Genomic DNA, 230,161 nt, shown 5'->3' with positions numbered 1-230,161 from the left:
CATGTTATCGCTCCTTAAGCCACTTCTTGATGATGGCTTTGGTAAAACAGATCGCTCCGTGCTGGTGTGGATGCCGCTGGTGGTGATCGGGCTAATGATTTTACGTGGTATCACCAGCTATGTCTCCAGCTACTGTATCTCCTGGGTATCAGGAAAGGTGGTAATGACTATGCGTCGCCGCCTGTTTGGTCACATGATGGGAATGCCAGTTTCATTCTTTGACAAACAGTCAACGGGTACGCTGTTGTCACGTATCACCTACGATTCCGAACAGGTTGCTTCTTCTTCTTCCGGCGCACTGATTACTGTTGTGCGTGAAGGTGCGTCGATCATCGGCCTGTTCATCATGATGTTCTATTACAGTTGGCAACTGTCGATCATTTTGATTGTGCTGGCACCGATTGTTTCGATTGCGATTCGCGTTGTATCGAAGCGTTTTCGCAACATCAGTAAAAACATGCAGAACACCATGGGGCAGGTGACCACCAGCGCCGAACAAATGCTGAAGGGCCACAAAGAAGTATTGATTTTCGGTGGTCAGGAAGTGGAAACGAAACGCTTCGATAAAGTCAGTAACCGAATGCGTCTTCAGGGGATGAAAATGGTTTCAGCCTCTTCCATCTCTGATCCGATCATTCAGCTGATCGCCTCTTTGGCGCTGGCGTTTGTTCTGTATGCGGCGAGCTTCCCAAGTGTCATGGATAGCCTGACTGCCGGTACGATTACCGTTGTTTTCTCTTCAATGATTGCACTGATGCGTCCACTGAAATCGCTGACCAACGTTAACGCCCAGTTCCAGCGCGGTATGGCGGCTTGTCAGACGCTGTTTACCATTCTGGACAGTGAGCAGGAGAAAGACGAAGGTAAGCGCGTGCTCGAGCGTGCGACTGGCGACGTGGAATTCCGCAACGTCACCTTTACTTATCCGGGACGTGACGTACCCGCATTGCGTAACATCAACCTGAAAATTCCGGCAGGGAAGACGGTTGCTCTGGTTGGACGCTCTGGTTCAGGTAAATCAACCATCGCCAGCCTGATCACGCGTTTTTACGATATTGATGAAGGCGAAATCCTGATGGATGGTCACGATCTGCGCGAGTATACCCTGGCGTCGTTACGTAACCAGGTTGCTCTGGTGTCGCAGAATGTCCATCTGTTTAACGATACGGTTGCTAACAACATTGCTTACGCACGGACTGAACAGTACAGCCGTGAGCAAATTGAAGAAGCGGCGCGTATGGCCTACGCCATGGACTTCATCAATAAGATGGATAACGGTCTCGATACAGTGATTGGTGAAAACGGCGTGCTGCTCTCTGGCGGTCAGCGTCAGCGTATTGCTATCGCTCGAGCCTTGTTGCGTGATAGCCCGATTCTGATTCTGGACGAAGCTACCTCGGCGTTGGATACCGAATCCGAACGTGCGATTCAGGCGGCACTGGATGAGTTGCAGAAAAACCGTACCTCCCTGGTGATTGCCCACCGCTTGTCTACCATTGAAAAGGCAGACGAAATCGTGGTCGTCGAGGATGGTGTCATTGTGGAACGCGGTACGCATAACGATTTGCTTGAGCACCGTGGCGTTTACGCGCAACTTCACAAAATGCAGTTTGGCCAATGATCGAAAAAATCTGGTCTGGTGAATCCCCTTTGTGGCGGCTATTGCTGCCACTCTCCTGGTTGTATGGCCTGGTGAGTGGCGCGATCCGTCTTTGCTATAAACTAAAACTGAAGCGCGCCTGGCGTGCCCCCGTACCGGTTGTCGTGGTTGGTAATCTCACCGCAGGCGGCAACGGAAAAACCCCGGTCGTTGTCTGGCTGGTGGAACAGTTGCAACAGCGCGGTATTCGCGTGGGGGTCGTATCGCGGGGATATGGTGGTAAGGCTGAATCTTATCCGCTGTTATTGTCGGCAGATACCACCACAGCACAGGCGGGTGATGAACCTGTGTTGATTTATCAACGCACTGATGCGCCTGTTGCGGTTTCTCCCGTGCGTTCTGATGCGATAAAAGCCATTCTGGCGCAACACTCTGATGTGCAGATCATCGTAACCGACGACGGTTTACAGCATTACCGTCTGGCGCGTGATGTGGAAATTGTCGTTATTGATGGTGTGCGTCGCTTTGGCAATGGCTGGTGGTTGCCGGCGGGGCCAATGCGTGAGCGAGCGGGGCGCTTAAAGTCGGTTGATGCGGTAATCGTCAACGGTGGTGTCCCCCGCAGCGGTGAAATCCCCATGCATCTGCTGCCGGGTCAGGCGGTGAATTTACGTACCGGTACGCGTTGTGACGTTGCTCAGCTTGAACATGTGGTGGCGATGGCAGGGATTGGTCATCCGCCGCGCTTTTTTGCCACGCTGAAGATGTGTGGCGTACAACCGGAAAAATGTGTACCGCTGGCCGATCATCAGTCTTTGAATCATGCGGATGTCAGCGCGTTGGTAAGCGACGGGCAAACGCTGGTAATGACTGAAAAAGATGCGGTGAAATGCCGGGCCTTTGCAGATGAAAATTGGTGGTATTTGCCTGTTGACGCACAGCTTTCAGGTGATGAACCAGCGAAACTGCTTGCGCAACTAACCTCGCTGGCTTCTGGCAACTAGTTACGCCGCGGCAGCGTTCGATTGATGGAGTCATGAATGTCGCTGCCGCACCTCTCCCTTGCTGATGCGCGTAATCTTCACCTTGCCGCGCAAGGCCTGTTAAACAAACCCCGCCGTCGAGCATCGTTGGAGGATATTCCGGCAACGATCTCCCGCATGTCCTTGCTGCAAATCGATACCATCAATATTGTTGCCCGTAGCCCATATCTGGTGCTTTTCAGTCGTCTGGGAAATTATCCTGCCCAGTGGCTGGATGAGTCTCTGGCGCGTGGCGAATTAATGGAATACTGGGCGCATGAAGCCTGTTTTATGCCACGTAGCGATTTTCGTCTTATTCGCCACCGCATGCTGGCACCTGAAAAAATGGGCTGGAAATATAAAGACGCCTGGATGCAGGAACATGAGGCGGAAATTGCACATTTAATTCAGCATATTCATGATAAGGGGCCGGTACGTTCAGCCGATTTCGAGCATTCTCGTAAAGGTGCAAGCGGCTGGTGGGAATGGAAGCCGCATAAACGGCATCTGGAAGGTTTATTTACAGCCGGGAAAGTGATGGTGATTGAACGGCGCAACTTCCAGCGCGTTTATGATTTAACCCACCGTGTCATGCCTGACTGGGATGATGAGCGCGATCTCGTTTCGCAAACAGAAGCAGAAATCATCATGCTGGATAACAGTGCGCGTAGCCTGGGCATATTCCGCGAACAGTGGCTGGCAGATTACTATCGGCTGAAACGTCCGGCACTGGCGGCTTGGCGCGAAGCGAGGGCTGAACAGCAGCAAATCATTGCTGTGCATGTTGAAAAATTGGGCAATCTTTGGCTGCATGCTGATTTGCTGCCGCTACTCGAGCGTGCGCTCGCCGGAAAGCTCACTGCAACGCACAGCGCGGTACTTTCGCCTTTTGATCCTGTTGTCTGGGATCGCAAACGCGCAGAGCAGCTTTTTGATTTTAGCTACCGGCTGGAGTGCTATACCCCAGCGCCGAAACGCCAGTATGGCTATTTTGTTCTGCCGTTATTACATCGTGGGCAATTAGTTGGGCGAATGGATGCCAAAATGCATCGCCAGACAGGCATCCTTGAAGTTATCTCTCTGTGGTTACAGGAAGGCATTAAACCAACGACAACGTTGCAAAAAGGGTTACGTCAGGCGATTACTGATTTCGCTAACTGGCAGCAGGCAACGCGGGTGACATTAGGACGCTGCCCGCAAGGCCTCTTTACTGATTGCCGCACCGGCTGGGAAATAGACCCCGTCGCATAAATGATTATGATAAGATTTATGCATTCATAACCCGATCCATCTGGAGGAACTATGGATCATCGTCTGCTTGAAATCATTGCCTGCCCGGTTTGCAACGGAAAACTTTGGTATAACCAGGAAAAACAAGAACTTATTTGCAAACTGGACAACCTGGCTTTCCCGCTGCGCGATGGCATTCCAGTGTTGCTGGAAACGGAAGCCCGCGTGCTGACTGCTGATGAGAGTAAATCATGAGTTTTGTGGTCATTATTCCCGCGCGCTACGCGTCCACGCGTCTGCCCGGTAAACCATTGGTTGATATTAACGGCAAACCCATGATTGTTCATGTTCTTGAACGCGCGCGCGAATCAGGTGCCGAGCGCATCATCGTGGCAACCGATCATGAGGATGTTGCCCGCGCTGTTGAAGCCGCTGGCGGTGAAGTATGTATGACGCGCGCCGATCATCAGTCAGGAACAGAACGTCTGGCGGAAGTTGTCGAAAAATGCGCATTCAGCGACGACACGGTGATCGTTAATGTGCAGGGGGATGAACCGATGATCCCTGCGACAATCATTCGTCAGGTTGCTGATAATCTCGCCCAGCGTCAGGTGGGTATGGCGACTCTGGCGGTGCCAATCCACAATGCGGAGGAAGCGTTTAACCCGAATGCGGTGAAAGTGGTCCTCGACGCTGAAGGGTATGCACTGTACTTCTCTCGCGCCACCATTCCTTGGGATCGTGATCGTTTTGCAAAAGGCCTTGAAACCGTTGGCGATAACTTCCTGCGTCATCTTGGTATTTATGGCTACCGTGCAGGCTTTATCCGTCGTTACGTCAACTGGCAGCCAAGTCCGTTAGAACACATCGAAATGTTAGAGCAGCTTCGTGTTCTGTGGTACGGCGAAAAAATCCATGTTGCTGTCGCCCAGGAAGTTCCTGGCACAGGTGTGGATACCCCTGAAGATCTCGAGCGCGTTCGCGCTGAAATGCGCTAATTTCACTTCACGACACTCCAGCCAATTTTGGGAGGAGTGTCGTACCGTTACGATTTTCCTCAATTTTTCTTTTCAACAATTGATCTCATTCAGGTGACATCTTTTATATTGGCGCTCATTATGAAAGCAGTAGCTTTTATGAGGGTAATCTGAATGGAACAGCTGCGTGCCGAATTAAGCCATTTACTGGGCGAAAAACTCAGTCGTATTGAGTGCGTCAATGAAAAAGCGGATACGGCGTTGTGGGCTTTGTATGACAGCCAGGGAAACCCAATGCCGTTAATGGCAAGAAGCTTTAGTACGCCCGGAAAAGCCCGACAACTGGCATGGAAAACCACCATGCTGGCAAGAAGTGGGACTGTCCGTATGCCGACTATTTATGGTGTGATGACGCATGAAGAACACCCCGGCCCCGATGTCCTGCTACTGGAGCGGATGCGTGGTGTTTCGGTGGAGGCACCAGCCCGAACACCAGAACGCTGGGAACAGCTCAAAGACCAAATCGTTGAAGCCTTACTGGCCTGGCACCGTCAGGACAGTCGCGGTTGCGTCGGCGCGGTCGACAATACTCAGGAAAATTTCTGGCCCTCATGGTACCGGCAACATGTTGAAGTGCTATGGACCACGCTCAATCAGTTCAATAACACCGGTCTGACGATGCAGGATAAGCGGATCCTGTTTCGCACTCGCGAATGTCTCCCGGCATTATTTGAAGGCTTTAACGACAATTGTGTACTGATTCACGGTAACTTCTGTTTACGCAGCATGCTGAAAGATTCGCGCAGCGATCAGTTACTGGCGATGGTCGGACCGGGACTAATGCTTTGGGCACCGCGAGAATACGAACTGTTCCGACTAATGGATAATTCTCTGGCGGAAGATTTGCTCTGGAGTTATCTGCAACGCGCGCCAGTGGCGGAGTCGTTCATCTGGCGGCGTTGGTTGTATGTGTTATGGGATGAAGTTGCGCAACTGGTCAACACCGGACGATTTAGTCGGCGTAACTTCGATCTGGCATCAAAATCACTCTTGCCGTGGCTCGCCTGACGAACCTTTCAGCCATTGCCAGATCCGGCCAAGCGTTTCATAGCCAACGCGGTCGCTATGCATCAACCAAACCGGAGAAGGGATTGCCCGTTCCCACGGATTAAGCGGCGAGTCGATGGCCAACTGATTCGCCGGGGCTGGTAGCGGATTTAACCCTTCCTGCTGAAAAAAGATCATCGCCCGCGGCAGATGTGATGCGGAGGTCACCAGCAGGAAAGGTGCGTCACCAATCGCCTGTTTCACTGCTGCAGCTTCTTCTTCGGTATCTTTTGGCAAATCCAGGGTGATAATTTGCTCGCGCGGTACGCCCAGCGATTGCGCAACTCTGGCACCTACTTCCGCTGTACTCACCGTATTGGTTTTTGCTACGCCTCCCGTGAAGATCAGTTTTGATCCCGGATTTTCGCGCCATAAGCGAATACCTTCATTCAGGCGTGGCAGACTGTTATTGATTAAATTCGAACTCGGTGCCCACTGTGGGTTCCAGGTATAACCGCCTCCGAGCACCACGATATAGTCCACTTTTTGCGAATTATTCCATGTCGGATAGGTGCTTTCGATGGGACGCAGCAGGCGGTCGGCTACCGGTTGCAAACTCAATAACAAGAGCGCCAGCCACCCAATGCTAATAAAAATCTTCCCGGTTTTTTGAAAACGGCTAAACCACAGCAGCGCCAGGCCAGCGCCAATAATCAACAACATCAGCGGAAGTGGCAGCAACATATTGCCAATCACTTTTTTCAGTGTAAAAAGCATCCTTTCTGGTTCCTTTTTTAACCATATAGCAAGGGATCGCCAGCGATATTACACCAGACGGGTTCATTCTCGCCGTGGCTGTGACAAAATAGCGTCTTTATCAGAAAACGTCTTAGCCAACCGGTGGAGAAAGCAATGCAGGATCGCAATTTTGATGATATTGCGGAAAAGTTTTCCCGTAACATTTACGGCACCACCAAAGGGCAGCTTCGACAGGCTATTCTGTGGCAGGATCTCGATCGCGTGCTGGCGGAAATGGGCCCGCAAAAACTGCGTGTGCTGGATGCTGGCGGTGGAGAAGGGCAGACCGCAATCAAAATGGCTGAGCGCGGGCATCAGGTCATTTTATGCGATCTTTCTGCGCAGATGATCGACCGCGCAAAACAGGCGGCAGAAGCAAAAGGTGTGAGCGACAACATGCAATTTATACATTGCGCCGCTCAGGATGTTGCTTCGCATTTGGAAACGCCCGTTGATCTGATATTGTTCCATGCGGTGCTCGAGTGGGTGGCCGATCCCCGCAGCGTATTACAGACCCTGTGGTCAGTGTTGCGTCCAGGCGGTGTGTTGTCGTTAATGTTCTACAATGCGCACGGCTTGCTGATGCATAACATGGTCGCCGGGAATTTTGATTACGTGCAGGCGGGAATGCCGAAAAAGAAAAAACGGACGCTTTCGCCAGATTATCCACGCGACCCGGCGCAGGTTTATCTGTGGCTGGAAGAAGCTGGTTGGCAAATTATGGGTAAGACAGGCGTTCGTGTGTTTCATGATTATCTGCGCGAGAAGCACCAGCAGCGCGACTGCTATGAAGCATTACTTGAATTAGAAACGCGTTATTGCCGTCAGGAACCGTATATTACCCTGGGGCGTTATATTCATGTCACCGCGCGCAAACCGCAGAGCAAGGATAAAGTATGAGTGAATTTTCCCAGACAGTCCCCGAACTGGTTGCCTGGGCCAGAAAAAATGACTTCTCCATCTCGCTGCCGGTAGACCGACTCTCTTTTCTGCTGGCGGTTGCCACGCTGAACGGCGAGCGTCTGGATGGTGAGATGAGTGAAGGCGAGCTGGTGGATGCATTCCGCCATGTGAGTGATGCGTTTGAGCAAACCAGCGAAACCATCGGCGTGCGCGCCAACAACGCGATCAACGACATGGTGCGTCAACGTCTGCTGAACCGCTTTACCAGCGAGCAGGCGGAAGGGAACGCAATTTACCGTCTGACGCCGCTCGGCATCGGCATTACTGACTACTACATCCGTCAGCGCGAGTTTTCTACGCTGCGCCTTTCTATGCAGTTGTCGATTGTGGCGGGTGAGCTCAAACGCGCGGCAGATGCCGCCGAAGAGGGCGGTGATGAATTTCACTGGCACCGTAATGTTTATGCGCCACTGAAATATTCGGTAGCAGAAATTTTCGACAGTATCGACCTGACGCAACGTCTGATGGACGAACAGCAGCAGCAGGTGAAGGACGATATCGCCCAGTTGCTGAACAAAGACTGGCGGGCGGCGATCTCCAGCTGTGAATTGTTGCTTTCGGAAACTTCCGGAACGCTGCGTGAATTGCAGGATACGCTGGAAGCGGCAGGCGACAAATTGCAGGCTAATCTGTTGCGCATTCAGGATGCGACGATGACCCATGACGATCTGCATTTTGTCGATCGTCTGGTGTTCGATCTGCAGAGCAAACTTGACCGTATTATCAGCTGGGGCCAGCAATCCATCGACTTGTGGATTGGCTACGACCGCCACGTACACAAATTTATTCGTACTGCGATCGATATGGATAAAAACCGCGTCTTTGCTCAGCGGTTACGTCAGTCGGTACAAACCTATTTTGATGAGCCGTGGGCGCTAACTTATGCCAATGCCGATCGTCTGCTGGATATGCGTGACGAAGAGATGGTACTGCGCGATGAAGAAGTGACTGGGGAACTTCCTGAGGATCTGGAGTACGAAGAGTTTAACGAGATCCGCGAACAGCTGGCGGCGATCATCGAAGAACAACTTGCCGTGTACAAAACCAGACAAGTGCCGCTGGATCTTGGTCTGGTGGTACGCGAATATCTGTCACAGTATCCGCGTGCACGTCACTTTGACGTTGCGCGCATTGTTATTGATCAGGCGGTACGTCTTGGCGTAGCGCAAGCAGATTTCACCGGACTGCCAGCGAAATGGCAGCCGATTAATGATTACGGAGCCAAGGTACAGGCGCATGTCATCGACAAATATTGAACAAGTGATGCCGGTTAAGCTGGCGCAGGCGCTGGCGAATCCGTTATTTCCGGCGCTGGATAGCGCCTTACGTTCAGGCCGCCATATTGGCCTCGACGAACTGGATAATCATGCATTCCTGATGGATTTTCAGGAATATCTGGAAGAGTTTTACGCGCGTTATAACGTTGAGCTTATTCGCGCACCGGAGGGGTTCTTCTATTTACGCCCACGTTCCACCACTCTGATCCCTCGTTCCGTTTTGTCGGAACTGGATATGATGGTCGGGAAAATCCTCTGTTATCTTTATCTCAGCCCGGAGCGGCTGGCGAATGAGGGGATTTTCACCCAGCAGGAACTGTACGATGAACTGCTCACCCTGGCCGATGAAGCGAAACTGCTGAAACTGGTGAACAACCGTTCAACCGGTTCAGACGTTGACCGGCAGAAGTTGCAGGAGAAAGTACGTTCTTCGCTCAACCGTCTGCGTCGTTTGGGTATGGTGTGGTTTATGGGCCACGACAGCAGCAAGTTCCGCATTACCGAATCGGTGTTCCGCTTCGGAGCCGATGTGCGTGCTGGCGACGATCCCCGTGAAGCACAGCGTCGCCTGATTCGTGATGGTGAAGCAATGCCGATTGAAAATCATCTGCAACTCAACGATGAAACCGAAGAGAGTCAGCCAGATAGCGGAGAGGAAGAATAATGATTGAACGCGGTAAATTTCGCTCACTGACGCTGATTAACTGGAACGGCTTTTTTGCCCGAACTTTTGACCTTGACGAGCTGGTCACGACGCTTTCTGGCGGTAACGGGGCGGGTAAATCCACCACCATGGCGGCGTTCGTTACGGCGCTTATCCCCGACCTGACCCTGCTGCATTTCCGTAACACTACGGAAGCCGGGGCCACCAGCGGTTCGCGCGATAAAGGTCTGCACGGTAAGCTGAAAGCGGGTGTCTGTTATTCGATGCTCGACACCATTAACTCGCGCCACCAGCGCGTGGTGGTCGGTGTGCGTCTGCAACAGGTTGCCGGACGCGATCGTAAAGTGGATATCAAACCATTTGCCATTCAGGGACTGCCGATGTCGGTGCAGCCGACACAGCTGGTGACCGAAACCCTGAGCGAACGTCAGGCGCGCGTGCTGCCGCTTAACGAGCTGAAAGACAAGCTCGAGGCGATGGAAGGCGTGCAGTTTAAACAGTTCAACTCCATTACCGATTACCACTCGCTGATGTTCGATCTGGGCATCATCGCGCGTCGTCTGCGCTCAGCGTCTGACCGTAGTAAATTCTATCGTCTGATCGAAGCTTCGCTGTACGGCGGGATCTCCAGCGCCATTACGCGCTCTCTGCGCGACTACCTGTTGCCGGAAAACAGCGGCGTGCGGAAAGCGTTCCAGGACATGGAAGCGGCGCTGCGCGAAAACCGCATGACGCTGGAAGCGATTCGTGTCACCCAGTCGGACCGCGACCTGTTTAAGCATCTGATTAGCGAAGCCACCAACTACGTGGCGGCGGACTACATGCGTCACGCCAACGAGCGCCGTGTCCATCTCGACAAAGCCCTGGAGTTTCGTCGCGAGCTACACACTTCGCGTCAGCAACTGGCGGCTGAGCAGTACAAACACGTCGATATGGCGCGTGAGCTGGCAGAGCACAACGGTGCCGAAGGCGATCTGGAAGCAGATTATCAGGCGGCCAGCGATCACCTGAACCTGGTGCAAACCGCACTGCGTCAGCAGGAGAAGATCGAACGTTACGAAGCGGATCTCGATGAGCTGCAGATCCGTCTGGAAGAGCAAAACGAAGTGGTGGCAGAAGCCATCGAACGCCAGGAAGAGAATGAGGCTCGTGCGGAAGCTGCCGAACTGGAAGTGGACGAGCTGAAAAGCCAGCTTGCTGACTACCAGCAGGCGCTGGACGTCCAGCAAACGCGCGCGATCCAGTATAACCAAGCGATTGCTGCGCTTAATCGTGCCAAAGAACTGTGCCATCTGCCGGACTTAACCGCCGACAGCGCCGCCGAATGGCTGGAAACCTTCCAGGCGAAAGAGCTGGAAGCGACTGAAAAAATGCTCTCTCTTGAGCAGAAAATGAGCATGGCGCAAACCGCGCACAGCCAGTTTGAGCAGGCTTATCAGCTGGTGGTGGCAATCAACGGCCCGCTGGCGCGTAACGAGGCGTGGGATGTCGCTCGCGAACTGCTGCGCGAAGGGGTCGATCAGCGTCACCTGGCAGAGCAGGTTCAGCCGTTGCGGATGCGCTTAAGCGAACTGGAACAGCGTCTGCGTGAGCAGCAAGAAGCTGAGCGTCTGCTGGCAGATTTCTGCAAACGTCAGGGCAAGAATTTTGATATTGATGAACTGGAAGCTCTGCATCAGGAGCTGGAAGCACGCATTGCCTCTCTTTCCGATAGCGTCTCTAACGCCCGAGAAGTGCGGATGGCACTGCGCCAGGAGCAGGAACAGCTGCAGTCTCGCATTCAGAGTTTGATGCAGCGTGCGCCGGTTTGGCTGGCTGCGCAAAACAGTCTCAACCAGTTGAGCGAACAGTGCGGCGAAGAGTTCTCCTCCAGCCAGGATGTCACCGAATATCTGCAACAGTTGCTGGAGCGTGAGCGCGAAGCCATTGTTGAACGCGATGAAGTAGGCGCGCGCAAAAACGCCGTCGATGAAGAGATCGAACGTTTAAGCCAGCCAGGTGGTTCTGAAGACCAGCGTTTGAATGCGCTGGCGGAGCGTTTTGGCGGCGTGCTGCTGTCAGAAATTTATGACGACGTTAGCCTGGAAGATGCGCCGTACTTCTCAGCGCTGTATGGCCCGTCACGCCACGCCATCGTGGTGCCAGATCTGTCACAGGTAACCGAACACCTGGAAGGCTTGACCGATTGCCCGGAAGATCTCTATCTGATCGAAGGGGATCCGCAGTCATTCGATGATAGCGTGTTCAGCGTTGATGAGCTGGAAAAAGCGGTGGTGGTGAAAATCGCCGATCGTCAGTGGCGTTATTCACGTTTCCCGGAAGTGCCGCTGTTTGGTCGTGCTGCGCGTGAAAGCCGTATTGAAAGCCTCCATGCCGAGCGTGAAGTGCTTTCCGAACGCTTCGCCACGCTCTCCTTTGATGTACAGAAAACCCAGCGTCTGCATCAGGCGTTCAGCCGCTTTATCGGCAGCCACCTGGCGGTGGCGTTTGAGTCTGATCCGGAAGCCGAAATCCGTCAACTGAACAGCCGTCGCGTCGAACTGGAGCGGGCGTTGAGTAATCATGAAAATGATAACCAGCAGCAGCGTATTCAGTTTGAGCAGGCGAAAGAGGGTGTTACGGCGCTGAACCGCATTCTGCCGCGTCTCAACTTGTTGGCTGATGACAGCCTGGCGGATCGCGTCGATGAAATCCGCGAACGTCTGGATGAAGCCCAGGAAGCCGCGCGTTTTGTTCAGCAGTTCGGTAATCAACTGGCGAAACTGGAACCGATCGTTTCGGTATTGCAGAGTGACCCGGAACAGTTCGAACAATTAAAAGAAGATTACGCGTACTCTCAGCAGATGCAGCGCGATGCCCGTCAGCAGGCGTTTGCCCTGACGGAAGTGGTGCAGCGTCGTGCGCACTTTAGCTACTCTGACTCGGCAGAAATGCTTAGCGGTAACAGCGATCTCAACGAAAAACTGCGTGAACGTCTGGAACAGGCGGAAGCGGAGCGTACCCGCGCGCGTGAAGCGTTGCGCGGACACGCAGCGCAGTTGAGTCAGTACAACCAGGTGCTGGCTTCGCTGAAAAGTTCTTACGACACCAAAAAAGAGCTACTCAACGATCTGCAACGTGAATTGCAGGATATCGGCGTGCGTGCTGATAGCGGGGCAGAAGAGCGGGCGCGTATTCGCCGTGACGAGTTGCACGCGCAACTGAGCAATAACCGTTCACGCCGCAATCAACTGGAAAAAGCGCTTACCTTCTGCGAAGCAGAGATGGACAACCTGACCCGCAAACTGCGCAAGCTGGAGCGGGATTACTTTGAGATGCGCGAGCAGGTAGTGACCGCGAAAGCGGGCTGGTGTGCAGTCATGCGCATGGTGAAAGATAACGGCGTTGAGCGCCGCTTACACCGTCGTGAGCTGGCTTATCTCTCCGCTGATGATTTGCGTTCCATGTCGGATAAGGCGTTAGGTGCGCTGCGTCTGGCGGTGGCGGATAACGAACATCTGCGCGACGTGCTGCGTATGTCGGAAGATCCAAAACGTCCGGAACGTAAAATTCAGTTCTTCGTGGCGGTTTATCAGCATCTGCGTGAACGTATTCGTCAGGATATTATTCGTACCGATGATCCGGTGGAAGCTATCGAACAGATGGAGATCGAACTTAGCCGTCTGACCGAAGAGTTAACCTCCCGCGAACAGAAACTGGCGATCAGTTCCCGCAGCGTGGCGAACATTATTCGCAAAACCATTCAGCGCGAGCAGAACCGTATCCGTATGCTCAACCAGGGCTTGCAGAGCGTATCGTTTGGCCAGGTGAACAGCGTGCGTCTCAACGTGAACGTGCGTGAAACGCACGCCATGCTGCTGGATGTGCTCTCTGAACAGCATGAGCAACATCAGGATCTGTTTAACAGCAACCGTCTGACCTTCTCAGAAGCGCTGGCGAAACTGTATCAGCGTCTTAATCCGCAGATTGATATGGGGCAACGCACGCCGCAGACCATTGGCGAAGAACTGCTGGATTACCGCAACTATCTGGAAATGGAAGTTGAGGTTAACCGTGGTTCTGATGGCTGGCTGCGCGCAGAATCTGGCGCTCTGTCGACCGGTGAGGCGATTGGTACCGGTATGTCGATTCTGGTGATGGTGGTACAAAGCTGGGAAGATGAATCTCGCCGCCTGCGCGGTAAAGATATCTCTCCTTGCCGCCTGCTGTTCCTCGATGAAGCAGCGCGACTGGATGCTCGTTCTATCGCCACGCTGTTTGAATTGTGTGAACGTTTGCAAATGCAGCTCATCATCGCAGCGCCGGAAAATATCAGTCCGGAAAAAGGCACCACCTATAAACTGGTGCGTAAAGTCTTCCAGAATACCGAACACGTTCACGTCGTCGGCCTGCGAGGATTTGCGCCGCAACTCCCTGAAACGCTTCCAGGAAGTGACGAAGCGCCTTCCCAGGCGAGTTAAAATGAAGGCGGCAGCAATGCCGCCTTTCCTTTTTCCGAAAACTCCGTTTCTGCACTAAAAAAGTGGCACATTACGGCGCGCTTTTCTTTAAACTTCTTTACATTAGGTTATGTAAAAACGTATCGGCGTTTATATACTGAAGATAAGCCTGATGAGTAACAGGCTTGCTCGTCATACTTTCGTGAGTATTGGCGTTGTACAGGCAAGTCGTAAAATAACAGCCTGGCTATTCAGAGTATGATAAAAACAGGGGGCAAGGGATGTTGCTTAATATGATGTGTGGTCGTCGGCTGTCGGCAATCAGTTTGTGCCTGGCCGTAACATTCGCTCCACTGTTCAATGCGCAGGCCGATGAGCCTGAAGTAATCCCTGGCGACAGCCCGGTGGCTGTCAGCGAACAGGGCGAGGCACTGCCGCAGGCGCAGGCCACGGCAATAATGGCGGGGATCCAGCCATTGCCTGAAGGTGCGGCAGAAAAAGCCCGCACGCAAATCGAATCTCAATTACCTGCAGGCTATAAGCCGGTTTATCTTAACCAGCTTCAACTGTTGTATGCCGCACGCGATATGCAACCCATGTGGGAAAACCGTGATGCTGTTAAAGCCTTCCAGCAACAGCTGGCAGAAGTGGCGATTGCCGGTTTCCAGCCGCAGTTTAATAAATGGGTAGAGTTACTGACCGATCCTGGTGTTAACGGGATGGCACGCGACGTGGTGCTCTCTGATGCGATGATGGGCTATCTCCATTTCATTGCAAATATTCCGGTCAAAGGCACTCGCTGGCTATATAGCAGTAAACCTTATGCGCTTTCAACGCCGCCGCTTTCGGTGATTAACCAATGGCAGCTGGCGCTGGATAAAGGTCAATTGCCGACGTTTGTTGCAGGTCTGGCACCGCAGCATCCGCAATATGCAGCGATGCATGAATCGTTACTGGCCTTACTCAGTGACACCAAACCGTGGCCCCAACTGACCGGCAAAGCAACGTTGCGCCCAGGGCAGTGGAGTAACGACGTACCGGCGTTGCGCGAAATATTGCAACGCACAGGCATGTTGGACGGGGGGCCGAAAATTACGCTACCTGGCGATGACACGCCAACTGACACGGTAGTCAGCCCATCCGCTGTTACTGTTGAAACAGCAGAAACTAAGCCGATGGACAAGCAAACGACGTCTCGTAGTAAACCTGCGCCTGCCGTTCGTGCCGCCTACGATAATGAACTGGTGGAAGCCGTTAAACGTTTTCAGGCATGGCAAGGATTGGGGGCAGATGGTGCTATTGGCCCGGCAACGCGTGACTGGTTAAACGTAACGCCCGCCCAGCGTGCTGGCGTGTTGGCACTCAACATCCAGCGATTGCGCTTGCTGCCAACAGAGCTTTCTACCGGGATCATGGTTAACATTCCAGCCTATTCGCTGGTCTACTATCAGAACGGCAATCAGGTGCTGGATTCGCGAGTCATTGTCGGTCGCCCCGATCGCAAAACGCCGATGATGAGCAGTGCACTTAACAACGTAGTGGTAAACCCGCCGTGGAACGTACCACCAACTCTGGCACGCAAAGATATTCTGCCGAAAGTGCGCAACGATCCGGGATATCTCGAAAGCCATGGCTATACGGTGATGCGCGGCTGGAACAGCAGAGAAGCGATTGACCCATGGCAGGTTGACTGGTCTACAATCACGGCCTCGAATTTACCGTTTCGCTTCCAGCAGGCTCCAGGCCCACGGAACTCGCTGGGGCGCTATAAATTCAATATGCCGAGTTCAGAGGCCATTTATTTGCATGACACGCCGAACCACAATCTGTTCAAGCGTGATACACGCGCATTGAGCTCAGGCTGTGTACGAGTGAATAAAGCTTCCGATCTGGCGAATATGCTGTTGCAGGATGCAGGATGGAATGACAAACGTATTTCTGATGCGCTGAAGCAGGGCGATACGCGTTACGTCAATATTCGGCAGTCGATTCCGGTGAATCTCTACTACCTGACGGCCTTTGTTGGTGCAGATGGTCGTACCCAGTATCGTACAGATATTTACAATTATGATCTGCCTGCGCGATCCAGCTCGCAAATCGTATCGAAAGCGGAACAATTAATCAGGTAAATGAAGTAGTTCGGGGAAATCAGTTGTCGTAATAATTAGCATGATCGGGGGCGATTCTCTGCAGCCCCCGTCACTGCTGGGGTTGAGTCATCTTGACGTCAGCTTTACTGACGGTTAAGGTGCCTCTTGTGCGCCAGAAGTGCATATAAACGATAACATTGACCTGTAGACTTGATTATCATGGACAAATTCGACGCTAATCGCCGCAAACTGCTGGCGCTTGGTGGCGTTGCACTCGGTGCCGCCATCCTGCCGACCCCGGCGTTTGCAACACTCTCTACCCCACGCCCGCGCATTTTGACACTCAATAATCTTCATACCGGAGAGTCAATCAAAGCGGAGTTTTTCGATGGCAGAGGCTATATTCAGGAAGAATTGGCAAAACTTAACCATTTTTTCCGCGATTACCGCGCGAACAAAATAAAGTCCATCGACCCAGGATTGTTCGATCAGTTGTATCGCCTGCAAGGGTTATTAGGTACCCGCAAACCGGTGCAACTCATTTCCGGTTATCGTTCCATTGATACCAACAATGAACTACGCGCCCGCAGCCGTGGAGTAGCGAAGAAAAGCTATCACACGAAAGGGCAGGCGATGGATTTCCATATTGAAGGTATCGCGTTAAGCAATATTCGCAAAGCCGCGTTATCTATGCGCGCAGGTGGTGTAGGATATTACCCACGTAGTAACTTTGTGCATATTGATACCGGGCCAGCACGGCACTGGTAGTAATCGCTTAACGAAACAGGGGCAGTATGAACTATCGTATTATTCCGGTCACCGCATTCTCCCAGAACTGTTCATTGATCTGGTGTGAACAAACCCGACTGGCCGCACTGGTCGATCCTGGCGGCGATGCGGAAAAAATCAAACAGGAAGTTGATGCCAGCGGCCTGACACTGATGCAGATCCTGCTGACTCATGGTCATCTGGACCACGTTGGCGCAGCGGCGGAACTGGCGCAACATTACGGCGTGCCGGTTTTTGGCCCGGAAAAAGAAGATGAGTTCTGGCTGCAAGGCTTGCCTGCGCAAAGTCGTATGTTTGGTCTGGAAGAGTGCCAGCCGCTGACGCCAGATCGTTGGCTGAACGAAGGCGATACCATCAGCATAGGGAATGTGACTTTACAGGTGTTACATTGCCCTGGGCATACGCCGGGTCATGTCGTGTTTTTTGATGAGCGGGCAAGGCTGCTGATTTCTGGCGACGTTATTTTCAAAGGCGGAGTAGGGCGCAGTGACTTTCCGCGTGGCGATCATAATCAACTGATTTCTTCAATCAAAGATAAATTGCTGCCCCTGGGGGATGACGTGACATTTATTCCGGGTCACGGACCATTATCAACTCTTGGTTACGAACGCCTGCATAATCCCTTCCTGCAAGACGAAATGCCCGTCTGGTAAAGACGTATAAAAAAGCCCGCTTTCACAGCGGGCTTCGTTTAACTAGCCTTTACAGCACGGCCACAATCGCTTCGCACAGCGGAGCCATGTTATCTGGCGTCATCCCGGCCACGTTCACACGACCAGAAGCCACTGCATACACGCCAAACTCTTCACGCAGACGCAGTACCTGTTCTTTCGTCAGGCCACTGAAGGAGAACATACCGTTCTGTTTGATGATAAAGCTGAAGTCGCGGTTTGCCCCTTTTTCCTGCAGCGTATTGACGAACAACTGACGCATACGCTGAATACGCTGGCGCATATCAGTCAGCTCTTGTTCCCAAATCGCACGTAACGCATCGTTGCTCAGGATGGTGGCAACAACAGAAGCGCCGTGTGCTGGTGGGTTAGAGTAGTTAGCGCGAATCGCCGCTTTCATTTGGCTGAATGCGCGATCAACGGTCTCACTGTCAGCAGCAACCAGAGTACAAGCGCCAACACGCTCGTTGTACAGGCCAAAGTTTTTAGAGTAGGAACTGGCAACAATCAGCTCTTTATGCATAGCAGCGAAAGCGCGCAGTCCTTCAGCATCTTCTTCCAGACCACGGGCAAAACCCTGGTAAGCGAAGTCAAACAGCGGTAACCAGCCTTTCTCAACGGAAAGTTGTGCCAGTGTCTGCCATTGTTCCAGCGTAGGGTCGATACCGGTTGGGTTATGGCAGCAGCCATGGAACAGCACTACGTCGCCAGCCTGAGCTTCGTTCAGGCTGTTAATCAGTGCATCGAAGTCAAGGGTGTGATTTTCCGCATCATAATAAGCGTATTCACGAACTTCCAGACCTGCAGAGTTAAAGACGCTCTTATGGTTCGGCCAGCTTGGGTTGCTCACCCACACACGCTTAACGCTGGTATTTTTTGCCAGGAAATCGGCAGCCACGCGTAGTGCGCCAGTGCCACCCGGAGTCTGTGCCGTGCGAGCACGTTTGTCATTGATCAGGGCGCTACCTTTACCAAACAGCAGTTCCTGAGTGCAGCGACCAAATTCAGGGATGCCGTCAATGCCGAGGTAATTTTTGGTGGTTTCATTTTCGAGCAAATACTGTTCAGCCTTTTTCACGCTGGTCAGTACCGGGGTTTTGCCCGTCTCATCTTTATAGACACCAATCCCGAGGTTAATTTTGCCGGGACGTTCATCGGCACGAAACAGATCGGCCAGGCCCAGAATCGGGTCGGCAGGAGCGGCGGTAATGTTCTCAAACATGACGAGGTTCCATTATGGTTACAGAAGGGAAGTCCGCTATCAGGGTAACGGGAGATTTACAAAATTCCAACTATTACTGATGAAAACGCAGGCTGTTTTTGCAAGACGTGAGATTGCTCTGGAAGGCATAAAAAAAACAGGACCAACGTCCTGTTTTTTCGGCATTTAACAAAGAGGTGTGCTATTAGAACTGGTAAACGATACCCACAGCAACGGTGTCGTCTGAACCTACGCCCAGTTTGTTGTCAGAATCGATCTGGTTGATGATGTAGTCAACATAGGTGGACATGTTTTTGTTGAAGTAGTAGGTTGCGCCCACTTCAAAGTAGTTCACCAGATCAACATCACCGATACCTTCTACGTCTTTCGCTTTAGATTTGGTGTAAGCGATGGACGGACGCAGACCGAAATCGAACTGGTATTGCGCAACTAACAGAACGTCTTGCGTTTTGTTGGCGAAGCCGCCTTCAATTGGCGTAGCGTTACGGGTTTCACCGTAGTTCGCTGCCAGGTAGATGTTGTTCGCGTCATACTTCAGACCAGTTGCCCACTGTTCAGCTTTTTTACCCTGACCGCGGAATTCGGCTTCCTGGGCGTCGGTACGGTCTGCTGCACCGTAAGCACCTACGATACCAAAGCCTTCGAATTCGTAGCTGATAGAGCCACCGACGCCGTCGCCGTTGGAACGCTCAGGAATACCAGCACGTTCGTTTTTGCCCAGGTACTGAACGGCAAAGTTCAGGCCGTCAACCAGACCGAAGAAGTTGGAGTTACGATAGGTAGCAACGCCGCCTACACGACCAACGAAGAAGTCATCGCTGTATGCCGTGTCACCGCCAAACTCAGGCAGCATATCGGTGTAACCCAGTGCGTCGTAAACCACACCGTAGTTACGACCGTAGTCGATAGAACCCGCATCAGCGAATTTCAGACCTGCGAATGCCAGACGAGTTTTGTTACCTTTCTGGGCATCAGCGCCTTCAGAGTTGTTACCCTGGAAGTTATATTCCCACTGACCGTAGCCGGTCAGATCGGAATTGATTTGTGTTTCCCCTTTAAAACCAAGACGGGCATAAGTTTTGTCGCCGTTTCCGCCGTAACTGTTTACACCATTGTCTTTAGAAAAATAATGCAGACCGACAGCTTTACCGTACAGATCTACTTTGTTGCCATCTTTGTTATAGATTTCTGCAGCGTTTGCAGTACCTGCTACTAACAGAGCAGGGACGATCACTGCCAGAATATTGCGCTTCATCATTATTTATTACCCTCATGGTTTTTTTATGACACCTGCCACTGCCGTCAATAAGTTCTGTCAATAAAAATTTACGGAACTATTGATGAGAGTTTGGTGTCTTTATGTGTCTGCAGGCATCTTTCCATTCAAACTAACGTTTCGCTACCGTGAAAGTGCTACAAAGATAAAGATTTGGTTTCAAAAAGAAAAAATATGTAACCAAAAGTAAAATTTAAGGAACTTTGTGAACACCGTCATATTTCCATAGAAGCGTGATGATATTTACAGCAATTTTTATCTATTTATATGATTTCCTTATATTTAAATTAACTAAAAGGAAATTTTGTTTCTGATGGAAACTTTATCGACCTGGCACTAAATCCTCGTTCAGACATCCAGAACGCCAAAAAATAGTATGAAAATTGTGCTATCAGCTAAGAAAAAACTAATCCGCAATAAGAATGCGGATTATTTTTTGTGCGCAAATGTTGCAGTGTAATATTTCGTAACAGGATGATCGTTATGGCGGGGTTGCAAATAGATTGCTTGACTTAACAAACAGATAACTTGACAGAAAGGATAAAAAAAGAGCCAGCGGGCACTGGCTCTTGAAGACGCTAAATTAGAAGCTGGCGTTACGCGGAGTACGTGGGAACGGAATCACATCACGCACGTTTTGCACACCAGTTACGTAAGCAATCAGGCGTTCAAAACCAAGACCGAAACCTGAATGCGGAACAGTACCGTAGCGACGCAGATCGCGATACCACCAGTAATCTTCTTTATTCAGGCCCATTTCCAGCATACGCTCGTCCAGCACGTCCAGACGTTCTTCACGCTGGGAGCCACCAATGATCTCACCGATGCCCGGAGCCAGAACGTCCATAGCCGCAACGGTTTTACCGTCTTCGTTAAGGCGCATATAGAACGCTTTAATATCTTTCGGATAGTTTTTAACCACTACCGGTGCTTTAAAGTGTTCTTCCGCCAGATAACGCTCATGCTCAGAAGAGAGATCAACGCCCCAGTAAACCGGGTTTTCAAACTTCCTGCCGCAGTTTTCGAGAATGGTCACTGCGTCGGTGTAATCCACCTGCGCAAAATCGGCTTCAATGAAGCGTTCCAGACGTGAAACGGCATCTTTATCTACGCGTTCAGCGAAGAATTTCATGTCGTCAGCGCGTTCTTCGAGAACCGCTTTGAAGACATATTTCAGCATGGCTTCAGCCAGACCCGCGATATCGTTCAGGTTAGCAAACGCCACTTCCGGCTCCAGCATCCAGAATTCCGCCAGGTGACGGCTGGTGTTGGAGTTTTCAGCACGGAAAGTCGGGCCGAAGGTATAAATTTTGGATAATGCGCAAGCGTAGGTTTCGCCGTTCAACTGGCCAGATACGGTCAGGAAAGACTCTTTACCAAAGAAGTCTTTGTCGAAATCCACTTTGCCCTGATCGTTACGCGGCAGGTTTTCCAGATCCAGCGTAGAAACGCGGAACATTTCGCCAGCCCCTTCGGTATCAGACGCAGTAATCAGTGGCGTTGAAACCCAGAAGAATCCCTGCTCGTTAAAGAAGCGATGCAGCGCCTGCGCCAGCGTATGGCGAACGCGCGCGACGGCACCAATCAGGTTTGTGCGCGGACGCAGGTGAGCGACTTCACGCAGATACTCAATGCTGTGGCGTTTTGCCGCCATCGGGTAAGTGTCTGGATCTTCAACCCAACCAGCAACTTCAACCTTGCTGGCCTGAATTTCAAATTGTTGCCCCTGGCCCGGCGACGCCACGACTTTACCCGTCACAATGACCGAGCAGCCGGTGGTCAGACGCAGGACGTCTTCATTGTAATTGGGCAGAGAATTATTGATGACAGCCTGTACAGGATCAAAGCAGGAACCGTCATAAACGGCGAGGAAGGAGATGCCAGCTTTTGAATCTCGGCGGGTACGTACCCATCCGCGCACGGTGACTTCGCTGTCAACGGCTACGCGGCCCTGGAGTACGTCGGCTACAGGCACAACGCTCATAATATTCTCTCTGTTAATAGTCGGAAAAAATAAACACTTGTCCACCCGTAAATGGGGGGATACCTATGTTACCTGGCATCTGCAATCAGACAAGCAGAATTCGCAAATGCAGCGAAAGATTTCGGAATTAAAGGTAAAAAAAGGGAGCCGATTAGCTCCCTGATGATATTAACTGGCTTTTTTAATATGCGGAAGGTCGAATGCTTTGCGCAGTGCCCGAACAAACGCTTTATCGTGGCAGATAGTTTTGCCAGGGCTGTCAGAAAGTTTCGCCACCGGTTTACCGTTACACTCAACCAACTTAATGACAATATTCAGGGGTTTTACCTGGGGGATATCGCAGGTCAGGCGAGTCCCAATACCAAAACTTAATTGCACGCGGGAAGAGAAATGGCGGTATAGCTCAACCGCTTTGCGTAAATCCAGATTGTCAGAGAAAACCAGCGTTTTACTCTGTGGATCAATTCCCAGCTTCTCATAATGTGCAATGGCTTTTTCACCCCATTCAACCGGGTCGCCAGAGTCATGACGCAGGCCCTGATAGCGACTGGCGAACTCGACACCGAAATCACGCAGGAAAGCATCCATAGTGATGCAGTCGGTTAATGCAATGCCAAGTTGGTCGGGATATTCTTCCAGCCAGGCAGCAAGTGCAGCTCGCTGGCTGTTGGCTAGATCCGGGCTGATTTGCTGATGCGCCTGGAACCATTCGTGTGCCTGTGTTCCCATCGGCGTGAGTGAAAGCCGGCGCGCCAGATCATAGTTGCTGGTGCCCACGAACCAGGATTCCTGTTGCAGACGCTTAACGATGGTTTCTTGTACTTCGCGAGAAAAACGGCGGCGGGTGCCAAAATCCATCAGATGGAAGCGCGACATATCAAGACCGGCGGTTAATGCCGAGAAGTCGACTAATTTGCTTTCCAGCGTGTCGAGGGCTTGCGCAACGTCGGTCTGCGGTGAGCGATAGCGATGTACCATTTCACTGATAACCGCCAGCAAAGGAACTTCCCAGAGGATGACTTCACGCCACGGGCCGCTTAAACGAATATCCAGCTTGCCATTATCGTTGGATACGGTGACTTGTTCCGGGTTAAAGCGGAACTCGCGTAACCAGTTAAGATAGTCGGCCTGAAAGAAAGGCAGGGCAGAGAGCCACTGATATTCATCATCCTGCAGGCGCAGGTGCTGCATCGCCTGAACCTGTTCACGAATAGCATCGGCATAAATACCCAGCAGATCGTCACCTCGGCAACGAAACTCCGCCGCGACATGCACATCGTAATAGTGATGAAACACGGCTTGCTGCATATGCAACTTATAAGCATCTGTATCCAGCAACGAGTGCAGAACAGGAGAAGCGAATTGTGTCATAGGTGCGCAGTAGCGTCCTCGTACAGGAGCGTTTAGTACAATAAACATCTTCAGGAACTGCTGGAGTATACCTTGTTTCGCAATTTATTGAACCCCGATCACACCATATGCCACCTTTCTGGTCGATGGCATTACGCGGTGTATGTTATAAAAATGTAGCAATAAAGGCGTTTGTACCTGAAAAGATGAAGATTCTGCATAGCGCGATTTACGCAACAGGAATAGACTGAACACCAGACTCTATAAAAGATGCTAAAGGTTATTTATGACTCAACAGCCACAAGCCAAATACCGTCACGATTATCGTGCGCCGGATTACCAGATTACTGATATTGACTTGACCTTTGACCTGGACGCGCAAAAGACGGTCGTTACCGCGGTCAGCCAGGCTGTCCGTCATGGTGCATCAGATGCTCCGCTTCGTCTTGATGGCGAAGATCTTAAACTGGTTTCTGTTCATATTAATGATGAGCCGTGGACCGCCTGGAAAGAAGAAGAGGGCGCACTGGTCATCAGTAATTTGCCGGAGCGTTTTACGCTTAAGATCGTTAATGAAATTAGCCCGGCGACGAATACCGCGCTGGAAGGGCTTTATCAGTCAGGCGATGCGCTTTGCACCCAGTGTGAAGCCGAAGGTTTCCGCCATATTACGTATTATCTCGACCGCCCGGACGTGCTGGCGCGTTTTACCACCAAAATTATTGCCGATAAAACCCAATATCCCTTCCTGCTTTCCAACGGTAACCGCGTTGCGCAAGGCGAACTGGAAAACGGACGTCACTGGGTACAGTGGCAGGACCCGTTCCCTAAACCGTGCTACCTGTTTGCGCTGGTGGCAGGCGACTTCGACGTGCTGCGCGACACCTTCACCACGCGTTCTGGTCGCGAAGTTGCGCTGGAGCTGTACGTCGATCGCGGCAACCTTGATCGTGCGCCGTGGGCGATGACCTCCCTGAAAAACTCCATGAAATGGGATGAAGAGCGCTTCGGCCTGGAGTATGACCTCGACATCTATATGATCGTCGCGGTGGATTTCTTCAATATGGGCGCAATGGAGAATAAGGGGCTGAATATCTTTAACTCCAAATATGTGCTGGCCCGCACCGATACCGCCACCGACAAAGATTACCTCGATATTGAACGCGTTATCGGCCATGAATATTTCCATAACTGGACCGGTAACCGAGTGACCTGCCGCGACTGGTTCCAGCTCAGCCTGAAAGAAGGTTTAACCGTCTTCCGCGATCAGGAGTTCAGCTCTGACCTTGGTTCTCGCGCGGTAAACCGTATCAACAACGTGCGCACCATGCGCGGATTGCAGTTTGCGGAAGACGCCAGCCCGATGGCGCACCCGATCCGCCCGGATATGGTCATTGAGATGAACAACTTCTACACCCTGACCGTTTACGAGAAGGGCGCGGAAGTGATTCGCATGATCCACACCCTGCTGGGCGAAGAAAACTTCCAGAAAGGGATGCAGCTCTATTTCGAGCGCCATGATGGCAGCGCGGCAACCTGCGACGACTTTGTTCAGGCGATGGAAGATGCGTCGAATGTCGATCTCTCTCATTTCCGCCGTTGGTACAGCCAGTCCGGTACGCCGGTTGTGACCGTCAAAGACGACTATAATCCGGAAACCGAGCAGTACACCCTGACCATCAGCCAGCGCACGCCAGCTACGCCGGATCAGGCAGAAAAACAACCGCTGCATATTCCGTTTGCAATCGAATTGTATGATAACGAAGGCAAAGTGATCCCGTTGCAGAAAGGCGGTCATCCGGTGAATTCCGTGCTAAACGTCACTCAGGCGGAACAGACCTTTGTCTTTGATAATGTCTACTTCCAGCCGGTGCCTGCGCTGCTGTGCGAATTCTCTGCGCCAGTGAAACTGGAATATAAGTGGAGCGATCAGCAACTGACCTTCCTGATGCGTCATGCGCGTAATGATTTCTCCCGTTGGGATGCGGCGCAAAGCCTGCTGGCAACCTACATCAAGCTAAACGTCGCCCGTCATCAGCAAGGGCAGCCGCTGTCTCTGCCGGTGCATGTGGCTGACGCTTTCCGCGCGGTGTTGCTCGATGAGAAGATTGATCCGGCGCTGGCGGCAGAAATCCTGACGCTGCCTTCTGTCAATGAAATGGCTGAACTGTTCGATATCATCGACCCGATTGCTATTGCCGAAGTACGCGAAGCACTCACTCGTACTCTGGCGACTGAACTGGCGGATGAGCTGCTGGCTATTTACAACGCGAATTACCAGAGCGAGTACCGTGTTGAGCATGAAGATATTGCAAAACGCACTCTGCGTAATGCCTGTCTGCGCTTCCTTGCTTTTGGTGAAACGCATCTGGCTGACGTGCTGGTGAGCAAGCAGTTCCACGAAGCGAACAATATGACCGATGCGCTGGCGGCGCTTTCTGCGGCGGTTGCCGCACAACTGCCATGCCGTGATGCGCTGATGCAGGAATACGACGATAAGTGGTATCTGGACGGTCTGGTGATGGATAAATGGTTTATCCTGCAAGCCACCAGCCCGGCGGCGAATGTGCTGGAGACGGTGCGCGGTCTGTTGCAGCATCGCTCATTTACCATGAGCAACCCGAACCGCATTCGTTCGTTGATTGGCGCGTTTGCGGGCAGCAACCCGGCAGCGTTCCATGCCGAAGATGGCAGCGGTTATCAGTTCCTTGTGGAAATGCTTACCGACCTCAACAGCCGTAACCCGCAGGTGGCATCGCGCCTGATTGAGCCGCTGATTCGCCTGAAACGTTACGATGCCAAACGTCAGGAGAAAATGCGCGCGGCGCTGGAGCAGTTGAAAGGGCTGGAAAATCTCTCTGGCGATCTGTACGAGAAGATCACCAAAGCACTGGCTTAATAAATAACCGAATGGCGGCAATAGCGCCGCCATTTGGAGAATTTACCCCTGTTTTCTCAGGCGAGTTTCAGATTCACCACGCTTCATCACCCGCTGCAATACTTCCGCTTCCAGCTCTGCTAATCGTACCGACCCTAACCGACGCGGACGGGGGATATCCACTGTTAAATCCAGACCAATTTTTCCCTCTTCAATTAACAACACCCGGTCAGCCATTGCTACCGCTTCGCTCACATCATGCGTCACCAGCAAAACGGTAAAACCGTGCTTCTGCCAAAGCGACACAATCAAATCCTGCATCTCGAGTCGCGTTAAAGCGTCCAGCGCACCGAGTGGTTCATCAAGTAACAATAAACCCGGTCGATGAATCAGCGCCCTTGCCAGCGCCACACGTTGTTTCTGCCCGCCAGAAAGTGCGGCAGGCCATTCCCCCGCGCGATTCTCCAGTCCTACCGCAGCCAGAGCCTGACGCGCCGCATCGCGCCACTGGCCTTTAAGGCCTAACCCAACGTTATCAATCACCGATTTCCACGGCAGCAGACGCGCGTCCTGAAACATCATTCGCGTATCATCCTGAATCTCAGCCAGCGGTGTGGTGCCCGCTAACACATCGCCAGCGGTTGGCGTTTCCAGACCTGCCAGCAGGCGCAGCAGGGTACTTTTGCCACCACCGCTGCGGCCCACCACCGCCACAAACTGACCAGCCGGAATATGTAAATCCAGTTGGTTCAGGACGATATTTTCCGCGTAATGTTTGCTTACTGCATTGAGCAACAATGGTGTGCCCTGGTTCAGACGAGCAGTATTCATACCGTGGCCTCCTTCAAATGATAAGCCGGGTTCCAGCGCAACCAGAGACGCTCTAACAGCTGCGCGCTGACGTCAGCCAGTTTGCCGAGCAGGGCGTAAAGAATAATGGCGACAACCACCACGTCCGTTTGCAAAAACTCCCGCGCATTCATCGCCAGATAACCAATGCCGGAATTGGCAGAAATAGTTTCGGCAACGATCAGCGTCAGCCACATCAGGCCCAAAGCAAAACGCACACCGACCATAATTGAGGGCAGGGCACCAGGCAGGATCACATGGATAAACAGCGGTATGCCGGATAATCCATAGCTACGTGCCATCTCCACCAGCCCACGGTCGATATTACGGATGCCATGCCAGGTGTTGATATAAATGGGGAATAGCGTACCGAGCGCCACCAGAAAGATTTTTGCGGATTCATCAATGCCAAACCACAAAATCACCAGCGGGATCAGCGCCAGATGCGGCACGTTGCGCAACATCTGAATGGAGGTATCCAGCAGCCGTTCTCCCCAGTGCGACAGCCCGCTAATCAGTCCCAGAATCAAGCCCAGCGATCCGCCAATTGAAAAGCCAATCAACGCCCGCCTGGAGCTGATCGCCAGATGCTGCCACAATTCGCCGCTGGCAGAGAGCGTCCAGAACGCCATCACCACTCCTTCCGGCGAGGGCAAAATACGCGTCGATAGCCAGCCAACCGAGGAGGCCAGTTGCCACACCGCCACGATGCCCACCGGTAAAAACCAGGGGGCAACGCGCAATAACCACTTCTTCACTGGCGTTGCCATCATCGTGTTCCTTAGCTTTGCGCGACGTTACGGGGGATAAAATCATTCGCCACCGCTTCGCCTTGCGGATTCAGCGGTTGTGGCTGGGGAATTTCCGGGATGGCGACATCCAGATGTGGGAACAGTAACTCGCCGACCCGATACGCTTCTTCCAGATGCGGGTAGCCCGAAAGCACAAAACTGTCGATGCCAAGTGCAGCGTATTCGTTGATTCGCGCGGCGACCGTAGGACCATCGCCCACCAGCGCCGTCCCGGCACCGCCGCGCACTAAGCCAACACCCGCCCATAAATTGGGGCTAATCTCCAGATTGTCGCGCTTGCCGTTATGTAGCGCCGCCATTCGCTGTTGTCCTACGGAATCCGTTCGGGCGAATGCGGCCTGTGCTTTGGCGATAGTTTCATCATCAAGATGCGAGATTAACCGCTCGGCGGCCTGCCACGCTTCGCCGTTGGTTTCACGAACAATCACATGCAGACGAATACCGAAACGAATTTTGCGTCCATGCGCGGCAGCTTTCGCCCGCACTTGTTCGATTTTCTCTTTTACCAGTTCCGGTGGTTCGCCCCAGGTGAGGTAGAGATCAACTTGTTCTGCCGCCAGCTCCTGGGCGACATCTGACGATCCGCCAAAGTAAAGCGGAGGATACGGCTGTTGAATCGGCGGGAAGAGCAGTTTGGCTCCGCGTACATGAATATGTTTGCCGTTGAAATCCACTGTCTCGCCAAGCAACAACCGCCGCCAGACTTGGGTAAATTCTGCCGAGGCTTCGTAACGCTCGCTATGATCAAGGAACACGCCGTCGCCTGCCAGTTCTTGGGGATCGCTGCCTGTGACCAGGTTAAACAACGCACGTCCGTTAGAGAGACGGTCAAGCGTGGCGGCCTGGCGGGCGGCAACGGTAGGCGATGTCACACTGGGGCGCAGGGCGACAAGAAACTTCAGCCGTTGTGTCACCGGGATCATCGACGCCGCCACCAGCCACGCATCTTCACACGATCGCCCCGTCGGGATCAGCACACCGGTATAGCCCAGACGATCCGCCGCTTGCGCAATTTGTTGCAGATAACCGTGATCAACCGGACGTGAACCTTCTTCCGTTCCCAGATAATGCCCGTCACCGTGGGTCGGTAAAAACCAGAACATATTCAGACTCATAATTGTTTTCCTTCCAGTTGAGTGGGTTGCCAGATGCGCTGGCGAATATCGACTTTTTTCGGCACCAGACGGTTTTCATAAAACAGATCTGCCGTTTGCTGCTGTAAGGCGGCAACTTCAGCGCTCAACGGTTTGATGGTGGTGGGAGGACGATGATCCAGATACGAGGCAATAACCGGTGCCGGTAAGCCCATCGTTTTTGCCAGTAAAGCGATGCTTTGTTCGCGCTGGCTGCGGGTTAACGCATCGGCCTCACTAAAGGTTGCCAGTACGCCCTGAATAAAAGCGCCGTTTTTTTCTGCATACGGACGGGCTGCCAGATAAAACGATCCGGTTTGATTGAGATCGGTGCCGTCTTTCAACACCCGCACGCCGCCCTGTAATAATGCAGCGGAGTAGTAGGGATCCCAGATAGCCCAGGCGTCAACGTTACCTTGCTGGAACGCGGCGCGGGCATCGGCAGGCGTCAGGTAAGTGGGCTGGATATCCGTGAATTTAAGCCCGGCCTGGCGTAGTGCGCGTAGTAAAAGATTGTGCGAGCTGGAACCTTTCTGAAAGGCAACTTTATGACCTTTAAGATCGGCTACGGTTTTGATTGGGCTGTTATCTGCCACCAGAATCACTTCGGCTTTGGGCTTCGGCGGCTCGACGCCCACGTACACCAAATCAGCCCCGGCAGCCTGGGCAAAGATTGGCGGAATATCCCCGGTACTGCCGAGATCAATACTGCCAACGTTTAACGCCTCCAGCATCTGTGGGCCAGCCGGGAACTCCACCCAGGAGATTTTTGTTTGCGGATAGCGTTTTTCCAGTAATTGGTGGCTTTTTGCCAGCACCATACCAATACTGCCTTTCTGATAGCCAATTCGTAACGCCTCTGGCGAAGACTCCGCGGCAACAGCAAGTGTAGAGACGCTAAGTAAACCCGCCAGCACCAGTTTAATGAGCTTACGCATGGGCATTACCTCGCAGAGACAGTAGGTCAGGAACCTGAACATCGCGGCGGTGCAACGCCTGACAGAAAGTTTCTAGCGCGGTATCAAGACGGGTTTGCAGATTTGGCGTGAATAGCGGCTTGTGCTGGTAATCAATCACCTGCGAGTCATCGGCAAACACGCCGTGCAGGATCTCCTGGGCTTTCAACGCACTTAAAACTGGATTTAGGGCATAATCGACCGCCAGTAGATGAGCCACGGTGCCGCCCGTCGCCAGCGGCAACACGACTTTGCCTTGCAGCGCGCGTTCTGGCAGCAGGTCGAGGAGCGTTTTCAGTGCACCGGAATAGGCTGCTTTATACACAGGCGTGGCGACAATCAGCCCATCAGCCTGTTGCAGCTGTTCGGTGAAGGTCTTGAGTGCCGGACTATCGAAACGGGCATAAAGCAGATCTTCCGGGGCGAAGTTTTGCAGATTCCAGTGATAAATCTCTACATCCAGGCCATTTAGTTTTTCCCGCGCATATTCCAGCAAGGAGCTGGAGCGAGAAGGAAAGCGAGGACTTCCTGCCAGGGTGATGACACGCATACTCTCTCCTTATAACCAATTGTTCTTGTTTTGTTAACATTGATAACAATTCGGTCAGTCTGTCGGAGAGACAAGAGAATGCCAAATATAAATTTTGTGTATCTTTTTCTGAAAATGAACTAAGGATTGAGGGATATATATCACGTGTATTTATTTATTGGATATTCAATAGATGTTGAATCAATGAATTACTCGTTCAGGTAATAAAGAAAGATTCATGGAATCTATAAATAAAAGATTTGTCACGTATTGAGTAAACACTACTGGTTTAAATGGCGGTCATTTGTTGTTATTATTAAGTCCAATGTCATTTGCAGGCATTATCATATTTACGAAAAAATCAGGATGATAACGATGAAAAAAAATGTATTGGCGGCGTTTATAACTGTGATATGTACAACTTCAAGTGTTATGGCGGCTGATGATAATGCCATCACGGATGGCTCGGTTACGTTTAATGGTAAAGTCATTGCTCCTGCCTGTACGCTGGTTGCTGCGACGAAAGATTCCGTGGTGACTTTACCAGATGTTAGTGCAACGAAGTTGCAAAGTAATGGTCAGGTTTCTGGGGTGCAAACTGATGTGCCAATTGCATTAGAAGATTGTGATATTACCGTAACAAAAAATGCAACGTTCACTTTTAATGGCACAGCGGATACTACGCAGATTACAGCGTTTGCTAACCAGGCCTCATCTGAGGCTGCTACAAACGTGGCCCTGCAAATGTATATGAATGATGGTACAACGGTCATTACGCCAGACACAGAAACCGGGAATATTTTGTTGCAGAGTGGAAATCAAACGCTAACTTTTAAAGTAGATTATATCGCTACGGGTAAAGCGACGTCAGGTAATGTCAATGCGGTAACAAATTTCCATATTAATTATTATTAATATCAGCCATTAATTTTTAATTAATTAATACCCTTCCAGTGTCCTGGAGGGGATATTCATTTTTTTAAGAGTGACTATTTATGAAAACTTGCATAACAAAGGGAATTGTGACCGTAAGTTTAACGGCAATATTACTCAGCTGTTCGTTCACATGGGCGGCAGGTAAAGGTGGGGTCGGACTTGCAGCAACACGTCTTGTTTATTCGGAAGGTGAAGAGCAAATTTCACTGGGTGTACGTAACACCAGTCCGGATGTTCCTTATCTGATTCAGTCATGGGTGATGACACCAGATAATAAAAAGTCAGCGGACTTTATTATTACACCACCGCTATTTGTGCTGAATCCGGCAAACGAGAACCTGCTACGCATTATGTACATTGGCGCGCCGTTGGCGAAAGACAGAGAAACTCTTTTCTTCACCAGCGTACGGGCAGTCCCTTCAACAACGAAGCGGGAAGAAGGCAATACCCTGAAGATTGCCACACAAAGCGTCATCAAACTTTTCTGGCGACCAAAAGGTTTAGCGTATCCCTTAGCCGAGGCTCCGGCGAAACTACGTTGCACTTCGTCAGCTGACATGGTTACGGTCAGTAACCCAACACCTTATTTCATTACCCTGACAGACCTGAAAATAGGTGGAAAAGTAGTTAAAAATCAAATGATTTCCCCCTTTGATAAATACCAATTCTCTCTGCCAATGGGTGCCAAAAACAGCAGCGTAACGTACCGAACTATCAATGACTACGGGGCGGAAACGCCGCAACTCAACTGTAAATCGTAATTCGTCTTCATTTAAGAGAGCGAGATGTATAGAACTCAACGACAACACAGCCTGTTAAGCTCTGGTGGAGTGCCATCGTTTATTGGTGGGCTGGTGGTGTTTGTGTCGGCAGCGTTCAATGCACAAGCTGAAACCTGGTTCGATCCAGCCTTTTTCAAAGATGATCCCTCAATGGTGGCTGATTTGTCTCGTTTCGAAAAAGGGCAAAAAATAACGCCAGGGGTTTATCGAGTCGATATTGTTCTGAATCAGACAATTGTAGATACGCGCAACGTCAATTTTGTTGAGATAACGCCAGAGAAGGGGATTGCCGCCTGTTTGACGACTGAAAGCCTGGATGCAATGGGCGTGAATACTGATGCGTTTCCGGCTTTTAAACAACTGGATAAACAAGCGTGTGCGCCATTGGCGGAAATTATTCCGGATGCCAGCGTAACTTTTAATGTGAATAAACTCCGTCTGGAAATTTCAGTACCGCAAATCGCCATCAAAAGTAACGCTCGTGGTTATGTCCCCCCTGAACGTTGGGATGAAGGGATCAACGCGCTATTACTGGGATATTCATTTAGCGGGGCTAACAGTATTCATAGCAGCGCAGGTAGTGATTCTGGCGACAGCTATTTTCTGAATTTAAACAGTGGCGTTAATTTAGGCCCATGGAGATTGCGCAACAATTCAACATGGAGTCGCAGTAGTGGCCAAACCGCAGAATGGAAGAATCTCAGCAGCTATTTGCAGCGGGCGGTGATTCCATTAAAAGGCGAACTGACCGTCGGTGATGATTATACGGCAGGCGATTTTTTTGATAGCGTCAGCTTTCGTGGCGTGCAGCTGGCGTCAGATGACAACATGCTGCCAGACAGCTTGAAAGGGTTTGCGCCAGTGGTGCGTGGTATCGCCAAAAGCAATGCACAGGTAACGATTAAGCAAAATGGTTACACCATCTATCAAACTTATGTTTCGCCTGGCGCTTTTGAGATTAGTGATCTCTACTCTACGTCGTCGAGTGGTGATTTGTTGGTTGAAATCAAAGAAGCTGACGGTAGTGTCAATAGTTACAGTGTGCCCTTTTCCAGCGTGCCATTACTCCAGCGTCAGGGACGCATCAAATATGCGGTGACGCTGGCGAAATACAGAACCAATAGTAATGACCAGCAAGAAAGTAAATTTGCTCAGGCCACGCTGCAATGGGGGGGGCCGTGGGGAACGACCTGGTATGGCGGAGGGCAATATGCTGAATATTACCGTGCCGCTATGTTTGGTCTGGGTTTTAACCTCGGCGATTTCGGAGCAATTTCGTTCGACGCGACCCAGGCTAAAAGTACGCTGGCAGACCAAAGTGAACATAAAGGGCAGTCATATCGTTTTCTGTATGCCAAAACGCTCAACCAATTGGGCACCAACTTTCAATTGATGGGCTACCGCTATTCGACGTCGGGTTTCTACACCCTTTCCGACACTATGTATAAACACATGGATGGCTACGAATTTAATGACGGTGATGATGAAGATACGCCAATGTGGTCGCGTTATTACAATTTGTTTTACACCAAACGTGGCAAACTGCAGGTCAACATCTCCCAGCAATTAGGCGAGTACGGTTCGTTTTATTTAAGCGGTAGCCAGCAAACTTACTGGCATACCGATCAACAGGATCGGCTATTACAGTTTGGCTATAACACGCAAATTAAAGATCTCTCGCTGGGGGTTTCCTGGAACTACAGTAAGTCCCGTGGTCAACCTGACGCTGACCAGGTGTTTGCACTTAATTTTTCCCTGCCGCTCAATCTGTTGCTCCCCAAAAGTAATGATAGCTATACCAGGAAAAAAAATTACGCCTGGATGACCTCTAATACCAGTATCGATAACGAAGGGCACACTACACAAAACCTGGGTTTAACGGAGACACTACTCGATGACGGTAATCTGAGCTACAGCGTGCAACAGGGATATAACAGCGAGGGGAAAACGGCTAATGGTAGCACCAGCATGGACTACAAAGGGGCGTTTGCAGATGCTCGAGTGGGCTACAACTACAGCGATAACGGCAGTCAACAACAACTGAACTACGCTCTTTCAGGCAGTTTAGTTGCCCATTCGCAGGGTATTACGTTGGGTCAATCATTGGGTGAAACTAATGTCCTGATTGCCGCGCCAGGCGCCGAAAATACTCGTGTGGCGAACAGCACCGGGCTGAAAACTGACTGGCGTGGATATACCGTTGTGCCTTATGCCACTTCTTATCGGGAAAATCGAATTGCACTTGATGCGGCGTCGTTAAAACGTAACGTGGATCTTGAAAATGCCGTAGTAAACGTGGTTCCCACCAAAGGGGCATTGGTTCTGGCGGAGTTCAATGCCCATGCGGGGGCCAGGGTATTAATGAAAACATCAAAGCAGGGTATGCCGCTGAGATTTGGTGCAATGGCAACACTGGATGGCGCACAAACAATTAGCGGTATCATTGATGATGATGGTTCGCTCTATATGTCTGGTTTGCCGGCGAAGGGAACGATAACTGTACGCTGGGGCGACGCTCCCGATCAAATTTGTCATATCAGTTACGAGCTTACCGAACAACAAATTAACGCTGCGATTACGCGGATGGATTCAGTATGCGAATAATTTCAGGGGATAGTAGTGTGTTAAGACTCCGGCTTCTTTTGACTGCTGTTTTAATGCTGTGGGGATTTCATGCCGCCGCTTATACCGGGCAGTGTCATGCCACTCAGGGGAATCCGTATATTGGCGTCAATTTTGGCGTTAAAACCCTGGAGGAGGAAGAGAATACGGCTGGAAAAGTCAAAGATGAATTTTATCAGTGGAGTGAATCGAATGATTATTATGTTTCCTGCGATTGCGATAAAGACAATGTCAGAAGTGGTCTATGGGCATTCGCTGCGGATTCTCCGTTAGTTTATTTGGGCGACAACTGGTACAAAATTAACGATTATCTTGCCGCAAAGGTGCTATTAGGAGTGAAAGGTAACACACCTTCGGCCGTACCTTTTGAAAATCTCGGTACAGGAAGTGATACCCGATGGCATATTTGCGATCCCGGTGGTCAACGTTTGGGCGGCAAGGGGGCAAGCGGCAATAGCGGAAGTTTTTCACTGAAAATATTGCAGCCGTTTGTCGGTTCGGTCGTCATTCCTCCTATGGCGCTGGCGCGACTATATGAGTGTTACAACATACCCGCAAGTGATTCCTGCACGACTACAGGTACACCGGTTTTAGTGTATTACCTGTCAGGAACTATCAATTCCCTGGGCTCATGTTCTGTCAATTCTGGAGAGACAATAGAGGTTGATTTGGGGGATGTATTTGCTGCCAATTTCCGTGTTGTAGGGCATAAACCGCTTGGATCCAGAACGGCTGAACTCTCAATTCCAGTCAGGTGTAATACCGGAAATGCAGAGCTGGTTAATGTTAATTTGAGTCTGACGGCAACCAGTGATCCCGATTATCCTCAGGCAATCAAGACATCACGACCAGGTGTCGGTGTTGTGGTCACCGACAGCCAAAACAACATTATTTCGCCTGCCGGTGGCACACTGCCGCTATCCATCCCTGACGACGCGGACAGCTTCGCTCGAATGAATGTTTATCCGGTCAGCACGACAGGTGTACCACCGGAAACCGGGAACTTTGAAGCCACAGCAACGGTGAGAATAAACTTTGACTGATATGTGAACGTATGAAAAAGAACACAATATTTCAAGTCGTTATCTTATCATTCACTTTGCTTTATATGCATGTCGGGATAGCTGGACCTGAACAAGTCAGTATGCATATTTATGGTAATGTGGTCGATCAGGGCTGTGATGTTGCCACCAAAAGTGCATTACAAAATATTCATATTGGTGATTTTAATATCAGTGATTTTCAGACCGCGAATACCGTAAGCACTGCTGCTGATTTGAATATCGATATCACCGGTTGTGCCGCTGGTATTACTGGCGCGGACGTCCTTTTTAGCGGCGAGGCTGACACCCTTGTGCCGACACTGCTCAAATTAACTGACACAGGCGGAAGCGGTGGTATGGCAACGGGGATTGCTGTGCAAATTCTTGATGCGCAAAGTCAGCAAGAAATCCCGCTCAATCAGGTCCTACCTCTTACGCCCTTAAAAGCCGGGGATAACACACTCAAATATCAACTTCGTTATAAGTCCACAAAGGCGGGAGCAACGGGCGGTAATGCGACGGCGGTTCTCTATTTTGATCTGGTTTACCAGTGAAGGAGTGATGTTGAAACAGATAATCTGGATTCTGTTCTTACTGGGATTAACGGGGGGCTGTGAGCTATTTGCCCATGATGGCACGGTCAACATTAGCGGATCGTTTCGCCGTAATACATGCGTGCTGGCACAGGATAGCAAGCAAATCAATGTGCAGTTAGGCGACGTCTCGCTGACACGTTTTTCTCATGGGAATTATGGCCCGGAGAAATCGTTCATCATTAATTTGCAGGATTGTGGAACAGATGTCAGCACGGTTGACGTCACCTTTTCAGGAACCCCCGACGGAGTGCAGAGCGAAATGCTGTCCATTGAAAGTGGTACGGATGCAGCCAGCGGGCTGGCAATTGCGATTCTGGATGATGCGAAAATATTGATTCCGCTTAACCAGGCGAGTAAAGACTACAGCCTACATAGCGGTAAGGTGCCATTAACTTTTTACGCGCAATTGCGACCTGTCAATAGCGATGTGCAGTCGGGTAAAGTGAATGCCAGCGCGACATTTGTACTTCATTATGACTAATACGTGGAACAGATTGGCGCTCTTGATTTTCGCCGTTTTATCGCTGCTGGTGGCGAGTGAATTGCAGGCAGGAGTGGTGGTCGGCGGAACGCGATTTATCTTTCCGGCAGACAGAGATTCGATATCTATTTCACTGACTAATACCAGTCAGGAATCCTGGCTTATTAACAGTAAAATCAATCGCCCAACGCGTTGGGCTGGGGGTGAAGCGTCGACAGTACCAGCACCATTACTGCCCGCTCCGCCACTTATTCTCCTGAAGCCCGGTACTACAGGCACATTGCGCTTGCTGAGAACGGAAAGCGACATCTTGCCCGTGGATCGCGAAACGCTATTTGAGTTAAGCATTGCCAGCGTGCCATCCGGCAAAGTTGAAAATCAGAGCGTAAAAGTGGCGATGCGCTCGGTATTTAAACTGTTCTGGCGACCCGAAGGTTTGCCGGGCGACCCGCTGGAAGCTTATCAACAATTACGCTGGACACGGAATTCGCAGGGTGTACAACTCACTAACCCAACGCCTTACTACATTAACCTGATTCAAGTGAGCGTAAATGGTAAAGCGTTAAGTAATGCGGGAGTTGTGCCACCTAAAAGCCAGCGTCAGACAAGCTGGTGTCAGGCTATAACACCGTGTCATGTCTCCTGGCGGACGATAAATGATTACGGCGGGTTGAGTGCAAAGAAGGAGCAAAATCTGCCCTGAAACAGGCTCGGAAAACGTTTGCGCTTTTTTTGCCACAGGTCAATTCCCTTTTGGTCCGAACTCGCACATAATACGCCCCCGGTTTGCACACCGGGAATCCAGGAGAGTTCATGTACTACCCCTTCGTTCGTAAAGCCCTTTTCCAGCTCGATCCAGAGCGCGCTCATGAGTTTACTTTTCAGCAATTACGCCGTATTACCGGAACGCCGTTTGAAGCACTGGTGCGGCAGAAAGTGCCTGCGAAACCTGTTAACTGCATGGGCCTGACGTTTAAAAATCCGCTTGGTCTGGCAGCCGGTCTTGATAAAGACGGGGAGTGCATTGACGCGTTAGGCGCGATGGGTTTTGGATCGATCGAGATCGGTACCGTCACGCCACGTCCACAGCCAGGTAATGACAAGCCGCGTCTCTTTCGTCTGGTAGATGCCGAAGGTTTGATCAACCGTATGGGCTTTAATAATCTTGGCGTTGATAACCTCGTAGAGAACGTAAAAAAAGCCCATTATGATGGCGTCCTGGGTATTAACATCGGCAAAAATAAAGATACGCCGGTGGAGCAGGGTAAAGATGACTATCTGATTTGTATGGAAAAAATCTATGCTTATGCGGGATATATCGCCATCAATATTTCATCGCCGAATACCCCAGGACTACGCACACTGCAATATGGCGAAGCGCTGGATGATCTCTTAACCGCGATTAAAAATAAGCAAAATGATTTGCAAGCGATGCACCATAAATATGTGCCGATCGCAGTGAAGATCGCGCCGGATCTTTCTGAAGAAGAATTGATCCAGGTTGCCGATAGTTTAGTTCGCCATAATATTGATGGCGTTATTGCAACCAATACCACGCTCGATCGTTCTCTGGTTCAGGGAATGAAAAATTGTGATCAAACCGGTGGCTTAAGTGGTCGTCCGCTTCAGTTAAAAAGCACAGAAATTATTCGCCGCTTGTCACAGGAATTAAACGGTCGCTTACCGATCATCGGTGTTGGCGGCATTGACTCGGTTATCGCTGCGCGTGAAAAGATTGCTGCGGGGGCCTCACTGGTGCAAATTTATTCTGGTTTTATTTTTAAAGGTCCGCCGCTGATTAAAGAAATCGTTACCCATATCTAATTATTTCTTCGAATTCCTCTTTATAAGATAATCAGGGCTTTATTTTAAGCCCTGGTTGTTTTATATTCATCACTGTTGCTTATTTAGACATTTTGTACTTTTATTGTTGAGGTTATTAAGCGAAGCGACAATGGATTGTGTTGCTGCGGTTTTATAGGGTAGGGGAGAGGCAAATGCGAATTAAACCAGACGATAACTGGCGTTGGTATTACGATGAAGAGCACGATCGAATGATGCTCGATTTAGCCAATGGTATGCTATTTCGCTCACGTTTTGCGCGCAAAATGTTGACTCCAGATGCCTTTTCTCCCGCAGGCTTTTGCGTTGACGACGCCGCGCTCTATTTCTCATTTGAAGAAAAATGCCGCGATTTTAATTTATCTAAAGAACAAAAAGCCGAACTGGTGCTTAATGCGCTGGTAGCAATTCGTTATCTCAAACCGCAAATGCCGAAAAGCTGGCATTTTGTTTCCCATGGTGAAATGTGGGTGCCCATGCCGGGCGATGCGGCCTGCGTTTGGTTGAGCGACACTCACGAGCAAGTCAATTTGCTGGTCGTTGAATCTGGCGAAAATGCCGCACTATGCCTGCTGGCACAACCCTGCGTTGTTATTGCGGGTCGCGCGATGCAGCTGGGCGACGCCATCAAAATCATGAACGACAGGCTGAAACCGCAGGTTAATGTTGACAGCTTCAGCCTCGAACAGGCAGTTTAACGCGTCAGCTTAAGTGCAGTCTTCGGTACACAACTACAGCAAAGAATAGTGCCATCATCACCCATTGCTGATTTTTTCAGCGGCGTGACTTCGCCTTCTAAAAGCTGAACACGGCAACTTCCACAAATGCCCGCGCGGCAAGAATAAGGGATACGAATTCCCTGATTTTCTAATTGCTCCAGCAGCACCTGTTGGTTATTTCCACGAAATGCCTGTCCCTGCCAGTCAATATCTACGTTTGCGTCCGGTTGTTGCGTGATGTTGGCAGTATCATCAGCGGCACCTGCGCCGTAAATTTTAGCTGGAGCCGTTGCCAGAATTTCCACCTCATCGCCAACGCGAATCACGCCGCTATTACGGGCAATTAAATTCTGACCAAAATCGACATCGCCGTTATCCTGGGCAGTACGGAAAGATTGCAGCGTTTTTAATGGTTCGCCTGCCGGATGTTTTTGCCCTTTTTCTGGGCTGACGGTGGTGAAAATACAGCGGCTACAAGGCTTAACCACATCAAACACGACATCACCAATGCGAATCACTTTCCAGCTATCTTCTTCCCAGGCCGATGCACCGGAAACCACCAGATTGGGGCGGAATTGCTCCATTTTTACACTGGCCGGACAACGTTGTTGGAGATCACGTAACGAGGCCTCGTTAGCAAGAAGGTAAGGATAACCATCAGCAAATGACAGGGGTACAGTGTTGTGGCGTTTCACGCGCCGGGTCATTTGTGGCCCCACCCAGCGTAATTGCACTTCGCGGGAGAAAAATCCACTTAGCCATTTGTTGATCGCGTCTGGCGCAATTCGCGCGGTAAAATGTGTGCCCCAAACTTCGGTTGGTGCGTCTTGTGTGGCGAAATCAGCAAAACGAACATATGCACTACTGCCATCTGGTGCGGTGAGATGCAAGCCATCATGCACGGGTGAAGGAGTAAACCGTACCATTAGCGGAAACTGGCGAGCGGTAATAAACGTACCGTCAGGTTCCGTGATCATAAAGATGCGATCGAAGGCCAGACCACTGACATTTGCCAGAGCATGTGTAAGACCAATGCCGCGCATCGATTTAACAGGATGAATAAAAAGCCGGGTTAATGTCGCCACGGTGCGGTCCTCAAATGAAAATAAGCCCTCAACTTTATGACATGACGCGCTTATTAGCTATAATGCGCAACAATTTTCTTAGAGTAAAAGTGACGATATGAATTCTCTGTTTGCCAGTACGGCCCGTGGGCTGGAAGAGCTGTTAAAAACTGAACTGGAAAACCTGGGGGCCGTTGAATGCCAGGTGGTTCAGGGTGGGGTCCATTTCAAGGGCGACACACGGCTTGTTTACCAGAGCCTGATGTGGAGCCGCCTGGCCTCGCGTATTATGTTGCCGCTGGGCGAGTGTAAGGTTTACAGCGATTTAGACCTCTATCTCGGTGTTCAGGCGATCAACTGGACAGAGATGTTTAATCCTGGCGCGACCTTCGCTGTCCACTTCAGTGGTTTGAATGACACCATACGCAACAGTCAGTACGGTGCGATGAAAGTGAAAGACGCGATCGTCGATGCTTTCACGCGGAAAAATCTGCCGCGTCCAAATGTTGATCGCGATGCGCCGGATATCCGCGTTAACGTCTGGCTGCATAAAGAAACTGCCAGTATCGCCCTTGATCTCAGTGGTGATGGTTTACATCTGCGTGGCTATCGCGATCGTGCTGGTATTGCGCCGATCAAAGAAACCCTGGCAGCCGCGATTGTTATGCGATCCGGCTGGCAGCCAGGAACACCGCTGCTCGATCCGATGTGTGGTTCCGGTACGTTGCTGATTGAAGCGGCGATGCTGGCGACCGATCGCGCACCAGGCTTGCACCGTGGACGTTGGGGCTTTAGCGGCTGGGCACAGCATGATGAAGCCATCTGGCAGGAAGTGAAAGCAGAAGCGCAAACTCGCGCCCGTAAAGGCCTGGCGGAGTACAGCTCCCATTTCTACGGTTCGGACAGCGACGCACGGGTGATTCAACGTGCGCGCACTAACGCCCGTCTTGCGGGGATTGGTGAACTGATCACCTTTGAGGTGAAAGATGTCGCGCAACTGGCCAATCCGCTGCCGAAAGGGCCGTACGGTACAGTGTTGAGCAACCCGCCATACGGTGAACGTCTGGACAGCGAACCGGCGCTGATTGCGCTGCATAGTCTGCTGGGCCGAATCATGAAAAACCAGTTCGGTGGCTGGAATCTCTCTTTGTTTAGTGCCTCGCCGGATCTGCTCAGCTGCCTGCAGCTGCGTGCAGACAAACAGTACAAGGCGAAAAACGGCCCGCTGGACTGCGTACAGAAAAACTACCATGTTGCCGAAAGCACACCAGACAGCAAACCGGCGATGGCAGCGGAGGACTACGCCAACCGTCTGCGTAAGAACCTCAAAAAATTCGAGAAGTGGGCTCGTCAGGAAGGAATTGAATGTTACCGCCTGTATGACGCCGATCTGCCGGAATATAACGTTGCCGTTGACCGTTATGCCGACTGGGTGGTGGTGCAGGAGTATGCGCCGCCAAAAACTATTGATGCGCACAAAGCGCGTCAGCGTCTGTTCGATATTATCGCTGCAACCATTTCGGTACTGGGGATTGCGCCAAACAAACTGGTACTGAAAACCCGTGAACGCCAGAAGGGCAAAAATCAGTACCAGAAACTGGGCGAGAAGGGCGAGTTTCTCGAAGTCACCGAATATAACGCTCACTTGTGGGTGAACCTGACGGATTACCTCGATACCGGTCTGTTCCTCGATCACCGTATCGCCCGTCGTATGCTCGGTCAGATGAGCAAAGGCAAAGATTTCCTCAACCTGTTCTCTTATACCGGCAGCGCCACCGTGCACGCGGGATTAGGCGGTGCACGCAGCACCACCACCGTGGATATGTCGCGTACTTATCTGGAGTGGGCAGAACGCAACCTGCGTCTGAATGGCCTAACCGGGCGTGCGCATCGCCTGATTCAGGCCGATTGCCTGGCGTGGCTGCGCGAGGCAAATGAACAGTTCGATCTGATCTTTATCGATCCGCCAACCTTCTCTAACTCAAAACGAATGGAAGATGCGTTTGATGTTCAGCGCGATCATCTGGCGCTGATGAAAGATTTGAAACGTCTGCTGCGTGCAGGTGGGACGATCATGTTCTCGAACAACAAACGCGGCTTCCGTATGGATCTCGACGGCCTGGCGAAACTGGGACTGAAAGCACAAGAAATTACGCAAAAAACGCTCTCCCAGGATTTCGCCCGTAACCGCCAGATTCACAACTGCTGGCTGATTACCGCAGCCTGAAAGGAATAGTAATGTCATTAATCAGTATGCATGGCGCATGGCTGTCGTTCAGCGACGCGCCGCTTCTCGATAACGCAGAACTGCATATCGAAGATAACGAACGTGTTTGTCTGGTAGGTCGTAACGGCGCAGGCAAATCGACGTTAATGAAGATCCTCAACCGTGAACAGGGGCTGGATGACGGTCGCATTATTTACGAGCAAGATTTGATTGTAGCTCGTCTGCAACAGGATCCGCCGCGTAACGTTGAGGGTAGCGTTTATGATTTCGTTGCCGAAGGCATTGAAGAACAAGCGGAATACCTGAAACGCTATCACGATATTTCGCGCCTGGTGATGAACGACCCGAGCGAGAAAAATCTCAACGAACTGGCGAAGGTTCAGGAACAGCTGGATCACCACAACCTGTGGCAGCTGGAAAACCGCATCAACGAAGTGCTGGCGCAGCTGGGATTAGATCCTAATGTTGCGCTGTCGTCGCTTTCCGGCGGCTGGTTGCGTAAAGCGGCATTAGGACGCGCGCTGGTGAGTAATCCGCGCGTATTGCTGCTCGACGAACCGACTAACCACCTGGATATCGAAACCATCGACTGGCTGGAAGGGTTTCTCAAAACCTTCAATGGGACAATTATTTTCATTTCCCACGACCGTTCGTTTATCCGCAATATGGCGACGCGCATTGTTGATCTCGATCGCGGCAAGCTAGTGACCTATCCAGGGAATTACGACCAGTATCTGCTTGAAAAGGAAGAAGCCCTGCGTGTGGAAGAACTACAAAATGCCGAGTTCGATCGCAAACTGGCGCAGGAAGAGGTGTGGATCCGCCAGGGGATCAAAGCGCGCCGTACCCGTAATGAAGGCCGCGTACGCGCCCTGAAAGCAATGCGCCGTGAACGTAGCCAGCGCCGTGAGGTCATGGGGACGGCAAAGATGCAGGTGGAAGAAGCCAGCCGCTCCGGAAAGATCGTTTTCGAAATGGAAGACGTTTGCTACCAGGTTGACGGTAAGCAACTGGTGAAAGATTTTTCTGCCCAGGTTCTACGTGGCGACAAAATTGCCCTGATTGGCCCGAATGGGTGCGGCAAAACCACGCTGCTGAAACTGATGCTCGGTCAGCTTCAGGCGGACAGCGGGCGTATTCACGTTGGCACCAAACTGGAAGTGGCTTATTTCGATCAGCACCGTGCGGAACTGGATCCCGATAAAACGGTGATGGATAACCTTGCCGAAGGTAAGCAAGAGGTGATGGTTAACGGCAAGCCACGCCACGTATTGGGCTATTTGCAGGACTTCCTGTTCCATCCGAAACGGGCGATGACGCCGGTACGTGCGCTTTCTGGCGGTGAGCGGAACCGCTTGCTGCTGGCGCGTTTGTTCCTCAAACCAAGCAACTTATTGATTCTTGACGAACCGACCAACGATCTTGATGTCGAAACGCTGGAACTGCTGGAAGAACTGATCGACAGCTACCAGGGCACGGTATTGCTGGTAAGCCACGATCGTCAGTTTGTCGATAACACCGTTACAGAATGCTGGATCTTCGAAGGCGGCGGTAAAATTGGTCGTTATGTCGGCGGTTATCATGATGCCCGTGGTCAGCAAGAGCAGTATGTGGCGCTCAAACAGCCTGCGGTGAAAAAAACCGAAGAAGCCGCCGCGGCAAAAGCAGAAACTGTAAAACGCAGCAGTAGCAAACTAAGCTATAAATTGCAGCGCGAACTGGAGCAGCTACCGCAATTGCTTGAAGATCTGGAGGCGAAGCTGGAAGCCCTACAGACGCAGGTGGCGGATGCTTCCTTCTTCAGTCAGCCGCATGAGCAGACACAAAAAGTGCTCGCTGATATGGCTGCTGCAGAGCAGGAGCTGGAGCAAGCCTTTGAACGCTGGGAGTATCTTGAAGCGTTAAAAAATGGTGGCTGATCGCAAAATAGTCGATTTAAACAGAGACAGCTGACAACGGTAAAATTGCCTGATGCACTGGGTTTATCAGGCATGAAAACCAACACTTTGTTAGTCATCTGTAAAATAGCGCATCATTAAGGAGTACCAATGTGCGAACATCATCATGCCGCGAAGCACATCCTGTGCTCGCAGTGTGACATGCTGGTGGCGTTACCGCGCCTTGAGCATGGTCAGAAAGCGGCATGTCCCCGGTGTGGCACAACGTTAACCGTGGCGTGGGATGCCCCTCGGCAGCGTCCCACCGCCTATGCGTTGGCTGCACTGTTCATGCTGTTGCTGTCCAACTTGTTTCCTTTTGTGAATATGAACGTTGCGGGAGTCACCAGTGAAATTACATTACTGGAAATTCCCGGCGTGCTTTTTTCTGAGGACTACGCCAGCCTCGGCACCTTTTTCCTGTTGTTTGTGCAACTGGTTCCCGCGTTTTGTCTGATAACCATTCTGTTACTGGTGAATCGCGCGGAATTACCGGTCCGTTTAAAAGAGCAACTGGCACGGGTGCTTTTTCAACTCAAAACCTGGGGAATGGCGGAGATTTTCCTCGCGGGAGTGCTGGTCAGTTTCGTTAAACTGATGGCCTACGGCAGCATTGGTGTCGGCAGTAGCTTTCTCCCCTGGTGTTTATTTTGTGTCCTGCAACTGCGCGCCTTTCAGTGCGTTGATCGTCGCTGGTTATGGGACGACATCGCCCCGATGCCAGAACTGCGCCAGCCGCTAAAACCTGGCGTCACGGGGATACGTCAGGGGCTGCGTTCTTGCTCCTGTTGTACGGCAATCCTTCCTGCTGATGAACCCGTATGCCCGCGCTGTGGTACTAAAGGGTACGTTCGGCGTAGAAACAGCCTGCAATGGACACTCGCGCTGCTTGTAACGTCCATCATGCTGTACCTTCCGGCTAATATTTTGCCCATCATGGTGACGGATTTATTAGGCTCGAAGATGCCATCGACGATTCTCGCTGGGGTCATCCTGTTATGGAGCGAAGGATCTTATCCCGTCGCTGCGGTTATCTTTCTGGCCAGTATTATGGTGCCAACGTTAAAGATGATCGCCATAGCGTGGTTGTGTTGGGATGCCAAAGGGCATGGCAAGCGCGACAGTGAAAGAATGCATTTGATTTATGAAGTTGTTGAGTTTGTAGGCCGCTGGTCGATGATTGACGTTTTCGTTATCGCGGTGCTCTCGGCGCTGGTGCGTATGGGAGGTTTAATGAGTATTTATCCGGCAATGGGTGCATTAATGTTTGCTTTAGTCGTCATAATGACAATGTTTTCTGCTATGACGTTTGACCCGCGTTTGTCGTGGGATCGTCAACCTGAATCAGAGCATGAGGAGTCCTGACAGTATGGAATCTAATAATGGGGAAGCCAAAATCCAGAAAGTGAAGAACTGGTCTCCCGTGTGGATATTTCCTATCGTCACGGCGCTCATTGGGGCCTGGGTTCTTTTTTATCATTACAGCCATCAGGGGCCGGAAGTGACTCTGATCACCGCGAATGCGGAAGGAATAGAAGGTGGTAAAACCACCATTAAAAGCCGTAGCGTTGACGTCGGCGTGGTTGAAAGCGCCACACTGGCTGATGATTTGACGCACGTTGAAATCAAAGCGCGGCTGAATTCCGGTATGGAAAAATTGCTGCATAAAGATACCGTCTTTTGGGTGGTGAAACCGCAGATTGGTCGAGAAGGGATTAGCGGCCTGGGAACGCTGCTGTCTGGGGTTTATATCGAACTGCAGCCAGGCGCAAAAGGCAGCAAAATGGATAAATACGATTTGCTGGACTCGCCACCGTTGGCCCCGCCTGATGCGAAAGGTATCCGTGTGATTCTCGATAGCAAAAAAGCCGGGCAGCTCTCGCCAGGAGATCCCGTGCTGTTCCGTGGCTATCGGGTAGGTTCGGTTGAAACCAGCACCTTCGATACGCAAAAACGCAATATCAGCTATCAACTGTTCATCAATGCACCTTATGACCGACTGGTGACCAGCAATGTTCGCTTCTGGAAAGATAGTGGCATTGCGGTTGATTTGACGTCAGCGGGAATGCGTGTGGAGATGGGCTCATTGACAACGCTGCTTAGTGGCGGTGTCAGCTTTGATGTGCCGGAAGGTCTGGATTTAGGGCAGCCAGTGGCACCGAAAACAGCTTTCGTTTTGTATGATGATCAGAAGAGCATTCAGGATTCGTTGTACACCGATCACATTGATTATCTGATGTTCTTTAAAGATTCGGTACGCGGTCTGCAACCGGGAGCTCCGGTAGAATTCCGGGGTATTCGCCTGGGTACCGTAAGCAAAGTGCCATTCTTTGCGCCGAATATGCGTCAGACATTTAACGATGATTACCGTATTCCGGTACTGATTCGTATCGAGCCAGAGCGGCTGAAAATGCAGCTTGGAGAAAATGCGGATGTTGTTGAGCACCTTGGCGAATTGTTGAAACGTGGTTTACGCGGATCGCTGAAAACCGGAAACCTGGTCACTGGCGCACTGTATGTTGATCTCGATTTCTATCCAAATACGCCTGCAATAACCGGTATTCGTGAATTTAATGGTTATCAGATTATCCCGACCGTTAGCGGCGGTCTGGCGCAAATCCAGCAACGACTGATGGAAGCGTTGGATAAGATCAACAAACTGCCATTGAATCCGATGATTGAACAGGCAACCAGTACGCTTTCTGAAAGTCAGCGCACAATGAAAAACCTGCAAACGACGCTGGATAGCATGAACAAGATCCTCGCCAGCCAGTCGATGCAGCAGTTACCGACGGATATGCAGTCAACGTTGCGTGAATTGAATCGCAGTATGCAGGGCTTCCAGCCTGGCTCCGCAGCCTACAACAAGATGGTGGCGGATATGCAGCGACTTGATCAGGTGTTGCGAGAACTGCAACCGGTGCTGAAAACGCTCAACGAGAAGAGTAACGCGCTGGTATTTGAAGCGAAGGACAAAAAAGATCCAGAGCCGAAGAGGGCGAAACAATGAAAAAGTGGCTAGTGACGATTGCAGCACTGTGGCTGGCCGGATGCAGCTCCGGCGAAATTAATAAAAACTATTACCAGTTACCTGTGGTGCAGAGCGGTACACAAAGTACCGCCAGCCAGGGTAATCGCCTGTTATGGGTAGAGCAGGTCACTGTTCCTGACTATCTGGCGGGAAATGGTGTGGTTTATCAAACCAGTGATGTGAAGTATGTGATTGCCAACAACAACTTGTGGGCCAGTCCATTGGATCAACAGTTGCGCAACACCCTGGTTGCCAACCTGAGCACGCAACTGCCCGGCTGGGTGGTTGCCTCCCAGCCTCTGGGAAGCGCCCAGGACACGCTCAATGTTACCGTAACGGAGTTTAACGGTCGCTATGATGGCAAGGTCATTGTCAGTGGTGAATGGCTGTTGAACCACCAGGGACAACTGATCAAACGTCCGTTCCGTCTGGAAGGGGTGCAAACTCAGGATGGTTACGATGAGATGGTTAAAGTACTGGCCAGTGTCTGGAGTCAGGAAGCCGCTTCTATTGCGCAAGAGATAAAGCGTCTACCTTAATTATAAAGATTTGTAAATATAACCGCCTCCGGTATGTTGCCTGAGGCGGTTTTTTTGTCTCTAACGTGCGGAAAAAGTTGTTCCTCTTCACATTTTTTGTACAACTGACATGCCCGTGTAGCTCACAAATATGACAGTGGCGTGAATTTTGCGCATTGACGGCAGTTATGATTCGCGGTATTGCTTAACTGTGATTGCACATTTAGTAATCACTGTTTTCTTTTCCACCAGAAACCAGTATGAGGGAAACGAGGCATGAAGAGACAAAAACGAGATCGCCTGGAACGGGCACATCAACGTGGTTATCAGGCCGGCATAGCCGGACGCTCAAAAGAAATGTGTCCCTATCAGACGCTGAATCAAAGGTCACAATGGCTGGGAGGCTGGCGAGAAGCCATGGCGGACAGGGTAGTAATGGCCTGATTCTGTCTCTTTAAAAAGAAACCTCCGCATTGCGGAGGTTTCGCCTTTTTATACTCTGTCTGATTATTATCAGAAGGCAGACGTATCCTGGAACAGACCGACTTTCAGGTCGCTGGCGGTATAGATCAGACGACCATCAACCAGCACTTCGCCATCTGCCAGACCCATAATCAGACGACGATTAACAATGCGTTTAAAGTGAATACGGTAGGTCACTTTTTTCGCTGTCGGCAGTACCTGACCAGTGAATTTCACTTCGCCAACGCCCAGCGCGCGGCCTTTACCTTCGCCGCCCAGCCAGCCGAGGTAGAACCCTACCAGCTGCCACATTGCGTCCAGGCCCAGGCATCCCGGCATAACCGGATCGCCGATAAAGTGGCATCCGAAGAACCACAGATCCGGATTGATATCCAGCTCTGCTTCAACATACCCTTTGTCGAAGTTACCACCCGTTTCGGTCATTTTGACCACACGGTCCATCATCAGCATGTTCGGTGCTGGCAATTGCGGGCCTTTAGCGCCAAACAGTTCACCGCGACCAGAGGCAAGAAGGTCTTCTTTTGTATAGGATTCGCGTTTATCTACCATGTTCTCTGTAAGCCTTATTTTATTGAAGCACGCAGGATAGCTAACACGTGTACGCTGAACAAGTCCGATCAGTTCGGAATAAACCAGTTCAGCCAACGTAATGGCCATGGAAAACGGTGACGTCCTTCCTGTTGCGATGCTTGTGCGATACGTTCCTGGATGGTTTGCATCAGCGTCGTTTGGCCTTCGCCATCCCACACCAGATTTAATAATAACGGCAGTGCGTCAGTCACATCGTCTACTGCCCAGATGGTGAATTTGCCTTCTTCTACCGCTTTCACCAGTTCACTGTGAAGACTTAAATGGCGAACGTTAGCAGTGGGGATAATGACACCTTGTTTCCCCGTTAACTCACGTTGCTGGCAAATAGCAAAGAAGCCTTCGATTTTCTCATTTAAACCACCGACTGGCTGGGCGCGACCGAACTGATCGACTGAACCTGTGATAGCGATACTCTGATTCACCGGCACATCGGCGAGGGCGCTGATCAGGGCGCAGAGTTCAGCCATCGAGGCACTATCGCCATCCACTTCACTGTATGACTGCTCAAATGTCAGCGATGCTGAGAAGGGGATCTGTTGCTCAAGCTGTAGTTCCGACATCAGGAACGCTTGCATGATCATCATCCCTTTCGCATGGATATTGCCGCCAAGCTCCGCTTTGCGTTCGATGTCGGTGAATTCACCATCGCCAATATGCACAACGCAGCTAATGCGAGAAGGTTCGCCAAAAGCGCGTGGATGACCCGGAAATTCAATGACCGAAAGGGCGTTAATTTGCCCGATGCGTTCGCCTTCGGTTTCAATCAGGATTTGCTCCTGAAGAATCTCATCCTGCATGCGTTCAGCGAGGAAACCTTCGCGCCATTCACGCTGCTGTAGCATTAAGTTTAGCTGCTCGCCGGAGAAGGTGTCGCCATCACACAGGGAGGCGACCTCTTTACACTGGCGGAGGATCCACTGCGGGCTAAGCGGAAGTGTTTCTTGTTCACCGGTGTAGCGGGCTGCTTCGCGGATAAGTACCGGCCAGGCATCCGCTCCCGGTGCAGGTAAGTGATTATGTCTTGCGGTCAATGTTACCCAGCGACACCACTGGCTTACTGACTCCGCATCGACAATCTGCAGAGTATCTTCAAATTCGCTATAAATAGCCTGCTCTGAAAGCTCTGGTTCCATCTCCTGGAAATCAGCCAATGATTCGCGTTCGCCTACCAGAATGACTTTCAGCTTCAATGGCATCGAAGGCACAGAGACGGGGAGAGGGCGCGACTCATCAAACGCAACCCAGTCAAAACGCTCGCGGTTAACGATATTTTTCAGCCGCATCCACAGCAGAGGTTGCGCCAGCAGTGTACGCAAAGAGATGATGAGAATACCGCCATTTGCCTGATGCACCAGACCAGGCTGCAGGGTAATGTCGCCATTAAACTGGCGCAGGCAGCCAAAGAGTTGTTCCGCTTCTACCCAGTCGGCAGCGACAACTTGCGTTAAAGTCGCAAAATTATCATCTGCACTCACTGCGTTACGTAAACGGATGGTGTGCCCGGAAACCTCATAGTGACCGCCCACCAGTTGGCCTGCATCGCTTTGTAGCGCACGCGCGGCATCGGCAATAAGATTCAGATACTCAGACTCTTCCGGGGCCTTCGCCAGCATAAAAGAGGAGGATGCTCGCGTATGCAGCAACTGCTCCAGCGCAAATTGCAGTCGCGGTTGAGTATCACTGAATAAAGGATCGTTTTCGTCAATCAAATGTGGCTGAGCAAATATTTCCTGATAGCTATCGGTATCAGGAACCAGGTCACGCCATGCAAGTTTCGTAATGGTCAAAGTTGATGTTTTTTAGTCTGTTGTCAAAGCCGCGATTATACCGTAACCGGCACTGCAGCACACGTAGAAAGCACCGACAATACTCCTGGCATGGGCGTTAAAGCTCACAGGATGGAGATTCTTTTCTTCACTGGCCTAAAAAGCTGATATTCTGTAAAGAGTTACACGGTAACATTGAGATCGCTATGAAATATCAACAACTTGAAAATCTTGAAAGCGGTTGGAAATGGAAGTATCTGGTGAAGAAGCATCGCGAAGGGGAGTTAATCACCCGTTACATAGAAGCCAGTGCCGCCCAGGAAGCCGTCGATGTGTTGCTCTCGCTGGAAAATGAACCCGTGCTGGTAAATGGCTGGATTGACAAGCATATGAATCCGGAACTGGTCAATCGCATGAAGCAAACCATTCGGGCCAGACGGAAGCGCCATTTTAATGCGGAACACCAGCATACGCGCAAAAAATCGATCGATCTGGAATTTATTGTCTGGCAACGTCTGGCTGGTCTTGCGCAGCGTCGTGGTAAAACGCTTTCTGAAACGATTGTTCAGCTGATTGAAGATGCGGAAAACAAAGAGAAATACGCGAATAAAATGTCTTCTTTGAAGCAGGATCTGCAGGCATTGCTGGGTAAGGAATAACTGACGAAAGTCAGTTCAATTTACGCAAGGCGAAAAAAAAAACCCCGCAGCTGCGGGGTTTTTTACCAGACGAGAACTTAAGCCTGCGGCTGAGTTACAACGTCTTTGATACCTTTAACTTCGATCTCTACGCGACGATCCGGAGCCAGGCAGTCGATCAGTGCAGCACGCTGTTTCACGTTGTCACAGGTGTTGCCAGTAACCGGGTTGGATTCGCCCATACCACGTGCGGAGATTTTGTCTGCCGGGATACCTTTAGAGATCAGGTAATCAACAACGGACTGAGCACGACGCTCGGACAGAGCCTGGTTGTAAGCGTCAGAACCGATGCGGTCGGTGTAACCCAGAACAACTACGGAACCGTCTTTCGGATCCAGGTTGCTCAGCTGGCTGTACAGCTGATCCAGAGCAGCCTGACCTTCCGGTTTCAGGGTTGCTTTGTTGAAGGTGAACAGAACGTCAGACTTCAGAGTGAAGTGCTTGGTCTGTACTTCCGGTGCCGGAGCTGGAGCCGGAGCAACTACTGGAGCTGCTTCGCCCTGACCGAAACGGTAGGAAACACCCAGGCTCAGCATGCCGTTGTCCGGACGAGTACCGATGGTGTGTGCGTCACCGATGTTGTTGGTCCACTGGTATTCCAGACGGGTAGCGATTTCAGGAGTGATCGCGTACTCAACACCGCCAGCGAAAACCGGAGAAACGCCGGTGTCGTGGTCTTTAAAAGATGCGCCACCAGGTACGTTAGCCTTGGTGTCTGCACGCCATACCATACCACCCAGACGAGTGTAGATGTCCAGATCGTCAGTGATTGGGTAACCCAGTTTAGCGGTCAGCTGAACGCCCTGAGCTTTGTATGCGCCGTTGATGTTGTCGCCTTTGTACGGCATACGACCTAACCAGTCGTAACCCATTTCAAAGCCAACATACGGGTTAACCTGGTAACCACCAAAAGCACCTGCACCCAGTTGGTTTTCGTGGGTCGGACCATTGTTAGGAATAAAACCAGTGTCATGGTACTGGGACCAGCCCAGTTTAGCACCAGTGTACCAGGTGTTATCTTTCGGAGCGGCCTGCGCTACGGTAGCGAAACCAGCCAGTGCCACTGCAATCGCGATAGCTGTCTTTTTCATTTTTTGCGCCTCGTTATCATCCAAAATACGCCATGAATATCTCCAACGAGATAACACGGTTAAATCCTTCACCGGGGGATCTGCTCAATATTAACTCTACCGATATCTTCGGCTTATGCCGAGCACCCCTGGCGATGTAAAGTCTACAACGTAGTTGAAAACTTACAAGTGTGAACTCCGTCAGGCATATGAAAAAAAAGTCTTGTATAAGGTACGTTTAATCTTTTTTGTCAGCGACAATTTACAGAAGAAAATCGCGGAAACCGCTTCAGACAAGCCTCCGCAAGGAAAATTAGTCACGACTGAAAGCATTGGCTGGGCGACAAAAAAAGTTCCAGGATTAATCCTAAATTTACTTAATGATACAAATTAGAGTGAATTTTTAGCCCGGAAAGTTGTCTCGTTGCGTGAGAGGATGCGCTTACCGGACGCATAATAAACCCCATAGCGTTACCTTCATTTGCCGCATCAACAAGTTCAGCATGCTCTTCTTCAGTCAAATCATCTGCCAACCAACCGATCACCACGCTGTAATTGCCCGTGCGTAAAGCGCGAACCATTGACTCCACGGTGTGGCAAGGGGAGAGCTGGCTAATCTGCATTACTTTCGTTAAGGGTAGCCCAGATGCCTGAACCCATTCGCGACTCAGTTTTTGTTGCGGTGTTAACCAGAGTTGCCAGCGCGATTGCTGACCGAGTTGCTGTAACAATGGCAACAGTAGAAGTTGCGTCATCATGGGCTGATCTTCGCGATAGACAACTTCACTGATAAGCCCGGCTGTAGTGTTTTCCGTAGAGACACGCGCAATTTTACTTGCTGCGGATGAGAACGACGAAGCACGATGTGCATAGCCTGAAGTGTACATAATCAATCCAGCCCTGTGGGTTACTGTATGAATATACAGTACATCCGGTGACGACAAAGATCAACCCTATTTTCGGAAAGAGCCTCGCAAATTTTGTCGTTGGTGGCGGGAAAACATAAATTAATCTTGCCCCTTAAGAATAAGTTGCCTATTTTCGTAGTTAACGGATCCGTTAATGTGAATCATTCTTTTATGTTATGATTTTAAAAGGAATTTTATGAAAAGCCTCTCCTATAAGCGGATCTATAAATCACAAGAATACCTGGCAACGTTGGGCACAATTGAATACCGATCATTGTTTGGCAGTTACAGCCTGACCATTGACGACACGGTGTTTGCGATGGTTTCTGATGGTGAGTTGTATCTTCGGGCTTGTGAGCAAAGTGCACAGTACTGTGTAAAACATCCGCCTGTCTGGCTGACATATAAAAAGTGTGGCCGATCCGTTACCCTCAACTACTATCGGGTTGATGAAAGTCTATGGCGAAATCAACTGAAGCTGGTGCGTCTGTCGAAATATTCTCTCGATGCAGCGCTGAAAGAGAAAAGCACGCGCAATACCCGGGAAAGACTGAAAGATTTGCCCAATATGTCTTTTCATCTGGAAGCGATTCTCGGGGAGGTGGGGATTAAGGATGTACGGGCGTTACGTATACTAGGGGCAAAAATGTGTTGGTTGCGACTGCGGCAGCAAAACAGTCTGGTGACAGAAAAGATTCTGTTTATGCTTGAAGGGGCCATTATCGGCATTCATGAAGCTGCGCTCCCGGTGGCACGCCGCCAGGAGCTTGCAGAATGGGCTGACTCTCTTACGCCGAAACAGGAGTTTCCTGCGGAACTTGAGTAATCTTGCGTTGCAGACGACCAATCTCTGGCAGTAATGCAATCAATAACCCAACTTGTTGTACGACCAGAGGTTCTTTGCTGTCTGCCCGTGGTTCAAGTTGCTGCATCCGCTGTTTCAGGCCAGCTAATGCCTGATTGACGCGTTCTTCATCAGCAGGTTGATGATGTAACGCGTCATCAACATAGCAAACTGCGTCATCAAGAAACGCCAGAATTTCTGGATTAGTTAACTGCTCCCGGTGAGCACCGAGGGCTGAGATATAGCTGGTAAACGTATGGTTAAGGCACAGCAACCGAAACGCGGCCTCACGAATTTGCGGGGTAACGTTCGGCTCGCTGGACATATTTGATACCACCGACGCCAGTTCAGCATCACGGTTGTGTGCATCGCGGCGGGCAATACGATACGCCAGACGGTTATCACGCCCCTGATGGTATTGCTCCAGTATGGCATCGAGATAGCGACAGTTGGCCTCGGTGGCACGTTCGAGCATGCGCGGCAGATTGCGAAACTTCCAGTCAGGCCAGATGTAGCTCACCGCCGCCCACGCAATGGCACAACCAATCAGCGTATCGATTACGCGAGGTAACGCCACTTCAAAACCTTCACCCAGCAAGTTAAAACAAAGTAGCACCAAAAGTGTGATGAACATCGTTGCATGGGCGTATTGCACGTTACGGAAGGCAAAAAAGAGCACGCCGGTAATAACCAGTAGCACCAGTTGCCCTTCCAGTGACGGTACAAACCACAGCACAGGAATGCCAATGGCGATACCGACCAGCGTCCCAATAATCCTTAACTTCAGGCGGTGGCGAGTGGCGTTATAGTTTGGCTGGCAGACAAACAAACTTGTCAGCAAGATCCAATACCCGTGATGCATTCCGGTTATCTGAATGATGGCGTAGCCGAAGCACAACACCAGCGACATTCTTACCGCATGACGGAAGAGGGCGGATTCCGGCGTGAAGTGACGGCTAAGACGCAGCCAGATATCACTCAATCCGTGCGGGCTGTCATCAGCGAGCTCATTTTCGTCATTATTATGGGGCAGTGCCTGGGCCTGTTCTGATTCAATTGTTGCCAGTTGGGCATCAATGGCGCGTAAATTGTTCAGCAAAAATCCCAGTGTTTTGAGTAAATCGGCAGGCGCGCCGTTATCGCGCATCCGCTCCAGCGCAGCATCAATATGCGTAAAAGCGCGCTCAAAATGCGGATCATGTTGATAAGGCTGACGCAGCAAAATACAGCGTGACAGTTGCTGGCACGCCTGGCCCTGCATCGACATCAGTCGCTGAAAACGGAACAGCACGTCGCTGTGGCGAAAATGTTCACGCAATGTTTGATATTGAATATGAGAAGAGCTGGCACGCTCGTGAATATCCTGCGCGACAAAGTAATAATGCAGTGTGCGACGCGTTCCCCGTTGACCACGATCGCCACGTAAGCGGGTCAGCAGCGAGAGTTTCGTCTGATTCAATGTCGCCATCAGTTGACCGTTGGCGAGAGCCAAATCGTACAGCGGTGCCTGGCTTTCATCTTCAATATCAGGATCAAACATGCGCGACTTGAGCTCAAGATAACGCGCCAGTTGTTCATAGCAACGCGCCAGGTTGTCCTGCAGCGGGCGGACCGGGAACAGTAGATGACCAATAAGTGTCAGGACGTTGTACCAGACGGCACCGGCCAGCAGATACATCGGCTGCTGATACCAGTGCTCATACAGTGACGTCCCCAACATAGTGTAAATGGCGATCAGTAACGCACCGAAGGCAATTGTTGCATAGCGTTGACCCAGACCGCCGAGCAAAATGAAGCCGCTGGTTGAGAGCGTTAAGCCAATCGCAAATAGCCAGGGCCAGGGAAACAGCAGTTCTACTGAGGCCGAGGCGATAAAAAAGCAGAACAGCGTAATGATGAGGTTACGCAAACGTCCCGCCAGTCGGTCATCGAGATCGGTCAGCGCCGCTGCCACCATCCCCAGCGTCAGCGGAATCGTCAGTTTTACATCACCCAGCCACCACGGAAACGCTGTGGTTCCACAAAGCGCAATAAAAATACGCGCGTAATACAGCCAGGCGCTGTTCCAGGTATAGCGTTTGAGCAAAGGACTTAGCATAAAGGCCATATTAGTGGATTATTCAAAACGACGACGTGCATTGGCTTCACGCGCAGCTTGCGCTGTTTCTACCGATACCACGCGACGACCGACCGGCCATAGTGCAATAGCGGCAATTTTAAAGTTCGCAATGCCGACAGGAATGCCAATGATGGAAATACATTGTGCGATGCCCGTTGCAATGTGCATCAGGCATAACCACCAGCCAAAGAAAATCAGCCAGAAAATATTCAATACCGTACCGCCAGTATTCAGCAGCACATTTTTGCCAGCCGGGTTCAGTTCATCGACATGAATAGCTTCATTGCCATAAGGCACCAGAGACAGTTTAGTGATCTCCCAGCAGGATCGTGTCAGCGGTAAGGTAAAAATCAGCACAATACTGACCAGAGTCGCCAACAGCCAGCCCAGAGTGGTGGCAAATCCGCCAAGCACAAAGTTCAGAATGTTCAAAACGGTACGCATAAAACCTCGCTTTACTGTGGTTTTCAGTAATGGGCGGCAATTGTAACGTTTTTTTGGGCTGGAGCACGTTTTCTCTGACGGTTACACTGATAAGAAATCATTTCGTGTGGATCTACAGAGTCATGGAACTGAAAGCGACAACGCTTGGAAAACGTCTGGCACAGCACCCTTACGATCGGGCGGTGATCCTCAATGCCGGGATTAAAGTCTCCGGCGATCGCCACGAATACCTTATTCCTTTCAATCAATTACTGGCGATTCACTGTAAGCGCGGTCTGGTATGGGGCGAGCTGGAATTTGTACTGCCGGGCGAAAAAGTGGTGCGTCTGCACGGTACCGAATGGGGCGAGACGCAGCGTTTTTACCATCATCTTGATGCTCACTGGCGGCGGTGGAGTGGCGAGATGAGCGAAATTGCATCTGGTGTTTTACGCCAGCAACTGGATTTAATTGCCACGCGCACCGGAGAAAATAAATGGCTGACGCGTGAGCAAACCTCTGGCGTGCAGCAACAAATCCGCCAGGCTTTGTCGGCGTTGCCGTTGCCGGTTAACCGACTGGAAGAATTCGATAACTGCCGTGAGACGTGGCGTAAATGTCAGGCCTGGTTGAAAGACATTGAAGGCGCTCGGTTGCAGCATAATCAGGCGTATACCGAAGCCATGCTTACCGAGTATGCGGATTTTTTCCGCCAGGTCGAGTCTTCACCGCTGAATCCGGCGCAGGCCCGGGCAGTCGTTAATGGCGAGCATTCTTTGTTAGTGCTGGCTGGTGCAGGAAGCGGAAAAACGTCGGTGCTGGTGGCCCGTGCAGGCTGGTTACTGGCGCGTGGTGAAGCGTTCCCTGAGCAAATTTTATTGCTGGCGTTTGGTCGCAAAGCCGCTGAAGAGATGGACGAGCGTATTCGCGAACGGCTACATACCGAAGACATTACCGCACGCACGTTTCATGCGCTGGCGCTGCATATTATTCAGCAGGGCAGCAAAAAAGTTCCGATAGTCAGCAAACTGGAAAATGATACCGCTGCCCGTCATGAACTTTTTATTGCTGAGTGGCGCAAGCAATGCAGCGAAAAGAAAGCGCAGGCGAAGGGCTGGCGGCAATGGCTGACGGAAGAAATGCAGTGGTCAGTGCCAGAAGGTAATTTCTGGGATGATGAAAAATTACAGCGTCGTCTTGCCTCTCGCCTCGATCGCTGGGTAAGTCTGATGCGGATGCACGGTGGTGCACAGGCAGAAATGATTGCCAGTGCACCCGAAGAGATTCGCGATCTGTTCAGTAAACGTATCAAGTTGATGGCCCCGTTATTAAAAGCCTGGAAAGGTGCGCTGAAGGCAGAAAACGCTGTCGATTTTTCGGGCCTTATTCACCAGGCGATTGTGATTCTGGAGAAAGGTCGCTTTATCAGCCCGTGGAAGCATATTCTGGTTGATGAATTTCAGGATATCTCGCCGCAGCGCGCAGCGTTGTTAGCGGCATTACGCAAGCAAAACAGTCAGACGACGTTGTTCGCCGTTGGTGATGACTGGCAGGCGATTTATCGCTTCAGCGGTGCGCAAATGTCGCTCACCACCGCTTTCCATGAAAACTTTGGTGAAGGTGATCGCTGCGATTTGGACACGACTTACCGTTTTAACAGTCGTATCGGTGAGGTGGCAAACCGGTTTATTCAGCAGAACCCAGGCCAGCTGAAAAAGCCGCTAAACAGCTTAACCAATGGAGACAAAAAAGCCGTCACGTTATTGGATGAGAGCCATCTTGACGCTTTGCTGGATAAGCTCTCTGGTTATGCCAAACCGGAAGAGCGCATTCTGATCCTGGCGCGTTACCATCACATGAGGCCTGCCAGCCTGGAAAAAGCGGCAACACGCTGGCCGAAGTTGCAAATCGACTTTATGACCATTCATGCCAGCAAAGGGCAACAGGCGGATTACGTCATCATCGTTGGCTTGCAGGAGGGGAGTGATGGTTTTCCGGCTGCGGCGCGGGAGTCGATTATGGAAGAGGCGCTACTGCCACCGGTTGAGGATTTCCCGGACGCTGAAGAACGGCGGTTAATGTACGTGGCGCTGACCCGGGCACGCCATCGGGTATGGGCACTGTTTAACAAAGAGAATCCCTCTCCATTTGTCGAAATACTGAAAAATCTGGATGTGCCGGTGGCGAGAAAACCGTAAGAAACAGGTGGCGTTTGCCACCTGTGCAATATTACTTCAGACGGTCCGCGAGATAACGCTGATAATCGGGGATCAGAATATCGACCGCGTCGTTGAAATGCGGCGACTGGATAATGAAGTCTGCTGTTGCCACGTTGGTGGCGACCGGAATGTTCCATACCGTCGCCAGACGCAGCAAGGCTTTCACGTCAGGGTCGTGCGGCACGGCGTTTAGTGGGTCCCAGAAGAAAATCAATACATCAATTTTCCCTTCTGAGATCAATGCGCCAACCTGCTGGTCACCCCCCATTGGGCCACTCAACATCGCGTTGACGTTCATGCCGGTTGCACGGGAAATCAAGTTACCAGTAGTGCCTGTTGCATACAGTACGTGTTGCTCCAGTAACGGTTGATGCCGTTCCACCCAGCTCATCAGCATTTGTTTGCAGTGATCGTGTGCCACCAGCGCAATATGTTTCCGCGCAGGTAAAGTGCGTGTCGTCAGTTCCATAATGTACATCCGTAGTTAACTTTCCTACAGATTACTGTAAGCACTTATCGCTGCAAGAGAAAGACCGAAAAAGCCTGCGCACAGGCACAAAAATCTCAGGAAGATGGTTGTTTTTCCGCCCATTGCAGAAAAGTATTTCGCGTTTGTGGGTCAGCCAGTTTAAACCAATACTTCAGCCGTTGTTCTGTGAGCACCTGAGACTGCGGTGGAATAGCATCCAGCTCGGAAACACCCGAAAGCAGCGTACTGTCATCTGCCATCATCGTGGCAAATTGCGGTAGTGAAGCGCGTTTCGCGGATTTGTTATAGCGTTCAACCTCGACCTCATAATCAATCGTTTTTGCCGTTGAGGTAATGGCGAGAATATCCAGCTTTACCGGAATCGGCGTCGCATCGCCATCCAACAATTCAAGGCGCGGCGCGGCATCAAAATGGTTAGCTTCCCGCTCATTCTCCAGACGAGGCAGGCGAAAATTGACCTGGTTGATGAGCTGGGTATTAAAACTGACCACCAGCGGTGGGGAGATATACAGCCGTTCTTCACTATTGGAAAGATGAATCGTCTTCTCAACGCGAAACACTAACTGATGCGGTCCGTTATCCAGTTCAATGCTGTCCGCACCGCGCAGCAGAGAGCTGGAAACCTTTTTACCGTCGAGTACCAGAAGATCGACATCGGTTGAAAGCCGCAACGTGGTGGCAAAAACGGATACCGGCAAACATAATGCAATCAAGGTGGTCACGATGCCGGTTTTCATAGGTAGCTCCTGTCAAAAGACCGCCCGAATAATAATGTGTCAAAATTTTTCTTTAATCATACTTACTAACATATAGACATATTTCCCGCTTTTGCTCTCATTCATTCGTATTAGCTGCATGGTTGACATGTCGGCTTTGTCGTACACTTTGTTAAACAGTCTGGAGGAAATAATGAAAGAAACCGATATTGCAGGCATTTTAACGTCCACTCACACCATTGCGCTGGTGGGGGCAAGCGACAAACCCGATCGTCCCAGTTATCGCGTGATGAAATATCTACTCGACCAGGGGTATCACGTCATTCCTGTTTCGCCAAAAGTTGCCGGCAAAACACTGCTGGGCCAGCAGGGGTATGGCACGCTGGCAGACGTTCCGGAAAAAGTCGATATGGTCGATGTTTTCCGGAATTCAGAAGCAGCATGGGGCGTAGCGCAGGAAGCGATCGCCATCGGCGCGAAAACCCTCTGGATGCAACTGGGGGTGATTAATGAGCAAGCGGCAGTACTGGCTCGGGATGCCGGATTAAATGTAGTGATGGATCGCTGCCCGGCTATTGAGATCCCTCGCCTGGGCCTGGCCAAATAAAAAATCCCCGGAAGGCAAAAACCTTCCGGGGATTTGTTCAGGGATTAGTTACGCAGACGCGGGGCCTGGAGTTGTTTGCGGATGGTCTGCGCCAGCTCATCCATGGATGGCTGTTCAGGATGTTCATCCTGCAATTCGCTACTTAGCTGGGCTTCAGCCAGGTAGGTATGAACCGGTAGGCCGTTATCGTCCTCCATCACCACGTGATACCACGGAGCGGCGCGAAGCTCGTCATTCACCGCCAGCTCATCAGGCGACGGTTCAGAGAGCGAATAAACCGGGTCGATATCCACGACCACTCCGAGATAACCTAACAGGGAATGGCGGACCTGCTGGCCGATACCGAATTTGCTGGCAATCATAGTCACCTCCCGGGAAATCTTTACCTTTGATATAAGGGTAAAATTCCACATTTCAAGTTACATGACGCGACAGGCAAACCCTTTCAGATATAGCCCTTCCGGGTAGGTAGCGATCACCGGATGATCGGCTGCCTGACGGAACTGCTCTATAAATTGTACATCACGACCGGCATCAATTGCGGCATCTGCGATGATTTTCTGAAATAAATCGCTGGTCATCAGGCCAGAACAGGAGAAAGTCAGGAGAACTCCGCCTTCATTCAGCAACTGAATCGCCAGCATGTTGATGTCTTTATAGCCACGACACGCGCCCATCAACTGGCTTTTATTCTCAACAAACTTCGGCGGGTCCATCACGATAACGTCAAATTTTTCACCGCGATCGCGATAGGTACGCAGCAATTTAAAGACATCATCACGGACAAACTCAGCCTTGCTCAGATCCAGTTTGTTCAGCTCAACGTTCTGCCGTGCAATATCCAGGGCTTCCTGGGAGGTATCAACGCTGACAACCTGGCTGCAACCGCCCATCAGTGCCGATACGGCGAAACCACCGGTATAGGAGAAACAGTTCAGTACGCGTTTATTTTCAACGTAGCGGCGGGTAGCCAGGCGGCTATCACGCTGATCCAGGTAGTAGCCCGTTTTGTGTCCGTGCTGTATGTCCACCAGCAGCTTCATGCCGTGTTCTTCAATCGGCAGCAGGGCAGGCGGCAACTCGCCGGTGACGGGGCCCTGGGTCAGCTCCATCCCTTCTTTTTTACGTACCGCGACGTCGCTGCGATCGTAAATCGCACATTCCGGGTACAGCGTTTGCAGGGCACTAATTAATGCCGCGCGCTGATATTCTGCCCCAGCACTCAGCAGTTGCAGCACCAGAAAATTACCGAAACGATCGATAGTAATACCCGGCAGGCCATCAGATTCTCCGGCGATTAAACGATAGCTGTTGAGGCCATCTTTTTGCGCCAGCCAGTCACGCCATTTTTGTGCTTGTTGTAAACGTCGGGTAAAAAAAGCAATGTCGATAGATTCATTCGGGTCAAACGTCCAGACGCGCGCCCGGATTTGCGAAGCTGGCGAATAAGCGCCGCGTGCTAACCATTTTCCCTGATGATCAACAATATCGATGGTTTCACCGAGGCTGGCTTTACCTTCCATGCGGGCAACGGCCCCGGAAAAGATCCACGGATGGCGACGAAGTAATGATTTTTCGCGCCCTTTGGCTAACACTAAACGTACACTCATAATTTACTTTTCTGTCGATGCAAAGAAATGGGCGTCATTGTCCGGAGTTTTCCATGGATTTGCAACGCGTCCATTAAGGATAAGGAGAGCAGCAATGTCGAAAGTCTGCATAATTGCCTGGGTTTACGGGCGAGTTCAGGGCGTAGGATTCCGCTACACCACGCAGTACGAAGCGAAAAAACTGGGACTAACCGGGTACGCCAAAAATCTTGACGATGGCAGCGTGGAAGTGGTTGCCTGCGGTGAAGAAGGGCAGGTGGAAAAATTAATGCAGTGGTTAAAAAGTGGCGGCCCGCGTTCAGCGCGTGTGGAACGGGTGCTTAGCGAGCCGCATCATCCCTCCGGGGAGTTAACGGATTTTCGTATCCGTTAAATGCATTTTACCGGTTTAGGCAGGCCAGCAATTTTGGTGGCTTGCTTTGCCGGACCTTTCGGGAACAGTCGGTACAGATAGCGGCTATTGCCTTTCTCTTCGCCAAATTTATTCGCCATCGCTTTTACCAGCATACGAATCGCCGGAGAAGTATTGAATTCCAGATAGAAATCACGCACAAAACGCACCACTTCCCAGTGTTCTGGCGACAGCGCAATCCCTTCGTTCTCTGCAATCACCACCGCCAGTGGCTCACTCCACTGGCTGCTTTCTTTGAGATAGCCTTCGGTATCCGTTTCTATCTCTTTACCTTCGAAGATCAGCATAATTCTTTACTACCTTAATCAGACTGGCGGCAGTGTAACAAAAAACAAAGCCCCGCATAAAGCGAGGCTATGAAAGTGTTAGCGGGTGAGATTAATCGCGGCTGGCGAAGCCCAGAATGCTCAGCAGGCTGACGAAGATGTTGTACAGCGAAACATACAGGCTAACCGTGGCACGAATATAGTTCGTTTCACCGCCATGAATGATGTTGCTGGTTTCAAACAAAATAGCGCCAGAGGAGATCAGAATGAAGACCGCGCTGATCGCCAGATGCAGAGCAGGCAGTTGCAGGAAGATATTAGCAACCATACCAATCAGCACCACCACAATACCCGCCATCAGCATACCGCCAAGGAACGACATATCTTTGCGGGTGGTCAGCACATACGCAGAGCAGCAGAAGAACACTAACGCCGTTCCGCCCAGTGCCATAGCGATTACGTCACCCATTCCGGCAGACAGGTAGGTGTTCAGAATTGGTCCGAGGATATATCCCAGAAAACCGGTAAAGGCGAATGCGGAGATAATCCCGGTCGGCTTATTCGCCGTTTTATAGGTCAGGAACATCAAACCATACATACCCACCAGCGTCAGAATCAGACCCGGAGATGGCAGCATCAGCACCGTACTGGCAGTTGCGGTAATCGCCGAAAAGGCCAGCGTCAGGCTCAGCAGAAAATAGGTATTACGCAGCACCTTATGGGTGCTAAGCAGTGATGTACGGTCATGTGAAGAACTAACAATACGATCCATTGAGTCACTCTCTATGACAGATGTAATTAATTAAGCAGCATAATGATAATGCGTAAGGGCACCCAGAAGTTTTACCCATCTTTACGCATTTGATCTGGAACAGGTTTAACAGCGGATTATCAGGTCATTAAGCAAATATAACGCCCTGAGAATTTCGACAGGCAAAAGAAAAAGGGGTTAGCATTTAGCTAACCCCTTATCTTATTTGGCGGAAGCGCAGAGATTCGAACTCTGGAACCCTTTCGGGTCGCCGGTTTTCAAGACCGGTGCCTTCAACCGCTCGGCCACACTTCCGGAATGACGCGCACTATAAACATCCCGATGCGGCGTGTAAACCCCTAATTTGTTTGTTTGCCTGAAAAACAGCCAAAAGTGCATTGATAGCGTGAAATAACAGCAGATTGATCATTTCATCACCATGAATTCCTTCTCTTTTACTCGTTTGGCAACCGGCTAAACATCCCCACTGCCCGGCAAAAAGAAAAATAGGTCCATTTTTATCGCTAAAAGATAAATCCACACAGTTTGTATTGTTTCGTGCAAAAGTTTCACTACGCTTTATTAACAATACTTTCTGGCGACGTGCGCCAGTGCAGAAGGATGAGCTTTCGTTTTCAGCATCTCACGTGAAGCGATGGTTTGCCTTGCTACAGGGACGTCGCTTGCCGACCATAAGCGCCCGGTGTCCTGCCGGTGTCGCAAGGAGAAGAGACGTGCGATATGAATAACGAGGAAACATTTTACCAGGCCATGCGGCGTCAGGGCGTTACCCGGCGCAGCTTTCTCAAATATTGCAGTCTGGCTGCCACGTCGCTGGGATTAGGCGCGGGAATGGCACCAAAGATTGCCTGGGCGCTGGAGAACAAACCGCGCATTCCGGTGGTATGGATCCACGGTCTGGAATGCACCTGCTGTACCGAATCTTTTATCCGCTCCGCTCACCCGCTGGCAAAGGACGTCATCCTTTCCCTGATTTCCCTCGATTACGACGATACTTTGATGGCTGCCGCCGGAACCCAGGCGGAAGAAGTCTTTGAAGACATCATCACGCAATACAATGGCAAATATATCCTCGCAGTAGAAGGTAATCCGCCGCTGGGCGAGCAGGGGATGTTCTGTATCAGCAGCGGACGACCGTTTATTGAGAAACTCAAACGTGCCGCTGCCGGAGCCAGTGCGATTATCGCCTGGGGAACCTGCGCGTCCTGGGGCTGCGTGCAGGCCGCGCGACCCAATCCGACGCAGGCAACGCCTATCGACAAAGTCATCACCGACAAACCTATTATCAAAGTACCTGGCTGCCCGCCGATCCCGGATGTGATGAGCGCCATCATTACTTACATGGTGACCTTTGATCGCTTGCCAGATGTCGACAGAATGGGCCGTCCGTTGATGTTCTATGGTCAGCGAATCCACGATAAATGCTATCGCCGCGCCCACTTCGACGCCGGAGAGTTCGTCCAGAGTTGGGACGATGACGCTGCCCGCAAAGGTTACTGCCTGTACAAAATGGGCTGCAAAGGGCCTACCACCTATAACGCCTGTTCCTCCACACGCTGGAATGATGGCGTTTCTTTCCCAATCCAGTCTGGTCACGGCTGCCTGGGCTGTGCGGAAAATGGTTTCTGGGATCGCGGTTCGTTCTACAGCCGCGTGGTCGATATTCCGCAAATGGGTACTCATTCCACCGCCGATACCGTCGGCTTAACCGCGCTTGGCGTGGTGGCAGCGGCTGTTGGTGTGCACGCAGTCGCCAGCGCCGTTGACCAGCGCAGACGTCATAACCAGCAACCTACAGAAACCGAACATCAGCCAGGCAATGAGGATAAACAGGCATGAGCACTCAGTACGAAACTCAGGGATACACCATCAATAATGCCGGACGCCGCCTGGTGGTCGACCCGATTACGCGCATTGAAGGCCACATGCGCTGCGAAGTGAATATTAACGATCAGAATGTGATCACCAATGCCGTCTCCTGCGGCACCATGTTTCGCGGGCTGGAGATCATCCTGCAAGGGCGTGACCCGCGCGATGCGTGGGCGTTCGTTGAACGTATCTGCGGCGTCTGTACTGGCGTACACGCCCTGGCTTCGGTTTACGCCATCGAAGATGCCATCGGTATTAAAGTGCCGGACAACGCCAATATCATCCGCAACATTATGCTGGCAACGCTCTGGTGCCACGATCATCTGGTGCACTTCTATCAGCTTGCCGGGATGGATTGGATCGATGTGTTAGATGCGCTGAAAGCCGACCCGCGGAAAACCTCCGAACTGGCGCAAAGCCTCTCCTCATGGCCGAAATCATCCCCTGGCTATTTCTTCGACGTACAAAACCGCCTGAAGAAATTCGTTGAAGGCGGGCAGTTGGGGATCTTCCGCAATGGCTACTGGGGGCACCCGCAGTACAAACTGCCGCCAGAAGCCAACCTGATGGGCTTTGCCCACTATCTCGAAGCTCTCGATTTCCAGCGTGAAATTGTCAAAATCCACGCGGTCTTTGGCGGTAAAAACCCACATCCAAACTGGATTGTCGGCGGGATGCCTTGTGCCATTAACATTGACGAAAGCGGCGCGGTCGGGGCGGTCAATATGGAACGCCTGAACCTGGTGCAGTCAATCATTACCCGTACGGCGGATTTCATTAACAACGTGATGATCCCCGACGCCTTAGCCATCGGTCAGTTCAACAAGCCGTGGAGCGAAATCGGCACTGGCCTTTCGGATAAATGCGTTCTCAGTTACGGCGCGTTCCCGGATATCGCCAACGACTTTGGCGAGAAAAGTCTGCTGATGCCTGGCGGCGCGGTGATTAACGGCGACTTCAACAATGTGCTGCCAGTGGATTTGGTTGATCCGCAGCAGGTGCAGGAGTTTGTCGATCACGCCTGGTATCGTTATCCCAACGATCAGGTCGGGCGTCATCCGTTCGATGGTATTACCGACCCGTGGTACAACCCCGGCGATGTCAAAGGCAGCGATACCAACATTCAGCAGCTGAATGAACAGGAACGCTACTCGTGGATCAAAGCGCCACGCTGGCGCGGTAACGCGATGGAAGTGGGGCCGCTGGCACGCACGTTAATCGCTTATCACAAAGGCGATGCGGCGACCGTTGAGTCGGTCGATCGCATGATGTCGGCGTTGAACCTACCGCTTTCCGGCATCCAGTCAACGTTAGGCCGCATTTTGTGTCGCGCGCACGAAGCGCAGTGGGCCGCAGGCAAGTTGCAATATTTCTTCGACAAGCTGATGACCAATCTCAAAAACGGCAATCTCGCCACCGCCTCCACTGAGAAGTGGGAACCAGCAACCTGGCCGACAGAGTGCCGTGGTGTCGGCTTTACCGAAGCGCCGCGCGGAGCGTTAGGCCACTGGGCCGCCATTCGCGATGGCAAGATTGATCTCTACCAGTGCGTGGTGCCGACCACCTGGAACGCCAGCCCGCGCGATCCTAAAGGGCAAATTGGCGCTTATGAAGCGGCGCTGATGAACACCAAAATGGCGATCCCCGAGCAACCGCTGGAGATCCTGCGTACTCTGCACAGCTTTGATCCGTGCCTCGCCTGTTCAACACACGTGCTGGGCGACGACGGTAGCGAGCTGATCTCCGTGCAGGTGCGTTAACAGCGAAGGAGAATCATCATGCAACAGAAAAGCGACAACGTTGTCAGCCACTATGTCTTTGAAGCGCCAGTGCGTATCTGGCACTGGCTGACGGTGTTATGCATGGCGGTGTTGATGGTCACCGGTTACTTTATCGGCAAGCCGCTACCTTCGGTCAGCGGCGAGGCGACGTATCTGTTCTATATGGGCTACATCAGGTTAATTCACTTCAGCGCCGGGATGATTTTTACCGTGGTTTTGCTGATGCGGATCTACTGGGCTTTTGTTGGCAATCGTTACTCCCGCGAGCTGTTTATCGTGCCGGTATGGCGTAAAAGCTGGTGGCAGGGCGTGTGGTATGAAATCCGCTGGTATCTGTTTCTGGCAAAACGTCCGAGTGCCGATATAGGCCATAACCCCATCGCCCAGACGGCGATGTTCGGCTATTTCCTGATGTCAGTTTTTATGATCATCACCGGCTTTGCGCTGTACAGCGAACACAGCCAGTACGCTATTTTTGCGCCGTTCCGTTATGTGGTGGAATTTTTCTACTGGACGGGCGGCAACTCAATGGACATTCACAGCTGGCATCGGCTGGGGATGTGGCTGATTGGCGCGTTTGTGATCGGTCATGTCTACATGGCGCTGCGTGAAGACATCATGTCCGACGACACGGTGATCTCCACCATGGTTAACGGCTACCGTAGCCACAAATTTGGCAAAATAAGTAACAAGGAGCGTTCATGAGCGAGCAACGCGTGGTGGTAATGGGGCTGGGTAACCTGCTGTGGGCCGATGAAGGCTTCGGCGTGCGGGTGGCGGAACGGCTGTATGCCCATTATCACTGGCCCGAGGATGTGGAGATTGTCGATGGCGGCACCCAAGGACTGAACTTGCTGGGGTATGTCGAAAGCGCCAGTCATCTGTTGATTCTCGATGCCATTGATTACGGGCTGGAACCCGGAACGCTACGAACGTATGCCGGAGAACGCATTCCGGCTTATCTCAGCGCGAAGAAAATGAGCCTGCACCAGAACAGTTTCTCCGAAGTACTGGCGCTGGCAGATATCCGCGGAAATCTGCCAGCACATATTGCCCTCGTCGGCCTGCAACCCGCGATGCTCGACGACTACGGCGGTAGCCTGAGCGAACTGGCTCGGGAGCAACTGCCCGCCGCGGAACAGGCGGCGCTGGCGCAACTGGCTGCGTGGGGAATTGAGCCGCAACCGGCTAATGAATCGCGCTGTCTCAATTATGACTGTCTGTCGATGGAAAACTACGAAGGCGTTCGCTTGCGCCAGTACCGGATGACGCTGGAGGAGCAGGAATGAGCAACGACACGCCATTTGATGCGTTGTGGCAACGTATGCTGGCGCGCGGCTGGACGCCGATCAGTGAATCCCGTCTTGACGACTGGCTTACGCAAGCGCCAGACGGTGTGGTGTTATTAAGCAGTGACCCGAAACGCACGCCAGAGGTCAGCGATAATCCGGTAATGATTGGCGAATTACTGCGCGAGTTTCCTGATTATACATGGCAGGTAGCGATTGCCGACCTTGAGCAGAGCGAAGCCATCGGCGATCGCTTTGGCGTCTTTCGCTTTCCCGCCACATTAGTGTTTACCGGCGGAAACTATCGCGGCGTGCTGAATGGTATTCACCCGTGGGCGGAACTGATAAACCTGATGCGTGGGCTTGTCGAACCACAACAGGAGCGTGCCTCATGAGCGAAACTTTTTTCCATCTGCTGGGGCCAGGAACGCAACCGAACGATGACAGTTTCAGCATGAATCCACTGCCGATCACCTGTCAGGTGAATGATGAACCGAGTATGGCGGCCCTGGAGCAATGTGCTCACAGCCCGCAGGTGATTGCGCTGTTAAACGAGTTACAACATCAACTAAGCGAACGCCAGCCGCCGTTGGGCGAGGTGCTGGCAGTCGATCTGTTAAATCTCAACACCGACGATCGTCACTTTATCAATACGCTTCTCGGGGAAGGGGAAGTGTCAGTGCGCATACAGCAGGCTGACGACAGTGAAATTGAAATACAGGAGGCGATCTTCTGCGGATTATGGCGGGTGCGCAGACGTCGCGGCGACAAGTTGCTGGAGGACAAACTGGAGGCTGGCTGCGCGCCGCTGGCATTGTGGCAGGCGGCAACGCAAAACGTCTTGCCGACAGATTCTCTGTTACCGCCGCCCATTGATGGCCTGATGAATGGCCTACCGTTGGCGCATGAGTTACTGGCGCATGTACGTAACCCCGACGCGCAGCCGCACAGCATTAATCTGACGCAATTACCCATCAGCGAGGCTGATCGGCTTTTTCTCTCACGTCTCTGTGGGCCGGGAAATATTCAGATTCGTACCATTGGCTATGGCGAGAGCTATATCAACGCCACGGGGTTACGCCATGTCTGGCATTTACGCTGTACGGACACCTTAAAAGGCCCGTTACTGGAAAGTTATGAAATCTGCCCAATACCGGAAGTGGTGCTGGCAGCGCCAGAAGATTTGGTCGACTCTGCGCAGCGGCTTAGCGAGGTATGTCAGTGGCTGGCGGAAGGTGCACCGACGTAAAAAGACGGTAAGTATCGCTTTCAGTCTTATGAATATCGCAATCGGCGAATACCTCTGGTCGTAGAGTTTCAGGATAAAGAGGGAGATCTACCATTATCGGGTTATTTTTCTCTCTTCGCCTACAGGAGTGCGCATGTGGGATGTCATTGATTTATCGCGCTGGCAGTTTGCACTGACCGCGCTGTATCACTTTTTATTTGTACCCCTTACCCTGGGGCTGATTTTTTTGCTGGCTATCATGGAAACCATTTACGTGGTCACCGGCAAAACAATCTACCGCGATATGACGCGCTTCTGGGGTAAGCTCTTTGGTATCAACTTTGCTCTTGGCGTGGCTACCGGCCTGACCATGGAGTTTCAGTTTGGTACTAACTGGTCATTCTATTCCAACTATGTGGGCGATATTTTTGGCGCACCGCTGGCAATGGAAGCATTAATGGCCTTCTTCCTCGAATCCACCTTTGTCGGGCTGTTCTTCTTCGGCTGGCAGCGGCTGAATAAATACCAGCACCTGCTGGTGACGTGGCTGGTGGCGTTCGGTTCAAATCTCTCTGCATTGTGGATATTGAATGCCAACGGTTGGATGCAATACCCGACCGGTGCGCATTTTGATATCGACACCCTGCGTATGGAGATGACCAGTTTCAGCGAGTTGGTCTTTAACCCGGTCAGCCAGGTGAAATTTGTGCACACCGTAATGGCGGGATACGTGACCGGGGCCATGTTTATTATGGCGATCAGCGCCTGGTATTTACTGCGCGGACGGGAGCGCGATGTCGCATTACGCTCGTTTGCCATCGGTTCCGTCTTCGGTACTCTGGCGATTATCGGTACGCTGCAACTCGGAGACAGTTCTGCGTATGAAGTCGCGCAAGTACAACCGGTAAAACTGGCGGCGATGGAAGGGGAGTGGCAAACGGAACCTGCACCTGCACCGTTCCATGTGGTTGCCTGGCCGGAACAGGATCAAGAGCGTAACGCCTTTGCTATCAAAATTCCCGCGCTGCTAGGGATCCTCGCCACTCACTCATTAGATAAACCCGTGCCGGGTCTGAAGAATTTGATGGCTGAAACCTACCCACGCTTGCAACGCGGACGTATGGCCTGGCTGTTAATGCAGGAAATATCGCAAGGCAATCGTGAGCCGCATGTGTTGCAGGCATTCCGGGAGCTGGAAGGCGACCTGGGTTACGGCATGTTGCTCTCCCGCTATGCGCCGGATATGAACCATGTCACAGCTGCACAGTACCAGGCGGCGATGCGTGGCGCGATACCTCAGGTTGCGCCGGTATTCTGGAGTTTCCGCATCATGGTGGGCTGTGGTTCTCTGCTGCTACTGGTGATGCTGATTGCGCTTGTCCAGACGCTGCGTGGCAAAATCGACCAGCATCGCTGGGTGCTGAAAATGGCGCTCTGGAGTTTGCCGCTTCCGTGGATTGCGATTGAAGCCGGATGGTTTATGACCGAGTTTGGTCGTCAGCCGTGGGCGATACAGGATATCTTACCGACATACTCCGCACACTCCGCCTTAACCACAGGACAACTGGCTTTCTCACTGATCATGATCGTAGGGCTTTACACCCTGTTCTTAATCGCCGAAGTCTACCTGATGCAGAAATATGCCCGTCTGGGGCCGAGCGCGATGCAGAGTGAACAACCGACGCAGCAACAGGGGTAAAGGAGAAAATCATGTTTGATTATGAAACATTGCGCTTCATCTGGTGGCTGCTGATTGGCGTGATCCTGGTGGTCTTTATGATCTCCGACGGATTTGACATGGGGATTGGCTGTTTGCTGCCGCTGGTGGCGCGTGATGATGATGAACGCCGGATAGTGATTAATAGCGTTGGCGCGCACTGGGAAGGCAATCAGGTCTGGTTGATCCTCGCAGGTGGGGCATTATTTGCCGCCTGGCCCAGAGTGTATGCAGCGGCGTTTTCCGGCTTTTATGTGGCGATGATTCTGGTGCTGTGCTCGCTGTTCTTCCGCCCGCTGGCCTTTGATTATCGCGGAAAAATCGCCGATGCACGCTGGCGTAAAATGTGGGATGCCGGACTGGTCATCGGCAGTCTGGTGCCGCCGGTAGTCTTCGGTATTGCATTCGGCAACTTGCTGCTCGGTGTGCCGTTTGCCTTCACACCGCAATTACGCGTGGAATATCTCGGCAGCTTCTGGCAACTGCTGACGCCATTCCCTTTATTGTGTGGATTGCTCAGTCTTGGGATGGTGATTTTGCAAGGTGGCGTCTGGTTACAACTGAAAACTGTTGGTGTGATTCATCTGCGTTCACAGCTGGCGACTAAACGGGCTGCACTGTTGGTGATGCTGTGCTTTTTGCTGGCGGGTTACTGGCTGTGGGTCGGTATTGATGGCTTTGTACTGCTCGCCCAGGATGCTAACGGTCCTTCCAATCCGTTAATGAAACTGGTGGCAGTGCTACCTGGTGCCTGGATGAATAATTTTGTCGAATCGCCCGTTTTGTGGATCTTCCCGCTGCTGGGGTTCTTCTGCCCATTGCTGACGGTGATGGCGATTTATCGTGGTCGCCCGGGTTGGGGATTTTTGATGGCATCATTGATGCAATTTGGCGTGATTTTCACGGCAGGCATCACGCTGTTCCCCTTTGTCATGCCGTCAAGCGTGAGTCCAATCTCCAGCCTGACGTTGTGGGACAGCACTTCCAGTCAGCTGACGCTGAGCATTATGTTGGTAATCGTGCTGATATTTTTGCCTATTGTGTTGCTCTACACTCTCTGGAGCTACTACAAAATGTGGGGACGCATGACGACAGAAACTCTCCGCCGTAACGAAAACGAGCTGTACTAAGGAGCAGGAACAATGTGGTATTTACTTTGGTTCGTCGGCATTTTGTTGATGTGTTCGCTCTCCACCCTTGTGTTGGTATGGCTGGACCCGCGTCTGAAAAGTTAACGAACGTAAGCCTGATGTGGCGCATTAGCATCGCATCAGGCAATCAATAATGTCAGATATGAAAAGCGGAAACATATCGATGAAAGCGATCTTAATCCCATTCTTATCTCTTCTGATTCCGTTCACCCCGCAATCTGCATTCGCTCAGAGTGAGCCGGAGCTGAAGCTGGAAAGTGTGGTGATTGTCAGTCGTCATGGTGTGCGTGCTCCAACCAAGGCCACGCAACTGATGCAGGATGTCACCCCAGACGCATGGCCAACCTGGCCGGTAAAACTGGGTTGGCTGACACCGCGCGGTGGTGAGCTAATCGCTTATCTTGGACATTACCAACGCCAGCGTCTGGTGGCTGACGGATTGCTGGCGAAAAAGGGCTGCCCGCAGCCTGGTCAGGTCGCGATTATTGCTGATGTCGACGAGCGTACCCGTAAAACAGGCGAAGCCTTCGCCGCCGGGCTGGCACCTGACTGTGCAATAACCGTACATACCCAGGCAGATACGTCCAGTCCCGATCCGTTATTTAATCCTCTAAAAACTGGCGTTTGCCAACTGGATAATGCGAACGTGACTGACGCGATCCTCAGCAGGGCAGGAGGGTCAATTGCTGACTTTACCGGGCATCGGCAAACGGCGTTTCGCGAACTGGAACGGGTGCTTAATTTTCCGCAATCAAACTTGTGCCTTAACCGTGAGAAACAGGACGAAAGCTGTTCATTAACGCAGGCATTACCATCGGAACTCAAGGTGAGCGTCGACAATGTCTCATTAACCGGTGCGGTAAGCCTAGCGTCAATGCTGACGGAGATATTTCTCCTGCAACAGGCACAAGGAATGCCGGAGCCGGGGTGGGGAAGGATCACTGATTCACACCAGTGGAACACCTTGCTAAGTTTGCATAACGCGCAATTTTATTTACTACAACGCACGCCAGAGGTTGCCCGCAGTCGCGCCACCCCGTTATTGGATTTGATCATGGCAGCGTTGACGCCCCATCCACCGCAAAAACAGGCGTATGGTGTGACATTACCCACTTCAGTGCTGTTTATCGCCGGACACGATACTAATCTGGCAAATCTCGGCGGCGCACTGGAGCTCAACTGGACGCTTCCTGGTCAGCCGGATAACACGCCGCCAGGAGGTGAACTGGTGTTTGAACGCTGGCGTCGGCTTGGCGATAACAGCCAGTGGATTCAGGTTTCGCTGGTCTTTCAGACTTTACAGCAGATGCGTGATAAAACGCCGCTATCATTAAATACGCCGCCCGGAGAGGTGAAACTGACCCTGGCAGGATGTGAAGAGCGAAACGCGCAGGGCATGTGTTCGTTGGCCGGTTTTACGCAAATCGTGAATGAAGCACGCATACCGGCGTGCGCTCTCCATCAAGACAAATAAACATTTGCCGCTGTTGGTCCTCGCAGGCCATTTACGCGGCAAAATTCCACGCGTAATCCTGGTATAAGCACTTCTGCGTCGCGGGGAGTGAATGCGGAAATATGGACCTGGACTTCTTTACGACCGTCGGAGGGGATAATGAATCCTTTGCCGCTTTTGCGATCAAAGGTTTTGACAATTCCTGTCATTTTACGGGACAAACAAATTCCTTACTGAAAATACTGCGCTGCACTATACGGGGTTAATAAAATAAAGCCAGCGATATTTAAGACCGCCGGACGGCTAAAATAAAATTTGCTTAATCTCAATTATCATGCGTTAATAGCTGCGTCGGTTTGAAAGACAGACAGCATACAAAGTAGTTTACTAAAGCAGTTCTCATTATCAGGCATTATCCCCTTCTTTTGAGTCTCTCTCCTGAACACTAAGTAGTTTCTGTATTAAAGCCCTGTTTGCCGAAAGGCCCAAAATGAAGGAAGTAAAATATGTCTAATAAAATGACTGGTTTAGTAAAATGGTTTAACGCAGATAAAGGTTTTGGCTTTATCACTCCTGATGATGGCAGCAAAGACGTTTTCGTCCATTTCACCGCCATCCAGAGCAATGAATTCCGCACGCTGAACGAAAATCAGAAAGTTGAATTTTCTATTGAGCAGGGGCAACGTGGCCCCGCGGCAGCGAACGTTGTTACGCTCTAAGGTTGCCGTTATTACTCAACATCTCCATTTCCGCTGTCCATGTTGTCATGGTTCACAGTACCGCACATCGGCATTCGATGTGACGGAGCGAAACCCTTTGGGCGCTAAGTGTATTTTTTGTAAATCGACGATGATCACCTTTGATAACGTCGCGCTGCAAATACGCACTGACCATGCGCCGCTGGATTTCACAAAATAATATCAGGCTCCCTCGTGGAGCCTTTTTTATATCTGCCTTATTTTTCTTCAACGCTGTATGTATAGTAAGCGATAACCTGTTGATTATTGAATCTTTCGGGGAGATGGCTTATAACATTTCTTACCTGACCAGGGTACCGGGAACCAACACCTTACTGGCGTGTTGCTGTCTTTCAAGACCAGACGAGGTTAACAGTGAATATTGAAGAGTTAAAAAAACAAGCCGAAACGGAAATCGCCGACTTTATCGCGCAAAAAATCGCCGAGCTGAACAAGAATACAGGGAAAGAAGTCTCTGAAATTCGCTTCACCGCACGGGAAAAAATGACCGGGCTTGAAAGTTATGATGTCAAAATCAAAATAATGTGATTTTGTGAACATCACCCCGTGCGAGGTGATGTTCCGCTTGTTGCTAATTTAGTGACCAATCATTGGCGCTTGTGGAATTATGCGTCGGTACAATTCCTGCGGTACCGGGCTTTGCCATACTCCCGCATACATTGCGTAACCAATCACCGCAAACATAATCCCCAGAACCAGTAGTGTCATTAACCAGCCAGACAACGCAAAAGCTTTTTTATTTGCCGCAGGTTTTTGCAGTGAAAAGGTCAATGTTGAGGCTACCGGACATGACTCTACGCAAGTCATACAGCCGGTACATTCCACTGTTCGTACCTGAATTAATTTATCGACCGGGATCCGCGATGGGCAATTTTTTGCGCATTTGCCACAGTCGATACAACTTTCGGCATTGCGACGAATCTTAAACGGTGATAATAGCGAAACCACGCCCATCAGCGCGCCATATGGGCAAAGATAACGACACCAGGCATGGCGAATAAACAGGCTGGCAATCAGCAAAACGGTCACGCTGATTAATGTCGCGGTCCCCATATGACGAAAGAAATCGAGCATTTTAACGTCCATCACCACGCTGTAGGGCGACAACATAAAATAGTGAATCGCCTGAGCGGGCATCAATAACGCGATATAGAGAAAAAAACTCAACAGCAAATACTTCACGCCGCGCAGAGGAATATCCAACCAGCGGGGAAGGACAAATTGCCGACCAAACAGTTTGTTACCGAGATCGCCGATTAATTCAGAAAGCGTACCAACCGGGCATAACCATGAACAAAAGGCCTTTTTGAGTAATAGACTGATGACGATAAAAGCGACCAATAACAGCATCGCGGCGGCGTGGACGGACGGTAACTGGCCTGTTGCAAGGCTATATTTCAGATTCATCAGACCGGCAATCGGTAGCCAGCCTTCGATGCCTCCTGGCCTGGCGACAAATGTCGTACTACCTGCCGTTTCGTAATAGCGCACCCAATACCAGAACGTGATGGCAATATAAATATTCATTGCCAACAGTAATAATTGCGTCGCTTTACGCCAGGTCGTGGCATTGCGCCAGTCATTCCACGGTAATTTGCCGCCCGTCGTGCCTGGCCGCCGCTGCCAGCGGGTTCTTTTTTTCTCTGCCATGATTTTGCCAGTCCGTTAAGTTGCATACCAAATGCCACTATTCTAGTTGTTCTTAACTGGCTGATATTGATTCAAATCGCGTTCAGGTCTTTCTTATTAACCATGCTTCCAGAGCGGCAACACTGCGTGTAATTTCTTCGTGTGGAAGGGGGGCAGATAATGGCTGCTGCTCCAGTTGTGCGCAAAGCTGGCTGGCGCTACGCATTCCCAGACTCGAGCAACTGCTTTTTAGCTGATGTGCGGCACGCTTTATTTTTTCGCTGTTCTGGCTGGTGCGGGCAATGTCGATTTCATCGAGAAGCGGCAGGGCATGTTGTTTAAATAATATCAGCCATTCGTGGATCTTCTCCGTCCCCATCAACTGAGCATCTTCATTGAGTTGCGATACATCCAGCGGTTGATCGTTATTGACTTGCAGTTGAAGATAGTGCGCCAGTAACTGACCGAGCACTTCACGCGGCACCGGTTTAGGGATAATCCCGCGAAATAATGAACTGGTACGCTGGCGCAACGTTTCGTCGATGACATGAGCGCTAAAGCCAATCAAAACCAGCGACGGATATTGCTGTGCCAGTTGCCGGGCAAGCGTAATGCCGTCGATATCGGGCAGATCAAAATCCACCAGTGCGGCAGCAAACGGTTCGCTATTTTGCAACGTCTCTATCGCGTGCGCGGCATTTCCTACCGCAACGACCTGCGCCCCACTGCTGTTCAACATCTCAACGGTAATCCGCTGGGTTAGCGGGTTATCTTCAATTAACAGCAAACGTAAACCGTCCAGACGCACCGCCTGATTGACTGTTTTTGGCACGGGAGCAGTGGCAACACGTAACGGCAAGCGTAAACAAAAACAGCTTCCAACTTCCGGCGTGCTGGTGGCGCTCAGTTCGCCGCCCATCGCCTGGGCCAGACGGCTACTGATAGTCAGCCCCAGCCCGGTGCCGCCGCGTTTGCCGCTTACCTGCACAAATGGCTGGAAGATTTCTGCCAGTTTCGCGGGATCAATACCGCAGCCGCTGTCTTCCACTTCGACCAGCCATTGCTCGCCATCAGTGCGGCTACGTAAAACGATCTGCCCTTCGTCAGTAAAACGCAGGGCGTTGCTCAACAGGTTGGTAATGACCTGACGAATACGCCGCGGATCGCCCATTAACGCAGTCGGTACATCGTCGGCAATTGCTGTTGCCAGGTGAATCGGGCGACCTTTCACCCTTCCGCTCATTAATTGCAGGGTACTTTCCAGCAGCGGGCGCGGTTCAAAGGGTTCATCGCTGACCGAAACATTCTTGCCGCCTGCTTCGATAGCCGAATAATCGAGAATATCGTTGAGGATGGTCAGCAACGATTCACCAGAGTCGGTAATTGCCCGCAAATCATCACGCTGGGCGTTAAGTGTGGGATTATCTGCCAGTAGCTGTGCGGTGCCGAGAATACCGTACAGCGGTGTGCGGATCTCATGGCTCATCGCCGCCAGAAACGCCGATTTTGCCTGGCTGGCTTTTTCTGCTTCCGCCCGTGCCTGTCGGTGTTCTATCACCAGTTCCTGCAATTCAGCTGTACGCGCTTTGACCTGCGCCGCCAGCTGTTCGCGGTGGCGATTCAGTGCATGAACACTGCTGCGAAACGCATCCATCAGCCGCCCGATGGTGTCCAGCTCCCGTACGCCAGCGGTTTCCGGGAAAGGGGAGTCAATATCACCGTCCAGCAGCCGTTGCAGCGCCTGCGTTTGTTCGGCAAGTGGACGCGTGACTGAGCGATAAACCACGCGCCAGAGGATCAGAATCAGTGCGCAAAGTGAAACCATCCCCAGCAATAACAGGCTGTATTGCCCGCGTGCACTGGCTTTTTCCAGATGCGCCAGTCCGTGCTGATTACGCAGCTCAATGGTGTCGACCAGCTGACTGACTTCGCTACTAAACTGCGCGAACTGGGCGATGTTATTTTGGGCGAGAGTTTGCAGGCGATTGCTGATTTCACTGTCCTGCTGATACAGCGCCAGCAAATCGCTATATTGGCTAACGGTAGTTAACGTTGTTGCGACCTGAGCACGAACTCCCGGATCTTCAATGCGTATTTGCCGACGTTGCAGAATTTTCACCGCATTATTGAGCTGGTGTTCCAGCGTTGCTGCATTTTTCTGGATCTGCTCCAGCCCCAGATTCATCACCATTTGCTGCACCCGCAGGGCGCTAAGGCGCAGTTCATTCATCTGGTTAACATACTCAAGATCGATATCAATCAGCCGATCGAGTGCACTTTCTGCGGCCTGACGCTGATGTTGTTCGATCAAATCGTAAATCCCGGCCTGGGTCGCTCCGGCGGAAGTTGCCGCATTATTCGCCTGACCTTGCGCCAGGCGTGCGATTTCATCGGCGGCGGCGACTATCTGCTGACTGAGTCGCTGTTGTTGCTGGCGCAGTTGCAAACGCTGCCCCACCAGTTCCCCTTGCTGACGTAACGAACGGGAGATCTCCTGCTCCTGTTGTTCAATAGCGGTGGTATCAAAACCTTGTTCCCGTAACGCTTGCAGCAACGCATTAATCTTCAGGCTTTGTGCGGTGAGCATTCGCCCCTGCGCCTGCCACATCTTTTCGTTATCGGCACTGGTCAGGTTCTGCGCGGCGAAAAGTTCCCAGGCGCTGGCTTCGCTCAACTGGCGCGCCATATTCATGGTAGGAATCAATGCCTGAGTGTTGTCTTTTTCCACCTGGCTGATAAAGCGCAGGTTGTACCATCCCACCAGGGTACTGGTCAGGGTTAACAGCGCCATCAGGGCAAAGCCCATCCAGAGTCTTCGGGTCAGGGTTAAATTCACGGTCGGTGCACTTAAGGTGAAAAAGGTTGAGTCGCAAAGCGGAATGCATCTAGCATAAAGCCTTATTATTGATGAGGCTATCATGCGCGTACTGCTATTGTTACTTCTTTCCCTTTTCATGTTATCGGCATTTTCGGCTGATAACCTGTTGCGCTGGCATGATGCGCAGCATTTCTCGGTGCAAGCCTCTACGCCGCTTAAAGCCAAACGCGCATGGAAACTGTGCGCGCTTTATCCCAGCCTGAAAGATTCATACTGGTTATCGTTGAACTATGGTATGCAGGAGGCTGCTCGCCGCTACGGTGTGGATTTAAAAGTGCTGGAGGCAGGCGGCTACAGCCAGTTGGCTACGCAGCAAGCACAAATCGACCAGTGTAAACAGTGGGGCGCAGAGGCCATTTTGCTCGGTAGTAGCACGACGTCATTTCCCGATCTGCAAAAGCAGGTAGCAAATCTGCCGGTGATCGAACTGGTGAATGCTATTGATGCTCCCCACGTGAAAAGCCGCGTTGGTGTGCCCTGGTTTCAGATGGGCTATCAACCAGGGCGATATCTGGTGCAATGGGCGCACGGTAAACCACTGAACGTGCTGTTGATGCCCGGCCCCGATAACGCCGGGGGCAGTAAGGAGATGGTAGAGGGTTTTCGCGCAGCCATTGCCGGAAGTCCGGTACGTATTGTTGATATTGCGCTCGGTGATAACGATATTGAAATCCAGCGTAACCTGTTGCAGGAGATGCTGGAGCGCCATCCAGAAATCGACGTCGTTGCCGGAACGGCCATTGCGGCAGAGGCGGCAATGGGGGAAGGGCGTAACCTGAAAACACCGCTTACCGTGGTGTCGTTTTATCTTTCACATCAGGTGTATCGCGGGCTGAAGCGGGGAAGAGTGATTATGGCTGCCAGCGATCAAATGGTCTGGCAGGGGGAACTGGCGGTTGAGCAGGCCATCAGGCAATTACAGGGGCAATCGGTGTCTGATAATGTCAGCCCACCGATTTTAGTTCTGACGCCGAAAAATGCCGACCGCGAACATATCCGCCGCTCGCTGTCACCGGGGGGATTTCGTCCGGTCTATTATTATCAGCACACATCAGCGGCTAAGAAATAACCTTCGCCATGTTGCGTCACCAGTAAATCCGCGCTGAGTTTATGGCGTAAACGACGAATTAACACATCGACGGTGCGCAGGTCAGGGTTTTCCACCCGACGCGCAGAAAGCATACGCAGCAGACGTTCACGGCTGAGAATTTCGCCCGGATTAGTCACAAATGCCACCAACATTTCATACTCTGCGCGGGTCAGTTTAATTGGCTCGCCATCTCTCTCCAGCGTATGGCGCGACACATTCAGGCAATAACCCGCAAAGCGATAGCAGTTGTCCTGAGTGAGCGGTTGCGCCTGTCGCGCGAGGTCGATTCGCCAGAGCAGATTTTTCACCCGTACTACCAGTTCGCGCAGTTCCAGCGGTTTGGTGACGTAATCGTCTGCGCCCATTTCCAGTCCAACAATACGGTCAATCCGATCGCTGCGTCCGGTAACCAGAATAATCCCCACCGTTGAGCGTTCTCGCAGGGCGCGGGTTAACATCAGGCCATTTTCATCGGGCAAATTGATATCCAGCAGAATTAAATCCACCGACTGATTCTGCATAATTTCCCGCAGCCCGGCACCGCTCGCCGTAACGGAAACGGTATACCCCTCCTGAGTGAAGTAGGATTGTAATCGCGCCTGGGTAACCGGCTCATCTTCAACAATAACAATGTGATGTGGCATCAGAGGGTTTTACTCATTCTGTTCATATCTGTTCATATTCTGCCGTAAGCCGTTCATCCTGACCAGTGCCGCTGTTCATATTTACTCATTAAGATCGCTTCACTAAACCATAATTTTACAGGGGCTATTATGCGGAAACTCTGGAACGCGCTACGCCGACCCAGTGCTCGTTGGTCGGTACTGGCGCTGGTCGCTATTGGGATTGTGATTGGCATTGCGCTGATTGTATTGCCACACGTTGGGATCAAAGTCACCAGCACAACCGAATTTTGTGTCAGTTGCCACAGTATGCAACCGGTGTATGAAGAATATAAACAGTCGGTGCATTTCCAGAACGCCTCCGGCGTGCGAGCTGAATGCCATGACTGTCATATCCCGCCGGATATTCCAGGCATGGTGAAGCGCAAACTGGAAGCGAGCAACGACATTTACCAGACCTTTATTGCCCACTCCATTGATACACCAGAGAAATTTGAAGCCAAACGCGCGGAACTTGCCGAGCGTGAATGGGCGCGAATGAAAGAAAACAACTCGGCAACCTGCCGCTCCTGCCATAACTACGATGCGATGGACCATGCGAAGCAGCATCCTGAAGCGGCGCGTCAGATGAAGGTGGCAGCGAAAGATAATCAATCCTGCATCGACTGTCATAAAGGTATTGCCCACCAGTTACCGGATATGAGTAGTGGCTTCCGTAAGCAGTTCGATGAGCTGCGCGCCAGTGCTAATGACAGTGGTGACACGCTGTACTCCATTGATATTAAGCCGATTTATGCGGCGAAAGGCGATAAAGAAGCGTCTGGTTCTCTGCTGCCTGCTTCGGAAGTGAAAGTCCTTAAACGTGACGGCGACTGGCTGCAAATTGAAATCACTGGCTGGACGGAAAGTGCAGGACGTCAGCGTGTACTCACCCAATTCCCAGGTAAACGCATCTTTGTTGCCTCGATTCGTGGTGATGTGCAGCAGCAGGTGAAAACGCTGGAGAAAACCACCGTTGCCGACACCAATACCGAGTGGAGCAAGTTGCAAGCCACTGCGTGGATGAAGAAAGGCGACATGGTAAACGATATCAAACCGATCTGGGCTTATGCGGATTCGCTGTACAACGGCACCTGTAATCAGTGCCACGGCGCACCGGAAATATCCCACTTTGACGCTAACGGTTGGATCGGCACGCTCAACGGCATGATTGGCTTTACCAGCCTCGATAAACGTGAAGAACGCACCTTGTTGAAATATCTGCAAATGAATGCGTCTGACACCGCAGGTAAGGCTCACGGCGATAAGAAGGAAGAAAAATAATGAACAATAACGATCTCTTTCAGGCATCACGTCGGCGTTTTCTGGCACAACTCGGCGGCTTAACCGTCGCCGGGATGCTGGGGCCGTCATTGTTAACGCCGCGCCGTGCGACTGCGGCGCAAGCGGCGACTGAGGCTGTCATCTCGAAAGAGGGCATTCTTACCGGGTCGCACTGGGGGGCTATCCGCGCGACGGTGAAGGATGGTCGCTTTGTGGCGGCAAAACCGTTCGAACTGGATAAATATCCGTCGAAAATGATCGCCGGATTGCCGGATCACGTACACAACGCGGCGCGTATTCGTTATCCGATGGTACGCGTGGACTGGCTACGTAAGCGCCATCTGAGCAACACTTCCCAGCGCGGTGATAACCGTTTTGTGCGCGTGAGCTGGGATGAAGCCCTCGACATGTTCTATGAAGAACTGGAACGCGTACAGAAAACTCACGGGCCGAGTGCCTTGCTGACCGCCAGTGGTTGGCAATCGACGGGGATGTTCCATAACGCTTCGGGGATGCTGGCGAAAGCTATTGCCTTGCATGGTAATAGCGTTGGTACGGGCGGAGATTACTCTACCGGTGCTGCGCAGGTGATCCTGCCGCGCGTGGTTGGCTCAATGGAAGTGTATGAACAGCAAACCTCCTGGCCGCTGGTATTGCAGAACAGCAAAACCATTGTGCTGTGGGGCTCTGATTTGATGAAAAACCAGCAAGCGAACTGGTGGTGCCCGGATCACGATGTTTATGAATATTACGAGCAGCTAAAAGCGAAAGTCGCCGCCGGTGAAATTGAGGTCATCAGCATCGATCCTGTTGTCACATCCACCCATGAATATCTGGGGCGCGAGCATGTGAAGCACATTGCGGTTAACCCGCAAACTGACGTGCCGCTGCAACTGGCGCTGGCGTATACGCTGTACAGTGAAAACCTGTACGACAAAAACTTCCTCGCTAACTACTGTGTAGGTTTTGAGCAGTTCCTGCCGTATCTGCTGGGTGAGAAAGACGGTCAGCCGAAAGATGCCGCATGGGCTGAAAAACTGACCGGCATTGATGCCGAAACCATTCGTGGGCTGGCGCGGCAGATGGCGGCGAACAGAACGCAGATTATTGCTGGTTGGTGCGTACAGCGTATGCAGCACGGTGAACAGTGGGCGTGGATGATTGTGGTTCTGGCGGCGATGTTGGGGCAAATTGGCCTGCCGGGTGGTGGCTTCGGTTTTGGCTGGCACTATAACGGCGCAGGCACGCCGGGGCGTAAAGGCGTTATTCTGAGTGGTTTCTCCGGTTCTACGTCGATTCCACCTGTTCACGACAACAGCGACTACCAAGGCTATAGCAGCACTATTCCGATTGCCCGTTTTGTCGATGCGATCCTCGAACCGGGAAAAGTGATCAACTGGAATGGTAAATCGGTAAAACTGCCACCGCTGAAAATGTGTATTTTTGCCGGAACTAACCCGTTCCATCGTCATCAGCAGATTAACCGTATTATCGAAGGCTGGCGCAAGCTGGAAACGGTTATCGCCATAGATAACCAGTGGACCTCAACCTGCCGCTTTGCCGATATCGTACTGCCTGCGACCACGCAGTTTGAGCGTAACGATCTCGACCAGTACGGTAACCACTCTAACCGTGGCATTATCGCCATGAAACAGGTCGTGCCGCCGCAGTTTGAGGCGCGCAACGACTTTGATATTTTCCGCGAGCTGTGCCGTCGCTTTAATCGCGAAGAAGCCTTTACCGAAGGGCTGGACGAAATGGGCTGGCTGAAACGCATCTGGCAGGAAGGTGTACAACAGGGCAAAGGACGCGGCGTTCATCTGCCAGCGTTTGATGACTTCTGGAATAACAAAGAGTACGTCGAGTTTGACCATCCGCAGATGTTTGTTCGCCACCAGGCATTCCGCGAAGATCCGGATCTCGAACCGCTGGGCACGCCGAGTGGCCTGATTGAGATCTACTCGAAAACCATCGCCGATATGAACTACGACGATTGTCAGGGGCATCCGATGTGGTTTGAGAAAATCGAACGCTCCCACGGCGGGCCCGGCTCGCAGAAGTATCCGTTGCATCTGCAATCTGTGCATCCGGATTTCCGACTTCACTCGCAGTTATGTGAGTCGGAAACTCTGCGTCAGCAATATACGGTAGCGGGCAAAGAGCCAGTGTTCATTAACCCGCAGGATGCCAGCGCGCGCGGTATTCGTAACGGTGATGTGGTACGCGTCTTTAACGCTCGCGGTCAGGTGTTGGCTGGGGCAGTGGTTTCTGACCGCTATGCACCCGGCGTGGCACGAATTCATGAAGGGGCATGGTACGATCCAGATAAAGGCGGCGAGCCTGGTGCGCTGTGCAAATACGGTAATCCCAACGTGTTGACCATTGACATCGGTACTTCGCAGTTGGCGCAGGCGACCAGTGCGCACACTACGCTGGTGGAAATTGAGAAGTACAACGGAACAGTGGAGCAGGTAACGGCGTTTAACGGCCCCGTGGAGATGGTGGCGCAGTGTGAATATGTTCCCGCGTCGCAGGTGAAATCATGACCACGCTGACAGCACAACAGATTGCCTGTGTTTACGCCTGGCTGGCGCAGTTGTTCTCCCGTGAACTGGACGATGAACAACTGACGCAGATCGCCAGTGCGCAGATGGCTGAATGGTTTTCTTTGCTGAAAAGTGAACCGCCGCTCACAGCGGCGGTGAACAAGCTGGAAACTAAAATTGCCGCTCTGACAGTGCGTGACGACGCTCGTCTGGAACTGGCCGCTGACTTTTGCGGCCTGTTTCTGATGACCGACAAACAAGCGGCGCTGCCTTATGCATCGGCCTACAAACAGGACGAGCAAGAGATTAAACGCTTGTTAGTTGAGGCAGGGATGGAAACCAGCGGCAATTTCAACGAACCGGCAGATCATCTGGCGATCTATCTCGAATTGCTCAGCCATCTGCATTTTTCGCTGGGAGAGGGGAGCGTTCCTGCGCGAAGAATCGACAGTTTGCGGCAAAAAACACTGACGGCGCTGCGGGAATGGTTACCAGAGTTTGCTGCGCGTTGTCGTCAGTATGATAGCTTTGGTTTTTACGCGGCACTAAGCCAGTTATTGCTGGTGTTAGTGGAGTGCGACCACCAAAACAGATAACGTCGTTTGTTGGCCTGATAAGACGCGTTTAGCGTCGCATCAGGCATTAGGGCACCGCCGCCGGACGCGGCGTGAACGCCTTAACCGGCCCACAGGAAAAGTACTCTTTGTGGACCGGTTAAGATGCGTCATCACATCCGGCAAACACACATCATGGATGAGCTACAAACCGGGAAAGCCGCTGGCGCAGCAGGCGGTTTTCCTGCTTCAGGTGCGCAATATCATCCATTAACGTCAGCGCCACCGCGATCCCCGGCCAGTCCAGAGCCAGTTCATGACGCAGGCGTACCGCACGTTGCACCACAATGGCGGCATGGTCGTCAAATACCCAGGTTGTTTCCTGGATCTCACGCGGTTCAACCACCCCCAAACCGACAATTTCATTCAACTCCTCTTCAGAGATGCCGGTATGCAGGCAAAATTCGGTAATAGTAAAAGTCACCGTAACATTAGCCATTATGCTTTCCCCCAATCTTTACGTGGTTCAAAAGACGACTGGGCGTCTGCCAGTTGCTGCCACAGCGCGGCAGTGTTTTCATCCGGTTTCGGCGGCATCACGATTTTCAGTACCGCATACAGATCGCCGGTCTGTTTTTTGCTCACCAGACCTTTGCCTTTAACGCGCAATCGTTGCCCGGCCTGGCTGCCAGGCGGGATAGTCAGCAAAATGCTTTCTTTCAGTGTTGGAACGGTGACTTTAGCACCCAGCGCCGCTTCCCACGGGCTAACCGGCACCACAATTTCCAGATCCTGGCCGACAATATCAAACAGCGGATGTGGCGCAATATGAATCACCAGCCACAAATCGCCATTTGGACCGCCGTTTTCGCCCGGCGTCCCCTGGCCTTTCAGGCGGATACGTTGACCATTGCCGACCCCTGCCGGGATCTTCACATTCAGCGTTTTCGGGATTTCCTGTTCGATCATGCCAAAGGCGTTATAAACCGGCAGGTTATAGCTGATGGTACGCTTATGCTCAGTAAGCGTTTCTTCGAGGAATACCGCCACTTCGATTTCAATATCGTGGCCGCGTGTGGCGGGGCGTTGACGACTCTGGCGGGCATGCTGACCGAAAATTGATGAGAAGATATCGTCAAAATCTTCGGCATTAAAACTCTGACCGTCGCCATGATGGAACTGACGGTTAAATTGCGGATCGTTGCGATGTTGCCACATCTGATCATACTCAGCGCGACGTTGTTCATCACTTAACACTTCCCAGGCTTCAGCGACCTCTTTGAAGCGGGCTTCGGCATCCGGTTCTTTGCTGACATCAGGATGGTATTTGCGGGCCAGTCGACGATAGGCGGTCTTGATTGTCTTGAGATCGTCCGTCGGTTTCACGCCCATGATGGCGTAATAATCCTTTAATTCCATAGCGTTATCTCGCGTAAATCAACACAAATTGAAGGAACCCCTGTAAGGTAACTCCTATAAGTGTAGGGTAATCCTCAAAATTTCATATGCCAACACAGAATATGTTATTGAAATCATCGCGGAGAGGAGGTCCCTCAAGGTGGGGGGGCTGAACATATTTTAAACAGGTGAAAAAGGGTGAGCGATTTTTGATAGTTGAACCAGGCACTTTAAGTTTTACTAGTGCGTCATTATTTATTAAATTTTATAGGCGCTATATATGGGTAGTAATATACATGGAATTAGTTGCACTGCAAATAATTATTTGAAACAAGCCTGGCACAATATAAAAAAAGAGCACGAAAAAAATCAAACATATTCAATCACGCTTTTTGAAAACACACTGGTGTGTTTTATGCGGTTGTATAAAGAAATCAGACGTCAAAAAGCTGAAGACTACATTCCATGCCTGGAATGCGAATCACTAGAAAAAGAATTTGAGGAAATGCAGAATGATAATGATCTCTCATTATTTATGAGAACATTGCGTACTAATGGTACGGAAATTTATTCAGGGGTTTCAGGAGGTATTACATATACTATACAATATGTTCGAGATATTGATATTGTTAGAGTATCCTTACCGGGCAGAGCTTCAGAGTCTATCACAGATTTTAAAGGTTATTATTGGTATGGCTTTATGGAATATATTGAAAGCATTAATGCGTGTGATGATGTTTTTTCTGAGTATTGTTTAGAAGATGAAAATATAAGTGTCCATCCAGAACAGATAAATACGCCGGGAATATCTGATTTAGATACTGGTATTGATTTGTCTGGTATATCTTTTATTCAGAGTGAAATTAATAAAACTTATGAATTAAAATACGCTCCAGTAGATGGCGATGGATATTGTCTGTTAAGAGCCATACTGGTTTTAAAACAACATGATTATTCATGGGCGCTGGGCAGTCATAAGACGCAAAAGGAAGTATATGAAGAGTTTATTAAAATTGTTGATAAACCAACAATCGAGGCTCTTGTTGATGCTGCATTTTGTGATCTCAGGGAAGATGTTAAGACATTATTTGGCGTTGATCTGCAATCTGACAACAAAATTCAGGGTGTGGGTAGTCATATGTCATGGAGCTTTCTGTTTTTTAAAAAACAATTCATTGATAGTTGCTTGAATAACGAAAAATGTATCCTGCATTTACCCGAGTTTATATTTAAAGATAACAAGAAGTTGCTTGCTTTAGATACCGACGCTTCGGATAGGATTAAAGCGGTGAAGAATTTTCTTGCTGTTCTTTCAGATAGCATTTGCTCATCGTTTATTGTTACCAGTAATGTGGCATCAATCTCCTTGGGGAACGAATCATTTTCAACAGATGAAGACCTTGAGTGTGGTTATTTAATGAATACTAGCAATCATTATGACGTTTACCTCCCTCCTGAACTTTTTGCTCAGGCTTACAAGTTAAACAATAAGGAAAGGAATGCGCAACTCGACTATTTAACTCGTTATGCAATTTAATGACAAAGGCGTATGCTATAAACCATTGTTATTAGTCTCACACTTTTTTATTGGTAAATATTGTTTCTGTATTGGTAACGCCGCAGATATTCTGTTTAGCCACAGGTGCAATTATCAGCGGCGTACGCGAGGCAGGGGCTAATCAGGCATAGTTTGCGTCAAACCTTGCCTGTTTTTGAAGATGTATATAGAAAAACAGGTTTTCAACAAGCCATTTTGCGAACCTGTTCCCGGAAAAAAGTCATATTTCTGTCACACTCTTTAGTGATTGATAACAAAAGAGGTGCCAGGAATGAACAAAACGCTAATCGCCGCAGCTGTGGCAGGGATGGTTTTACTCTCTTCGAATGTGCAGGCACAGACCACACCGGAAGGCTATCAGCTACAGCAAGTGCTCATGATGAGCCGCCATAACTTACGTGCGCCGCTGGCGAACAATGGCAGTGTGCTGGAGCAGTCGACGCCGAATAAATGGCCAGAATGGGACGTCCCCGGTGGGCAACTCACCACCAAAGGTGGCGTGCTCGAAGTGTATATGGGCCATTACATGCGTGAATGGCTGGCAGAGCAGGGGATGGTAAAATCGGGGGAATGCCCGCCGCCGGACACCGTATATGCCTATGCCAATAGTCTGCAACGTACCGTTGCGACTGCACAGTTCTTTATTACCGGCGCATTCCCGGGGTGCGATATTCCTGTGCATCACCAGGAAAAAATGGGCACTATGGACCCAACCTTTAATCCGGTGATCACCGATGATTCCGCCGCATTCAGTGAACAGGCGGTGGTGGCAATGGAGAAAGAGCTCGGTAAACTCCAGCTTACCGACAGCTACCAGCTACTGGAAAAAATCGTTAACTATAAAGATTCTCCTGCGTGTAAAGAGAAGCAACAATGTTCGCTTGTAGATGGCAAAAATACTTTTAGCGCGAAGTATCAACAAGAACCGGGCGTTTCCGGGCCGCTGAAAGTCGGCAACTCGCTGGTAGATGCGTTTACTTTGCAATACTACGAAGGTTTTCCGATGGATCAGGTGGCGTGGGGAGAAATCAAATCTGACCAGCAGTGGAAGGTGTTGTCGAAGCTGAAAAACGGTTACCAGGACAGCCTGTTTACCTCACCGGAAGTGGCGCGCAATGTTGCGAAACCGCTGGTCAGTTATATCGACAAAGCCCTGGTCACCGATCGCACCAGCGCTCCAAAAATCACGGTGTTAGTTGGGCATGACTCCAACATTGCCTCTCTGTTAACGGCGCTGGATTTCAAACCGTATCAGTTGCATGACCAGAACGAACGCACGCCGATTGGCGGCAAAATCGTTTTCCAGCGTTGGCATGACAGCAAAACCAATCGCGACCTGATGAAAATCGAGTATGTGTACCAGAGTGCAGAACAGTTACGTAATGCTGACGCGTTAACCCTTCAGGCACCTGCGCAGCGCGTGACGCTGGAATTAAGCGGTTGTCCGATAGATACCAACGGTTTCTGCCCAATGGATAAGTTTGATAGCGTGTTGAATGAAGCGGTGAAATAACAGAAAACTCCCCCGTTCGCTACGGGGGAGTCGCTGGTTAAACGTTTTTACGTTCGATGGTCTGTTCGCCCCAAAAAAGCGAATCTTTGTCGGTCTTAGCAAAGGCTTTGACTAACACTTCATCGCTACCTTCTTCCCAAATCTTTTCCGCCATTTTTTCGTCGTACCCGGCGACTTCGAAAATGGCCTCGGCTATTTCCGGCGACGTATTGCGCAGAGATGCCCATTCACCGACGTGATGAGCTTTCGCTTCTTGAGTTGGCATGCGTATCCTCCTGTTGAAGATTAGCCGTTAAGTTTAACTGCCAGACCTGCGACATATTCCCCTTGATAACGAGCAATAGACAGTTCTTCCTGGCTGGGCTGGCGTGAACCGTCACCGCCTGCGATAGTGGTTGCGCCGTATGGCGTACCGCCGCGAACCTGTGAAACGTCAAATAATTCCTGCGCTGCGTAGCCAATGGGGACAATCACCATGCCGTGATGCGCAAGGGTCGTCCAGGTTGAAGTAATAGTTTGTTCCTGACCACCGCCAGTACCGGTGGAACTAAAGACGCTCGCCAGTTTTCCGTATAGTGCGCCGGAAGCCCACAGGCCGCCCGTCTGGTCGAGGAAGGTACGCATTTGACCGGACATGTTGCCAAAGCGGGTAGGTGTACCAAAAATAATGGCGTCGTAATCGGCCAGTTCTTGCGGGGTTGCAACCGGTGCAGTTTGCGTTTTACCACCTGCTTTTTCAAATAATTGCGGCGGCATGGTTTCCGGTACACGCTTAACGACAACTTCTGCGCCATCCACTTTGCTTGCACCCTCAGCGACTGCGCGTGCCATCGTTTCAATATGTCCGTACATGGAATAATAAAGCACCAGAACTTTAGCCATTTCTAACCACTCCTCGTGTTATCTCTATTCCGTAGCGATTCGCTACCACTTATTTAAAGATAAGACGTCCTTTTCAGAGTGCAAATTTCACAACCACTTATTTGATTTATAACAACTTTCACAAGCACGTAATTTTGTCGCAAAATGACACATTTTTATCTCATCGCGTTTTTTTAATCATAAGAGCGGCTTATGGATAATTATTGGAGATGATATCTATTCTCGCTAAGAAGCTGTTGCAGGATATTACCAAACGCGGGTCTGCCCACGTCAGTTCACTAAGCTTAGTCCCACGTAGCGAAAATATGGCAGCCGCCATACGCCGCGTTAATTCTATGCAATATGATGTCTATACCCAGACGGAGGTCAGTAATGGCAAACCATCGAGGCGGTTCCGGCAATTTTGCAGAAGACCGCGAAAGAGCATCAGAAGCAGGTAAAAAAGGTGGACAGCACAGCGGGGGTAATTTCAAGAATGACCCGCAGCGCGCATCTGAAGCAGGTAAAAAAGGTGGCAAGAGCAGTCACGGCAAAAGCGACAACTAGCCGGGCTAATCAATGACGAATGCATTTTTTTCTTAAGCTCGTCAAAAAGCCATCACCGCCGGTAACCCCGGCGGTTTTCTGTTTATGGCTCCTGATGAATAACTTCTGGCGGTGGAACGTCAACCAACCTTCTGCTTAATAACGCATTGAGTAAAATCGCGCCAAAGGTTGCTGTACCGATCCCTCCCAACGTAAAACCGCCCAGCGTGAGAGCAAAATCACCCGCGCCCAGCACTAAGGTTACTGCGACCATAATCAAATTACCGTTCTGGCTTAAATCGATACGGTTTTGTACCCAGATCCTTGCGCCTGCGACGGCAATCAGCCCGAACACAACAATTGATGCACCACCAATCACCGCGGCCGGAATGGTATGGATCAGCGCGCCAAATTTCGGCGAAAAGCCCAACAGCATGGCGATGACGGCAGCAGCAACAAACACCAGCGTCGAGTAGACTTTGGTCACGGCCATCACACCGATATTTTCAGCATAGGTGGTGACGCCGCTACCGCCGACAGAGCCGGAAAGCATCGTCGCCAGCCCATCACCGACGAATGCCCGTCCCATATACGGATCCATATTGCGTCCGGTCATCCCGGCGACCGCCTTGAGATGACCTAAGTTTTCCGCCACCAGAATCACCGCCACGGGCGCAATCAACATCATCGCCTGGCCATTAAAACCAGGAGTGGAAAAATGTGGCAGACCGAACCAGGCAGCATGGCTGACGAGAGTAAAATCGACGGCTTTTCCCAGCCCTAAAACGTTGGTCATCACGCCATACAGCAGACAGGCGACAATTAATCCTACGAGAATCAATAACCGCTGGATCATGCCACGGGTAAACACCGCTACCAGCCCAATACACAGCACCGTCATTACCGCCATCCAGCTATCAAAGGCCGAAGCCGATACACTTTTCACTGCGATAGGCGCTAAGTTCAGGCCAATCGCCATCACCACCGCACCCGTCACCACCGGCGGCATTAGCCGTTCAATCCAGCGCGTACCGATTTTCATCACCACCAGGCCAATGACGGTATAAACCAGCCCACAGGCGATAATCCCGCCCAGCGCAATGCTGATATTCGGGTTAATGCCCTGACCGTTAAAGCCCGTCGCGGCAATCACCACGCCGACAAAAGCCGCGCTGGAGCCGAGATAACTGGGGACGCGCCCGCCGGTAATAAAGAAAAACAGTAACGTGCCGATCCCCGACATCAAAATGGAAAGATTGGGATCCAGCCCCATCAGAATAGGCATTAACACCGTCGCGCCAAACATCGCCACCGCGTGTTGAACGCCCATTACTGCTGTCTGAGCAAACGGCAATCGTTCATCCGGCGCGACCACGCCGCTCTCTGTAGAGGTCGATTTTAACTGCCAGTGAGGAAAACCGAACATTGCCATCAGCTGTCTCCTTAAGGAGGTTAACAAGCAGGGCGCATCAGCGCGTGATAACTGCGATCAAACCACACCAGCCCGTAGGGGGTGGCGTGACGATGAATCGCTTCGATGGCGCAAAACAGAATGTCGTGGGTGCCGACGCTCACCACCTGGCTGATACGGCAGTCAAACGAAACCAGTGCTTCTTCCAGTTGCGGGCATCCGGTCACACCCGTCTGCCAGCGGGCGGCGGCAAAGCGGTGTTCCATGGGCGTTTTGCCGCCAAAAAGGTTTGAAAGCGGCTCCTGCCCGGCGCTAAGTGTATTTACACACAGCGTTCGATTTTCATTGAATACCGGCCAGACGGACGCCCCACGATTCAGGCACACCAGTAATGTGGGCGGCGTATCGGTCACGCTGCAGACGGCGCTGGCGGTGAACCCGGCGCGCCCGGCTGGACCGTCCGTAGTGATGATATTGACCGCCGCGCCTATACAGGACATCGCATCGCGAAAGGTTTGTTGATCGACAATGTTCATTGTTTGCTCCTTACAACAGCCCGCAGGCTTCCTCAAAGGACAGACGTGGCAGGCGCGCATAAAGCTTGCTGCTATCGCCATAGCCGATATTAATCAGCAGGTTGCTCTTCAGCGTGCTGCCTGCAAAAAAAGCGTCGTCTAAGTGTTGACGGTCAAAACCCGACATCGGGCCGGTATCCAGCCCCAGCGCACGGCAGGCGACGATCAGATAGGCCGCCTGCATGGAACTGTTGCGAAACGCTGTTTCTTCGGCAAGTTGTGGGCTGGAGGTAAACCAACTGCGGGCATCGCCGTGAGGAAACAGCTGTGGTAACCGTTCATAAAATTCACTGTCCCAGGCGACGATAGCGGTGACGGGCGCGGTCAGGGTTTTTTGCAGATTGCCGCTGGAAAGCGCCGGGCGCAGACGTTCTTTTCCTTCTGCAGTGCGGATAAACACGATCCGTGCCGGAGAACAGTTAGCTGATGTCGGCCCCCATTTCATCAGGGCATAAATCTCCCGTAACGTCTCATCACTGACGGGTGTCTCCCGCCAGCCGTTGTGAGTGCGGGCATCGGTGAACAGGGTGCTAAGCGCACCTGGGCTAACGGCTTCGTTCATAGCAATTCCTTACAGGGCGGCTTCACGGTGATGTAACAGGCTGGCAAGCCCGTTGAGTAACAGAGCATTAAACGTTTCGGGATCGGTCACGTTGCAGGCGTGTCCGCCATAGCGCATCACCATTTTCTGGCTATCGGGCAGGGCGGCATGAAGTTCACTGGAACATGCTGTTGGCACCAGCAGATCATCACTGGCGCAGATGATTTGCACCGGGCAGCGGATGCGATCCGCATGGTGACTAAAGTCAGCGCGTTTGAGGGCGTTAAGTCGACGCAGTAAATTATTTTTGCCCTGAAAATGCGCCAGTGCCAGCGCGTCTTCTGCCTCAAGGCGAGGTGCGCGGGCCGCCATCCAGTCGGCGGGATAGAGGAACAACGGCTGCGCTTCCACCCATGCCTGCGCGCCGCCGCTATACAGTAATCGTTCGCGAACCTGAAAACAGCGGCGCGTATGGGCGTTTATTCGTAGCCAGCCGTTAACGCTGATCAGCACAGTTACCGACGCGGGATAATCCAGCGCCAGCTGCATTCCCACCAGCGCACCGAGCGCATGGCCGACCACTGCGTAATGCTCAATCCCTGCGGCTACCAGCGCCTGATGCAGTTCCGCTGCCATCTGGGCGATACTGTAATCTTCTGCCAGCGTGTCGGGATTATTGCCGGTGCCGCGCTGGTCGTAACAGACTACCTGATACTCCTGCTCCAGCACCGCCAGTTGCGGTAACCAGTAACTGCCGCTACCCCCAAGACCCGAAATCAACACCACTACGGGCGCATCAGCATAAGGGGGAGGTGAGAGTGAAAGTTTCATCGCGGCCTCACTTGGCGATATGCGCAATTGTGGCGATTTCCACCAGCGCGTCAGGTTTTACCAGTCCGCACTGAATGCAGAATCGCGCCGGTTTATCACCCGGAAAAAACTCGGCGTAGATTTCGTTAATCGCGGCGTAATTTTTCCAGTCGGTAATAAAGATGCTGTTGAAGGTCACATCCGCCATCGTGCCACCCGCCGTCTCGATCACCTTGCGGATGGTTTCCAGAACGTGGCGGGTTTGCGCCTTTGGGTCATCTGCAAACAGCACGTTATTATGTTGATCAAAAGCCAGCGTACCGGAGACATACACCACGCCATCAGCCAGCGTGCCGGGAACGAAGGGAGCCAGCGGTGCGCTGCTGCCAGCGGGAATAATTACGGATTTTGGCATCGTTAAACTCCTTAAGCGATATGAGCAAAGGACGTGGGAGAAAGCGCGTCGCAGAATGTTTCGACGTCGCTGACCCAGCCAAAAAAGGTTTCGATATTGAACAACGCGGCTTTCTGTGCAAATTCCGGCCCCGCCTGGTGTGTTGCGTCTTCCAGCACCACGCCGAAATACTCCAGAAAAAAGCCATCGCGTAGCGTCGATTCGACGCAGACGTTGGTAGCGATACCGGTGAAAACCAGATGGCGTATTCCACGGCTGCGCAAAATGCTGTCCAGCGGTGTATTGAAGAAACCGCTGTAGCGCGGCTTCGGCAGCACAATATCGCCAGGCTGCGGCACCAGTTCATCCACCAGTTGATAATCCCAGGAGCCTTTCGCCAGCAATTTCCCCTGCAGCTGCGGCTGCTTACGCATGGTTTTCAGGGCGTTCGATTTATGAAAATTCGGTGAGCCGGGGCCGCCAGCTTCGACATACTGTTCATCCCAGCCATTTTGAAACCAGATGATCAGCATCCCTGCCGCTCGCGCTGCGGTCACGGCGGTTTGAATGTTGGCAATGACCGGGCGAGTGGTTGAGACATCAAACCCGGCGAGATCTAAGTAGCCGCCTGGCGTGGCATAAGCGTTTTGCATATCCACCACGATCAGCGCACTTTGCTGCGGATCGAAGGTAATGGCTTCCGGTCGAGCGGTTAAGGTTGTCATCATGCCACCTCCTGAGTCAGCGCAGGGAGATGGGCGCGGCACTGCATCAGTGGTTGAATGCGCTCGCCGAAGGTTTCGATTCCCGACAGAAAATCATCGAAGGTCAACAGCACGCCTTCGGCACCAGGCACGCTTGCGACTTCATCTAACATGCGCGCGACACTGGCGTAAGAACCGACTAACGTCCCCATATTGATGTTTACCGCCGAAGTGGGATCGGCCATCTGACGGACGTTGGTATCAGTACCGGAGCGGGTATCTTTCTGACTTTGTTCGGTTAGCCAGCTTAACGCCTCTTCATCCGCGCCCGCTTTGTAGTGTTCCCATTTGGCGCGAGCGGCATCGTCGGTTTCATCGGCAATCACCATAAACAACACATAAGAACCAACGTCGCGCCCGGTTTGCTCTGCGGCCTGTTTCATCCGCGCAGCGGTCGGGGCGAAAGCCGTGGGTGTATTTACGCCTTTGCCGAAACAGAAGTTGAAATCGGCATACTGAGCGGAGAACGCCATGCCAGCGTCGCTTTGCCCGGCGCAGATCACTTTCATGGGGACACTCGGTTGCGGACTGACGCGACAATCATTCATGGTGAAAAAATCGCCTTTAAAATCGCTTTTCCCCGTGCCCCACAGGTCGCGCAGCACCTGAACATATTCGGTGAGATAGTCGTAACGACGGGAGAAATAGTCATCGCCAGGCCAGATACCCATCTGCTCATACTCGGGCTTTTGCCAGCCAGTCACGAGGTTGACGCCAAAACGCCCGCCAGAGATGGAGTCGATGGTTGCGGCCATACGGGCGACGATTGCCGGAGGTAACGTTAAGGTGGCAGCAGTGGCGTAAATCTGAATGCGCGAGGTCACGGCCGCCAGCCCCGCCATCAAGGTGAACGACTCAAGGTTGTGATCCCAGAACTCAGTTTTGCCGCCAAAGCCACGCAGTTTGATCATCGACAGGGCGAAATCGAAATGGTAGTGCTCCGCTTTTTGCACAATGGCTTTATTCAGTTCAAAGGTCGGCATGTACTGCGGCGCGTGGGTCGAAATGAGCCAGCCGTTGTTGCCAATAGGTACGAATACGCCAATTTTCATCATCAACCTCTCTTCGTCTCGTAAAGTGAAAGTCAGACGGGGCGCTGCATCCTGCATATCCTTTTCAGCCGCGTATTGGCTTGTTTGCAAAGCGGATGCCAGTTTTTAAAAAGTTAATGTTGTTAATATGTTAACAATGCGTTATCTAAAATATCTGGTAAAAAGTGGACTAAACGGTCAAAACAGTTGCACATAAAACATGCATCTGTGCGCGATGAGAGTGCAGAAGGTCGAGGCCGGGCGGGGGTTTTGCTATCCTGTTGCCAATCTACAAGAGGGGAGAGCGCATGACGCAAGGCGCAGTGAAAACAACGGGTAAACGTTCGCGCGCAGTAAGCGCGAAGAAAAAAGCGATTCTTAGCGCAGCACTGGACACTTTTTCACAATTCGGTTTTCACGGCACAAGGCTGGAGCAGATCGCAGAGTTGGCGGGTGTTTCAAAAACCAATCTGCTGTATTACTTTCCGTCAAAAGAGGCGCTGTATATTGCCGTGCTGCGGCAGATTCTCGATATCTGGCTGGCACCGTTAAAAGCGTTTCGAGAAGATTTCGCCCCGCTGGCGGCGATCAAAGAGTACATCCGTCTGAAGCTGGAAGTCTCCCGCGATTATCCGCAGGCTTCGCGCCTGTTCTGTATGGAGATGCTGGCAGGCGCGCCGCTGTTAATGGATGAACTGACGGGCGATTTGAAGGCATTAATTGATGAGAAATCGGCGCTGATTGCCGGTTGGGTCAAAAGCGGCAAACTCGCGCCGATTGATCCGCAGCATTTGATTTTTATGATTTGGGCTTCCACTCAACATTACGCCGATTTTGCCCCTCAGGTGGAGGCGGTGACAGGCGCGACGTTGCGCGATGAGGTATTTTTCAATCAAACGGTTGAAAACGTGCAGCGGATTATTATTGAGGGGATTCGACCACGTTAAAGATGCCGGAGGAGGTTGTAACATCCTCCGGCTACCTGTTTAACCGATCGTCATTAAACTGGCGTTACCGCCAGCGGCAGCGGTATTCACACTCAGCGAACGTTCGATATACAGCCGTTCCAGAAGGATATTGCTTTCGCCACGGGCAAAACCCTGCACCGAAACAATTGCGCCATCCCGCGCAGCAACGGCTTCACACAATGCGCGAAGCTGATCCGAATCACCGTGGAAGATCACCGCATCAAAGGGTTGAGCGGTTATATTTTCCGCTTTCGCCAGTTGAATACGTTCGCTGACTGCCGATGGCAATGCCTTTACTAGCTGACGATGCAGCGCGTCATCCGGCCACAGTACCTGGCTGCCCACCGCCAGCACGGCGGCGAGCTGAGTCAGCGCATCCTGCTCATCATCGGCAATACACAACACGCGCTCACGCGGCAGCAGCGTCCAGGTGTTGCGTTCACCCGTCGGCCCCGGCAGCAATCGTTGTGTTCCTGCCTGCGCCAGCTCGCCATATTGCGTACATAACGCCTGCAATTCTGGACGATTTGCTGCCCATTCCCGCAGTGCATTTAGCGGCTGAGTCAATGCGGCTTTCAACTGTGCATCGACCGGATACTCTGCATCCTGACGCGCGAGCGTCACTGCCAGCGCACTTTCCGGGCGATTCGCCAGCAGACGGTAGAGATAGAGCGGACCGCCTGCTTTCGGCCCGGTGCCAGACAACCCTTCGCCGCCGAACGGCTGCACCCCAACCACTGCGCCCACCATATTACGGTTAACATACAGGTTACCAACATGCGCCGAGCCAGTGACCTGGGCAATGGTTTCATCAATACGCGTATGGACGCCAAGCGTCAGACCATAACCGGAAGCGTTAATCTGCTCGATCAGCGCCGGCAGCTGGTTACGGTTGTAACGCACCACATGCAGCACCGGACCAAAGACCTCTTTTTGTAATTCGGCAAAGTCATCCAGTTCGATCAGCGTCGGAGCGACAAAGGTGCCGCTTTGCCATTCACGGGCATCTTCACTGTTTTCCCGCACTGCCTGGAACACCGGGCGGCCTTTGCTACGCATAGTCTGAATATGGCGCTCAATATTGGTCTTCGCTTCGCCATCAATCACCGGACCGATATCGGTGGTCAGGCGACCCGGATTACCCATCCGGCATTCGGCCATTGCGCCGCGCAGCATTTTTAACGTGTGGTCGGCAATTTCATCTTGCAGGCACAGCACGCGCAGTGCCGAACAACGCTGACCTGCACTGTCGAACGCCGAGGCCAGCACATCTATTACGACTTGTTCGGTCAGTGCTGAAGAATCGACAATCATCGCGTTCATGCCGCCGGTTTCCGCAATGAGCGGAATTGGGCGACCCTGAGCGTCCAGGCGGCTGGCGATATTGCGTTGCAGTAACGTAGCGACTTCGGTTGAACCGGTAAACATCACCCCGCGCACGCGTTCATCACCCGTCAGTTGCGCGCCCACGGTTTCACCCCGACCTGGCAGCAATTGCACCACGCCTGGCGGTACACCCGCTTCCAGCAAAATGGCGATCCCTTGCGCGGCAATCAGCGGCGTTTGTTCTGCCGGTTTTGCCAGCACGCTGTTACCTGCCGCCAGTGCGGCAGCGATCTGCCCGGTGAAAATAGCCAGCGGGAAGTTCCACGGACTGATACATACCACAGGCCCTAATGGACGGTGGGTTTCGTTAGCGAAATCATCCCGCACCTGTCCGGCATAGTAGTGGAGAAAATCGACCGCTTCGCGCACTTCGGCAATGGCGTTACTGAAGGTTTTTCCGGCTTCACGCACCAGAATACCAATCAGTTGCTGCATCTGGCTTTCCATTAGCACGGCAGCGCGATGCAAAATTGCCGCGCGTTCAGCCGGAGGAGTGGCAAACCAGATTGGCGCGTTATTAACCGCACTTTCCAGCGCCAGTTCTACTTCACGCGGCGTGGCTTCACGCACATAGCCCACAATATCTTTCGGTTCCGCAGGGTTAATAACGGGCGACATCTCACCAGCCGCTACCGGTTGTTCCAGCATTGGCAAGGCCTGCCATTTTTGCAGTGCACTATTGAGCAGGGCAGAAGAGAGCGATGCCAGACGGTGTTCGTTAGCGAGATCCAGCCCTGCCGAGTTGTCGCGCCCGTGACCGTAAAGATCGCGCGGCAGGGGAATTTTCGGATGCGGTAATCCAGTTTGCCCTTCCTGTTGCGCCAGTTTTTCTACAGCAGTGACTGGATCGGCGACCAGTTCATCCAGTGGCAAAGAGGTGTCGGCAATACGGTTAACAAACGAGGTGTTAGCACCGTTTTCCAGCAGGCGGCGCACCAGATACGCCAGCAGCGTTTCATGTGTACCGACCGGAGCATAAATACGACACGGACGGTTAAGTTTGCCGTCGGCAACTTTCCCGGTGACCTGCTCATACAGTGGTTCGCCCATACCATGCAGGCACTGGAACTCGTACTGACCCGGGTAGTAGTTTTGACCCGCCAGTTGATAAATTGCCGCCAGCGTATGGGCGTTGTGCGTCGCGAACTGCGGGTAGATTAAATTCGGCACCGCCAGCAGTTTTTTCGCACAGGCAAGATAAGAAACGTCGGTATACACCTTGCGGGTATAAACCGGATAACCTTCAAGGCCGTCCATCTGTGCACGCTTGATTTCACTATCCCAGTACGCGCCTTTCACCAGGCGAATCATCAGACGGCGACGGCTGCGGGTGGCGAGATCAATCAGGTAATCGATCACCAACGGGCAGCGTTTTTGATAAGCCTGAATAACAAAACCGATGCCGTTCCAGCCTGCCAGTTCCGGCTCGAAACAGAGTTTTTCCAGCAGATCGAGGGAGATCTCCAGACGATCGGCCTCTTCGGCATCGATGTTAATACCAATATCGTACTGACGCGCCAGCAGGGTGAGTGATTTCAGACGTGGGTAAAGCTCTTCCATTACCCGGTCATACTGGGCGCGGCTGTAACGCGGATGCAGCGCCGACAGCTTGATTGAAATGCCCGGACCTTCATAGATGCCACGACCATTGGACGCTTTACCAATGGCGTGAATCGCCTGCTGATAGGAAACCATATACGCTTGTGCATCTGCGGCAGTCAGCGCGGCTTCGCCCAGCATATCGTAAGAGTAACGGAAACCTTTCTCTTCCAGCTTGCGGGCATTGGCTAACGCTTCCGCGATGGTTTCGCCAGTGACGAACTGCTCTCCCATCAGGCGCATCGCCATATCCACACCTTTGCGGATCAGCGGTTCACCGCTCTTACCGATAATGCGGTTCAGCGAGCGGGAGAGGCTGGCTTCGTTATGGGTGGAAACCAGTTTGCCGGTAAACAGCAGCCCCCAGGTGGCGGCATTAACAAACAAAGACGGGCTACGACCAATGTGTGACTGCCAGTTACCGTTGCTGATTTTGTCGCGAATTAACGCGTCCCGGGTGGCTTTGTCGGGAATACGTAACAACGCTTCTGCCAGACACATCAGCGCCACGCCTTCCTGCGATGACAGCGAAAACTCCTGCAATAACCCCTGGACCATACCTGCGCGACCACTGGCATTTTTTTGATTACGCAGTTTATCGGCCAGTTGATACGCCAGTTTATGCGCCTGTTCAGCAACTGGTTGCGGCAGGCGGGCTTGTTCCAGCAGCATCGAAACCGCTTCGGTTTCCGGGCGGCGATAGGCCGCGGTGATCGCGGCGCGGGAAACCGACTGGGGCAAAATTTGCTCGGCAAAGTCGAGGAATGGCTGGTGTGGTTCCTCTGCCGGAGTCGGTGCTTCATCGCTCTCATTGGCAGCGCCAGAAAGCAGCGCAGGTAGCTCCGGCAGAGTATCGCTGTTTTCCAGTTGTTCAAGATAAGAAAAAATCGCCTGCTTAATTAACCAGTGTGGCGTGCGATCGATACGTGTCGCGGCAGACTTAATACGCTCACGCGTCGCGTCGTCCAGCTTAACCCCCATGGTGGTGGTTCCCATGCCATTACTCCTGTTGTTCTGAAAGGTGCAACTTAACGTTATCGTGAAATATCCATGATGTTGCAACTTTGTGCAACCATGTTAAATGTGACCTGCGTAGCAAGCTTAAAAATGAATGAAATGTTAATAAAAGAAATCGATATGACAGGGATTAAAAAAATAACTCAGACTTTTTCTCTGCGGCAGTTAACATTTTTGAAAGGTGCAACCGCAAAAAATGTGAGAGAGTGCAACCTGATGAAAAATAGTGTCGCTGAGCACTAAAATTTAATGTAAATGGTGTGTTAAATCGATTGTGAATAACCAGCGCTTCCGGCAGGATACGGTCGCCCTGGTAAAACATAAACTCTGTTACCCCGTTCCGGTGGCAGATATAACGGCAAGTTTCGACATTGCCGATAATAATTTTTTGGAGACTTTAGATGGCTATTAGCACACCGATGTTGGTGACATTTTGTGTCTATATCTTTGGCATGATATTGATTGGGTTTATCGCCTGGCGATCAACGAAAAACTTCGACGACTATATTCTGGGCGGTCGTAGTCTTGGGCCATTCGTGACGGCATTATCGGCGGGGGCGTCGGATATGAGCGGCTGGCTGTTAATGGGGTTGCCAGGCGCTGTTTTTCTTTCCGGGATTTCCGAAAGCTGGATCGCCATTGGCCTGACATTAGGCGCGTGGATCAACTGGAAGCTGGTGGCCGGGCGGTTGCGTGTGCATACCGAATACAACAATAACGCCTTAACATTGCCGGATTATTTCACCGGGCGCTTTGAAGATAAAAGCCGCATTTTGCGCATTATCTCCGCGCTGGTTATTTTGCTGTTCTTCACCATTTATTGCGCTTCGGGCATTGTGGCAGGCGCGCGTCTGTTTGAAAGTACCTTTGGCATGAGCTACGAAACGGCTCTGTGGGCGGGGGCTGCGGCGACGATCCTTTACACCTTTATTGGCGGTTTCCTCGCGGTGAGCTGGACTGACACTGTACAGGCCAGCCTGATGATTTTTGCCCTGATACTGACGCCGGTTATCGTAATCATTAGCGTTGGTGGGTTTGGCGACTCGCTGGAAGTGATCAAACAAAAGAGCATCGAAAACGTGGATATGCTCAAAGGGCTGAACTTTGTTGCCATTATCTCGCTGATGGGCTGGGGGCTGGGTTACTTCGGGCAACCGCACATCCTGGCGCGTTTTATGGCGGCGGATTCTCACCACAGCATTGTCCATGCGCGTCGTATCAGTATGACCTGGATGATCCTCTGCCTGGCAGGGGCGGTGGCTGTTGGCTTCTTTGGTATTGCTTACTTTAATGAGCACCCGGCGGTAGCAGGTGCGGTAAATCAGAACGCTGAACGCGTGTTTATCGAACTGGCGCAAATTCTGTTTAACCCGTGGATTGCCGGGATTCTGCTGTCGGCGATTCTGGCGGCGGTAATGTCAACCTTAAGCTGCCAGCTGCTGGTATGTTCCAGTGCGATTACCGAAGATTTATACAAAGCGTTTCTGCGTAAACATGCCAGCCAGAAAGAGCTGGTGTGGGTAGGGCGTGTGATGGTGCTGGTGGTGGCGCTGGTGGCGATTGCGCTGGCGGCAAACCCGGAAAACCGCGTGCTGGGCTTAGTGAGCTACGCGTGGGCAGGCTTTGGCGCGGCGTTTGGTCCGGTGGTGCTGTTCTCGGTGATGTGGTCACGCATGACGCGCAACGGTGCGCTGGCGGGGATGATCATCGGTGCGCTGACGGTTATCGTCTGGAAACAGTTCGGCTGGCTGGGTCTGTACGAAATTATTCCGGGCTTTATCTTTGGTAGTATCGGGATTGTAGTGTTTAGTTTGCTGGGTAAAGCGCCGTCAGCGGCGATGCAAAAACGCTTTGCCGAGGCCGATGCGCACTATCATTCGGCTCCGCCGTCACGGTTGCAGGAAAGCTAAGGGACTTAGCCTGCGGCGGTTTTGTTTGGCTTCAGCAGCGGGTTGCGCTCCCTTAATGTGCCTCGCCATATAAATTGAATGGTGCAGGGAGCGCGCAGGGGGCGGCCAATCGCCGCCGCCCCCTGCACCCCCGGGCTCTGGCGAACAAAATCGCCGCTGCGCGGTACCTTCAGCTTATCCCCTTCGGCTACCGGGTCGGGCGCGAGGTAACGTCCTGTAAGACGCGCCCTCAGCCCACATCCATGTGGGCTGCCCCGGCCTTCGGGGAACGCTTCAGCGATTTTGACGCCACCAACACCCGAGCTGTTATTATGTTCCGGGCAAAAAGTTAGATTTGATAATCGCGGATGGACGAAATTGCTTGATACACCCGCTTATCAGTTTTACATGGAAGCTCTGATGCATTGAGTCTGGACAGTTTTGTCGGCTGGATAAGGCGTTTACGCGGCATCTGGCAAGAACACCTGGCTCGTTGTAAACAATCCCATCTTTGTACCTGGAATAATCGTTTATATCCCCTGGCATTACCTCTCTTTGTTTACAATCCAACATCATTTTATAAACATTTCGCTTGTATTTTTCTTTGTCGTAATGATAATCGCTATCACTGCGATTTACTTTTCTTTGCATAGATTGACTCAGAAAAACGTTTAAGGGTGGGTGGCATGTTTGTTCCGTTTCTCATTATGTTGCGCGAAGGACTTGAAGCCGCGCTGATTGTCAGTTTGATTGCCAGCTATCTTAAGCGTACCCAGCGAGGCCGATGGATTGGTGTGATGTGGATTGGCGTGTTGCTTGCCGCTGCGTTGTGCCTGGGCTTGGGTATCTTCATTAACGAAACCACCGGCGAATTTCCGCAAAAAGAACAGGAACTGTTTGAAGGTATCGTGGCGGTGATCGCCGTGGTGATCCTTACCTGGATGGTTTTCTGGATGCGCAAAGTGTCGCGCAACGTCAAAGTACAACTGGAGCAGGCAGTCGACAGCGCATTGCAGCGTGGAAATCATCATGGCTGGGCGCTGGTGATGATGGTCTTTTTTGCCGTTGCAAGGGAGGGGCTGGAGTCGGTCTTTTTCCTGCTGGCGGCGTTTCAACAAGATGTCGGGATCTGGCCGCCGCTGGGTGCAATGCTCGGTCTTGCTACAGCCGTGGTGCTTGGCTTCCTGCTCTACTGGGGCGGTATTCGCCTCAATCTTGGTGCATTTTTTAAATGGACCAGCCTGTTTATTCTCTTCGTCGCCGCAGGGCTGGCGGCTGGTGCCATTCGCGCATTTCATGAAGCCGGATTGTGGAACCACTTTCAGGAAATCGCCTTCGATATGAGTGCGGTGCTCTCAACTCACTCGCTGTTTGGCACGCTGATGGAAGGGATTTTTGGCTATCAGGAAGCGCCGAGCGTCAGCGAAGTCGCCGTCTGGTTTATTTATCTCATCCCGGCGCTGGTGGCATTTGCTCTGCCACCACGCGCAGGGGCGACAGCGTCTCGCTCCGCGTAACAAATACGACGCAAACTCTTGCTTAGTTACAACATACTTTAAAGGGATAGTCTCGTCATGACCATTAACTTCCGCCGTAACGCATTGCAGTTGAGCGTGGCTGCGCTGTTCTCTTCTGCTTTTATGGCTAACGCCGCTGATATTCCGCAAGTCAAAGTGACCGTAACGGATAAGCAGTGCGAGCCGATGACCATTACGGTTAACGCCGGGAAAACACAGTTCATTATTCAGAACCACAGCCAGAAGGCGCTGGAGTGGGAGATCCTCAAAGGCGTGATGGTGGTGGAAGAGCGGGAAAATATCGCCCCTGGTTTTAGCCAGAAAATGACGGCGAATTTACAGCCTGGCGAATACGATATGACCTGCGGTCTGCTGACTAACCCGAAAGGGAAGTTGATCGTCAAAGGTGAGGCAACGGCAGATGCGGCGCAAAGTGATGCGCTGTTAAGTCTTGGTGGTGCAATTACTGCATATAAAGCCTATGTCATGACGGAAACCACGCAGTTGGTGACCGACACCAAAGCATTTACCGACGCTATTAAAGCAGGCGATATCGAAAAAGCGAAAGCACTGTATGCGCCGACGCGCCAGCACTATGAGCGCATCGAACCGATTGCTGAACTGTTCTCCGATCTGGATGGCAGCATTGACGCCCGTGAAGATGACTACGAGCAAAAAGCTGCCGATCCGAAATTCACCGGTTTCCACCGTCTGGAAAAAGCATTGTTTGGCGATAACACCACTAAAGGGATGGATAAGTATGCCGACCAGCTTTATACCGATGTGGTCGATTTGCAAAAACGCATCAGTGAACTGGCTTTCCCACCTTCAAAAGTGGTCGGCGGTGCAGCCGGACTGATTGAGGAAGTGGCAGCCAGCAAAATCAGCGGTGAAGAAGATCGCTACAGCCACACCGATCTGTGGGATTTCCAGGCTAACGTTGAAGGCTCGCAGAAAATTGTCGATCTGCTGCGTCCACAACTGCAAAAGGCCAACCCGGAACTGCTGGCAAAAGTCGATGCCAATTTCAAAAAGGTCGATACCATTCTGGCGAAATACCGAACCAAAGACGGTTATGAAACTTACGACAAGCTGACCGATGCTGACCGTAATGCGCTGAAAGGGCCGATTACTGCGCTGGCGGAAGATCTGGCGCAACTTCGCGGTGTGCTGGGGCTGGACTAAGCGTTATGCAGTATGAAGATGAAAACGGCGTGAATGAACCGTCACGCCGACGTTTACTGAAAGGGATTGGTGCGCTGGCGCTGGCGGGAAGTTGTCCGGTCGTTCATGCACAAAAAACGCAAAGTGCACCGGGCACGCTTTCACCGGATGCGCGCAGTGAAGCGCAGCCGTTTTATGGCGAACATCAGGCGGGTATTCTGACGCCGCAGCAGGCGGCAATGATGCTGGTGGCGTTTGATGTGCTTGCCAGCGATAAAACCGATCTTGAACGGTTGTTTCGCTTGTTGACTCAGCGTTTTGCTTTTCTGACTCAGGGCGGAGCGGCACCAGAAACGCCAAATCCGCGCCTGCCACCACTCGATTCCGGCATTCTTGGCGGCTACATTGCGCCCGATAATCTCACCATAACGTTATCGGTGGGTCACTCATTGTTTGATGAGCGCTTTGGCCTTGCGCCACAGATGCCAAAAAAGTTGCAGAAGATGACGCGTTTCCCTAACGACTCGCTGGATGCGGCGTTATGTCATGGTGATGTGTTGCTACAAATTTGCGCCAACACCCAGGACACGGTGATCCATGCGCTGCGCGATATCATCAAACACACGCCGGATTTGCTCAGCGTGCGCTGGAAGCGGGAAGGGTTTATTTCCGACCACGCAGCGCGTAGTAAAGGCAAAGAGACGCCGATAAATTTGCTGGGCTTTAAAGACGGCACCGCCAATCCCGATAGCCAGAATGCGAAGTTGATGCAAAAAGTGGTGTGGGTGACGGCAGATCAGCAGGAGCCTGCGTGGACAATCGGTGGCAGCTATCAGGCAGTACGCTTGATTCAGTTTCGGGTGGAATTTTGGGACAGAACGCCGCTGAAAGAGCAGCAGACGATATTTGGTCGTGATAAGCAAACCGGTGCGCCGCTGGGAATGCAGCATGAGCATGATGTTCCCGATTACGCCAGCGATCCGGAAGGGAAGGTGATCGCGCTGGACAGCCATATTCGGCTGGCGAATCCCCGCACGCCAGAGAGTGAGTCAAGTCTGATGCTGCGTCGTGGCTACAGTTATTCACTGGGCGTCACCAACTCCGGGCAACTGGATATGGGGCTACTGTTTGTCTGCTACCAACACGATCTGGAAAAAGGCTTCCTGACAGTACAAAAAAGGCTCAATGGCGAAGCGCTGGAGGAATACGTTAAACCCATCGGCGGCGGTTATTTTTTTGCGCTGCCGGGAGTGAAGGACGCGAATGATTATCTCGGAAGCGCGTTATTGCGGGTTTGAACGACGCAAATATGCCCGATGCGCAGGTTTATCGGGCATGAGTTTTGTGCACAAATTATTAATCACTTGTAGGTCGGGTAAGGCGTTCGCGCAGCATCCGGCAAACACGAGGCACATTTTACCAGCCCAGCGAATCCTGCTGAAAGCACACAGCTTTTTTCATCACTGTCATCACTCTGTCATCTTTCCAGTAGAAACTAATGTCACTGAAATGGTGTTTTATAGTTAAATATAAGTGAATATATTGTTGCAATGAATGCGAGATCTGTTGTACTTATTAAGTAGCAGCGGAAGTTCCCGGCAGTGATAGTCAGTCACTATGGAGATCGCGGATGGTAACGTCCTGTTCTGGACAATGTTTTGTTAAGCAAGGCTCCACCACTCGCGGAGATTTCTCCTCCGGTAGCAACTTCGTCACTCTGTATTTTTCTCACTTCCTCTCTTTACTCGTGTTACCGACGCCGCAAACGGTGTGCGTAGCCGTTTTTCGGCATTTTATCCAAAAGCAAACTATGGCTTACAAGGAAGCCAACCCTCTGATGTTCGTGCGCATAATCGCGCTGCCAACGGCGCGTGTGATGAATACAAACAACTCAAGGTGCTCTCCATGGGAAGACAAAAAGCAGTGATCAAAGCTCGTCGCGAGGCAAAACGTGTGCTGAGACGGGATTCGCGCAGCCATAAGCAGCGTGAAGAAGAATCGGTCACCTCGCTTGTGCAGATGAGCGGCGTAGAAGCCATTGGTATGGCCCGCGACAGTCGCGATACTTCGCCCATCCTCGCGCGAAATGAAGCGCAATTGCACTATCTGAAGGCTATTGAGAGTAAGCAGCTGATATTCGCCACGGGCGAAGCTGGGTGCGGAAAAACCTGGATCAGCGCAGCAAAAGCGGCAGAGGCCCTGATACATAAGGATGTCGACAGGATTATCGTCACCCGTCCAGTTCTGCAAGCCGATGAAGATCTTGGCTTCTTACCTGGTGATATCGCAGAAAAGTTTGCTCCCTATTTTCGCCCGGTCTACGATGTGCTGGTTCGGCGCTTAGGGGCTTCCTTTATGCAGTACTGCCTGCGACCAGAAATAGGGAAGGTGGAAATTGCGCCGTTCGCCTATATGCGTGGACGTACCTTTGAAAATGCAGTCGTCATTCTTGACGAGGCGCAGAATGTGACTGCCGCGCAAATGAAAATGTTTTTAACCCGCCTCGGGGAGAACGTGACGGTTATCGTCAACGGTGATATCACGCAATGCGATTTGCCTCGCGGCGTGCGATCCGGATTAAGTGACGCGCTGGAACGTTTCGAAGAAGATGAAATGGTCGGGATCGTCCGATTCGGTAAAGAGGATTGCGTACGTTCGGCACTTTGCCAACGTACGCTACATGCATACAGTTAAGTGTATTATCGGCGCAGAGCCCGGGCGAACCGGGCTTTGTTTTGGGTGTTTATACCCGGACTAGCGTTTTTTCTGAAACCACCATTTTTATTTGTCCCTGGCTGGTGAAGTGTACGCTCATCCTGTGGCTTTTTTGTAGTTGCTGATAAAGCTCATCAGGTATTGCTAAGCTCTCTGCATATTCTCGCGGCGTATATTGGTATGCTGCATGATGCTGCTGTTTTTTAAAACGCAGCTTATTGTACAATGCCCAGACGATTAACACGACGGCATTCGCCACTGCCAGCAAAAAATAGAACTGAAGTCGGCTTCTGGCCTCGCTTTGCCAGTAATAACCCGTCAGCAGATCAATGGCGAATAAGAATATGAACAAAGCAAATAATGTCCACAAGATGGTTGTGGCAACATAATCAACCAGTAAACGTACTGGCGATTGTCGGGTCGTAATAATTAGATTGTTCATATTAACCTCTCAGAATCCCACGATCGGGACTTACCCAACGAGCGCGTTGTTTTTTAGGCATCAACATGACTCGTGTAAATGATACCAATGTCGTTGCCAGGCTTAGCATCCAGAAAATAACCGGGAACCAAATAATCCAGAAAAGCGATGAAGCCAGATTGTGCTCATAGCGATTCTCAATCACCAGACTGACAATAAATTGCAGTAAACATAACGTACACAATAATATTCCGGCAGTATGTGTCGCTGCGATATGTGTCAATTCAATATTTAACGGTACACCTGCAAGTTGGACTGCGTAAATAATGAAACCGACCAGGCAGGTAAAGGCCCATATTGTCGTCAGACAGTATTCAAAAAACAGTGGCCACATTCGAAAGTTTTCTTTGCGCCATAGCCTTGTCATATTTTTGAGGAATACTTCTGCACCGCCCTGAGCCCAGCGCAGGCGCTGTTTCCACAGCCCTTTTAACGTTTCAGGCATTAATATCCAGCACAGCGCCCGTGGCTCGTAAAAAATCGTCCACTGATTCAACTGCAGCTTCCAGCTAATATCAATATCTTCGGTGATCATATCGTCACTCCAGTAACCCACTTCTGCCAGGGCGCTGCGACGAAATGCGGCAATAACACCGGAAACTGTAAATACGTTTCCATAGATACGCTGGGTCCGCTTGATCAAACCAATAATTGAGGAATACTCGCCAACCTGAATTTTACCCACCAGGGTAGAACGTGTGCGAATACGAGGATTACCGGTTACGGCACCCACACGCGGGTTGTACAACATCGGTTCCACAATATATGCCGCCGCATCGCGGTCTAATAACGCATCGCCATCAATGCACACCAGATATTCACTTTTCGCCGCGGCAGCTCCGGTTTTAAGCGCAATGGCTTTCCCCTGGTTTTGCGCCAGATGAATGACCCGCAGGTGGGGAATTTGTGCAGCCATGCGATCCAGGATGGCACGGGTTTTGTCTGTTGAACCGTCATTTACGGCAATAACTTCAATGTTCTCATAACGCTGTGCTAAAGCGGCGTGTATGGTTTCCTCAACGTTTTTCTCCTCATTAAAACAGGGAATGATAATGGAGATAGACGGATTATCTTTCAACTGGGGGGCTGGTGCGTTTTCTCCCCACGGCCAGTGGCGTTCACGATAGACCCAGAAATAGACGCCGCCAACAATCCACATAATGGACATAAAAAACGGCCAGAAGAAAACGAACCTCATCATCAGTTCACCAGAGTGAAAGTACGCTACGCATAGGGGGATGCATAACACCAGACATAATATAAAAAACGATACGATGCGATTAATCATTTTTCGGATACCAGGCTGTTGAAAACTCAGGACGAATAACGTCTATTTCAGGTTGGTTATGCAGAAAATTGTCGGGATAATAACCATAATTTTTCACTCCATTCAGTTGTAATAGGCTCATCCAGTGAGCGAGTTGTTGTGAAGAAATAGCCTGATGCTGACCATTTTTCTGCCAGTTTTGTGCCTGTAATTCTAAAATTGATTTGTCTTTAGCCTGCGGGATGCTTTTCATCTGATTGGTCAATTGTGTTAACCATTGATCAGCCAATTTTTCTGTGACGCCTTCCATATAAGGCATAGCCATAATAGCGGTCCAGTCATAGCTTTTTAGGAAATCAGCATAATTCTGTGCAAACCAGGCTTCACTTTCAGGTTGTATTACCGGAAGTGCAAAAATATTTCGTGCAGTTTTAACATGTGGACCACGAATGGCTTTTACGCGCGCACTAAGTTCTAAAGTGAAGTCAGTTAACGCACGACTTTTAAAGCGGGTCCACTGTTTAAATTGCTCCGGGTTTTGTCGAATTTCGCTCAGACTCCCGCTAAAGCCAGCTTGCTGATAAGCCGCGATAGCCGGTGCACTGGCATCTTCATAATCTGAAAGCAAAGCATCATCGTGGAACAATATGCCATCAAAAGCAGCATGTCCGGCAAGATCATCATATAACATGCCAACTTGTGCTCTGACCCTGTCATCGAAAGGAGAGAGACGGCGGTATTGTTCAGGATGAATTTGTGCTTTTTTCTCCCCAGTTGGTAAGTATTTTACTCGCGTTAATGTGGGATCTAAATCCCAGCTTAATACCGGCATCCACGCATAGATGTTTACACCTGAGCGGGTACGCAATTGCCAGGCAACCCGACTAAAAATATCTGCTTTCATTGGTAGCAAACGATTTGGAAACCAGACCTCTTTAACCAGCCCATCACCATCGGGATCAGCAAATGCTTGTAAATACACGGTAGATATTTGCATATCTTTTACCCGCTGAATTAGCACATCAATATTGCGATCCATTTGCTGGCGGTTTTCGTCATAAATGTAATCAAGATCGATATGCATTACCCGTTGTAGTGGTTTTTCCTGTACGGTAATAATTTGCTGGGCAAACTCTTTTAATGAGGGATTATTGGCGATTAATACTCGCGGAATGGAATCTAATTGCGACGCATTTGCCAAACCTGATTCAAGGGTGAAGAACATGTCATAACCGAGTTTTTTTAATTCCGCGATTGCTATGCCATTCGCTTCGCCATAAGGCCAAACAAAAACGTGTGGATTTACCTCAGCCTTTGTACGCAGGTATTCCGTCATTTTTACAGCATCCAGACGAATTCTTTCCCGGTATTCTGCTGCGGTTTCATACCGTGCGTGGTCAGTAAAATATGCACGATTTACATATACAGGCAATAAGCTGCCGGTGGCATTAGCCTGAATACCGTAGTGAGAATTCCATGTATGAGAAGCGACCTCAACGAGCCGGGAACGCGCAACTTCTCGCACTTGTTGCCACGTGGCAAAATATTCTCGATCGACCATCTCATCGCCAAATTTTACTTGTTCATCCGCTGGCGTATCGACCCAACTGCCGACGGGGGCCCATACAGCAGGCCACTGGAAGGCCTGAAGAATTGGGAAGACGCGGGTATAAAAACTCTGGTAGCCGTCATCAAAAGTCAGCACTACTGCTTTTTCCGGTAGCGGTTTTCCTCCTCGATGTGCTTCACGAATTTGAGCAATACTGACCGGTTGATAACCGTTCTCGCGCAGCCAGGCAAATTGTTCACGCAGTGCTGATGTTCGCACTGACATAAAACGCTGGTCGGCAGCTTCGTCTTCAACGTTATGCCATGAAATCGCCACAAAACCATTATGCGGCCACGGTTGCTCGGCGAGTAAAGATTCGCGATCCTGTGGCGGTATAAATGATGTTCTTGACTGGCTAATGCACGCAGTGAGCATAATTATACTCACCAGCATCAGGATATATTTATTTCCATTACGTAACATATTTATCCTTAAAATCTGAATGTCATATCGAATTCAACGTATAAGTTGTGTTCTCTGTCACCGTCATAAGGTCGTTTTTCCCAGCGTAGCGTTGCGCCAGCATCAATCACGTCATTCCAGCTAATACGTTGCCCGTAGCCGAGTTGGGTGACGACATCCGTGCCATAATGTTTTTGCCAGGAGGCACCAACACCTGCGCTGAAGATTTGCTCCCAGCTATTTTCATAGCTACGCCATAACAAATGACTTGCCTCAAATGCCGGAACAATATCGAACGTTTTTATAGGGTTGTAGTATGGAGTGTCGTGTTCTGTATTTTGTTCGTAATACAGATTGGGTAGGAAATCGACAATCAAATATGGTGAAGACCAGATGCGTTCCTGACCCTCAAGTGAGACTTCCTGACGCTGGTTACTGTCGGAAAAATCAGTGAAAGCCCAGGAGACACCGTACTTACGCCGCTCATTTTGATACCAGCGAACATAAGCCTGAGCACTGTTGCCTGTAACACCATTTTTCATTGCCCGTAATGGAACGCGGTGAGAGAGGCGTTCCAGTTGCGAACCAATACGCCAGTTATCATTAAAATCATACCAGCCAGATAGGCGCGCGCCGGGTTTATGCTCATGATTGAAAACGCGTTCAGCGTACTCCGCCTCGAGCCAGATATTACGTGACCGCCACTCAACACCCGCCAGCCAGTCGCGAACAATCCCTTTTCCTTCGCTAAATTGTCCATCGGCATAACCGAATCCAGCAAAACCGCGCCAGTTATCCTTCAGCGGTGGTGAATAAACGATGGTGGTTAAGTCGACATCATGTTTACCACTATCCGGGCCTTCGGCATCAATTCCTGTTGAACCAGCTATACGAAGCTCTGCAAGATTATGTACATCAACCGCACGTTTTAAACGTACAACGCCGGGATCTTGCGGTTCACGTTCGACAACATCGTGCGTTAAGACAGCTGCCTGCTGCCATTCTTGTAACGTTAATGCTGTCCATGCTTGTTCAACCTCCAGATTAATATTACGTGGCTCGATCACTTCTGCTTTTTTTAATTCATTTTCTGCTGCACGAGGCCAACCGCGGGCTTGTAACACACTCGCGTAATCAATGCGCAGTCCCTGATTTCCTGGTGCGTTATAAGCAAGCTCTCTGGCTATCATTTCAGCCTGAGGAAGATCATTACTATATTTTGCTACGGTTGAGAGAAACGAATGCCCCTGTAACCAGGTATCATTCGGGATGCTCGTAGGCGTGCCCATTAACCGAAGGAAAGGCGGCGAAGTATTAATGGTATGTTGGGTGACAGTTAGCGCGCCGGGATAATTTTCACTCTCCAGGTGGCTGTAAAAGAGATCCGCAAGTTCTTCATCGGATAAATCCGGGGCAATGGTCTCCTTGTGATAAAAGAGCTCTGTCATTATTGACTGTGCTTTTTTTGGCTGATGTTCTTTGAGATAAGCCGACGCAACCCAATATTGCGCCCAGGGTGGAATAATTTGCCCCGTCTTTTTTAAACGCTGATAGTGAGAAATAACGTCTTTATAACGATCGCGAGTTAATAACGCGCCAAGATGATCAACCTGAATACGCTGGTACTGGGCAGTGCGGTCAGGGTTATCATACCAAAGAATTTCTAATGCAGCGTATTGGGCGAGGGCGCGATCGGCAATGGCATAACGTTCACTTTCACTGCGCGTAGGCATAAACGACAGTCTGACCAGTTCGGCATGAATATCAGCGCGAATATCTGGCGTTAAATTGGCATCGTCAATCGCGGCAGTAAGTTGATTATTCCGTAATGCCTGCACGTATTCTGTGGGATATTGTTGCGTTAAGGCATTTTCAGGTAATGATCCTGTCATCGCCCGTAATTCATCCTCATGCCGCCCCGCCAGTTTATAGATATAGGCTTCTGCGAGTAAATTAGCTTTGTCCGGTGCTCCAGAGTTAAGCTGCTTAAGTTTAACCAGCGCAGAATCATAGTGACCCGCATCTGCCAGGGTTAAAATTTGTCCCCGTTGATAATCCTTATTTTGCGACTCCAGAGAGAGTGCCTTTTGCCACAGTGTAAGCGAGTTTTGCCATTGTTGCAGGTTACGATAAGCGACGGCGACAGCTGCATAACCACGCGCTGGTAATTGCTGATGACGGTAGCGGTTGTAAACGGTAATAACCTGTTTATCTTGCCCGGCCCATAAGGCAATCTGTAACCAGTCAGCAATTTGGTTATTACTGAGAGCTGATTTTTGTGCAAACCATAACAAAGCTGGCTGAGTATTTCCCTTGCGAGCTTCGATAATCAATGCATCATAGGCATTATTAACAGCACTCTTCGCCGCGGGACTCGCTGCTAAAAATGCGGCAGTAAGAATTTTCAAAGCCCATTTGGTTTTCGGGCACCTTTTTCTGCTACTTGAATACATCCTGTATTACTCCATGTATTGCCAAAATCTCTCTCTGTATCTAATTACAGGTAACTGAAACGAAAGATATTTTTTTTGCACATCATAATCCGTTATTAAACGCGGAAGAGAGACGTGAATTGTTGATGATGAGAAGAAGAAATGATGAGTAGAGTATCCATATAAAATCCTTTTCTCGCCCGAAAATCCATTCCAATGATGAGGATCTTCAGGAATACGGCATAAATCCCAATGCCTTTTTCAAAATAAATTAGGATTAAAATAATTAAATCAGTAAATTCCGATGCATGATATCGGATTTTTCGAAAGTCCTGATGAAATGCAGCGTTACTGTATTCACGGATTCAATTGTTATTCCTAATATATCTATGAATTAATGTTTTATAAGGATTTCCTTATAACCATTTATATGTATTTGCAAGCCTGTCTTGTCGCGAAGAATGTATAAAGCACTAAGGTAATAATAATTGCGGTCTGCAACTATCATCATTGGTATTGTTTGTGGTGGATTTTTATATTGACAACAGTACAGTTCTTATATCTATTAATGACAGAAAGGGATCTACAACCTACAGATTGGTGTAGCTTTATGGAAAAAGACTATTTGGGAATTAGTAGTACTGTATTAGTGAGTTTATTGTTTGGGCTTGCGTTGGTTTTGGTGAATAGTTGGTTCAATCAGCCAACCGTTGAGGAAGTTGTTCCACGATCAACCTATCTGATGGTTATGATTGCTTTATTTTTTATCGATACTGTTGCATTTATTTTTATGCAGTTGTATTTCATTTATGACCGTAGGCAATTTTCAAACTGTATACTTAGTTTGGCTTTTCTAAGTTGTTTGATTTACTTTATTAAAACCGTCATTATCATTCAGCAAATTATTGAGGGGCGTTTGACAAGCAGTGTTGTTCAAAATGACATTGCAATTTATTATTTGTTTCGTCAGATGAGTTTGTGCGTATTAATATTTCTGGCATTGGTAAATAAAGTTAGTGAAAACACAAAACAGCGCAATTTGTTTTCCAAAAAAGTGACTTTGTGCATAACTTTGTTTTTTGTTCTTGGGGGGCCGATAGTTGCTCACATATTTTCTAGCCATTATGAGAGCTACGATTTACACATTGCCGAGTTAACCAATGAAAATGGTCAGGTGGTTTGGAAAGCCTCATATGTTACCATAATGATTTTCATGTGGTTAACCTTGCTTTCGGTTAATCTATACTTTAATGGTTTACGCTGTGATATCTGGAACGGGGTGTCGGTGATTGCTTTTTGTGCCGTGCTGTACAATATCTCTCTGTTATTTATGAGCAGGTATAGCGTGTCCATTTGGTATATTAGTCGCACTATTGAAGTAGTCAGTAAGTTAACCGTTTTGGTAATTTTTATGTGCCATATATTCAGTGCGCTACGAGTAACAAAGGACATTGCACATCGCGATCCCTTAACCAATATATTTAACAGAAATTATTTTTTTAATGAACTGACGGTTCAATCAGCATCGGCCAAAAAAACACCTTATTGCGTCATGATTATGGATATTGACCACTTCAAAAAAGTCAACGACACCTGGGGACATCCGGTTGGCGATCAAGTGATAAAGACAGTGGTGAATATCATTGGGAAAAGCATACGACCAGATGACCTTTTAGCGCGCGTTGGCGGCGAAGAGTTTGGCGTCTTGCTGACGGAGATCGATACTGAATGTGCGAAAGCTTTAGCGGAAAGGATTCGGGAAAATGTTGAACGTTTAACTGGCGATAATCCTGAATACGCCATACCACAAAAAGTGACGATTAGTATTGGCGCTGTTGTAACGCAGAAAAATGAGTTAAACCCTAAGGAGATCTATCAACTGGCTGATAACGCACTTTACGAGGCGAAAGAGACCGGGCGTAATAAGGTGGTAGTAAAAGAGGCAGAAATTCTTATCAACCGCAAGGATGATGAATGAGTCTGTCGCCAGTTGTCGACCTCCGCTTGGGGCTTCTCATCCCCCCGGTGTGTGCAATATACGAAAAAAAAGCCCGTACTTTCGTACGAGCTCTTCTTTAAAGATGGCGGTGAGGGGGGGATTCGAACCCCCGATACGTTGCCGTATACACACTTTCCAGGCGTGCTCCTTCAGCCACTCGGACACCTCACCAAATTGTTGTTCCTGTCTTGCTGGAACGGGCGCTAATTTAGGGAAATCATGACCTGAGGTCAACAAACTTTTTTAAAAAATCGCGCGTTTATTCAAACTTCAATCAATATGCAGTTTTAATAAGCGAAATCTGCTTTTTTTGCCACCGACCACGGATTTGTTATGCTGGTGGCTTTTGTAGATCATAACGATAAGTGCGAATAAATTTCGCGCAACGCTTTTCGGGAGTCAGTATGGATATCATCTTTTATCACCCAACGTTCGATACCCAATGGTGGATTGAGGCACTGCGCAAAGCTATTCCTCAGGCAAGAGTCAGAGCATGGAAAAGCGGAGATAATGACTCTGCTGATTATGCTTTAGTCTGGCATCCTCCAGTTGAAATGCTGGCAGGGCGCGATCTTAAAGCGGTGTTCGCACTCGGGGCCGGTGTTGATTCTATTTTGAGCAAGCTACAGGCACACCCTGAAATGCTGAAGCCTTCTGTTCCACTTTTTCGCCTGGAAGATACCGGTATGGGCGAGCAAATGCAGGAATATGCTGTCAGTCAGGTGCTGCATTGGTTTCGACGTTTTGACGATTATCGCATCCAGCAAAATAGTTCGCATTGGCAACCGCTTCCTGAATATCATCGGGAAGATTTTACCATCGGCATTTTGGGCGCAGGCGTACTGGGCAGTAAAGTTGCTCAGAGTCTGCAAACCTGGCGCTTTCCGCTGCGTTGCTGGAGTCGAACCCGTAAATCGTGGCCTGGCGTGCAAAGCTTTGCCGGACGGGAAGAACTGTCTGCATTTCTGAGCCAATGCCGGGTATTGATTAATCTGTTACCGAATACCCCTGAAACCGTCGGCATTATTAATCAACAATTACTCGAAAAATTACCGGATGGCGCGTATCTCCTCAGCCTGGCGCGTGGTGTTCATGTCGTGGAAGATGACCTGCTCGCGGCGCTGGATAGCGGCAAAGTTAAAGGCGCAATGCTGGATGTTTTTAATCGTGAACCCTTACCGCCGGAAAGTCCGCTCTGGCAACATCCACGCGTGACGATAACACCACATGTCGCCGCGATTACCCGTCCCGCTGAAGCTGTGGATTACATTTCGCGCACCATTGCCCAGCTCGAAAAAGGGGAGAGGGTCTGCGGGCAAGTCGACCGCGCACGCGGCTACTAATAAAGCATCAGGTTTCCTGCTATCCTTGGCGGGAATTGAATACAGGAGAGAGTTATGTATCCCGTCGACCTTCATATGCATACCGTTGCCAGCACGCATGCATATAGCACATTGAGTGATTACATTGCCCAGGCCAAACAAAAGGGCATTAAACTTTTTGCGATCACCGATCATGGCCCGGATATGGAAGATGCGCCGCATCACTGGCACTTCATTAACATGCGTATCTGGCCGCGAGTGGTTGATGGGGTAGGGATCCTGCGCGGCATCGAAGCTAACATTAAAAATGTTGATGGTGAAATTGATTGCAGCGGCAAAATGTTTGATTCGCTGGATCTGATTATTGCCGGTTTTCATGAGCCGGTTTTTGCGCCACATGACAAAGCGACCAATACACAAGCGATGATCGCCACTATCGCCAGCGGCAATGTGCATATAATAAGCCATCCCGGAAACCCGAAATATGAAATAGATGTTAAAGCCGTTGCTGAAGCAGCCGCGAAACATCAGGTGGCGCTGGAAATCAATAATTCCTCTTTTTTACACTCACGTAAGGGAAGTGAAGACAATTGTCGTGCGGTAGCCGCAGCGGTACGTGACGCTGGAGGTTGGGTGGCATTAGGCTCGGATTCTCACACCGCGTTTACCATGGGTGAATTTGAAGAGTGTCTTAAAATCCTCGACGCGGTAGATTTTCCGCAAGAGCGCATTTTGAATGTTTCTCCGCGCCGCTTACTGAACTTCCTTGAATCTCGCGGTATGGCACCGATTGCGGAATTTGCAGACCTTTAATTACTAGTAATGGAAATATATTAATGAACGAGTTTTCTATCCTCTGTCGTGTGCTGGGTTCGCTCTATTACCGCCAACCACAAGATCCTTTACTGGTGCCGCTGTTTACCCTGATTCGTGAGGGGAAACTGGCTGCGAACTGGCCACTGGAGCAGGATGAGTTGCTGACACGTTTGCAGAAAAGCTGTGATATGACGCAAGTCTCTGCCGATTACAATGCGTTGTTTATCGGCGATGAATGTGCTGTGCCGCCATATCGTAGCGCATGGGTTGAGGGCGCGACGGAAGCGGAAGTGCGCGCTTTTCTTTCCGAACGGGGGATGCCATTAGCGGATACGCCAGCCGATCACATCGGCACATTGCTGCTCGCGGCTTCCTGGCTGGAAGATCAGTCAACGGAAGATGAGAGCGAAGCACTGGAAACACTGTTCAGTGAGTATCTGTTACCCTGGTGTGGTGCGTTCCTTGGTAAAGTGGAGGCCCATGCAACTACGCCTTTTTGGCGCACCATGGCACCGCTAACCCGCGATGCTATTAGTGCAATGTGGGACGAGCTGGAAGAAGATTTTGAAGAGTAAATGTGATCTGCATCACTCATAACTGCAACAGATAATTTGTTGTTGCATAAAATGTGTGCTCGATCTCATTCATGGCCGCGTTTTCTGATATCATGCGCGGCATGAACATACTTCTCTCTATTGCAATCACAACAGGCATTCTCTCCGGTATCTGGGGATGGGTGGCTGTTTCCCTGGGCTTACTAAGCTGGGCGGGCTTCCTGGGCTGTACGGCCTACTTTGCCTGCCCGCAAGGTGGGCTGAAAGGGCTGGCGATCTCCGCTGCAACCCTGCTTAGTGGCGTGGTGTGGGCGATGGTCATTATTTACGGTAGTGCACTGGCACCACATCTGGAAATTCTCGGTTATGTCATAACCGGTATTGTCGCGTTTCTGATGTGTATTCAGGCGAAACAGCTGCTGCTTTCATTTGTTCCGGGAACGTTTATAGGCGCATGCGCGACGTTTGCCGGGCAGGGTGACTGGAAACTGGTGTTACCTTCGCTGGCACTCGGGTTGATATTTGGTTACGCAATGAAAAACAGCGGCCTGTGGCTGGCGGCGCGTAGTACGAAGACCGCTCACCGTGAGCAGCAAATCAAAAATAAAGCGTGAGGGGCACTCACGCTTTCGCTTAAACAGTAAAATGCCGGATTATTAATTCCGGCATTTTTATCTATCAGGATTCCGGTGGAACCGACATATGGCGGTATTTCACCAGAATGTCGTTCTGCCGTTCTGCTTTGTTCTGCAAATCCCACAGACCACGGTCAATACCATCATTAATCAGGAAAATGACCCCTGTTTCGATAGCCGACATCAGGCACAGCATAACGGGTTCGTTCGAGGTGTAACCCACTTCCCCTTCCAGCAAGCGCTGGTAGTCAATAAAGCGGAAAACCCCGGCCTGAACTTCATAGGAAAGTATCGTCTTACTGGTGTTCACCGAGGAGAGGATCTCACCGGTACTCACATTGACGACACGCAGGTTCACGGCAATCTGATCAAGCTGGTATTGCGTGTCGGCACCGATCCCAAAATATCTTGCCCCAACACCGCCCGATTTAACGTTGCTTTCATAACCGATAATCGAACCTTCAACCATGATATTTGCCGCCGTTAAAGACTGCAGCGGGATTCGGTTATTAATGGCAACCGTACCGTTTTCTTGTGCCGCACGAATAATCTTGCGCTCGTTAAGCAGGTTTTGTAAGCCCTGGCGCTCCAGCGGTATAAACCAGCGAGAATCTTTCAATGCCGTGACCAGCATTGCCGTGGCGCTTTGCGGAACAGCAGTGGAGAAGTTACTTGCCGGGTAAGGTTTAAATTGCCCGGTTTCGTCCTGAATGTTGTATACCGAAACAAAGATCTTACCCGTCGGCGCTGGCAGATGGGTCAAATCTTTGTAGCTCTGAGCACGAGGCATTAATGTCGGTCTGGCGGCCTCTTTAGGCGGGGCGGTTAAGCATCCGCTCAGTAACATGACGGCAACCAAAAGAAATAAGCGCTGCATGATTATTTTCCTTATGAAGCTGGGGCTTAAAAATCGGTTGAGTTATTTTGTAAACCCGAAACCTGGATGGTCGAGGTTTGTCCGGTTTTACGATCTGTCACGTTCAACTGCAATTGACCATCGCGGTTAGCAATATCAACAATATAATCGTTGGTCACCATGCGGCCCGGTTTACCGGTATTAATATTCGACAGTAGCCCACCTAAAATTTGTGACTGGATGGCCTGAGTAAAGTTATCTAACGCTGAGGGTGTTTCAATACCATAGTCATCGTTATAGCTCGGATCTTTATACGAGTTTTGTGCCTGGGCGCTATTTAATAAAAAAGCGCCATTATTTGGGTTACCACCAAAGTTTGGATTACGGAACTGAAAAGTCATGGTTCCAGCCCAACTTAATGGCGAAATAAGCATGAGTAGAACTACTGCATGTTTGACACGCATTGCAGCCTCCGAACAATTTTTTATTTAAAATTCATCATGCGCCAAATCGCCCGTACTTAATAACGCCTGATTTATCTGGCGACGATTTAGTGCTTCTTCAGTTTGAATCAGTGCAAAGACGACAGTTTTTTCGAAGTCTCTTTTCAACGGGAATAAAAAAGTCTGGAAAATAACGTCCTGATTGACCGTTATAGTGATCCAACTTCCCCATCGTGCACTGGGCCTTTCATTAATCGTTAAGTTACCCGTATAGTCACTTTCCCATTTATCACTAAAGGCTCGGTAAAAATCATGGCCAATAGATGAAACAGTATGGTCAGTTAACAATCCCGGGACTTCTACCTCAACGGCGTGAAGATTCCCTGCGGCGAACAGAAATTCTGCCGCCACAATCCAGCGTAAATAACGTTTCATGGCTTTATCGCCTGAGGTTATCGTTTGCCCAGGAAACCGCTTGTGTCCGGTTTTTTACAGCTATCTTCTTGAAAAGGTTATAAAGATGCGTTTTAACCGTATTTTCGCTGATGAACAACGAACGAGCGATCTCGTTATTAGACGCGCCGATACGCAGCTTATTCAGGATCTCTTTTTCCCGATGAGTAAGGAGGGCTGATTCCGTGCTGTTATAACGATAGTTACCCGAATGCGTAATCAGGTAGCTGGCAAGCTTTTGCGTAAAGTAGCATTCGCCGCGCAGGACGCCTTGCAACCCATTGACAACACGTTCTTGATCCTCCATGGCATAAAAAACGCCGTTGATATGAGGCCAGTTTTCAATGTCGCGGTACGGGTAATCTTCAGGCGTATTTAGCAACAATATTTTGATATTGTTGTTTTTCCTGCTCAAAGTATCCTGCCAATAATGGATAAGCTTTTTATCCGCTTCCATCATATCCAGAAGAATAATAGAGCCTGAAGATATATCGTCCAGAGAACGTTGAATATTATGTAATTTTCCTGTAATTGCCAGCGATTGTTTAAGGTGCTGCAAGAGAGCTGTCGCCTGCAAAGAAGGTTTAGTGATCAACAATAATGTATGACCATGAATACTATGGACTTCATTAAACATGATGAAACCCCGCTTTTTTTATTGATCGCACACCTGACAGCTGCCTCTAAAATAGAAGCACCAGAAGTACTGACAGATGTTGCACTGCTGTGTGTAGTAATAAATCAGCCCTAAATGGGTAAAATATAAAACTAATGGATTACATCTGATTTCAATCTAGCCATTACAAATCTTAAATCAAGTGTTAAACATGTAACTAAATGTAACTCGTTATATTGAAATGTTAATCTTAAGGTTTTATTAAGTTTAGAAATGATAGAAAAGTTGTACATTTAGTTTTTATTGCACAATTTTAAAAAATCATACAAATGGTGCTAACTTGCTAATAATGCATATAAAAAATATTTCGGTGTAGTCCTTTCGTCATGTAAAACGTTCTTGTTTTTTCTCTACACCTCCTTGGACAATTTTTTACTGCAAAAAGACGAGGTTTGTCACGGCTTGTGCGCAAGACATATCGCAGCAATCAGCGACGGGCAAGAAGAATGGCTGTCTGGTGATTTTTGATTGCGAAAAACGGAGATTTAAAAGAAAACAAAATATTTTTTTGCGTAGATAACAGCGTATTTACGTGGGTTTTAATACTTTGGTATGAACAAAAAAAGAAAAATACAACGCGCGGGTGAGTTATTAAAAATATTTCCGCAGACATACTTTCCATCGTAACGCAGCGTTAACAAAATACAGGTTGCGTTAACAACCAAGTTGAAATGATTTAATTTCTTAAATGTACGACCAGGTCCAGGGTGACAACATGAAAAACAAATTGTTATTTATGATGTTAACAATACTGGGTGCGCCTGGGATTGCAGCCGCAGCAGGTTATGATTTAGCTAATTCAGAATATAACTTCGCGGTAAATGAATTGAGTAAGTCTTCATTTAATCAGGCAGCCATAATTGGTCAAGCTGGGACTAATAATAGTGCTCAGTTACGGCAGGGAGGCTCAAAACTTTTGGCGGTTGTTGCGCAAGAAGGTAGTAGCAACCGGGCAAAGATTGACCAGACAGGAGATTATAACCTTGCATATATTGATCAGGCGGGCAATGCCAACGATGCCAGTATTTCGCAAGGTGCTTATGGTAATACTGCGATGATTATCCAGAAAGGTTCTGGTAATAAAGCAAATATTACACAGTATGGTACTCAAAAAACGGCAATTGTAGTGCAGAGACAGTCGCAAATGGCTATTCGCGTGACACAACGTTAATTTCCATTCGACTTTTAAATCAATCCGATGGGGGTTTTACATGAAACTTTTAAAAGTAGCAGCAATTGCAGCAATCGTATTCTCTGGTAGCGCTCTGGCAGGTGTTGTTCCTCAGTACGGCGGCGGCGGTAACCACGGTGGTGGCGGTAATAATAGCGGCCCAAATTCAGAGCTGAACATTTACCAGTACGGTGGCGGTAACTCTGCTCTTGCTCTGCAAGCTGACGCCCGTAACTCTGATCTGACCATTACCCAGCACGGCGGCGGTAACGGCGCAGATGTTGGCCAAGGTTCTGATGACAGCTCAATCGATCTGACTCAGCGTGGTTTCGGCAACAGCGCTACTCTTGATCAGTGGAATGGTAAAGATTCTACTATGACTGTTAAACAGTTTGGTGGCGGTAACGGTGCTGCTGTTGACCAGACTGCATCTAACTCCAGCGTTAACGTCACTCAGGTTGGCTTTGGTAACAACGCGACCGCTCATCAGTACTAATACATCCTCTGTATTAAAGAAACAGGGCGCAAGCCCTGTTTTTTTTCGGGAGAAGAATATGAATGCGTTATTACTCCTTGCGGCACTTTCCAGTCAGATAACCTTTAATACGACCCAGCAAGGGGATATGTACACCATTATTCCTGAAGTCACTCTTACTCAATCTTGTCTGTGCAGAGTACAAATATTGTCCCTGCGCGAAGGCAGTTCAGGGCAAAGTCAGACGAAGCAAGAAAAGACCCTCTCATTGCCTGCTAATCAACCCATTGCTTTGACGAAGTTGAGTTTAAATATTTCCCCGGACGATCGGGTGAAAATAGTTGTTACTGTTTCTGATGGACAGTCACTTCATTTATCACAACAATGGCCGCCCTCTTCAGAAAAGTCTTAATTTGTTGAAATATCGAGCATAAGATGAATCTGGAGAGAATGGTCTGCTGCGGATCAGCCAACCTGAAAGTATGGATAACACAACCCTCAAGGATGACTAATCATTGAGGAAATAGAATAAATGTTCAGACCTTTTTTAAACTCTCTTATGCTCGGCAGTTTGTTTTTTCCTTTTATTGCCATCGCAGGAAGCACCGCGCAAGGGGGCGTGATCCATTTTTATGGCCAAATTGTGGAACCAGCATGTGACGTCAGCACCCAGTCATCACCCGTAGAAATGAACTGCCCACAGAATGGCTCTGTTCCGGGCAGAACCTATTCCAGCAAAGCGTTAATGAGCGGCAATGTCAAAAACGCGCAAATAGCCTCAGTAAAAGTGCAGTATCTTGATAAACAGAAAAAGCTGGCTGTAATGAACATCGAATATAACTAAGTTTCTGAACAACTCACCTTGCTGAGCAGAAAAATGCGATTTAACCAAAAAGCCTGCTGTACACTTAAGAAACAAGAAGGTGTAAGGAGGCGTTATGAAAACGCGTATTCATGTTGTGCAGGGTGATATTACCAAACTGGCCGTTGATGTGATTGTGAATGCGGCTAATCCGTCATTAATGGGAGGCGGCGGCGTCGATGGGGCCATTCATCGCGCAGCGGGTCCGGCGCTGCTGGATGCCTGTTTAAAAGTCAGGCAACAGCAGGGCGATTGCCCTACGGGGCATGCCGTTATTACGCTTGCAGGCGATCTTCCCGCTAAAGCCGTAGTGCACACCGTCGGGCCAGTCTGGCGTGGTGGTGAACAAAACGAAGACCAGCTTTTGCAGGATGCCTATCTCAATAGCCTACGACTGGTGGCGGCAAACAGCTATACGTCAGTGGCTTTTCCTGCAATTAGTACTGGGGTTTATGGTTACCCTCGTGCGGCAGCGGCTGAAATCGCAGTAAAAACCGTTTCAGAATTTATTACCCGTCACGCTTTACCCGAACAGGTATACTTTGTCTGTTATGATGAAGAAAACGCCCACCTCTACGAAAGACTCCTTACTCAACAAGGAGATGAATGATTTGCCCCGGCTGGCGAGCGCGGTGCTGCCACTGTGTTCGCAACATCCCGGTCAGTGTGGCCTTTTTCCTCTGGAGAAAAGTCTGGATGCGTTTGCCGCCCGGTATCGTCTGGCCGAAATAGCAGAGCATACGCTGGATGTTCAGTATTACATCTGGCAGGACGATATGTCGGGTCGATTACTGTTTTCCGCCCTGTTAGCCGCAGCAAAGCGTGGCGTTCGCGTCCGTTTGTTGCTGGACGACAACAATACACCCGGACTTGACGACATTTTACGCTTGCTTGACAGTCATCCCCGCATTGAAGTCCGGCTTTTTAATCCTTTCTCGTTTCGCTTGCTACGTCCGCTTGGTTATATCACCGACTTTTCCCGTCTCAATCGCCGTATGCACAATAAAAGTTTCACTGTCGATGGCGTGGTGACGCTGGTAGGGGGGCGAAATATTGGTGATGCCTATTTTGGTGCAGGGGAAGAGCCACTTTTTTCGGATTTAGATGTCATGGCAATAGGACCAGTTGTAGAGGACGTTGCCGATGATTTCGCCCGCTACTGGTATTGCAAATCGGTTTCACCCCTACAGCAGGTGCTGGATGTCCCGGAAGGTGAAATGGCGGATCGCATCGAGTTACCCGCCTCCTGGCATAACGATGCCATGACGCATCGTTATTTACGCAAAATGGAATCCAGCCCGTTTATAAATCATCTGGTTGATGGAACGTTGCCGCTTATCTGGGCGAAAACACGTTTATTAAGTGATGATCCGGCGAAAGGGGAAGGCAAGGCAAAACGGCATTCACTGTTACCGCAGCGCCTGTTCGATATCATGGGCTCACCCAGTGAACGCATCGATATTATCTCTTCCTATTTTGTACCGACACGCGCAGGTGTGGCGCAACTCTTACGTATGGTGAGAAAAGGGGTAAAGATTGCGATCCTAACCAATTCTCTTGCCGCTAACGATGTTGCTGTCGTCCATGCCGGATACGCGCGCTGGCGCAAAAAATTGCTCCGCTACGGCGTGGAATTATATGAACTCAAGCCGACGCGTGAACAAAGTAGTACGTTACACGATCGCGGCATAACCGGTAATTCCGGTGCCAGCCTGCATGCTAAAACCTTTAGCATCGATGGTAAAACGGTGTTTATCGGCTCTTTCAATTTCGATCCACGTTCGACATTGCTCAATACTGAAATGGGCTTCGTGATAGAGAGCGAAACGCTGGCACAGTTAATTGATAAACGCTTTATTCAGAGCCAGTATGATGCGGCCTGGCAGCTCCGTCTGGACAGGTGGGGACGGATCAACTGGGTTGATCGTCATGCAAAGAAAGAGATTGTTCTCAAAAAAGAACCCGCCACCAGTTTCTGGAAGCGGGTTATGGTCAGACTGGCGTCGATATTGCCCGTGGAATGGTTATTGTAAACGCGGCTTAACGGGCTGGTGCTTTATCGTTCTCACGCTTAACAACCGGTTTACCAGAGAACAAAAACTTCAGTAACGGGATGCGTAAATGAATTTCATACAGAATTATCGCAATCCCTACTACGAATATCAGGCCACAGAGAAAACCAAGCCAGTTGGAGGTGATGTGCGGTGTAATGTACGCGCCGAAAAACAGCGTTAACGGGTGGTGAACCAGATAGATAAACAGCGATGCATTAACAAAGTAAGTCACCCGCGCTGACTGGAAGTTAAGCAAACGGTGGCCGAAGGAGAAGACCACATTCACCATCCACAGACCGAGGACCATGGTGATCACAGACTCGGTTTCGTACATCCTGGCATCGCCACTGCCATAGCGCTGGTTGAGTAAGTAAGCGACAAATGCCAATGCTGCTGCAAGGGTACAGCCACGAGACGGCGTGGTAAACAAGGCTTTAAGATGAGGGAAAATGAAAGCCAGTGCGCCTAGGATAAAGAACGGCAAATAAAATAGCGTTTGCATGACAATAAAATTGAACATGCCATTACTCAGAATGGGCGGATACACAATAAAAATCGTTCTTCTTATTACCGCATAACCGATGCCGAGGCACAAAAAAATCACCGATAGTTTTACCATCGAGAATTTTTTATTCGTTTTATCAGAATTTTCTAAATTATTTCTGATGCGTTTAAATATCCATACGCACAGCGTCGTCATGACTACTAACACCAGTAAAAACCACAGGTGTGATATTAATTCCCAGGCCAACGTATTATATTTGTCATACAATGATAGCCCAGGCCAACTTTCCGCTTTCCCTTTGACGTATTGCAGCATAATAAATTGCGGTAATGTCAGTAGGGGGATGGCTGTTAACATCGGGATACCTACACGTTCGACACGTACTTTCCACCATTTTTTCAAGGGATAGCGTAAAAAAAGCATGTAGGAAAAGTAGCCGGATATAACGAAAAATACCTGCATGCGGAACGAGTGGATGAAGTCATTAAAAAGGGTCAGCCACAATGACGGTTCGGCGCTATTCACATGCCATGTATGGCTCGAATAGATTAAAGAAATATGAAAAGGGATCCCTAACAACATCAGCCAGGCGCGGATGGAGTCGAGGAAATATTCACGTTGCGCGGGTACTGGATTCATATATGGTTAACTAATCTCGGATTTTTCGTCTTATCCCTGTCGGGTTATGCCTTTAGGCTTGTTGCCATAGCGACACCGACCTGACCGCGCCAGACGCAGGCTTCAAGGTTTTTATGCATAGCATCATCGCTACCACTAACCAGAATGGAAGCGTCTGTAAGACGGTTGATAAATAAATTTGCTGGCAAACCCTACACGAAGTCGATGCTTCTGTCTTTAGGAGAAGCACGGAAAGTGAAAACGGTTGCAATCAGGTGCTTAATCCATGAGCCAGCGTGCTGAACGATACCGGGATTCTGTTGTCGGAATGGCTGGTTATCCATTAAAATAGATCGGATCGATATAAGCACACAAAGGGGGAAGTGCTTACTAATTATGAAACATAAACTACAAATGATGAAAATGCGTTGGTTGAGTGCTGCAGTAATGTTAACCCTGTATACATCTTCAAGCTGGGCTTTCAGTATTGATGATGTCGCAAAGCAAGCTCAATCCTTAGCCGGGAAAGGCTATGAGGCGCCTAAAAGCAACTTGCCCTCCGTTTTCCGCGACATGAAATACGCGGACTATCAGCAGATCCAGTTTAATCATGACAAAGCGTACTGGAACAATCTGAAGACCCCATTCAAACTCGAGTTCTACCATCAGGGTATGTACTTCGATACCCCGGTCAAAATAAATGAAGTGACTGCCACCGCAGTCAAACGAATCAAATACAGCCCGGATTATTTCACTTTCGGCGATGTTCAGCATGACAAAGACACGGTAAAAGACCTTGGTTTCGCCGGTTTTAAAGTGCTTTACCCGATCAACAGCAAAGATAAAAACGATGAAATCGTCAGCATGCTCGGGGCCAGCTATTTCCGCGTGATTGGTGCAGGTCAGGTTTATGGCCTTTCTGCCCGCGGCCTGGCAATTGATACCGCCTTGCCATCGGGTGAAGAATTTCCACGCTTCAAAGAGTTCTGGATCGAGCGTCCAAAACCGACTGATAAACGTTTAACCATTTATGCATTGCTTGACTCGCCGCGCGCGACAGGTGCTTACAAATTCGTAGTTATGCCAGGGCGTGACACGGTTGTGGATGTGCAGTCGAAAATCTATCTGCGCGATAAAGTCGGCAAACTGGGGGTTGCACCGTTAACCAGTATGTTCCTGTTTGGGCCGAACCAACCGTCGCCTGCAAATAACTATCGTCCGGAGTTGCACGACTCTAACGGTCTGTCTATCCATGCTGGTAATGGCGAATGGATCTGGCGTCCGTTGAATAACCCGAAACATTTAGCGGTCAGCAGCTTCTCGATGGAAAACCCGCAAGGCTTCGGTCTGTTGCAGCGCGGTCGTGATTTCTCCCGCTTTGAAGATCTCGATGATCGTTACGATCTTCGTCCAAGCGCATGGGTGACTCCGAAAGGGGAGTGGGGCAAAGGCAGCGTTGAACTGGTGGAAATTCCAACTAACGATGAAACCAACGATAACATCGTCGCTTACTGGACGCCGGATCAGCTGCCGGAGCCGGGTAAAGAGATGAACTTTAAATACACCATCACCTTCAGCCGTGATGAAGACAAACTGCATGCGCCAGATAACGCATGGGTGCAACAAACGCGTCGTTCAACGGGGGATGTGAAGCAGTCGAACCTGATTCGCCAGCCTGACGGTACTATCGCCTTTGTGGTCGATTTTACCGGCGCAGAGATGAAAAAACTGCCAGAGGATACCCCGGTCACAGCGCAAACCAGCATTGGTGATAATGGTGAGATAGTTGAAAGCACGGTGCGCTATAACCCGGTTACCAAAGGCTGGCGTCTGGTGATGCGTGTGAAAGTGAAAGATGCCAAGAAAACCACTGAAATGCGTGCTGCGCTGGTGAATGCCGATCAGACGTTGAGTGAAACCTGGAGCTACCAGTTACCTGCCAATGAATAAGACAACTGAGTACATTGACGCAATGCCCATCGCCGCAAGCGAGAAAGCGGCATTGCCGAAGACTGATATCCGCGCCGTTCATCAGGCGCTGGATGCCGAACACCGCACCTGGGCGCGGGAGGATGACTCCCCGCAAGGCTCGGTAAAGGCGCGTCTGGAACAAGCCTGGCCAGATTCACTTGCTGATGGACAGTTAATTAAAGATGACGAAGGGCGCGATCAGCTTAAGGCGATGCCAGAAGCAAAACGCTCCTCGATGTTTCCCGACCCGTGGCGTACCAACCCGGTAGGCCGTTTCTGGGATCGCCTGCGTGGACGCGATGTGACGCCGCGCTATCTGGCTCGTTTGACCAAAGAAGAGCAGGAGAGCGAGCAAAAGTGGCGTACCGTCGGTACCATCCGCCGTTACATTCTGTTGATCCTGACGCTCGCGCAAACTGTCGTCGCGACCTGGTATATGAAGACCATTCTTCCTTATCAGGGTTGGGCGCTGATTAATCCTATGGATATGGTTGGTCAGGATGTGTGGGTTTCCTTTATGCAGCTTCTGCCTTATATGCTGCAAACCGGTATCCTGATCCTCTTTGCGGTACTGTTCTGTTGGGTGTCCGCCGGATTCTGGACGGCGTTGATGGGCTTCCTGCAACTGCTTATTGGTCGCGATAAATACAGTATATCTGCGTCAACAGTTGGCGATGAACCATTAAACCCGGAGCATCGCACGGCGTTGATCATGCCTATCTGTAACGAAGACGTGAACCGTGTTTTTGCTGGCTTGCGTGCAACGTGGGAATCAGTAAAAGCCACTGGGAATGCCAAACACTTTGATGTCTACATTCTGAGTGACAGTTATAACCCGGATATCTGCGTCGCAGAGCAAAAAGCCTGGATGGAGCTTATCGCTGAAGTCGGTGGCGAAGGTCAGATTTTCTATCGCCGCCGCCGCCGTCGCGTGAAGCGTAAAAGCGGTAATATCGATGACTTCTGCCGTCGCTGGGGCAGCCAGTACAGCTATATGGTGGTGCTGGATGCTGACTCGGTAATGACCGGTGATTGTTTGTGCGGCCTGGTGCGCCTGATGGAAGCCAACCCGAACGCCGGGATCATTCAGTCGTCGCCGAAAGCGTCCGGTATGGATACGCTGTATGCGCGCTGTCAGCAGTTCGCGACCCGCGTGTATGGGCCACTGTTCACTGCCGGTTTGCACTTCTGGCAACTTGGTGAGTCGCACTACTGGGGGCATAACGCGATTATCCGCGTGAAACCGTTTATCGAGCACTGCGCACTGGCTCCGCTGCCGGGCGAAGGTTCCTTTGCCGGTTCAATCCTGTCACATGATTTCGTGGAAGCGGCGTTGATGCGCCGTGCAGGTTGGGGGGTCTGGATTGCTTACGATCTCCCAGGTTCTTATGAAGAATTGCCGCCTAACTTGCTTGATGAGCTAAAACGTGACCGCCGCTGGTGCCACGGTAACCTGATGAACTTCCGTCTGTTCCTGGTGAAGGGTATGCACCCGGTTCACCGTGCGGTGTTCCTGACGGGCGTGATGTCTTATCTCTCCGCTCCGTTGTGGTTTATGTTCCTTGCGCTCTCTACTGCATTGCAGGTAGTACATGCGTTGACCGAACCGCAATACTTCCTGCAACCACGGCAGTTGTTCCCGGTATGGCCGCAGTGGCGTCCTGAGCTGGCGATTGCACTTTTTGCTTCGACTATGGTGCTGTTGTTCCTGCCGAAGTTATTGAGCATTTTGCTTATCTGGTGCAAAGGAACGAAAGAATACGGCGGCTTCTGGCGCGTTACATTATCGTTGCTGCTGGAAGTGCTGTTTTCCGTGCTGCTGGCTCCGGTACGCATGCTGTTCCATACGGTTTTCGTCGTCAGCGCGTTCCTTGGCTGGGAAGTGGTGTGGAATTCACCGCAGCGTGATGATGACTCCACTTCCTGGGGTGAAGCGTTCAAACGCCACGGCTCACAGCTGCTGTTAGGGTTAGTGTGGGCTGTTGGGATGGCGTGGCTGGATCTGCGTTTCCTGTTCTGGCTGGCTCCGATTGTCTTCTCGTTGATCCTGTCACCGTTTGTTTCGGTGATTTCCAGCCGTGCCACCGTTGGTCTGCGCACCAAACGCTGGAAACTGTTCCTGATCCCGGAAGAGTATTCACCGCCGCAGGTGCTGGTTGATACCGATCGGTTCCTTGAGATGAACCGTCAACGCTCCCTTGATGATGGTTTTATGCACGCAGTGTTTAACCCGTCATTCAACGCTCTGGCAACCGCAATGGCGACCGCGCGTCACCGCGCCAGTAAGGTGCTGGAAATCGCCCGTGACCGCCACGTTGAACAGGCGCTGAACGAGACGCCAGAGAAGCTGAATCGCGATCGTCGCCTGGTGCTGCTAAGCGATCCGGTGACGATGGCCCGTCTGCATTTCCGCGTCTGGAATTCCCCTGAGAGATATTCTTCATGGGTGAGTTATTACGAAGGGATAAAGCTCAATCCACTGGCATTGCGTAAACCGGATGCGGCTTCGCAATAAAAACGTAGTTGCCTGATGCGCTACGCTTATCAGGCCTACATCGCTCCTGCAATGTATTGATTTTGCAAGATTTTGTGGGTCGGATAAGGCGTTCACGCCACATCTGGCAAAAACAACGAGCCAATAAAAATACCGGCGTTATGCCGGTATTTTTTTACGGAAGAGGTATCAAATGCGTTTAATTGTGGTGAGCATCATGGTGACCTTGCTGAGTGGCTGTGGCAGCATTATTAGTCGCACTATACCGGGGCAGGGGCATGGCAACCAATATTATCCCGGTGTGCAATGGGATGTGCGTGACTCCGCCTGGCGTTATGTCACGATCCTTGATCTGCCATTCTCCCTGGTTTTTGATACTTTACTGCTGCCGATCGACATTCATCATGGCCCGTATGAGTAATTAACGTTCATCCCACTCATCAGCTGCTGCGCGTCCTTCCTCAGTATCCAGCGGTGGCTCAAGCTGAAATTCCCCCTCATCCCATTCATGTAATGTATTCTCTTCCTGCCACTCCTGGCGGATCTCTATCTCATCATAGTCGCCATCAAAAACACTTTGCGCGGCTTCACCGCTAAGCATAGGTAAACATTCACCTTCTTCCCCTTCGTCGGCAAAAAACTCAACTTGCCACATGATGTCGCCGTCCTGCAAAACGTATTTTTGGGCATTGAACTGTTGCACATTCGCGTTTTCGGCGTCGATGCCGGGGTTGTCTGCAAGAAATTCTTCGCGTGCAGCGTCAATGGCTTCTTCAAGCGTTGCGTACATGGTCATCACGATTCTCCCTTTGAGTTGATGAGGTTTCAGGGAAAAGGATAGCTGATTCTCCGCTTTTGCAAGTATGAAAGGCGAAAAATCAGTTCGATACCTGGGGTATTCGACGACGATGTAGACTGTTCCATGAATAGACTGCGTTGAATAACACTACGCCAGCGGTGACGAGAAATACCGCTCTGAAACCGTAGTTCGCTGAAATCGCGGCTCCCATCAATGGTCCGGTAACGTTTCCAATATCACGAAACGACTGGTTATAGCTGAAGATACGCCCGGCGATTTGGTTGCTCGAGTTGTAAACCAACAGTGTCTGTACGGCGGGGAGTAGTGCACCATCGGCGGCACCGAGCAAAAAACGTAAAATCCCAAGTTGTAATGGCGTCTGAACGTATGACATTGGGATCAACAGCAGTACAGAAAAGATCAGCGCCGTAATCAGGATCTTTTCGGGGCCGATTCGATCGCCAAGTTTGCCGAGTCGTGGTGCACTCAGCAGAGCCGCCACGCCTGGCACCGAGGCGATCATGCCACTGATAAAAGCGACGTTACTGACGTTACCCGCCAGTTCGCGGACATACAGCGTCAGAATGGGGGCAATTGAGCCCGTCGCCACCTGGATGATTAACGTGGTGACAAACAGGCTGAGTATCAGTTTCGGGTTTTTAAGTGATGTCACCACTTCCCGCATATGCAGCATCTCTTTTTTGCTGACCGGCTGGAATTTTTCTCTGATGCAAAACAGGGTGACGAAAAAGCAGAGTATGAGCACACTGGCGGTAATAAAGAATACCGGACGTAAGCCGTAGCTATCGGCGAGCAGGCCGCCAGCCATTGGGCCGAGCAACGCGCCGCTAACGCCGCCTGTGGAAAGCGTCCCCAGCGCCCAGCCGCTTTTATTACGCGGTACTTGTGTGGCGATAAGAGCATTAGCGTTGGGGACAAATCCGCCAAGTAACCCAAGAAGCGCCCGCAGGATCAAAAACTGCCAGATATTTTGTGCCAGTCCCATCAACACCATCACGATGCCCATGCCGAGAGCAGAGCGTAATAGCATGAGTTTTCGGCCTTTACGGTCGGCGAGTCCACCCCAAAACGGTGAGGCGATGGCCGAAAATAAAAATGTAATGCTGAAGACAATACCGGACCACATATTCAGGGCGGAGTGGCCGGTAACGCCAAGCTGCTCAACGTAGAGGGGTAAGAAGGGCATTACCAGGCTGAAGGCGGCACCGGTAAGAAAACAGCCTAGCCAGGCGACGATCAGGTTTCGTTTCCAGTTTATAGGGGTGTCATTTTCACAGGGTGACATAGCAATCCGCTGTTGGTGCGCCAGGCGCGGTGAACATAAGAAGAAAAGATAAGCACACTAATTATGCGCCCGACTTCCAGGGGGCGCAATCCAGAGAGCTTTTATCGCTAAATCAGGGGGATTTGCTGTGGTAATGCCGGATGCCATTCTGAAGCATCCAGCATGGAAGATTTAATAGCGTGAAGGAACGCCTTCCGGGCGTGTTTTAAAGCGACGGTGTAACCACATATACTGCTCTGGTGCCATCATGATGCATTTTTCGACCACTTTGTTCATCCACGCGGCGGTAGTTTCGGCATCATCCAGCGGCGGAGAACACTCTGGCGGCAGTATAATCAACTGATACCCTTTGCCATCTGGCTTACGGCGTGGAACGAAGGGCACCAGACATGCGCCGGACATCCGTGCCAGCATCCAGGTTCCGGTCGTGGTCGCAGCCTGCTCAACGGCAAACAACGGGACGAAAACGCTTGAGCGCGGGCCGTAATCATGATCCGGTGCGTACCAGACCACTTCGCCTTTTTTCAGGGCTTTAATCATGCCTTTTAAATCTTTGCGGTCGAGCATCGATTTATTTGAGCGTAAACGACCCCAGGTTTGTAGCCAGTCAATCAGTGGATTATCGTTCGGGCGGTAAACGCCAATCCCCGGTTCCTGCATACCAAACTGCCGCGCACCAAGCTCCAGTGTCAGAAAATGGATGCCAACTAACAGGATGCCGCGTTTTTGCGCCTGCACGTCACGAATGTGTTCCATGCCGATCACTTCCGTCCAGCGGGCGATTCTGCGATCCGGCCAGAACCACGCCATGCCAGTTTCCATCAGTCCCATGCCAACGGATTCGAAATTCTTCACCACCATTTTACGGCGTTCTTGTTCGCTCATTTCCGGGAAGCACAGTTCCAGGTTGCGATGCACAATTTTTGCGCGTCGTTTCATAAAACGTAACGCAAGTTTTCCTAATCCACAACCGAGGCGGTAGATAACCGGGTAGGGCAATTGCACGACTAACCAAAGTACGCCAATACCCAACCAGGTTAACCAATAACGCGGATGAAGCAGTGCGGTGGAGAACTTGGGTAGATTCGTCATATCAATCCTGTTTTTCAACCTATACGGGCAATTGTATGTATTGTCGCATTTTTTCGTCCGCAACCAAAATTTGTGACTGAAGACTGGGCGAAATTGCCGCGCTTGTAAATAACAAATAATTTTTAATGCGCAAATGTAGCGTAAAATGTGTGGATGTTAATTATCGATAATTGCTATATCATGCCGCGGATTTTTACTTTCCCATCTCGCAGGAACCGTACACCATGCCAGTGTTACACAACCGCATTTCCAACGACGCGTTAAAAGCCAAAATGTTGGCTGAGAGCGAAACGCGAACCACCATTTCGTTTTATAAGTATTTCCACATCGCCGATCCTAAGGCGACCCGTGACGCTTTATATCAACTGTTTACCGCGCTGAATGTTTTTGGGCGAGTGTATCTGGCGCATGAGGGCATTAACGCGCAAATCAGCGTACCTGCGAGCAATGTTGAAACATTTCGCGCGCAGCTTTATGCCTTCGACCCGGCTTTAGAGGGCTTACGCCTGAATATCGCGTTGGATGATGACGGGAAATCCTTCTGGGTACTGCGCATGAAGGTCCGCGATCGCATTGTTGCCGACGGTATTGACGATCCTCACTTTGATGCCAGCAATGTGGGTGAGTATCTGCAAGCGGCGGAAGTGAACGCCATGCTTGACGATCCCGATGCATTGTTTATCGACATGCGTAACCACTATGAGTATGAAGTGGGGCACTTTGAAAACGCGCTGGAAATTCCGGCAGATACCTTCCGTGAGCAGCTGCCAAAAGCAGTCGAGATGATGCAGGCACATAAAGATAAAAAAATCGTTATGTACTGCACCGGCGGCATTCGTTGTGAAAAGGCCAGTGCCTGGATGAAACATAACGGATTCAATAAAGTCTGGCATATCGAGGGCGGAATTATTGAATACGCCCGTAAGGCGCGCGAGCAGGGCTTGCCGGTGCGTTTTATTGGCAAAAATTTTGTTTTTGACGAGCGGATGGGCGAACGTATATCTGATGAGATTATCGCGCATTGCCACCAGTGCGGTGCGCCGTGCGACAGCCATACCAACTGTAAAAATGATGGCTGCCATCTGCTGTTTATTCAGTGTCCAGTATGTGCGGAAAAATACAAAGGTTGTTGTAGTGAGATTTGCTGCGAAGAAAGCGCGTTACCGCCAGAGGAACAGCGACGCCGTCGGGCAGGACGTGAAAATGGCAATAAGATCTTTAATAAGTCTCGTGGGCGTCTGAATACAACACTGGGCATTCCTGATCCAACAGAGTAAATATCATTGCCGGATGCGTGCCATCCGGCAACATTTCACTCTTACTTCTGCTGTACGCCTTCCACTGAAATAATCAGATCCACTTCCTGAGAAGCTGGACCTAAATCTGTTTTGATATTGAAGTCCTTGAGCTTAATTTTGCCTTCGGCCTCGAAGCCTGCACGTTTACCACCCCACGGGTCGTCGCCTTGACCAATTAATTTCGCTTCCAGCGTGACGGGTTTGGTTACGCCATTCAGCGTCAGATCGCCGGTAATATCCAGTTCGTCACCGTCTTTCTTCACGCTGGTGGAGGTGAATGTTGCCTGTGGATATTTTGCGGTATTGAGGAAATCCGCACTGCGAAGATGTTTATCGCGTTCGGCGTGATTAGTATCGACGCTGGTGGTGTTAATTGTCACATTCACTTTATCGGCAGCTGGATTTTTTTCATCAAAGGTAAAAGTACCGTCGAAATCTTTAAAGGTGCCATATAACCAGCTATAGCCAAGATGCTGGATGCGGAAGTTAACAAAGGCGTGCTGACCTTCTTTGTCAATTTTGTAATCGGCGGCAACCGCTGAACCGGCAGAGAACATCAGGGAAGCGAAGGTTAAACCAAGCAGGCTTTTTTTCATTTTTTATACTCCATAGTCAGATGACGACTTTCCCAGCATGCGCTTCAGAGTGTCGTCTTTATCGATGAAATGATGCTTCAGGGCCATAAATCCGTGCATAACGGACAGTACTACGACGCTCCACGCGAGCCAAAAATGCAGGGCACCGGCAAAGTCAGCCTGTGCGCCAGCGTCGGCGAGGGTCGCGGGGACGTCAAACCAGCCAAAAACGCTGATCGGTTTACCATCGGCAGTTGAGATCAGATAGCCGCTGATGCCGATGGCGAACAGCAATAAGTACAATGCGAGATGTCCAGCCTTTGCGCCAAGACGAGTCATGGGCGAATAACTCTGCAGCGGACCCGGCGGTGGAGATATGACGCGCCACAGAACGCGAATAACCAGCCCCATCATTAACAAAATACCGATGCTTTTATGCAGTTCGGGTGCTTTGTGATACCAGCCATCGTAATAACTGAGCGTGACCATCCACAGACCTAAAGCAAACATGCCGTAGACAATAATTGCGCTTATCCAATGTAAGGCCGCAGATATAACACCATAGCGTTCAGGGGTATTTGTGAATGACATAAGTGCATCCAAAACGACTTTGCGAGAGAAAGAAAATGGCGTGTCGGAGAATGAATTGCAACACAAAAATAACAAATTGAATGATATTTATTTTTATTTCAATAATTTTGAATTAATAATGAAAGAATCTTCATAAGTTTAGTGGGTTCAGCTTCAGAGATGTCTGGTGAGTGCTGTTGAAGCAGGAATAATCTCATTCAATTTTTCACGCTAAATGAAAGAGAGATTAAATATTTGTCAGTTTATGTCAGTGCGGAAAACTAAAAATAAAACACATAGATCAGATCCATAATTGCCAACAATCCCCAGAGAAAAAGATAAAGCATCAGATGCTCGCGAATATTATTGATGAGATAGTGCAACAGCCGACGCATTAAATACTCCTGTAAAAACGGCCTCATTCTGGAGGCCGTAATGATGATTATTGGAAGCGGGAAAGCCTGAATGGCGTCAAATCAAAATCGCTTTTTTTGTCTTGCGCAAAATCGGCAGCTATTTCCCCTAAAACTGACGCAAATTTAAAACCGTGCCCACTCAGGCCGGTAATGAGCAGTGTATTATCGTGGGCGGGTAGAGTATCGATAATAAAATCTTCGTCAGGCGAATTATCATAGGTGCAGGCAGCGCCGTACAGGCAGCAGCCGATGCCCGGCAACACATTGCGCAAGAACGGGAAGGCTTCCGAACCATCGCTGGCCACTTCCGCAAACGGAACACGTTCATCCGCTGAATGGATAACCTGGCCTCCGTTATGTTTGCCAATCTTCAACGCGTCGTTTTCTGCCGGAAAACCATAATATTGATCGCCATTGGGCAGCTCACCGGTAAATGCCGGGAATTTATTCTTCACGCTATAGCGACCATCGGCCTGATACCAGGCAAATACTTTGCGTACGGGCTGGACAGGCAGCTCCGGGAGTAGGTCTTTTACCCATGTTCCCGCGCAGACAATCGCTTTTTTCGCCTGATACTCACCGTCAGCCGTTTCAATAGTTACGCCATCATCGTCATGACGAATTGCGGTGACCGGGCAGTTGAACAGCTGCGCACAGCCCGCTTCCTTCGCCAGTTGGATCCAGGTTTTAATCGCCAGTTCGCTGCGCAAAAAACCAGAATCAGTTTCAAATAAACCGATGTAGTTGTCCGGGACGCGTATTTCTGGCCAGCGGGCCATAATCCCTTGTGCGTCGAGCTGTTCAACGTTGAGTTGCCACTGTTCGGCGCTGTGGGCGACGTTGGCGAGAAATGCGGAGTCAGCCGGACCGAGGTTAATGACACCAGAGCGTACAAAAATGGGATCATCTTCGTTGTGGCGGGAAAGTTCATCCCACAGCATTTGCGCGCGGAGGACCAGCGGGACATACTTTTCACCTTCACCATAAGCATGGCGAATTAATCGCGTATCGCCGTGGTGGCTGCCGTGTTGATGCGGTGGCATATGGGCGTCGGTCATTAGCACGTTTAAACCGGCGCGGGTTGCATAATACCCGGCGGCAGCGCCTACGGAACCGCTGCCAATAATGATGAGATCGTATTTCATTTTTTTCTCTCTGCTCTCATGGTTTAAGCAGAGTAATTAACTGAATGCAGATATACAACCCAGAAATGGTAAAGGCACCGGTGAGGTGCCTTTTGGGTGGATGGTCATGTCATGTTAATGACGCCGATACTCGTTTACCTGGAAATCACCGGATTCAATTTTGGCGATTCCTGCTTCTAATATCGAAATAAATTGTCTGGCAACATCAGTGGTTAACCAGAGCGTCTGACCAACTTCAGTCCCTTCCTGCTCGGACTTATTTGGGGTCTGGTAGTGCAAACGCAACATCAGCGCATCATAGCTATCAACGGTGCTGATGTCCCACCCTACGAGCGGATGAGTCTGAATGACTTCATTATTTTTTTCCATCATGGCCCCCTAATTCGTGTTACTAGACAACGTTATTCGAGGTTCAATGCGTTTTTATCTGAAGCAACTTCAGTATACCAATAAGTAAGGGTATTCACCGAATTTTTAAAGGGGGGAACAGATAAATTTCTGCTTTTAAGATTTATATGAACAATAAAACAGCATGTCATTCATATTTTTTTAGCATATTGTGCAATTATTTTGAGGAAGTGTAGAAATTTTGTACTCAAAATTTGTAAGTAAAATAAAAAAGCCGGGGCGACCCGGCAAAAACAAAAATCACTGCATATTATTCGCTGACAAACCAGTCATCGGCGCTTTCCCACGTTTCCTGGAGAATTTCGCTAATGCGCTGTTTATCTTCTTTTGTTGCGCCAATAACCGATAAATTATTCGCTGCGGCATAACGTACCGATACGTGGCCTTCATTATCAGGAAACGCATACTGAATACGGCGGGAAAGTTCGCCAGCCAGGGCGTCAATAGCCCCAGCTGGCAATGGAGAAGTTTTCGCTATGGTGACTTCAATTCGCATAATAGCCCCCTGTTGAATATACTGGTTATTTATACAGGTAAAATAACCTAATGACAACAGGAAGCTACGATTTTTATTGTTTAACGGACCAGCGTACCGTTTCCCCAGCGAGGAATGGCACCAGGGTGTCATCAGTCAGTGCGATGCTTTCAGCAACCTGTTGCTCTTCACGTACCAGTTCGATGAATGTGTCGTTGACCGGCAAGCCATAGAACTGCGGGCCGTTTACAGAACAGAATGCTTCAAAGTGCTGCAAAGCATTCATCTCTTCAAAGACGGTAGCGTAACTGCCCAGCGCGGTTGGGGCGTTGAAGCAGCCCGCGCAGCCGCAGCTGCTCTCTTTGCGATGACGTGCATGTGGCGCAGAATCCGTTCCGAGGAATACACGATTAAAACCGCTGGCGACCAGTTCACGCAATGCCTGTTGGTGGATATTGCGTTTGAGGATGGGTAGACAATACAGGTGCGGACGCACGCCACCAACCAGCATATGGTTGCGGTTAAACATCAGATGCTGCGGAGTGATGGTGGCAGCCAGCCGTTCATTTCCGTCACGGACATAGTCGGCAGCATCTTTGGTGGTGATATGCTCAAAAACGACTTTCAGCGCAGTCAGACGCTGGCGTAGCGGTTCCATCACGCTTTCTATAAAGCGCGCTTCACGATCAAAAATGTCGATATCTGCATGTGTCACTTCACCATGCACCAGTAGCGGCATACCGATTTTTTCCATGCGCTCAAGTACCGGCATGATTGCGTCAACTGACGTAACGCCGTGGCTGGAGTTAGTGGTTGCGTTTGCCGGATAAAGTTTTGCAGCGGTGAACAGGCCTTCGTTAAATCCGCGCTCCAGCTCATTAGGATCCAGCGAATCTGTTAAATAACAGGTCATCAGCGGGGTGAAATCGTGCCCGGCAGGTACGGCGTCAAGAATGCGCTGGCGATACGCCACGGCAGCCTCAACGGTGGTCACGGGCGGAGCCAGATTGGGCATTACGATAGCCCGTCCATAAATTTCGCTGGTATACGGCACGACAGTTTTTAACATGTCGCCATCGCGGAGGTGAAGGTGCCAGTCGTCTGGGCGGCGGATCTTTAATACCTGGGATGGTGCAGTCATTAATCTCTATGCTCCGGCTGAAGGGATGTTTTTGCCGGACACAAAGGATAAGCGGAAACGTTTTCCTTTGCACGAAAAATAAAGGGCGCGAATGCGCCCTCGTGATTAATCAGTAAACGGAATGACAATTTCGCCTGGCTTCACTTCAATGCCTTTCGCCAGTTTCTTCGCCATTGCTTCGCCCTGGCTGCCATCTTCGCGCAGGACGTAAGCAGGTTGCTGGTTAAAGTAATTGCGTAATGCCTGGTTTAAATAGGGAAGCAACGTTTGCATCACCGTTTGCATTTTTTCCGGTTGTACCGTCGCATCGACCACTTCCATCTCTTTCAGGAAGATCGCGCCTTTTTCTTTATCAAACACGGGCAGCGCTTTCAGCTTCAGTTTCATGGTCGCTTTCTGGCTACCGAACAGGGAGTTCATGTCCAGATTGGCGTCTCCGGTTAGGGTAACCTTATTCGGCTCTTCGCGACCAATTTGGCTGGTCAGGTTTGTCAGCACTATATGGGCGTCAGCCACGCCGGGTAAACCGATATCTTTTGAGAAATTATTATGTTTCGCAAGCGACTGGTTAATCTCTTGTTCGGTGATGGTGTATTGGGTGAGTTGATTACAGCCAACGAGCAGGCCACTGACGATTAATGCAGCGGCAAATAAAAACTTGTTCATGGTAGTCCTCGACATGAAATCTGCGTCAATATCCTGACACAACGCAGCATGTGTCACCAGCGATAAACTCGCCAGCAGAAAAAACTGAAAACAGCGGCAACCCGCGAATACAGGCTGCCGCGGCAGGTCAGGATTAAATCGCCATTGATGATAGTAAATTGATTTGCGTTTGTTTAGCCATGTTATCGCGGTAATCAGCGACGCGGCTTGGCCAGTTGATTCCGGCTACTAGCGTCAGATTACGCAGGAGCGGAAATAGCTGAATATCATCTTCCGAAAGTTCGCCATTCACGGCGTTCGGTTTGACGATCAGTTTGTCCAGCGCACGTAAATCATCGCTGATATTCTTAATCAGACCGTCAGAGTGGGCCAGCAGGTCGGCAAAATTACCCGCGCTGGCCTCTTTCTTGTCGACGAAATATTTGCGCGCGGCAGGAGTAGAAAACTCATCAAATGCCGATTTGGCAAAACGCGGCAACAGCAGTTTGTTGGCGTAGCCATTGACCTTGCGCAGCCACTCTTCAATGGCAGGGGAACGTTTGCCGGTCAGTAACGGTTTGCCGTCGAGTTTATCGACATAGTGAACGATGTCCATGCTTTCTGGCATATAGCGGCTGTCATCTTTTTGCAGAATGGGAACCTGTTTTTGACCGACCATCCGGGTGGGTGTTTCTGCGTCGTCGTTGAGCAGAACATGTAATTCGACGGGGATATTTTTCAGGCCGAAAATCATGCGGGCTTTGAGGCAGTAAGGGCAGTGATCGTAAATGTATAGCTTCACGTGACTCCTCCATTTGGCTGTCAGTTCACTTTCAGTATGGAGGAGTCAGGGGGGAGTATCAAATCAGGCGTCGCGTTCAAGCAAACGACGCGCGGTGCGTTTCTGGCTAAACTGCCAACCCAGCGCAAGGAAAGTGAAGATGCCAATAATGCCCAGCATCATCCACGGAAGCTCTGGCTGGTGCGCCGATTTGCCCAGGTCAAACAGCCAGCCGCCACCGATATAACCAATAGCGCCGCCAATCGCCAGACCCAGACGGCTAAACCCCATATAGCTGCCGCGAGCTCTTGCGTCTGCCAGCGAAGCACTTAAGGTTTCACGCGCAGGCTCGGCAATGATCGACCCGATATAAAACAGACAAATCAGGGTGAAAAGTTGTTGCAGGCCGCTGACCATGCCCACTGGCATCATGCTTAATGACATTATCAACAGCCCAGCCATCAACCGATGTTCCAGACGAAAATGCTTTTCACTCCAGCGGGCGATAGGATAGAGCAACGTTAACGACAGACACGCTTCAATGGCATACATCCATTTAACGGCAGAGGGCGAGCCCGCCACGTCGTTGACCATAATTGGCAGCATCAGCATCACTTGTACAGCCAGCATGTAGTAACCCGCCAGCGTCAGGACATAGGTGACAAAACGCTTGTCGCGCATCACGCGGGTCATGCCTTCGCGAACGGGCGTGCGTACGGTGGAGAGTTTCCATGCCGGTAACAACCACGCATTGAACGCTGCACACAGCACAAACAAAACTGCCCCTGTGGCGCAGACCAGGCGAAAGTCGTATTGCAACAGCCAACTCCCCAACAATGCGCCAATGACCGCACCGGCACTGTCCTGCATCATCAACAGCGAGAAAAAACGACCACGTTGTTGTGGACGGATTAGTTTCACCACCAGCGCCGAACGCGGAGGATCAAACAACGTGCCGCCGAGTCCCGAAAGCAGGCATGAAAACCACAGTAGCCACGGTTCGTGGGCGATACCCATTGTGGCGAATCCGGCGGCACGCATCAGCATACCGGTAACAATCATCGGTTTGGCACCAAAGCGGTCGGCAATTGCGCCGCCGAAAATACCCAGACCTTGCTGAATAAACTGGCGTAGGCCGAGGGCAATACCGACCATGACGGCGGCCCAGCCCATTTGATCAACGAAGCGGATAGAGATCAGCGGGAAGACAACAAAGAACCCCAGCACGACCAGCATATTATCGATGAGCAGGAAATATTTACCCAGGTTCCTCGCCTGCGACACGCGGGACATTTCCCCTCCCGGGAAATAAAAGATGAGCACTTTCTATTCTGCATTGCCGCTAAGACTTTTCCCATCACTTCGGGGACAATATTTTTTTATCAAAACGTCGCTTTGATAGAGAGTTTTTATCAAATATGTGAATAATGCAGAAAATGGCATTCTGGACTTTTCACAGGGTCTGGTTGCGCAGGTATAGTAATACTTACAGCGTATTAAAGACGTTACGGGAAGGAGTAGGTATAGAATGTTTGGCTATCGCAGTAACGTGCCAAAAGTGCGCTTAACCACAGACCGACTGGTCGTGCGTCTGGTGCATGATCGTGATGCCTGGCGTCTGGCGGATTATTACGCAGAGAATCGCCATTTCCTCAAGCCCTGGGAGCCAGTGCGCGACGAAAGTCACTGTTATCCATCAGGCTGGCAGGCCAGGCTAGGGATGATTAACGAATTTCATAAACAAGGTTCAGCTTTTTACTTTGGCTTATTCGACCCGGACGAAAAAGAGATTATTGGCGTTGCCAATTTTTCCAATGTTGTTCGTGGCTCTTTTCATGCCTGCTATCTCGGTTATTCGATTGGGCAAAAATGGCAGGGCAAAGGACTCATGTTTGAAGCCCTGACCGCAGCCATTCGTTATATGCAGCGCACCCAACATATTCATCGCATTATGGCTAATTATATGCCGCACAATAAACGCAGCGGTGATTTACTGGCGCGACTGGGTTTTGAAAAAGAAGGCTATGCGAAAGACTATCTGTTGATTGATGGACAATGGCGCGATCACGTACTGACGGCATTAACTACCCCAGACTGGACGCCCGGCCGCTAAGGAGAATCTCATGAAATATCAACTTACTGCCCTGGAAGCCCGCGTGATTGGTTGCTTGCTGGAAAAGCAGGTGACCACGCCGGAGCAATACCCGCTCTCAGTCAATGGTGTAGTAACGGCCTGTAATCAGAAAACGAACCGTGAACCGGTCATGAATCTGAGTGAATCCGAAGTGCAGGAACAGCTGGATAATCTGGTCAAACGTCATTATCTACGCACAGTGAGCGGTTTTGGTAATCGGGTCACCAAATATGAGCAACGTTTTTGTAATTCAGAATTTGGCGATCTGAAACTGAGCGCCGCAGAAGTGGCGTTAATCACCACGTTGTTATTGCGTGGTGCCCAGACGCCGGGTGAACTGCGCAGCCGCGCCGCGCGAATGTATGAATTCAGCGATATGGCGGAAGTGGAGTCGACGCTGGAACAACTGGCAAATCGCGAAGATGGTCCTTTTGTGGTGCGTCTGGCCCGCGAACCGGGTAAACGTGAAAGCCGCTACATGCATCTTTTCAGTGGTGAGGTTGAAGATCAGCCGGCGGTGATGGATATGTCGAACGCGGTTGACGGTGATTTACAGGCACGCGTCGAAGCCCTGGAAATCGAAGTGGCAGAACTGAAACAGCGTCTTGATTCGTTGCTGGCCCATCTGGGAGATTAAAGTGAAAAAATTACGTATCGGCGTAGTGGGGTTAGGCGGCATCGCGCAAAAAGCGTGGTTACCGGTGCTGGCGGCAGCGTCTGACTGGACGTTACAAGGTGCGTGGTCGCCTACGCGCGTCAAAGCCCTGCCAATTTGTGACAGCTGGCGCATTCCTTATGCTGATTCGTTATCCAGCCTTGCCGCCAGTTGCGATGCGGTTTTTGTGCATTCCAGCACCGCCAGCCACTTTGACGTGGTCAGTACGTTACTCAATGCGGGGGTACATGTCTGTGTCGATAAACCGCTGGCAGAAAATCTGCGCGATGCTGAACGGCTGGTGGAACTGGCGGCGCGGAAAAAACTGACGTTGATGGTCGGTTTTAACCGTCGTTTCGCACCACTCTACGGTGAGTTAAAAACGCAACTCGCTACCGCAGCCTCGCTAAGAATGGATAAACATCGTAGCAATAGCGTCGGGCCACACGATCTTTATTTCACGTTGCTGGATGATTATCTGCATGTGGTGGATACCGCGCTGTGGTTGTCAGGTGGCAAAGCCTCTCTGGATGGCGGTACGTTACTGACTAACGACGCTGGCGAAATGCTGTTTGCCGAGCACCATTTTTCGGCTGGTCCTTTGCAGATCACCACCTGTATGCATCGCCGTGCCGGAAGTCAGCGTGAAACCGTGCAGGCCGTGACTGACGGTGCGCTCATCGACATTACGGATATGCGCGAATGGCGTGAGGAGCGCGGGCAGGGCGTAGTGCATAAACCGATTCCTGGTTGGCAGAGTACGCTTGAGCAACGTGGATTTGTCGGCTGTGCGCGGCACTTCATTGAATGCGTGCAAAATCAGACAGTTCCGCAAACCGCCGGCGAACAGGCCGTGCTGGCGCAACGTATCATTGACAAGATCTGGCGCGATGCGATGAGTGAATAAACCCTGTAACATCTGGCGGTAGCAATTCACCATAATCCAGGTAGACTATTCGCCTCTTTCAGCGCCTGCCTTGCAGGCGTTTTGCCCGTGGGTCTGGATTAGAACACCGATGAATTTATTAAAATCGCTGGCCGCCGTCAGCTCGATGACCATGTTTTCGCGTGTGCTTGGCTTCGCACGAGACGCAATTGTCGCCAGAATCTTTGGCGCAGGGATGGCAACCGACGCCTTTTTCGTCGCTTTTAAACTTCCTAACTTGTTACGCCGTATCTTTGCCGAAGGGGCATTTTCCCAGGCATTTGTACCGATTCTGGCGGAATACAAAAGCAAGCAGGGTGAAGACGCCACGCGGGTCTTTGTCTCGTATGTTTCCGGTCTGTTGACACTTGCGCTGGCGGTTGTGACGGTCGCTGGCATGCTCGCCGCACCGTGGGTGATCATGGTGACCGCGCCAGGCTTCGCTGACACAGCTGACAAATTTGCCCTGACCAGCCAGCTACTAAAGATTACCTTTCCCTATATCTTGCTGATCTCCCTGGCGTCGCTGGTGGGAGCGATTCTGAATACGTGGAACCGCTTCTCGATTCCGGCGTTTGCTCCAACACTGCTTAACATCAGCATGATTGGTTTCGCGCTGTTTGCCGCACCGTACTTTAACCCACCGGTGCTGGCGCTGGCGTGGGCTGTTACGGTGGGCGGCATCCTGCAGCTGGTGTATCAGCTACCGCATCTGAAGAAGATCGGCATGCTGGTTTTGCCACGCATTAACTTCCACGATGCCGGAGCAATGCGCGTGGTGAAACAGATGGGACCGGCAATCCTTGGCGTCTCTGTGAGCCAGATCTCCTTAATCATCAACACCATTTTTGCCTCGTTTCTTGCTTCCGGTTCGGTGTCGTGGATGTATTACGCCGACCGCTTAATGGAGTTTCCGTCCGGTGTGCTGGGCGTGGCGCTTGGCACCATTTTGCTACCGTCGCTGTCGAAAAGTTTTGCCAGTGGCAATCATGATGAATACAACCGTTTGATGGACTGGGGGCTGCGTCTTTGTTTCCTGTTGGCGCTGCCGAGTGCGGTTGCGTTGGGCATTCTTTCCGGTCCGTTAACCGTTTCGCTGTTCCAGTACGGTAAATTTACCGCCTTTGATGCGCTGATGACCCAGCGGGCGTTAATTGCCTACTCGGTGGGTTTGATTGGCCTGATTGTAGTGAAAGTGTTGGCTCCTGGCTTTTATTCCCGCCAGGACATTAAAACGCCAGTGAAAATTGCCATCGTTACGCTGATTTTAACGCAATTGATGAACCTGGCGTTTATTGGTCCGTTGAAACATGCCGGGCTGTCACTTTCTATTGGTCTGGCGGCGTGTCTGAATGCTTCGCTGCTTTACTGGCAGTTGCGTAAGCAGAAAATCTTTACCCCGCAACCCGGCTGGATGGCGTTTCTGTTGCGTCTGGTGGTGGCGGTACTGGTGATGTCTGGCGTGCTTTTAGGTATGTTACATATCATGCCGGAGTGGTCATTGGGTACCATGCCCCGGCGTTTACTGCGTTTAATGGCGGTCGTGCTGGCGGGGATTGCCGCGTACTTCGCTGCACTGGCGGTACTGGGCTTCAAAGTTAAAGAGTTTGCCCGCCGGACGGTGTAACAATGCATTCCGGCCTGCAGTGCAGGCCGGAGATAATCTTCAGATCGAAATCTTTTTACTGCCGCGATGGGTTGTTGAGGTCTGACCGTTCGCTCCATATAGCGTCGGTTCCTGATGCGGTTTCAACATTTCCAGCGCCTGTTGATTGCGCTCAATCTGTCCTTCCAGTAACCAGCCATTATGTTGATTCATTTGGCGTAGTTGCTGCGTTTTCACAGTAATTTCCTGCCAGCGTTGACTAATATCAACGCTATTTGCTGAATTGGGTTCTTTCCTGCGTAACTGTTCGAGGTAATCCAGCGTCGCCAGCAGAGAGCTTTTTTGTTCTGTAATCCATTGCAACTGGCTGCCGTTGATCTGCCCCATAGAGAGATGTTGCTGCTCTTGATCCATTACCGTTTTGAGATCGTTAAGCACAGCGGACATCTGGTCGAGGATCTCTGCAAGACGCGTCATACGATCAGTTACTCTGCAAGTCTTGCTGCGCTTCGTTGATCAGCGCATCGGCAATTTTGCCGGTGTCCATTTTTAGTTCACCGTTACGAATCGCCAGCTTTAACGCTTCGACACGTTCAAGATTGATATCACTGCTGCCGGGTTGCATCAGTTTTGCTTGCGCGTCGCTTAACGTCACACTGGTGCTGGTGGCGGCGGTTGTTTTTGCCGCCCGGGTATTCGTTACCGGCGCGTCAGTGGTTTCACGCGGTTGAACGGTGCTTACGGGCTTCAGAGGTGAAGTGCGGTCAATACTCATGGTTTATTCCTCATTGAGGGCGCTTTTATCATGTGTTGCTTATTTATCGGCAAGGGACGGGTAATCTTTAACAGCTTACAGGTTTATAAGAATATTCCCATCTGCATCAACAACGCCGCTGACCACCTGTCCCGATACCATGCGCACCCGCGCATTCTGTGCGACGGCAGCATTGTTCAGCGCCTGACCTTCTGCGTTGGCGCTAAACCCATCACCGCTGGCGATCACGTTGACGCGTTGTCCCGCTTTTACCCGCCATGCCTGGCGAAACTGGGTTAACTGGATAGGTTGATCGGGTGATATATCGCGCAGGCTAACGGCATCAACAAGTTGATTGATATCCAGCACCGTACGCGGTGGCAGGGTATCCAGCCTGCCGCGTTTCAGTTTGACATTGCCAGCTTCCAGTTTTCCTCCCCGCACAATGGGCATCGCGGCAACCACATAATTTCCTGTAGCCTGCACATTAACTTGTAAATATCGTTTGTCGTTACCGCAGCGAGCCAACACATTCACATTGCCCCACAGGCGGGAATTATTGCTCATCGAAAGCAATGGCTGCTCGCACGGCGGTAGTAGATTGGGCGCTGTACGAATAGAAACACGAACCTCATCACTTACCCCCGCGAGCTGGGCGCTAAAAAAGGTGTGCAATTGCGATGTGAGATTGCTCGCCGCACTTAACGGACTGAACAGTATCGCGATGATCGCCACGCGACGTTTTATTGCCAGCATTTTCGCCCCCCAGCCATTTCTACAACGTGAATTGTACCTGTCCGCAATGACCATCAACGGCATAAATAGCGACCCATTTTGCGTTTATTCCGCCGATAACGCGCGCGTAAAGGCATTTAATCTGATGGCAGAATTTTGATACCTGCGGAGGAGATATGCTCGATAAGCTCGACGCCGCCTTACGTTTTCAACAAGAGGCGCTCAATCTGCGCGCCCAGCGTCAGGAAGTGCTGGCAGCAAACATCGCCAATGCCGATACCCCTGGTTATCAGGCTCGCGATATCGATTTTGCCAGTGAACTTAAAAAAGTCATGCAACGTGGACGGGATGCAACAAGCGTGGTTGCACTGACGATGACCTCAACGCAACACATTCCGGCGCAGGCGCTGACGCCTCCTACCGCAGAACTGCAATACCGTATTCCGGACCAGCCTTCGCTTGACGGTAATACTGTCGATATGGATCGTGAACGCACCCAGTTTGCCGATAACAGCCTGCAATACCAGATGAGCCTTAGCGCGTTGAGCGGGCAGATCAAAGGCATGATGAACGTTTTACAGAGCGGAAATTAACGGATGGCACTGCTGAATATTTTTGATATCGCCGGGTCGGCGTTAACTGCCCAATCCCAGCGCCTGAACGTGGCGGCCAGTAATCTGGCGAATGCTGATAGCGTGACCGGTCCCGATGGACAGCCATATCGGGCAAAACAGGTGGTATTCCAGGTTAACGCTGCGCCAGGTGCTGCGACAGGCGGCGTAAAGGTTGCCGATGTTATAGAAAGTCAGGCCCCGGACAAACTGGTTTATGAACCGGGTAATCCGCTGGCGGATGCAAAGGGCTACGTGAAAATGCCAAACGTTGATGTCGTCGGGGAGATGGTTAACACCATGTCGGCGTCACGCAGCTATCAGGCCAATGTTGAAGTGCTCAACACGGTGAAAAGCATGATGCTGAAAACCCTTACGCTCGGCCAATAAAGGAGAAAGCTATGTCCATTGCGGTAACCACCACCGATCCGACAAATACCGGCGTCAGCACCACCAGTAGTAGTTCGCTCACGGGCAGCAACGCCGCAGATTTACAAAGCAGTTTTCTGACTTTGTTGGTGGCGCAGCTGAAAAACCAGGACCCGACCAATCCAATGGAAAACAACGAGCTGACGTCGCAATTGGCTCAAATCAGCACGGTAAGCGGGATTGAAAAACTCAATACCACGCTCGGATCTATTTCCGGACAGATTGATAACAGCCAGTCGTTACAGGCCAGTAACCTGATCGGTCACGGCGTGATGATCCCCGGCACCACTGTTCTTGCGGGAACCGGCAGTGATGAAGGGGCTGTGACCACGACCACGCCGTTTGGTGTTGAGCTGCAACAGGCGGCAGACAAAGTGACGGCCACCATCACCGATAAAAACGGTGCAGTTGTCCGTACCATTGATATCGGTGAACTGACTGCCGGAGTCCACAGTTTCACCTGGGACGGTACGTTGACTGACGGCAGCACTGCGCCGAACGGTTCTTACAACGTAGCGATTAGCGCCAGTAACGGTGGTACACAACTGGTTGCCCAGCCGCTGCAGTTTGCTCTGGTGCAGGGTGTGATCCGCGGCAACAACGGTAATACGCTGGATCTCGGCACTTACGGCACCACCACCCTCGACGAAGTACGGCAGATAATTTAAGCCTTCACATTTCAGGAGTCAGTCATGGCCTTTTCTCAAGCGGTTAGCGGATTAAACGCTGCCGCCACCAACCTCGATGTTATTGGCAACAATATCGCCAACTCCGCCACCTACGGCTTTAAATCAGGCACGGCCTCTTTTGCCGATATGTTTGCCGGTTCGAAAGTGGGACTGGGGGTAAAAGTTGCCGGTATCACCCAGGACTTTACCGATGGCACGACCACCAACACCGGGCGAGGTCTGGACGTTGCTATCAGCCAGAACGGTTTTTTCCGTCTGGTAGACAGCAACGGTTCGGTGTTCTACAGCCGTAACGGACAATTTAAGCTGGATGAAAACCGTAACCTGGTGAATATGCAAGGTTTACAGCTGACGGGTTACCCGGCAACCGGTACGCTGCCGACTATTCAGCAAGGGGCGAATCCGACCAATATTTCGATCCCGAATACCCTGATGGCAGCGAAAACTACCACCACGGCGTCGATGCAGATCAACCTGAATTCCAGTGATCCGCTTCCCTCTGTTAAAGCATTCGATGCCAGCAATGCGGATAGCTATAACAAAAAAGGTTCGGTGACTGTTTTCGATAGTCAGGGTAATGCTCATGATATGAGCGTTTATTTTGTGAAGACCGGGGATAACAACTGGGATGTTTACACCCTGGATAGCAGTGATCCAACAGGCACAGCTAACCCTGCAACGACGCTGGTGTTTAATGCCAATGGCGTTCTGACCTCAGATCCAACAAAGGATATTACCACCGGCGCAATTAACGGCGCAGATCCCGCCACGTTTAGCCTGAGCTTCCTCAATTCTATGCAGCAAAATACCGGCGCTAACAACATCGTGGCAACCACCCAGAATGGCTACAAACCGGGTGATCTGGTGAGTTATCAAATCAATGATGACGGTACGGTTGTCGGCAACTATTCCAACGAACAAACCCAACTGCTGGGGCAGATTGTACTGGCGAACTTTGCCAACAACGAAGGTCTGGCATCCGAAGGCGACAACGTCTGGTCTGCGACGCAATCTTCTGGCGTGGCGCTGTTGGGGACTGCCGGGACGGGCAACTTTGGTACGCTGACCAACGGTGCGCTGGAAGCGTCCAACGTCGATCTCAGTAAAGAACTGGTCAATATGATCGTTGCCCAGCGTAACTATCAGTCTAACGCCCAGACCATCAAAACCCAGGACCAGATCCTCAACACGCTGGTTAACTTACGCTAATCGCTGACGGGATAGCTCAATGGATCACGCAATTTATACCGCGATGGGAGCAGCCAGCCAGACGCTGAATCAACAGGCGGTAACCGCCAGTAATCTGGCCAATGCCTCTACGCCCGGTTTTCGCGCGCAGTTAAACGCCTTGCGCGCAGTGCCGGTGGAAGGGCTTTCACTGCCCACGCGCACGCTGGTAACGGCGTCAACACCGGGTGCAGACATGACGCCCGGCAAGATGGATTACACCTCGCGCCCGCTGGACGTTGCGTTGCAGCAGGATGGCTGGCTGGCCGTGCAGACCGCTGACAGCAGCGAAGGGTATACGCGTAATGGCAGCATTCAGGTTGATCCCACCGGGCAACTGACAATTCAGGGACATCCGGTGATAGGCGAGGCGGGGCCAATTGCTGTGCCGGAAGGGGCGGAAATCACTATTGCTGCCGATGGCACAATCTCGGCGCTGAATCCGGGCGATCCGGCAAATACGGTTGCGCCAGTGGGGCGTCTGAAACTGGTGAAAGCCACGGGCAGCGAAGTGCAGCGCGGTGACGACGGCATTTTTCGTTTAAGCGCGGAAAGCCAGGCCACGCGTGGGCCGGTACTGCAGGCAGATCCAACCTTGCGTGTGATGTCGGGAGTTCTGGAAGGCAGTAACGTCAATGCCGTTGCGGCAATGAGCGACATGATTGCCAGCGCGCGGCGTTTTGAAATGCAGATGAAGGTGATCAGCAGCGTCGATGATAACGCAGGCCGTGCCAACCAACTGCTGTCGATGAGTTAATTAAACGATTGATGACATTGCAATAAAAGCGCGCGGACTATTCTCTCGCCCATTTTGGGAGAGGTTAGGGTGAGGGGAAATTCGCACCGTCGCGTGCTTCTGCTCTGCTTGTCACTAATCCACTACAGGACATTTTATGATCAGTTCATTATGGATCGCCAAAACGGGCCTTGACGCCCAGCAAACCAATATGGACGTCATTGCCAACAACCTGGCAAACGTTAGTACCAACGGTTTTAAGCGTCAGCGCGCGGTGTTTGAAGATCTGCTTTATCAAACCATTCGCCAGCCGGGGGCACAGTCTTCCGAACAAACCACCTTACCCTCCGGATTACAAATCGGTACGGGGGTACGCCCGGTCGCCACTGAACGCTTACACAGCCAGGGCAACCTGTCGCAAACCAATAACAGCAAAGATGTCGCGATTAAAGGGCAGGGCTTTTTCCAGGTGATGTTGCCAGATGGCTCATCAGCCTATACCCGTGACGGCTCTTTCCAGGTGGATCAGAACGGGCAGCTGGTGACGGCTGGTGGTTTTCAGGTGCAGCCAGCGATCACCATTCCGGCGAATGCGTTAAGTATCACCATCGGTCGTGATGGCGTGGTCAGCGTAACCCAACAAGGCCAGGCAGCTCCGGTTCAGGTTGGGCAGCTCAATCTCACCACCTTTATGAATGATACCGGACTGGAGAGTATTGGCGAAAACCTCTACACCGAAACGCAATCCTCCGGTGCACCGAACGAAAGCACGCCGGGCCTGAACGGCGCGGGACTGCTGTATCAAGGGTATGTTGAAACGTCTAACGTCAACGTGGCGGAAGAACTGGTCAATATGATTCAGGTGCAACGCGCTTACGAAATCAACAGTAAAGCGGTATCCACCACCGATCAGATGCTGCAAAAACTGACGCAACTCTAAGGCATAACCGGTGGCAGATTCACCGGTTTACTGATTTTTGAAGATGATAGCCATGCAAAAAAACGCTGCGCATACTTATGCCATTTCCAGCTTGTTGGTGCTTTCACTAACCGGCTGCGCCTGGATACCCTCCACGCCGCTGGTACAGGGGGCGACCAGTGCACAACCGGTTCCCGGTCCGACGCCCGTCGCCAACGGTTCTATTTTCCAGTCTGCTCAGCCGATTAACTATGGCTATCAACCGCTGTTTGAAGATCGTCGACCACGCAATATTGGCGATACGCTGACCATCGTGTTGCAGGAGAACGTCAGCGCCAGCAAAAGCTCCTCTGCGAATGCCAGCCGTGACGGTAAATCTAATTTTGGCTTTGATACTGTGCCGCGCTATTTGCAGGGGCTGTTTGGTAACGCTCGTGCCGATGTCGAAGCCTCCGGTGGTAACACGTTCAACGGAAAAGGCGGGGCCAATGCCAGCAATACCTTTAGCGGCACGTTGACGGTGACGGTTGACCAGGTACTGGTCAACGGCAACCTGCATGTGGTGGGTGAAAAACAGATCGCCATTAATCAGGGTACCGAATTTATTCGCTTCTCTGGCGTGGTTAATCCACGCACCATCAGCGGCAGCAATACCGTACCGTCTACTCAGGTGGCGGATGCGCGCATTGAATACGTAGGCAATGGCTACATTAACGAAGCGCAAAATATGGGCTGGTTGCAACGTTTCTTCCTTAATCTGTCGCCAATGTAAGTGAGGCTGTGGTGATTAAATTTCTCTCTGCATTAATTCTTCTACTGGTTACGACGGCAGCTCAGGCTGAGCGTATTCGCGATCTCACCAGTGTTCAGGGGGTAAGGCAAAACTCACTGATTGGCTATGGCCTGGTGGTGGGGCTGGATGGCACCGGTGACCAGACAACTCAGACGCCGTTTACCACACAAACGCTTAATAACATGCTCTCACAGCTGGGAATTACCGTTCCGACGGGCACTAATATGCAGCTAAAAAACGTCGCTGCGGTAATGGTGACGGCGTCACTTCCACCGTTTGGACGTCAGGGGCAAACCATTGACGTGGTGGTTTCTTCCATGGGAAATGCCAAAAGTCTGCGTGGCGGTACGTTATTGATGACACCGCTTAAGGGCGTTGACAGTCAGGTGTATGCGCTGGCACAGGGCAATATTCTGGTTGGCGGCGCAGGGGCCTCCGCTGGCGGTAGCAGTGTTCAGGTGAACCAACTGAACGGTGGACGGATCACCAATGGTGCGGTTATTGAACGTGAATTGCCCAGCCAGTTTGGCGTCGGGAATACCCTTAATTTGCAACTTAACGACGAAGATTTCAGTATGGCGCAGCAAATCGCTGACACCATCAACCGCGTGCGTGGATATGGCAGCGCCACCGCGTTAGATGCGCGGACTATTCAGGTGCGCGTACCGAGTGGCAACAGTTCCCAGGTCCGTTTCCTTGCCGATATCCAGAATATGCAGGTTAATGTTACCCCGCAGGACGCTAAAGTAGTGATTAACTCGCGCACTGGTTCGGTGGTGATGAATCGCGAAGTGACCCTCGACAGCTGCGCGGTAGCGCAGGGGAATCTCTCGGTTACGGTAAATCGGCAGGCCAATGTCAGCCAGCCAGATACACCGTTTGGTGGCGGGCAGACTGTGGTTACTCCACAAACGCAGATCGATTTACGCCAGAGCGGCGGTTCGCTGCAAAGCGTACGTTCCAGCGCCAGCCTCAATAACGTGGTGCGTGCGCTCAATGCGCTGGGCGCTACGCCGATGGATCTGATGTCCATACTGCAATCAATGCAAAGTGCGGGATGTCTGCGGGCAAAACTGGAAATCATCTGATGATCAGCGACAGCAAACTACTGGCAAGTGCGGCCTGGGATGCACAATCGCTCAACGAACTTAAGGCGAAAGCGGGCGAAGATCCGGCGGCAAATATCCGTCCGGTGGCCCGCCAGGTGGAAGGGATGTTCGTGCAGATGATGTTGAAAAGCATGCGCGACGCTTTACCAAAAGATGGCCTGTTCAGCAGCGAGCACACTCGCCTGTATACCAGTATGTATGACCAGCAGATTGCCCAACAGATGACGGCGGGCAAAGGTCTGGGGCTGGCAGAGATGATGGTTAAACAGATGACGCCAGAACAACCATTGCCAGAGGAGTCCACGCCAGCAGCACCGATGAAATTCCCGCTCGAAACCGTGGTGCGTTATCAAAATCAGACGCTTTCGCAGCTGGTGCAAAAGGCCGTACCACGTAACTACGATGATTCGCTGCCGGGTGACAGTAAAGCATTCCTCGCGCAACTCTCGTTGCCCGCCCAACTGGCAAGCCAGCAAAGCGGTGTGCCACATCATTTGATCCTCGCTCAGGCGGCGCTGGAATCTGGCTGGGGACAACGGCAAATCCGCCGTGAAAACGGCGAGCCGAGCTATAACCTGTTTGGCGTCAAAGCCTCTGGCAACTGGAAAGGGCCAGTCACTGAAATCACCACGACTGAATATGAAAATGGCGAAGCGAAGAAAGTAAAAGCGAAGTTTCGGGTCTACAGCTCGTATCTGGAAGCATTGTCGGATTACGTTGGGCTGTTAACGCGTAACCCGCGCTACGCCGCCGTGACGACCGCCGCGAGTGCGGAGCAGGGGGCGCAGGGCCTACAGGACGCGGGCTATGCCACCGATCCTCACTATGCCCGCAAACTCACCAACATGATTCAGCAGATGAAATCGATAAGCGACAAGGTGAGCAAAACCTACAGCATGAACATTGATAATCTGTTCTGAATAACTCAAGTCCGGCGGGTCGCTGCCGATAATACTCTGTAATTGAAGGCTTATAAGGAACCTCCATGTCCAGCTTGATCAATAACGCCATGAGCGGACTGAACGCGGCCCAGGCGGCGTTAAATACGGCAAGTAATAATATCTCCAGCTATAACGTTGCCGGATATACCCGCCAAACCACTATTATGGCGCAGGCCAATAGCACGTTGGGCGCTGGCGGCTGGGTTGGCAATGGCGTCTACGTTTCTGGTGTGCAGCGTGAGTATGATGCGTTTATTACCAACCAGTTACGTGCTGCGCAGACGCAAAGTAGCGGCTTGACTGCCCGCTATGAGCAGATGTCGAAAATCGACAATATGCTCTCCACCAGTACCTCTTCGCTGGCAACACAGATGCAGGATTTCTTCACCAGCCTGCAAACGCTGGTGAGTAACGCGGAAGACCCGGCAGCGCGCCAGGCGCTGATTGGGAAATCAGAAGGGTTGGTGAATCAGTTTAAAACCACCGATCAATATCTGCGCGACCAGGACAAACAGGTCAATATCGCGATAGGTGCCAGCGTTGATCAGATCAACAATTACGCTAAACAAATCGCCAGCCTGAACGATCAGATCTCCCGCCTGACAGGCGTGGGGGCAGGGGCGTCACCTAACAATCTGCTGGATCAACGCGATCAACTGGTGAGCGAATTAAACCAGATTGTTGGCGTAGAAGTCAGCGTTCAGGATGGTGGCACTTATAACATCACGATGGCCAATGGCTACTCACTGGTTCAGGGAAGTACGGCGCGGCAACTGGCGGCAGTTCCTTCCAGCGCTGACCCTTCTCGTACGACTGTCGCTTACGTTGATGGGACGGCAGGCAATATTGAGATCCCGGAGAAATTGCTGAATACCGGGTCGCTGGGCGGCATTCTGACATTCCGTTCTCAGGATCTTGACCAGACGCGTAATACGCTTGGACAACTGGCGCTGGCATTTGCCGAGGCTTTCAACACCCAACACAAAGCCGGATTTGATGCTAACGGCGATGCCGGTGAAGATTTCTTTGCTATCGGTAAGCCCGCGGTTCTGCAAAACACGAAAAACAAAGGTGACGTTGCGATCGGTGCAACGGTAAGTGATGCCTCCGCGGTACTGGCGACAGATTACAAAATCTCGTTCGATAATAATCAGTGGCAGGTCACCCGCCTTGCCAGCAATACCACTTTTACGGTGACGCCGGATGCCAACGGTAAAGTGGCATTTGATGGTCTGGAGTTGACGTTTACAGGAACGCCTGCCGTTAACGACAGCTTCACGTTGAAACCGGTAAGTGACGCCATCGTCAACATGGATGTATTAATCACTGACGAAGCGAAAATCGCCATGGCGAGCGAAGAAGATGCGGGTGATAGCGACAACCGCAACGGTCAAGCCCTGCTGGATCTGCAAAGCAACAGTAAAACGGTGGGCGGTGCGAAATCCTTTAACGACGCTTATGCCTCGTTAGTGAGTGATATCGGTAATAAAACCGCGACGTTGAAAACCAGTAGCACCACGCAAGGTAATGTGGTGACGCAGCTTTCCAATCAGCAGCAGTCGATTTCCGGTGTCAATCTCGATGAGGAGTACGGAAATCTGCAACGTTTTCAGCAATATTATCTGGCGAATGCGCAGGTTCTGCAGACGGCAAACGCGATTTTTGATGCGCTGATTAACATTCGCTAAGGGGAGATAAAATGCGTTTCAGTACCCAGATGATGTACCAGCAAAACATGCGCGGCATCACCAATTCTCAGGCAGAATGGATGAAGTACGGTGAACAGATGTCGACGGGTAAGCGAGTCGTTAACCCTTCAGATGATCCCATTGCTGCATCACAAGCTGTTGTTCTCTCCCAGGCACAGGCGCAAAACAGCCAGTACACGCTGGCGCGTACTTTCGCCACTCAAAAAGTGTCACTGGAAGAGAGTGTACTTAGCCAGGTCACCACCGCTATCCAGAATGCTCAGGAAAAAATTGTCTACGCCAGCAATGGCACCTTGAGTGACGATGACCGGGCCTCGCTGGCTACGGATATTCAGGGGCTTCGTGACCAGTTGCTGAATCTGGCGAACACCACTGACGGTAACGGGCGCTACATTTTTGCCGGTTATAAAACAGAATCCGCACCGTTTAGCGAGGCGGATGGCAAATACGAAGGCGGAGCAGAAAGTATTAAACAACAGGTCGATGCTTCGCGTTCGATGGTGATAGGGCACACGGGTGACAAAATTTTCGACAGTATTACCAGCAACGCGGTAGCGGAACCAGACGGTAGCGCTTCTGAAACCAATCTTTTTGCCATGCTGGATAGCGCCATCGCAGCCCTGAAAACGCCGGTCGCGGATAGCGAAGCGGATAAAGAAACCGCCGCTGCGGCACTGGATAAAACCAACCGCGGACTGAAAAACTCGCTGAACAATGTGCTGACTGTTCGCGCGGAATTAGGCACGCAGCTGAACGAACTGGAGTCGCTGGATTCCTTAGGTAGCGATCGCGCTTTAGGGCAAACGCAGCAGATGAGCGATCTGGTTGATGTGGACTGGAATGCAACTATTTCATCTTACATCATGCAGCAAACGGCATTGCAGGCGTCGTATAAAGCATTTACCGATATGCAGGGATTGTCGCTCTTCCAGCTCAACAAATAATTTCGCTTTAAAACATATCATGAAACTGGGTATGTTTTGTCTGCCCGCTCTGGGATCGCCGGGGCGGGCATTTTTTTGCATGAGACATAACGAACTATTTAAGACATTCCTGCAAATCAGCCAATGTTGCCATCAGTATCATAGAATCGACAGGCGATGGTTCAAACCCCACTCGCAGATAAAACTCACGGGCCTGGTCTGATAACGCATGGACCAACATTCCGCGAATACCAATGACTTCAGCCGCCTGTAGTACTCGTAGACCGGCATCTCTGACCATCGCACGACCGATGCCCTGACCCTGTAATGATTTATCTATTGCCAGACGACCAAGTACTACAACAGGGATCGGTTCTGGCATATTTCGGCGAAATCGTCCTGTCGCGACATACGTTTCAACGGCGCTGGAAGCAAGCGAATAATATGCCAAAACGTTGCTATACGTATCACAGCTAACAAATGTACGTGATGCGCCGGCAAGCTGATTTTTTAGGGCTCTCTGCTTTAGCCAGTTATCCATCGTTTCTACTCCCGAGCAAAAAGAGGTGAATTGATGCCTTGCCATGAGTGGCTCGGGGGCCTGAATCATTTTTTTTGCTCCCACGGCGCGGGTGTTTGCATGGTTTTGCGTAATGCAGCATTGGGCGCGGGGGGCTGATCCAGACGATTCAAAAATAGCTGGTAATCATCAGAATCGATCCTGAAAATTCTCTGCTCAATGAGCGCCTCTTCAGCTGCGGCTCTGGCGGCCTCAAGGACAAATTCGGTGCGATTTTTTCCTCGGGCTTTAGCGGCCCGGTCAATAAGATCGCGTTCTGCGGGTTTTATGCGCAAATTTAAAGATTCGCGCCTGGTTGGAATGTTATTGGCTGCTGGCATAAATATATCCTTCGGCTTTGCATGGATGATAATTATACAGCACATGTAACGCTAATGTCATTACAACAAAGATGCTACCCTGAAATAAAAAAGCCCTGGCAGTTACCAGGGCTTGATTGCTTGAGCTAATTTTTACTCAACAGGTTGCGGACGCGCAGGAGCGGCAGAGGCATGATGCGTTGCCGTATGACCACCTGCGGCACCTTTGCCTTCGAAGGCAAAAGTAGGGCGCTGCCAGTCACTGTGACGCGGTGCCTCCGGAACATATTCCGGTGCCGGAGCGCGCGTCATTGGCGCGGTAGCGTGGTTATGCTCAACGGTGACCTCAGGTTTAACCGCGGCTACCGTTTCAACTTCTGCTGCGACTTCAGCGACGACTGGTGCGGCAGGTTGAGCAACAACTTCAGGTTCAGCAACCACAACCTCAGCAGTTTCGGCAACTTCTTCAATATCAGCCGTCTCTTCCTGCGGTTCAACCACCGGTTCTGCGTGTTCTGCAACTTCCTGGGCTACGGCAACATCAGACTCGGTAATCACCTGCGGCTGTTCAGTTACCGCGGCGGCAATTACTTCAGGATGCGTCGTTTCAACCACTTCCGGTTGCGGTTCGGCAACGTGAACGGGGGCTTCTACGACTTCAGCCACTTCTTCAACAACCGGTGCGCTAACAACCGGTTCGACAGCGGCGGCGACAGGGACCTCAGTCACCATCGGCTGCACTTGTACTTCTTCCTGTTCGCGCTGCTCTTCAACCTGTACATCTTGTGGACGTACAATCGGATAGCGGATCCAGACTTTGCCAGAGGCCAGTTCCGGAGACGCGCACGCTACGGTCAACGGCATTGGCGATTGGGTTGGATAACGCTCGTCACGATAGCGACGACGACGCTGACCACTCACGCGCAGGTGACGAGGCGAGCGGCGAGAACGACGCGGCATGCCACCGTTGTCACGGTTATCGGCATTGTTCTCTTCTTGCTGTTCTGGTGCAGCTTGCGCTACGACTGGCAGCGGGACTTTCACCAGTTCTGTGCGTGGAGCTGGCGCTTCCTGAACAATTGGTTCGCCAGCGACAGTTTCTTCAACCACCGGTGCGACTACCGCTTCTTCGGCTACGCTTTGCTCGTAACGCACTTTCTGATTGAGCTGACGCTGTTTACGACGCGGCTGAACCGGACGTACACGTTCTTCCTGTTCGGTTTCCTGAACAGATTGCTCTTCAACATTCAGCGCCTTCGCTTCTTGTTGCGCCTGACGTTTATCATCGTTACGGCGGCGGCTACGTTCACGACGCGGCGCTTGCTGCTCGTCGGTGGTACGCGCTTTTTCCGTTACCTCAGCCTGCTGACGGCTCTCACGCGTCTCGACAGTCTGCTGCTGTGCCTGGCGACGATTACGACGGTTTTCTTCGCGATTATCGCTGCCTTCTGTACGTTCACTACGGGAGTCGCGGCGCTCATTACGGTCACGGCGGTTGTTCTGACGAGGCTTGCGACGATCCTGTTGACGTTCCGGTTTCGCTTCTGCTTTCGGTGCTGGTTGCTCGGCCGGTTTGGTTTCTTCACCACCGCTGAACAGCGCTTTCAGTGCGCCGAAGAAGCGGCTCAACAACCCTGGTTGTGCAGGAGATGCTGGTGTTGCCGTTGCAGCTTTAGGTGCTGGGGCTACAACAGGCGCGGCAGGTTCAGCTGGCGTTGGCGCTGGCGGCACATCCGGCATGGCAAAGGTTGCCAGCGCAGGTTGTTCCGGACGCTTACGTTCAGCGAACTCTTCTTCAGACGGCAGCGCCATCGCTTCTTCATGCAGCTTCGGCAGCATGTAGCTTAAGGTTGGAGTTTCTTCCCCTTTACGCACGCGCAGCACATGGTAGTGCGGGGTTTCCATCTGATCGTTTGGCACAATCACACAGCGCACGCCGTCCTGACGAGTTTCAATCGCATTCACTGCAGAACGTTTTTCATTCAGCAGGTAAGACGCGATTGGCACAGGAACAATGGCGTGAACTTCCTGAGTGTTCTCTTTCAGCGCTTCTTCTTCGATCAGACGCAGAATAGAGAGCGACAACGATTCGTTGTCACGCACGGTACCGGTACCGGAGCAGCGCGGGCAGACGTGATGGCTGGATTCACCCAGTGATGGGCTCAGACGCTGACGGGACATTTCCAGCAGGCCAAAGCGAGAAATATGGCTGATTTGAATACGCGCACGGTCCTGACGCACCGCTTCACGCAGACGATTTTCTACCGCACGCTGGTGGCGTACTGGCGTCATGTCGATGAAGTCGATAACAATCAGGCCGCCGAGGTCACGCAGGCGCAGCTGACGAGCAATCTCATCGGCAGCTTCGAGGTTGGTGTTAAACGCGGTTTCTTCGATATCGCCGCCGCGGGTCGCGCGTGCGGAGTTGATGTCGATGGCGGTTAACGCTTCGGTGCTGTCGATAACAATGGAACCACCGGATGGCAGACGAACTTCACGCTGGAAGGCGGACTCAATCTGTGACTCGATCTGGTAGTGACTGAACAGCGGGATCTCGCCGGTGTACAGTTTGATTTTGCTGCTGAAATCCGGGCGACCTAATGCAGCGATATGCTGGCGTGCCAGTTCGAGCACTTTCGGGTTATCGATAAGGATTTCGCCGATGTCCTGACGTAAGTAATCGCGGAATGCGCGAACGATTACGTTGCTCTCCTGATGAATCAGGAACGGAGCCGGGCGGCTTTCAGCGGCTTTTTTGATGGCTTCCCAGTGTTTCAGACGGAAGCTTAAATCCCATTGCAGCGCCTCAGCAGATTTGCCGACGCCAGCGGTGCGCACGATAAGCCCCATGCCTTCCGGCAGTTCAAGGCTTGCCAGTGCTTCTTTTAATTCGGTACGGTCGTCGCCTTCGATACGACGAGAAATGCCACCCGCGCGCGGGTTGTTCGGCATCAGAACCAGATAGCTACCCGCCAGACTGATAAAGGTGGTTAAGGCCGCGCCTTTGTTGCCGCGCTCTTCTTTATCGATCTGAACAATGACTTCCTGACCTTCACGCAACACATCTTTAATGTTGGGACGACCATGAGCACTGTAGTTAGCAGGGAAATATTCGCGGGCAATTTCTTTTAGTGGGAGGAAACCGTGACGTTCAGCGCCGTAATCAACAAAAGCAGCTTCCAGACTCGGTTCAATGCGGGTGATTTTACCTTTGTAGATGTTTGCCTTTTTCTGCTCGTGCCCTGGACTTTCGATATCCAGGTCATACAGACGCTGCCCATCTACAAGGGCAACGCGCAACTCTTCCTGCTGAGTTGCGTTGATTAACATTCTTTTCATCGTAACTTACTCATTATTCTTACATTGACGACTAAGCTGCGGGCAAAGTAACGCCTTTCCGGGTGTGAACCGATGGCCTCGTGTCTAGTCGCGTCGCCAACCTCACGGTTATCGTCAGCTCAAAGAGGCGCAGAGTGTCGGTTGCCCGTTTTTCATGCGGAAAAACAGCGCAATTATCAAAGAAACAGACTGGGTATTACTCTCCAGAAATATTTCCATCTACCGGTAAGGACTGCAACCCGCAGCCCGCTAACTGCCTGAAAGATCAATACGTCTTACGCCATTGCTGCGTGGATGATCGGTCGGGCAAAATGGGTTATTCCGTAAAATTTCTTGTTTTAACAAGGATGGACACGGAAACGGCCTCATTATTCCACTGCAAGCCTTGTTATAGCAAGATGACTTTTACCATTTATCACCCGCTTACTCACAGTTTTTTCACTTCTTGCTGGTGATTGGTTTAATAACCATCAATAAAGTGATCACGTAGTGAAGTAATAAGGTGCAAAACTAAATATAAGCATAGAAAAATGAGTGGCGCGAATCCTGTTGGCTAATTAGAATCGCCCACCATGAAAACAGAGACTCCATCCGTAAAAATTGTTGCTATCACCGCTGACGAAGCGGGGCAACGTATCGATAACTTTTTGCGTACCCAATTGAAAGGTGTACCAAAAAGTATGATTTACCGTATTTTGCGTAAAGGCGAAGTGCGGGTGAACAAAAAACGTATTAAGCCTGAATATAAACTCGAAGCGGGTGATGAGGTACGTATCCCACCGGTTCGCGTTGCTGAACGGGAAGAAGAGGCGGTTTCGCCACATCTGCAAAAGGTGGCAGCGCTGGCGGACGTCATCTTATATGAAGATGACCATATCCTGGTGCTGAATAAACCTTCCGGTACGGCGGTACATGGCGGCAGTGGTTTAAGCTTCGGCGTTATCGAAGGTTTGCGGGCGTTGCGCCCGGAAGCGCGGTTCCTTGAACTGGTTCATCGTCTCGACCGGGACACTTCAGGTGTGTTGCTGGTAGCGAAAAAACGCTCGGCGTTGCGTTCTCTGCATGAGCAATTACGTGAAAAAGGGATGCAAAAAGATTACCTGGCGCTGGTGCGCGGTCAGTGGCAGTCGCATGTGAAGAGCGTTCAAGCGCCGTTATTGAAAAATATTCTGCAAAGCGGCGAACGTATTGTGCGTGTGAGTCAGGAAGGCAAACCGTCGGAAACACGCTTTAAAGTGGAAGAACGCTATGCATTTGCCACCCTGGTGCGTTGTAGCCCGGTAACAGGGCGTACTCATCAGATCCGTGTGCATACACAATATGCGGGTCATCCGATTGCCTTTGACGATCGCTACGGTGACCGTGAATTTGACAGACAGCTCACTGAAGCCGGCACGGGATTAAATCGTCTGTTCCTGCACGCCGCAGCGTTGAAGTTTACCCATCCGGGGACCGGAGAGGTGATGCGTATCGAAGCGCCGATGGATGATGGTTTGAAGCGTTGTTTGCAAAAACTGCGTAACGCGCGCTAATACGAGCATATAAGCATGATAATGGGCGGTTGGCCTGATAAGGCGTTCACGCCGCATCAGGCCGCCAGCACCGATTGCCGGATGCGACGTAACCGCATCCGGCGCAAACAACTATCCCATCAGCGGGTTTTTCCCTTCCCGACGTAACATCTGACACAGCGCGATTAGCGGTAAACCAACCAGCGTGTTAGGGTCTCGCCCCTCTAAACGCTCAAACAGCGTAATGCCAAATCCTTCACTCTTAAAGCTACCCGCGCAGTGCAGGGGATGCTCCTTACGCACGTAATTATCAATCTCCGCCTCGCTCAGGTGACGGAAATGGACGTCAAAAGGCTCCACTTCTGTTTGCAGATGCCCATTCGCCGAATTAAACAACGCCAGTCCAGTATAGAAGGTGACGATATTGCCGCTGGCTTTGCGTAATTGCAGACGGGCATTTTCTTCCGTTAACGGTTTACCGGTGATTTCGCCATCAAGAACACATACCTGGTCTGAACCAATAATTAAATGATCCGGATAACGTGACGCCAGAGATTGCGCTTTTTCTTGTGCCAGTCGAAGCACCAACTGTCGCGGTGATTCGTCGCTGCGTGGGGTTTCGTCGACCTCTGGTGCTGCACATTCAAAAGAGATTTGCAGTTTTTCCAGAAGAGCGCGACGCCAGGGCGAAGTGGAGGCTAAAATAAGTTTAGGCATATTTTTTTCCATCAGATATAGCGTATTGATGATAGCCATTTTAAACTATGCGCTTCGTTTTGCAGGTTGATGTTCGTTATCAGCACTGAACGAAAATAAAGCAGTAACCCGCAATGTGTGCGAATTATTGGCAAAAGGCAACCACAGGCTGCCTTTTTCTTTGACTCTATGACGTTACAAAGTTAATATGCGCGCCCTATGCAAAAGGTAAAATTACCCCTGACTCTCGATCCGGTTCGTACGGCTCAAAAACGCCTTGATTACCAGGGTATCTATACTCCTGATCAGGTTGAGCGCGTCGCCGAATCCGTAGTCAGTGTGGACAGTGATGTGGAATGCTCCATGTCGTTCGCTATCGATAACCAACGTCTCGCAGTGTTAAACGGCGATGCGAAGGTGACGGTAACGCTCGAGTGTCAGCGTTGCGGGAAGCCGTTTACTCATCAGGTCTACACAACGTATTGTTTTAGTCCTGTGCGTTCAGACGAACAGGCTGAAGCACTGCCGGAAGCGTATGAACCGATTGAGGTTAACGAATTCGGTGAAATCGATCTGCTTGCAATGGTTGAAGATGAAATCATCCTCGCCTTGCCGGTAGTTCCGGTGCATGATTCTGAACACTGTGAAGTGTCCGAAGCGGACATGGTCTTTGGTGAACTGCCTGAAGAAGCGCAAAAGCCAAACCCATTTGCCGTATTAGCCAGCTTAAAGCGTAAGTAATTGGTGCTCCCCGTTGGATCGGGGATAAACCGTAATTGAGGAGTAAGGTCCATGGCCGTACAACAGAATAAACCAACCCGTTCCAAACGTGGCATGCGTCGTTCCCATGACGCGCTGACCGCAGTCACCAGCCTGTCTGTAGACAAAACTTCTGGTGAAAAACACCTGCGTCACCACATCACTGCCGACGGTTACTACCGCGGCCGCAAGGTCATCGCTAAGTAATCACGCGTCTGCGTGATGAAGCTTAGTGAGGATTTTCCCCAGGCAACTGGGGAAAGACCAAACCGGGCGGCGACGATACCTTGACACGTCTAACCCTGGCGTTAGATGTCATGGGAGGGGATTTTGGCCCTTCCGTGACAGTGCCTGCAGCATTGCAGGCACTGAATTCTAATTCGCAACTCACTCTTCTTTTAGTCGGCAATCCCGACGCCATCACGCCATTACTTGCTAAAGCTGACTTTGAACAACGTTCGCGTCTGCAGATTATTCCTGCGCAGTCAGTTATCGCCAGTGATGCCCGGCCTTCGCAAGCTATCCGCGCCAGTCGTGGGAGTTCAATGCGCGTGGCCCTGGAGCTGGTGAAAGAAGGTCGAGCGCAAGCCTGTGTCAGTGCCGGTAATACCGGGGCGCTGATGGGGCTGGCAAAATTATTACTCAAGCCCCTGGAGGGGATTGAGCGTCCGGCGCTGGTGACGGTATTACCGCATCAGCAAAAGGGCAAAACGGTGGTCCTCGATTTAGGGGCCAACGTCGATTGTGACAGCACAATGTTGGTGCAATTTGCCATTATGGGCTCAGTCCTGGCTGAAGAGGTGGTGGAAATTCCCAATCCTCGCGTGGCGTTGCTCAATATTGGTGAAGAAGAAGTAAAGGGTCTCGACAGTATTCGGGATGCCTCAGCGGTGCTTAAAACAATCCCTTCTATCAATTATATCGGCTATCTTGAAGCCAATGAGTTGTTAACTGGCAAGACAGATGTGCTGGTTTGTGACGGCTTTACAGGAAATGTCACATTAAAGACGATGGAAGGTGTTGTCAGGATGTTCCTTTCTCTGCTGAAATCTCAGGGTGAAGGGAAAAAACGGTCGTGGTGGCTACTGTTATTAAAGCGTTGGCTACAAAAGAGCCTGACGAGGCGATTCAGTCACCTCAACCCCGACCAGTATAACGGCGCCTGTCTGTTAGGATTGCGCGGCACGGTGATAAAAAGTCATGGTGCAGCCAATCAGCGAGCTTTTGCGGTCGCGATTGAACAGGCAGTGCAGGCGGTGCAGCGACAAGTTCCTCAGCGAATTGCCGCTCGCCTGGAATCTGTATACCCAGCTGGTTTTGAGCTGCTGGACGGTGGCAAAAGCGGAACTCTGCGGTAGCAGGACGCTGCCAGTGAACTCGCAGTTTGCAAGTGACGGTATATAACCGAAAAGTGACTGAGCGTACATGTATACGAAGATTATTGGTACTGGCAGCTATCTGCCCGAACAAGTGCGGACAAACGCCGATTTGGAAAAAATGGTGGACACCTCTGACGAGTGGATTGTCACTCGTACCGGTATCCGCGAACGCCACATTGCCGCGCCAAACGAAACCGTTTCAACCATGGGCTTTGAAGCGGCGACACGCGCAATTGAGATGGCGGGCATTGAGAAAGACCAGATTGGCCTGATCGTTGTGGCAACGACTTCTGCTACGCACGCTTTCCCGAGCGCAGCTTGTCAGATTCAAAGCATGTTGGGCATTAAAGGTTGCCCGGCATTTGACGTTGCAGCAGCCTGCGCAGGTTTCACCTATGCATTAAGCGTAGCCGATCAATACGTGAAATCTGGGGCGGTGAAGTATGCTCTGGTCGTCGGTTCCGATGTACTGGCGCGCACCTGCGATCCAACAGATCGTGGGACTATTATTATTTTTGGCGATGGCGCGGGCGCTGCGGTGCTGGCTGCCTCTGAAGAGCCGGGAATCATCTCCACCCATCTGCATGCCGACGGTAGCTATGGTGAGTTGCTGACGCTGCCTAATGCTGACCGTGTGAATCCAGAGAATTCAATTCATCTGACGATGGCGGGCAACGAAGTCTTCAAGGTTGCGGTAACAGAACTGGCGCACATCGTTGATGAGACGCTGGCGGCGAATAATCTTGACCGTTCTCAACTGGACTGGCTGGTTCCGCATCAGGCTAACCTGCGTATTATCAGTGCAACGGCGAAAAAACTCGGTATGTCGATGGACAATGTCGTGGTGACGCTGGATCGCCACGGTAATACCTCTGCGGCCTCTGTCCCGTGCGCGCTGGATGAAGCTGTACGCGACGGGCGCATTAAGCCGGGGCAGTTGGTTCTGCTTGAAGCCTTTGGCGGTGGATTCACCTGGGGCTCCGCGCTGGTTCGTTTCTAGGATAAGGATTAAAACATGACGCAATTTGCATTTGTGTTCCCTGGACAGGGTTCTCAAACCGTTGGAATGCTGGCTGATATGGCGGCGAGCTATCCAATTGTCGAAGAAACGTTTGCTGAAGCTTCTGCGGCGCTGGGCTACGACCTGTGGGCGCTGACCCAGCAGGGGCCAGCTGAAGAACTGAATAAAACCTGGCAAACCCAGCCAGCGCTGTTGACTGCATCTGTTGCGCTGTATCGCGTATGGCAGCAGCAGGGCGGTAAAGCACCGGCAATGATGGCTGGTCACAGCTTGGGGGAATACTCCGCGCTGGTTTGCGCTGGTGTGATTGATTTCGCTGATGCGGTGCGTCTGGTTGAGATGCGCGGTAAGTTTATGCAAGAAGCCGTACCGGAAGGAACGGGGGCTATGGCGGCAATCATCGGTCTGGATGATGCGTCTATTGCGAAAGCGTGTGAAGAAGCTGCAGAAGGTCAGGTCGTTTCTCCGGTAAACTTTAACTCTCCGGGACAGGTGGTTATTGCCGGTCATAAAGAAGCAGTTGAGCGTGCTGGCGCTGCCTGTAAAGCTGCGGGCGCAAAACGCGCTCTGCCGTTACCAGTGAGCGTACCGTCTCACTGTGCGCTGATGAAACCAGCAGCCGACAAACTGGCAGTAGAATTAGCGAAAATCACCTTTAACGCACCAACAGTTCCTGTTGTGAATAACGTTGATGTGAAATGCGAAACCAATGGTGATGCCATCCGTGACGCACTGGTACGTCAGTTGTATAACCCGGTTCAGTGGACGAAGTCTGTTGAATACATGGCAGCGCAAGGCGTAGAACATCTCTATGAAGTCGGCCCGGGCAAAGTGCTTACTGGCCTGACGAAACGCATTGTCGACACCCTGACCGCCTCGGCGCTGAACGAACCTTCAGCGATGGCAGCGGCGCTCGAGCTTTAAAAGAGGAAAATCATGAATTTTGAAGGAAAAATCGCACTGGTAACCGGTGCAAGCCGCGGAATTGGCCGCGCAATTGCTGAAACGCTCGCAGCCCGTGGCGCGAAAGTTATTGGCACTGCGACCAGTGAAAATGGCGCTCAGGCGATCAGTGATTATTTAGGTGCCAACGGCAAAGGTCTGATGTTGAATGTGACCGACCCGGCATCTATCGAATCTGTTCTGGAAAAAATTCGCGCAGAATTTGGTGAAGTGGATATCCTGGTCAATAATGCCGGTATCACTCGTGATAACCTGTTAATGCGAATGAAAGATGAAGAGTGGAACGATATTATCGAAACCAACCTTTCATCTGTTTTCCGTCTGTCAAAAGCGGTAATGCGCGCTATGATGAAAAAGCGTCATGGTCGTATTATCACTATCGGTTCTGTGGTTGGTACCATGGGAAATGGCGGTCAGGCCAACTACGCTGCGGCGAAAGCGGGCTTGATCGGCTTCAGTAAATCACTGGCGCGCGAAGTTGCGTCACGCGGTATTACTGTAAACGTTGTTGCTCCGGGCTTTATTGAAACGGACATGACACGTGCGCTGAGCGATGACCAGCGTGCGGGTATCCTGGCGCAGGTTCCTGCGGGTCGCCTCGGCGGCGCACAGGAAATCGCCAACGCGGTTGCATTCCTGGCATCCGACGAAGCAGCTTACATCACGGGTGAAACTTTGCATGTGAACGGCGGGATGTACATGGTCTGACCGCGATTTGCACAAAATGCTCATGTTGCGCGCAGTCTGCGTGGTTATGAGTAATAATTAGTGCAAAATGATTTGCGTTATTGGGGGGTAAGGCCTCAAAATAACGTAAAATCGTGGTAAGACCTGCCGGGATTTAGTTGCAAATTTTTCAACATTTTATACACTACGAAAACCATCGCGAAAGCGAGTTTTGATAGGAAATTTAAGAGTATGAGCACTATCGAAGAACGCGTTAAGAAAATTATCGGCGAACAGCTGGGCGTTAAGCAGGAAGAAGTTACCAACAATGCTTCTTTCGTTGAAGACCTGGGCGCGGATTCTCTTGACACCGTTGAGCTGGTAATGGCTCTGGAAGAAGAGTTTGATACTGAGATTCCGGACGAAGAAGCTGAGAAAATCACCACCGTTCAGGCTGCCATTGATTACATCAACGGCCACCAGGCGTAAGTGAACATCTCCAGGCGGTCGTTCGACCGCCTGAGTTTTATCTTTTTGTCCCACTAGAATCATTTTTTCCCTCCCTGGAGGACAAACGTGTCTAAGCGTCGTGTAGTTGTGACCGGACTGGGCATGTTGTCTCCTGTCGGCAATACCGTAGAGTCTACCTGGAAAGCTCTGCTTGCCGGTCAGAGTGGCATCAGCCTAATCGACCATTTCGATACTAGCGCCTATGCAACGAAATTTGCTGGCTTAGTAAAGGATTTTAACTGTGAGGACATTATCTCGCGCAAAGAACAGCGCAAGATGGATGCCTTCATTCAATATGGAATTGTCGCTGGCGTTCAGGCCATGCAGGATTCTGGCCTTGAAATAACGGAAGAGAACGCAACCCGCATTGGTGCCGCAATTGGCTCCGGGATTGGCGGCCTCGGACTGATCGAAGAAAACCACACATCTCTGATGAACGGTGGTCCACGTAAGATCAGCCCATTCTTCGTTCCGTCAACGATTGTGAACATGGTGGCAGGTCATCTGACTATCATGTATGGCCTGCGTGGCCCAAGCATCTCTATCGCGACCGCCTGTACTTCCGGCGTGCACAACATTGGCCATGCTGCGCGTATTATCGCGTATGGCGATGCTGACGTGATGGTTGCAGGTGGCGCAGAGAAAGCCAGTACGCCGCTGGGCGTTGGTGGTTTTGGCGCGGCACGTGCATTATCTACCCGCAATGATAACCCGCAAGCGGCGAGCCGCCCGTGGGATAAAGAGCGTGATGGTTTCGTACTGGGCGATGGTGCCGGTATGCTGGTACTTGAAGAGTACGAACACGCGAAAAAACGCGGTGCGAAAATTTACGCTGAACTCGTCGGCTTTGGTATGAGCAGCGATGCTTATCATATGACGTCACCGCCAGAAAATGGCGCAGGTGCAGCTCTGGCGATGGCAAATGCTCTGCGTGATGCAGGCATTGAAGCGAGTCAGATTGGCTACGTTAACGCGCACGGTACTTCTACGCCGGCTGGCGATAAAGCTGAAGCGCAGGCGGTGAAAACCATCTTCGGTGAAGCTGCAAGCCGTGTGTTGGTAAGCTCCACGAAATCTATGACCGGTCACCTGTTAGGTGCGGCGGGTGCAGTAGAATCTATCTACTCCATCCTGGCGCTGCGCGATCAGGCTGTTCCGCCAACCATCAACCTGGATAACCCGGATGAAGGTTGCGATCTGGATTTCGTACCGCACGAAGCGCGCCAGGTAAGCGGAATGGAATACACGCTGTGTAACTCCTTCGGCTTCGGTGGCACTAATGGTTCTTTGATCTTTAAAAAGATCTAAGTTGTCATTTCCCACCCTTATAAAAGGTCCGCTTGCGGGCCTTTTTTCTTAGCTTTTATTCCGACTTGTTCCGTAGTGAACATGCTGCCACACTAACAATTCTCTGATAAGGAGCCGGTATGTTCTTAATTAACGGTCATAAGCAGGAATCGCTGGCAGTAAGCGATCGGGCAACGCAGTTTGGTGATGGTTGTTTTACCACCGCCAGAGTTATCGACGGTAAAGTCAGTTTGTTATCGGCGCATATCCAGCGACTACAGGATGCTTGTCAGCGGTTGATGATTTCCTGTGACTTCTGGCCTCAGCTTGAACTAGAGATGAAAACGCTGGCAGCAGAACAGCAAAATGGTGTGCTGAAAGTGGTGATCAGTCGCGGTAGTGGCGGGCGAGGATACAGCACATTGAACAGCGGACCGGCAACGCGGATTCTCTCCGTTACGGTTTATCCCGCACATTACGACCGTTTGCGTAACGAGGGGATGACGTTGGCGCTAAGCCCGGTGCGGCTGGGGCGCAATCCTCATCTTGCAGGTATTAAACATCTTAATCGGCTTGAGCAAGTATTGATCCGCTCTCATCTTGAGCAGACAAACGCTGATGAGGCGCTGGTCCTTGACAGCGAAGGGTGGGTTACGGAATGCTGTGCGGCTAATTTGTTCTGGCGGAAGGGCAACGTAGTTTATACGCCGCGACTGGATCAGGCAGGTGTTAACGGCATTATGCGACAATTCTGTATCCGTTTACTGGCACAATCCTCTTATCAGCTTGTCGAAGTGCAAGCCTCGCTGGAGGAGGCGTTGCAGGCAGATGAGATGGTTATTTGTAATGCGTTAATGCCAGTGATGCCCGTACGTGCCTGTGGCGATGTCTCCTTTTCGTCAGCAACGTTATATGAATATTTAGCCCCACTTTGTGAGCGCCCGAATTAGTCATGAAAAAAGTGTTATTGATTATCTTGTTATTGCTGGTGGTACTGGGTATCGCCGCTGGTGTGGGCGTCTGGAAGGTTCGCCATCTTGCCGACAGCAAATTGCTTATCAAAGAAGAGACGATATTTACCCTGAAGCCAGGGACCGGACGTCTGGCGCTAGGTGAACAGCTTTATGCCGATAAGATCATCAATCGCCCACGGGTTTTTCAATGGCTGCTGCGTATCGAACCGGATCTTTCTCACTTTAAAGCCGGGACTTACCGCTTTACACCGCAGATGACCGTGCGCGAGATGCTGAAATTGCTGGAAAGCGGTAAAGAAGCACAGTTCCCTCTGCGACTGGTAGAAGGGATGCGTCTGAGCGATTACCTCAAGCAATTGCGTGAGGCCCCGTATATCAAGCATACGCTGAGCGACGATAAGTACGCCACCGTAGCGCAGGCACTTGAACTGGAAAACCCAGAGTGGATTGAAGGTTGGTTCTGGCCAGACACCTGGATGTATACCGCCAATACCACCGATGTCGCGTTACTCAAGCGAGCGCACAAGAAAATGGTGAAAGCGGTCGATAGCGCCTGGGAAGGGCGTGCGGACGGTCTGCCCTATAAAGATAAAAACCAGCTGGTGACGATGGCATCAATTATCGAAAAAGAAACCGCCGTTGCCAGTGAACGCGATCAGGTTGCCTCGGTATTTATCAACCGGTTACGCATTGGTATGCGCCTGCAGACCGACCCGACCGTGATTTACGGGATGGGAGAGCGTTATAATGGCAAACTTTCTCGTGCAGACCTGGAAACGCCGACAGCGTATAACACCTATACCATTACCGGTTTGCCGCCAGGTGCAATAGCTACGCCGGGGGCGGATTCGCTGAAGGCTGCTGCGCATCCGGCAAAAACGCCGTATCTCTATTTTGTGGCCGATGGTAAAGGTGGTCACACGTTTAATACCAATCTTGCCAGTCATAACAAGTCTGTGCAGGATTATCTGAAAGTGCTTAAGGAAAAAAATGCGCAGTAAGTATATCGTCATTGAGGGGCTGGAAGGCGCAGGCAAAACTACCGCGCGTAACGTGGTGGTTGAGACGCTCGAGCAACTGGGTATCCGCGACATGGTTTTCACTCGGGAACCTGGCGGTACGCAACTTGCCGAAAAGTTAAGAAGCCTGGTGCTGGATATCAAATCGGTAGGCGATGAAGTCATTACCGATAAAGCCGAAGTTCTGATGTTTTATGCCGCGCGCGTTCAACTGGTAGAAACGGTCATCAAACCTGCGCTGGCTAACGGCGCCTGGGTGATTGGCGATCGCCACGATCTCTCCACTCAGGCGTATCAGGGCGGCGGACGTGGTATTGACCAACATATGCTGGCAACATTGCGTGATGCTGTTCTCGGGGATTTTCGCCCCGACTTAACGCTCTATCTCGATGTTACCCCGGAAGTTGGCTTAAAACGCGCGCGTGCGCGCGGCGAACTGGATCGTATTGAGCAAGAGTCTTTCGATTTTTTTAATCGCACCCGCGCCCGCTATCTGGAACTAGCAGCACAAGATAAAAGCATTCATACCATTGATGCCACCCAGCCGCTGGAGTCCGTGATGGATGCAATCCGCACTACCGTGACCCACTGGGTGAAGGAGTTGGACGCATGAGATGGTATCCATGGTTACGACCTGATTTCGAAAAACTGGTAGCCAGCTATCAGGCCGGAAGAGGTCACCATGCGCTACTCATTCAGGCGTTACCGGGCATGGGTGATGATGCTTTAATCTACGCCCTGAGCCGTTATTTACTCTGCCAACAACCGCAGGGCCACAAAAGTTGCGGTCACTGTCGTGGATGTCAGTTGATGCAGGCTGGCACACATCCCGATTACTACACCCTGGCTCCCGAAAAAGGGAAAAATGCGCTGGGCATTGATGCGGTACGTGAGGTCACCGAAAAGCTGAATGAGCACGCACGCTTAGGTGGTGCGAAAGTTGTCTGGGTAACCGATGCTGCCTTACTAACCGACGCCGCGGCTAACGCATTGCTGAAAACGCTTGAAGAGCCACCAGCAGAAACCTGGTTTTTCCTGGCTACCCGCGAGCCAGAACGTTTACTGGCAACATTACGTAGTCGTTGTCGGTTACATTACCTTGCGCCGCCGCCGGAACAGTACGCCGTGACCTGGCTTTCACGCGAAGTGACAATGTCACAGGATGCACTACTTGCCGCATTGCGCTTAAGCGCCGGTTCGCCTGGGGCGGCACTGGCGTTGTTTCAGGGAGATAACTGGCAGGCTCGTGAAACATTGTGTCAGGCGCTGGCATATAGCGTGCAATCGGGCGACTGGTATTCGCTGCTAGCGGCCCTTAATCATGAACAAGCTCCGGCGCGTTTACACTGGCTGGCAACGTTGCTGATGGATGCGCTAAAACGCCATCATGGCGCTGCGCAGGTGACCAATGTTGATGTGCCGGGCCTGGTCGTCGAACTGGCAAACCATCTATCTCCCTCGCGCCTGCAGGCTATACTGGGGGATGTTTGCCACATTCGTGAACAGTTAATGTCTGTCACAGGCATCAACCGCGAGCTTCTCATCATCGATCTTTTACTGCGTATTGAGCATTACCTGCAACCGGGCGTTGTGCTACCGGTTCCTCATCTTTAAGAGAGACATCATGTTTTTAGTCGACTCACACTGCCATCTCGATGGTCTGGATTATGAATCTTTGCATAAGGACGTGGATGACGTTCTGGCGAAAGCCGCCGCACGCGATGTGAAATTTTGTCTGGCAGTCGCCACAACATTACCGGGTTATTTACACATGCGGGATCTGGTAGGCGAACGTGACAACGTCGTATTTTCTTGTGGCGTGCATCCACTCAACCAGAATGATCCCTACGATGTAGAAGATTTACGCCGTCTGGCGGCAGAAGAGGGCGTTGTTGCGCTGGGTGAAACCGGGTTGGATTATTATTACACGCCGGAAACTAAAGTACGGCAGCAAGAGTCCTTCATCCATCATATCCAGATTGGTCGTGAACTGAACAAGCCGGTTATCGTCCACACCCGTGACGCCCGCGCCGATACGCTGGCAATTCTGCGCGAAGAAAAAGTGACGGATTGCGGTGGCGTACTACACTGTTTTACAGAGGACAGAGAAACGGCGGGTAAATTACTGGATCTCGGATTTTACATCTCCTTTTCCGGCATTGTGACCTTCCGTAATGCGGAGCAACTGCGCGATGCCGCGCGTTATGTCCCCCTGGATCGGTTACTGGTGGAAACTGACTCACCTTACCTTGCGCCAGTACCGCATCGAGGAAAAGAGAATCAACCTGCGATGGTTCGTGACGTTGCAGAATACATGGCTGTGTTGAAAGGTGTTGCCGTTGAAGAACTGGCGCAGGTAACCACCGATAACTTCGCCCGTCTGTTTCACATCGACGCTTCCCGCCTTCAATCCATCCGTTGAATGAGTTTTTTTAAAGCTCGTAATTAATGGCTAAAACGAGTAAAGTTCACCGCCGAAAATTGGGCGGTGAATAACCACGTTTGAAATATTGTGACATATGTTTTGTCAAAATGTGCAACTTCTCCAATGATCTGAAGTTGAAACGTGATAGCCGTCAAACAAATCGGCACTGAATTATTTTACTCTGTGTAATAAATAAAGGGCGCTTAGATGCCCTGTACACGGCGAGGCTCTCCCCCCTTGCCACGCGTGAGAACGTAAAAAAAGCACCCATACTCAGGAGCACTCTCAATTATGTTTAAGAATGCATTTGCTAACCTGCAAAAGGTCGGTAAATCGCTGATGCTGCCGGTATCCGTACTGCCTATCGCAGGTATTCTGCTGGGCGTCGGTTCCGCGAATTTCAGCTGGCTGCCCGCCGTTGTATCGCATGTTATGGCAGAAGCAGGCGGTTCCGTCTTTGCAAACATGCCACTGATTTTTGCGATCGGTGTCGCCCTCGGCTTTACCAATAACGATGGCGTATCCGCGCTGGCCGCAGTTGTTGCCTATGGCATCATGGTTAAAACCATGGCCGTGGTTGCGCCACTGGTACTGCATTTACCTGCTGAAGAAATCGCCTCTAAACACCTGGCGGATACTGGCGTACTCGGAGGGATTATCTCCGGTGCGATCGCAGCGTACATGTTTAACCGTTTCTACCGTATTAAGCTGCCTGAGTATCTTGGCTTCTTTGCCGGTAAACGCTTTGTGCCGATCATTTCAGGCCTGGCTGCCATCTTTACTGGCGTTGTGCTGTCCTTCATTTGGCCGCCTATTGGTTCTGCAATCCAGACCTTCTCTCAGTGGGCTGCTTACCAGAACCCGGTAGTTGCGTTTGGCATTTACGGTTTCATCGAACGTTGCCTGGTACCGTTTGGTCTGCACCACATCTGGAACGTACCTTTCCAGATGCAGATTGGTGAATACACCAACGCAGCAGGTCAGGTTTTCCACGGCGACATTCCGCGTTATATGGCGGGTGACCCGACTGCGGGTAAACTGTCAGGTGGCTTCCTGTTCAAAATGTACGGTCTGCCAGCTGCCGCAATTGCTATCTGGCACTCTGCTAAACCAGAAAACCGCGCGAAAGTGGGCGGTATTATGATCTCCGCGGCGCTGACCTCGTTCCTGACCGGTATCACCGAGCCGATCGAGTTCTCCTTCATGTTCGTTGCGCCGATCCTGTACATCATCCACGCGATTCTGGCAGGCCTGGCATTCCCAATCTGTATTCTTTTGGGGATGCGTGACGGTACGTCGTTCTCGCACGGTCTGATCGACTTCATCGTTCTGTCTGGTAACAGCAGCAAACTGTGGCTGTTCCCGATCGTCGGTATCGGTTATGCCATTGTTTACTACACCATCTTCCGCGTGCTGATTAAAGCACTGGATCTGAAAACGCCGGGTCGTGAAGACGCGACTGAAGATGCAAAAGCGACAGGTACCAGCGAAATGGCACCGGCTCTGGTTGCTGCATTTGGTGGTAAAGAAAACATTACTAACCTCGACGCATGTATTACCCGTCTGCGCGTCAGCGTTGCTGATGTGTCTAAAGTGGATCAGGCTGGCCTGAAGAAACTGGGCGCAGCGGGCGTAGTGGTTGCTGGTTCTGGTGTTCAGGCGATTTTCGGTACTAAATCCGATAACCTGAAAACCGAGATGGATGAGTACATCCGTAACCACTAATCCGTAAGACGTTGGGGAGACTAAGGCAGCCAGATGGCTGCCTTTTTTACAGGTGTTATTCAGAATTGATACGTGCCGGTAATGCTGAAATTACGCGGTGCGCCGTAGACGATAGAACCTTCCACGTTGGTATCGTAGGTTTTGTCGAACAGGTTATTGACGTTCCCCTGTAACGAGAAGTTTTTCGTCACCTGGTAGCGGGTGAAGAGATCCACCAGCGCGTAGCTACCTTGCTCGGCGCGGAAGGTGCCATACGGTGTCACGGTGTCGGTATACACGCGATTTTGCCAGTTAACACCACCGCCGACCGTCAACTCTGGCATGACAGGCAACCGATAGCTGGTGAACATTTTAACCGTGGTGCGTGGCAGATTAGGATTAACGGCGTTTCCTTCGTTATCCTCTGCAATATAGCGCGTTGCGCCAAACGTCAGCTGCCAGTTGTCGGTAATTGCGCCGTTGAGTTCAAATTCCACACCTTTACTGACTGTCCCATCCACCGCTTTATAGGCGGTTTCGCCGTTGCTGCCGGGGATAGGTGTACCGGTGGACTGAGCGACATTATCCTGCTCAATACGGAAGATGGCTAACGTGGTGGTCAGACGGCTATTCATCCAGTCCGATTTCAGACCCAACTCGTAGTTGTTACCGGTGATTGGAGCCAGATATTTGCCTGAACTGTCACGATCATTTTGCGGCTGGAAAATAGAGGTATAGCTGGCGTAGGTCGACCAGTTGTCATTGATGTCAAACACCAGACCAGCATAAGGCGTGGTGTGGTTTTTCTCCATGCTGTAAGTCAGCGTATCAACCCGCCAGTTGGTATAACGAGCGCCGAGGATCAGATGCAGCGGATCGGCAAGGGTGACACGAGTGGCAGCATATAACGATTTCATATGTGTGGTATCGTCCTGCGCCAGGCTCTGTGGTGACCAGTCGGTTTGTGGGAAATTGCCATTAAAGTTGTAGAAACTGCCAATTTCATCCGGGAAGATGTTGGCCCATGAACTGATGTAACGATTGTTTTGTTTGCTGTAACTGCCACCAAACATTAGATTGTGCTGACGACCAAACAATTCATAACTACCGTCAGCAAACAAATCCAGCGCATCAACTTTACGTTTGCCGCTGTTCCAACCGGTGCCGCCGACATAATCAAAACCAGGTCCATAATTACTGTATGGCCCAACCAGCATACCATCCGCTTTGTTTACATAGGCATCGACATACATCATTTTACTGTCAAATTCGACTTCGGAGTGGGTGGCATTCAGTGTCGCTTGCCAGGTATCAGCAAACCGCTGCTTGAGGGTCATAAAGACCTTGTTGATCTCTTTATCGTTATACGCCCAGTCAGGTGCGGTACTGCGTGCGCGATCGTAACTGTTGCTGCTGCCATCAGTATTCCAGCGCGGTAAACCGCCCCAGGTTGGGCTATTAACATCAATGCGCTGATATTCGTAACCGGCTGAAAGCGTCGTAAGATCGCCTAAATCAGCATCGACAATGCCGGAGAAGAAGGTTTTTTCACTGTTGTAGCGGTCCAGCCATGAGTCGTTATTCTGGTAGCCGCCGACAATTCGCGCGCGGATTTTACCATCTTCGGTGAGTGGGCTTTGTAAATCCGCCACATACCGTTCTTTGTTCCAGCTACCGTATTCCGCCGAGACATCGCCTTTAAATTCACGACTGGTCGCGTGTTTTCGAATCATATTAATTGCCGCAGATGGATTACCCGTCCCGGTCATGAGTCCTGTCGCGCCACGCACTACTTCTACGCGTTCAAACAGTGCCATATCAGAAAGTGCGTCGCCCAGATTCCAGCGCGATTCAAAATAGGTGGGGATACCATCAACCATATAGTTATCGATCTGGAATCCGCGGGAATAATAAAGAGCACGATCGGAATCCGCCTGACTTTTGCTGATCCCCAGCGTGTTTTCCATCACTTCGCCCAGCGTTTGTAACTGCTGATCTTCCATCCGCTGCTGGCTAACAATAGTGACCGACTGAGGAATATCACGTTGAGTCATCTGCATTTTTGTACCCGCAGAGGTAGACGTTACGTTGTAATCATTTTCGCCATCATCTGGGGCTGTGGCTGAACCCTCAACAATCACCGTTTCTTCAGTGACTGGTGCAGCAAAAGCGGCGGAAGGTAATAGTGCCAGTGCTATGCAACCGGCAAGGAGTGACGGTTTGATGATGGCTTGATGTTGATTATCCCTGTTAAATTGTGTCGAAAGCATTTGAAATCTCTTGGTTTATGTTGGCGTCAGGCTCATGCCGGAGCAGGGTGATGAGCGGTTATATTTAGTGTGCGAATAATTTTGTATGTAAATGCAAATGAGAAATATACGCATTCACATTTGGCGTGTAAACCAAACAGAGAATGTCTTTTCAGCGCATTCGCAGGCAGAAATGGGAATAATGGCGATATATACGGCAGCAAAACGATTTTTTGCTTAAGAAATCGTGAGTTAAGGTTGAAAGAGCAGGTTTAACTCGACCATACTCTATACTCGCAGTGTGGCGCGGCGTAGCATGGCGCAACGCATGGCTATTTGAAAAAGGAAAATGTCGTGGCAGAAGAAACTATATTCAGCAAAATTATTCGTCGTGAGATCCCCTCCGATATCGTCTACCAGGATGATCTGGTAACGGCGTTTCGCGATATTTCGCCGCAAGCGCCAACGCATATTCTGATCATTCCGAATATCCTCATTCCGACTGTGAACGACGTGTCAGCTGAGCATGAGCAGGCGCTGGGACGCATGATCACCGTAGCGGCAAAAATTGCTGAGCAAGAAGGTATTGCCGAAGATGGTTATCGTCTGATCATGAACACCAACCGCCATGGCGGACAAGAGGTTTACCACATCCATATGCATTTGTTGGGTGGTCGTCCGCTGGGACCAATGCTGACGCATAAAGGTCTGTAACGATGAGAAAAGGATGCTTTGGGCTGATGTCTCTGGCGTTGTTAGTGCTGGTGGGCTGTCGTTCACATCCGGAAATTCCGGTGAATGATGAGCAATCGCTGGTGATGGAGTCATCTTTATTGGCTGCGGGCATCAGTGCAGAAAAGCCCGTCCTTTCGACATCTGATATTCAACCTTCAGCATCCTCAACGCTTTATAACGAAAGGCAAGAACCCGTTACCGTTCATTATCGTTTTTACTGGTATGACGCCAGAGGGCTGGAGATGCATCCTCTGGAAAGGCCACGCAGCGTTACCATTCCCGCACATTCGGCGGTAACGCTGTACGGCAGCGCCAATTTTCTGGGGGCGCACAAAGTCAGACTTTATCTATATTTGTAAGGGGTGAATCTTGATGACAAAAATGAGTCGCTACGCCTTGATTACCGCGCTGGCGATGTTTCTCGCCGGTTGTGTGGGACAACGTGAACCTGCACCGGTAGAAGAAGTGAAACCAGCGCCGGAACAACCTGCCGAGCCACAACAGCCTGTCCCCACAGTGCCATCGGTGCCGACGATACCGCAGCAGCCAGGCCCAATTGAGCACGAAGATCAAACTGCACCGCCTGCGCCGCATATTCGCCATTATGACTGGAATGGCGCAATGCAGCCGATGGTCAGTAAGATGCTTGGGGCTGATGGCGTGACTGCGGGTAGCGTCCTTCTGGTTGATAGCGTTAACAACCGTACTAACGGTTCGCTGAATGCCGCAGAAGCGACCGAAACGCTGCGAAATGCGCTGGCTAATAACGGTAAATTTACCCTGGTTTCCGCCCAGCAGCTGTCGATGGCTAAGCAACAATTAGGTTTGTCGCCGCAGGACAGTTTAGGCACCCGTAGTAAAGCCATAGGCATTGCCCGCAATGTTGGCGCTCATTACGTGCTGTACTCCAGCGCCTCTGGCAACGTTAACGCTCCGACCCTACAAATGCAGCTGATGCTGGTGCAGACGGGCGAAATTATCTGGTCAGGTAAAGGTGCCGTTTCGCAGCAATAATCCCATCACGCGCGACGAATTGCTGTCGCGCTTTTTCCCGCAGTTTCATCCCGTCACGACGTTTAATAGTGGGCTTAGTGGCGGGAGTTTTCTCATTGAACACCAGGGCCAGCGTTTTGTTGTGCGTCAGCCGCACGATCCTGATGCGCCGCAGTCCGCGTTCTTGCGCCAGTATCGGGCTTTATCACAACTACCCGCATGCATTGCACCGAAGCCGCATTTATATCTCCGTGACTGGATGGTAGTCGACTATCTGCCCGGCGAGGTAAAAACGTATTTGCCGGATACTAACGAACTGGCAGGCTTGCTGTATTATCTACATCAACAACCGCGTTTTGGCTGGCGAATAACGCTGTTGCCGTTACTGGAACTGTACTGGCAGCAAAGCGATCCGGCGCGGCGGACAGTGGGTTGGCTGCGAAGGTTAAAACGTCTGCGCAAAGCGCGGGAACCACGGCCTTTACGCTTAAGTCCATTGCATATGGATGTCCACGCCGGAAATTTAGTGCATAGCGCGTCAGGGTTAAAACTCATCGACTGGGAGTATGCCGGAGATGGTGATATCGCGCTGGAACTGGCGGCGGTGTGGGTGGAAAATACTGACCAGCACCGGCAATTGGTCAATGACTATGCCACTCGCGCGAAGATTTATCCGGCGCAATTATGGCGTCAGGTCAGGCGATGGTTTCCCTGGCTGCTGATGCTCAAAGCAGGGTGGTTTGAGTACCGCTGGCGACAAACCGGCGATCAACAATTTATCAGGCTGGCCGATGACACCTGGCGGCAGCTATTAATAAAACAATAAGGAGAGCAGTGTGGGTCCAGTAATGTTGGATGTCGAAGGTTACGAACTGGACGCGGAAGAGCGTGAAATACTGGCGCATCCGCTGGTGGGAGGGCTGATTCTCTTTACGCGTAACTATCATGATCCTGCCCAGTTACGTGAACTGGTGCGCCAGATCCGCGCAGCTTCGCGCAATCATCTGGTGGTGGCGGTTGATCAGGAAGGTGGACGCGTGCAGCGTTTTCGTGAAGGTTTTACCCGCTTGCCAGCGGCACAATCATTCGCTGCGCTGTTGGGAATGGAAGAAGGCGGAAAACTGGCGCAAGAGGCAGGTTGGTTGATGGCCAGCGAAATGATTGCTATGGATATTGATATCAGCTTTGCGCCAGTGCTGGACGTCGGGCATATCAGCGCGGCGATTGGCGAGCGTTCTTATCATGCCGACCCACAAAAAGCCCTGGCAATTGCCAGCCGTTTTATTGATGGTATGCATGAAGCGGGAATGAAAACTACCGGGAAACACTTCCCAGGTCACGGTGCAGTAACGGCAGACTCACATAAAGAAACACCGTGCGACCCACGTCCGCAAGCGGAGATTCGCGCTAAAGATATGTCGGTCTTCAGTTCCTTAATCCGCGAAAATAAACTCGACGCCATTATGCCTGCGCATGTGATCTACAGTGATGTCGATCCGCGTCCGGCGAGCGGTTCTCCCTATTGGCTGAAAACCGTTTTGCGTCAGGAACTGGGTTTTGATGGCGTGATTTTCTCTGACGATTTATCGATGGAAGGAGCCGCGATTATGGGCAGTTATGCCGAACGCGGGCAGGCATCACTGGACGCGGGTTGCGATATGATCCTGGTCTGCAATAATCGTAAAGGGGCCGTCAGCGTGTTAGATAATCTGTCACCGATCAAGGCAGAACGTGTTACACGTTTGTATCATAAAGGTTCATTTTCGCGACAGGAACTGATGGACTCGGCTCGCTGGAAAGCGATCAGCGCCCGTCTGAATCAGTTACATGAACGCTGGCAGGAAGAGAAAGCAGGTCACTAACCCTGGCTTATGTGAGGAAGCGATGATTATCTATTTACACGGTTTTGACTCTAACAGTCCGGGTAACCACGAGAAAGTCTTACAATTGCAGTTTATTGACCCGGATGTACGCTTGATAAGCTACAGTACGCGGCATCCGAAACATGATATGCAGCATCTGCTTAAAGAAGTGGACAAAATGTTGCAACTGAACGTCGACGAGCGTCCGCTGATTTGCGGCGTTGGTCTGGGCGGATACTGGGCGGAACGGATTGGTTTTCTTTGCGATATCCGCCAGGTGATCTTCAACCCTAATTTGTTCCCTTATGAGAACATGGAAGGCAAGATTGATCGCCCGGAAGAGTATGCCGATATTGCCACTAAGTGTGTGACCAACTTCCGCGAAAAGAATCGCGATCGTTGCCTGGTGATTTTGTCGCGTAATGATGAAGCGCTTAACAGCCAGCGGACATCTGAAGAGCTGCATCATTATTACGAGATTGTCTGGGACGAAGAGCAGACGCACAAATTCAAGAATATCTCCCCGCATTTGCAGCGCATTAAGGCGTTCAAAACCCTCAGGTAAATGCCCTCGTCGCATCAGGTAACCTTGCCGGTACCTGATGCGCTCCGAATTCTGTAAGTCGGATAAGGCGTCCATGCCGCATCCGACAGTCGAGCATCAATGCCTGATGCGCCTCTTATCAGGCCTACCGAACGCACTCCATACACCCCTCACTCTATATCACTCTCACAAATTCGCTCAAATAATAAACAATAAACTCTGTTTTTTGATCTCACCCGGTAAAGTCGCCTATCTTTTCAGCAACAAAACTTGATTAACATCAATTTTGGTATGACCAATGCACCATTCATGTTATTCTCAATAGCGAAGAACATTTTCATTGCTGTAACCTGTTGTTAATTAAGAGCTATGTTAATAACCATTAATTAACAATTGGTTAATAAATTTAAGGGGGTCACGTTGACTACGCCATTGAAAAAAATTGTGATTGTCGGCGGCGGTGCTGGTGGGCTGGAAATGGCAACACAACTGGGGCATAAGCTGGGACGCAAGAAAAAAGCCAAAATCACGCTGGTCGATCGTAACCACAGCCACCTGTGGAAACCACTGCTGCACGAAGTGGCGACTGGCTCGCTTGATGAAGGCGTCGATGCGTTGAGCTATCTGGCCCATGCGCGCAATCATGGTTTCCAGTTCCAACTGGGTTCCGTCATTGATATTGATCGTGAAGCGAAAACAATCACTATTGCAGAACTGCGCGACGAAAAAGGTGAACTGCTGGTTCCGGAACGTAAAATCGCCTATGACACCCTGGTAATGGCGCTGGGTAGCACCTCCAACGATTTCAATACGCCAGGTGTCAAAGAGAACTGCATTTTCCTCGATAACCCGCACCAGGCGCGTCGCTTCCACCAGGAGATGCTGAATCTGTTCCTGAAATACTCCGCCAACCTGGGCGCGAATGGCAAAGTGAACATTGCGATAGTCGGCGGCGGCGCGACGGGTGTAGAACTCTCCGCTGAATTGCACAACGCGGTCAAGCAACTGCACAGCTATGGTTACAAAGGCCTGACCAACGAAGCCCTGAACGTAACGCTGGTAGAAGCGGGCGAACGTATTTTGCCTGCATTACCGCCACGTATCTCTGCTGCGGCCCATAATGAGTTAACGAAACTTGGCGTTCGCGTGCTGACGCAAACCATGGTCACCAGTGCTGATGAAGGCGGCCTGCATACTAAAGATGGCGAATATATTGAGGCTGATCTGATGGTGTGGGCAGCCGGGATCAAAGCGCCAGACTTCCTGAAAGATATCGGTGGTCTTGAAACCAACCGTATCAACCAGCTGGTGGTGGAACCGACGCTGCAAACCACTCGCGATCCAGACATTTACGCTATTGGCGACTGCGCGTCATGCCCGCGTCCGGAAGGGGGCTTTGTTCCGCCGCGCGCTCAGGCCGCACATCAGATGGCAACCTGCGCAATGAACAACATTCTGGCGCAGATGAACGGTAAGCCGCTGAAAAATTATCAGTATAAAGATCACGGTTCGCTGGTATCGCTGTCGAACTTCTCCACCGTCGGTAGCCTGATGGGTAACCTGACGCGCGGCTCAATGATGATTGAAGGACGAATTGCGCGCTTTGTATATATCTCGCTATACAGAATGCATCAGATTGCGCTGCATGGTTACTTTAAAACCGGATTAATGATGCTGGTGGGGAGTATTAACCGCGTTATCCGTCCGCGTTTGAAGTTGCATTAATCGACGTACACTGGCGGATGTGGCATAAACGCCTCATCCGCCCTGGACAAATGGTACGAGCGGTAGGCCTGATAAGACGCGTTAAGCGTCGCATCAGGCATTCCTTCAGACTCCTCCGAATCCTTAAGTATTTCCAGCCATTCCCGCGCTTTTCATCTTCTGTCTGATAGCTGCTTTTCTCCTTCGCTTGCATGATTGGCATAACTGCAAAGAAGGAGGTGTTCCCGTGAATAAATCAATGTTGGCGGGTATCGGGATTGGTGTCGCAGCTGCGCTGGGCGTAGCGGCAGTGGCCAGTCTGAACGTGTTTGAACGTGGCCCGCAATACGCTCAGGTTGTTTCTGCAACCCCAATCAAGGAAACGGTTAAAACACCGCGTCAGGAGTGTCGCAACGTCACAGTGACCCATCGTCGACCGGTGCAGGATGAAAATCGCATTACCGGGTCGGTGCTCGGCGCTGTTGCTGGTGGCGTGATAGGGCATCAGTTTGGTGGTGGTCGCGGTAAAGATGTCGCTACTGTTGTGGGGGCGCTGGGTGGTGGATATGCCGGTAACCAGATCCAGGGCTCTCTCCAGGAAAGCGATACTTACACGACTACGCAACAGCGTTGTAAAACGGTGTATGACAAGTCAGAAAAAATGCTCGGTTATGATGTGACCTATAAGATTGGCGGTCAGCAGGGCAAAATCCGCATGGACCGCGATCCGGGTACGCAGATCCCGCTAGATAGCAACGGGCAACTGATTTTGAATAACAAAGTATAACAAGGCTGTACTCTGCAATTTGGCCCCTCATTCGCTCAGGCTGAGGGGCTTTTTTTGCGACTTATTTCAGCAGTTCCGGCCATAAACGCAAAGTCGTTCGGGCAATCTGCATCAGTTTTTCCAGCGATGCACCTTCGCGTGCGCTGATCGACATCCCCTGAATAATACAATTAAGGAATTCTGCCAGATGCGTCACGTCACAGTGGGTCGGGATTTCCCCGCGCGCTTGTCGTTGACATAAAAACTGCTGCAAAGTGCGCTCTTGCATCGCATGGCGTGATTTCAGCGTATTGCCGATATCTCCGGAATCCGGGGAGAGGGTGGTGCAGTTGTTGATCATAAAGCAGCCAGCCGGGGTGTCTTTGCTGGTAAAGCAGTTGGCGACGGCAGCAAAATAGTCAGCCAGCGCAGTCTCCACGCTTTTCTCTTCACAAAACAGCTGTGCTTCATGCTTAGCGGCAAAACGATCGATATAGCGGTCGAGTACGGCGCGAAATAACCCCTCTTTGTTGGTAAATTCCGCGTATAGCGTGGGCGCTTTGGCTCCGGTCGCTTCGACGAGGTCCGCAAGAGAAGTCGCTTCATAACCGTGCTGCCAGAACAATTTCATGGCCTTATCAAGCGCGGCATCCCTGTCGAACACTTTTGGGCGGCCACGGCTTTTTTTTATACATTGTGTTGAGTCAGTTGCCATGATGCCGTTGTACCTGGTGACTGTGAATGAAAGGTTATTATAAAAATAATCACCTCCGTTCACCAGTCCAGAAACCATAAAAATAATCGCTTTCTATTTAACTGAAATTTAAAGATTTTTAAATTAATTAATGATTGTTATAAAAAATATCTTGTATGTGATCCAGATCACATCTATCATTTAGTTATCGATCGTTAAGTAATTGCTTGCGACGTCATTCATCTGCATAAGGCCACTATTATGAAAAACGTAAAAACCCTCATCGCTGCGGCGATTTTAAGCTCCATGTCATTTGTCAGCTTTGCGGCTGTCGAAGTTCAGTCAACCCCAGAAGGCCAACAAAAAGTCGGTACTATCAGTGCTAACGCGGGGACAAATCTGGGATCGCTGGAAGAGCAGCTGGCGCAAAAAGCGGATGAGATGGGCGCAAAATCTTTCCGTATTACTTCTGTAACCGGTCCGAATACCCTCCATGGAACAGCAGTAATTTATAAATAAGCATTAACCCTCATTAATGCCTGCTACTGCTGATTTTTTTCCCCGCGACATGCCGTGTCGCGGGGACTTTTTTATCCGAGCTTTACAGAGTTTGTGGGCTCACTTGATGACGGCGGACATCCACCGGCATCCCGGAACGGACATCCATCACATGTTGCATCACTTCAGCGTCAGTTTGTGCTGCATCTTTAAACGATTGCATTGCGCTATTCAGCGTAATTGGCAGCAGCTGCGGATCGTCATCAATCTTCTCTGACAGCGGCTGATGTACTTCAACCAGACGCGCACCGTTTGGTTCGGCAGAGACTTTAATCGGGGTGTTGATGATATTTACTTTGGTACCTGGGGTGACCTGGCTAAAGAGTGTTTTGATATCGTCATCCCGCAGACGAATACAGCCAGAACTTACCCGCATGCCAATGCCGAAATCGGCGTTCGTACCATGAAGCAAATAAACGCCGCCATAGGCCGCCAGACGAATCGCATGATGGCCCATTGGGTTATCCGGTCCAGCCGGCACTACCGCAGGCAACTCAATTCCCTGTGCTTTATAACGGGCGCGGATGTTTGCCGTTGGCGTCCAGGTTGGGTTTGCACGTTTGTCTGAAACGGTGGTCACCATTGTCGGCGTCAGCGTGTCACCACCTAACTGACCAATGCCGATGGGATACACGGTTACCGAATTTTTACCTGGCGGGTAGTAATAGAGACGCAGTTCCGCAATATTGATCACAATGCCTTCGCGCGGCGCATCTGGAAGTAGGGTTTGCAACGGGATCGTTAACACGCTACCCGCGCGCGGCACGTAAGGATCAACGCCGGGGTTAGCCTGTAACAGAGCGAGAAAGCCGACATTATATTTTTTGGCGATGGCTTCCAGAGAACCACCGTCATTTTCCACCACATGAAATTTGTTTTCGCCAACCAGACGACTGCCCGCTGGCGGCAGCGGCCAGGTGTTGGCTTTTGCCGGTAGCGCCAGCGCCACGGCAGCGGCGAACGTAAAAAACGTTAGCCAGCGAGAAAAACGCGTTTTGATCATCACCAAAGTCCATAATAAATATAAGGTTATTGTAATAAAAAGATAAGTCTGAATTATGGAGGGTGACAGTGTCGGATAGTGCAGGGAAGTGCAAAGAATTTGTAAATGTTGCAGATGGGGGCGCAGAAACGCCCCCGATTTACCATTAAGCGATCGCGTTCTCTTCCAGTTCACGCATAAACTGGCGTACCCATTCGATACGCGTTTTCCGCTCGCTCAAATCCTGAATAAACTTCAGACGCGTCGGACCATCAAGGCGGTAATGCTGCGGCTGTTTTTGCAGCAAACCAATCAACCAGGCCGGATTAACGTGATTCTTCTCGGCAAATTCGATCACGCCGCCTTTCTCATTACCTTCCAGCTTCCTGATCCCCAGTTTCTGCGCTTGCTGGCGCAGACGGGCAATATCCAACAGGGTACGCGCCGGATCCGGCAGCAGGCCGAAGCGATCGATAAGCTCGACTTTGATCTCTTCCAGTTCGTTTTCCGTTTTGGCGCTGGCAATACGTTTGTAGAACGACAGACGCGTGTTCACGTCAGGGATGAAATCATCTGGCAATAGCGACGGCATCCGCAGCTCGACTTCTGTTTGCTGGCTGGTGAGATCTTCCAGCGACGGCTCGCGTCCGGCTTTCAGCACATCGACGGCGTTTTCCAGCAACTCCATATACAGCGAGAAACCGATGGTTTCCATTGAGCCGCTTTGTTCTTCGCCAAGCAGTTCACCTGCGCCGCGGATCTCCAGATCGTGCGTTGCCAGCGCAAAACCTGCACCGAGATCTTCCAGCGAGGCAATCGCTTCAAGACGTTTTTGCGCATCGGTAGTCATCGCTTTTGGATGCGGTGTCAGCAACCATGCATATGCCTGGTGGTGCGAACGCCCGACGCGACCGCGCAACTGGTGCAACTGTGCCAGACCGAAGTGATCCGCACGTTCAATGATAATGGTGTTGGCGGTAGGAATGTCGATCCCGGTTTCGATAATGGTGGTACAAACCAGCACGTTGAAACGTTGATGATGGAAATCATTCATCACCCGTTCCAGTTCGCGCTCACGCATTTGCCCGTGACCGATGGCAATCCGCGCTTCAGGCACCAGTTCTGCCAGCCGTTCGGCGGCTTTCTGGATGTTTTCCACATCATTGTAAAGATAATAAACCTGCCCCCCGCGCAAAATTTCACGCAGGATCGCCTCCCTGACCACCAGGCTGTCATACTCACGGACAAAGGTTTTAACTGCCAGACGACGGGCGGGCGGCGTGGCGATAATCGACAGGTCACGCATTCCGCTCATTGCCATATTCAGCGTACGTGGGATCGGCGTTGCGGTAAGTGTCAGAATATCCACGTTCGCCCGCATCGCTTTAATGCGCTCTTTATGACGCACCCCGAAGCGGTGTTCTTCATCGACAATCAGCAGACCTAAATCTTTAAACTTGACGTCATTTTGCAGCAGTTTGTGCGTACCGATCAGAATATCGATTTTCCCTTCCGCCACTTCCGCAAGGATTTGCGTCTGCTCTTTGGCGCTGCGGAAACGGGAGATCATTTCGATACGTACCGGCCAGTTGGCGAAACGGTCGCGGAAGTTGTCGTAATGCTGCTGCGCGAGAAGGGTGGTAGGCACCAGCACCGCCACCTGTTTGTGGTTATCTACCGCCAGGAAAGCGGCGCGCATCGCCACTTCTGTTTTACCAAAGCCAACATCGCCGCACACCAGACGATCCATTGCCAGCGGCTGACACATGTCGCTAAGCACCGCATTAATGGCCTGTGTCTGATCCGGCGTGGTTTCAAACGGGAAGCTGTCGCAGAACAACTGATACTGCTCACGATCGTGTTTAAACGCGAAGCCCTCTTTGGCGGCGCGTTGCGCGTAGATATCCAGCAATTCTGCTGCCACATCACGCACTTTTTCCGCCGCTTTCTGCCGCGCGCGTGACCACGCATCGCCGCCAAGTTTATGCAGCGGGGCGTTTTCTTCCGCGCCACCTGCGTAACGGCTAATCAGATGCAGTGACGACACCGGAACATACAGTTTGGCGTCGTTGGCATAGGTGAGCATCAAATACTCGCCAGTAATGCCGCCCGCTTCGAGCGTGGTCATTCCGGCATAGCGCCCGACACCGTGCTCCAGATGGACCACCGGCTGACCAATGTGCAGCTCCGCGAGGTTACGGATCAGTGTATCGGGGTTGATGGCGCGGCGAGAATCCTGACGACGACGGGCAACGCGTTCACCGAGCAGATCGCTTTCGCAAATCAGCGCCAGATTACGTACCGTATCGACAAAACCATGTTCGGCAGCGCCAATCATCAGATAACGCCCACGGTCTTTGGCTTCATCAAGACGCATAATGCGTTGCGGAGCAATTTTAATTCGCGCGAGCAGTTCACCCAGCGCTTCACGGCGACCTTCACTTTCTACCGAGAACACCACCGGACCGTCGAAAGACTCGAGGAACTTACGCAGCGCATCCAGCGGTGCTTTTTGTTGTGCCTGAACGGCCAGGTCTGGCAGTTTCTGGAAACCTAAATTGGCATTCGCGGCTTTTGTCGGTAAATGTTCAGTTTTTAGCTGCACTCGGGGCCAGTTTTTCAGCTCTGAGAAGAGCTCGTCCACCCGCAGCCAGAGCGATTGTGGTGGCAACAGTGGGCGCATCGGATCGACGCCGCGATTCTCAAAACGCGCCAGCGTGTCAGCCTGGAAACGTTCGGCACTGTTTTCCAGATCGCCAGTATTCACCAGCAAGGTATTGGCAGGGAAATAACTGAACAGCGGCGGCAGTGGTTCGCTGAAGAATAGCGGCTGCCAGTACTCGATCCCGGCAGGTAATGTGCCTTTACTCACTTGCTGGTAAATATGTTCCGGATCGCGCTTCACTTCGAAGGTATCGCGCCACTGGCTGCGGAACAGTTCAATTGCCGCTTTATCGGTCGGAAATTCGTGCGCGGGCAGCAGATTGATCGCTTCTACTTCCTCCAGCGTGCGCTGGCTGTCGACGTCAAACACCCGCAGGCTGTCGATTTCATCATCAAAGAAATCAAGACGATAAGGCAGCTCACTCCCCATCGGGAAGAGATCCAGCAACGCGCCGCGCGTGGCGTATTCGCCGTGCTCCATCACCTGGTCAACATGGCGATAACCGGCGCTGTCCAGTTGGGTTCGTAATGCATCTCGTGACAGGCGCTGACCTTTTTTCATCACCAGCGCATGGCCGTGGAGAAAACTGTGCGGGCAAACGCGCTGCATAAGCGTATTCACCGGAACAATCAGTACGCCACGCTGCATCGTCGGTAGCTGGTAAAGGGTGGAAAGGCGCGAGGAGATAATGTCCTGATGAGGCGAAAAACTGTCGTAGGGAAGAGTTTCCCAGTCCGCCAGATTCATCACCATCTGGTCGGTAAACTGGCTAATTTCATCATGCAAACGCAGAGCATTTTGCATATCTGGCGCAATAAGCACCACTGGTCCGGCGTGACGTTCGGCAATTTCCGCCACCAGTGTCGCGCAGGCAGCGCCAGTTAACTCGCCCAGCAGACGCTGCTCACCCGCTTTGACGGGCAGCGTATAACGATATTGTTCAGGCATAACGGTTGTCAGATTCTCGTTAGGATATGCCTCAACATATGGGGGCATATCTCTGATAAGCAATGCTGTTCATTATCCGTAATCGACATGGTTTAGCAAATTGAATCGCCCCGGCTGGGGCGATGGCTTAGCGGGAGTAACTGACGGCCGCGGGCAGAGAAGGCGGGGAGAACAACAGATCGCTGAATGCACGCTGTGAAAGTTTTCTTACCAGCAAGCCCGCAACAGTACAGAGGAACAAACTGACAAAGGGATAAACCAGCAGGAGTGTCAGTTCGACTTGCGGCGACCAGCGTGCTGCGTTCATTTGCGCAAGTAGAGTTAAGCTGAATATTTCAACCAGAATGCGATGGGTGGTGTAGATAGCAATGGTGTTGGAGCCAATCACATTCAGCAGGCTGGTGGAGCGCATACCGAATCGTTGCTCGTATTGATAAAACAGCTTCATGATCACCACAATCGATACCAGCGACAACAGCAGCGAGATAGTAAACAACCAGGCACCGACCGCCAGAACGGTAAGCAAAGAAGCCATCAGCAGATGGCGGCGCAACGGCACCTCTTTAACACAGGTCATTATTGTTGCGCCAAACCATGCGCCAAGGCTGTAATAAGGCAAATTGCGGATCACACTGTTCATTCCCCACCACGGCGTGGGAACGAAATTAACCGCCACACTCATCAGTACAAACAAGGCGAATAGTGGCAGCGCCAGACGGCTAAAAATTTTACATACCACGAAATAGACAATTAACGCATACAGATACCACAAGCTGGTGCTGGCGGTGATCATCCCGTGCAGGAACTCACCGGTGGAATCGGCATAAGCGGCATTGGAGGCATTGCTTAAATCGCGCTCAGGTGCCAGCCACTGGTTCAACGCACTTAACGCCAGCCACTGCACCACGCCCCAAAGCGCCAGCACCCAGAAGATGTTCCAGATGCGTTTATCAAGACAATTTCCCCATGGTACGCTGTCGATATAGCGGCGAATCAAATAGCCGGAAATAAAGAAAAAAACCGGCATACGAAAGGGGGCAAGGTAAAGATTGAAATAGATCCAGCATTTGCTCAGGACTTCCGATAACGGATGCTGAAAAGTGGTGAGATGCGGATAAAAGGTAATGACCGAGTGATAAATCACCACCAGACAAATACATAACCCTTTGATCTGGTTAATCCATAGCTCTTTTTGTTTCATCAGGACAACACGCTCTTTTTATTTAACATGCTGTTGATCCTGAGGGGCCAGTCGCGTGGTGTAATGCGTATCTGTCTGTATTTGGTTATTTTTCAGATAAAGATCAGGCCACAAGGCCAATGAGATAATGAGGCCCTTTAGTCGATTGATTTGCTGGTACTTTTCAGATTAGCCCTGACGATCACTTACAGTTCAGACGTTTACCCATCCCGCTTTCGCTTATATACTCGTGTCTTTGCTACAGCAACCAGACGGATTTCATGTACCAACCTGTCGCTCTATTTATTGGCCTGCGTTACATGCGTGGGCGTGCAGCGGATCGCTTCGGTCGTTTCGTCTCCTGGCTTTCTACCATCGGCATTACCCTCGGGGTGATGGCGCTGGTCACAGTATTGTCAGTGATGAACGGCTTTGAGCGCGAGCTGCAAAACAACATCCTTGGCCTGATGCCACAGGCAATTCTCTCTTCTGAGCATGGCTCTCTTAACCCGCAGCAACTCCCGGAAACGGCAGTCAAACTGGACGGCGTTAATCGCGTCGCACCTATTACTACCGGTGATGTGGTACTGCAAAGCGCGCGCAGCGTGGCGGTCGGGGTGATGCTGGGTATCGACCCGGCGCAAAAAGATCCACTAACGCCGTATCTGGTCAATGTGAAACAAACTGACCTCGAGCCGGGGAAATATAATGTCATCCTCGGTGAACAGCTTGCCTCACAGTTGGGCGTCAATCGCGGTGATCAAATCCGCGTGATGGTGCCATCTGCCAGCCAGTTCACGCCGATGGGGCGTATTCCAAGCCAGCGCCTGTTCAATGTGATTGGCACTTTCGCCGCCAACAGTGAAGTCGATGGCTATGAAATGCTGGTGAATATTGAGGATGCCTCGCGTCTGATGCGTTATCCGGCAGGCAATATTACCGGCTGGCGTTTGTGGCTGGATGAGCCGCTGAAAGTCGACTCATTAAGTCAGCAAAAACTGCCTGAAGGCAGCAAATGGCAGGACTGGCGTGACCGTAAAGGCGAGCTGTTCCAGGCCGTACGCATGGAAAAAAATATGATGGGCTTGCTGCTGAGCCTGATTGTTGCCGTAGCGGCGTTTAACATTATTACCTCGCTGGGGCTGATGGTGATGGAGAAGCAGGGCGAAGTCGCGATCCTGCAAACGCAAGGCTTAACTCCGCGACAAATCATGATGGTCTTTATGGTGCAAGGGGCCAGCGCCGGGATTATCGGTGCGATCCTCGGAGCGGCGCTTGGCGCACTGCTTGCCAGCCAGTTAAATAATCTGATGCCGATAATCGGCGTCCTGCTTGATGGCGCGGCGCTGCCGGTCGCTATCGAACCTTTACAGGTCATTGTTATTGCGCTGGTGGCGATGGCTATCGCGCTGCTGTCTACGCTTTACCCTTCATGGCGCGCTGCCGCCACTCAACCCGCTGAGGCTTTACGTTATGAATAAGATCCTGTTGCAATGCGACAACCTGTGCAAACGCTATCAGGAAGGCAGTGTGCAAACCGATGTACTGCACAATGTCAGTTTCAGCGTCGGCGAAGGTGAAATGATGGCGATCGTCGGTAGCTCTGGTTCCGGTAAAAGTACCTTGCTGCACCTGCTGGGCGGGCTGGATACACCAACCTCCGGCGATGTGATCTTTAACGGTCAACCGATGAGCAAACTGTCTTCGGCGGCGAAAGCAGAACTGCGCAACCAGAAGCTGGGCTTTATTTATCAGTTTCACCACCTGCTGCCGGATTTTACTGCCCTGGAAAACGTGGCTATGCCACTGCTGATTGGCAAGAAAAAGCCCGCTGAAATCAACAGCCGTGCGCTGGAGATGTTAAAAGCGGTGGGGCTGGAGCATCGTGCGAATCACCGCCCATCTGAACTTTCTGGCGGCGAACGCCAGCGTGTGGCGATTGCCCGTGCGCTGGTCAATAACCCGCGTCTGGTACTGGCGGATGAACCTACCGGTAACCTCGATGCGCGTAACGCCGACAGCATCTTCCAGTTGCTTGGGGAGTTGAATCGTTTGCAGGGCACCGCCTTCCTGGTGGTTACTCACGACCTGCAACTGGCGAAACGTATGAGCCGCCAACTGGAGATGCGTGATGGTCGTCTGACGGCGGAACTGAGCCTGATGGGGGCGGAGTAATGGCGATGCCTTTATCGTTATTAATTGGCCTGCGTTTTAGTCGCGGACGGCGGCGCGGCGGCATGGTGTCGCTGATCTCCGTCATTTCTACCATCGGCATTGCCCTCGGCGTGGCGGTATTGATCGTCGGCTTAAGCGCGATGAACGGCTTTGAACGCGAACTGAATAACCGCATTCTGGCGGTGGTGCCGCATGGTGAAATCGAAGCGGTGGATCAGCCGTGGACTAACTGGCAGGAAGCACTGGATAAAGTGCAGAAAGTGCCGGGTATTGCCGCCGCTGCGCCGTATATCAATTTCACCGGGCTGGTGGAAAGTGGAGCGAATCTGCGCGCAATCCAGGTGAAGGGCGTTAACCCGCAACAGGAACAGCGTCTGAGCGCATTACCCTCGTTTGTTCAGGGGGATGCCTGGCGCAATTTTAAAGCGGGCGAACAGCAAATTATCATCGGCAAAGGCGTGGCGGATGCGCTGAAAGTGAAGCAGGGCGATTGGGTGTCGATTATGATCCCCAACTCGAATCCTGAGCATAAACTGATGCAGCCAAAACGTGTGCGTTTGCACGTTGCCGGTATTTTGCAGTTGAGTGGTCAACTCGATCACAGTTTTGCCATGATCCCACTGGCGGATGCCCAACAATATCTTGATATGGGTTCCAGCGTGTCAGGTATTGCCCTTAAAATGACGGATGTTTTCAACGCCAATAAGCTGGTACGCGATGCGGGTGAAGTGACCAACAGCTATGTTTATATTAAAAGCTGGATTGGTACTTACGGCTATATGTATCGCGATATTCAGATGATCCGCGCCATTATGTATCTGGCGATGGTACTGGTGATTGGCGTGGCCTGTTTCAACATCGTCTCCACCTTAGTGATGGCGGTGAAAGACAAGAGTGGCGATATCGCAGTATTAAGAACGCTGGGGGCGAAAGATGGTTTAATTCGCGCCATCTTTGTCTGGTATGGATTGCTGGCAGGGCTGTTCGGCAGCCTGTGTGGGGTGATTATCGGCGTAGTTGTTTCACTGCAACTTACCCCGATTATTGAGTGGATCGAAAAGCTGATCGGTCATCAGTTCCTCTCCAGCGATATCTATTTTATTGACTTCCTGCCATCGGAATTGCACTGGCTGGACGTCTTCTACGTACTGGTCACAGCATTGTTGCTGAGTCTTTTGGCAAGTTGGTATCCGGCGCGGCGCGCCAGTAATATTGACCCTGCGCGAGTCCTTAGCGGCCAGTAAAGGCAGTACATTAAAACAAGGAGCGGCAATGTATTACGGGTTTGATATTGGTGGAACAAAAATTGCGCTAGGCGTGTTTGATAGCGGTCGGCAGTTGCAGTGGGAAAAGCGGGTGCCGACACCGCGTGACAGCTATGACGCATTTTTAGATGCAGTGTGCGAGATGGTAGCCGAAGCTGATAAGCGTTTTGGCTGTAAAGGTTCTGTCGGCATCGGTATTCCGGGAATGCCGGAAACAGAAGATGGCACGCTGTATGCCGCCAATGTCCCCGCTGCCAGCGGTAAACCGCTGCGTGCCGACCTGAGCGCACGTCTTGATCGCGATGTCCGCCTTGATAACGATGCCAACTGTTTTGCCCTTTCAGAAGCCTGGGATGATGAATTTACTCAATATCCACTGGTGATGGGGTTGATTCTCGGCACCGGCGTTGGCGGCGGGCTGATTTTCAACGGTAAACCAATTACCGGTAAAAGCTATATTACCGGCGAATTTGGCCATATGCGTCTGCCGGTTGATGCGTTAACCATGATGGGGCTGGATTTCCCGTTACGCCGCTGCGGCTGTGGTCAGCATGGCTGCATTGAAAATTATCTGTCTGGTCGCGGTTTTGCGTGGCTGTATCAACACTATTATCATCAACCGTTGCAGGCTCCTGAGATCATTGCGCTTTATGATCAAGACGATGAGCAGGCAAGGGCGCACGTTGAGCGTTATCTGGATTTATTAGCGGTTTGTCTGGGAAATATCCTGACCATTGTTGACCCTGACCTGGTCGTCATTGGTGGAGGCTTATCGAATTTCCCGGCAATCACAACGCAACTGGCGGACAGGCTGCCTCGTCATCTCTTACCTGTAGCTCGTGTTCCGCGCATTGAACGCGCGCGCCACGGTGATGCGGGGGGAATGCGTGGTGCGGCCTTCCTACATCTAACCGATTAATCAACAGAGGTTGCTATGCTGTCGCGTCGGGGTCATCGGTTAAGTCGTTTTCGTAAAAATAAACGCCGCCTGCGCGAGCGTTTGCGTCAGCGTATTTTTTTCAGAGATAAAGTGGTGCCGGAAGCAATGGAAAAACCAAGAGTACTCGTACTGACAGGGGCAGGGATTTCTGCGGAATCAGGTATTCGTACCTTTCGCGCCGCAGATGGCCTGTGGGAAGAACATCGGGTTGAAGATGTGGCAACGCCGGAAGGTTTCGATCGCGATCCTGAACTGGTACAAGCGTTTTATAACGCCCGTCGCCGACAGCTGCAGCAGCCAGAAATTCAGCCTAACGCCGCGCATCTTGCGCTGGCTAAACTGCAAGACGCCCTCGGCGATCGCTTTTTGCTGGTGACGCAGAATATCGACAACCTTCATGAGCGTGCCGGTAACACCAATGTGATTCATATGCATGGGGAACTGCTGAAAGTTCGTTGTTCACAAAGTGGTCAGGTTCTCGACTGGACCGGAGACGTTACCCCAGAAGATAAATGCCATTGCTGCCAGTTCCCGGCACCCTTGCGACCGCACGTAGTGTGGTTTGGCGAAATGCCACTCGGCATGGATGAAATTTATATGGCGTTGTCGATGGCCGATATTTTCATTGCCATTGGTACTTCGGGGCATGTTTATCCAGCGGCTGGGTTTGTTCACGAAGCGAAACTGCATGGCGCGCACACCGTGGAACTGAATCTTGAACCAAGTCAGGTCGGTAATGAATTTGCCGAGAAATATTACGGCCCGGCAAGCCAGGTGGTGCCAGAATTTGTTGAAAAGTTGCTGAAGGGCTTATAAAGCAGGAAGCATTGCCTGATGCGCTACGCTTATCAGGCCTACAAGGGGACGCAATTAATTGAATTTGCGGGTTTTGTGGGCCAGATAAGGCGTTCGCGCCGCATCCGGCATAATAGACGCACACTTTACTGCCTCTTTTACCGTTTACTCGTCAATAACAACGCGGCAATAAACGTACAGACACCAATCAGCCCTGCCCAGAGCGGCGATATTCTGGTAATTGCAAAGCTATTATCGATATACAGGCATAAAGCCTGATAGCCCATATTGGCAACAGTCATCGCCACTGCAAACTTTAATGCATAATTAAGGCGCGTCGTGTAGTTAAAAAATGCCGTAAAGACGATGAATGCAACCGCCCAGGCAAAAAGGCCTAATGTCGTGGTACTGCCGGGTGGATCATTTTCATGCTGTTGTCCGGGATGCGGATAATATGTCAGTGGTGGCGTCGGTTGTTTTAATATCTGTGCTTGTAAAACAGCCAATGCATTATTGATACCCTGATACCAGAGATCCGCATGTAAATAAGCCAGCGTGTGATTTTCTACCAGAAGGCCGAGATGTTTATCGTCCATACTGCTTTCGACCTGGCCGTTGGTTATCATAATTAACCGTGGCTCGCGGGTAGTAAAGAGTAACAGAACACTTCCTTTTACATTACTCATTGAAGATGCCGCATGCGCCAGCATCGCTTTGCCATTTTGCCTGAGACTGGCTTCATTATTAATGTCGGGTAAAACCACAATAAACGGTGCAACTCCGGTTTGTTGGCGAAAAAGTTCGGCTTTATGCGCGATCTCTTCAGCATCTGGTACAGTACCGGTAACATCCGTAAAAAGTGTCTTCATTATTGGAATTAAGGGCTTACTGATTGCCGTCAGAGGCAGGAACATCAGTAAACTGAGCAGTATCATGATTTTTTTCATGGGCGGGACTTCCGTTTCCTGCGTGTCTTTTTAGAGGAGGGCATACTGATTAATAAACCGACGGCGATAAAAATAACGCCCATAATGCCGATAAACCCCCATTTAAAAAAATTAACCCACGGGTTATTTATCTCAGCCTTTTCAGGATGTCCTGGAGAATAATAAACATTAACTTTATCGCCTTCGCTGTCTTCATAAAAATCGCTGCCAATACTCGAATTGAAAATTAGCGTGTAATCTGGCGTCGGACGAAAGGCAACGACGGGATACCACGAACCATTTTTACCCGTGCGATGAGAATGACTGGAGTGCCAGACGGTATCAACAATGACGCCTTCAGTATGAATCGCGTCTTTGCTATAGGTGAACTGGTTATAAAAGATAACAACAGAAATGAGGATCAGTACCAGACCGATACCGAAGAATATACGAAAGAAAACTTTACTGTCCTGACTCATTAGCCACATCCTTGCTAAATAAAAAACGGGCGGTAATACCACCGCCCGCTTGCTGAATTAACGTCCTGCTTTCAGCTTCTGATAATACTCTTCATAAATGCTGCTGGCTGCGCCAACGTCATTCTGCCATTCACCATTTTTAATGGTTTCAGCATCCGGGTAGAGCGTTTTATCGTTCGCCACTTCCGGACTTAACAGCTTACGCGCCGCAAGGTTTGGCGTTGGATAACCGATAGTTTCAGCAACCTGTTTTGCCACGTCGGGGCGCAGCAGGAAGTTGATCAATTTCAGCGCACCTTCTTTGTTTTTGGCATTTGCCGGGATCGCCAGGCTGTCCATCCAGAAAATGCCGCCTTCTTTCGGCCACACCACGTCAATTGGCGTACCCGCCTGCCGTGCAACGAAAGCAGAACCGTTCCAGATCATGCCGAGGTTAACTTCGCCTTCCATGTACGGGTTAGCCGGGTTATCGGAGTTAAACGCTGCGACGTTTGGCATCAGTTTTTTCAGCTCGTTATATGCAGCTTCAATCTCTTTCGGATCGGTAGTGTTACCGGAGTAGCCCAGTTTGCGCAGCGCCATCTGGAACACTTCACGGGCATCGTCGGTCAGCAGCAGGCTGCCTTTGTACTCAGGCTTCCACAGATCGGCCCAGCTGGTAACGGATTTCGGATCTACCGCATCACCGTTAACGCCAATCGCCGTCGCACCCCAGATATACGGAATGGAGTAGTCGTTATTCGGGTCAAACGGCTTGTTGAGCATGTCTGGATCGAGGTTGCTGAAATTGCTTAACTTCGACTTGTCGATCTTCTGGATCATCCCTTCTTTACGCATTTTATCGACGTAATAGGTTGAAGGAACCACCAGGTCATAGGCACCGTCTTTGTACGTTTTCAGCTTGGCATACATGGTTTCGTTCGACTCGTAAGTCGAATAGATAACCTTAATACCGGTTTCTTTGGTGAACTGTTCAAGCAGTCCTGGCGGCACGTACTCGGTCCAGTTGTAGAAATACAGCGTGTTGTTGTCATCGGCGTGAGCGGCGCTCATGCCCAGTGCCAGAGCACCCGCCGCGAGCAGGTGGCGTGACCATTTTTTCATTTAACGTCCCCTGTGTTACCTTTCGTTTTATCACGAGCAATAAGCTGGCTGGCAATTACCATCACCAGCGACAGCACCAGTAATATGGTTGCCAGCGCGTTAACTTCCGGCGATACGCCGACTTTGACCATCGAATAAATTTTTAACGGCAGAATTTCATAACTCGGCCCGGTGACAAACGAAGAAACCACCACGTCGTCCATCGACAGGGTAAAGCTTAACACCCAGCCCGCCGCTACCGCTGGCATTGCCAGTGGCAGAATGATTTTTCGCAGAATGGTAAATTCGCTGGCACCGAGATCTTTCGCCGCTTCCAGCATTCGCACGTCAAAACCTTTCAGGCGCGAATACACTGTCACTACCACAAATGGCAGGCAGAAGGTGATATGCGAGAACAGCAGCGACCAGAAGCCAAGCTGAATACCCAGCAGCATAAACAGCACCAGCAGCGAAATCGCCATCACGATATCTGGTGACATCATCACCACAAACAGCATTCCGCTAACGAACGGCTTACCACGAAAGCGATAACGGTACAGCGCAACTGCCGTCAGTGAACCGATAAGCGTAGCAAACGTCGCCGAAAACACCGCCATTGTTAGTGAATGCTGCGCTGCCTGTAACAGGCTGTCGTTGTTCATCAGCAGGCTATACCATTTGGTGGTAAAACCTTGCCAGTTGATGCCAAAGCGCGAGCTGTTAAAGGAGTTCACAATCAAAATAATGATTGGGATATACAGGTACGCGTAGATAGCGGTCATAAAACCGCCGCGAAGCAGTCGACCGATCATTCGAGTTCCACCTTTTTGTTCAGCAGACGAGAAGCGCGCCAGTAAACCAGCAACATCAGGCCCATTACGATAGTCAGCGTAATGCTGGTGGCTGCACCAAACGGCCAGTCACGAATATTGAGGAACTGTACTTTGATGACGTTACCGATCAGCAGGTTTTTCGCACCGCCCATCAGGTCGGACACATAGAACAGGCCCATCGCTGGCAGCATCACCAGCAGACATCCGGCAATAATCCCCGGCATCGTCAGTGGAATAATGATGCGGATAAAAGTCTGTAACTTGCTGGCACCGAGATCGCGCGCCGCCTCAAGCAACGGCTTATCCAGTTTTTCGATACTGGAGTACAGCGGCATCACCATAAACGGTAGCAGAATGTAAACCAGACCGATAATCACCGCACTGGGCGTGAACATGATGCGAATTGGTGTATCAATAACGCCCAGCCAGAGCAAAAACTCGTTGAGATAGCCTTTGGTGCTGAGGAAAATTTTCAGCCCGTAGATACGAATCAATGAGTTGGTCCAGAACGGAACAATCAGCAGAAACAGCAGCAGCGGACGCACCTTGTGTGGCAACTTCGCCAGAAACCAGGCAAACGGATAGCCAAGCACCAGGCAGGCGAGGGTGGTGATCAGCGCCATATTCAGCGAGTGCAATAGCACTTCAAAATAGAGCGGATCGAGCAGACGCGTGTAGTTATCCAGCGTAAAGACCATTTTGACGAAACTGGCGTCGTCGCGGGTCAAAAAGCTGGTGCCAATGATCATCAGGTTGGGCAGAAAGACAAACAACACAAGCCAACCGACAATAGTGACAATCACTACATTCTGGAACTTACTTGTGTTCTTCATCAGCCAGTACGACCTCCCAGCTTTCTACCCAATTAATGGCCATTTTTTGGTCGAGAGAGTGGTCAAAGTCAGGATCGTCTTCATTGAAGAATTCGCTGACCATCACCATCTTGCCATTTTCCAGTTCAACAACCGACTCCAGCGTCATGCCTTTGTAGTTACGCTCGCGAACGTAACCAATCAGCCCTTCAGCGTGGTTGTCGTCGTTAATCTCTTCAACACGTAAGTCTTCCGGGCGCAGCAGAACATGCAGTTTTTGCCCCGGTTCAACGGCGAAGTTAACGTAGATATTACATTCGCGGCCTTCAACGTTGGCGCGTACGCGCTGCTCGTCGAGACGTTCGATGACAGTGGCGTTAAACATATTGATTTCGCCAATAAACCCAGCAACAAACAGGTTTTTCGGCTCTTCGTAGATTTCACGCGGCGTGCCGTCTTGCTCAATGCGACCATCGCGCATCACCACGATCCTGTCCGACATGGTAAGTGCTTCTTCCTGGTCGTGAGTTACGAACACGAATGTAATGCCAAGCTTACGCTGTAACGCTTTCAGCTCGTTCTGCATCTGTTTACGCAGTTTGTAATCCAGCGCTGAGAGCGACTCATCCAGCAACAACAGACGAGGCTTGTTAACCACCGCGCGAGCAATGGCGACGCGTTGCTGTTGACCACCAGAGAGCTGATGCGGTTTGCGTTGAGCGAAGGTTTCCAGCTGCACCATCCGCAGGGCTTCCATCACGCGGGGCGTAATTTCAGCAGCGGGGGTTTTTTGCATGCGCAACCCAAAGGCCACATTTTCGAACACGGTCATGTGGGGGAAAAGTGCATAGCTTTGGAAAACAGTATTCACATAGCGGTTTTCCGCCGGAACGTGGGTGATGTCCTCGTTATCCAGCATGATGCGTCCGGAATCAACAGTTTCCAGACCTGCAATCAGGCGAAGAACGGTTGTTTTACCGCAGCCAGAAGGGCCAAGCAGCGTGAGGAACTCGCCATTGTTGATAGTCAGATCCAGCTGGGGAATGACCTCTTTACCATCAAAGCATTTGCGAATTCCCGCCAATTGCACCAGCGGTGAAAGCGAACTCGGTTGTTTATTCAATTTTTTACTCTGTCCCATGTAAACGCAACGGATGGCTTACCGATGCGGGGTTTGTGGTTAACCACCTTGGTGACTCTTAATGAGGGCGGTAATTCTACGGCAAACCGCTTGAATCGCCAATCTTTGTTGTGAATTACTGGCTTAGCTTTATATTCATTAAGGTAATGCTGATAAATATTCCCGCTTGCAGGGGTAAAAGTGACCTGACGCAATATTTGTCTTTTCTTGCTTCTTAATAATGTTGTCACAAAAAGTGAGGGTGACTACATGGATAAACTACTTGAGCGATTTTTGAACTACGTGTCTCTGGATACCCAATCAAAGGCAGGGGTGAGACAGGTTCCCAGCACGGAAGGCCAATGGAAGTTATTGCATCTGCTGAAAGAGCAGCTCGAAGAGATGGGGCTTATCAATGTGACCTTAAGTGAGAAGGGCACTTTGATGGCGACGTTACCGGCTAACGTCCCTGGCGATATCCCGGCGATTGGCTTTATTTCTCATGTGGATACCTCACCGGATTGCAGCGGCAAAAATGTGAATCCGCAAATTGTTGAAAACTATCGCGGTGGCGATATTGCGCTGGGTATCGGCGATGAAGTTTTATCACCGGTTATGTTCCCGGTGCTGCATCAGCTACTGGGTCAGACGCTGATTACCACCGATGGTAAAACCTTGTTAGGTGCCGATGACAAAGCAGGTATTGCAGAAATCATGACCGCGCTGGCGGTATTGCAACAAAAAAACATTCCGCATGGTGATATTCGCGTCGCCTTTACCCCGGATGAAGAAGTGGGCAAAGGGGCGAAGCATTTTGATGTTGACGCCTTCGATGCCCGCTGGGCTTACACCGTTGATGGTGGTGGCGTAGGCGAACTGGAGTTTGAAAACTTCAACGCCGCGTCGGTCAATATCAAAATTGTCGGTAACAATGTTCACCCGGGCACGGCGAAAGGCGTGATGGTAAATGCGCTGTCGCTGGCGGCACGTATTCATGCGGAAGTTCCGGCGGATGAAAGCCCGGAAATGACAGAAGGCTATGAAGGTTTCTATCACCTGGCGAGCATGAAAGGCACCGTTGAACGGGCCGATATGCACTACATCATCCGTGATTTCGACCGTAAACAGTTTGAAGCGCGTAAACGTAAAATGATGGAGATCGCCAAAAAAGTGGGCAAAGGGTTACATCCTGATTGCTACATTGAACTGGTGATTGAAGACAGTTACTACAATATGCGCGAGAAAGTGGTTGAGCATCCGCATATTCTCGATATCGCCCAGCAGGCGATGCGTGACTGCGATATTGAACCGGAACTGAAACCGATCCGCGGCGGTACCGACGGCGCGCAGTTGTCGTTTATGGGATTACCGTGCCCGAACCTGTTCACTGGCGGTTACAACTATCATGGTAAGCATGAGTTTGTGACTCTGGAAGGTATGGAAAAAGCGGTGCAGGTGATCGTCCGTATTGCCGAGTTAACGGCGCAACGGAAGTAAGCGAAAAGGGATGCGGCATGTGATGCCGCATCCGGCTTAAATCCAAACTTACCCTTCGAAGAACCAGTATCCGCTATTGACCAGCGCCGCGAGCATCGCGAGGAATGACGGATCTTCCAGCGCATCGCCAAAATTCTCCGCGGTCAGCGCAATGTTGCTGGCGAGCGCATCCAGTGCCGGACGGTGCGGGGAATCGATCTTCTCACCATTGGCATACACATCGTCGCCAATGCGCAATACGCGCAGACCCCCCAGGCGCACCAGCACATCACCTTGTTTCAGCGCATCGTAGATTTCATCCGGCTGATAAGGCGGCTCTGGCGGCGCGATATCCAGTTCATGACGTGACTGGGATATAAACTCGCCAAACCATTGCTTAAAATGTTCCGGCTGGTTGATCAATTCGAGCATCATCTCACGCAGTTTATCCATCTCTTGCGGCAGAACGTCCGCAGGATGAGCGCGAGGTGGAACATCAGGATCGCTGTAGTAGTTGCCGCCCAGTTCACGTTGCAGCACATAATCGGCAAATCCACTAATCAGTTCCCGCGTATTTGGCGCGCGAAAACCCACGGAATAGTTCATCGCATTTTCCAGCGCGTAGCCTTCATGCGGGAATCCTGGCGGAATATAAAGAATATCACCAGGCTCCAGCTCTTCATCGATGATGGCTTCGAACGGATCGACCTGTAACAGATCCGGATGTGGGCAGTGCTGTTTCATTTGCAGCTTTTCACCCACTCGCCAGCGACGACGTCCGGTACCCTGAATAATAAACACGTCGTACTGATCGAGATGTGGGCCGACGCCGCCGCCAGGTACGGAAAAAGAGATCATCAGGTCATCAATACGCCAGTCCGGTAGTTCACGGAACGGTCGCATTAGCGCGGCGGTCGGCTCATGCCAGTGGTTCACTGCCTGTACCAGTAACGACCAGTTGGTTTCACCGAGATGATCGTAGCTTTCGAACGGGCCGTGGCTGACCTGCCATTTGCCATCCTGGTGACTGACCAGTCGACTGTCGACTTCGCTTTCCATCGCCAGACCCGCCAACTCGTCTGGAGAGATCGGGTCAATAAAATTATTAAAGCCGCGTTTTAACACCACCGGGCGTTTCTGCCAGTGACGTTCAAGAAAATCGGGCCAGTTAAGAGTGAGTTGGTATTCCATGTTAAGCATCCACAGGCTGGTATCTGCAACCGATTATAACGGATGCTTAACGTAATGCGTGAAGTATGGACATATTTATTCATCTTTCGGCGCAGAATGCTGGCGACCAAAAATCACCTCCATCCGCGCACCGCCCATCATGCTCTCTCCGGCGACGATTTTACCCTCATATTGCTCGGTGATTTCGCGGGCTACCGCCAGCCCCACACCTTGCCCAGGGCGTAAAGTATCAACCCGTTGACCACGGTCGAAAATGACCTCTCGCTTGCTTAATGGAATACCGGGGCCATCATCCTCGACCACAATATAGAGATGCTCGTCGGTTTGCCTTGCAGAAATTTCGACAAACTCGAGGCAATATTTACAGGCATTATCCAGCACATTGCCCATCACCTCGACAAAATCGTTCTGCTCACCAACAAAGCTGATCTCTGGCGAAATATCGAGAGAGATATTGACCCCTTTGCGTTGATACACTTTGTTCAGCGCCGAGGTGAGATTGTCCAACAGTGGGGCGACCGGATGCAGCTCGCGGCTAAGCAATGTCCCGCCGCGCATACTGGCACGATGCAGGTAGTAGCCAATTTGCTGTGAAATGCGGCTGATTTGCTCCAGCATTACCGGCTCAGCATCACTGACGCTCATCTTCTCACTACGCAGAGAACGCAGCGTACTTTGCAGCACCGCCAGTGGCGTTTTCAGACTATGGGTCAGGTCGGTGAGCGTTGTACGATATTTGTCGTAACGTTCGCGTTCACTTTTTAACAATCGGTTCAGGTTTCGTACCAGACTGGTCAGTTCTCGCGTTGTGGCTGGATTGAGCAATTCGCGGTTATGTTCTTCCAGTTCGCGGACTTCTTTTGCCAGGGCTTCGATGGGGCGTAAACTCCACCAGGCGGCGACCCACAGCAGCGGGATCACTAACAGCAGATTGGCTGAGAGCACATAGATAAACCAGCTCCAGACCATATAGGAACTTTTTAGCTCCACCGGAATGGTATCCACCACCACAATGGTTAACTTTGGCATCCGCGATGTTGCCGGGTAGACGTTTACCGCCACCGAGTGGGTCATCTCCGCGTCGTCATCATCTTCCCGCACTTCCTGCAACTGTTGCTGTATCGAATGATCTCCACTCAGCAAGAGGCTGGTATCGTTAACATCCGCTTCAATTTCATGAAAACCATTCGATTTCAGCCAGTCAGGCTGGATCATCTTCATCAGCCAGGGCACGTCACGTTGCGCCCATAAAAGCTGCCCGTTCTCATCATAAATTAGCGTCATGGTGGGGCTTTGCTTGTCGATATTTTCGGGTAACTCGACATGCAACTTATTGTTTTCCCACTTCGCAAGGGTATAGAACAGATTGCTCTCGCCACGTAACAGCCGAAACGTAGTTTTATCGAAACTGACGCTATAACCGATCAGCGCAACCATTCCGTAGGCAAGCGAAAGCACCAATACTACTGCTGCAGTTGCTAACAGAAAACGTACCCGCAGCGAGAGCGGGAAAAAAAGACGCAGTAATTTTTTCATCAGCGCAATTCGAACAGATAGCCCTGGCCGCGAACGGTGGTAATCACTTCTTGCGGATATTGTGCCTGAATTTTTTTGCGCAGACGTCCCATCAGTACATCAATGGTATGGCTTTCCCGCAGCTCCGCATCCGGGTAGAGTTGTAGCATTAACGAATCTTTGCTGACCACTTTGCCATTATTGCGTATCAACGTTTCCATAATGGTGTATTCGAACGCGGTCAGTTTGATCACTTCGTCATTAATAGATAATTCACGGCGGGAGAGATCAACCTGAAACGGTGGTAGCGAAATGACCTGTGAAGCCAGACCGCTATTACGCCGCATTAATGCCTGCATTCGCGCCATCACCTCTTCAATATGAAACGGTTTAGTCACGTAATCATCAGCACCGGCACTTAATACTTCGACTTTGTCCTGCCAGCTTTCACGGGCGGTTAATACCAGAATCGGCAGTGAAACATCGTTGCTACGCCAGCGGCGAATCAGTGACAGACCGTCCTCGTCAGGCAATCCGAGATCGACAATCGCAATATCCGGTAAATGTTCATTGAGATAATAATCGGCTTCTTTGGCATCTTCTGCGTCATCGACCTGATGACCAGCATCCTGAATCTGAACTTTAAGATGGTGACGTAACAACGCATTGTCTTCAACAACCAGTACGCGCATTTTTATTTCTCCCTGTCTTAATTATTAAAATAGTGTAACGCGATTATGTGGTTATGGGGGTAAACATTAAATAAACCAGCGGGGAGGGGAGGTAAAGTGAAAAAATAAAAAGTGGATAATCTTAATAAGCAGGCCGGACAGCATCGCCATCCGGCACTGTTTTGAGGCTTATTTCAGCTCATCAACCATGGTGATGGCGCGACCAATGTAGTTAGCCGGCGTCATTGCTTTCAGGCGGGCTTTCTCTTCTTCCGGCAGCGCCAGACCGTCGATAAATTGCTTCATGCCTTCGGCGTCAACGCGCTTACCGCGAGTCAGCTCTTTCAGCTTCTCGTACGGTTTTTCGATGCCATAGCGACGCATAACTGTCTGGATTGGCTCAGCCAGCACTTCCCAGTTGTGATCCAGTTCATCCAGCAGATGGTCACGGTTCACTTCCAGTTTGCTCACGCCTTTCAGGGTGGATTGATACGCAATCAGCGCATAACCGATACCCACGCCGAGGTTACGCAGCACGGTGGAGTCGGTCAGGTCACGCTGCCAGCGGGAAACCGGCAGTTTGCTTGCCAGATGCTGCAATACCGCGTTGGAAAGGCCCAGATTCCCTTCGGAGTTTTCGAAGTCGATCGGGTTAACTTTATGCGGCATGGTGGAAGAACCAATCTCACCAGCAATGGTTTTCTGTTTGAAGTGGTTAAGGGCGATATAACCCCAGACGTCACGGTCAAAGTCGATCAGAATGGTGTTGAAGCGCGCAACGCAATCAAACAGTTCGGCAATGTAGTCGTGCGGTTCAATCTGGGTAGTGTACGGGTTCCACTGAATACCCAGCGAGGTGACGAACTCTTCGCTGAATTGATGCCAGTCAACTTCCGGGTAAGCGGCGATGTGGGCGTTATAGTTACCGACCGCACCGTTGATTTTGCCGAGGATCTCCACCTGGTTAAGCTGGCGGTACTGGCGCTCCATACGGTAGGCGACGTTTGCCATCTCTTTACCGATGGTTGACGGCGTGGCTGGCTGACCGTGGGTACGAGACAGCAGCGGGATATCGCGGTACTGAACGGCGAGATCTTTAATGCCGTCAATCAGTTGACGCCAGTACGGCAGGATCACTTCATCACGCGCGGTTTTCAGCATTAATGCGTGGGAGAGGTTATTGATATCTTCCGAAGTACAGGCAAAGTGGATGAATTCAGAAACCGCGTGCAGTTCCGGGATCTCCGCCACTTTTTCTTTCAGGAAATACTCAACCGCTTTAACGTCGTGGTTAGTGGTACGCTCGATGGTTTTGATGCGTGCGGCATCTTCTTCGCTGAAACTGGCGACAATTGCATCAAGGTAACCGATTGCGTCGGCAGCAAAAGCAGGAACTTCCTTGATCGCTGCGTGCGCGGCCAGTTTTTGCAGCCAACGTACTTCAACTTGTACACGGAATTTCAGCAAACCATATTCGCTGAAAATCCCGCGCAGCGCGCTGACTTTATCGCCGTAGCGTCCATCGACAGGGGAAACGGCGGTCAGTGAGGATAATTCCATAGATCACAACTCCGGGGTTAAATGAGCAAGAATTTGTTTTGCCTGAGTGGTCAGGCGATTACGAGAAAACATCAGTTGCAGACGTCCGCCGCCAACCTGGTGCCAGAGCACGGCGGCGCGAATGCCTGCCAGCAGGGTTGCGCGAACTTTCGCCTGCACTTGTGGGCTTTGCAGTACAGCAGGGGAACCGGTTACCTGAATGCGTGGGCCAAGCGGGCTAATCACATCAACATAGATAGCAGCCATCGCGCTCATCAGCGTTTCGGACTGTAAATCGAAGTGTTCGAGCTGGCGTTGCAGGCCGTTGATCCGGTTGCCCAGAGTGTCGAGCGCACCTTTCGCTGAGGAGAGTTTGCGCTCAAGCACCATCAGACTGAGTGTGTAGCGGGTTAATTCGGCGTTTAAGCCCTGGCGACTGCTGGCATTGAGCACGCCGAGCAGGGTTTCCAGCCCGACGCGCAGGTTGGCTTCGCTACCGCCAAAAACCGCCAGCGTCGAGCTGGGGTTCATATCAATAATACTGTTGAGTGAGACGTGTAGCGCATCGGCATCACAATGCCCCTGGTGAGCGAGTTGTTGCACCAGGCGTGCCGACTGACAAATACCGGCCAGGGCGAGGGTGATGTCATAGTAATTCTTTGCCACGTTCACTGCTTCCTTGTTTTAAGTAAAGATAATAATCAGACCGGCAGCGGCAGACGCTGCTCAATAATACCGCCACCGAGGCACACTTCACCGTTATAGAAGACGGCAGACTGGCCCGGCGTCACGGCGGCAACCGGCTCATCGAAAATCACTTCAATGCGATCATCGTCCAGCGCCTTGACGGTGCACGGGATGTCGGTCTGGCGATAGCGGGTTTTTACTGTGCAACGCATAGTACCGGTGAACGGCTCGCGATCGACCCAGTGCAGCTGCTGGGCAATCAGACCGACAGACATCAGACGCGGGTGTTCATGGCCCTGCGCAACAATCAGAATGTTGTTTTCGACGTCTTTATCGACCACATACCACGGTTCTTCGGTGCCGTCTTTGGTGCCACCGATACCCAGACCTTTACGCTGACCGAGGGTGTGATACATCAGCCCCTGGTGCTCACCAATTTCATCGCCATCGACGGTAATGATTTTGCCCGGTTGCGCCGGGAGATAACGGCCCAGGAACTCGCGGAATTTACGCTCGCCGATAAAGCAGATACCGGTAGAATCTTTTTTCTTCGCGGTGACCAGACCGAGATCTTCAGCAATCTTACGCACCTGCGGTTTTTCCAGTTCGCCGACCGGGAACAGGCTTTGCGCAATTTGCTCATGGCTGAGCGTATAAAGGAAGTAGCTCTGGTCTTTATTGCTGTCCAGACCACGCAGCAGGCGGCTCTTGCCATCGACATCTGCCCGACGTACGTAATGACCGGTAGCGATATAATCGGCACCTAAATCTTCGGCGGCAAATTCGAGGAAAGCTTTAAATTTGATCTCTTTGTTGCACAGAATATCCGGATTTGGCGTGCGACCGGCTTTATATTCGGCAAGGAACAGTTCGAAGACGTTGTCCCAGTACTCGGCAGCAAAGTTAACGGTGTGCAGTTCAATGCCGAGCTTGTCGCAGACAGCCTGGGCATCAGCCAGATCCGCTGCCGCTGTGCAATATTCCTCACCGTCGTCTTCTTCCCAGTTCTTCATAAACAGGCCTTCGACCTGATATCCCTGTTGTTGCAACAGCCAGGCAGAAACGGAGGAATCGACACCGCCGGACATGCCGACGATTACTTTTTTTGCGGTTTCAGACATTGGATCACTCACGACATTGAACTTCAAGGCGGCGTATTCTATCACGCAGCCTTTTAGATGACACCCTTTGTAAAAGGCCAGTTAAAATCGCCAATCATCTCCAGCGGATAGCGTTGCCCGCTTTGATAACAACGAATACTTTCCGCCACCAGCGGCGAACGCAGGTTTGACGCCTGTAAAATTTCTTCGGCGCTGACCCAACGGCAGCAGTCGATATCGCTGTCATGAGGCTGGGTCGGGCATATTTGCTCAAGATTAATGGCAAAGAGGAAACGCAAAAACGGCGTTTTATCAGGCGCAATCCACTGATGCATACGAATAAAGTGTTGCGGCTGCGCGCTGATGCCGGTTTCTTCCCACAGCTCACGGGCGGCGGCTTCCACTAAGGTTTCATCGGCTTCCAGATGCCCGGCAGGTTGGTTCCATAACGCTTTACCATTAATCGTCTCTTCAACGACTAAAAATTTGCCTTCTGCGTGCACCACGCAAGCAACGGTAACGTGCGGTTTAAACATTTTGCGTCCTTAATCTGTCGCTTCTCGCCATTCGCCGTTGGCAAGATTATCCAAAGAGTAATCACCCATCGCATAGCGAATCAGTCGCAGCGTGGGGAAACCAACATGGGCGGTCATGCGGCGCACCTGGCGATTACGTCCTTCATATAAAGTAATCTTCAGCCAGCTGGTGGGAATACTTTTACGTTCACGAATTGGTGGATTCCGCGGCCATAACCACGCGGGTTCTTCAACCAGCTCCGCGCCTGCGGGCAGGGTAGGGCCATCATTTAAGGTTACGCCATTGCGCAAGGCTTCAAGTGCGTCTTGTGTGGGAATACCTTCCACCTGCACATAATAGATTTTTCCGGTGCGTTTACCCGGCTGGGTTAAACGCGCCTGCAACGCGCCGTTATTGGTCAGCACCAGTAACCCTTCGCTATCGCGGTCAAGACGACCTGCTGCATAAACGCCCTGAACCGGGATGAATTCTTTTAATGTTTTGCGTCCGGCTTCATCGGTGAACTGCGGAAGAACATCGTAGGGTTTATTGAACAGGATCACACGCGTGGGCTGGTTTTCAGGTTTACGCCTGGTAGAACGTTGCGAGCTGAATCGCTTAACCTGGTGATTTCTAAAAGAAGTTTTTTGCATGGTATTTTCAGAGATTATGAATTGCCGCATTATAGCCTAATAACGCGCATCTTTCATGACGGCAAACAATAGGGTAGTATTGACAAGCTAATTACAAATCATTAACAAAAAATTGCTCTAAAGCATCCGTATCGCAGGACGCAAACGCATATGCAACGTGGTGGCAGACGAGCAAACCAGTAGCGCTCGAAGGAGAGGTGAATGGAAAGTAAAGTAGTTGTTCCGGCACAAGGCAAGAAGATCACCCTGCAAAACGGCAAACTCAACGTTCCTGAAAATCCGATTATCCCTTACATTGAAGGTGATGGAATCGGTGTAGATGTAACCCCAGCCATGCTGAAAGTGGTCGACGCTGCAGTCGAGAAAGCCTATAAAGGCGAGCGTAAAATCTCCTGGATGGAAATTTACACCGGTGAAAAATCCACACAGGTTTACGGTCAGGATGTCTGGCTGCCTGCTGAAACCCTTGATCTGATTCGTGAATATCGCGTTGCCATTAAAGGCCCGCTGACCACTCCGGTTGGTGGCGGTATTCGCTCTCTCAACGTTGCTCTGCGCCAGGAACTGGATCTCTACATCTGCCTGCGTCCGGTACGTTACTATCAGGGCACTCCAAGCCCGGTTAAACACCCTGAACTGACCGATATGGTTATCTTCCGTGAAAACTCGGAAGACATTTATGCGGGTATCGAATGGAAAGCAGACTCTGCCGACGCTGAGAAAGTGATTAAATTCCTGCGTGAAGAGATGGGCGTGAAGAAAATTCGCTTCCCGGAACATTGCGGTATCGGTATTAAGCCGTGTTCTGAAGAAGGCACCAAACGTCTGGTTCGTGCAGCGATCGAATACGCAATTGCTAACGATCGTGACTCTGTGACCCTGGTGCACAAAGGCAACATCATGAAGTTCACCGAAGGCGCGTTTAAAGACTGGGGCTACCAGCTGGCGCGTGAAGAGTTTGGCGGTGAACTGATCGACGGCGGCCCGTGGCTGAAAGTTAAAAACCCGAACACCGGCAAAGAGATCGTCATTAAAGACGTGATTGCTGACGCATTCCTGCAACAGATCCTGCTGCGTCCGGCTGAATATGATGTTATCGCCTGTATGAACCTGAACGGTGACTACATTTCTGACGCCCTGGCAGCACAGGTTGGCGGTATCGGTATCGCCCCTGGCGCAAACATCGGTGACGAATGCGCCCTGTTTGAAGCCACCCACGGTACTGCGCCGAAATATGCCGGTCAGGACAAAGTAAACCCAGGCTCTATTATTCTCTCCGCTGAGATGATGTTACGCCATATGGGTTGGACTGAAGCCGCAGACCTGATTGTTAAAGGTATGGAAGGCGCGATCAACGCGAAGACTGTAACCTATGACTTCGAACGTCTGATGGAAGGCGCTAAACTGCTGAAATGTTCAGAGTTTGGTGATGCGATCATCAAGAATATGTAATCACTACATGTGTTAAATATTGTAACGGGCGTATAACACGCCCGTTGTTTTATTTATGTGGATATTATTAATATCATGTCGAGAATATTTATATGAAGACCATTACTTGAGCCCATATGGGCATATTTTTATAATGCAACTATTATGCAAACATTTATTTGTTATTTTGCTTTCTCCTGGAGGACACTCTTGACTGCTTTTGAGTAAACTCCATAAATCCTTGTTGAATGGTGCGATGTTATAAATAGTAATAGGATATTCTTTATCCTTAAGGATAATACCATACTTAACCGGTGTAAATATACTTCCAGGAGGGAGAAATATAGTAGATTGATACCAGATGATCATTTTCATATCACCCCATATGGCTGAAAAAGATATGCCGCATGTAGGTTGAATTACCGTGTCAATTACTATCCACTTCATTTGTTATGTCTTATCCCACGGTGCTTAATATAATTCATTTGGATGTTCATTTCTTGATTTTGCATATGTGTATATTACTCCCAAAAAAATAAATTAATTAAAAATTAATGTCATTATCTATATAAAACAAAATTTAAAGCAAGGAATCTCAATAGAGATTAAACAAAATGAGATTTAGTGAAAACATTAAATTATTCACTTCGTTTTAGATTTGTTTAGCTAAAATGTTATACATTCAAATGACTGAATATTCTGTAATTAAAACATAGCCTTTATGCTACTTTGAGCCAATTTGCTAAACATTATGGTTGGCCTTTTAATATAACGATAATGATGAATATAAGCATGACCTGAGAATAAGGTTTCAATTTTTTAGTTATATAGGAATGGTTAAACCCGTTCCTGACTAAAATACATATAATCGGATGATGACTAAACCAAAACACATGTGCGTTAAGTATTGAAACGGGCGTATGGCACGCCCGTTGGTTTTATAAATATGTTAACCGTTATAAAATAACGTATAGAAAGTCAAGTGATCACATTTCAAATATCAAGTTGATAGTATTGATCTGGTGATTATTTATGGGTGGCAATAAAAAGACAGTATTACTCATCCATATGAATAGTCTCTGCACTTTTATTTCCATTATGCTAATGCCTTACTGAATTATGAAGCATTTTTTAAGCATCCAACTTTAGCTAGATTAATGGTTTATTGTTTTCTACATCTTCAATATATAAAAGCGTATTATCAATGGCGTAGTAACTGCGTTTGTTATGATTAACATCAGTAACCCACCGGAAAACGCCCGCGTCTGCCAGTGTTGAACAGTATTCCCGAAATGTAGATTTTCCGCAAATATGAAGCAATGCGGCCTCTTTTATTTTAGCAGGGTTCTTGGTCGTACTAACTTTTAACAGGTTCCTGGTTCCTCTTAATAACAAAACCGTGTCATCGTGAGTAATAATTCTGATGTTATCCGTAGCTAGATAATAAATGTAATGTGCAATACGGTGATGTTTTAATTCTGAATAAAACCAGGAGAAGTTTTGCTCTTTTCTCACTTGCTCAAACATCTTTTGAAAAACAACGACCTGATCCATCAGGATAATAACCTCTTGTTAGTTGTGAGACTGCGTAGTGTGCACGATCGGTTTTACCACTTCAATCTGGTCTGTCCTTTGGCTGTGATATGTACAAAGTGTGAAAGGGGGATTACCTGAATTCTCCCGGTGAGCATTTTGTAATGGACCAGCTCCGGTACAAACGCTGTTGTGGGTTCAGATTATAACATTCTGTCTAAGGGGCGGGATAAAGGTGAAATTAGGGGGCATGGAAGATGACTTTATAACCTTGCTCACCCCAGTGTTGTAAAAGTTCGTTTTGCCTTCTCGTTGGTGCCATGCCTGTCCAGACAATTAATGTTTGCGTCGGGAACAGTTCCGGGCGCGGCGATTCAATGGGATCAGCAAGAACAGAAATGTGCCATCCTGACAATGATAAACGCCATGCTTCCAGCCACAATCGTGCTCTCTCTTCAACATTCCACGCCATCAGAATGGCTTCTTTACCGGGCTTACGGCGCATTTCGAAAAGCGAGGCTGCTGCGTATTCAATTAATGCGCCGTCAAACATACTGCTCATAATGCGGGAGGTGTTGTGATCAAGCACGAGACGCTGGCGAACAGGAAGGTAAACATGATTAATCAATTGATCTACTGGGTACTCTCGGCCCAGTGAAATAATTCTCGCGCGTAGTTTGGCAGGATTAGCCATACGAAGAATTGACATCATCTCTTCTTGCAGGCGGCTCCAGTCATCTTCCGTATCCTGGCTGGTGGTTTCCAGTAATGCTTTAACTTTGCCTACAGGGACGCCATTACTTATCCAACGCTTGATCTCTTCGATGCGTTGTATGTCTTCTTCATCAAAGAGTCGGTGTCCGCCTTCACTGCGCTGTGGTTTTAACAAACCGTAGCGGCGTTGCCAGGCCCGGAGAGTGACAGGATTAATCCCGCAACGTTCAGCAACATCACCAATGCTGTAATAAGCCACAATTCCTCCTTGCGGTCACAAATCTCCGTCGCCTGTACACGACCCAATAATACTTTGTACAATATACGCTAAAATTGTACAAAGTATAAATAAGATTTCAGCTAAATTGAATGAAACATTATTTTTAATGTGGATTAAATTTAAACATAACGTATTCATTTTCACGATGATTTTCAGAAATCATACGAAATAATGTGCTGGAAATTATTTTTTCTCCGGCCACGCAACTGAAGGGATACCATTCAATTTAGCTTTCGCAAACAGATCTCCCTGAAACATCTCAATTCCTGCAGATTCAAGCCACATCCACTCTTCTGGTGTTGTCACACCCATAGCAGAGACTTGAATTTCAAGTGATGTACAGCATTTTATGATCGCTTGAATAATTGCCTGCCGTGGCCCGCTTTTATGAACATTGGTAATCAATTCCTGACTGATTTTAATTCTGTCAGGCTGGAAGCGTGACAGGAGTAACAAACCGGCAAAACCTGCGCCAAAATGATCAATTGCTACACTGATACCGGCAGCCTTAAGCGATTTAATCGCTTCTGCAAACTCATCAAACCGAGATATGACTTCACTTTCAGTAAATTCAACGATGATTTGTTCAGGCACCAGAGCATTGGCCTTTATTTCATCAAGTAAAAAAGAGACTGCGTCAGGTTCGTTAACCAGGGTCATAGGTAATAGATTGATTGAAATCATTTTATCACCGAGCTCAAGTGCGTGTGCCATCGCGAATGCAAGCGCCTTACTTTTGAGATCCGCTGTATAGATTTCCCCGTCTTTACGCTGCCCAACCGCTATAGCTGATGGGCTATCTTCATTTTTTTGCACAATGGCTTCAAAAGCGATTATCCGCCGCGATAAGGGATCGACAATAGGATGAAAGGCAAAGTGGTCGTTTATAGTTGGTGAAAGGGTACAGGAATCAAGTTCTTTATCAGATCCGTCAGCGATAAAAAGCCAGGAGTCTTCGGCAGGGATCTCGAAATAGGTTGCTTGTTCGGTTGCAAGGACAAAAGTACGAAAAAATTGCAGCGCTCTGTCATCATAAGTTAGCTGAAATTTTGATGTGCCTTTGTCGAATACGGCCTGTAAAACGTCATCTCGCTCGTGCAGGCGCAAATCAAATAATTCCATTCCCGCTTTGCCAAAACGGCGAGCAGGCGCGTAATCGCACATCAGCTTAACAATATTATAGTGCCGTGGATCCTGGCATATAGCCCGATATATCATTTTAACCTGTTCTTCCGGACCTTCCAGAAGCTGGAAAAAATGAGAACCATTAAACAGTAAGATCCCTGTTACGTCAGACTGCATGTTCCTGCGATTTGCTATCGAAACCATTTCTTCGATTTTTTTGACAGGTTCGTCGTCACGTATATGGCTACGATAAATAAGGGTGGTAAGCATTAACTGTCCAGGGTAATGGGAGAGGCGAGAGTAAGACGGTAACAGACATATCTTCCGGTGTCTTTCTTTTAATACCAAAACATAACTGTTTCTTTACATTGATAAAAAATGGAAAAAGTTGAAGATGAGTTGGCGAAAATTCTTGTATAGGTTGTTATTTAAATGATGCAATATTTTTTATCATAACCTGTTGTTTTGTATGTATTAGCACTAAATGCAAAAAATTAATTTATCATTTTGTACACATATTTCGTACAAGTTTGCTATTGTTACCTCACTTAACATTGATTAACATTTTTAACAGAGGCGTAGCATGCATCAAAATTCAGTGACTTTAGATTCTGCGGGAGCAATCACTCGTTACTTTGCAAAAGCTAACTTGCCTACTCAGCAGGAAACTCTCGGGGAAATTGTGACTGAGATTTTGAAAGATGGACGTAATCTGAGTCGAAAGTCGCTTTGTGCCAAACTTCTAGGCAGACTGGAACAAGCGACAGGGGAAGAGGAACAGAAACATTATAATGCACTAATTGGGTTGCTTTTTGAATAATGCAACAGCCTGATTATTTAACAGGTTAGCTATGAAGTCGTTATGAAGACATCTGATAATGAAAGTACAAAATATGAAATTACTGGCCAGGCGGTGCTCCAGATACTGCGCATGAAGATAAATTTTTCGTTGCAGACTCTTATTAAGCAATTACTCGTAATGAAATCTGTTGAGGAAAATGCTTTCCGACGAGATTTAATTGACAGCATAATTCGTGATTTTAGTAACAGTGATACAGGAGGGCCAAACAGAAGAACAGCGATAACTGACAATAAAAGTATTTTCAATGGTAAGAAAATAAACAGAATACATTAAAATTTCATAAGTAAGATGAGAGGTTACTATGCTTGAAGATACTACTATTCATAATGCAATAGCTGATAAAGCGTTATCAAGTTACTTTCGCAGTTCGGGTAATTTGTTAGAAGAAGAGTCAGCTGTGTTAGGGCAGGCTGTCACCAATTTAATGCTTTCAGGCGATAATGTTAATAATAAAAATATTATCTTAAGTCTGATACACTCCCTGGAAACAACAAATGATATCCTCAAAGCTGATGTGATCAGAAAAACACTGGAAATCGTGTTGCGATACACAGCGGATGATATGTGACTTTTAATTATTAAGTATAAATTTATAGAAAACTCATTCATCTTATTTTTGTCTGTCGCTTTAGACTATACACAGCATAATTTTATTGGGTTAATATTTCTACGAGGCTGACATGAATAATTCAATCCCAGAGAGATTTATTTTGCAATGTGCTTTGTTTAAAAATCTCGAGAGGGAGGTGTTCATGACGCATGGGTATGTTGATAGTTATATTATTGATCAGGCTTTACGCTTGCGTTTAAAAGATGAAACCAGTGTGATTCTTTCTGACCTCTATCTGCAAATATTGCAGTACATTGAAATGCATAAGACTACACTAACGGATATCATTATTAATGACAGGGAATCCGTGATCTCTTAGAACTTGAGTAAGGTTATAGAATAAACATCAGCTGTATTACCATGCTGGTGCAAAGTGAGCATTTCAGGCGTTATGCTTTCTTAATATGTCCGCAATATCAGGTGTCAAGAATGGAGAGTTCTCGCTCTCCATTCTTGACACCTGATATCCCGCCTAATTTATTTTATCCTATCTACATTATGCTCAATAATTAATGGGTTAGATCAAGATGGAGAAAATTTTATCTTCGGCGTGGATATTTCTTATGCTCTCTACCATGCTCTCTGTAGATGCCAGCGCGAGCGAATGAATGGCATTTTCATGTATTAAACCCTTTGGCCGGGACAAGCAAATGCGCAATACACTCATACCCATCCTCGTTGCGATATGCTTGTTTATAACCGGTGTCGCTATTTTGAACATCCAGCTCTGGTATTCCGCAAAAGCAGAGTACCTGGCGGGAGCGAGATATGCCGCCAACAATATCAATCATATACTTGAAGAAGCGTCACAGGCGACTCAAACAGCGGTTAACATTGCCGGGAAGGAATGCGACCTCGAGGAGCAATATCAGCTTGGCACTGAAGCAGCTCTGAAACCTCACCTGCGCACAATCATCATTCTCAAACAGGGAACGGTCTGGTGTACATCCTTACCGGGGAATCGGGTCCTGCTGTCTCGTATTCCTGTTGTCCCGGACAGTAATTTACTGTTGGCTCCGGCAATCGACACCGTTAATAGATTACCTATCCTGCTCTATCAGAGCCAATTTGCAGATACGCGCATTTTGGTTACGATAAGTGATCAGCATATTCGCGGGGCGCTTAATGTACCCTTGAAAGGGGTAAGGTATGTATTACGCGTGGCGGATGACATTATTGGACCTACGGGTGATGTGATGACGCTTAATGGACATTATCCCTATACCGAGAAGGTTCACTCCACAAAATATCATTTCACTATTATCTTTAACCCGCCACCACTCTTTAGCTTCTACAGACTTATCGATAAAGGCTTTGGGATATTGATATTTATTCTGTTAATCGCCTGCGCCGCTGCTTTGCTGCTTGATAGGTATTTCAATAAAAGCGCAACGCCTGAAGAGATCCTGCGACGGGCTATAAATAATGGGGAGATCGTCCCTTTTTACCAACCTGTGGTAAATGGTCGGGAAGGGACATTGCGGGGAGTTGAGGTGTTAGCCCGCTGGAAACAACCTCACGGTGGATATATATCACCCGCGGCATTTATTCCACTTGCTGAAAAATCCGGATTAATCGTTCCGCTTACGCAAAGCCTGATGAATCAGGTTGCCAGACAGATGAACGCTATCTCGAGTAAACTGCCGGAGGGTTTTCATATTGGAATTAATTTTAGCGCCTCGCATATTATTTCGCCGACGTTTGTCGACGAGTGCTTAAATTACCGTGACAGTTTTACCCGCCGCGATTTAAACCTCGTTCTGGAAGTCACCGAGCGTGAGCCATTAAATGTTGATGAAAGTCTGGTTCAGCGGTTGAACATTCTGCATGAAAATGGTTTTGTCATCGCGCTGGATGATTTCGGTACTGGCTACTCAGGGCTTTCTTATCTGCATGACCTGCATATTGATTATATCAAAATTGATCACAGTTTCGTTGGCCGCGTCAACGCAGACCCAGAATCAACCCGAATTCTGGATTGTGTATTGGATCTGGCGCGTAAACTTTCGATCAGTATCGTCGCTGAAGGTGTCGAAACGAAAGAACAACTTGATTATCTGAACCAAAATAATATCACATTTCAGCAGGGTTATTATTTCTATAAACCTGTTACATACATCGACCTGGTCAAAATTATCCTTTCTAAACCGAAGGTGAAGGTTGTGGTTGAGTGAAAATTGATCAGCAAGGCCATGGTGCGGTGTAATTATAGACAGCTAATTAGCTCGTTGCCTCTTGTTACTATTGTTCATTATTTTGTTTGCTATAATTGTTTGAAAGTTTTGACAGGATTGCCATTAGTAGCATGAACAATAGTAATAATCTGGATTATTTCACTCTCTATATCATCTTTTCCATTGCATTTATGCTGATCACTCTCCTGGTCATCCTTATTGCAAAACCCAGTACCGGGCTGGGAGAAGTGCTTGTGACGATAAATTTGCTTAATGCCCTTGTTTGGCTGGCGATCAATCTGGTTAATCGATTAAGGGAAAGACTCGTCAGCCACAGGGATCAGCACTAAACTTTCAGTTTCTCACTGTCAGTATGCGGCTGAATGGGTTGCTGGCAGTGAACGCCTGGGTCATTGAAGGAAAGGTATTATTGCGCAAATAGTTGTCAACCCTGGTGTTATCACAGTTGTTTTTATATATCATCGAAATAATTCCAATGGCAACTATTAATAATTTTGATGTCGAAGAGTTATTTGTTAAACAAATTCGTCACTCCAAAGTGATCAATGTCATGAAAATAAGGTGAAAAATGATAATGCTGACTTATTTATCATTTATGTATTGTCGCTGTTTATCTATTTAAATTTCTTGTGCTTTTGTTTTTGTCTTTACCCTCCGTTTTGGTAATCTGAACTCATAGGTTATTTGACCAGGAATGTTTGTTAATCCAATGAATGGATGGTTAATCTATGAAACTGAAAAAACTCCCCGGGTTTAGTTTGGGACTTATTGCTTTGGCGGTGGGTAATGCATATGCTGAACAGTTTATTCAGTACGATGAATATAAACATGCTGTGGCAATAAAAGATGGAGAAGTAAAAGATATTGATAATGCGCTAGTTATAACAACGGGTAATGGAAGTTACGGGGTATCTGTTGCAGGAGAGGGTAGCAATTTAACCATTAACAAAGGCGTCATTGTAACAACGGGTGGTTTATATCCTTCTGGCAATAGTCCTCTAAGCACAGTATATACAGCTAGCGCAGTCGTAAGTGAATATGGCGGTGCAGTTATTTTGCAGGGTAATAATACGATTGTCACAACGGGGGATTACTCAATTGGTTTGCTAAGTCAAACGAATGGAAACCTGAATACTGATACCATAATAAGAGTCAACACTGACGGTTCGGTTAACCCCCATTTATCTGACGAAGGTAATACTTTTATTGTTACTGCGGGTAATCACGCAGTCGGCGTTCTTGCTTGTGCATCTCCCGGAAGCGCGCGTGCGTGTGTATCTTCTCTTGATGAAGAAAGTACTGCCGATACAGGAAGTAATGAAAATAACGCCAAAGCAAAACTGGATATGGCAAAAGGGGAGATAACAACCCACGGAACAGAAAGTTATGCCGCTTACGCTAATGGCACTGTCGTCAAGGCGGGTAGCAAGCTTGATTATACCAATGCCAGCGTTACATTAACCGATGTTGATATTACCACGCATGGGGACAATGCTCATGCCATCGCTGCTCGCCAGGGGACTGTTTCATTTAACCAGGGAGAAATTCATACAACGGGTCCTGACGCCGCGATTGCTAAAATTTATAATGGCGGCAAGGTGACGCTGAAAAATACATCTGCAGTCGCGCATCAGGGGGCTGGAATTGTGCTGGAGTCTTCCATAAATGGTCAGGAAGCAACGGTAGATATTTTATCTGGTAGCTCACTACGGTCAGCAAATGAAATCCTCTACAATAAAAATGAGACGAGTAACGTGACCATTACGGATAGTGAGGTATCATCGGCTGCAGATGTTTTTATTAATAATATTAAAGGTCATTTGGCCATCGATGCATCTAATTCAAAAATAACGGGTTCAGCCAATCTTTCAACAGATGATAGCACTCATACCTATCTGTCGCTTTCAGATAATAGTACCTGGGATATTAAAACTGACTCAACGGTGAGCAAGCTCACGGTTGACAATAGTACGGTCTATATTTCCCGGGCAGATGGAAAGGCTTTCGAACCAACAAGATTAACAATAACTGAAAATTACGTTGGTAATAATGGCATATTGCATCTCAGAACTGAATTGGGTGATGATAATTCAGCTACGGATAAAGTCGTTATTAATGGAAATACCTCTGGAACAACCCGAGTTAAAGTTACCAATGCTGGCGGCAGCGGGGCTTACACGTTAAATGGGATAGAGATTATCAGCGTTGAGGGGGAATCAAATGGGGAATTTATTAAGGATTCGAGGATTTTCGCCGGTGCCTACGAATATTCATTAACCCGAGGTAATACCGAAGCGACCAATAAAAACTGGTATCTGACTAACTTCCAGGCAACGAGCGGCGGTGAAACAAACTCCGGAGGAAGTTCAGCGCCTACTGTTGCGCCTACCCCCGTTCTGCGCCCCGAAGCTGGAAGTTACGTCGCCAACCTGGCAGCCGCTAACACTCTTTTTGTTATGCGTCTGAACGATCGTGCAGGTGAAACGCGCTACATCGATCCTGTAACTGAACAGGAGCGTTCAAGCCGACTTTGGCTACGTCAAATTGGCGGGCATAATGCCTGGCGTGACAGCAACGGACAGTTGAGAACGACCTCGCATCGCTACGTCTCGCAGTTAGGGGCGGAGCTGTTAACCGGTGGTTTTACCGACAGTGACAGTTGGCGTTTGGGAGTGATGGCTGGTTATGCCCGCGACTACAACTCAACTCATTCCAGCGTGTCGGATTATCGTTCGAAAGGGAGTGTCAGAGGCTATAGCGCAGGGCTGTATGCCACCTGGTTTGCCGATGACATCAGTAAAAAAGGCGCATACATTGACGCCTGGGCGCAATATAGCTGGTTTAAAAACTCGGTGAAAGGAGATGAATTAGCCTATGAATCCTATAGCGCGAAAGGTGCAACCGTCTCGCTGGAAGCGGGTTACGGTTTTGCCCTGAATAAATCCTTTGGTCTGGAAGCGGCGAAATATACGTGGATCTTCCAGCCACAGGCACAGGCTATCTGGATGGGCGTCGATCATAATGCGCACACGGAAGCCAATGGCTCACGTATTGAGAATGACGCAAATAACAACTTCCAGACCCGACTTGGTTTCCGCACCTTTATTCGTACTCAGGAGAAAAACAGCGGTCCTCACGGTGACGACTTTGAACCTTTTGTTGAAATGAACTGGATCCATAACAGTAAAGATTTTGCTGTCTCAATGAATGGTGTGAAAGTCGAACAAGACGGGGCGCGTAATCTGGGGGAAATTAAACTTGGCGTAAATGGCAACCTGAATCCGGCGGCCAGTGTCTGGGGTAATGTGGGCGTGCAGCTGGGTGATAATGGCTACAATGACACCGCAGTGATGGTGGGCCTGAAATATAAGTTCTGATCCCGCCATTAGCTAAAAAACCGCGTCGATTTCATCGACGCGGTAACATATTAAATATTATTTTTTGCCGATAGTACGCATGGTGTCATCAATTGCCGTGATCAACAGCATTTGCGGGTCTTTAGCGCAAACCTGATTCAGTTTTTCTACCACTTTGGCGCTCAGTTCCGGAGATTGCTCAATTTTTAAATCACGGCTGGCAACGCTGGCATTACCCATTACCGCAACAATTTCTGCAACCTGTGCGCTGTCAGTTTTTGCCATTTCGTTGGCTTCTGCGCAAGTAATATAGGTTTCTGACGGCAAACCGTTTTTAATATTGTAGTCCTGCGCCCAGGTCATTGGTGCGAAAACAAACAGACCCGCCAGTAAAGCAAATTTTTTCATCATCATTCCTTATTTCATTTTACCCAGAATTGCACCACCCGTACCGCCAATCACGGCACCTTTAATCGCCCCTTCGAGGCCATTTCCGGTCAGAACGCCAGTGACAGCACCAACGGCGGCACCCACTTTTGCACCTTTACGCGCATTTTTACCGTCGCGGCCTTTTTCTGTTACTGCACCAACACCAGCGCCAACAGCTGCACCTTTCAGTACGCCATTAACACCATTGCCAGTAAGTAAACCAACGCCTGCGCCTAGCAATGCACCTTTCGTGGTGCGATTCATATCCGCCATCGCTGGCGTGGAGCAGAACAATGCTGAGATAAGCCCGAAGGCAAGTATTTTTTTCTTCAACTTAGATGTCCGGTATTAAGTAAGTTGCACACACAATAATTTCGTCTTCAATTAAGATCGGCTTAACTAAAGAACGCTCGCTATTATTCAGATAATTCAAAATGAGCGTGACTGTGATGATAGGAATTATGTTTTTTACGGGAATAAGAATAATCTCAAATGAGAAATAACTCATTGATTGACAATATTTTTATTCAAGAAGTGTCATTGAGTGTTAATACAATGTTGTAAAGGTAAGATAATCTGATTTATGAATATTATTGTGTGATTTTTATGTGAGCAGAAAATATTCATCAGCAATGATTACATTAGTCATTTTATTTTGTCGACGGCCTCATTGTCGAAAAATAAGCGTACAACAGTATTATCAGAAAAGAGTGATTTTTTATCCAACTACACTTCAGCGCACTGCGTTTAAAAAATGCCTCTTTCTTATGCGGGATATCATTATTTCATCATGATGTCTTTGGTGAGCGGTGAACACAATACACTTGCGCTGTCTCTTCAGGAGCAATCCCCTGGTCTGGTGCCTGCGGGCTGATGTTGCAGCAGAGCTAAGGTCGCTTAGACGCTACTATCATTTATCCAATGGCATGGAATCGAAATTAGTCGATACCCGCAGTATATATCGTGAACTGGGCGCAACGCTGAGTTACAACATGCGTCTGGGGAACGGCATGGAAGTTGAGCCGTGGCTGAAGGTGGCTGTGCGCAAAGAATTTGTCGATGATAACCGGGTGAAAGTGAATAATGACGGTAATTTTGTCAATAATTTGTCGGGCAGACGTGGAATATATCAGGCAGGTATTAAAGCCTCATTCAGCAGTTCGTTAAGCGGGCATCTCGGGGTGGGGTATAGTGTAGTGGTCAAGTAATATTGGCCACGGTTTTACAGTAAAAACGGTATCTGTTCTCTGATTCTTCCGGCGTCAACCCACCGTTGTAATGGTGAGGCCTGACGCTATTGTAA

227 protein-coding genes, 2 tRNA genes and 2 pseudogenes (1 of these 231 cut by a window edge) are annotated in these 230,161 nt (G+C 50.5%); 133 read left to right on the top strand and 98 right to left on the bottom strand.

Translation table 11 applies throughout. The annotated features are described in order from the left end of the window. The 6 genes from msbA to ACJHYW_RS07295 all read left to right on the top strand — a co-directional run. On the top strand, nt 1-1,621 hold the 3' portion of the coding sequence (gene msbA / locus ACJHYW_RS07320; protein WP_000551273.1) for a lipid A ABC transporter ATP-binding protein/permease MsbA. It extends 128 nt beyond the left edge of the window; the window shows 1,621 of its 1,749 coding nt (coding positions 129-1,749); its start codon lies beyond the left edge, outside the window; it ends in the stop codon at nt 1,619-1,621. Then, nucleotides 1,618-2,604, top strand: coding sequence for a tetraacyldisaccharide 4'-kinase (lpxK, locus tag ACJHYW_RS07315; RefSeq protein WP_061092637.1), 987 nt, complete (start codon nt 1,618-1,620; stop codon nt 2,602-2,604). Before msbA ends, lpxK begins: the two co-directional genes overlap by 4 nt. Nucleotides 2,605-2,640: 36 nt before the next feature. Then, on the top strand, nt 2,641-3,873 hold the full coding sequence (gene ycaQ / locus ACJHYW_RS07310) for a crosslink repair DNA glycosylase YcaQ (protein ID WP_061092638.1): 1,233 nt from the start codon (nt 2,641-2,643) through the stop codon (nt 3,871-3,873). 51 nt (nt 3,874-3,924) lie between these two features. After that, entirely contained in the window at nt 3,925-4,107 is a 183-nt protein-coding gene (gene ycaR / locus ACJHYW_RS07305; RefSeq protein WP_000350058.1) for a protein YcaR, read from the top strand. After that, entirely contained in the window at nt 4,104-4,850 is a 747-nt protein-coding gene (gene kdsB, locus ACJHYW_RS07300; RefSeq protein WP_000011612.1) for a 3-deoxy-manno-octulosonate cytidylyltransferase, read from the top strand. Before ycaR ends, kdsB begins: the two co-directional genes overlap by 4 nt. Before the next feature lie 153 nt (nt 4,851-5,003). Beyond that, nucleotides 5,004-5,897: a YcbJ family phosphotransferase gene (locus ACJHYW_RS07295; protein ID WP_000436922.1), complete on the top strand. Its 894-nt coding sequence runs from the start codon at nt 5,004-5,006 to the stop codon at nt 5,895-5,897. Here ACJHYW_RS07295 and elyC read toward each other — a convergent pair. Next, nucleotides 5,874-6,653 (bottom strand): envelope biogenesis factor ElyC, encoded by a 780-nt coding sequence (gene elyC / locus ACJHYW_RS07290; protein ID WP_000899600.1) that lies wholly within the window; start codon nt 6,651-6,653, stop codon nt 5,874-5,876. The genes ACJHYW_RS07295 and elyC overlap by 24 nt on opposite strands. Nucleotides 6,654-6,788: 135 nt before the next feature. Between elyC and cmoM the strand changes: the two genes are divergently transcribed. From cmoM to gloC, 7 genes are all read left to right on the top strand, one after another. Continuing rightward, nucleotides 6,789-7,574: a tRNA uridine 5-oxyacetic acid(34) methyltransferase CmoM gene (gene cmoM, locus ACJHYW_RS07285; RefSeq protein WP_001298300.1), complete on the top strand. Its 786-nt coding sequence runs from the start codon at nt 6,789-6,791 to the stop codon at nt 7,572-7,574. Next, a complete protein-coding gene (gene mukF, locus ACJHYW_RS07280) occupies nt 7,571-8,893 on the top strand; it encodes a chromosome partition protein MukF (protein WP_001288856.1) in 1,323 nt (440 codons plus the stop codon). Before cmoM ends, mukF begins: the two co-directional genes overlap by 4 nt. Then, nucleotides 8,874-9,578, top strand: coding sequence for a chromosome partition protein MukE (mukE, locus tag ACJHYW_RS07275; RefSeq protein WP_001295931.1), 705 nt, complete (start codon nt 8,874-8,876; stop codon nt 9,576-9,578). Before mukF ends, mukE begins: the two co-directional genes overlap by 20 nt. Next, nucleotides 9,578-14,038, top strand: a complete 4,461-nt coding sequence (gene mukB / locus ACJHYW_RS07270; protein WP_000572764.1) for a chromosome partition protein MukB — start codon at nt 9,578-9,580, stop codon at nt 14,036-14,038. The genes mukE and mukB overlap by 1 nt, the downstream gene beginning before the upstream one ends. 260 nt (nt 14,039-14,298) lie before the next feature. Next, a complete protein-coding gene (ldtD, locus tag ACJHYW_RS07265; RefSeq protein WP_000926011.1) occupies nt 14,299-16,146 on the top strand; it encodes a L,D-transpeptidase in 1,848 nt (615 codons plus the stop codon). Nucleotides 16,147-16,326: 180 nt separating this feature from the next. Next, a complete protein-coding gene (locus tag ACJHYW_RS07260; protein ID WP_001295932.1) occupies nt 16,327-16,875 on the top strand; it encodes a YcbK family protein in 549 nt (182 codons plus the stop codon). Nucleotides 16,876-16,901: 26 nt separating this feature from the next. Next, on the top strand, nt 16,902-17,549 hold the full coding sequence (gene gloC, locus ACJHYW_RS07255) for a hydroxyacylglutathione hydrolase GloC (RefSeq protein WP_001109455.1): 648 nt from the start codon (nt 16,902-16,904) through the stop codon (nt 17,547-17,549). A gap of 49 nt (nt 17,550-17,598) precedes the next feature. Here the strand turns inward: gloC and aspC are convergent, their stop codons facing one another. The 4 genes from aspC to pncB all read right to left on the bottom strand — a co-directional run bounded on the left by aspC (nt 17,599) and on the right by pncB (nt 23,420). Continuing rightward, complete coding sequence (gene aspC / locus ACJHYW_RS07250; RefSeq protein WP_000462687.1) at nt 17,599-18,789, bottom strand: aspartate transaminase; 1,191 nt, start codon at nt 18,787-18,789, stop codon at nt 17,599-17,601. A 184-nt stretch (nt 18,790-18,973) separates the two neighbouring features. Next, nucleotides 18,974-20,047, bottom strand: a complete 1,074-nt coding sequence (gene ompF / locus ACJHYW_RS07245) for a porin OmpF (RefSeq protein ID WP_000977905.1) — start codon at nt 20,045-20,047, stop codon at nt 18,974-18,976. Between the two features lie 601 nt (nt 20,048-20,648). Next, the gene (gene asnS / locus ACJHYW_RS07240) at nt 20,649-22,049 is read right to left on the bottom strand and encodes an asparagine--tRNA ligase (protein WP_000117881.1); all 1,401 of its coding nucleotides are present in this window, start codon (nt 22,047-22,049) and stop codon (nt 20,649-20,651) included. 168 nt (nt 22,050-22,217) lie between these two features. Beyond that, nucleotides 22,218-23,420 (bottom strand): nicotinate phosphoribosyltransferase, encoded by a 1,203-nt coding sequence (pncB, locus tag ACJHYW_RS07235; protein WP_001330062.1) that lies wholly within the window; start codon nt 23,418-23,420, stop codon nt 22,218-22,220. Nucleotides 23,421-23,685: 265 nt separating this feature from the next. Here pncB and pepN point away from each other — a divergent pair, with 265 nt between their 5' ends. Then, a complete protein-coding gene (gene pepN / locus ACJHYW_RS07230) occupies nt 23,686-26,298 on the top strand; it encodes an aminopeptidase N (protein ID WP_061092639.1) in 2,613 nt (870 codons plus the stop codon). Nucleotides 26,299-26,340: 42 nt separating this feature from the next. Here pepN and ssuB read toward each other — a convergent pair whose 3' ends face one another. Genes ssuB through ssuE form a run of 5 tightly spaced genes read right to left on the bottom strand, consistent with a single transcriptional unit; the run spans nt 26,341 to nt 30,577 of the window. Beyond that, on the bottom strand, nt 26,341-27,108 hold the full coding sequence (gene ssuB / locus ACJHYW_RS07225; RefSeq protein ID WP_001090490.1) for an aliphatic sulfonates ABC transporter ATP-binding protein: 768 nt from the start codon (nt 27,106-27,108) through the stop codon (nt 26,341-26,343). Beyond that, a complete protein-coding gene (ssuC, locus tag ACJHYW_RS07220; RefSeq protein ID WP_061092640.1) occupies nt 27,105-27,896 on the bottom strand; it encodes an aliphatic sulfonate ABC transporter permease SsuC in 792 nt (263 codons plus the stop codon). The genes ssuB and ssuC overlap by 4 nt, the downstream gene beginning before the upstream one ends. A gap of 11 nt (nt 27,897-27,907) precedes the next feature. After that, nucleotides 27,908-29,053, bottom strand: coding sequence for an FMNH2-dependent alkanesulfonate monooxygenase (gene ssuD / locus ACJHYW_RS07215; RefSeq protein WP_000055984.1), 1,146 nt, complete (start codon nt 29,051-29,053; stop codon nt 27,908-27,910). Then, a complete protein-coding gene (ssuA, locus tag ACJHYW_RS07210) occupies nt 29,050-30,009 on the bottom strand; it encodes an aliphatic sulfonate ABC transporter substrate-binding protein SsuA (protein WP_001228572.1) in 960 nt (319 codons plus the stop codon). Before ssuA ends, ssuD begins: the two co-directional genes overlap by 4 nt. After that, nucleotides 30,002-30,577: an NADPH-dependent FMN reductase gene (gene ssuE / locus ACJHYW_RS07205; RefSeq protein ID WP_001263917.1), complete on the bottom strand. Its 576-nt coding sequence runs from the start codon at nt 30,575-30,577 to the stop codon at nt 30,002-30,004. Before ssuE ends, ssuA begins: the two co-directional genes overlap by 8 nt. 354 nt (nt 30,578-30,931) lie before the next feature. Here ssuE and ACJHYW_RS07200 point away from each other — a divergent pair, with 354 nt between their 5' ends. The 9 genes from ACJHYW_RS07200 to zapC all read left to right on the top strand — a co-directional run bounded on the left by ACJHYW_RS07200 (nt 30,932) and on the right by zapC (nt 39,556). After that, nucleotides 30,932-31,471, top strand: coding sequence for a fimbrial protein (locus ACJHYW_RS07200; RefSeq protein ID WP_000742542.1), 540 nt, complete (start codon nt 30,932-30,934; stop codon nt 31,469-31,471). A gap of 80 nt (nt 31,472-31,551) precedes the next feature. After that, nucleotides 31,552-32,253, top strand: coding sequence for a molecular chaperone (locus ACJHYW_RS07195; RefSeq protein WP_001330060.1), 702 nt, complete (start codon nt 31,552-31,554; stop codon nt 32,251-32,253). A gap of 24 nt (nt 32,254-32,277) precedes the next feature. After that, nucleotides 32,278-34,878: a fimbrial biogenesis usher protein gene (locus ACJHYW_RS07190; protein WP_001361416.1), complete on the top strand. Its 2,601-nt coding sequence runs from the start codon at nt 32,278-32,280 to the stop codon at nt 34,876-34,878. After that, nucleotides 34,869-35,939 carry a fimbrial protein gene (locus ACJHYW_RS07185; RefSeq protein ID WP_061092641.1) on the top strand — a complete coding sequence of 357 codons (1,071 nt, stop codon included), beginning with the start codon at nt 34,869-34,871 and terminating at the stop codon, nt 35,937-35,939. The genes ACJHYW_RS07190 and ACJHYW_RS07185 overlap by 10 nt, the downstream gene beginning before the upstream one ends. 11 nt (nt 35,940-35,950) lie before the next feature. Then, nucleotides 35,951-36,493 (top strand): fimbrial protein, encoded by a 543-nt coding sequence (locus ACJHYW_RS07180; RefSeq protein ID WP_001330057.1) that lies wholly within the window; start codon nt 35,951-35,953, stop codon nt 36,491-36,493. 7 nt (nt 36,494-36,500) lie between these two features. Continuing rightward, complete coding sequence (locus ACJHYW_RS07175) at nt 36,501-37,016, top strand: fimbrial protein (protein WP_000917661.1); 516 nt, start codon at nt 36,501-36,503, stop codon at nt 37,014-37,016. After that, entirely contained in the window at nt 36,982-37,719 is a 738-nt protein-coding gene (locus ACJHYW_RS07170; protein WP_001111479.1) for a fimbrial chaperone, read from the top strand. The genes ACJHYW_RS07175 and ACJHYW_RS07170 overlap by 35 nt, the downstream gene beginning before the upstream one ends. A gap of 110 nt (nt 37,720-37,829) precedes the next feature. Further along, on the top strand, nt 37,830-38,840 hold the full coding sequence (pyrD, locus tag ACJHYW_RS07165) for a quinone-dependent dihydroorotate dehydrogenase (RefSeq protein WP_001305914.1): 1,011 nt from the start codon (nt 37,830-37,832) through the stop codon (nt 38,838-38,840). A 173-nt stretch (nt 38,841-39,013) separates the two neighbouring features. Next, the gene (gene zapC, locus ACJHYW_RS07160; RefSeq protein ID WP_001295353.1) at nt 39,014-39,556 is read left to right on the top strand and encodes a cell division protein ZapC; all 543 of its coding nucleotides are present in this window, start codon (nt 39,014-39,016) and stop codon (nt 39,554-39,556) included. Here the strand turns inward: zapC and ycbX are convergent. Next, complete coding sequence (gene ycbX / locus ACJHYW_RS07155; RefSeq protein ID WP_000224297.1) at nt 39,553-40,662, bottom strand: 6-N-hydroxylaminopurine resistance protein YcbX; 1,110 nt, start codon at nt 40,660-40,662, stop codon at nt 39,553-39,555. The two genes, zapC and ycbX, sit on opposite strands and share 4 nt — an antisense overlap. A gap of 97 nt (nt 40,663-40,759) precedes the next feature. Here ycbX and rlmKL point away from each other — a divergent pair, with 97 nt between their 5' ends. From rlmKL to rmf, 6 genes are all read left to right on the top strand, one after another. Further along, complete coding sequence (rlmKL, locus tag ACJHYW_RS07150; protein WP_001086508.1) at nt 40,760-42,868, top strand: bifunctional 23S rRNA (guanine(2069)-N(7))-methyltransferase RlmK/23S rRNA (guanine(2445)-N(2))-methyltransferase RlmL; 2,109 nt, start codon at nt 40,760-40,762, stop codon at nt 42,866-42,868. Between the two features lie 11 nt (nt 42,869-42,879). Further along, the gene (locus ACJHYW_RS07145) at nt 42,880-44,787 is read left to right on the top strand and encodes an ABC transporter ATP-binding protein (RefSeq protein ID WP_000053102.1); all 1,908 of its coding nucleotides are present in this window, start codon (nt 42,880-42,882) and stop codon (nt 44,785-44,787) included. 129 nt (nt 44,788-44,916) lie between these two features. Then, nucleotides 44,917-46,170, top strand: coding sequence for a membrane integrity-associated transporter subunit PqiA (gene pqiA, locus ACJHYW_RS07140; RefSeq protein WP_000333170.1), 1,254 nt, complete (start codon nt 44,917-44,919; stop codon nt 46,168-46,170). A 4-nt stretch (nt 46,171-46,174) separates the two neighbouring features. Next, nucleotides 46,175-47,815 (top strand): intermembrane transport protein PqiB, encoded by a 1,641-nt coding sequence (gene pqiB, locus ACJHYW_RS07135; protein WP_000445541.1) that lies wholly within the window; start codon nt 46,175-46,177, stop codon nt 47,813-47,815. Continuing rightward, nucleotides 47,812-48,375 carry a membrane integrity-associated transporter subunit PqiC gene (pqiC, locus tag ACJHYW_RS07130; protein WP_000759123.1) on the top strand — a complete coding sequence of 188 codons (564 nt, stop codon included), beginning with the start codon at nt 47,812-47,814 and terminating at the stop codon, nt 48,373-48,375. The genes pqiB and pqiC overlap by 4 nt, the downstream gene beginning before the upstream one ends. A gap of 255 nt (nt 48,376-48,630) precedes the next feature. Beyond that, nucleotides 48,631-48,798 carry a ribosome modulation factor gene (gene rmf, locus ACJHYW_RS07125; protein ID WP_000828648.1) on the top strand — a complete coding sequence of 56 codons (168 nt, stop codon included), beginning with the start codon at nt 48,631-48,633 and terminating at the stop codon, nt 48,796-48,798. Nucleotides 48,799-48,867: 69 nt separating this feature from the next. On the opposite strand, the gene fabA is transcribed toward rmf, so the two are convergent. Continuing rightward, nucleotides 48,868-49,386: a bifunctional 3-hydroxydecanoyl-ACP dehydratase/trans-2-decenoyl-ACP isomerase gene (gene fabA / locus ACJHYW_RS07120; protein ID WP_000227927.1), complete on the bottom strand. Its 519-nt coding sequence runs from the start codon at nt 49,384-49,386 to the stop codon at nt 48,868-48,870. 68 nt (nt 49,387-49,454) lie between these two features. Next, nucleotides 49,455-51,215 carry a Lon protease family protein gene (locus tag ACJHYW_RS07115; protein WP_000156477.1) on the bottom strand — a complete coding sequence of 587 codons (1,761 nt, stop codon included), beginning with the start codon at nt 51,213-51,215 and terminating at the stop codon, nt 49,455-49,457. Between the two features lie 185 nt (nt 51,216-51,400). Here ACJHYW_RS07115 and matP point away from each other — a divergent pair, with 185 nt between their 5' ends. After that, a complete protein-coding gene (gene matP, locus ACJHYW_RS07110) occupies nt 51,401-51,853 on the top strand; it encodes a macrodomain Ter protein MatP (RefSeq protein ID WP_000877161.1) in 453 nt (150 codons plus the stop codon). A gap of 77 nt (nt 51,854-51,930) precedes the next feature. Here matP and ompA read toward each other — a convergent pair whose 3' ends face one another. Beyond that, complete coding sequence (ompA, locus tag ACJHYW_RS07105; protein ID WP_001346420.1) at nt 51,931-52,983, bottom strand: porin OmpA; 1,053 nt, start codon at nt 52,981-52,983, stop codon at nt 51,931-51,933. Nucleotides 52,984-53,339: 356 nt separating this feature from the next. Then, nucleotides 53,340-53,849 carry an SOS-induced cell division inhibitor SulA gene (gene sulA / locus ACJHYW_RS07100; RefSeq protein WP_000288691.1) on the bottom strand — a complete coding sequence of 170 codons (510 nt, stop codon included), beginning with the start codon at nt 53,847-53,849 and terminating at the stop codon, nt 53,340-53,342. 217 nt (nt 53,850-54,066) lie between these two features. On the opposite strand from sulA, the gene sxy reads away from it, so the two are divergent. Next, nucleotides 54,067-54,696: a CRP-S regulon transcriptional coactivator Sxy gene (sxy, locus tag ACJHYW_RS07095; RefSeq protein ID WP_000839133.1), complete on the top strand. Its 630-nt coding sequence runs from the start codon at nt 54,067-54,069 to the stop codon at nt 54,694-54,696. Here the strand turns inward: sxy and yccS are convergent. Together yccS and ACJHYW_RS07085 are read right to left on the bottom strand one after the other, a co-directional pair. After that, nucleotides 54,659-56,821 carry a YccS family putative transporter gene (yccS, locus tag ACJHYW_RS07090; protein ID WP_000875039.1) on the bottom strand — a complete coding sequence of 721 codons (2,163 nt, stop codon included), beginning with the start codon at nt 56,819-56,821 and terminating at the stop codon, nt 54,659-54,661. The two genes, sxy and yccS, sit on opposite strands and share 38 nt — an antisense overlap. A gap of 9 nt (nt 56,822-56,830) precedes the next feature. Next, the gene (locus tag ACJHYW_RS07085) at nt 56,831-57,277 is read right to left on the bottom strand and encodes a YccF domain-containing protein (RefSeq protein WP_001261235.1); all 447 of its coding nucleotides are present in this window, start codon (nt 57,275-57,277) and stop codon (nt 56,831-56,833) included. A 122-nt stretch (nt 57,278-57,399) separates the two neighbouring features. Between ACJHYW_RS07085 and helD the strand changes: the two genes are divergently transcribed. Beyond that, a complete protein-coding gene (gene helD, locus ACJHYW_RS07080; protein WP_410233349.1) occupies nt 57,400-59,454 on the top strand; it encodes a DNA helicase IV in 2,055 nt (684 codons plus the stop codon). A 31-nt stretch (nt 59,455-59,485) separates the two neighbouring features. On the opposite strand, the gene mgsA is transcribed toward helD, so the two are convergent. Then, the gene (gene mgsA, locus ACJHYW_RS07075) at nt 59,486-59,944 is read right to left on the bottom strand and encodes a methylglyoxal synthase (protein WP_000424181.1); all 459 of its coding nucleotides are present in this window, start codon (nt 59,942-59,944) and stop codon (nt 59,486-59,488) included. Nucleotides 59,945-60,039: 95 nt separating this feature from the next. Beyond that, nucleotides 60,040-60,702, bottom strand: coding sequence for a DUF2057 family protein (locus ACJHYW_RS07070; RefSeq protein ID WP_000847791.1), 663 nt, complete (start codon nt 60,700-60,702; stop codon nt 60,040-60,042). Nucleotides 60,703-60,874: 172 nt separating this feature from the next. On the opposite strand from ACJHYW_RS07070, the gene ACJHYW_RS07065 reads away from it, so the two are divergent. Then, complete coding sequence (locus ACJHYW_RS07065) at nt 60,875-61,288, top strand: CoA-binding protein (protein WP_000665217.1); 414 nt, start codon at nt 60,875-60,877, stop codon at nt 61,286-61,288. 44 nt (nt 61,289-61,332) lie between these two features. Here ACJHYW_RS07065 and hspQ read toward each other — a convergent pair whose 3' ends face one another. Continuing rightward, nucleotides 61,333-61,650, bottom strand: coding sequence for a heat shock protein HspQ (hspQ, locus tag ACJHYW_RS07060; protein ID WP_001295356.1), 318 nt, complete (start codon nt 61,648-61,650; stop codon nt 61,333-61,335). Nucleotides 61,651-61,707: 57 nt separating this feature from the next. Continuing rightward, a complete protein-coding gene (gene rlmI, locus ACJHYW_RS07055; protein WP_023908791.1) occupies nt 61,708-62,898 on the bottom strand; it encodes a 23S rRNA (cytosine(1962)-C(5))-methyltransferase RlmI in 1,191 nt (396 codons plus the stop codon). A gap of 94 nt (nt 62,899-62,992) precedes the next feature. Here rlmI and yccX point away from each other — a divergent pair, with 94 nt between their 5' ends. Next, nucleotides 62,993-63,271 (top strand): acylphosphatase, encoded by a 279-nt coding sequence (gene yccX / locus ACJHYW_RS07050; protein WP_000048236.1) that lies wholly within the window; start codon nt 62,993-62,995, stop codon nt 63,269-63,271. On the opposite strand, the gene tusE is transcribed toward yccX, so the two are convergent. The 3 genes from tusE to ACJHYW_RS07035 form a co-directional block, all read right to left on the bottom strand. Next, nucleotides 63,268-63,597: a sulfurtransferase TusE gene (tusE, locus tag ACJHYW_RS07045; protein WP_000904439.1), complete on the bottom strand. Its 330-nt coding sequence runs from the start codon at nt 63,595-63,597 to the stop codon at nt 63,268-63,270. The two genes, yccX and tusE, sit on opposite strands and share 4 nt — an antisense overlap. Nucleotides 63,598-63,688: 91 nt before the next feature. Then, nucleotides 63,689-64,348 (bottom strand): FtsH protease modulator YccA, encoded by a 660-nt coding sequence (yccA, locus tag ACJHYW_RS07040; RefSeq protein ID WP_000375136.1) that lies wholly within the window; start codon nt 64,346-64,348, stop codon nt 63,689-63,691. A gap of 206 nt (nt 64,349-64,554) precedes the next feature. Then, nucleotides 64,555-64,642: transfer RNA gene (locus tag ACJHYW_RS07035), tRNA-Ser, on the bottom strand. 426 nt (nt 64,643-65,068) lie between these two features. On the opposite strand from ACJHYW_RS07035, the gene hyaA reads away from it, so the two are divergent. The 10 genes from hyaA (at nt 65,069) to appA (ending at nt 74,857) form a co-directional block, all read left to right on the top strand. After that, entirely contained in the window at nt 65,069-66,187 is a 1,119-nt protein-coding gene (gene hyaA, locus ACJHYW_RS07030; RefSeq protein WP_001058323.1) for a hydrogenase 1 small subunit, read from the top strand. Beyond that, nucleotides 66,184-67,977, top strand: coding sequence for a Ni/Fe-hydrogenase large subunit (hyaB, locus tag ACJHYW_RS07025; protein WP_000107384.1), 1,794 nt, complete (start codon nt 66,184-66,186; stop codon nt 67,975-67,977). Before hyaA ends, hyaB begins: the two co-directional genes overlap by 4 nt. A gap of 18 nt (nt 67,978-67,995) precedes the next feature. Next, entirely contained in the window at nt 67,996-68,703 is a 708-nt protein-coding gene (gene hyaC / locus ACJHYW_RS07020) for a Ni/Fe-hydrogenase b-type cytochrome subunit (RefSeq protein ID WP_112916813.1), read from the top strand. Next, nucleotides 68,700-69,287, top strand: coding sequence for a hydrogenase 1 maturation protease (gene hyaD / locus ACJHYW_RS07015; RefSeq protein ID WP_000003647.1), 588 nt, complete (start codon nt 68,700-68,702; stop codon nt 69,285-69,287). Before hyaC ends, hyaD begins: the two co-directional genes overlap by 4 nt. After that, nucleotides 69,284-69,682 (top strand): hydrogenase-1 operon protein HyaE, encoded by a 399-nt coding sequence (hyaE, locus tag ACJHYW_RS07010; RefSeq protein ID WP_000063961.1) that lies wholly within the window; start codon nt 69,284-69,286, stop codon nt 69,680-69,682. Before hyaD ends, hyaE begins: the two co-directional genes overlap by 4 nt. Continuing rightward, nucleotides 69,679-70,536, top strand: coding sequence for a hydrogenase expression/formation protein (locus tag ACJHYW_RS07005; protein WP_000004916.1), 858 nt, complete (start codon nt 69,679-69,681; stop codon nt 70,534-70,536). The genes hyaE and ACJHYW_RS07005 overlap by 4 nt, the downstream gene beginning before the upstream one ends. Before the next feature lie 133 nt (nt 70,537-70,669). After that, nucleotides 70,670-72,214 carry a cytochrome bd-II oxidase subunit 1 gene (gene appC / locus ACJHYW_RS07000; protein WP_000263563.1) on the top strand — a complete coding sequence of 515 codons (1,545 nt, stop codon included), beginning with the start codon at nt 70,670-70,672 and terminating at the stop codon, nt 72,212-72,214. A gap of 11 nt (nt 72,215-72,225) precedes the next feature. Then, nucleotides 72,226-73,362 carry a cytochrome d ubiquinol oxidase subunit II gene (appB, locus tag ACJHYW_RS06995; RefSeq protein ID WP_000460777.1) on the top strand — a complete coding sequence of 379 codons (1,137 nt, stop codon included), beginning with the start codon at nt 72,226-72,228 and terminating at the stop codon, nt 73,360-73,362. A 12-nt stretch (nt 73,363-73,374) separates the two neighbouring features. Beyond that, nucleotides 73,375-73,467, top strand: a complete 93-nt coding sequence (gene cbdX / locus ACJHYW_RS06990) for a cytochrome bd-II oxidase subunit CbdX (protein WP_000270305.1) — start codon at nt 73,375-73,377, stop codon at nt 73,465-73,467. Nucleotides 73,468-73,546: 79 nt separating this feature from the next. Continuing rightward, complete coding sequence (gene appA, locus ACJHYW_RS06985; protein ID WP_001361410.1) at nt 73,547-74,857, top strand: bifunctional acid phosphatase/4-phytase; 1,311 nt, start codon at nt 73,547-73,549, stop codon at nt 74,855-74,857. Here the strand turns inward: appA and cspH are convergent. Beyond that, a complete protein-coding gene (cspH, locus tag ACJHYW_RS06980) occupies nt 74,845-75,057 on the bottom strand; it encodes a cold shock-like protein CspH (protein WP_000087763.1) in 213 nt (70 codons plus the stop codon). The genes appA and cspH overlap by 13 nt on opposite strands. A 285-nt stretch (nt 75,058-75,342) precedes the next feature. Between cspH and cspG the strand changes: the two genes are divergently transcribed. The 4 genes from cspG to ACJHYW_RS06960 are packed head-to-tail and all read left to right on the top strand — an operon-like array spanning nt 75,343 to nt 76,122. Then, entirely contained in the window at nt 75,343-75,555 is a 213-nt protein-coding gene (gene cspG, locus ACJHYW_RS06975; RefSeq protein WP_000066490.1) for a cold shock protein CspG, read from the top strand. Nucleotides 75,556-75,565: 10 nt separating this feature from the next. Beyond that, the gene (locus ACJHYW_RS06970; RefSeq protein WP_071524879.1) at nt 75,566-75,754 is read left to right on the top strand and encodes a cold-shock protein; all 189 of its coding nucleotides are present in this window, start codon (nt 75,566-75,568) and stop codon (nt 75,752-75,754) included. Next, nucleotides 75,729-75,959, top strand: a complete 231-nt coding sequence (gene ymcE, locus ACJHYW_RS06965; RefSeq protein ID WP_001323678.1) for a protein YmcE — start codon at nt 75,729-75,731, stop codon at nt 75,957-75,959. The genes ACJHYW_RS06970 and ymcE overlap by 26 nt, the downstream gene beginning before the upstream one ends. Further along, nucleotides 75,949-76,122, top strand: a complete 174-nt coding sequence (locus ACJHYW_RS06960) for a GnsA/GnsB family addiction module toxin (protein ID WP_001019197.1) — start codon at nt 75,949-75,951, stop codon at nt 76,120-76,122. The genes ymcE and ACJHYW_RS06960 overlap by 11 nt, the downstream gene beginning before the upstream one ends. Nucleotides 76,123-76,170: 48 nt before the next feature. Here the strand turns inward: ACJHYW_RS06960 and ACJHYW_RS06955 are convergent, their stop codons facing one another. Then, nucleotides 76,171-77,244, bottom strand: a complete 1,074-nt coding sequence (locus ACJHYW_RS06955) for a 4Fe-4S binding protein (RefSeq protein WP_000818468.1) — start codon at nt 77,242-77,244, stop codon at nt 76,171-76,173. A 71-nt stretch (nt 77,245-77,315) separates the two neighbouring features. Then, nucleotides 77,316-80,059, bottom strand: a pseudogene (gene torS / locus ACJHYW_RS06950) (TMAO reductase system sensor histidine kinase/response regulator TorS). A gap of 82 nt (nt 80,060-80,141) precedes the next feature. Between torS and torT the strand changes: the two are divergent. Beyond that, nucleotides 80,142-81,170 carry a TMAO reductase system periplasmic protein TorT gene (torT, locus tag ACJHYW_RS06945; RefSeq protein ID WP_001265012.1) on the top strand — a complete coding sequence of 343 codons (1,029 nt, stop codon included), beginning with the start codon at nt 80,142-80,144 and terminating at the stop codon, nt 81,168-81,170. On the opposite strand, the gene torR is transcribed toward torT, so the two are convergent. Further along, nucleotides 81,143-81,835 carry a two-component system response regulator TorR gene (gene torR / locus ACJHYW_RS06940; protein ID WP_001120126.1) on the bottom strand — a complete coding sequence of 231 codons (693 nt, stop codon included), beginning with the start codon at nt 81,833-81,835 and terminating at the stop codon, nt 81,143-81,145. The two genes, torT and torR, sit on opposite strands and share 28 nt — an antisense overlap. A 129-nt stretch (nt 81,836-81,964) precedes the next feature. Here torR and torC point away from each other — a divergent pair, with 129 nt between their 5' ends. The 3 genes from torC to torD are packed head-to-tail and all read left to right on the top strand — an operon-like array spanning nt 81,965 to nt 86,279. After that, nucleotides 81,965-83,137 carry a pentaheme c-type cytochrome TorC gene (gene torC / locus ACJHYW_RS06935; protein ID WP_001230244.1) on the top strand — a complete coding sequence of 391 codons (1,173 nt, stop codon included), beginning with the start codon at nt 81,965-81,967 and terminating at the stop codon, nt 83,135-83,137. Further along, the gene (gene torA / locus ACJHYW_RS06930; RefSeq protein WP_001063150.1) at nt 83,137-85,683 is read left to right on the top strand and encodes a trimethylamine-N-oxide reductase TorA; all 2,547 of its coding nucleotides are present in this window, start codon (nt 83,137-83,139) and stop codon (nt 85,681-85,683) included. The genes torC and torA overlap by 1 nt, the downstream gene beginning before the upstream one ends. Beyond that, nucleotides 85,680-86,279: a molecular chaperone TorD gene (torD, locus tag ACJHYW_RS06925; RefSeq protein ID WP_000209909.1), complete on the top strand. Its 600-nt coding sequence runs from the start codon at nt 85,680-85,682 to the stop codon at nt 86,277-86,279. Before torA ends, torD begins: the two co-directional genes overlap by 4 nt. Nucleotides 86,280-86,430: 151 nt before the next feature. Here the strand turns inward: torD and cbpM are convergent, their stop codons facing one another. Continuing rightward, entirely contained in the window at nt 86,431-86,736 is a 306-nt protein-coding gene (cbpM, locus tag ACJHYW_RS06920; protein ID WP_000024560.1) for a chaperone modulator CbpM, read from the bottom strand. Then, nucleotides 86,736-87,656, bottom strand: a complete 921-nt coding sequence (gene cbpA / locus ACJHYW_RS06915) for a curved DNA-binding protein (protein ID WP_000420622.1) — start codon at nt 87,654-87,656, stop codon at nt 86,736-86,738. Before cbpA ends, cbpM begins: the two co-directional genes overlap by 1 nt. A 259-nt stretch (nt 87,657-87,915) precedes the next feature. Here cbpA and ACJHYW_RS06910 point away from each other — a divergent pair, with 259 nt between their 5' ends. Both ACJHYW_RS06910 and agp read left to right on the top strand, forming a co-directional pair. After that, complete coding sequence (locus ACJHYW_RS06910; RefSeq protein ID WP_000535338.1) at nt 87,916-89,172, top strand: YccE family protein; 1,257 nt, start codon at nt 87,916-87,918, stop codon at nt 89,170-89,172. A 292-nt stretch (nt 89,173-89,464) separates the two neighbouring features. Beyond that, nucleotides 89,465-90,706, top strand: coding sequence for a bifunctional glucose-1-phosphatase/inositol phosphatase (gene agp / locus ACJHYW_RS06905; protein WP_001044284.1), 1,242 nt, complete (start codon nt 89,465-89,467; stop codon nt 90,704-90,706). A gap of 37 nt (nt 90,707-90,743) precedes the next feature. Here agp and ACJHYW_RS06900 read toward each other — a convergent pair whose 3' ends face one another. Beyond that, a complete protein-coding gene (locus ACJHYW_RS06900; protein ID WP_001143120.1) occupies nt 90,744-90,971 on the bottom strand; it encodes a YccJ family protein in 228 nt (75 codons plus the stop codon). Nucleotides 90,972-90,991: 20 nt separating this feature from the next. After that, nucleotides 90,992-91,588, bottom strand: coding sequence for an NAD(P)H:quinone oxidoreductase (gene wrbA / locus ACJHYW_RS06895; RefSeq protein ID WP_001151437.1), 597 nt, complete (start codon nt 91,586-91,588; stop codon nt 90,992-90,994). Nucleotides 91,589-91,960: 372 nt separating this feature from the next. Here wrbA and ACJHYW_RS06890 point away from each other — a divergent pair, with 372 nt between their 5' ends. Beyond that, the gene (locus tag ACJHYW_RS06890) at nt 91,961-92,134 is read left to right on the top strand and encodes a general stress protein (RefSeq protein WP_001273658.1); all 174 of its coding nucleotides are present in this window, start codon (nt 91,961-91,963) and stop codon (nt 92,132-92,134) included. Between the two features lie 82 nt (nt 92,135-92,216). Here the strand turns inward: ACJHYW_RS06890 and rutG are convergent, their stop codons facing one another. The 7 genes from rutG to rutA are packed head-to-tail and all read right to left on the bottom strand — an operon-like array spanning nt 92,217 to nt 97,660. After that, nucleotides 92,217-93,545, bottom strand: coding sequence for a pyrimidine utilization transport protein G (rutG, locus tag ACJHYW_RS06885; RefSeq protein ID WP_001240620.1), 1,329 nt, complete (start codon nt 93,543-93,545; stop codon nt 92,217-92,219). Between the two features lie 20 nt (nt 93,546-93,565). Next, the gene (rutF, locus tag ACJHYW_RS06880; RefSeq protein ID WP_001028079.1) at nt 93,566-94,060 is read right to left on the bottom strand and encodes an NADH-dependent FMN reductase RutF; all 495 of its coding nucleotides are present in this window, start codon (nt 94,058-94,060) and stop codon (nt 93,566-93,568) included. A 10-nt stretch (nt 94,061-94,070) separates the two neighbouring features. Beyond that, nucleotides 94,071-94,661 carry a malonic semialdehyde reductase gene (locus tag ACJHYW_RS06875; RefSeq protein WP_001001170.1) on the bottom strand — a complete coding sequence of 197 codons (591 nt, stop codon included), beginning with the start codon at nt 94,659-94,661 and terminating at the stop codon, nt 94,071-94,073. A 9-nt stretch (nt 94,662-94,670) separates the two neighbouring features. Beyond that, entirely contained in the window at nt 94,671-95,471 is an 801-nt protein-coding gene (gene rutD / locus ACJHYW_RS06870; protein ID WP_001361402.1) for a pyrimidine utilization protein D, read from the bottom strand. A gap of 7 nt (nt 95,472-95,478) precedes the next feature. Next, complete coding sequence (rutC, locus tag ACJHYW_RS06865) at nt 95,479-95,865, bottom strand: 3-aminoacrylate deaminase (protein WP_001126780.1); 387 nt, start codon at nt 95,863-95,865, stop codon at nt 95,479-95,481. A gap of 11 nt (nt 95,866-95,876) precedes the next feature. Beyond that, a complete protein-coding gene (gene rutB, locus ACJHYW_RS06860) occupies nt 95,877-96,569 on the bottom strand; it encodes a peroxyureidoacrylate/ureidoacrylate amidohydrolase RutB (RefSeq protein ID WP_001307100.1) in 693 nt (230 codons plus the stop codon). After that, nucleotides 96,569-97,660, bottom strand: a complete 1,092-nt coding sequence (gene rutA / locus ACJHYW_RS06855) for a pyrimidine utilization protein A (protein WP_001297176.1) — start codon at nt 97,658-97,660, stop codon at nt 96,569-96,571. The genes rutB and rutA overlap by 1 nt, the downstream gene beginning before the upstream one ends. A 287-nt stretch (nt 97,661-97,947) precedes the next feature. Here rutA and rutR point away from each other — a divergent pair, with 287 nt between their 5' ends. Beyond that, complete coding sequence (gene rutR / locus ACJHYW_RS06850; protein ID WP_000191701.1) at nt 97,948-98,586, top strand: HTH-type transcriptional regulator RutR; 639 nt, start codon at nt 97,948-97,950, stop codon at nt 98,584-98,586. 39 nt (nt 98,587-98,625) lie between these two features. Here the strand turns inward: rutR and putA are convergent, their stop codons facing one another. Further along, the gene (gene putA, locus ACJHYW_RS06845; protein ID WP_001361399.1) at nt 98,626-102,588 is read right to left on the bottom strand and encodes a trifunctional transcriptional regulator/proline dehydrogenase/L-glutamate gamma-semialdehyde dehydrogenase; all 3,963 of its coding nucleotides are present in this window, start codon (nt 102,586-102,588) and stop codon (nt 98,626-98,628) included. 54 nt (nt 102,589-102,642) lie between these two features. On the opposite strand from putA, the gene ACJHYW_RS06840 reads away from it, so the two are divergent. From ACJHYW_RS06840 to phoH, 6 genes are all read left to right on the top strand, one after another. Next, a complete protein-coding gene (locus ACJHYW_RS06840; protein WP_000979516.1) occupies nt 102,643-102,852 on the top strand; it encodes a hypothetical protein in 210 nt (69 codons plus the stop codon). A gap of 158 nt (nt 102,853-103,010) precedes the next feature. Beyond that, complete coding sequence (putP, locus tag ACJHYW_RS06835) at nt 103,011-104,519, top strand: sodium/proline symporter PutP (RefSeq protein WP_001018486.1); 1,509 nt, start codon at nt 103,011-103,013, stop codon at nt 104,517-104,519. Nucleotides 104,520-105,184: 665 nt separating this feature from the next. Continuing rightward, entirely contained in the window at nt 105,185-106,015 is an 831-nt protein-coding gene (gene efeU, locus ACJHYW_RS06830) for an iron uptake transporter permease EfeU (RefSeq protein ID WP_000497942.1), read from the top strand. 57 nt (nt 106,016-106,072) lie between these two features. After that, complete coding sequence (gene efeO / locus ACJHYW_RS06825; RefSeq protein ID WP_061092642.1) at nt 106,073-107,200, top strand: iron uptake system protein EfeO; 1,128 nt, start codon at nt 106,073-106,075, stop codon at nt 107,198-107,200. 5 nt (nt 107,201-107,205) lie between these two features. Beyond that, the gene (gene efeB, locus ACJHYW_RS06820; protein ID WP_032171098.1) at nt 107,206-108,477 is read left to right on the top strand and encodes an iron uptake transporter deferrochelatase/peroxidase subunit; all 1,272 of its coding nucleotides are present in this window, start codon (nt 107,206-107,208) and stop codon (nt 108,475-108,477) included. 607 nt (nt 108,478-109,084) lie between these two features. Then, the gene (gene phoH, locus ACJHYW_RS06815; RefSeq protein WP_000533536.1) at nt 109,085-109,873 is read left to right on the top strand and encodes a phosphate starvation-inducible protein PhoH; all 789 of its coding nucleotides are present in this window, start codon (nt 109,085-109,087) and stop codon (nt 109,871-109,873) included. Between the two features lie 49 nt (nt 109,874-109,922). Here phoH and pgaD read toward each other — a convergent pair whose 3' ends face one another. The 4 genes from pgaD to pgaA are packed head-to-tail and all read right to left on the bottom strand — an operon-like array spanning nt 109,923 to nt 116,106. After that, complete coding sequence (gene pgaD, locus ACJHYW_RS06810) at nt 109,923-110,336, bottom strand: poly-beta-1,6-N-acetyl-D-glucosamine biosynthesis protein PgaD (RefSeq protein WP_001061091.1); 414 nt, start codon at nt 110,334-110,336, stop codon at nt 109,923-109,925. 1 nt (nt 110,337) lies between these two features. After that, nucleotides 110,338-111,663, bottom strand: a complete 1,326-nt coding sequence (gene pgaC / locus ACJHYW_RS06805; RefSeq protein WP_000610453.1) for a poly-beta-1,6-N-acetyl-D-glucosamine synthase — start codon at nt 111,661-111,663, stop codon at nt 110,338-110,340. Continuing rightward, nucleotides 111,656-113,674, bottom strand: a complete 2,019-nt coding sequence (pgaB, locus tag ACJHYW_RS06800) for a poly-beta-1,6-N-acetyl-D-glucosamine N-deacetylase PgaB (RefSeq protein ID WP_022645504.1) — start codon at nt 113,672-113,674, stop codon at nt 111,656-111,658. Before pgaB ends, pgaC begins: the two co-directional genes overlap by 8 nt. 8 nt (nt 113,675-113,682) lie before the next feature. Then, a complete protein-coding gene (pgaA, locus tag ACJHYW_RS06795; protein ID WP_022645505.1) occupies nt 113,683-116,106 on the bottom strand; it encodes a poly-beta-1,6 N-acetyl-D-glucosamine export porin PgaA in 2,424 nt (807 codons plus the stop codon). 589 nt (nt 116,107-116,695) lie between these two features. On the opposite strand from pgaA, the gene ACJHYW_RS06790 reads away from it, so the two are divergent. Continuing rightward, a complete protein-coding gene (locus ACJHYW_RS06790) occupies nt 116,696-118,063 on the top strand; it encodes a GGDEF domain-containing protein (RefSeq protein ID WP_001518481.1) in 1,368 nt (455 codons plus the stop codon). Between the two features lie 104 nt (nt 118,064-118,167). On the opposite strand, the gene ACJHYW_RS06785 is transcribed toward ACJHYW_RS06790, so the two are convergent. After that, nucleotides 118,168-118,255: transfer RNA gene (locus ACJHYW_RS06785), tRNA-Ser, on the bottom strand. A 233-nt stretch (nt 118,256-118,488) separates the two neighbouring features. Here ACJHYW_RS06785 and ghrA point away from each other — a divergent pair. From ghrA to ACJHYW_RS06765, 4 genes are all read left to right on the top strand, one after another. Further along, the gene (gene ghrA, locus ACJHYW_RS06780; protein ID WP_061092643.1) at nt 118,489-119,427 is read left to right on the top strand and encodes a glyoxylate/hydroxypyruvate reductase GhrA; all 939 of its coding nucleotides are present in this window, start codon (nt 118,489-118,491) and stop codon (nt 119,425-119,427) included. Between the two features lie 54 nt (nt 119,428-119,481). Continuing rightward, complete coding sequence (gene ycdX / locus ACJHYW_RS06775) at nt 119,482-120,219, top strand: zinc-binding phosphatase (RefSeq protein ID WP_061092644.1); 738 nt, start codon at nt 119,482-119,484, stop codon at nt 120,217-120,219. Between the two features lie 23 nt (nt 120,220-120,242). Next, nucleotides 120,243-120,797 (top strand): molecular chaperone YcdY, encoded by a 555-nt coding sequence (gene ycdY / locus ACJHYW_RS06770; protein WP_001001920.1) that lies wholly within the window; start codon nt 120,243-120,245, stop codon nt 120,795-120,797. A 101-nt stretch (nt 120,798-120,898) separates the two neighbouring features. Continuing rightward, on the top strand, nt 120,899-121,390 hold the full coding sequence (locus tag ACJHYW_RS06765) for a DUF1097 domain-containing protein (RefSeq protein WP_001308552.1): 492 nt from the start codon (nt 120,899-120,901) through the stop codon (nt 121,388-121,390). Between the two features lie 64 nt (nt 121,391-121,454). Here ACJHYW_RS06765 and csgG read toward each other — a convergent pair whose 3' ends face one another. The 4 genes from csgG to csgD are packed head-to-tail and all read right to left on the bottom strand — an operon-like array spanning nt 121,455 to nt 123,800. Beyond that, nucleotides 121,455-122,288 (bottom strand): curli production assembly/transport protein CsgG, encoded by an 834-nt coding sequence (gene csgG / locus ACJHYW_RS06760; protein WP_001189321.1) that lies wholly within the window; start codon nt 122,286-122,288, stop codon nt 121,455-121,457. 26 nt (nt 122,289-122,314) lie between these two features. Then, nucleotides 122,315-122,731, bottom strand: a complete 417-nt coding sequence (csgF, locus tag ACJHYW_RS06755; protein ID WP_001264096.1) for a curli production assembly/transport protein CsgF — start codon at nt 122,729-122,731, stop codon at nt 122,315-122,317. A gap of 24 nt (nt 122,732-122,755) precedes the next feature. Next, entirely contained in the window at nt 122,756-123,145 is a 390-nt protein-coding gene (csgE, locus tag ACJHYW_RS06750) for a curli production assembly/transport protein CsgE (protein WP_000833288.1), read from the bottom strand. 4 nt (nt 123,146-123,149) lie between these two features. Continuing rightward, the gene (gene csgD / locus ACJHYW_RS06745) at nt 123,150-123,800 is read right to left on the bottom strand and encodes a biofilm master transcriptional regulator CsgD (protein ID WP_000481500.1); all 651 of its coding nucleotides are present in this window, start codon (nt 123,798-123,800) and stop codon (nt 123,150-123,152) included. Nucleotides 123,801-124,554: 754 nt separating this feature from the next. Here csgD and csgB point away from each other — a divergent pair. The 6 genes from csgB (at nt 124,555) to clsC (ending at nt 128,380) form a co-directional block, all read left to right on the top strand. Beyond that, nucleotides 124,555-125,010: a curli minor subunit CsgB gene (csgB, locus tag ACJHYW_RS06740; RefSeq protein ID WP_001360656.1), complete on the top strand. Its 456-nt coding sequence runs from the start codon at nt 124,555-124,557 to the stop codon at nt 125,008-125,010. 40 nt (nt 125,011-125,050) lie between these two features. Beyond that, nucleotides 125,051-125,506: a curli major subunit CsgA gene (gene csgA, locus ACJHYW_RS06735; protein ID WP_000771435.1), complete on the top strand. Its 456-nt coding sequence runs from the start codon at nt 125,051-125,053 to the stop codon at nt 125,504-125,506. A 58-nt stretch (nt 125,507-125,564) separates the two neighbouring features. After that, nucleotides 125,565-125,897, top strand: a complete 333-nt coding sequence (gene csgC, locus ACJHYW_RS06730; protein WP_000992818.1) for a curli assembly chaperone CsgC — start codon at nt 125,565-125,567, stop codon at nt 125,895-125,897. A 120-nt stretch (nt 125,898-126,017) separates the two neighbouring features. Beyond that, on the top strand, nt 126,018-126,329 hold the full coding sequence (ymdA, locus tag ACJHYW_RS06725; protein ID WP_000489582.1) for a protein YmdA: 312 nt from the start codon (nt 126,018-126,020) through the stop codon (nt 126,327-126,329). A 94-nt stretch (nt 126,330-126,423) separates the two neighbouring features. Further along, nucleotides 126,424-126,957, top strand: a complete 534-nt coding sequence (gene ymdB, locus ACJHYW_RS06720) for an O-acetyl-ADP-ribose deacetylase (RefSeq protein ID WP_000857405.1) — start codon at nt 126,424-126,426, stop codon at nt 126,955-126,957. Next, nucleotides 126,899-128,380: a cardiolipin synthase ClsC gene (clsC, locus tag ACJHYW_RS06715; RefSeq protein WP_072275261.1), complete on the top strand. Its 1,482-nt coding sequence runs from the start codon at nt 126,899-126,901 to the stop codon at nt 128,378-128,380. Before ymdB ends, clsC begins: the two co-directional genes overlap by 59 nt. 7 nt (nt 128,381-128,387) lie before the next feature. On the opposite strand, the gene mdoC is transcribed toward clsC, so the two are convergent. Further along, entirely contained in the window at nt 128,388-129,545 is a 1,158-nt protein-coding gene (gene mdoC / locus ACJHYW_RS06710; RefSeq protein WP_061092645.1) for a glucans biosynthesis protein MdoC, read from the bottom strand. 393 nt (nt 129,546-129,938) lie between these two features. Between mdoC and mdoG the strand changes: the two genes are divergently transcribed. The 3 genes from mdoG to ACJHYW_RS06695 all read left to right on the top strand — a co-directional run bounded on the left by mdoG (nt 129,939) and on the right by ACJHYW_RS06695 (nt 134,410). Beyond that, nucleotides 129,939-131,474 (top strand): glucans biosynthesis protein MdoG, encoded by a 1,536-nt coding sequence (gene mdoG, locus ACJHYW_RS06705; protein WP_001300662.1) that lies wholly within the window; start codon nt 129,939-129,941, stop codon nt 131,472-131,474. Next, on the top strand, nt 131,467-134,010 hold the full coding sequence (gene mdoH, locus ACJHYW_RS06700) for a glucans biosynthesis glucosyltransferase MdoH (protein WP_001304473.1): 2,544 nt from the start codon (nt 131,467-131,469) through the stop codon (nt 134,008-134,010). The genes mdoG and mdoH overlap by 8 nt, the downstream gene beginning before the upstream one ends. Before the next feature lie 172 nt (nt 134,011-134,182). Further along, nucleotides 134,183-134,410 carry a YceK/YidQ family lipoprotein gene (locus tag ACJHYW_RS06695; RefSeq protein WP_001237205.1) on the top strand — a complete coding sequence of 76 codons (228 nt, stop codon included), beginning with the start codon at nt 134,183-134,185 and terminating at the stop codon, nt 134,408-134,410. On the opposite strand, the gene ACJHYW_RS06690 is transcribed toward ACJHYW_RS06695, so the two are convergent. The 3 genes from ACJHYW_RS06690 to lpxL form a co-directional block, all read right to left on the bottom strand. Beyond that, nucleotides 134,411-134,785: a MysB family protein gene (locus ACJHYW_RS06690; RefSeq protein WP_000180063.1), complete on the bottom strand. Its 375-nt coding sequence runs from the start codon at nt 134,783-134,785 to the stop codon at nt 134,411-134,413. 82 nt (nt 134,786-134,867) lie between these two features. Next, nucleotides 134,868-136,094 carry a multidrug efflux MFS transporter MdtG gene (gene mdtG / locus ACJHYW_RS06685; RefSeq protein ID WP_410233348.1) on the bottom strand — a complete coding sequence of 409 codons (1,227 nt, stop codon included), beginning with the start codon at nt 136,092-136,094 and terminating at the stop codon, nt 134,868-134,870. A gap of 171 nt (nt 136,095-136,265) precedes the next feature. After that, the gene (gene lpxL, locus ACJHYW_RS06680) at nt 136,266-137,186 is read right to left on the bottom strand and encodes a kdo(2)-lipid IV(A) lauroyltransferase (protein WP_001295958.1); all 921 of its coding nucleotides are present in this window, start codon (nt 137,184-137,186) and stop codon (nt 136,266-136,268) included. A gap of 224 nt (nt 137,187-137,410) precedes the next feature. Here lpxL and ACJHYW_RS06675 point away from each other — a divergent pair, with 224 nt between their 5' ends. Then, nucleotides 137,411-138,463 (top strand): rhodanese-related sulfurtransferase, encoded by a 1,053-nt coding sequence (locus ACJHYW_RS06675; protein WP_061092646.1) that lies wholly within the window; start codon nt 137,411-137,413, stop codon nt 138,461-138,463. A 41-nt stretch (nt 138,464-138,504) separates the two neighbouring features. Here ACJHYW_RS06675 and ACJHYW_RS06670 read toward each other — a convergent pair whose 3' ends face one another. The 10 genes from ACJHYW_RS06670 to mdtH form a co-directional block, all read right to left on the bottom strand. Then, entirely contained in the window at nt 138,505-139,080 is a 576-nt protein-coding gene (locus ACJHYW_RS06670) for a YceI family protein (RefSeq protein WP_000749261.1), read from the bottom strand. 3 nt (nt 139,081-139,083) lie between these two features. After that, a complete protein-coding gene (locus tag ACJHYW_RS06665) occupies nt 139,084-139,650 on the bottom strand; it encodes a cytochrome b (protein ID WP_032171105.1) in 567 nt (188 codons plus the stop codon). A gap of 260 nt (nt 139,651-139,910) precedes the next feature. After that, complete coding sequence (locus ACJHYW_RS06660) at nt 139,911-140,024, bottom strand: YceO family protein (protein WP_001253418.1); 114 nt, start codon at nt 140,022-140,024, stop codon at nt 139,911-139,913. A 47-nt stretch (nt 140,025-140,071) separates the two neighbouring features. After that, the gene (solA, locus tag ACJHYW_RS06655) at nt 140,072-141,190 is read right to left on the bottom strand and encodes an N-methyl-L-tryptophan oxidase (protein ID WP_061092647.1); all 1,119 of its coding nucleotides are present in this window, start codon (nt 141,188-141,190) and stop codon (nt 140,072-140,074) included. A gap of 114 nt (nt 141,191-141,304) precedes the next feature. Next, nucleotides 141,305-141,559 carry a biofilm formation regulator BssS gene (gene bssS / locus ACJHYW_RS06650; protein ID WP_000414438.1) on the bottom strand — a complete coding sequence of 85 codons (255 nt, stop codon included), beginning with the start codon at nt 141,557-141,559 and terminating at the stop codon, nt 141,305-141,307. A 289-nt stretch (nt 141,560-141,848) separates the two neighbouring features. Next, complete coding sequence (gene dinI / locus ACJHYW_RS06645; RefSeq protein WP_001217754.1) at nt 141,849-142,094, bottom strand: DNA damage-inducible protein I; 246 nt, start codon at nt 142,092-142,094, stop codon at nt 141,849-141,851. Nucleotides 142,095-142,167: 73 nt separating this feature from the next. Then, nucleotides 142,168-143,214, bottom strand: a complete 1,047-nt coding sequence (gene pyrC, locus ACJHYW_RS06640; RefSeq protein WP_061092648.1) for a dihydroorotase — start codon at nt 143,212-143,214, stop codon at nt 142,168-142,170. Nucleotides 143,215-143,319: 105 nt separating this feature from the next. Beyond that, nucleotides 143,320-143,880, bottom strand: coding sequence for a lipoprotein (locus ACJHYW_RS06635; protein ID WP_001295443.1), 561 nt, complete (start codon nt 143,878-143,880; stop codon nt 143,320-143,322). Nucleotides 143,881-144,013: 133 nt separating this feature from the next. Beyond that, nucleotides 144,014-144,661, bottom strand: a complete 648-nt coding sequence (grxB, locus tag ACJHYW_RS06630) for a glutaredoxin 2 (RefSeq protein WP_000780912.1) — start codon at nt 144,659-144,661, stop codon at nt 144,014-144,016. A 63-nt stretch (nt 144,662-144,724) separates the two neighbouring features. Then, complete coding sequence (mdtH, locus tag ACJHYW_RS06625) at nt 144,725-145,933, bottom strand: multidrug efflux MFS transporter MdtH (RefSeq protein ID WP_061092649.1); 1,209 nt, start codon at nt 145,931-145,933, stop codon at nt 144,725-144,727. A 235-nt stretch (nt 145,934-146,168) separates the two neighbouring features. On the opposite strand from mdtH, the gene rimJ reads away from it, so the two are divergent. The 4 genes from rimJ to murJ all read left to right on the top strand — a co-directional run bounded on the left by rimJ (nt 146,169) and on the right by murJ (nt 149,981). Then, nucleotides 146,169-146,753: a ribosomal protein S5-alanine N-acetyltransferase gene (gene rimJ / locus ACJHYW_RS06620; RefSeq protein WP_000468186.1), complete on the top strand. Its 585-nt coding sequence runs from the start codon at nt 146,169-146,171 to the stop codon at nt 146,751-146,753. A 10-nt stretch (nt 146,754-146,763) separates the two neighbouring features. Beyond that, on the top strand, nt 146,764-147,411 hold the full coding sequence (locus tag ACJHYW_RS06615) for a YceH family protein (protein WP_000877109.1): 648 nt from the start codon (nt 146,764-146,766) through the stop codon (nt 147,409-147,411). A gap of 1 nt (nt 147,412) precedes the next feature. Beyond that, complete coding sequence (locus tag ACJHYW_RS06610) at nt 147,413-148,336, top strand: Gfo/Idh/MocA family protein (RefSeq protein ID WP_061092650.1); 924 nt, start codon at nt 147,413-147,415, stop codon at nt 148,334-148,336. Between the two features lie 109 nt (nt 148,337-148,445). Then, entirely contained in the window at nt 148,446-149,981 is a 1,536-nt protein-coding gene (gene murJ, locus ACJHYW_RS06605) for a murein biosynthesis integral membrane protein MurJ (protein ID WP_061092651.1), read from the top strand. Nucleotides 149,982-150,020: 39 nt separating this feature from the next. Here the strand turns inward: murJ and flgN are convergent, their stop codons facing one another. The 3 genes from flgN to flgA form a co-directional block, all read right to left on the bottom strand. Beyond that, entirely contained in the window at nt 150,021-150,437 is a 417-nt protein-coding gene (flgN, locus tag ACJHYW_RS06600; protein ID WP_000197351.1) for a flagella biosynthesis chaperone FlgN, read from the bottom strand. Nucleotides 150,438-150,441: 4 nt separating this feature from the next. Continuing rightward, entirely contained in the window at nt 150,442-150,735 is a 294-nt protein-coding gene (gene flgM, locus ACJHYW_RS06595; RefSeq protein ID WP_000020882.1) for a flagellar biosynthesis anti-sigma factor FlgM, read from the bottom strand. A gap of 75 nt (nt 150,736-150,810) precedes the next feature. Then, a complete protein-coding gene (gene flgA, locus ACJHYW_RS06590; protein ID WP_000879684.1) occupies nt 150,811-151,470 on the bottom strand; it encodes a flagellar basal body P-ring formation chaperone FlgA in 660 nt (219 codons plus the stop codon). 155 nt (nt 151,471-151,625) lie between these two features. On the opposite strand from flgA, the gene flgB reads away from it, so the two are divergent. The 11 genes from flgB to flgL all read left to right on the top strand — a co-directional run bounded on the left by flgB (nt 151,626) and on the right by flgL (nt 161,556). After that, nucleotides 151,626-152,042, top strand: a complete 417-nt coding sequence (gene flgB / locus ACJHYW_RS06585) for a flagellar basal body rod protein FlgB (protein WP_000884702.1) — start codon at nt 151,626-151,628, stop codon at nt 152,040-152,042. Between the two features lie 3 nt (nt 152,043-152,045). Beyond that, a complete protein-coding gene (flgC, locus tag ACJHYW_RS06580) occupies nt 152,046-152,450 on the top strand; it encodes a flagellar basal body rod protein FlgC (protein WP_001196460.1) in 405 nt (134 codons plus the stop codon). A gap of 11 nt (nt 152,451-152,461) precedes the next feature. Continuing rightward, nucleotides 152,462-153,157: a flagellar hook assembly protein FlgD gene (gene flgD / locus ACJHYW_RS06575; RefSeq protein ID WP_000020470.1), complete on the top strand. Its 696-nt coding sequence runs from the start codon at nt 152,462-152,464 to the stop codon at nt 153,155-153,157. Nucleotides 153,158-153,181: 24 nt separating this feature from the next. Further along, entirely contained in the window at nt 153,182-154,387 is a 1,206-nt protein-coding gene (gene flgE / locus ACJHYW_RS06570) for a flagellar hook protein FlgE (protein WP_410233347.1), read from the top strand. 19 nt (nt 154,388-154,406) lie between these two features. Continuing rightward, nucleotides 154,407-155,162 (top strand): flagellar basal-body rod protein FlgF, encoded by a 756-nt coding sequence (gene flgF / locus ACJHYW_RS06565; protein ID WP_000349332.1) that lies wholly within the window; start codon nt 154,407-154,409, stop codon nt 155,160-155,162. A gap of 136 nt (nt 155,163-155,298) precedes the next feature. Further along, on the top strand, nt 155,299-156,081 hold the full coding sequence (gene flgG / locus ACJHYW_RS06560; RefSeq protein ID WP_000625837.1) for a flagellar basal-body rod protein FlgG: 783 nt from the start codon (nt 155,299-155,301) through the stop codon (nt 156,079-156,081). A 52-nt stretch (nt 156,082-156,133) separates the two neighbouring features. Beyond that, entirely contained in the window at nt 156,134-156,832 is a 699-nt protein-coding gene (flgH, locus tag ACJHYW_RS06555; RefSeq protein ID WP_001305886.1) for a flagellar basal body L-ring protein FlgH, read from the top strand. A gap of 11 nt (nt 156,833-156,843) precedes the next feature. Continuing rightward, nucleotides 156,844-157,941 carry a flagellar basal body P-ring protein FlgI gene (gene flgI / locus ACJHYW_RS06550; protein ID WP_000589326.1) on the top strand — a complete coding sequence of 366 codons (1,098 nt, stop codon included), beginning with the start codon at nt 156,844-156,846 and terminating at the stop codon, nt 157,939-157,941. Beyond that, nucleotides 157,941-158,882, top strand: coding sequence for a flagellar assembly peptidoglycan hydrolase FlgJ (gene flgJ, locus ACJHYW_RS06545; RefSeq protein ID WP_410233346.1), 942 nt, complete (start codon nt 157,941-157,943; stop codon nt 158,880-158,882). The genes flgI and flgJ overlap by 1 nt, the downstream gene beginning before the upstream one ends. A 65-nt stretch (nt 158,883-158,947) precedes the next feature. Further along, on the top strand, nt 158,948-160,591 hold the full coding sequence (gene flgK / locus ACJHYW_RS06540; protein ID WP_061092652.1) for a flagellar hook-associated protein FlgK: 1,644 nt from the start codon (nt 158,948-158,950) through the stop codon (nt 160,589-160,591). Between the two features lie 11 nt (nt 160,592-160,602). Next, nucleotides 160,603-161,556 carry a flagellar hook-associated protein FlgL gene (gene flgL / locus ACJHYW_RS06535; RefSeq protein WP_001212762.1) on the top strand — a complete coding sequence of 318 codons (954 nt, stop codon included), beginning with the start codon at nt 160,603-160,605 and terminating at the stop codon, nt 161,554-161,556. A gap of 94 nt (nt 161,557-161,650) precedes the next feature. Here flgL and ACJHYW_RS06530 read toward each other — a convergent pair whose 3' ends face one another. From ACJHYW_RS06530 to rne, 3 genes are all read right to left on the bottom strand, one after another. Continuing rightward, entirely contained in the window at nt 161,651-162,145 is a 495-nt protein-coding gene (locus ACJHYW_RS06530; RefSeq protein WP_000613626.1) for a GNAT family N-acetyltransferase, read from the bottom strand. Further along, the gene (locus ACJHYW_RS06525; protein WP_001110447.1) at nt 162,142-162,435 is read right to left on the bottom strand and encodes a DUF1778 domain-containing protein; all 294 of its coding nucleotides are present in this window, start codon (nt 162,433-162,435) and stop codon (nt 162,142-162,144) included. Before ACJHYW_RS06525 ends, ACJHYW_RS06530 begins: the two co-directional genes overlap by 4 nt. Before the next feature lie 132 nt (nt 162,436-162,567). Beyond that, nucleotides 162,568-165,753, bottom strand: coding sequence for a ribonuclease E (gene rne / locus ACJHYW_RS06520; protein ID WP_061092653.1), 3,186 nt, complete (start codon nt 165,751-165,753; stop codon nt 162,568-162,570). 572 nt (nt 165,754-166,325) lie between these two features. Here rne and rluC point away from each other — a divergent pair. Beyond that, nucleotides 166,326-167,285 (top strand): 23S rRNA pseudouridine(955/2504/2580) synthase RluC, encoded by a 960-nt coding sequence (gene rluC, locus ACJHYW_RS06515; RefSeq protein ID WP_000846342.1) that lies wholly within the window; start codon nt 166,326-166,328, stop codon nt 167,283-167,285. A gap of 111 nt (nt 167,286-167,396) precedes the next feature. Here rluC and yceF read toward each other — a convergent pair whose 3' ends face one another. Then, nucleotides 167,397-167,981, bottom strand: coding sequence for a 7-methyl-GTP pyrophosphatase (gene yceF / locus ACJHYW_RS06510; RefSeq protein WP_001125202.1), 585 nt, complete (start codon nt 167,979-167,981; stop codon nt 167,397-167,399). Between the two features lie 198 nt (nt 167,982-168,179). On the opposite strand from yceF, the gene yceD reads away from it, so the two are divergent. The 14 genes from yceD to ptsG all read left to right on the top strand — a co-directional run bounded on the left by yceD (nt 168,180) and on the right by ptsG (nt 180,688). After that, complete coding sequence (gene yceD / locus ACJHYW_RS06505; protein ID WP_001174481.1) at nt 168,180-168,701, top strand: 23S rRNA accumulation protein YceD; 522 nt, start codon at nt 168,180-168,182, stop codon at nt 168,699-168,701. Nucleotides 168,702-168,752: 51 nt separating this feature from the next. Next, nucleotides 168,753-168,926: a 50S ribosomal protein L32 gene (rpmF, locus tag ACJHYW_RS06500; protein ID WP_000290727.1), complete on the top strand. Its 174-nt coding sequence runs from the start codon at nt 168,753-168,755 to the stop codon at nt 168,924-168,926. 80 nt (nt 168,927-169,006) lie between these two features. Then, nucleotides 169,007-170,077 (top strand): phosphate acyltransferase PlsX, encoded by a 1,071-nt coding sequence (plsX, locus tag ACJHYW_RS06495; protein WP_000197578.1) that lies wholly within the window; start codon nt 169,007-169,009, stop codon nt 170,075-170,077. Nucleotides 170,078-170,144: 67 nt separating this feature from the next. Continuing rightward, the gene (gene fabH / locus ACJHYW_RS06490) at nt 170,145-171,098 is read left to right on the top strand and encodes a beta-ketoacyl-ACP synthase III (protein ID WP_000288132.1); all 954 of its coding nucleotides are present in this window, start codon (nt 170,145-170,147) and stop codon (nt 171,096-171,098) included. Nucleotides 171,099-171,113: 15 nt separating this feature from the next. Continuing rightward, nucleotides 171,114-172,043 carry an ACP S-malonyltransferase gene (fabD, locus tag ACJHYW_RS06485; RefSeq protein WP_000191372.1) on the top strand — a complete coding sequence of 310 codons (930 nt, stop codon included), beginning with the start codon at nt 171,114-171,116 and terminating at the stop codon, nt 172,041-172,043. Between the two features lie 12 nt (nt 172,044-172,055). Then, nucleotides 172,056-172,790: a 3-oxoacyl-ACP reductase FabG gene (fabG, locus tag ACJHYW_RS06480; RefSeq protein WP_001008535.1), complete on the top strand. Its 735-nt coding sequence runs from the start codon at nt 172,056-172,058 to the stop codon at nt 172,788-172,790. 210 nt (nt 172,791-173,000) lie between these two features. Further along, nucleotides 173,001-173,237 (top strand): acyl carrier protein, encoded by a 237-nt coding sequence (acpP, locus tag ACJHYW_RS06475; RefSeq protein WP_000103754.1) that lies wholly within the window; start codon nt 173,001-173,003, stop codon nt 173,235-173,237. A gap of 87 nt (nt 173,238-173,324) precedes the next feature. Beyond that, nucleotides 173,325-174,566, top strand: a complete 1,242-nt coding sequence (fabF, locus tag ACJHYW_RS06470; protein ID WP_000044679.1) for a beta-ketoacyl-ACP synthase II — start codon at nt 173,325-173,327, stop codon at nt 174,564-174,566. A gap of 119 nt (nt 174,567-174,685) precedes the next feature. Continuing rightward, a complete protein-coding gene (gene pabC / locus ACJHYW_RS06465; RefSeq protein ID WP_000478679.1) occupies nt 174,686-175,495 on the top strand; it encodes an aminodeoxychorismate lyase in 810 nt (269 codons plus the stop codon). A gap of 2 nt (nt 175,496-175,497) precedes the next feature. Further along, on the top strand, nt 175,498-176,520 hold the full coding sequence (yceG, locus tag ACJHYW_RS06460; protein ID WP_000756838.1) for a cell division protein YceG: 1,023 nt from the start codon (nt 175,498-175,500) through the stop codon (nt 176,518-176,520). Then, nucleotides 176,510-177,151 carry a dTMP kinase gene (tmk, locus tag ACJHYW_RS06455; RefSeq protein ID WP_061092654.1) on the top strand — a complete coding sequence of 214 codons (642 nt, stop codon included), beginning with the start codon at nt 176,510-176,512 and terminating at the stop codon, nt 177,149-177,151. The genes yceG and tmk overlap by 11 nt, the downstream gene beginning before the upstream one ends. Next, nucleotides 177,148-178,152 carry a DNA polymerase III subunit delta' gene (holB, locus tag ACJHYW_RS06450; protein WP_061092655.1) on the top strand — a complete coding sequence of 335 codons (1,005 nt, stop codon included), beginning with the start codon at nt 177,148-177,150 and terminating at the stop codon, nt 178,150-178,152. The genes tmk and holB overlap by 4 nt, the downstream gene beginning before the upstream one ends. A 10-nt stretch (nt 178,153-178,162) precedes the next feature. Next, on the top strand, nt 178,163-178,960 hold the full coding sequence (locus tag ACJHYW_RS06445; RefSeq protein ID WP_000480245.1) for a metal-dependent hydrolase: 798 nt from the start codon (nt 178,163-178,165) through the stop codon (nt 178,958-178,960). A 294-nt stretch (nt 178,961-179,254) separates the two neighbouring features. After that, the gene (gene ptsG / locus ACJHYW_RS06440) at nt 179,255-180,688 is read left to right on the top strand and encodes a PTS glucose transporter subunit IIBC (RefSeq protein ID WP_000475719.1); all 1,434 of its coding nucleotides are present in this window, start codon (nt 179,255-179,257) and stop codon (nt 180,686-180,688) included. 59 nt (nt 180,689-180,747) lie between these two features. On the opposite strand, the gene fhuE is transcribed toward ptsG, so the two are convergent. Next, the gene (gene fhuE / locus ACJHYW_RS06435; RefSeq protein ID WP_061092656.1) at nt 180,748-182,937 is read right to left on the bottom strand and encodes a ferric-rhodotorulic acid/ferric-coprogen receptor FhuE; all 2,190 of its coding nucleotides are present in this window, start codon (nt 182,935-182,937) and stop codon (nt 180,748-180,750) included. 333 nt (nt 182,938-183,270) lie between these two features. Between fhuE and hinT the strand changes: the two genes are divergently transcribed. The 8 genes from hinT (at nt 183,271) to ACJHYW_RS06395 (ending at nt 189,541) form a co-directional block, all read left to right on the top strand. Next, nucleotides 183,271-183,630: a purine nucleoside phosphoramidase gene (hinT, locus tag ACJHYW_RS06430; protein WP_001298479.1), complete on the top strand. Its 360-nt coding sequence runs from the start codon at nt 183,271-183,273 to the stop codon at nt 183,628-183,630. A gap of 2 nt (nt 183,631-183,632) precedes the next feature. Beyond that, complete coding sequence (locus ACJHYW_RS06425) at nt 183,633-184,010, top strand: YcfL family protein (protein ID WP_001225269.1); 378 nt, start codon at nt 183,633-183,635, stop codon at nt 184,008-184,010. Nucleotides 184,011-184,023: 13 nt separating this feature from the next. Continuing rightward, on the top strand, nt 184,024-184,665 hold the full coding sequence (lpoB, locus tag ACJHYW_RS06420) for a penicillin-binding protein activator LpoB (RefSeq protein WP_000164439.1): 642 nt from the start codon (nt 184,024-184,026) through the stop codon (nt 184,663-184,665). Further along, the gene (gene thiK / locus ACJHYW_RS06415; RefSeq protein ID WP_001550954.1) at nt 184,646-185,470 is read left to right on the top strand and encodes a thiamine kinase; all 825 of its coding nucleotides are present in this window, start codon (nt 184,646-184,648) and stop codon (nt 185,468-185,470) included. The genes lpoB and thiK overlap by 20 nt, the downstream gene beginning before the upstream one ends. A 10-nt stretch (nt 185,471-185,480) precedes the next feature. Beyond that, a complete protein-coding gene (gene nagZ / locus ACJHYW_RS06410; protein WP_000529298.1) occupies nt 185,481-186,506 on the top strand; it encodes a beta-N-acetylhexosaminidase in 1,026 nt (341 codons plus the stop codon). A 22-nt stretch (nt 186,507-186,528) separates the two neighbouring features. Continuing rightward, on the top strand, nt 186,529-187,071 hold the full coding sequence (gene ycfP, locus ACJHYW_RS06405) for an alpha/beta hydrolase YcfP (protein ID WP_061092657.1): 543 nt from the start codon (nt 186,529-186,531) through the stop codon (nt 187,069-187,071). Between the two features lie 399 nt (nt 187,072-187,470). Continuing rightward, nucleotides 187,471-188,775, top strand: a complete 1,305-nt coding sequence (ndh, locus tag ACJHYW_RS06400; RefSeq protein ID WP_000211045.1) for an NADH-quinone dehydrogenase — start codon at nt 187,471-187,473, stop codon at nt 188,773-188,775. Nucleotides 188,776-189,001: 226 nt separating this feature from the next. After that, nucleotides 189,002-189,541: a glycine zipper 2TM domain-containing protein gene (locus tag ACJHYW_RS06395; protein ID WP_032171121.1), complete on the top strand. Its 540-nt coding sequence runs from the start codon at nt 189,002-189,004 to the stop codon at nt 189,539-189,541. Nucleotides 189,542-189,602: 61 nt separating this feature from the next. On the opposite strand, the gene comR is transcribed toward ACJHYW_RS06395, so the two are convergent. Further along, entirely contained in the window at nt 189,603-190,235 is a 633-nt protein-coding gene (gene comR / locus ACJHYW_RS06390; protein WP_061092666.1) for a TetR family copper-responsive transcriptional repressor ComR, read from the bottom strand. A gap of 240 nt (nt 190,236-190,475) precedes the next feature. Between comR and bhsA the strand changes: the two genes are divergently transcribed. Then, a complete protein-coding gene (gene bhsA / locus ACJHYW_RS06385) occupies nt 190,476-190,733 on the top strand; it encodes a multiple stress resistance protein BhsA (protein WP_000800156.1) in 258 nt (85 codons plus the stop codon). A gap of 82 nt (nt 190,734-190,815) precedes the next feature. On the opposite strand, the gene ldtC is transcribed toward bhsA, so the two are convergent. The 3 genes from ldtC to ACJHYW_RS06370 all read right to left on the bottom strand — a co-directional run bounded on the left by ldtC (nt 190,816) and on the right by ACJHYW_RS06370 (nt 196,568). Next, nucleotides 190,816-191,778, bottom strand: coding sequence for a L,D-transpeptidase LdtC (gene ldtC / locus ACJHYW_RS06380; protein WP_001300895.1), 963 nt, complete (start codon nt 191,776-191,778; stop codon nt 190,816-190,818). Between the two features lie 142 nt (nt 191,779-191,920). Then, nucleotides 191,921-195,367 (bottom strand): transcription-repair coupling factor, encoded by a 3,447-nt coding sequence (gene mfd / locus ACJHYW_RS06375; protein WP_061092658.1) that lies wholly within the window; start codon nt 195,365-195,367, stop codon nt 191,921-191,923. Between the two features lie 127 nt (nt 195,368-195,494). Beyond that, a complete protein-coding gene (locus ACJHYW_RS06370; RefSeq protein WP_061092659.1) occupies nt 195,495-196,568 on the bottom strand; it encodes an acyltransferase family protein in 1,074 nt (357 codons plus the stop codon). A gap of 260 nt (nt 196,569-196,828) precedes the next feature. On the opposite strand from ACJHYW_RS06370, the gene lolC reads away from it, so the two are divergent. From lolC to cobB, 5 genes are read left to right on the top strand one after another with little or no spacing between them, the layout of a single operon-like run. Next, nucleotides 196,829-198,028: a lipoprotein-releasing ABC transporter permease subunit LolC gene (gene lolC, locus ACJHYW_RS06365; protein ID WP_000284714.1), complete on the top strand. Its 1,200-nt coding sequence runs from the start codon at nt 196,829-196,831 to the stop codon at nt 198,026-198,028. Then, the gene (gene lolD / locus ACJHYW_RS06360; protein ID WP_001033695.1) at nt 198,021-198,722 is read left to right on the top strand and encodes a lipoprotein-releasing ABC transporter ATP-binding protein LolD; all 702 of its coding nucleotides are present in this window, start codon (nt 198,021-198,023) and stop codon (nt 198,720-198,722) included. The genes lolC and lolD overlap by 8 nt, the downstream gene beginning before the upstream one ends. Beyond that, complete coding sequence (lolE, locus tag ACJHYW_RS06355) at nt 198,722-199,966, top strand: lipoprotein-releasing ABC transporter permease subunit LolE (RefSeq protein WP_001251352.1); 1,245 nt, start codon at nt 198,722-198,724, stop codon at nt 199,964-199,966. The genes lolD and lolE overlap by 1 nt, the downstream gene beginning before the upstream one ends. A 28-nt stretch (nt 199,967-199,994) precedes the next feature. Further along, on the top strand, nt 199,995-200,906 hold the full coding sequence (gene nagK / locus ACJHYW_RS06350) for an N-acetylglucosamine kinase (RefSeq protein ID WP_061092660.1): 912 nt from the start codon (nt 199,995-199,997) through the stop codon (nt 200,904-200,906). A gap of 15 nt (nt 200,907-200,921) precedes the next feature. Further along, on the top strand, nt 200,922-201,743 hold the full coding sequence (gene cobB / locus ACJHYW_RS06345) for a Sir2 family NAD+-dependent deacetylase (protein ID WP_000952736.1): 822 nt from the start codon (nt 200,922-200,924) through the stop codon (nt 201,741-201,743). Between the two features lie 137 nt (nt 201,744-201,880). Here the strand turns inward: cobB and ACJHYW_RS06340 are convergent, their stop codons facing one another. From ACJHYW_RS06340 to potA, 6 genes are read right to left on the bottom strand one after another with little or no spacing between them, the layout of a single operon-like run. Next, nucleotides 201,881-202,669 carry a TPM domain-containing protein gene (locus tag ACJHYW_RS06340; RefSeq protein WP_061092661.1) on the bottom strand — a complete coding sequence of 263 codons (789 nt, stop codon included), beginning with the start codon at nt 202,667-202,669 and terminating at the stop codon, nt 201,881-201,883. After that, the gene (locus ACJHYW_RS06335; RefSeq protein ID WP_001313748.1) at nt 202,666-203,127 is read right to left on the bottom strand and encodes a DUF3592 domain-containing protein; all 462 of its coding nucleotides are present in this window, start codon (nt 203,125-203,127) and stop codon (nt 202,666-202,668) included. Before ACJHYW_RS06335 ends, ACJHYW_RS06340 begins: the two co-directional genes overlap by 4 nt. Nucleotides 203,128-203,184: 57 nt before the next feature. Continuing rightward, nucleotides 203,185-204,231: a spermidine/putrescine ABC transporter substrate-binding protein PotD gene (potD, locus tag ACJHYW_RS06330; RefSeq protein WP_000759309.1), complete on the bottom strand. Its 1,047-nt coding sequence runs from the start codon at nt 204,229-204,231 to the stop codon at nt 203,185-203,187. Then, the gene (gene potC / locus ACJHYW_RS06325) at nt 204,228-205,022 is read right to left on the bottom strand and encodes a spermidine/putrescine ABC transporter permease PotC (RefSeq protein ID WP_000580316.1); all 795 of its coding nucleotides are present in this window, start codon (nt 205,020-205,022) and stop codon (nt 204,228-204,230) included. The genes potD and potC overlap by 4 nt, the downstream gene beginning before the upstream one ends. Then, entirely contained in the window at nt 205,019-205,876 is an 858-nt protein-coding gene (gene potB, locus ACJHYW_RS06320; protein WP_061092662.1) for a spermidine/putrescine ABC transporter permease PotB, read from the bottom strand. The genes potC and potB overlap by 4 nt, the downstream gene beginning before the upstream one ends. Continuing rightward, on the bottom strand, nt 205,860-206,996 hold the full coding sequence (potA, locus tag ACJHYW_RS06315; protein ID WP_000531594.1) for a spermidine/putrescine ABC transporter ATP-binding protein PotA: 1,137 nt from the start codon (nt 206,994-206,996) through the stop codon (nt 205,860-205,862). Before potA ends, potB begins: the two co-directional genes overlap by 17 nt. A gap of 249 nt (nt 206,997-207,245) precedes the next feature. Here potA and pepT point away from each other — a divergent pair, with 249 nt between their 5' ends. Beyond that, nucleotides 207,246-208,472, top strand: coding sequence for a peptidase T (gene pepT / locus ACJHYW_RS06310; RefSeq protein ID WP_000359446.1), 1,227 nt, complete (start codon nt 207,246-207,248; stop codon nt 208,470-208,472). Between the two features lie 48 nt (nt 208,473-208,520). Here the strand turns inward: pepT and roxA are convergent, their stop codons facing one another. The 8 genes from roxA to rluE form a co-directional block, all read right to left on the bottom strand. Next, entirely contained in the window at nt 208,521-209,642 is a 1,122-nt protein-coding gene (gene roxA, locus ACJHYW_RS06305; RefSeq protein WP_001295435.1) for a [50S ribosomal protein L16]-arginine 3-hydroxylase, read from the bottom strand. Between the two features lie 75 nt (nt 209,643-209,717). Next, on the bottom strand, nt 209,718-211,178 hold the full coding sequence (gene phoQ / locus ACJHYW_RS06300; RefSeq protein WP_000735414.1) for a two-component system sensor histidine kinase PhoQ: 1,461 nt from the start codon (nt 211,176-211,178) through the stop codon (nt 209,718-209,720). Continuing rightward, nucleotides 211,178-211,849 (bottom strand): two-component system response regulator PhoP, encoded by a 672-nt coding sequence (gene phoP, locus ACJHYW_RS06295; protein ID WP_001265481.1) that lies wholly within the window; start codon nt 211,847-211,849, stop codon nt 211,178-211,180. Before phoP ends, phoQ begins: the two co-directional genes overlap by 1 nt. Nucleotides 211,850-212,017: 168 nt before the next feature. Then, nucleotides 212,018-213,388: an adenylosuccinate lyase gene (gene purB, locus ACJHYW_RS06290; protein WP_000423742.1), complete on the bottom strand. Its 1,371-nt coding sequence runs from the start codon at nt 213,386-213,388 to the stop codon at nt 212,018-212,020. Nucleotides 213,389-213,391: 3 nt separating this feature from the next. Further along, on the bottom strand, nt 213,392-214,033 hold the full coding sequence (gene hflD / locus ACJHYW_RS06285; RefSeq protein ID WP_001297479.1) for a high frequency lysogenization protein HflD: 642 nt from the start codon (nt 214,031-214,033) through the stop codon (nt 213,392-213,394). Nucleotides 214,034-214,068: 35 nt separating this feature from the next. Further along, nucleotides 214,069-215,175, bottom strand: a complete 1,107-nt coding sequence (mnmA, locus tag ACJHYW_RS06280; RefSeq protein WP_001295972.1) for a tRNA 2-thiouridine(34) synthase MnmA — start codon at nt 215,173-215,175, stop codon at nt 214,069-214,071. 53 nt (nt 215,176-215,228) lie between these two features. Next, complete coding sequence (gene nudJ, locus ACJHYW_RS06275; protein WP_000476098.1) at nt 215,229-215,690, bottom strand: phosphatase NudJ; 462 nt, start codon at nt 215,688-215,690, stop codon at nt 215,229-215,231. A gap of 9 nt (nt 215,691-215,699) precedes the next feature. Beyond that, the gene (gene rluE / locus ACJHYW_RS06270; protein WP_061092663.1) at nt 215,700-216,353 is read right to left on the bottom strand and encodes a 23S rRNA pseudouridine(2457) synthase RluE; all 654 of its coding nucleotides are present in this window, start codon (nt 216,351-216,353) and stop codon (nt 215,700-215,702) included. A gap of 171 nt (nt 216,354-216,524) precedes the next feature. On the opposite strand from rluE, the gene icd reads away from it, so the two are divergent. Further along, complete coding sequence (gene icd, locus ACJHYW_RS06265) at nt 216,525-217,775, top strand: NADP-dependent isocitrate dehydrogenase (RefSeq protein ID WP_000444487.1); 1,251 nt, start codon at nt 216,525-216,527, stop codon at nt 217,773-217,775. A gap of 102 nt (nt 217,776-217,877) precedes the next feature. On the opposite strand, the gene ACJHYW_RS06260 is transcribed toward icd, so the two are convergent. The 6 genes from ACJHYW_RS06260 to bluF form a co-directional block, all read right to left on the bottom strand. Next, nucleotides 217,878-218,201 carry an anti-adapter protein IraM gene (locus ACJHYW_RS06260; protein WP_000871297.1) on the bottom strand — a complete coding sequence of 108 codons (324 nt, stop codon included), beginning with the start codon at nt 218,199-218,201 and terminating at the stop codon, nt 217,878-217,880. 258 nt (nt 218,202-218,459) lie between these two features. Beyond that, nucleotides 218,460-218,504, bottom strand: a complete 45-nt coding sequence (locus ACJHYW_RS06255; RefSeq protein ID WP_120795380.1) for a protein YmgK — start codon at nt 218,502-218,504, stop codon at nt 218,460-218,462. A gap of 236 nt (nt 218,505-218,740) precedes the next feature. Next, nucleotides 218,741-218,851: a hypothetical protein gene (locus ACJHYW_RS06250; protein ID WP_032245944.1), complete on the bottom strand. Its 111-nt coding sequence runs from the start codon at nt 218,849-218,851 to the stop codon at nt 218,741-218,743. Nucleotides 218,852-218,903: 52 nt separating this feature from the next. Continuing rightward, nucleotides 218,904-219,308, bottom strand: coding sequence for a DUF1398 domain-containing protein (locus tag ACJHYW_RS06245; RefSeq protein WP_000373096.1), 405 nt, complete (start codon nt 219,306-219,308; stop codon nt 218,904-218,906). Between the two features lie 220 nt (nt 219,309-219,528). After that, nucleotides 219,529-220,260 carry a DNA-binding transcriptional repressor BluR gene (gene bluR / locus ACJHYW_RS06240; RefSeq protein ID WP_000332300.1) on the bottom strand — a complete coding sequence of 244 codons (732 nt, stop codon included), beginning with the start codon at nt 220,258-220,260 and terminating at the stop codon, nt 219,529-219,531. Between the two features lie 204 nt (nt 220,261-220,464). Next, a complete protein-coding gene (gene bluF / locus ACJHYW_RS06235) occupies nt 220,465-221,676 on the bottom strand; it encodes a blue light-responsive regulator BluF (RefSeq protein ID WP_410233345.1) in 1,212 nt (403 codons plus the stop codon). A 313-nt stretch (nt 221,677-221,989) separates the two neighbouring features. On the opposite strand from bluF, the gene ycgZ reads away from it, so the two are divergent. The 7 genes from ycgZ (at nt 221,990) to ACJHYW_RS06200 (ending at nt 228,450) form a co-directional block, all read left to right on the top strand. Beyond that, nucleotides 221,990-222,226: a regulatory protein YcgZ gene (gene ycgZ / locus ACJHYW_RS06230; RefSeq protein WP_000554149.1), complete on the top strand. Its 237-nt coding sequence runs from the start codon at nt 221,990-221,992 to the stop codon at nt 222,224-222,226. 42 nt (nt 222,227-222,268) lie between these two features. Continuing rightward, entirely contained in the window at nt 222,269-222,541 is a 273-nt protein-coding gene (locus ACJHYW_RS06225; RefSeq protein ID WP_000858023.1) for a hypothetical protein, read from the top strand. 28 nt (nt 222,542-222,569) lie between these two features. Then, a complete protein-coding gene (gene ariR, locus ACJHYW_RS06220; protein ID WP_000888769.1) occupies nt 222,570-222,836 on the top strand; it encodes a biofilm/acid-resistance regulator AriR in 267 nt (88 codons plus the stop codon). Nucleotides 222,837-222,948: 112 nt separating this feature from the next. Further along, the gene (ymgC, locus tag ACJHYW_RS06215; protein WP_001330600.1) at nt 222,949-223,197 is read left to right on the top strand and encodes a protein YmgC; all 249 of its coding nucleotides are present in this window, start codon (nt 222,949-222,951) and stop codon (nt 223,195-223,197) included. 331 nt (nt 223,198-223,528) lie between these two features. Continuing rightward, nucleotides 223,529-225,052 (top strand): cyclic diguanylate phosphodiesterase, encoded by a 1,524-nt coding sequence (locus tag ACJHYW_RS06210; protein WP_001361381.1) that lies wholly within the window; start codon nt 223,529-223,531, stop codon nt 225,050-225,052. Between the two features lie 131 nt (nt 225,053-225,183). Continuing rightward, complete coding sequence (ymgF, locus tag ACJHYW_RS06205) at nt 225,184-225,402, top strand: cell division-associated protein YmgF (RefSeq protein ID WP_001065862.1); 219 nt, start codon at nt 225,184-225,186, stop codon at nt 225,400-225,402. 399 nt (nt 225,403-225,801) lie between these two features. Further along, nucleotides 225,802-228,450 (top strand): ECIAI39_1904 family autotransporter adhesin, encoded by a 2,649-nt coding sequence (locus ACJHYW_RS06200; RefSeq protein WP_000768535.1) that lies wholly within the window; start codon nt 225,802-225,804, stop codon nt 228,448-228,450. Nucleotides 228,451-228,507: 57 nt separating this feature from the next. On the opposite strand, the gene ACJHYW_RS06195 is transcribed toward ACJHYW_RS06200, so the two are convergent. Genes ACJHYW_RS06195 through ACJHYW_RS06185 form a run of 3 tightly spaced genes read right to left on the bottom strand, consistent with a single transcriptional unit; the run spans nt 228,508 to nt 229,366 of the window. Beyond that, a complete protein-coding gene (locus tag ACJHYW_RS06195) occupies nt 228,508-228,843 on the bottom strand; it encodes a YmgD family protein (RefSeq protein WP_000979980.1) in 336 nt (111 codons plus the stop codon). A gap of 3 nt (nt 228,844-228,846) precedes the next feature. Continuing rightward, on the bottom strand, nt 228,847-229,191 hold the full coding sequence (locus ACJHYW_RS06190) for a YMGG-like glycine zipper-containing protein (RefSeq protein ID WP_000726974.1): 345 nt from the start codon (nt 229,189-229,191) through the stop codon (nt 228,847-228,849). 1 nt (nt 229,192) lies between these two features. Continuing rightward, nucleotides 229,193-229,366 (bottom strand): hypothetical protein, encoded by a 174-nt coding sequence (locus ACJHYW_RS06185; RefSeq protein ID WP_000120097.1) that lies wholly within the window; start codon nt 229,364-229,366, stop codon nt 229,193-229,195. A 100-nt stretch (nt 229,367-229,466) separates the two neighbouring features. Here ACJHYW_RS06185 and ACJHYW_RS06180 point away from each other — a divergent pair, with 100 nt between their 5' ends. The 3 genes and pseudogenes from ACJHYW_RS06180 to ACJHYW_RS06170 all read left to right on the top strand — a co-directional run. Then, entirely contained in the window at nt 229,467-229,652 is a 186-nt protein-coding gene (locus ACJHYW_RS06180; protein WP_001330597.1) for a hypothetical protein, read from the top strand. Then, nucleotides 229,613-229,732, top strand: a complete 120-nt coding sequence (locus tag ACJHYW_RS06175) for an ATPase (protein ID WP_071987222.1) — start codon at nt 229,613-229,615, stop codon at nt 229,730-229,732. Before ACJHYW_RS06180 ends, ACJHYW_RS06175 begins: the two co-directional genes overlap by 40 nt. A 34-nt stretch (nt 229,733-229,766) precedes the next feature. Then, nucleotides 229,767-230,066: pseudogene (locus tag ACJHYW_RS06170) on the top strand (autotransporter outer membrane beta-barrel domain-containing protein); the annotation flags it as partial. Between the last annotated feature and the right edge of the window lie 95 nt (nt 230,067-230,161).

This window comes from Escherichia sp. WS3063 (assembly GCF_046486595.1).
GTDB classification, from domain to species: domain Bacteria; phylum Pseudomonadota; class Gammaproteobacteria; order Enterobacterales; family Enterobacteriaceae; genus Escherichia; species Escherichia coli.
Note: the sequence above shows the minus strand (reverse complement) of the source record. Positions and strands in the feature narration are given on the sequence as shown.

Excerpts from the sequence above, each read along its gene's own strand:
- rpmF (WP_000290727.1), top strand. The coding sequence starts at position 168,753 with ATGGCCGTACAACAGAATAAACCAACCCGTTCCAAACGTGGCATGCGT.
- rluC (WP_000846342.1), top strand. The coding sequence starts at position 166,326 with ATGAAAACAGAGACTCCATCCGTAAAAATTGTTGCTATCACCGCTGAC.
- rutG (WP_001240620.1), bottom strand. The coding sequence starts at position 93,545 with ATGGCAATGTTCGGTTTTCCTCACTGGCAGTTAAAATCGACCTCTACA.
- ycaQ (WP_061092638.1), top strand. The coding sequence starts at position 2,641 with ATGTCGCTGCCGCACCTCTCCCTTGCTGATGCGCGTAATCTTCACCTT.
- ssuE (WP_001263917.1), bottom strand. The coding sequence starts at position 30,577 with ATGCGTGTCATCACCCTGGCAGGAAGTCCTCGCTTTCCTTCTCGCTCC.
- fabH (WP_000288132.1), top strand. The coding sequence starts at position 170,145 with ATGTATACGAAGATTATTGGTACTGGCAGCTATCTGCCCGAACAAGTG.
- yccX (WP_000048236.1), top strand. The coding sequence starts at position 62,993 with ATGTCGAAAGTCTGCATAATTGCCTGGGTTTACGGGCGAGTTCAGGGC.
- solA (WP_061092647.1), bottom strand. The coding sequence starts at position 141,190 with ATGAAATACGATCTCATCATTATTGGCAGCGGTTCCGTAGGCGCTGCC.
- flgM (WP_000020882.1), bottom strand. The coding sequence starts at position 150,735 with ATGAGTATTGACCGCACTTCACCTCTGAAGCCCGTAAGCACCGTTCAA.
- ACJHYW_RS07260 (WP_001295932.1), top strand. The coding sequence starts at position 16,327 with ATGGACAAATTCGACGCTAATCGCCGCAAACTGCTGGCGCTTGGTGGC.
- ACJHYW_RS06690 (WP_000180063.1), bottom strand. The coding sequence starts at position 134,785 with ATGACCATGTACGCAACGCTTGAAGAAGCCATTGACGCTGCACGCGAA.
- ariR (WP_000888769.1), top strand. The coding sequence starts at position 222,570 with ATGCTTGAAGATACTACTATTCATAATGCAATAGCTGATAAAGCGTTA.
- lolC (WP_000284714.1), top strand. The coding sequence starts at position 196,829 with ATGTACCAACCTGTCGCTCTATTTATTGGCCTGCGTTACATGCGTGGG.
- ACJHYW_RS07195 (WP_001330060.1), top strand. The coding sequence starts at position 31,552 with ATGAAAACTTGCATAACAAAGGGAATTGTGACCGTAAGTTTAACGGCA.
- ACJHYW_RS06910 (WP_000535338.1), top strand. The coding sequence starts at position 87,916 with ATGGGTAGTAATATACATGGAATTAGTTGCACTGCAAATAATTATTTG.
- ymgC (WP_001330600.1), top strand. The coding sequence starts at position 222,949 with ATGAATAATTCAATCCCAGAGAGATTTATTTTGCAATGTGCTTTGTTT.
- pepT (WP_000359446.1), top strand. The coding sequence starts at position 207,246 with ATGGATAAACTACTTGAGCGATTTTTGAACTACGTGTCTCTGGATACC.
- fabA (WP_000227927.1), bottom strand. The coding sequence starts at position 49,386 with ATGGTAGATAAACGCGAATCCTATACAAAAGAAGACCTTCTTGCCTCT.
- ymdB (WP_000857405.1), top strand. The coding sequence starts at position 126,424 with ATGAAAACGCGTATTCATGTTGTGCAGGGTGATATTACCAAACTGGCC.
- rlmKL (WP_001086508.1), top strand. The coding sequence starts at position 40,760 with ATGAATTCTCTGTTTGCCAGTACGGCCCGTGGGCTGGAAGAGCTGTTA.
- ACJHYW_RS07070 (WP_000847791.1), bottom strand. The coding sequence starts at position 60,702 with ATGAAAACCGGCATCGTGACCACCTTGATTGCATTATGTTTGCCGGTA.
- ssuD (WP_000055984.1), bottom strand. The coding sequence starts at position 29,053 with ATGAGTCTGAATATGTTCTGGTTTTTACCGACCCACGGTGACGGGCAT.
- flgE (WP_410233347.1), top strand. The coding sequence starts at position 153,182 with ATGGCCTTTTCTCAAGCGGTTAGCGGATTAAACGCTGCCGCCACCAAC.
- ACJHYW_RS06790 (WP_001518481.1), top strand. The coding sequence starts at position 116,696 with ATGGAAAAAGACTATTTGGGAATTAGTAGTACTGTATTAGTGAGTTTA.
- ssuC (WP_061092640.1), bottom strand. The coding sequence starts at position 27,896 with ATGGCAACGCCAGTGAAGAAGTGGTTATTGCGCGTTGCCCCCTGGTTT.
- lolE (WP_001251352.1), top strand. The coding sequence starts at position 198,722 with ATGGCGATGCCTTTATCGTTATTAATTGGCCTGCGTTTTAGTCGCGGA.
- csgA (WP_000771435.1), top strand. The coding sequence starts at position 125,051 with ATGAAACTTTTAAAAGTAGCAGCAATTGCAGCAATCGTATTCTCTGGT.
- ompA (WP_001346420.1), bottom strand. The coding sequence starts at position 52,983 with ATGAAAAAGACAGCTATCGCGATTGCAGTGGCACTGGCTGGTTTCGCT.
- flgK (WP_061092652.1), top strand. The coding sequence starts at position 158,948 with ATGTCCAGCTTGATCAATAACGCCATGAGCGGACTGAACGCGGCCCAG.
- ACJHYW_RS07170 (WP_001111479.1), top strand. The coding sequence starts at position 36,982 with ATGCCAGCGCGACATTTGTACTTCATTATGACTAATACGTGGAACAGA.
- cobB (WP_000952736.1), top strand. The coding sequence starts at position 200,922 with ATGCTGTCGCGTCGGGGTCATCGGTTAAGTCGTTTTCGTAAAAATAAA.
- ACJHYW_RS06900 (WP_001143120.1), bottom strand. The coding sequence starts at position 90,971 with ATGCCAACTCAAGAAGCGAAAGCTCATCACGTCGGTGAATGGGCATCT.
- lolD (WP_001033695.1), top strand. The coding sequence starts at position 198,021 with ATGAATAAGATCCTGTTGCAATGCGACAACCTGTGCAAACGCTATCAG.
- ycdX (WP_061092644.1), top strand. The coding sequence starts at position 119,482 with ATGTATCCCGTCGACCTTCATATGCATACCGTTGCCAGCACGCATGCA.
- ACJHYW_RS07065 (WP_000665217.1), top strand. The coding sequence starts at position 60,875 with ATGAAAGAAACCGATATTGCAGGCATTTTAACGTCCACTCACACCATT.
- rutA (WP_001297176.1), bottom strand. The coding sequence starts at position 97,660 with ATGAAAATTGGCGTATTCGTACCTATTGGCAACAACGGCTGGCTCATT.
- mdoG (WP_001300662.1), top strand. The coding sequence starts at position 129,939 with ATGATGAAAATGCGTTGGTTGAGTGCTGCAGTAATGTTAACCCTGTAT.
- matP (WP_000877161.1), top strand. The coding sequence starts at position 51,401 with ATGAAATATCAACAACTTGAAAATCTTGAAAGCGGTTGGAAATGGAAG.
- mdoC (WP_061092645.1), bottom strand. The coding sequence starts at position 129,545 with ATGAATCCAGTACCCGCGCAACGTGAATATTTCCTCGACTCCATCCGC.
- mdtH (WP_061092649.1), bottom strand. The coding sequence starts at position 145,933 with ATGTCCCGCGTGTCGCAGGCGAGGAACCTGGGTAAATATTTCCTGCTC.
- cmoM (WP_001298300.1), top strand. The coding sequence starts at position 6,789 with ATGCAGGATCGCAATTTTGATGATATTGCGGAAAAGTTTTCCCGTAAC.
- ACJHYW_RS06840 (WP_000979516.1), top strand. The coding sequence starts at position 102,643 with ATGATGTTGCAACTTTGTGCAACCATGTTAAATGTGACCTGCGTAGCA.
- rutC (WP_001126780.1), bottom strand. The coding sequence starts at position 95,865 with ATGCCAAAATCCGTAATTATTCCCGCTGGCAGCAGCGCACCGCTGGCT.
- ycgZ (WP_000554149.1), top strand. The coding sequence starts at position 221,990 with ATGCATCAAAATTCAGTGACTTTAGATTCTGCGGGAGCAATCACTCGT.
- pqiA (WP_000333170.1), top strand. The coding sequence starts at position 44,917 with ATGTGCGAACATCATCATGCCGCGAAGCACATCCTGTGCTCGCAGTGT.
- mdoH (WP_001304473.1), top strand. The coding sequence starts at position 131,467 with ATGAATAAGACAACTGAGTACATTGACGCAATGCCCATCGCCGCAAGC.
- potD (WP_000759309.1), bottom strand. The coding sequence starts at position 204,231 with ATGAAAAAATGGTCACGCCACCTGCTCGCGGCGGGTGCTCTGGCACTG.
- ompF (WP_000977905.1), bottom strand. The coding sequence starts at position 20,047 with ATGATGAAGCGCAATATTCTGGCAGTGATCGTCCCTGCTCTGTTAGTA.
- ACJHYW_RS06335 (WP_001313748.1), bottom strand. The coding sequence starts at position 203,127 with ATGAGTCAGGACAGTAAAGTTTTCTTTCGTATATTCTTCGGTATCGGT.
- holB (WP_061092655.1), top strand. The coding sequence starts at position 177,148 with ATGAGATGGTATCCATGGTTACGACCTGATTTCGAAAAACTGGTAGCC.
- potA (WP_000531594.1), bottom strand. The coding sequence starts at position 206,996 with ATGGGACAGAGTAAAAAATTGAATAAACAACCGAGTTCGCTTTCACCG.
- hspQ (WP_001295356.1), bottom strand. The coding sequence starts at position 61,650 with ATGATTGCCAGCAAATTCGGTATCGGCCAGCAGGTCCGCCATTCCCTG.
- csgB (WP_001360656.1), top strand. The coding sequence starts at position 124,555 with ATGAAAAACAAATTGTTATTTATGATGTTAACAATACTGGGTGCGCCT.
- efeU (WP_000497942.1), top strand. The coding sequence starts at position 105,185 with ATGTTTGTTCCGTTTCTCATTATGTTGCGCGAAGGACTTGAAGCCGCG.
- appA (WP_001361410.1), top strand. The coding sequence starts at position 73,547 with ATGAAAGCGATCTTAATCCCATTCTTATCTCTTCTGATTCCGTTCACC.
- ssuA (WP_001228572.1), bottom strand. The coding sequence starts at position 30,009 with ATGCGTAAGCTCATTAAACTGGTGCTGGCGGGTTTACTTAGCGTCTCT.
- flgA (WP_000879684.1), bottom strand. The coding sequence starts at position 151,470 with ATGCTGGCAATAAAACGTCGCGTGGCGATCATCGCGATACTGTTCAGT.
- nagK (WP_061092660.1), top strand. The coding sequence starts at position 199,995 with ATGTATTACGGGTTTGATATTGGTGGAACAAAAATTGCGCTAGGCGTG.
- torA (WP_001063150.1), top strand. The coding sequence starts at position 83,137 with ATGAACAATAACGATCTCTTTCAGGCATCACGTCGGCGTTTTCTGGCA.
- mukB (WP_000572764.1), top strand. The coding sequence starts at position 9,578 with ATGATTGAACGCGGTAAATTTCGCTCACTGACGCTGATTAACTGGAAC.
- ACJHYW_RS06675 (WP_061092646.1), top strand. The coding sequence starts at position 137,411 with ATGCCAGTGTTACACAACCGCATTTCCAACGACGCGTTAAAAGCCAAA.
- zapC (WP_001295353.1), top strand. The coding sequence starts at position 39,014 with ATGCGAATTAAACCAGACGATAACTGGCGTTGGTATTACGATGAAGAG.
- ACJHYW_RS07180 (WP_001330057.1), top strand. The coding sequence starts at position 35,951 with ATGAAAAAGAACACAATATTTCAAGTCGTTATCTTATCATTCACTTTG.
- pgaC (WP_000610453.1), bottom strand. The coding sequence starts at position 111,663 with ATGATTAATCGCATCGTATCGTTTTTTATATTATGTCTGGTGTTATGC.
- yccA (WP_000375136.1), bottom strand. The coding sequence starts at position 64,348 with ATGGATCGTATTGTTAGTTCTTCACATGACCGTACATCACTGCTTAGC.
- icd (WP_000444487.1), top strand. The coding sequence starts at position 216,525 with ATGGAAAGTAAAGTAGTTGTTCCGGCACAAGGCAAGAAGATCACCCTG.
- hyaA (WP_001058323.1), top strand. The coding sequence starts at position 65,069 with ATGAATAACGAGGAAACATTTTACCAGGCCATGCGGCGTCAGGGCGTT.
- ymcE (WP_001323678.1), top strand. The coding sequence starts at position 75,729 with ATGCGCCGCTGGATTTCACAAAATAATATCAGGCTCCCTCGTGGAGCC.
- putP (WP_001018486.1), top strand. The coding sequence starts at position 103,011 with ATGGCTATTAGCACACCGATGTTGGTGACATTTTGTGTCTATATCTTT.
- appC (WP_000263563.1), top strand. The coding sequence starts at position 70,670 with ATGTGGGATGTCATTGATTTATCGCGCTGGCAGTTTGCACTGACCGCG.
- ACJHYW_RS06660 (WP_001253418.1), bottom strand. The coding sequence starts at position 140,024 with ATGCGTCGGCTGTTGCACTATCTCATCAATAATATTCGCGAGCATCTG.
- ACJHYW_RS06200 (WP_000768535.1), top strand. The coding sequence starts at position 225,802 with ATGAAACTGAAAAAACTCCCCGGGTTTAGTTTGGGACTTATTGCTTTG.
- ACJHYW_RS07295 (WP_000436922.1), top strand. The coding sequence starts at position 5,004 with ATGGAACAGCTGCGTGCCGAATTAAGCCATTTACTGGGCGAAAAACTC.
- ldtD (WP_000926011.1), top strand. The coding sequence starts at position 14,299 with ATGTTGCTTAATATGATGTGTGGTCGTCGGCTGTCGGCAATCAGTTTG.
- ACJHYW_RS06210 (WP_001361381.1), top strand. The coding sequence starts at position 223,529 with ATGCGCAATACACTCATACCCATCCTCGTTGCGATATGCTTGTTTATA.
- helD (WP_410233349.1), top strand. The coding sequence starts at position 57,400 with ATGGAACTGAAAGCGACAACGCTTGGAAAACGTCTGGCACAGCACCCT.
- ACJHYW_RS06245 (WP_000373096.1), bottom strand. The coding sequence starts at position 219,308 with ATGGATCAGGTCGTTGTTTTTCAAAAGATGTTTGAGCAAGTGAGAAAA.
- rutR (WP_000191701.1), top strand. The coding sequence starts at position 97,948 with ATGACGCAAGGCGCAGTGAAAACAACGGGTAAACGTTCGCGCGCAGTA.
- phoH (WP_000533536.1), top strand. The coding sequence starts at position 109,085 with ATGGGAAGACAAAAAGCAGTGATCAAAGCTCGTCGCGAGGCAAAACGT.
- potB (WP_061092662.1), bottom strand. The coding sequence starts at position 205,876 with ATGAAGAACACAAGTAAGTTCCAGAATGTAGTGATTGTCACTATTGTC.
- ACJHYW_RS06445 (WP_000480245.1), top strand. The coding sequence starts at position 178,163 with ATGTTTTTAGTCGACTCACACTGCCATCTCGATGGTCTGGATTATGAA.
- murJ (WP_061092651.1), top strand. The coding sequence starts at position 148,446 with ATGAATTTATTAAAATCGCTGGCCGCCGTCAGCTCGATGACCATGTTT.
- asnS (WP_000117881.1), bottom strand. The coding sequence starts at position 22,049 with ATGAGCGTTGTGCCTGTAGCCGACGTACTCCAGGGCCGCGTAGCCGTT.
- efeB (WP_032171098.1), top strand. The coding sequence starts at position 107,206 with ATGCAGTATGAAGATGAAAACGGCGTGAATGAACCGTCACGCCGACGT.
- dinI (WP_001217754.1), bottom strand. The coding sequence starts at position 142,094 with ATGCGAATTGAAGTCACCATAGCGAAAACTTCTCCATTGCCAGCTGGG.
- lpoB (WP_000164439.1), top strand. The coding sequence starts at position 184,024 with ATGACAAAAATGAGTCGCTACGCCTTGATTACCGCGCTGGCGATGTTT.
- ACJHYW_RS06425 (WP_001225269.1), top strand. The coding sequence starts at position 183,633 with ATGAGAAAAGGATGCTTTGGGCTGATGTCTCTGGCGTTGTTAGTGCTG.
- ACJHYW_RS07145 (WP_000053102.1), top strand. The coding sequence starts at position 42,880 with ATGTCATTAATCAGTATGCATGGCGCATGGCTGTCGTTCAGCGACGCG.
- ACJHYW_RS06175 (WP_071987222.1), top strand. The coding sequence starts at position 229,613 with ATGCCTCTTTCTTATGCGGGATATCATTATTTCATCATGATGTCTTTG.
- pncB (WP_001330062.1), bottom strand. The coding sequence starts at position 23,420 with ATGACACAATTCGCTTCTCCTGTTCTGCACTCGTTGCTGGATACAGAT.
- ACJHYW_RS07190 (WP_001361416.1), top strand. The coding sequence starts at position 32,278 with ATGTATAGAACTCAACGACAACACAGCCTGTTAAGCTCTGGTGGAGTG.
- yceF (WP_001125202.1), bottom strand. The coding sequence starts at position 167,981 with ATGCCTAAACTTATTTTAGCCTCCACTTCGCCCTGGCGTCGCGCTCTT.
- pepN (WP_061092639.1), top strand. The coding sequence starts at position 23,686 with ATGACTCAACAGCCACAAGCCAAATACCGTCACGATTATCGTGCGCCG.
- cbdX (WP_000270305.1), top strand. The coding sequence starts at position 73,375 with ATGTGGTATTTACTTTGGTTCGTCGGCATTTTGTTGATGTGTTCGCTC.
- ymgF (WP_001065862.1), top strand. The coding sequence starts at position 225,184 with ATGAACAATAGTAATAATCTGGATTATTTCACTCTCTATATCATCTTT.
- lpxL (WP_001295958.1), bottom strand. The coding sequence starts at position 137,186 with ATGACGAATCTACCCAAGTTCTCCACCGCACTGCTTCATCCGCGTTAT.
- csgE (WP_000833288.1), bottom strand. The coding sequence starts at position 123,145 with ATGAAACGTTATTTACGCTGGATTGTGGCGGCAGAATTTCTGTTCGCC.
- ACJHYW_RS06370 (WP_061092659.1), bottom strand. The coding sequence starts at position 196,568 with ATGAAACAAAAAGAGCTATGGATTAACCAGATCAAAGGGTTATGTATT.
- ACJHYW_RS06695 (WP_001237205.1), top strand. The coding sequence starts at position 134,183 with ATGCGTTTAATTGTGGTGAGCATCATGGTGACCTTGCTGAGTGGCTGT.
- rlmI (WP_023908791.1), bottom strand. The coding sequence starts at position 62,898 with ATGAGTGTACGTTTAGTGTTAGCCAAAGGGCGCGAAAAATCATTACTT.
- ACJHYW_RS06185 (WP_000120097.1), bottom strand. The coding sequence starts at position 229,366 with ATGAGTTATTTCTCATTTGAGATTATTCTTATTCCCGTAAAAAACATA.
- yceG (WP_000756838.1), top strand. The coding sequence starts at position 175,498 with ATGAAAAAAGTGTTATTGATTATCTTGTTATTGCTGGTGGTACTGGGT.
- fhuE (WP_061092656.1), bottom strand. The coding sequence starts at position 182,937 with ATGCTTTCGACACAATTTAACAGGGATAATCAACATCAAGCCATCATC.
- bssS (WP_000414438.1), bottom strand. The coding sequence starts at position 141,559 with ATGGAAAAAAATAATGAAGTCATTCAGACTCATCCGCTCGTAGGGTGG.
- flgF (WP_000349332.1), top strand. The coding sequence starts at position 154,407 with ATGGATCACGCAATTTATACCGCGATGGGAGCAGCCAGCCAGACGCTG.
- ymdA (WP_000489582.1), top strand. The coding sequence starts at position 126,018 with ATGTTCAGACCTTTTTTAAACTCTCTTATGCTCGGCAGTTTGTTTTTT.
- cbpA (WP_000420622.1), bottom strand. The coding sequence starts at position 87,656 with ATGGAATTAAAGGATTATTACGCCATCATGGGCGTGAAACCGACGGAC.
- ACJHYW_RS06530 (WP_000613626.1), bottom strand. The coding sequence starts at position 162,145 with ATGATTCAGGCCCCCGAGCCACTCATGGCAAGGCATCAATTCACCTCT.
- tusE (WP_000904439.1), bottom strand. The coding sequence starts at position 63,597 with ATGCTGATCTTCGAAGGTAAAGAGATAGAAACGGATACCGAAGGCTAT.
- ACJHYW_RS06250 (WP_032245944.1), bottom strand. The coding sequence starts at position 218,851 with ATGGAAATAAAAGTGCAGAGACTATTCATATGGATGAGTAATACTGTC.
- flgH (WP_001305886.1), top strand. The coding sequence starts at position 156,134 with ATGCAAAAAAACGCTGCGCATACTTATGCCATTTCCAGCTTGTTGGTG.
- rmf (WP_000828648.1), top strand. The coding sequence starts at position 48,631 with ATGAAGAGACAAAAACGAGATCGCCTGGAACGGGCACATCAACGTGGT.
- pgaB (WP_022645504.1), bottom strand. The coding sequence starts at position 113,674 with ATGTTACGTAATGGAAATAAATATATCCTGATGCTGGTGAGTATAATT.
- roxA (WP_001295435.1), bottom strand. The coding sequence starts at position 209,642 with ATGGAATACCAACTCACTCTTAACTGGCCCGATTTTCTTGAACGTCAC.
- cbpM (WP_000024560.1), bottom strand. The coding sequence starts at position 86,736 with ATGGCTAATGTTACGGTGACTTTTACTATTACCGAATTTTGCCTGCAT.
- cspG (WP_000066490.1), top strand. The coding sequence starts at position 75,343 with ATGTCTAATAAAATGACTGGTTTAGTAAAATGGTTTAACGCAGATAAA.
- ACJHYW_RS07200 (WP_000742542.1), top strand. The coding sequence starts at position 30,932 with ATGAAAAAAAATGTATTGGCGGCGTTTATAACTGTGATATGTACAACT.
- rne (WP_061092653.1), bottom strand. The coding sequence starts at position 165,753 with ATGAAAAGAATGTTAATCAACGCAACTCAGCAGGAAGAGTTGCGCGTT.
- appB (WP_000460777.1), top strand. The coding sequence starts at position 72,226 with ATGTTTGATTATGAAACATTGCGCTTCATCTGGTGGCTGCTGATTGGC.
- rutD (WP_001361402.1), bottom strand. The coding sequence starts at position 95,471 with ATGAAACTTTCACTCTCACCTCCCCCTTATGCTGATGCGCCCGTAGTG.
- hyaE (WP_000063961.1), top strand. The coding sequence starts at position 69,284 with ATGAGCAACGACACGCCATTTGATGCGTTGTGGCAACGTATGCTGGCG.
- clsC (WP_072275261.1), top strand. The coding sequence starts at position 126,899 with ATGATGAAGAAAACGCCCACCTCTACGAAAGACTCCTTACTCAACAAG.
- lpxK (WP_061092637.1), top strand. The coding sequence starts at position 1,618 with ATGATCGAAAAAATCTGGTCTGGTGAATCCCCTTTGTGGCGGCTATTG.
- mukF (WP_001288856.1), top strand. The coding sequence starts at position 7,571 with ATGAGTGAATTTTCCCAGACAGTCCCCGAACTGGTTGCCTGGGCCAGA.
- pgaA (WP_022645505.1), bottom strand. The coding sequence starts at position 116,106 with ATGTATTCAAGTAGCAGAAAAAGGTGCCCGAAAACCAAATGGGCTTTG.
- ycaR (WP_000350058.1), top strand. The coding sequence starts at position 3,925 with ATGGATCATCGTCTGCTTGAAATCATTGCCTGCCCGGTTTGCAACGGA.
- aspC (WP_000462687.1), bottom strand. The coding sequence starts at position 18,789 with ATGTTTGAGAACATTACCGCCGCTCCTGCCGACCCGATTCTGGGCCTG.
- pyrC (WP_061092648.1), bottom strand. The coding sequence starts at position 143,214 with ATGACTGCACCATCCCAGGTATTAAAGATCCGCCGCCCAGACGACTGG.
- hyaD (WP_000003647.1), top strand. The coding sequence starts at position 68,700 with ATGAGCGAGCAACGCGTGGTGGTAATGGGGCTGGGTAACCTGCTGTGG.
- ACJHYW_RS06635 (WP_001295443.1), bottom strand. The coding sequence starts at position 143,880 with ATGAACAAGTTTTTATTTGCCGCTGCATTAATCGTCAGTGGCCTGCTC.
- ACJHYW_RS07185 (WP_061092641.1), top strand. The coding sequence starts at position 34,869 with ATGCGAATAATTTCAGGGGATAGTAGTGTGTTAAGACTCCGGCTTCTT.
- pqiC (WP_000759123.1), top strand. The coding sequence starts at position 47,812 with ATGAAAAAGTGGCTAGTGACGATTGCAGCACTGTGGCTGGCCGGATGC.
- purB (WP_000423742.1), bottom strand. The coding sequence starts at position 213,388 with ATGGAATTATCCTCACTGACCGCCGTTTCCCCTGTCGATGGACGCTAC.
- ACJHYW_RS06340 (WP_061092661.1), bottom strand. The coding sequence starts at position 202,669 with ATGAAAAAAATCATGATACTGCTCAGTTTACTGATGTTCCTGCCTCTG.
- fabG (WP_001008535.1), top strand. The coding sequence starts at position 172,056 with ATGAATTTTGAAGGAAAAATCGCACTGGTAACCGGTGCAAGCCGCGGA.
- ACJHYW_RS06665 (WP_032171105.1), bottom strand. The coding sequence starts at position 139,650 with ATGTCATTCACAAATACCCCTGAACGCTATGGTGTTATATCTGCGGCC.
- ACJHYW_RS06525 (WP_001110447.1), bottom strand. The coding sequence starts at position 162,435 with ATGCCAGCAGCCAATAACATTCCAACCAGGCGCGAATCTTTAAATTTG.
- csgC (WP_000992818.1), top strand. The coding sequence starts at position 125,565 with ATGAATGCGTTATTACTCCTTGCGGCACTTTCCAGTCAGATAACCTTT.
- ACJHYW_RS06260 (WP_000871297.1), bottom strand. The coding sequence starts at position 218,201 with ATGAAGTGGATAGTAATTGACACGGTAATTCAACCTACATGCGGCATA.
- flgC (WP_001196460.1), top strand. The coding sequence starts at position 152,046 with ATGGCACTGCTGAATATTTTTGATATCGCCGGGTCGGCGTTAACTGCC.
- phoP (WP_001265481.1), bottom strand. The coding sequence starts at position 211,849 with ATGCGCGTACTGGTTGTTGAAGACAATGCGTTGTTACGTCACCATCTT.
- ACJHYW_RS07005 (WP_000004916.1), top strand. The coding sequence starts at position 69,679 with ATGAGCGAAACTTTTTTCCATCTGCTGGGGCCAGGAACGCAACCGAAC.
- torR (WP_001120126.1), bottom strand. The coding sequence starts at position 81,835 with ATGCCACATCACATTGTTATTGTTGAAGATGAGCCGGTTACCCAGGCG.
- rutB (WP_001307100.1), bottom strand. The coding sequence starts at position 96,569 with ATGACAACCTTAACCGCTCGACCGGAAGCCATTACCTTCGATCCGCAG.
- nudJ (WP_000476098.1), bottom strand. The coding sequence starts at position 215,690 with ATGTTTAAACCGCACGTTACCGTTGCTTGCGTGGTGCACGCAGAAGGC.
- phoQ (WP_000735414.1), bottom strand. The coding sequence starts at position 211,178 with ATGAAAAAATTACTGCGTCTTTTTTTCCCGCTCTCGCTGCGGGTACGT.
- ACJHYW_RS06955 (WP_000818468.1), bottom strand. The coding sequence starts at position 77,244 with ATGGCAGAGAAAAAAAGAACCCGCTGGCAGCGGCGGCCAGGCACGACG.
- kdsB (WP_000011612.1), top strand. The coding sequence starts at position 4,104 with ATGAGTTTTGTGGTCATTATTCCCGCGCGCTACGCGTCCACGCGTCTG.
- potC (WP_000580316.1), bottom strand. The coding sequence starts at position 205,022 with ATGATCGGTCGACTGCTTCGCGGCGGTTTTATGACCGCTATCTACGCG.
- csgG (WP_001189321.1), bottom strand. The coding sequence starts at position 122,288 with ATGCAGCGCTTATTTCTTTTGGTTGCCGTCATGTTACTGAGCGGATGC.
- ssuB (WP_001090490.1), bottom strand. The coding sequence starts at position 27,108 with ATGAATACTGCTCGTCTGAACCAGGGCACACCATTGTTGCTCAATGCA.
- agp (WP_001044284.1), top strand. The coding sequence starts at position 89,465 with ATGAACAAAACGCTAATCGCCGCAGCTGTGGCAGGGATGGTTTTACTC.
- ACJHYW_RS06195 (WP_000979980.1), bottom strand. The coding sequence starts at position 228,843 with ATGATGATGAAAAAATTTGCTTTACTGGCGGGTCTGTTTGTTTTCGCA.
- bluF (WP_410233345.1), bottom strand. The coding sequence starts at position 221,676 with ATGCTTACCACCCTTATTTATCGTAGCCATATACGTGACGACGAACCT.
- mgsA (WP_000424181.1), bottom strand. The coding sequence starts at position 59,944 with ATGGAACTGACGACACGCACTTTACCTGCGCGGAAACATATTGCGCTG.
- rutF (WP_001028079.1), bottom strand. The coding sequence starts at position 94,060 with ATGAACATTGTCGATCAACAAACCTTTCGCGATGCGATGTCCTGTATA.
- gloC (WP_001109455.1), top strand. The coding sequence starts at position 16,902 with ATGAACTATCGTATTATTCCGGTCACCGCATTCTCCCAGAACTGTTCA.
- flgG (WP_000625837.1), top strand. The coding sequence starts at position 155,299 with ATGATCAGTTCATTATGGATCGCCAAAACGGGCCTTGACGCCCAGCAA.
- ACJHYW_RS06890 (WP_001273658.1), top strand. The coding sequence starts at position 91,961 with ATGGCAAACCATCGAGGCGGTTCCGGCAATTTTGCAGAAGACCGCGAA.
- ACJHYW_RS06615 (WP_000877109.1), top strand. The coding sequence starts at position 146,764 with ATGAAATATCAACTTACTGCCCTGGAAGCCCGCGTGATTGGTTGCTTG.
- ACJHYW_RS07085 (WP_001261235.1), bottom strand. The coding sequence starts at position 57,277 with ATGCGTACCGTTTTGAACATTCTGAACTTTGTGCTTGGCGGATTTGCC.
- pqiB (WP_000445541.1), top strand. The coding sequence starts at position 46,175 with ATGGAATCTAATAATGGGGAAGCCAAAATCCAGAAAGTGAAGAACTGG.
- flgL (WP_001212762.1), top strand. The coding sequence starts at position 160,603 with ATGCGTTTCAGTACCCAGATGATGTACCAGCAAAACATGCGCGGCATC.
- pyrD (WP_001305914.1), top strand. The coding sequence starts at position 37,830 with ATGTACTACCCCTTCGTTCGTAAAGCCCTTTTCCAGCTCGATCCAGAG.
- ACJHYW_RS06670 (WP_000749261.1), bottom strand. The coding sequence starts at position 139,080 with ATGAAAAAAAGCCTGCTTGGTTTAACCTTCGCTTCCCTGATGTTCTCT.
- mfd (WP_061092658.1), bottom strand. The coding sequence starts at position 195,367 with ATGCCTGAACAATATCGTTATACGCTGCCCGTCAAAGCGGGTGAGCAG.
- rimJ (WP_000468186.1), top strand. The coding sequence starts at position 146,169 with ATGTTTGGCTATCGCAGTAACGTGCCAAAAGTGCGCTTAACCACAGAC.
- fabD (WP_000191372.1), top strand. The coding sequence starts at position 171,114 with ATGACGCAATTTGCATTTGTGTTCCCTGGACAGGGTTCTCAAACCGTT.
- hyaB (WP_000107384.1), top strand. The coding sequence starts at position 66,184 with ATGAGCACTCAGTACGAAACTCAGGGATACACCATCAATAATGCCGGA.
- csgF (WP_001264096.1), bottom strand. The coding sequence starts at position 122,731 with ATGCGTGTCAAACATGCAGTAGTTCTACTCATGCTTATTTCGCCATTA.
- mdtG (WP_410233348.1), bottom strand. The coding sequence starts at position 136,094 with ATGTCACCCTGTGAAAATGACACCCCTATAAACTGGAAACGAAACCTG.
- ACJHYW_RS06225 (WP_000858023.1), top strand. The coding sequence starts at position 222,269 with ATGAAGACATCTGATAATGAAAGTACAAAATATGAAATTACTGGCCAG.
- ghrA (WP_061092643.1), top strand. The coding sequence starts at position 118,489 with ATGGATATCATCTTTTATCACCCAACGTTCGATACCCAATGGTGGATT.
- flgB (WP_000884702.1), top strand. The coding sequence starts at position 151,626 with ATGCTCGATAAGCTCGACGCCGCCTTACGTTTTCAACAAGAGGCGCTC.
- mukE (WP_001295931.1), top strand. The coding sequence starts at position 8,874 with ATGTCATCGACAAATATTGAACAAGTGATGCCGGTTAAGCTGGCGCAG.
- mnmA (WP_001295972.1), bottom strand. The coding sequence starts at position 215,175 with ATGTCTGAAACCGCAAAAAAAGTAATCGTCGGCATGTCCGGCGGTGTC.
- comR (WP_061092666.1), bottom strand. The coding sequence starts at position 190,235 with ATGGCAACTGACTCAACACAATGTATAAAAAAAAGCCGTGGCCGCCCA.
- torT (WP_001265012.1), top strand. The coding sequence starts at position 80,142 with ATGCGCGTACTGCTATTGTTACTTCTTTCCCTTTTCATGTTATCGGCA.
- elyC (WP_000899600.1), bottom strand. The coding sequence starts at position 6,653 with ATGCTTTTTACACTGAAAAAAGTGATTGGCAATATGTTGCTGCCACTT.
- rluE (WP_061092663.1), bottom strand. The coding sequence starts at position 216,353 with ATGCGGCAATTCATAATCTCTGAAAATACCATGCAAAAAACTTCTTTT.
- ptsG (WP_000475719.1), top strand. The coding sequence starts at position 179,255 with ATGTTTAAGAATGCATTTGCTAACCTGCAAAAGGTCGGTAAATCGCTG.
- flgJ (WP_410233346.1), top strand. The coding sequence starts at position 157,941 with ATGATCAGCGACAGCAAACTACTGGCAAGTGCGGCCTGGGATGCACAA.
- hyaC (WP_112916813.1), top strand. The coding sequence starts at position 67,996 with ATGCAACAGAAAAGCGACAACGTTGTCAGCCACTATGTCTTTGAAGCG.
- ACJHYW_RS06765 (WP_001308552.1), top strand. The coding sequence starts at position 120,899 with ATGAACATACTTCTCTCTATTGCAATCACAACAGGCATTCTCTCCGGT.
- torD (WP_000209909.1), top strand. The coding sequence starts at position 85,680 with ATGACCACGCTGACAGCACAACAGATTGCCTGTGTTTACGCCTGGCTG.
- yccS (WP_000875039.1), bottom strand. The coding sequence starts at position 56,821 with ATGGCCTTTATGCTAAGTCCTTTGCTCAAACGCTATACCTGGAACAGC.
- ycfP (WP_061092657.1), top strand. The coding sequence starts at position 186,529 with ATGATTATCTATTTACACGGTTTTGACTCTAACAGTCCGGGTAACCAC.
- flgN (WP_000197351.1), bottom strand. The coding sequence starts at position 150,437 with ATGACGCGTCTTGCAGAGATCCTCGACCAGATGTCCGCTGTGCTTAAC.
- efeO (WP_061092642.1), top strand. The coding sequence starts at position 106,073 with ATGACCATTAACTTCCGCCGTAACGCATTGCAGTTGAGCGTGGCTGCG.
- ACJHYW_RS07175 (WP_000917661.1), top strand. The coding sequence starts at position 36,501 with ATGTTGAAACAGATAATCTGGATTCTGTTCTTACTGGGATTAACGGGG.
- csgD (WP_000481500.1), bottom strand. The coding sequence starts at position 123,800 with ATGTTTAATGAAGTCCATAGTATTCATGGTCATACATTATTGTTGATC.
- wrbA (WP_001151437.1), bottom strand. The coding sequence starts at position 91,588 with ATGGCTAAAGTTCTGGTGCTTTATTATTCCATGTACGGACATATTGAA.
- ycdY (WP_001001920.1), top strand. The coding sequence starts at position 120,243 with ATGAACGAGTTTTCTATCCTCTGTCGTGTGCTGGGTTCGCTCTATTAC.
- bhsA (WP_000800156.1), top strand. The coding sequence starts at position 190,476 with ATGAAAAACGTAAAAACCCTCATCGCTGCGGCGATTTTAAGCTCCATG.
- pgaD (WP_001061091.1), bottom strand. The coding sequence starts at position 110,336 with ATGAACAATCTAATTATTACGACCCGACAATCGCCAGTACGTTTACTG.
- ACJHYW_RS06875 (WP_001001170.1), bottom strand. The coding sequence starts at position 94,661 with ATGAACGAAGCCGTTAGCCCAGGTGCGCTTAGCACCCTGTTCACCGAT.
- sxy (WP_000839133.1), top strand. The coding sequence starts at position 54,067 with ATGAAAAGCCTCTCCTATAAGCGGATCTATAAATCACAAGAATACCTG.
- flgD (WP_000020470.1), top strand. The coding sequence starts at position 152,462 with ATGTCCATTGCGGTAACCACCACCGATCCGACAAATACCGGCGTCAGC.
- pabC (WP_000478679.1), top strand. The coding sequence starts at position 174,686 with ATGTTCTTAATTAACGGTCATAAGCAGGAATCGCTGGCAGTAAGCGAT.
- acpP (WP_000103754.1), top strand. The coding sequence starts at position 173,001 with ATGAGCACTATCGAAGAACGCGTTAAGAAAATTATCGGCGAACAGCTG.
- putA (WP_001361399.1), bottom strand. The coding sequence starts at position 102,588 with ATGGGAACCACCACCATGGGGGTTAAGCTGGACGACGCGACGCGTGAG.
- yceD (WP_001174481.1), top strand. The coding sequence starts at position 168,180 with ATGCAAAAGGTAAAATTACCCCTGACTCTCGATCCGGTTCGTACGGCT.
- torC (WP_001230244.1), top strand. The coding sequence starts at position 81,965 with ATGCGGAAACTCTGGAACGCGCTACGCCGACCCAGTGCTCGTTGGTCG.
- sulA (WP_000288691.1), bottom strand. The coding sequence starts at position 53,849 with ATGTACACTTCAGGCTATGCACATCGTGCTTCGTCGTTCTCATCCGCA.
- tmk (WP_061092654.1), top strand. The coding sequence starts at position 176,510 with ATGCGCAGTAAGTATATCGTCATTGAGGGGCTGGAAGGCGCAGGCAAA.